The organism is Escherichia sp. R1, assembly GCF_003000935.1.
Classification (GTDB): domain Bacteria; phylum Pseudomonadota; class Gammaproteobacteria; order Enterobacterales; family Enterobacteriaceae; genus Escherichia; species Escherichia coli.
On the sequence record NZ_PSRU01000004.1, the window covers coordinates 115,343 to 284,320 of the forward strand.

Below are 168,978 nucleotides of genomic sequence, written 5' to 3' on the forward strand. Positions count from 1 at the left end.
TTTACAGAATTTAACCCGGCACAAACCCAATACTTCATTTTAAATAACGGTTCTGTTGGTTTGGCAGGGAAAATACTGTCTATTGACGCAGTAGAAAACGGCAGCGTTATTCGTATTTCACTGGTTAACTTATTAAGTGTTCCTGTATCAAATATGGGTTTTTACGCGACATGGGGGGGAGAAAAACCCACCGACATCAACGCATTAGCAAAATGGCAGCAATTGCTATTTAGTACCTCAATGAACTCCTCCCTGAAATTATTACCAGGTCAATGGCAAGACATTAATTTGACGCTAAAAGGTGTCTCGCCCAACAACCTCAAATATCTGAAATTAGCCATCAACATGGCAAATATTCAGTTCGACCGTCTTCAACCTGCTGAATCTCCACAGCGGAAAAACAAAAAATAAATGCAGCTTCTGCGCTTATATCAAGGAATAGAGAGCATCAATAATGAACAAAATATTTAAAGTTATCTGGAATCCGGCAACAGGTAGTTACACCGTTGCCAGTGAAACAGCAAAAAGTCGTGGTAAAAAAAGCGGGCGCAGTAAGCTGTTAATTTCTGCGTTGGTTGTGGGTGGGTTGTTGTCGTCTGGAGTACAAGCATCGACCGCGCTTGATGGTGGTGGGGCTAGCGAAAGCACTCCATTGACCGATACCTGGATTGCCATTGGTCAGGGTGCTAAAGCATCATCAGTAGACACTTCACCATCAGGAGGACCAGGAACATCAAGTATTGCAATAGGGCAAGAAGCCCAATCTGGGATAGGTAGTACCTCATTAGGTTTCAAGAGCCAGGCTACAGGAGAAAGATCTGTTGCTTTAGGACAAACAGCTGACGCAACCGGTAATAGGGCCATAGCAATCGGTAGTGGAGCTAAATCGACTGCCGATTATTCCCTTACGCTGGGGAATGGATCTAAGGCTTTCGCTGAAAACGCCACGGCGATAGGCAAGGACGCAAGAGCGGAGGGCAAAGGTAGTCAGGCCTTCGGAAAAGTGGCCTTGGCCACTGGGGAGAATGCCATTGCCTTGGGTAGTAACAGCAATGCATCTGGTGATAACGCCGTTGCGCTGGGTAGTACAAGTCAGGCATATGGCGACTCCAGCCTTGCAATAGGTGAGTTAAGTGAGACCAATGCTGAAAATGCTATTGCACTGGGAAAACTCAGTAACGCAAGTAAAATCAATTCAATCGCCCTGGGTAGTAACAGCACTGCATCTGGTGTGGGCTCCGTTGCGCTGGGAGAGAATAGTTTTGCTGGAGGCATAAACAGTCTTGCTTTGGGTAGTCAATCCAATGCAAACGGTGATAACGCAGTTGCCCTCGGTGTAGGATCTGTCGCAGAGCAAGACAATACCGTTTCGGTAGGGAACAGCACAACACAACGCAAAATTACCAATATGGCTGCCGGTCTTATACTACCAGGCAGTACTGAGGCCATTAACGGTTCACAACTTCATGCATTAAGTGCCTCAGTCGCAGCCCGACTCGGGGCTGGTGCTGGCGTAAATGGAGATGGAAGTATAAATGCGCCAAGCTACAAGCTGAAAAGCGGCACCTACAATAATGTGGGAGAGGCGCTTTTGGGAATCGACAATGACACTCTGCACTGGGACAAAACCGAGGGAGCATTTAGTGCCAGCTATATCGTCAAAAACGCTGATGGCAGCCCAAAGAGCAGCATAGCCCAAAACAAAATCATTAACGTTGCAAAGGGTACTATTTCCGCCACCAGCACCGATGTAGTAAACGGCTCTCAATTGTACGACCTGCAGCAGGATGCGCTGTTGTGGAACGACACAGCATTCAGTGCCGCACACGGCACCGAAGCCACCAGCAAAATCACTAATGTTGAAGATGGTACTATTTCAGACACCAGTAAAGATGCGGTTAACGGTTCCCAGTTGAAAGAAACCAAAGACGATGTGGCCACCAACACAGCCAATATCGCCACTAACACCACGGATATTGCAACCAACACTGCCAATATCGCCGATAACACTGCCAATATCGCCACTAACACTACGGATATTGCGACTAATACCGCCGATATAGCTACAAACGCTAGCAGTATCACTACTCTGAACGCGGACGTTGATACCCTGGAAAAAGATGCCCTGCTCTGGAATGGCACAGCATTCAGCGCCAAACACGGCACCGAAGCTACCAGCAAGATCACCAATGTTACCGCTGGCGACCTGACTGCTGGCAGCACTGACGCCGTTAATGGCTCCCAGCTCAAAACCACCAACGATAACGTGTCGACCAACACCACCAACATCACCAACCTGACGGATTCCGTTGGCGACCTTAAGGACGATTCCCTGCTGTGGAACAAAACGGCTGGCGCATTCAGCGCCGCGCACGGCACCGAAGCCACCAGCAAGATCACCAACTTACTGGCTGGCAAGGTATCTTCTGACAGCACCGATGCCATTAACGGATCACAACTTTATGGCGTAGCGGATTCATTTACGTCATATCTTGGTGGGGGTGCTGATATCAGCGATGCAGGCGTATTAACCGGGCCAACCTACACTATTGGTGGTACTGACTACACTAACGTCGGTGATGCTCTGGCAGCTATTAACACATCATTTAGCTCATCACTCGGCGACGCCCTACTCTGGGATGCAACCGCAGGTAAATTCAGCGCCAAACACGGCATTAATAATGATCCCAGTGTAATCACTGATGTTGCAAACGGTGCAGTCTCGTCCACCAGTAGCGACGCCATTAACGGTTCGCAACTTTATGGCGTTAGTGACTACATTGCCGATGCTTTGGGCGGGAACGCTGTGGTGAATGCAGACGGCAGTATCACTACACCGACTTATGCCATAGCGGGCGGCAGTTACGACAATGTCGGTGACGCGCTGGAAGCGATCGATACCACGCTGGATGACGCCCTGCTGTGGGATGAGACAGCCAATGGCGGTAACGGTGCATTTAGCGCCGCTCACGGGAAAGATAAAACTGCCAGTGTAATCACTAACGTCGCTAACGGTGCAGTCTCTGCCACCAGTAGCGATGCCATTAATGGCTCACAGCTCTATAGCACCAATAAGTACATCGCTGATGCGCTGGGTGGTGATGCAGAAGTCAACGCTGACGGAACTATCACTGCACCGACTTACACCATTGCAAATACCGATTACAACAACGTCGGTGAAGCCCTGGATGCGCTTGATAATAACGCTCTGCTGTGGGATGCAACAGCCAATAACGGCGCAGGTGCTTACAGCGCCAGTCATGACGGCAAGGCCAGCATTATCACAAACGTTGCTGATGGTAACATTGGTGAAGATAGCACCGACGCTATCAACGGTTCTCAGTTGAATGCAACCAACATGATGATCCAGCAGAACAGCGAAATCATCAATCAGCTTGCCGGTGACACCAGTAAAAACTACATCGGAGATAACGGTGCAGGTATTAACTATGTACGTACCAACGACAGCGGCTTAGCGTTCAACGATGCCAGCGCAGCAGGTATTGGCTCTACCGCTGTGGGGTATAACACTGTTGCCAAAGGCGATAGCAGCGTGGCAATCGGTCATGGCAGCAACAGCATCGTTGAGACGAGTATTGCGCTGGGTAGCGAATCCGTCTCCAGCCGTTTGATTGTGAAAGGCTCCCGTAATACCCGCGTTACGGAAAATGGGGTCGAGATCGGTTATGACACCACGGATGGCGAACTGCTTGGCGCGTTGTCGATCGGTGATGATGGTAAATATCGTCAAATCATCAACGTCGCGGATGGTTCTGAAGCCCATGACGCTGTTACTGTTCGCCAGTTGCAAAACGCCATTGGTGCAGTAGCAACCACACCAACCAAATACTATCACGCCAACTCAACGGCTGAAGACTCACTGGCAGTCGGTGAAGACTCGCTGGCAATGGGCGCGAAAACCATCGTTAATGGTAATGCGGGTATTGGTATCGGCCTGAACACTTTAGTTCTGGCTGATGCGATCAACGGTATTGCTATCGGTTCTAACGCACGCGCAAATCATGCCGACAGCATTGCAATGGGTAATGGTTCTCAGACTACCCGTGGTGCGCAGACCAACTACACTGCCTACAACATGGATGCACCGCAGAACTCTGTGGGTGAGTTCTCTGTCGGCAGTGAAGACGGTCAACGTCAGATCACCAACGTCGCAGCAGGTTCGGCGGATACCGATGCGGTTAACGTGGGTCAGTTGAAAGTAACGGACGCGCAGGTTTCCCAGAATACCCAGAGCATTACTAACCTGAACACTCAGGTCACTAATCTGGATACTCGCGTGACCAATATCGAAAACGGCATTGGCGATATCGTAACCACCGGTAGCACTAAGTACTTCAAGACCAACACCGATGGCGCAGACGCCAACGCGCAGGGTAAAGACAGTGTTGCGATTGGTTCTGGTTCCATTGCTGCCGCTGACAACAGCGTCGCACTGGGCACGGGTTCCGTAGCAGACGAAGAAAATACGATCTCTGTGGGTTCTTCTACCAACCAGCGCCGTATCACCAACGTTGCTGCCGGTGTTAATGCCACCGATGCGGTTAACGTTTCGCAACTGAAGTCTTCTGAAGCAGGCGGCGTTCGCTACGACACCAAAGCTGATGGCTCTATCGACTACAGCAACATCACTCTCGGTGGTGGTAACGGCGGTACGACTCGCATCAGCAACGTTTCTGCTGGCGTGAATAACAACGACGCGGTGAACTATGCGCAGTTGAAGCAAAGTGTGCAGGAAACGAAGCAATACACCGATCAGCGCATGGTTGAGATGGATAACAAACTGTCCAAAACCGAAAGCAAGCTGAGTGGTGGTATCGCTTCTGCAATGGCAATGACCGGTCTGCCGCAGGCTTACACGCCGGGTGCCAGCATGGCGTCTATTGGTGGCGGTACTTACAACGGTGAATCGGCAGTTGCTTTAGGTGTGTCGATGGTGAGCGCCAATGGTCGTTGGGTCTACAAATTACAAGGTAGTACCAATAGCCAGGGTGAATACTCCGCCGCACTCGGTGCCGGTATTCAGTGGTAATGATCCATTAACGAATGGGTAAACGCCACATTGCCTGATGCGCTACGCTTATCAGGCCTACGGGGTGATTCAGCACATTCCTGTAGGCCGGATAAGGCGTTCACGCCGCATCCGGCAAGATAAGGCGCACCAGATCAACAATCTGAGGGCAATTCTCTGATGGGAATTGCCCTTTTCTTTATTACCTCTCTCCCAGAATTGGCCCTACCAATTCTTCGCTTATCTGACCTCTGGTTCACAATTCCCCAATTAAAACTCACATCAATGTTGCCAACACATAACATTTAGTTAACCATTCATTGTCATTACCCCTACACAACACAATTGGCAGTACCACTTTTACACAACGTGTGACAAGGAGATGGGCAACAGACTCATTACACGATGTGCGTGGACTCCAGGAGACCTGCAATGAATCTCTGGCAACAAAACTACGATCCCGCCGGGAATATCTGGCTTTCCAGCCTGATAGCATCGCTTCCCATCCTGTTTTTCTTCTTTGCGCTGATTAAGCTCAAACTGAAAGGATACGTCGCCGCCTCATGGACGGTGGCAATCGCCCTTGCCGTGGCTTTGCTGTTCTATAAAATGCCGGTCGCTAACGCGCTGGCCTCGGTGGTTTATGGCTTCTTCTACGGGTTGTGGCCCATCGCGTGGATCATTATTGCAGCGGTGTTCGTCTATAAGATCTCGGTGAAAACCGGGCAGTTTGACATCATTCGCTCGTCTATTCTTTCGATAACCCCTGACCAGCGCCTGCAAATGCTGATCGTCGGTTTCTGTTTCGGCGCTTTCCTTGAAGGAGCCGCAGGCTTTGGCGCACCGGTAGCAATTACCGCCGCATTGCTGGTCGGTCTGGGCTTTAAACCACTGTACGCCGCCGGGCTGTGCCTGATTGTTAACACCGCGCCAGTGGCATTTGGTGCGATGGGTATTCCGATTCTGGTCGCCGGGCAGGTAACAGGCATCGACAGCTTTGAGATTGGTCAGATGGTGGGGCGTCAGCTGCCGTTTATGACCATTATCGTGCTGTTCTGGATCATGGCGATTATGGACGGCTGGCGCGGTATCAAAGAAACCTGGCCTGCGGTCGTGGTTGCGGGCGGCTCATTTGCCATCGCTCAATACCTCAGCTCTAACTTTATTGGGCCGGAACTGCCAGACATTATCTCTTCGCTGGTATCGCTGCTCTGTCTGACACTGTTCCTCAAACGCTGGCAACCAGTTCGCGTATTCCGCTTCGGTGACTTAGGGGCGTCACAGGTTGATATGACGCTGGCTCACACCGGTTACACGGCAGGTCAGGTGCTGCGCGCCTGGACACCGTTCCTGTTCCTGACCGCCACCGTAACGCTGTGGAGTATCCCGCCGTTTAAAGCCCTGTTCGCTTCAGGCGGTGCGCTGTATGAGTGGGTGATCAACATTCCGGTGCCGTACCTCGATAAACTGGTTGCCCGTATGCCGCCAGTGGTCAGCGAAGCGACAGCGTATGCCGCCGTGTTTAAGTTTGACTGGTTCTCTGCCACTGGCACCGCCATTCTGTTTGCTGCCCTGCTCTCGATTGTCTGGCTGAAGATGAAACCATCTGACGCTATCAGCACCTTCGGCAGCACGCTGAAAGAACTGGCTCTGCCCATCTACTCCATCGGTATGGTGCTGGCATTCGCCTTTATCTCGAACTATTCAGGACTGTCATCAACACTGGCGCTGGCACTGGCGCACACCGGTCATGCATTCACCTTCTTCTCGCCGTTCCTCGGCTGGCTTGGGGTATTCCTGACCGGGTCGGATACGTCATCTAATGCTTTGTTTGCCGCTTTGCAGGCTACCGCCGCACAACAAATTGGCGTTTCTGACTTGTTGCTGGTTGCTGCCAACACCACCGGTGGTGTCACCGGCAAAATGATCTCTCCGCAATCTATCGCTATCGCCTGTGCGGCGGTAGGTCTGGTGGGCAAAGAGTCTGATTTGTTCCGCTTTACTGTCAAACACAGCCTGATCTTCACCTGTATGGTGGGCGTGATCACCACGCTTCAGGCCTATGTCTTAACGTGGATGATTCCTTAATGATTGTTTTACCCAGACGCCTGTCAGACGAGGTTGCCGATCGTGTGCGGGCGCTGATTGATGAAAAAAACCTGGAAGCGGGCATGAAGTTGCCCGCTGAACGTCAACTGGCGATGCAACTCGGCGTGTCGAGAAATTCACTGCGCGAGGCGCTGGCGAAACTGGTAAGCGAAGGTGTGCTGCTCAGTCGACGTGGCGGCGGGACGTTTATTCGCTGGCGTCATGACACATGGTCGGAGCAAAACATCGTCCAGCCGCTGAAAACGCTGATGGCCGATGATCCGGATTACAGTTTCGATATTCTGGAAGCCCGCTACGCCATTGAAGCCAGCACCGCATGGCATGCAGCAATGCGTGCCACGCCTGGCGAAAAAGAAAAGATTCAGCTTTGTTTTGAAGCAACGCTCAGCGAAGACCCGGATCTCGCCTCACAAGCGGACGTTCGTTTTCATCTGGCGATTGCCGAAGCCTCACATAACATCGTGCTGCTGCAAACCATGCGCGGTTTCTTCGATGTCCTGCAATCCTCTGTGAAGCATAGCCGCCAGCGGATGTACCTGGTACCCCCAGTTTTTTCACAGCTGACCGAACAACATCAGGCGGTCATTGACGCCATTTTTGCCGGTGATGCTGACGGGGCGCGTAAAGCAATGATGGCGCACCTTAGCTTTGTTCACACCACCATGAAACGATTCGATGAAGATCAGGCTCGCCATGCACGCATTACCCGCCTGCCTGGTGACCATAATGAGCATTCGAGGGAGAAAAACGCATGATTATTTCCGCAGCCAGCGATTATCGCGCCGCAGCGCAACGCATTCTGCCGCCGTTCCTGTTCCACTATATGGATGGGGGGGCATATTCTGAATACACGCTGCGCCGCAACGTGGAAGATTTGTCAGAAGTGGCGCTGCGCCAGCGTATTCTGAAAAACATGTCTGACTTAAGCCTGGAAACGACGCTGTTTAATGAGAAACTGTCGATGCCGGTGGCGCTAGGTCCGGTAGGTTTGTGTGGCATGTATGCGCGACGCGGCGAAGTTCAGGCTGCCAAAGCCGCGGATGCGCATGGCATTCCGTTTACTCTCTCGACGGTTTCCGTTTGCCCGATTGAAGAAGTGGCTCCGGCTATCAAACGTCCGATGTGGTTCCAGCTTTATGTGCTGCGCGATCGCGGCTTTATGCGTAACGCACTGGAGCGAGCAAAAGCAGCGGGTTGTTCGACGCTGGTATTCACCGTGGATATGCCAACACCGGGAGCGCGTTATCGTGATGCGCATTCTGGGATGAGCGGCCCGAACGCGGCAATGCGCCGCTATTTGCAGGCGGTGACGCATCCGCAATGGGCGTGGGATGTGGGCCTGAACGGTCGTCCGCATGATTTAGGTAATATCTCGGCTTACCTCGGCAAACCGACCGGACTGGAAGATTACATCGGCTGGCTGGGGAATAACTTCGATCCGTCCATCTCATGGAAAGACCTTGAGTGGATCCGCGATTTCTGGGATGGCCCGATGGTGATCAAAGGGATCCTCGATCCGGAAGATGCGCGCGATGCAGTACGTTTTGGTGCTGATGGAATTGTGGTTTCTAACCACGGTGGCCGCCAGCTGGACGGTGTGCTGTCTTCTGCCCGTGCGTTGCCTGCTATTGCAGATGCGGTGAAAGGTGATATCGCCATTCTGGCGGATAGCGGAATACGTAACGGGCTTGATGTCGTGCGTATGATCGCGCTCGGTGCCGACACCATACTGCTGGGTCGTGCTTTCCTGTATGCACTGGCAACAGCGGGCCAGGCGGGTGTAGCTAATCTGCTAAATCTGATCGAAAAAGAGATGAAAGTGGCGATGACGCTGACTGGCGCGAAATCGATTAGCGAAATTACGCAAGATTCGCTGGTGCAGGGGCTGGGTAAAGAGTTGCCTGCGGCACTGGCTCCGATGGCGAAAGGGAATGCAGCTTAAGGGTTAGACGAATATCTGCTATCCTGCCCCCGCACTAAGGGGGCAGTATGCTAAACATCGTACTTTACGAACCAGAAATTCCGCCAAATACTGGCAACATCATCCGTCTTTGCGCTAATACCGGCTTTCGTCTGCATATCATCGAACCGATGGGATTTGCCTGGGACGATAAGCGCCTGCGCCGCGCGGGGCTGGACTATCACGAGTTTACCGCCGTTACGCGTCATCATGACTATCGCGCGTTTCTCGAAGCAGAAAATCCCCAGCGTCTGTTTGCCCTCACCACGAAAGGTACGCCTGCTCACAGCGCCGTAAGCTATCAGGATGGCGATTATCTGATGTTCGGCCCGGAAACACGCGGCCTGCCAGCGAGCATTCTTGATGCCCTGCCCGCTGAACAAAAAATTCGTATTCCAATGGTGCCGGACAGCCGCAGCATGAACCTGTCCAATGCGGTGTCGGTGGTGGTGTATGAAGCCTGGCGCCAGCTGGGGTATCCGGGAGCGGTGTTGAGAGATTAAGATGCGGTAGGCCGGATAAGGCGTTCACGCCGCATCCGGCACGATCACAGAATGTCAGATCCCATCACCATACTCAAACGTATGGTTAATGCCGTTGAAATGCTGATCCATATCCATTGACGGTTTATCGCTATCCGGCTTGCCGACAATGCGTGCCGGAACGCCAGCGGCAGTGGTGTGCGGCGGCACCGGTTGCAGCACCACGGAACCTGCGCCAATCTTCGCGCCGCGCCCAACTTCAATATTGCCGAGAATTTTCGCGCCCGCGCCAATCATCACGCCTTCACGAATTTTCGGGTGACGGTCACCACCAGATTTACCCGTACCGCCAAGCGTCACAGATTGCAGAATCGATACGTCGTTTTCAATCACCGCCGTTTCACCAACGACGATGCCTGTCGCGTGGTCGAGCATGATACCGCGACCAATTTTTGCTGCCGGGTGTATATCAACCTGGAACGTTACAGAGACCTGGTTTTGTAGAAAAATAGCCTGCGCGCGACGGCCCTGATTCCACAACCAGTGACCGATGCGATACGCCTGCAAAGCATGAAAACCCTTCAGATATAGCAACGGGGTTGAGTATTTATCCACCGCCGGGTCGCGGGTACGCACTGCCTGAATATCACAGGCCGCAGAAGCGATCATTTCCGGGTCGGCGGCGTAGGCCTCTTCCACCACTTCGCGGATAGCAATGGCAGGCATAATTGGCGATGACAGCTTGTTCGCCAGCATGTAGCTCAGTGCACTGCCCAGGTTTTCGTGCTTGAGTAGCGTCGCGTGGTAAAAACTGGCCAGCATTGGCTCACAATCCGCCAGCGTTCTGGCTTCGGCTTTAATATTGTTCCAGACAATTTCCAGTTCTTCACACGACATTGCTTACTCCACACGATAAGATAATGACCGACCCGTTCTGCGCGGGCCGGGTCATAGTGGTAACAAAGGTTCCCTGGGTTTAGTGGCTGCTGCGCTCGTCCTTGCGTGCACGACCTAGTAAAGTCAATGCTGCCTCGCGCGCGTTTTTTCCGCAATATAATACTTGATAAATTTCCTCGGTTATTGGCATTTCAACGCCGAAGCGATGCGCCAGTTCGCGGACTTCTTTCGTATTGCGGTAGCCTTCCACCACTTGACCAATTTTCTCCTGCGCGCTTTGTACATCCATGCCCTGACCGAGCATCATGCCAAAACGGCGGTTACGCGACTGGTTGTCGGTACAGGTAAGCACCAGATCGCCCAGCCCCGCCATTCCCATAAAGGTGGCAGGATCGGCACCCAGCGCCGCGCCAAGACGCGACATTTCAGCCAGTCCACGGGTGATCAGCGCCGTACGCGCATTCGCGCCAAAACCGATACCGTCGGACATCCCCGCGCCAATGGCAATGACGTTTTTCACCGCACCGCCAAGCTGCACACCGATGAAATCCGGGTTGCTGTAAACGCGGAAACTTTTGCCACAGTGCAGCAATTGCTGGAGGTCATCGGCAAAGGTCTGGTCCGTCGAGGCCAGCGAAATGGCCGTCGGTAAACCTGCCGCCAGTTCTTTCGCAAACGTTGGGCCAGAGATAACCGCCAGCGGAATTTGATCGCCTAAGGCCTCACGCGCCACGTCCTGTAACAGACGTCCGGTTTCTGCTTCCAGCCCTTTGGTCGCCCACACCAGACGCGCATCAGGACGCATCAGCGGTTTAATCTGGCGCAGCACTTCACCAAAGACATGGCTGGGTACGACGACGAGAATATTACGGCTGGCTGCCAGCGCAGTGGCGAGATCGCTTTCAAGATGGAGCGTATCGGGAAAAGGCACATCGGGGAGAAACGCGGCGTTACAGCGGTCGCGTTCAAGCGTTGCGATATGTTCAGGGTCATGGCCCCAGAGGACAACCTCGTGGCCATTTCTTGCCAGGGTGATGGCAAGAGCGGTGCCGTACGAGCCGGCACCGATCACAGTCATTGAAGCATTACGTTGGTTCATCAGGCATCCTGATGTTCTTCAGTACCTTCGCCAGCCTGCTGCTGCAAATAGTTCATGAACAGCGCATCGAAGTTAACCGGCGCAAGGTTCAGTTGCGGGAATGTACCGCGGGATACCATGCTGGTGATGCACTCACGAGCATACGGGAACAGAATGTTCGGGCAGTATGCGCCCAGGCAATGTGCCATCTGGGTGCCTTCGATACCCGCGATGGAGAAAATACCGCCCTGCTGAACTTCACACAGGAACGCGGTTTCTTCGCCCAGGGAGGCCGTTACGGTAACACGCAGTACCACTTCGTAAACGTCATCTGCCAGTTGAGTAGATGCCGTATCCAGATCAAGTTTAACTTCTGGTTGCCAATCTTTCTGGAAAACGTGCGGCGCGTTCGGCGCTTCGAAAGAAATATCCTTGGTATAAATACGTTGGATCTGGAAAGTCATTTCGGTGTTGTTTTGTTCTGACATGTGTAGAAAACCCTTAAGTGTTGTCCTTAAATACTGCGCAATGTAATGCCAACGTTCACACGTTATTTCAGCAGGGGATCCAGTCCACCACGTGCATCCAATGCATACAAGTCATCACAGCCACCAATGTGCTGTGCGTCAATAAAAATCTGTGGAACCGTGGTGCGACCACTGCGTTTGATCATCTCTTCACGCTTAGCGGCATTGCCATCGATCGGCAACTCCTGAAAACTCACGCCCTTGCTGCTCAGCAGTGCTTTTGCACGATGGCAATACGGGCAGGTTTCTTTGGTATAGATTTCAACATTGGCCATAAATTAGCTCCTGTTTTTTACCCTGAAATTTCATGTTGCAGGGCGGCAGCAAAATGGAGTGTCCCCAGAAGCTTATATCAATAAGTCGCTGGGGGCCTAATTGCAGCTAACGGCCTGCATCATGAAAGACGACAGGTAAATTATTTGCCGCGCACCAAAGGCAAGTTTTCGCCAGCCCAGCCAGCGACGCCTTCTTTCAGTACGAATACTTGCGCAAAACCAGCTTTCGTCAGCGCGTTTGCAGGCTCCTGGCACTGCATGCCAGAACCATCTACCACGATAACCGGTTTGTCTTTGTGCTTCTCAAGCTCACCAACATTGTTGGCTTTGATTTCGCTCGGCAACAGGTTGATAGAACCTGCGATATGGCCTTTACGGAAGTCATCACGCTGACGTAAATCCACAACCACAGCGTCTTCTTTGTTGATCAGACGCGTAGCTTCACCACGAGTAATCACCTTCACTTTCGAGGTCAGGCTCTTAAACGTAGTCACAAGAACCGCCACCAGTAACGCGATCCAGGCGATACTCAGTATGGGATGACGGCCAACAAATTGCATAATTTCTTGCATGGGGGGTAACAACTCCCGACGTAGTGATTAAAAAAACCAGGAAAGGAGTATACCTGCGCGGTGCGGCAAATACAGCCAGCGCGTTAACTGGAATGCAATTTTGCGGGGCGCGACGAAAAAAAAGCGCAAATCTGGCATCGGCTTGCCGCGAGCGGTCGTATATTTTGATCTTCAGAGGCTATTTTATCGATTCAGCTGTAGTAAAATTACGCAAATTTTGACTCTTGAGTATGAGGTTGTCGCAATGTCGGTTTCTAAAAAACCTATGGTACTGGTGATTCTGGATGGCTATGGCTATCGTGAAGAACAGCAGGATAACGCCATTTTTAGTGCTAAAACCCCGGTAATGGATGCACTGTGGGCCAATCGTCCGCATACCCTGATCGACGCTTCCGGTCTGGAAGTCGGTCTGCCTGACCGTCAGATGGGTAACTCCGAAGTGGGCCACGTTAACCTGGGTGCCGGCCGCATCGTGTATCAGGACCTGACTCGTCTGGACGTTGAAATCAAAGATCGCGCTTTCTTCGCTAACCCGGTACTGACTGGCGCGGTAGATAAAGCGAAAAACGCAGGCAAAGCAGTTCACATTATGGGTCTGCTCTCCGCAGGCGGCGTACACAGCCACGAAGATCACATCATGGCGATGGTAGAACTGGCCGCTGAACGCGGCGCAGAAAAAATCTACCTGCACGCATTCCTTGACGGTCGCGACACTCCGCCGCGCAGTGCTGAATCCTCGCTGAAAAAATTCGAAGAGAAATTTGCCGCGCTGGGTAAAGGCCGCGTAGCGTCCATCATTGGTCGTTACTACGCGATGGACCGCGATAACCGTTGGGATCGCGTTGAAAAAGCTTATGACCTGCTGACTCTGGCACAAGGTGAGTTCCAGGCCGATACCGCCGTTGCCGGTTTGCAGGCTGCTTATGCTCGCGACGAAAACGACGAGTTCGTGAAAGCGACCGTTATTCGTGCAGAAGGTCAGCCAGATGCAGCAATGGAAGACGGCGATGCGCTGATTTTCATGAACTTCCGTGCTGACCGCGCGCGTGAAATCACTCGTGCTTTCGTGAACGCTGATTTCGATGGCTTCGCGCGTAAGAAAGTGGTTAACGTCGATTTCGTGATGCTGACCGAATACGCTGCCGACATCAAAACCGCAGTGGCTTACCCACCCGCTTCCCTGGTTAACACCTTCGGCGAATGGATGGCGAAAAACGACAAAACTCAGCTGCGTATTTCCGAAACCGAAAAATATGCCCACGTTACTTTCTTCTTCAACGGTGGCGTAGAAGAGTCGTTCAAAGGCGAAGATCGCATTCTGATCAACTCACCGAAAGTGGCTACCTACGATCTGCAACCGGAAATGAGCTCCGCAGAGCTGACCGAAAAACTGGTTGCGGCAATCAAGAGCGGCAAATACGACACCATTATCTGTAACTATCCGAACGGCGACATGGTAGGTCACACCGGAGTGATGGAAGCGGCGGTTAAAGCGGTTGAAGCGCTGGATCACTGCGTGGAAGAAGTCGCGAAAGCGGTTGAGTCCGTGGGTGGACAACTGCTGATCACCGCTGACCACGGTAACGCTGAACAGATGCGCGATCCGGCAACGGGTCAGGCACACACAGCACACACCAACCTGCCAGTTCCGCTGATTTACGTTGGTGATAAGAACGTGAAAGCGGTTGAAGGCGGCAAACTTTCTGACATCGCGCCGACCATGTTGTCGCTGATGGGTATGGAAATCCCGCAAGAGATGACTGGTAAGCCGCTGTTCATCGTGGAATAATCCCTCCCCATGAGGGGAAAGGCGATTAATACCATGACACGGGCCGTGAAACCGCGCAGGTTTGCAATCAGGCCCATCATCTACGCCAGCGTTCTGAGCGCTGGCGTATTGTTGTGCGCCTTTTCCGCCCACGCGGATGAGCGTGACCAACTCAAATCCATTCAGGCTGACATCGCCGCGAAAGAGCGCGCGGTACGCCAAAAGCAACAACAACGCGCAAGCCTGCTCGCACAATTGAAAAAGCAGGAAGAAGCGATCTCTGAAGCCACCCGTAAACTGCGCGAAACGCAAAACACGCTTAATCAATTGAATAAACAGATTGATGAGATGAACGCGTCGATTGCCAAACTAGAGCAGCAAAAAGCCGCCCAGGAGCGCAGCCTCGCCGCGCAACTGGATGCCGCGTTTCGTCAGGGTGAACATACCGGTATTCAGCTGATTCTCAGCGGTGAAGAAAGCCAGCGTGGGCAGCGGTTACAGGCTTATTTCGGCTATCTCAACCAGGCGCGACAAGAAACCATTGCTCAGTTGAAACAAACGCGTGAAGAAGTCGCTATGCAGCGTGCCGAACTGGAAGAGAAACAGAGCGAGCAACAAACGCTTTTATATGAGCAGCGCGCCCAACAGGCGAAGCTGACCCAGGTGTTGAGCGAGCGTAAGAAAACACTGGCAGGGCTGGAGTCTTCCATCCAGCAAGGTCAGCAACAGTTGAGCGAGCTGCGCGCCAACGAATCCCGTCTGCGTAACAGCATTGCCCGTGCGGAAGCCGCGGCGAAAGCGCGTGCTGAACGTGAAGCGCGCGAAGCCCAGGCGGTTCGCGACCGCCAGAAAGAAGCGACGCGCAAAGGCACCACCTACAAGCCGACCGAAAGCGAAAAATCGCTGATGTCCCGTACCGGTGGTCTGGGTGCGCCGCGTGGTCAGGCATTCTGGCCAGTTCGCGGGCCGACGCTGCATCGCTATGGCGAGCAGCTACAGGGTGAATTACGCTGGAAAGGAATGGTTATCGGTGCCTCTGAAGGTACTGAAGTTAAAGCAATTGCCGACGGTCGGGTGATTCTGGCTGACTGGCTGCAAGGCTACGGTCTGGTGGTGGTGGTTGAGCATGGTAAAGGCGACATGAGTCTTTACGGCTATAATCAGAGCGCACTGGTGAGCGTTGGTTCGCAGGTTCGCGCGGGCCAGCCGATTGCACTGGTGGGCAGCAGTGGCGGTCAGGGCAGACCTTCACTCTATTTCGAAATTCGCCGCCAGGGTCAGGCGGTCAATCCACAGCCGTGGTTGGGAAGATAAGTTTTGTTTCCATTTCGTCGTAACGTTCTTGCATTTGCCGCCCTGTTGGCGCTCTCCTCCCCCGTAATTGCTGGCAAACTTGCCATCGTCATTGATGATTTTGGGTATCGCCCGCACAACGAAAACCAGGTGCTGGCGATGCCTTCCGCTATCTCCGTCGCTGTATTACCCGATTCACCGCACGCCAGAGAGATGGCGACCAAAGCACATAACAGCGGTCACGAAGTGTTGATTCATCTACCGATGGCACCACTGAGTAAACAGCCGCTGGAGAAAAATACGCTACGCCCGGAGATGAGCAGCGACGAAATTGAGCGCATTATTCGTAGTGCGGTCAATAACGTGCCCTATGCCGTGGGGATCAACAACCACATGGGCAGCAAGATGACCTCTAACCTGTTTGGTATGCAGAAAGTGATGCAGGCGCTGGAGCGTTACAATCTTTACTTCCTCGACAGCGTAACCATCGGTAATACCCAGGCGATGCGCGCCGCGCAAGGCACTGGCGTGAAGGTGATCAAACGGAAGGTGTTCCTCGACGATTCGCAAAATGAAGCGGACATCCGTGTGCAATTCAATCGCGCAATTGACCTGGCGCGTCGCAACGGTTCAACCATTGCCATTGGACATCCTCACCCTTCAACGGTACGCGTGCTACAACAGATGGTTTATAACCTGCCGCCAGACATTACGCTGGTGAAAGCCAGCAGCTTGCTGAATGAACCGCAGGTTGATACGTCTACACCGCCGAAAAACACTGTGCCCGACACACCGCGTAATCCATTCCGTGGCGTGAAGCTGTGCAAACCGAAGAAGCCGCTGGAACCTGTTTATGCTAATCGCTTCTTTGAAGTATTAAGCGAAAGCATCAGCCAGAGCACGCTGATCGTTTACTTCCAGCATCAGTGGCAAGGCTGGGGCAAACAGCCCGAAGCGGCAAAACTTAACGCTAGCGCAAATTAAAGGCGCTACGCGTAATGCGATGGTGCGACCGCGTTTTGTCGCGCCATTGCCATAAGCGGAAAGACCACAGTAACGCCTGGTAACCCACCTTCACGCTGCGCACATTGGTAATCAGGCGCTTATACATACCGGAAGTAAATATCTCAGCAATCATCCGTTGGCGGGTAATAATATCCGGCTCTTTGCGCACCGCATGGCAAACACGCAATGCTTCGTAGGTTATTTGCTGATGAAATTCCGGATAAATCGTAATTTTGTCAGCATAATTTCGATTTAATTTCTCCAGCAGGCGGGTAATCTTAATATAGTGACGTTGATAATTAAGGTTTTTATTCCCTTGTCTGTTCAACCGACTCACTGACGTATTATGCAGATAATATTTATATAATGATTGCTCGGTATATCGCGCACGCAGCGCGTTAAACATAAATTCTGTTGTCCAGACAATATCCTGATGATGTAATCCGGCAATAAATTTAATGTTATTTTTAACAATAACATCGCGGCGATAAACCCCCATCCAGACCACGTGTGTCCAACGGCGGGAAGAAAGTCCCATCCGCAGCCAGTCCGGACCAGTTAATACACCGGTTGAGCGAAGGCGATCGGTAGGGATGGATTGCCAGGTTTCACCCGTTTCACGAAAACACCAATCAGCGTTGCACTGCGCCACGTCGAGGTCGTCCTCTAACGCCATGGTCATCAGCGTTTCGTACATGGTGGGATACACCTCATCGTCAGCATCGACAAAAGCGACATATTTTCCCGTTGCCACTTCAATCCCACGATTACGCGCCACCGATGCGCCAGCATTCGCCTGATGCAACAAACGAACGTGCGGATAGTTTTCTGCGTAATGCTTTGCTATTTCAACAGAATTATCCGTTGAACCATCGTTAATAATAATGATTTCCAGAGCAGTCCATGTTTGCGTAATTAAAGATTCCATACAAGTGCGGAAATCATCGCCCGCATTATATAACGGAATAATAACACTAAGTTTATTGGTGCTGTTCATCATAAATTACCGACGACCTCTGAAGTTATCCTGACGTTTTACAGGCTTTGTATTAAGAAACTATTAAGCCTGTGAGATATTATTTTTACCGGTGAGAGAGTCACGTCAGGGTAGAGAGATAATGAGAGCAGCTATATAAGAGATCAGCGCAATTACGAACTCTTGATTACACTGACAGGATTTTACATATTTAACGGATTATCCTCAGGCAAAAGGGCTGGAATACCAGCCCTTGTTCGTGTTAATCCCAGCTCAGAATAACTTTCCCGGACTGGCCCGAACGCATGGCATCAAAGCCCTTCTGGAAATCATCGATAGAGAAACGATGGGTAATGATCGGCGAGAGATCGAGGCCAGACTGAATCAGCGCCGCCATCTTGTACCAGGTTTCAAACATCTCACGACCGTAAATACCTTTAATGAACAAGCCTTTAAAGATTACTTTGGTCCAGTCGATAGACATATCGGACGGTGGAATACCCAGCATCGCAATACGACCGCCGTGGTTCATGGTGTCGAGCATGGTACGAAACGCTGGCGGCGCACCGGACATTTCCAGACCGACATCAAAGCCTTCGGTCATGCCCAGTTCTGCCATCACATCATTAAGGTTTTCTTTAGCGACGTTAACCGCACGGGTGATACCCATTTTGCGTGCCAGCTCAAGGCGGTATTCGTTAACATCAGTGATCACCACATTGCGTGCACCAACGTGTTTCGCCACCGCCGCAGCCATAATACCTATCGGACCTGCACCAGAGACCAGCACATCCTCGCCAACCAGATCGAACGACAGCGCGGTATGCACGGCGTTACCGAAGGGATCAAAAATGGAAGCCAGGTCGTCGGAGATATTGTCCGGGATTTTGAAGGCGTTGAACGCCGGAATCACCAGATACTCGGCGAAGCAGCCCGGACGGTTAACACCGACGCCGATCGTGTTGCGGCACAGATGGGTACGACCGCCACGACAGTTGCGACAGTGACCGCAGGTGATATGGCCTTCGCCAGAAACGCGATCGCCAATCTTGAAGCCTTTCACTTCCTGACCAATACCTACCACTTCACCGACATATTCATGGCCCACGACCATCGGCACCGGGATGGTTTTTTGCGACCACTCATCCCAGTTATAGATGTGAACGTCAGTCCCGCAGATGGCTGTTTTACGGATTTTAATCAGCAGATCGTTATGCCCGAGTTCCGGTACAGGAACGTCGGTCATCCAGATGCCCTCTTCCGCTTTCAGTTTGGATAACGCTTTCATCTCACACCCTCAGGCGATAACGCCCAGTTGTTTACCAATACGCGTGAATGCTTCTACTGCACGCGTAATTTGCTCAGGGGTATGCGCCGCAGACATCTGGGTACGAATACGCGCCTGACCTTTAGGAACGACCGGATAGAAGAAACCGGTGACGTAAATGCCCTCTTTTTGCAGCTCACGGGCAAATTTCTGCGCCACTACCGCATCACCAAGCATGACCGGAATAATGGCGTGATCGGCTCCCGCCAGGGTAAAGCCCGCCGCCGACATTTGCTCACGGAACTGACGCGCGTTCGCCCACAGACGGTCACGCAGCTCGCTACCCGCTTCGACCATCTCCAGCACTTTGATGGATGCGGCGACAATCGCTGGTGCCAGCGAGTTGGAGAACAGGTACGGACGAGAACGCTGGCGCAGCCACTCAACCACTTCTTTGCGCGCCGCGGTATAACCACCAGAAGCCCCGCCCAACGCTTTACCCAACGTACCGGTAATGATGTCTACACGTCCCATCACATCGCAGTATTCATGGGAACCACGACCATTTTCACCGACAAAACCGACCGCGTGGGAGTCGTCTACCATCACCAGGGCATCGTATTTATCTGCCAGATCGCAAACGCCCTTCAGGTTGGCAATCACGCCGTCCATCGAGAACACACCATCGGTGGCAATCAGCACATGACGCGCACCGGCTTCACGCGCTTCTTTCAGACGTGCTTCCAGCTCCTGCATATCGTTGTTGGCATAACGATAGCGTTTGGCTTTACACAGACGCACACCATCAATAATAGACGCGTGGTTCAGTGCGTCGGAGATAATGGCGTCCTCCGCGCTCAGCAGCGTTTCAAACAGGCCGCCGTTAGCATCAAAGCAGGAAGAGTAGAGAATCGCATCTTCCATCCCCAGGAAGGCCGCCAGTTTTTGTTCAAGCTCTTTATGGCTGTCCTGAGTGCCGCAAATAAAACGCACCGAAGCCATGCCGAAACCGTGAGAATCCATTCCCGCCTTTGCCGCCGCAATCAGATCCGGATGATTCGCCAGTCCGAGATAGTTGTTGGCACAAAAGTTAATGACGTGGCTTCCATCAGCCACAGTGATATCTGCTTGCTGCGCAGACGTAATAATGCGCTCTTCTTTAAACAACCCTTCCGCCCGTGCGGTTTCCAGATCGTTGGTTAACTGCTGATAAAATTCTCCACGCATTGCGATTCTCCAGACAGGGCAAATTCCAGCACATATTACCCAAACTTATAGGTCGCGACGAGATGACGCGTTAACACTTCTGCAAAATTCAGGATAAATAACGTCCATCAATCTCACTTTTGGCGAATGGCTGAAGCCAACGCCGTGTAGTGATATGATAGAAGCATTCGTGTCTGAGATTGTCTCTGACTCCATAATTCGAAGGTTACAGTTATGATCATCGTTACCGGCGGCGCGGGCTTTATCGGCAGCAACATCGTTAAAGCCCTGAATGACAAAGGCATCACCGATATTCTGGTGGTGGACAACCTGAAAGACGGCACCAAGTTTGTGAACCTGGTGGATCTGGATATCGCGGACTATATGGATAAGGAAGACTTCCTGATCCAGATTATGGCTGGCGAAGAGTTCGGCGATGTCGAAGCGATTTTCCACGAAGGCGCGTGCTCTTCCACCACCGAGTGGGACGGCAAATATATGATGGATAACAACTATCAATACTCCAAAGAGCTGCTGCACTACTGTCTGGAGCGCGAAATCCCGTTCCTGTATGCCTCTTCCGCAGCCACTTACGGTGGACGCACCTCCGACTTTATTGAATCCCGCGAATATGAAAAACCGTTGAATGTCTACGGTTACTCAAAATTCCTGTTTGATGAATATGTTCGCCAAATCCTGCCTGAAGCGAACTCGCAGATTGTTGGCTTCCGTTATTTCAACGTTTATGGACCGCGTGAAGGCCATAAAGGCAGTATGGCGAGCGTCGCTTTCCATCTCAACACCCAGCTTAATAACGGTGAATCACCGAAGCTGTTCGAAGGTAGCGAGAACTTTAAACGTGACTTCGTCTATGTGGGCGACGTGGCAGATGTAAACCTGTGGTTCCTGGAAAATGGCGTTTCCGGCATCTTCAACCTCGGCACCGGTCGTGCGGAATCCTTCCAGGCAGTAGCAGATGCTACGCTTGCTTATCACAAGAAAGGCCAAATCGAATACATTCCGTTCCCGGATAAACTGAAAGGCCGCTACCAGGCGTTCACTCAGGCAGATCTGACGAATCTGCGCGCGGCGGGTTACGATAAACCGTTCAAAACCGTTGCCGAAGGCGTAACGGAATACATGGCCTGGCTGAATCGTGACGCATAAGAGCTCTGCATGAAAATACTGGTGATCGGCCCGTCTTGGGTTGGCGACATGATGATGTCGCAAAGTCTCTATCGCACGCTCCAGGCGCGCTATCCCCAGGCGATAATCGACGTGATGGCACCGGCATGGTGCCGTCCATTATTATCGCGGATGCCGGAAGTTAACGAAGCGATCCCTATGCCTCTCGGTCACGGAGCGCTGGAAATCGGCGAACGCCGCAAACTGGGTCATATTCTGCGTGAAAAGCGCTACGACCGCGCCTACGTCTTACCTAACTCCTTCAAATCCGCATTAGTGCCTTTCTTCGCAGGTATTCCTCATCGCACCGGCTGGCGCGGCGAGATGCGCTACGGTTTACTCAACGATGTACGCGTGCTCGATAAAGAAGCCTGGCCGCTAATGGTGGAACGCTATGTCGCGCTGGCCTATGACAAAGGTATTATGCGTACCGCACAAGATCTGCCGCAGCCATTGTTATGGCCGCAGTTGCAGGTGAGCGAAGGTGAAAAATCATATACCTGTAATCAATTTTCGCTTTCATCAGAACGTCCGATGATTGGTTTTTGCCCGGGTGCGGAGTTTGGTCCGGCAAAACGCTGGCCACACTACCACTATGCGGAGCTGGCAAAGCAGCTGATTGATGAAGGTTATCAGGTGGTTCTGTTTGGCTCGGCGAAAGATCATGCGGCGGGCAATGAGATTCTTGCCGCTTTGAATACAGAGCAGCAGGCATGGTGTCGGAATCTGGCGGGAGAAACACAGCTTGATCAAGCGGTTATCCTGATTGCAGCCTGTAAAGCCATTGTTACTAACGATTCTGGTCTGATGCACGTTGCGGCGGCGCTCAATCGTCCGCTGGTTGCCCTGTATGGACCAAGCAGCCCGGACTTCACACCACCGCTATCCCATAAAGCACGCGTGATCCGCCTGATTACCGGCTATCACAAAGTGCGTAAAGGTGACGCTGCGGAGGGTTATCACCAGAGCTTGATCGACATTACTCCCCAGCGCGTACTGGAAGAACTCAACGCGCTATTGTTACAAGAGGAAGCCTGACGGATGCGGGTTCTGATCGTTAAAACATCGTCGATGGGCGATGTTCTCCACACGCTGCCCGCACTCACTGATGCCCAGCAGGCAATCCCAGGGATTAAGTTTGACTGGGTGGTGGAAGAAGGGTTCGCACAGATTCCTTCCTGGCACGCTGCCGTTGAGCGAGTTATTCCTGTGGCAATACGTCGCTGGCGTAAAGCCTGGTTCTCGGCTCCCATAAAAGCTGAACGCAAAGCGTTTCGTGAAGCGCTACAAGCAAAGAACTATGACGCAGTTATCGACGCCCAGGGGCTGGTAAAAAGCGCGGCGCTGGTGACGCGTCTGGCGCATGGCGTAAAGCATGGAATGGACTGGCAAACCGCTCGCGAACCGTTAGCCAGCCTGTTTTACAATCGTAAACATCATATTGCAAAACAGCAGCACGCCGTAGAACGCACCCGCGAACTGTTTGCCAAAAGTCTGGGCTATAGCAAACCACAAACCCAGGGCGATTATGCTATCGCACAGCATTTCCTGACGAACCTGCCTACAGATGCTGGCGAATATGCCGTATTTCTTCATGCAACAACCCGAGATGATAAACACTGGCCGGAAGAACACTGGCGAGAATTGATTGGTTTACTGGCTGATTCAGGAATACGGATTAAACTTCCGTGGGGCGCGCCGCATGAGGAAGAACGGGCGAAACGACTGGCGGAAGGATTTGCTTATGTTGAAGTATTGCCGAAGATGAGTCTGGAAGGCGTTGCCCGCGTACTGGCCGGGGCTAAATTTGTAGTGTCGGTGGATACGGGGTTAAGCCATTTAACGGCGGCACTGGATAGACCCAATATCACGGTTTATGGACCTACCGATCCGGGATTAATTGGTGGGTATGGGAAGAATCAGATGGTTTGTAGGGCTCCGGGGAATGAGTTGTCTCAATTGACAGCAAATGCTGTTAAGCAATTCATTGAAGAAAACGCTGAAAAAGCTGCCATGATTTAAATTACAACTCTTTAATAGATAATTTTGAAATAAAATCAGCTTCCTTGCTGATTTTATTTCACATATTCATTACTTATCTAATAAACATTGGTCCGATTGTACTTTAAAATAAGCACAAAGCAATATTATGGTGACAAACACAGCAGTCGGAACCGGTTTAGAAAAGAGTATTACATCACTTAGGCCTACTACCAGTAGTGAAAAAAGCAAGATTAAAATATAAGGTTCTTTAGCAGTTCTTAAGGCATATATGAATATTGCTGAGAAGGCTAAAATTGTTAATGCTACTCCAGGAATACCACGCGTTGATAACGTATCTATGAGATCGTTATGCAAATGAGAATCTACAAAGGGTAAAGCACCACTTAATCTAGGCTCTTTCTCTTCTAGTTCATGTATTTTTTCCGCACGTTTTTCCAGTGATTGTCCTATTGGAGAATATGTTTTTAAACCAACTTCATACATTGCCAGACGGGCACCGACTGAAGTTCTGGTGTTATCATGCGAATAATTAACTAAATCCCTATTTAAGTCATTCATTCTCGTAAGTAATGTATCTTTAAAAGAAAATACACCTGCTAATAATGCAATCGCAATAAAACAATATAACTTATAATTAATTCGCTTATTAATATAACTATCCATTACGATTAATAGTAACGCAAAGAATGGAAACACTAATATGGCTGCACGCGTTTCAGTTACTATAACAGCACATAAGCTAAGCATGAAGTTAATTGTATATAATGTTGTTTTATGTCTAAAGTCGGATTTTAAAATGAGAATTGATGCCAGTAAAGAAGGGAAAAGGATGATGTAGCCTGCTGTTGTAGCGTGGGAAGCTGATAATGCAACACGGTCGACGTTTAAATAGAAATGTTGCCACATGGCATGCGCAAAAAAAAGTAACTGCGTTGCCAAGGATGCGAACAGAATTAGTTTCCCAAATTTTATTTTGGTTCTCATCTCATCTTTAGCAAAAAGAACTAAGAAAATAAAAGCACTACACAAGGCAATTTTTCCAGTTTCCATTGGGCCACGATATGCATTGGTATAAACCGAGCCTGAAACTTTATAATGTGAATACCAGATGATATTAACGATACCCAAAAGACATAATGAGATGAAAATTAACAAAGTAGGATTATTAGTTATTGTTTTTTTTGGTGTCGCTAGAAAATATAATGCAGATATAATTCCAGCTGCATGAAGAAACTTTGTTGCAACATCATCCCACAAAGACAAAGTCATTAAAGACAACATACATAATATGAGAATTAAAGACTTGACACCAGAGTTAATTTCATTCCAACAAAACGACATATAATTTCAACCTATGCTACGAGGATGGGTTATTTAATGCAAGACCTAACGTTTATTCTTTTTTCTATTTACCAGTCTTACCATCCTCCAGAGAATATAGTTTTTTGATGCTAATATCTTTGCTCGCCTCTTATCTCTCTTGCCAAGAAGATTACAATCTTTCAATTCTTTTTCATTGCTTTCAACTAATTGATTTAATAATTCAAAATCGCCATTAAGTAGAACATTCCATAAATAACGAGTTTTATGATAAGTTCTATTTTTACTCAATAATGTATGAATTTCTTCTTTCCGGTTACCTTTGTATAACTGCATCACAGAAGAGTAGATTCTTTCGTGCGCAAATGACTCATGTCGATAATGAGTGATGGTTCTACATGAGTTCATTAAGGAATTTTCTCTATAGTTATGCTTATACATATAATATGGAACCGCATACATATCGCATGTAATTAGCAGTCGATAGATAAAATCCAGATCTTCTCCTAGTCGTAAATCTTCATCAAAAAAAAGATTATTATCTTCCAGGAGTTGTTTTCTTATAAACAAGCATCCTATATGGAATATGACCTTTTTATAAAAAAAATCGAAAAGTAAAGACCCTTCATTAAAATCTGTATTTATAGGTGAGTAAGTAACACCATTTTTTATATGATGGCCATAAAGCCCACAATAAATCGCATCCCCTCCCGTCTCATGTTGTCTGGAATACATCTTCAGCAGATAGTTAGGATCTATCTCATCATCATCATCCATAAAACATATAAACTGTCCTTGCGCCTTGCGGATACCTGTATTCCTGGCAGACGAAACACCGCCATTTTCTTTATTGATAATAATTAATCGAGAGTGGGTTAACCCATATTCTCTCAAAACACTTGATGTGTTATCTTTAGAACCATCATTAACAATAACAATTTCAAAATTTGGGTAAGTTTGTTTTTCTAATTTCGTTAGAGTTTCAGTAATGTAATCAGATGAATTATACGTCGGTATTATTATGGATACTAAAGGGTAATCATTGCTCATCGTGTTCTCTTGCCTGAACTAATAAAATATTATAGTACTCATCCTTAATTATTATTGTAACTCAGACATCCATGATTTTTATTATTGCCCAAATAGTTTTCTTTTATACTTATTTAATTTGAATTTAATGAAGTAAATAAAAGCGTTAAACGTATCACCATTTTTCTTTGCATGTTGGTATTTCACTTGATACTGCTTTTCATTCGTGGCTGGAATAAACGCCACATCATTCCAGCAAGAAACCTGATAAGCCTCATTAAAATACTTCTGGCAGGGATAATTCGTCCAGTCGTTCCAGGGCTTCGTTACGCCAACATAATGAATCAGCTTAGTATCATCGGTAATGGTCTTTTTATAATCTTCATCGCTTTTATTTTTTAACTCATAGTCAATGCCATAAAAGCAATCATAATCGCCGCTAATAAAAATACAATGACTAAAGAACAGAATATTTAAAATATCCTGATCAAGGCATTTATATTTCGTGTGCTGCGGGTCACTTGCCAGCATAGCAATGGCTTTATTCATAAAATCATTTTTCGCCCATGCTTCAAGCTGCAGATATACTACACCGGCGTTGAAATAATTCCCTGGAAGTCCCTCTATAGCCAGACGCTTCGCTGGTTTTTCCTGCATAAAAGGCACATCTTTAATAACAGCCGCGAACTTATCGCCATCAAAATTAATATCAAGCAATCCAGCTAATGAGCCTTTACAGATGACATCAGCATCGATATATAACAGATTTTCAATAGTTTCACTCAGATACTGGAACGCAACTAAACGGAAGAATGTTGCATAAGACCACTGTTTCAGGCTGGGGAAGATATCAATAAAGGCACTGGATACTTTATAAATTCTTACTTCAACGTTAGCATTTTTGCTGGTAAAAGCATTAACACGTTGTAGATAATCTTCATCAATGTAGTCAGTAAAGAGATGAAACTTAACCGCAAGGTCCGGGTTATGCATAACAACTGATTGCATAGATACTGCCGCACCAAATAAAAAGTTGCGGTCAATACCGTAAGCGATATTTAACACACGATCGGTGTTAGCAATTTCCCCAGAGACAGCGACTTCAGTAATACTCTCAGCTAATAAATCCATGTTGGTTCCGTTTTGACTGTGTGGTTTACGCTTTGCCTTTTAATTTTTTAATAAATTTGCGTAGTTTGGTTCTGTAGATTACTGAATAGTAGCCATAATCTTTTATTTCGTTGGCAATACCCAGGTGACGTTCCATGGCCAGACGATCACGGGCTTTCCGCTCTGCCGTACAGCTTTTACCGGATAGGTCAATTATCCTGACACCATCTTTACTAACGATAAAGTTACCCCGGTGTGGGTCGCCCGATAGCATATTTAAGGCATGCAATTTTTCCATTGAAGCCTTAATTTCTGCTTTAACATCTTCTGGAATAATCGGCATATCATTGAGCTCTACGCCCTCGACATACTCGATAAGCATGATAAAAACACTGGCATAGTTGAAAATTTTACGCTCAGCCAGAAAATAAAAATCATTAGGAAAAGTAAGACCTGCACTTCTGACACGATCGGTTTCAACGATCAAATTCTGATAGTAGTCACCTTTTACAAAAGATTTTAAAAAACGTTCATTCCTTTTCGTTTTCGGGGCAAAGACTTTAAAAACATAGCGACCATATTTCGTATCAATCAACGATACTTTGGTATCATCAATATTACGTAATACTTTTACTGTTTTAAAATTATAGGCCAGTATTTCATCAAAGATTTCTTTATATTTATTATCGTTATCTTTGTAATAAAATGAGAAGCCGCGATAGCGTATACTTGTAATCATAAGAGTAATTTATTTCTTAAGCTTGTACTTAATTAATGAAGTTATACCTTTAATATACTCACCATGGGCAAACAGATGCTTATATTGTTTCTGCATTTCTGCAACAGTCCGCGCCTCTTTAAGAGGATATTTCTTCCAGGGAGATTGTTCACGCGCGATATTAAAGTATGATGCAGACGGATATCCAGCCCAGCTATGCCATGGTTTAGTTATCCCTGTATAGTGAATCAATACTGTTTTATCGGTAATGGTTTGCTGATACTTTCGATGACTACGATCATGAAGTTCGTTTTTCAGGGTATAAATAGTATCAAAATCCTTCGCGAGGTAGATATTATTCATATTAAATGCGATATTCAACGCATCCTGATCTAAATATTTAAGAGAGCCATATTTAGTTTCCCCTCGTAAAAGCGTGAGTAAATACGGTGTCAAATTTGCTTCATGCCATTTTTTAAGATTGACATAGATAACGCCTGCATTGAAATAACGTCCATTCATTTCGGGAATGTTAAGACGTTTTGCACATGCCGCCTGAGTACTATCATTGTCAGGAATAACCGCAGCAAACTCATCTTTAAATATAATTTTTGTGAGAGGTTTCAGACTTCCTTTACAAACGACATCGGCATCCAGATACAGCAGTGTGGAAATACTTTCACTAAGATATTCAAAGGACAATACCCTGAAGTATGTCGCGTACGACCAAAACTGTGACGTCGGCAGATCAGCAAAGTATTTTGGGTCAATTAAATATACAATAATTGAGGTATTAAATTGTTTTGCTGTTTCATTAAATGACTTTAAATAATCATCATCCACATAATCAGTGAAAACATGAAAGATAAAATTAATATCTGAATTATTAATCAAAACGGAAGAAATTGAAACGCCAGCACCATACAAAAAATTCTTATCGATACCGTAGGAAACATTTAGCTCTGGGACGTTTTCTTTTTTATTATCTGCTAAATACGAAAACCGTTCTTTTATAAATTCATTCATTTAACTTTTCTCAATGTCATTTTATTATCTTTAAATAAAAATAATAAATATAATTCATTATCCCGTTAATTGGTTTATTTTGTTTAAAATTATGCTTAGCGCAATAACGAGCATAATTTGAGTTCATTGGCCGCATTAACGGTTCATTTTTCCAGGGCGATGCTTCTTTGGCTTTGATAAATGGCTGCGCGCTTGGATAACCGGCCCAGTAATGCCAGGGTTTTGTCGGGCCGACATAATGAATTAATACGGTTTCATCATTAATTGGACAAATAAATGATTTTTTTAATTCATAATTTAAACTAAATTGCGTATTGTATTTAGCATCAATGAATTTAACTTTCCCTAACAGGATAAGATTTAGTATATCTTGATCCATATAGGTTAAACGGGAAACGACGGCTTTATCAGCAAGCATCGACATCGCTTTAGCAGAAACGGACTCCTGCGCCCACGCTAGTGTATTAATTAACAGGACACCTGAATTAAAGTAACCCTTTTCAAGTTCATTACACTGCAGACTTTGAGCCCGTAACGACCACCAGTTAGCATCGCGTTCAGTAACAACAGCAGCAACGTTATTGGCAAGATCCATTGTTATCAGCGGTTTTAAGGTTCCCTGACAGGCGATATCAGCATCCAGGTACAGGATCTTATCTTGTTGATCAATAAAGTAATCTGCAATTACAAAACGGAAATACATGGCAATAGACCAATTTTTGGTCGTCGGTAATACCTTAAGCCGTTCACAATTTACCAGATGGATCTGGATACAGGTATGATAGCTTTTCGCCAATTGGGATAAACGCTGGATATCGGCGTCAGGGATATCATCAATAAAAACGTGGAAGACAAAACTCACGTCGTTGTTATGTAACAAAACTGACGTGATTGAAACACCACAACCAAAAAGAAAGTTCTGATCAATGCCATAAGCAACATGGAATGATGATGCCACTGACGCCGCTGGCCTTTCATCGAAGATGATTGTCTTATTGATCATCTCTTGTGGATTAAAATAGTGGGCACTCATATTTCTCTCCGGAAATTACAACGATTTTCGAATCGTTCTTTCCCTGATTTTTGTGGCTTTTTCTTCTGCTTGCGACAGCAGCCCTTGTTCCTGCTTGAGAATGTCTTTAAGCGGGGCAGAAAAATACACCTTCATGAACCGCCAGATATCCCGCTGAGTCAGGCCAATATTCATCGAAGAAAAATAAAGTCCAATAAGATCTTTATCCCGCCAACGACGCGGTACTTTTGCACGTATCTGCGCCCGGTGCAGGTCAATTACTGAAATTTTTAACACCTCTTCCTTACCGGAAAAAGGCAAGTGCAGCAGGAAATGACAGATATAACAGTCACGGTGGTTAATGCCCGCAGCATGCATATCGCGCACCATCGTCGCGACACGCTTAATAAGCATACGCTTTACGCGAACATCTGGTGGGTTGGTCGCCCAGTCAGCACAGTAATCTTCCAGACTGATGGTTGGTGTCAGATCTTCGGTAATAATAAACGAGGTTCTGGTCAGCGGATTAATGCCTTTTTCGCCGAATGCCACCCCATACATAGTATCAACGCCGACATCCCGCAGTCGATGAATCGCATTCCATTCGCGGTCTGCGCCTAATACTGGCATCCGCAATGAGAGTAAATTTTTGATTATCTCTTTCAGGGTCGTGCCGCGATGCCATTTGAGAAAATAGCTTTTGCCCGCCATTTCAAAGCGCAGAGTGCGGCGAGTTTCCAGTTCACGAAATACCTCACCCTGCAAGGTTTTAACTTCCTCAAAAGGATCTTTACCGCGCCATAACGTGGCAAACGGCTCTTTAAGTTCAACCATCCAGACCACCCGTTATGATGTCCGCCGCTTTCTCTGGCAGACTGTATAAATCTTGTGTATCAGCATAATGTCGCGCATTTTCCGCCCAGGCCTGGCGCAATGAAGATTGCGTTAACGCTTTGCGTAAAATCTCATTCAATGTTTCCTGGCGGAATGGCTCAGCAATAGCCTCGCCGCAATTGGCATCGACAATATAATGCGCATAGCCACAAACGGCTGTTGTTAGTACCGGTAATCCTGCAGTTATCGCTTCCAGCAGTACAATTCCTGCGGCTTCCTGGTAGGCAGGATGAAGTAATAAATCCGCCGCCGCCATTAATTCCGAGACATCGTTGCGCCCCGAGAAGAAGTGAACATTACTGCGCACGCCGCGTTTTTCTGCCAGCGCCTCAAATTTTCGCGGTTTATCCTGCCCAACAACATATAGTAATGTGTTGTGGCGCAGCGAATCCGGTAACGAAGCAAGTGCTTCAATGGAACGATCGACACCTTTACGCGTGAAGTCTGAACCGACCTGCAACAATAAATATTGTTGTTCGGTTATTCCATTCTTCTTACGGAAGATTTCACGGCTATTGGCTGGCTGCTGGCTATATTTACGATCAGGATAAATCCCCGGTGGCAGAATATGAAAACGCTCCGCTTCAGTCTGATAATGTTTCTGGAAATCGGCGATTTGCTTATCTGTCAGCATCAGCAGCTGTGTCGGCTTGCCCTGTTCGAAGGTTGCCCGCTCAAAGGCGGCATAATGGCGATAACGTGACGTCAGGCGATAGAAAAAGCCTTTCTCCTGCGCTACTTTCTCGGCATAACAAACATCAGCGGCATAATAAACGTCCAGCCCCGGCATTTTGTTGAATCCAACGACTCTATCGACGGGGTGTTCACGTAAATGTTTTTGCACCCAGGCAAAATATTCCGCATTGCGCCCGTGATTGGTATGCGATTTAACCGGCACTTTGATCAGTTCAAATACATCAGGGCATTCGCCTTCCCACGACTGGGTATAAACCCGAACATGATGACCTCGGGCGGCGACTGTCTGAGCAATACGCATAAAATCGCGCTGCAAACCGCCAAAGGGAAAATATTTATATAAACAAAAAGCAACGATCATAACGACGTACCTGTCGTGGAGGAGGGAAGTAATTTATCGACAGCTGCAATGACATCTGCCGCCGGAATAACCGAAAGATACATCTCATTTCGGTCACGCTGATCGCGCGTTGGCATTTCCCGGTAATCTCCCGCCCAGAATTGAATCATGTTATTTGACCAGGGACGCCAGAAAATATGGTCTGTCGCACCAAACAGCGATATCAGCGGCGTATTAACTGCAGCGGCAATATGCGCCGGTGCGGAATCAACGCCAATAAACAGCTGCGCATGATCGATTAACGCACCAAGTTCCGGAAAGGTCACCTTTCCGGCCAGCGCCGTTACTGGTGGCGTCTGGCATCCCTGCGCAATTTCATTGACGCAGGCCAGATCGTCTTTATCTGGGCCGGACGTCAGAACGACTTCATAACCACGAGCATGTAAGGCATCAATCACAGCGGAAAACTTGGCGTTGTCCCAGCATTTGAAGATTTGCCGCGCCGTAGGTTGGATAACCACATAATTTTGTCCAACACCAGCGTGATCAAGTTCGCGACGCATACGTTTCCAGCTTGCAGGCGGGTAACTCATGGTTGTCTGCTTCACCAACGATTCAAGTCCCAATGGCGTCAGCACGGATAAGTTACTTTCCACCACATTTCCACCCTGCAACGGCACCAAATGAGTGAAACTATTACGCCAAAAAGCAGACTGCCGATGATGATAATCCTGGGAAATTTTCACACGGGCATTTAATAAGCGAACCAGTATAGCAACCATCCATTGATCGGTAAGATTAACGATAAGGTCATACTTATTGGCACGTAATACCTTGATGAGATGAAAAAAGTTGGTAATTTTTTCTGAAGCTTTTGCTTTTTTATTTTTTATGCCGTAGAGCGCGTTAATCTCTGGATTTTCAGACAGGATCGGGATGGTGTCCTGATAAAGCAGCACATCGATTTTTGCGTCAGGGTAATTTTTTTTCAGCGAACTAATGACGGGAGTAGTTAATAACATATCCCCATGAAAACGCATCTTAATGAGCAAAATTCTTCGAAATGGCTTATCCACAAGTAACTCTTTTTGTTGAGATTATCCGATTAAGGTGAAGCAGAAAAAGCACGCTACCGCCCCAGGCTCAACAGCTACCTGAATACTGATACCGCACTGATATTGACGCGCTAGTGTATCACTTCTTTCGCGGCAATCCGACTCGAATGATTTTTAAGCACATTGTTGATTTTCAATAAAGAAATCAATCAAATAAAATCATTAGCAACCATATTCTTTTACTGTTGCTCTGCGATTCCTTCCTGCACGTACTGCAGAAATCAATGAATCGCATAAAAATACAAAAAAAGTATAGATGTTCAGCAAGAATTGGCGGGTAAATTGCTATTTAAGTCAAAAATGGGAAAAGTAATGGTAAAGCCACAGCTAAATACATAGAATCCCCAGCACATCCATAAGTCAGCTATTTACTATGCTCGAATTGCTTTACACCGCCCTTCTCTACCTTATTCAGCCGCTGATCTGGATACGGCTCTGGGTGCGCGGACGTAAGGCTCCGGCCTATCGAAAACGCTGGGGTGAACGTTACGGTTTTTACCGCCATCCGCTAAAACCAGGCGGCATTATGCTGCACTCCGTCTCCGTCGGTGAAACTCTGGCGGCGATCCCGTTGGTGCGCGCACTGCGTCATCGTTATCCTGATTTACCGATTACCGTAACAACCATGACTCCAACCGGTTCGGAGCGCGTACAATCGGCTTTCGGGAAGGATGTTCAGCACGTTTATCTGCCGTATGACCTGCCCGATGCACTCAACCGTTTCCTGAATAAAGTCGACCCTAAACTGGTGTTGATTATGGAAACCGAACTATGGCCTAACCTGATTGCGGCGCTACATAAACGTAAAATTCCGCTGGTGATCGCTAACGCGCGACTCTCTGCCCGCTCGGCCGCAGGTTATGCCAAACTGGGTAAATTCGTCCGTCGCTTGCTGCGTCGTATTACGCTGATTGCCGCCCAAAATGAAGAAGATGGTGCTCGTTTTGTGGCGTTGGGCGCAAAAAATAATCAGGTGACCGTTACCGGTAGCCTGAAATTCGATATTTCTGTAACGCCGCAGTTGGCTGCTAAAGCCGTGACGCTGCGCCGCCAATGGGCACCACACCGCCCGGTATGGATTGCCACCAGCACTCATGAAGGCGAAGAGAGTGTGGTGATCGCCGCACATCAGGCATTGTTACAGCAATTCCCGAATTTATTGCTCATCCTGGTACCCCGTCATCCAGAACGCTTCCCGGATGCGATTAACCTTGTCCGCCAGGCTGGACTAAGCTATATCACACGATCTTCAGGGGAAGTCCCCTCCACCAGCACGCAGGTTGTGGTTGGCGATACGATGGGCGAGTTGATGTTACTGTACGGCATTGCCGATCTCGCCTTTGTTGGCGGTTCACTGGTTGAACGTGGTGGGCATAATCCGCTGGAAGCGGCCGCACACGCTATTCCGGTATTGATGGGGCCGCATACGTTTAACTTTAAAGACATTTGCGCGCGGCTGGAGCAGGCAAGCGGGCTGATTACCGTTACCGATGCCACTACGCTTGCAAAAGAGGTTTCCTCTTTACTCACCGACGCCGATTACCGTAGTTTCTATGGCCGTCATGCCGTTGAAGTGCTGTATCAAAACCAGGGCGCACTACAGCGTCTGCTTCAACTGCTGGAACCTTACCTGCCACCGAAAACGCATTGAGGTTGTTATGCAAAAACGGGCGATTTATCCGGGTACTTTCGATCCCATTACCAATGGTCATATCGATATCGTGACGCGCGCCACGCAAATGTTCGATCACGTTATTCTGGCGATTGCCGCCAGCCCCAGTAAAAAACCGATGTTTACCCTGGAAGAGCGTGTGGAGCTGGCACAGCAGGCAACCGCGCATCTGGGGAACGTGGAAGTGGTCGGGTTTAGTGATTTGATGGCGAACTTCGCCCGTAATCAACACGCTACGGTGCTGATTCGTGGCCTGCGTGCGGTGGCGGATTTTGAATATGAAATGCAGCTGGCGCATATGAATCGCCACTTAATGCCGGAACTGGAAAGTGTGTTTCTTATGCCGTCGAAAGAGTGGTCGTTTATCTCTTCATCGTTGGTGAAAGAGGTGGCGCGCCATCAGGGCGATGTCACCCATTTCCTGCCGGAGAATGTCCATCAGGCGCTGATGGCGAAGTTAGCGTAGCGTTTATGCCGGATGGTATGCCATCCGGCTCGCATCAATTACTTCTGGCACTGCCGACAATAAAACGTTGCCCGCTGCGCATGTTTAGTCGCCACAATCGGCGTACCGCACACCCGACACGGCTCGCCTTTTCGCCCGTAAACCTGCAATTCCTGCGCGAAATAGCCCGGTTTACCATCACTTTGCAGAAAATCTTTCAGCGTTGTACCACCCTGCTCAATCGAACGCAGCAACACCGCTTTAATCACCCGAGCTAACAATTCACACTCTGCCAGCGACAGTGATGACGCCAGCCGATCCGGATGGATCCCCGCAGCAAACAGAGATTCGCTGGCATAGATATTCCCTACGCCTACCACCAGCTTGTTATCCATCAGCCATGGTTTAATCGCCGTTTTTTTCTTCTCGCACTTCTGATGCAGGTACTCACCGTTGAAATCGTCGCTAAGCGGCTCCGGTCCAAGATGGGCCAGCACGTTGTGCCCTTCCAGCTCTTTGGTCCATAGCCAGGCACCAAAGCGGCGCGGATCGGTGTAGCGCAGCACTTTGCCGTTGCTCATCACCAAATCCACATGGTCATGCTTTTCAGGGGGAAGTTCTTCTGGAAGGATGCGCAGGCTGCCAGACATCCCCAAATGAATGATAATCCAGCCCTCAGGCAGCTCCAGCAGCAGATATTTAGCCCGGCGCTGCACGCTAAGCACTGGTTGGTCGCTTAAACGGTAGATCTCTTCTGAAACCGGCCAGCGCAAGCGTCCGTTGCGCACCACCGCATGAAGAATGGTTGCACCAACGAGATGCGGTTCTATGCCGCGACGGCTGGTTTCAACTTCGGGTAATTCAGGCATAGCATCTCCAGGAATGAACAGATGCAGTCAATATGGGGGCAAGCAGATAACAAAAAACCCCGCCGGGGCGAGGTTTTTTGTTACATCAAAGCGAGAATTATTTGATTTTCGCTTCTTTGTAGATCACGTGCTGGCGAACAACTGGATCGAATTTTTTCAGTTCCAGTTTTTCCGGCTTAGTACGTTTGTTCTTCGTAGTGGTATAGAAGTGACCAGTACCAGCAGAAGAAACCAGCTTGATTTTCTCACGAATACCTTTAGCCATGATTTATTTCCTCTAAGTACTTAGTACTTTTCGCCACGGGCACGCAGTTCAGCCAGAACTGTATCGATGCCTTTTTTATCGATTACACGCATACCTTTAGCAGATACGCGCAGGGTGACAAAACGCTTCTCGCTCTCAACCCAGAAACGGTGAGAGTGCAGATTCGGCAGGAAACGGCGTTTAGTCGCGTTCAGTGCGTGGGAACGGTTGTTACCGGTCACCGGACGCTTGCCAGTAACTTGGCAGACTCGGGACATGTCTATTCTCCAAAAATCAAATTAGCTCGAGCTTCGTATGGGGTATTGGCGCCTCGTCAGGCTTTACAGCCCGGTCATCGCAGTTCTATGTGAACTCTCGATTGCCAGGCCCAAATGCCAAACCCGAGATTCTCAAAGGTGGCGTAGTATACGCTGACTCAGCGATGTGCTCAAGTCCCGAACAGACAAAGATCCCGAAGGATCGCGCATAGCGGGTTAAATCCAGCCGCGTTCGGCAAAAGAAACATACTCTCCACGCCCAATCACGATATGGTCGAGCACGCGTAAATCCATGAACTGACAACTCTTTATTATCCGTTCAGTAATGAGTTTATCCGCTTTACTGGGTTCAGCACAACCCGAAGGGTGATTATGCGCAAGGATCAGCGCCGAGGCGTTTATTTTTATCGCTTCGCGGATAATTTCCCGAGGATGGACTTCAACATGGTTTAGCGTGCCGGAAAAAAGACGGCTATGCGTTATAACTCTGTGTTGGGAGTCGAGAAAGATCACCATAAAGATCTCCCGCTCCTCGCCCGTGAGCTGGCTTTGTAAAAATTCCCTCGTCATCTCCGGGCTGAGTAAAGGGCTTTCTTCACGCATCCGTACGTTGTAGTAACGCCGCGCCAGTTCGGCAATCCCCTTTAACTGGGCGAATTTCGCCACGCCAATTCCATGAACGCCACTAAATTGCTCATATTCAGAGGTTAACAAGCCATAAAGAGAGCCGAAATTCTCCAGCATCTCTTTTGCCAGGGTTAATACATCTTTACCGCGCGTTCCGGTACGCAGAAATAGCGCCAGCAGCTCGACATCCGTTAAGGAGCTAATACCAAACTTCAGCATTTTTTCGCGCGGCATCAACAGCTGTGCATTGTTTTTCACCTTCACCTCCTTTGTGGTGCTCGCATCCTGTCATAGCCGTTCCTTTAAATCGACGGCCAGTTTTCAATCCTGGAAAGCGCCTCGCAAAGTGAATCTCAGGTGAAGGCACGACAACAAAAGTATTGTGATAAAATCGCCAACTTCTGGTGTCACCCAACAGGAAAAATCATCATGAGCCTGGCCGGTAAAAAAATCGTTCTCGGCGTTAGCGGCGGTATTGCTGCCTATAAAACCCCTGAACTGGTGCGTCGTTTGCGCGATCGCGGGGCCGATGTCCGCGTAGCCATGACCGAAGCGGCAAAAGCCTTTATCACCCCACTTAGCTTGCAGGCGGTTTCTGGTTATCCCGTTTCCGACAGTCTGCTGGACCCGGCAGCCGAAGCCGCTATGGGCCATATTGAGCTGGGTAAATGGGCTGATTTAGTGATTCTCGCCCCTGCCACGGCAGATTTAATTGCCCGTGTTGCTGCCGGAATGGCGAATGACCTGGTATCGACGATTTGTCTGGCTACACCTGCGCCTGTAGCCGTGCTCCCCGCCATGAACCAGCAGATGTACCGTGCCGCTGCCACGCAGCATAATTTAGAGGTGCTTGCCTCACGTGGTTTGCTCATCTGGGGGCCAGACAGCGGCAGTCAGGCTTGTGGTGATATCGGCCCAGGACGAATGCTCGATCCGTTAACCATTGTGGATATGGCGGTAGCGCATTTTTCGCCCGTCAACGACCTGAAACATCTGAACATTATGATTACCGCCGGTCCGACGCGTGAACCGCTCGATCCCGTGCGTTATATCTCTAATCACAGCTCCGGCAAGATGGGTTTTGCTATCGCCGCCGCCGCAGCCCGTCGTGGCGCGAACGTCACGCTGGTATCAGGTCCGGTTTCACTACCGACGCCACCGTTTGTTAACCGTGTTGATGTGATGACCGCGCTGGAAATGGAAGCCGCCGTGAATGCTTCTGTACAGCAGCAAAATATTTTTATCGGTTGCGCCGCCGTGGCGGATTATCGCGCAGCTACCGTGGCCCCAGAAAAAATCAAAAAGCAGGCCACGCAGGGTGATGAATTAACAATAAAAATGGTTAAAAACCCCGATATCGTCGCAGGCGTTGCCGCACTAAAAGACCATCGACCCTACGTCGTTGGATTTGCCGCCGAAACAAATAATGTGGAAGAATACGCCCGGCAAAAACGTATCCGTAAAAACCTTGATCTGATCTGCGCGAACGATGTTTCCCAGCCAACTCAAGGATTTAACAGCGACAACAACGCATTACACCTTTTCTGGCAGGACGGAGATAAAGTCTTACCGCTTGAGCGCAAAGCGCTCCTTGGCCAATTATTACTCGACGAGATCGTGACCCGTTATGATGAAAAAAATCGACGTTAAGATTCTGGACCCGCGCGTTGGGAAGGAATTTCCGCTCCCGACTTATGCCACCTCTGGCTCTGCCGGACTTGACCTGCGTGCCTGTCTCGACGACGCCGTAGAACTGGCTCCGGGTGACACTACGCTGGTTCCGACCGGGCTGGCGATTCATATTGCCGATCCTTCACTGGCGGCAATGATGCTGCCGCGCTCCGGATTGGGACATAAGCACGGTATCGTGCTTGGTAACCTGGTAGGATTGATCGATTCTGACTATCAGGGCCAGTTGATGATTTCCGTGTGGAACCGTGGTCAGGACAGCTTCACCATTCAACCTGGCGAACGCATCGCCCAGATGATTTTTGTTCCGGTAGTACAGGCTGAATTTAATCTGGTGGAAGATTTCGACGCCACCGACCGCGGTGAAGGCGGCTTTGGTCACTCTGGTCGTCAGTAACACATACGCATCCGAATAACGTCATAACATAGCCGCAAACATTTCGTTTGCGGTCATAGCGTGGGTGCCGCCTGGCAAGTGCTTATTTTCAGGGGTATTTTGTAACATGGCAGAAAAACAAACTGCGAAAAGGAACCGTCGCGAGGAAATACTTCAGTCTCTGGCGCTGATGCTGGAATCCAGCGATGGAAGCCAACGTATCACGACGGCAAAACTGGCCGCCTCTGTCGGCGTTTCCGAAGCGGCACTGTATCGCCACTTCCCCAGTAAGACCCGCATGTTCGATAGCCTGATTGAGTTTATCGAAGATAGCCTGATTACTCGTATCAACCTGATTCTGAAAGATGAGAAAGACACCACAGCGCGCCTGCGTCTGATCGTGTTGTTGCTCCTCGGTTTTGGTGAGCGTAATCCTGGCCTGACTCGCATCCTCACTGGTCATGCGCTAATGTTCGAACAGGATCGTCTGCAAGGGCGCATCAACCAGCTGTTCGAGCGTATTGAAGCGCAGTTGCGTCAGGTATTGCGTGAAAAGAGAATGCGTGAGGGTGAAGGTTACACCACCGATGAAACCCTGCTGGCAAGCCAGATCCTGGCCTTCTGTGAAGGTATGCTGTCACGTTTTGTCCGCAGCGAGTTTAAATACCGCCCGACGGATGATTTTGACGCCCGCTGGCCGCTAATTGCCGCACAGTTGCAGTAATATGACGCCGGATGACTTTTCATCCGGCGAGTTTCGTTAAACGCCAAACTCTTCGCGATAGGCCTTAACCGCCGCCAGATGTTCCGCCATTTCTGGCTTCTCTTCCAGGTAAGCAATCAGGTCTTTCAGGGTGATGATAGAGATCACCTTGCAGTTGTAATCACGCTCAACTTCCTGAATCGCCGAAATTTCGCCGCGCCCGCGTTCCTGACGATCAAGCGAAATCAACACGCCTGCAAGCGTCGCGCCATTAGCCTGAATAATCTCCATCGACTCGCGAATCGCCGTTCCTGCGGTGATCACATCATCTACCAGCATTACGCGTCCTTGTAACGCGCTACCAACCAGATTACCGCCTTCACCGTGGTCTTTTGCCTCTTTGCGGTTAAAGCAGTACGGCAGGTCAAGGTCATGATGCTCCGCCAGCGCCACGGCGGTAGTGGTGGCAATCGGGATCCCTTTGTAAGCAGGGCCAAACAGCAGATCGAACTCAATGCCGGAATCCACCAATGCTTCAGCGTAAAAACGGCCTAACAGTGCCAGATCGCGCCCGGTATTAAACAGCCCGGCGTTGAAGAAATAGGGGCTTTTGCGCCCGGATTTCAGCGTGAACTCGCCAAACTTTAACACCTGCTTGCTAAGCGCAAATTCAATAAACTGGCGCTGATATGGTTTCATGCCTTCGCTCCTCATCTTACTTTTCTACAGACAAAAAAAAGGCGACTCATCAGTCGCCTTAAAAATCAGTTTGCCAGCGCCGCCTTCTGCGTCGCTACAATGGATTCGATTCCCCCTCGGGCCAGCGCCAACAAGGTGAGTAACTCTTCGTGGGTGAACGGTTCGCCTTCTGCCGTCCCCTGCACTTCAATGATACGCCCGTCTTCGGTCATCACTACGTTCATGTCGGTCTCTGCGGCAGAGTCTTCAACGTATTCCAGATCGCAAACCGCTTCGCCGTTCACAATCCCGACAGAGACCGCGGCTACCATCCCTTTCATTGGATTAGTTTTCAGCTTGCCGTTTTCCACCAGCTTCTGTAGCGCATCTGCCAGCGCCACGCAGGCACCCGTAATCGAAGCGGTACGCGTGCCACCATCAGCCTGAAGCACGTCGCAGTCCAGCGTAATGGTGAACTCACCCAGTGCTTTCAAATCTACTGCCGCGCGAAGAGCACGGGCGATCAGACGCTGGATTTCCATTGTGCGTCCACCCTGCTTACCTTTCGCCGCTTCACGCGCGTTACGGGTATGGGTAGAACGTGGCAGCATACCGTACTCTGCGGTGATCCAGCCCTGGCCCTGACCTTTCAGGAAGCGCGGCACGCCTTCTTCAATAGAGGCGGTACACAATACTTTGGTATCGCCAAATTCGACCAGCACCGAGCCTTCTGCATGTTTTGTATAGTTACGAGTCAGGGTAACGGGACGCACCTGATTATTGCTACGGCCTGCTGGACGCATATTGAAATCTCCGGCTTGAAACAAATGTGGCTGCGCATTATACGGACTTCCGGCGGTTATTCCTATCCTGACAAGGCATCGATGGCTATAATCCTTCCACCTCTCCTTTTATAAACAGGAACGTCTATGATCCGCAGTATGACCGCCTACGCCCGGCGTGAAATCAAGGGTGAATGGGGGAGCGCAACCTGGGAAATGCGCTCGGTAAACCAGCGTTATCTGGAAACTTACTTTCGTCTGCCGGAGCAGTTCCGTAGCCTTGAACCTGTCGTTCGCGAGCGTATTCGTTCTCGCCTGACGCGCGGTAAAGTGGAATGTACTCTGCGCTATGAGCCAGATGTTAGCGCGCAAGGTGAGCTGATCCTCAACGAAAAACTGGCTAAACAGCTGGTAACTGCCGCGAACTGGGTAAAAATGCAGAGCGACGAAGGAGAAATCAACCCGGTTGATATTCTACGCTGGCCGGGCGTGATGGCAGCCCAGGAGCAAGATCTCGACGCGATTGCAGCTGAAATTCTCGCGGCGTTGGATGGCACCCTGGATGACTTTATCATCGCGCGCGAAACCGAAGGTCAGGCGCTGAAAGTGTTGATTGAGCAGCGTCTGGAAGGCGTCACCGCCGAAGTGGTCAAAGTCCGCGCCCATATGCCGGAAATCCTGCAATGGCAGCGTGAGCGTCTGGTAGCGAAGCTGGAAGATGCTCAGGTGCAACTGGAAAACAACCGTCTGGAGCAGGAGTTGGTTCTGCTGGCACAACGAATTGACGTTGCCGAAGAACTGGACCGCCTCGAAGCGCATGTCAAAGAGACCTACAACATTCTGAAGAAAAAAGAAGCCGTTGGTCGTCGTCTGGACTTTATGATGCAGGAGTTCAACCGCGAGTCGAACACTCTTGCGTCGAAATCTATCAACGCCGAAGTGACAAACTCCGCCATCGAGCTGAAAGTGTTGATTGAGCAGATGCGCGAGCAGATTCAGAACATTGAATAACTCGTAACGCCAATTCTTCCTTTTCAGCCTTCACAAATGCCGCCCACTCAAACAGAGCGGCATTTTTCCTCCCCGCAACATTCAATTCTGTTTTGCGTGCCTGCTCCAGATTTTGCGATGTTTTTTTGCCCAGCGCAGTGAGAACGTGAGATACTCACAACTGTATATAAACACAGTTGTAAACTTACTTTCCTTGCAATCGATATCATATGGAGTGGGCAATGAACGAACATCATCAACCTTTTGAAGAAATACGGCATTATGGCACTGAAGGGCAAGAATTTTGGTCAGCGAGAGAATTGGCACCGTTACTGGATTATCGGGACTGGCGCAATTTTCAAAAGGTACTGGCCCGCGCGACTCAAGCGTGCGAAGCCAGCAATCAAGCTGCATCTGACCATTTCGTTGAAACCACCAAAATGGTTGTATTAGGTTCAGGGGCTCAACGAGAACTTGAAGATGTTCATCTCTCCCGCTATGCCTGTTACCTGGTAGTACAAAACGGCGACCCTGCGAAACCGGTTATTGCGGCAGGGCAAACTTATTTTGCTATCCAGACCCGACGGCAGGAGCTGGCTGACGATGAAGCTTTCAGGCAACTTCGTGAAGACGAAAAGCGTCTTTTTCTGAGAAATGAGTTGAAAGAACATAACAAACAATTAGTTGAGGCAGCGCAGCAAGCTGGGGTAGCGACAGCTATCGATTTCGCCATATTTCAGAATCATGGTTACCGGGGACTGTATGGTGGATTAGATCAGAAAGCCATCCATCAGCGGAAGGGGCTGAAAAAGAGTCAGAAGATCCTGGATCATATGGGTTCAACAGAACTGGCGGCTAATCTCTTTCGAGCTACCCAAACAGAAGAAAAACTCAAGCGGGATGGCGTGAATTCAAAACAGCAAGCTAATACCACACACTTTGACGTGGGTCGCAAGGTGAGGCAAACCATTCAGGAACTTGGCGGAACCATGCCTGAGGAGTTGCCGACCCCGCAGGTCAGCATCAAGCAGTTGGAAAACAGTGTAAAAATTACAGAGAAGAAATAGCAGAAAATAAAAACTCTTTTTGTTGATTGAGATACCCGATGCGTAAGCCAAAGTCCAGGTGCGGTGAACACAATGGCTAAACATTGCACCTTTCTTTTCCACCCCTCAATTTTAACCTATTTTTTCTTATGCATTTTCTCAGACAAGAAGTCAGAAGAATGCATCTACGCTACAGAAAATAGCGATTTCACATAACTACAAGTTATCAATTTCCTCTCACCTTAAAAAATCTCAATCGTGACAATACGCACAAATCGCTACCCTGCCAGACAGATTTTTAGGGAGAGAACCATGCTGTTACACATTTTGTATTTGGTTGGCATTACTGCCGAAGCCATGACGGGGGCGCTGGCGGCCGGACGACGGCGCATGGATACATTTGGCGTAATTATTATTGCGACCGCCACGGCAATTGGCGGAGGGTCAGTGCGCGATATTCTGCTGGGCCACTATCCGCTCGGCTGGGTCAAACACCCGGAATATGTGATTATCGTCGCTACCGCCGCAGTACTCACCACTATCGTTGCTCCTGTAATGCCTTATCTGCGCAAAGTGTTTCTGGTGCTCGATGCGCTCGGACTGGTGGTCTTTTCTATCATCGGCGCACAGGTTGCACTGGATATGGGGCACGGCCCAATTATTGCCGTTGTCGCGGCGGTAACCACCGGCGTGTTTGGCGGCGTTTTGCGCGATATGTTCTGTAAACGCATTCCACTGGTATTCCAGAAAGAGTTGTATGCCGGTGTCTCATTTGCCTCCGCCGTGCTGTACATCGCGCTGCAACACTATGTTTCTAACCATGATGTTGTGATTATCTCCACCCTGGTATTCGGCTTTTTTGCCCGTTTACTGGCGCTACGTCTTAAGCTGGGATTACCGGTCTTTTACTACAGCCACGAAGGTCACTAAGGTTCAAAACCTGTGATCTGCTGGGCAGCCAGCCAACTGCCCAGCTTCTTGATTTGCGCATTTTCCTTCCATTCAATAACCTGTCTGGCGCGCCCCGATCCAGTCCCCGGCTGCTGCTGCCAGAACTGTTCCGTGCTAAATAAAAGTTGCGACCAGGACCGTTCATCACTGGCATTAAGCGCCGCCCGGGTTAGCGGTATTCCCATTGCCATCACCCAGCGAGTAAAAGGCTGCTGACGAGCCAGATTAAACTGATGCCATAACTGCGCACTTTTACTTTTCGCGATCCCCGGCGTGTTCTGTAATTGCTCTGGCGTTAATAAAAGCCAGGAAAAGATATGCTCAAAGCGATGAGTCTGATGCAGGGCGCGCCAGCCGGCCTCACCAATGCCATCAAGCCCCAGAACCTGTTTTGACCCCAGCCAGACTAAGCGTGAAATGAACTGTTCCTGACAAACATCAGAAGCAAAGTAGCAGGTCAACGAGTTAAAGCGGTTTTCTGGTGGTGTCGGTTTTGTACGTTCTGCTCCGCGCCAGACCACATCATCAATGCGAGGAATCCCCTGACCGGCAAGGCTGACGAGGATCTGATCACCAGGCGCAATATCCCACTCCTGCCAGCGCCTGACGGAACCAATATTCACCCGCTGGACTTTTTTATCATCCAGCATGACAGGTGCGAGTGACGCCACCACCGATATTTTACCGCTCTTACCCACCGCAAACTGAATCGCCTTCACTTCGGCAACCTGAGCTACAGGTTGATATTTCCAGGCCACCAGCCACTCCGCCTGGCCCGGTAACCAATGACGGGATTCGGGTTCTTTCGCCGCTCGCACAACCACGCCATCGGTGACGAAGGGTAATTTTGCTTTCCACCACTCATTGCGTACGTGCGCAACCTCATCAGCATTTTTAACCGCGCGGGTATACGTCTGCGTTAAAGTAAAACCTGCGGTAGCCAGATCCTTTAAACGATCGGTCATTAAATGCGGTCCATCCGGCCATGCCCAGACAAAAACAGCCAGTGAGTTTAGCGTATCGCTATTCCCCTGGCGCATCATCAGGCCAGCAACTTTTGCGCGGGCATTTATTCCCCCCATTTGTTGTTGGATATGCCCCTTACGCTTGAGAAATATTTCCCCCTGAAGCGTGCTGTTGGCTAAAGGCCCGCTAACGGTTTGCGGCACAGCGGAAATTAAGCGAACTTTCTGCGTCCAGTCCTCGCCTTTCAGGCCATTACCGCGACTGATTGCTTTGTTCAGTTTCCCGTCCCGATAAACCAGGGTTACCGCAACGCCATCAACTTTTGGCTGCACCCAAAGATCGCTACGTTCGCGCATCCACAGACTTAATGCGTTTTTATCCGCCATTTTGCGTACACCCGTATGGGCAACCGGATGCATAACCGCACCGTTTAAAGGCGGCATCATCACATCGCGAGTCTCGTTCCCAAAACAGCGTTGCCACTGCGTGAGACGGGCGCTTAACTGATCGTAAACACCGTCTTCCACCTCACTTTTCCCTTCCTTCCAGTAGTCATCGTCCCACTGTTTTATTTGCTGTTGCAGGCGGGAAATTTCTTCCTGTGCTCTGGCTGGCGACCAGGCCGGACAGACCGCCCACGCCGATGATTGCCAGCACAAGATACTTATTAATATCGCCATCCATACTTTCATCATCACCTCCGCTGTAGATAGTCAGGCAGATATACAACGTGGTGAAAGCAAAGCCGAGTGGCAAAAACGGAGTCTGCGAGGACGCTTCCTGAGAATCGTCTTTATTGCAGTGAATCACAGGCAAATGCGGAAGCAGCTACGCAAAATGCAACAACTTTGCGCAAAAAGTGTGAGCAAGGGCTACGTCACATGGCCGCGCCGTGTATAATAAGCTCGTATGTAGGCTTTATTTCGCTAATCACATACGAAAGATACTCATGGCTCAAGGCACGCTTTATATTGTTTCTGCCCCCAGTGGCGCGGGTAAATCCAGCCTGATTCAGGCTTTATTAAAAACCCAACCGTTGTATGACACCCAGGTTTCTGTTTCACACACCACACGCCAACCGCGTCCTGGTGAAGTCCACGGTGAACATTATTTCTTTGTTAATCATGATGAATTTAAAGAAATGATTAGTAGAGATGCGTTCCTCGAACACGCAGAAGTTTTTGGTAATTACTATGGCACTTCGCGTGAGGCCATTGAGCAAGTACTGGCGACCGGTGTCGATGTTTTTCTCGATATCGACTGGCAGGGTGCGCAGCAAATTCGCCAGAAGATGCCGCACGCGCGGAGTATCTTTATTTTACCGCCGTCTAAAATCGAACTGGACCGCCGTCTACGCGGTCGCGGTCAGGACAGCGAAGAGGTCATTGCAAAGCGTATGGCGCAAGCTGTTGCAGAAATGAGCCATTACGCCGAATATGATTACCTGATTGTGAATGATGACTTCGATACCGCGTTGACCGATTTGAAGACCATTATTCGCGCCGAACGTCTGCGCATGAGCCGCCAAAAGCAGCGTCATGACGCTTTAATCAGCAAATTGTTGGCAGACTGAACCTGATTTCAGTATCATGCCCAGTCATTTCTTCACCTGTGGAGCTTTTTAAGTATGGCACGCGTAACTGTTCAGGACGCTGTAGAGAAAATTGGTAACCGTTTTGACCTGGTACTGGTCGCCGCGCGTCGCGCTCGTCAGATGCAGGTAGGCGGAAAGGATCCGCTGGTACCGGAAGAAAACGATAAAACCACTGTAATCGCGCTGCGCGAAATCGAAGAAGGTCTGATCAACAACCAGATCCTCGACGTTCGCGAACGCCAGGAACAGCAAGAGCAGGAAGCCGCTGAATTACAAGCCGTTACCGCTATTGCTGAAGGTCGTCGTTAATCACAAAGCGGGTCGCCCTTGTATCTGTTTGAAAGCCTGAATCAGCTGATTCAAAACTACCTGCCGGAAGACCAAATCAAGCGTCTGCGGCAGGCGTATCTCGTTGCACGTGATGCTCACGAGGGGCAAACACGTTCAAGCGGTGAACCCTATATCACGCACCCGGTGGCGGTTGCCTGCATTCTGGCCGAGATGAAACTCGACTATGAAACGCTGATGGCGGCGCTGCTGCATGATGTGATTGAAGATACACCCGCCACCTACCAGGACATGGAACAGCTTTTTGGTAAAAGCGTCGCCGAGCTGGTAGAGGGGGTGTCGAAACTTGATAAACTCAAGTTCCGCGATAAGAAAGAGGCGCAGGCCGAAAACTTTCGCAAGATGATTATGGCGATGGTGCAGGATATCCGCGTCATTCTCATCAAACTTGCCGACCGTACCCACAACATGCGCACGCTGGGCTCACTTCGCCCGGACAAACGTCGCCGCATCGCCCGTGAAACTCTCGAAATATACAGCCCGCTGGCGCACCGTTTAGGTATCCACCACATTAAAACCGAACTCGAGGAGCTGGGTTTTGAGGCGCTGTATCCCAACCGTTATCGCGTAATCAAAGAAGTGGTGAAAGCCGCGCGCGGCAACCGTAAAGAGATGATCCAGAAGATTCTTTCTGAAATCGAAGGGCGTTTGCAGGAAGCGGGAATACCGTGCCGCGTCAGTGGTCGCGAAAAGCATCTTTATTCGATTTACTGCAAAATGGTGCTCAAAGAGCAGCGTTTTCACTCAATCATGGACATCTACGCTTTCCGCGTGATCGTCAATGATTCTGACACCTGTTATCGCGTGCTGGGCCAGATGCACAGCCTGTACAAGCCGCGTCCGGGCCGCGTGAAAGACTATATCGCCATTCCAAAAGCGAACGGCTATCAGTCTTTGCACACCTCGATGATTGGCCCGCACGGCGTGCCGGTTGAGGTCCAGATCCGTACCGAAGATATGGATCAGATGGCGGAGATGGGTGTTGCCGCGCACTGGGCTTATAAAGAGCACGGCGAAACCAGCACTACCGCGCAAATACGCGCCCAGCGCTGGATGCAAAGCCTGCTGGAGCTGCAACAGAGTGCCGGTAGCTCGTTTGAATTTATCGAGAGCGTTAAATCCGATCTCTTCCCGGATGAGATTTACGTTTTCACACCAGAAGGGCGCATTGTCGAACTGCCTGCCGGTGCAACGCCCGTCGACTTCGCTTATGCGGTGCATACCGATATCGGCCATGCCTGCGTGGGCGCACGCGTCGACCGCCAGCCTTACCCGCTGTCGCAGCCGCTTACTAGCGGTCAAACCGTTGAAATCATTACCGCACCGGGTGCTCGCCCGAATGCCGCGTGGCTGAACTTTGTCGTCAGCTCGAAAGCGCGCGCCAAAATTCGTCAGTTGCTGAAAAACCTCAAGCGTGATGATTCTGTAAGCCTGGGCCGTCGTCTGCTCAACCATGCGTTGGGTGGTAGCCGTAAGCTCAATGAAATCCCGCAGGAAAATATTCAGCGCGAGCTGGACCGCATGAAGCTGGCAACGCTTGACGATCTGCTGGCAGAAATCGGCCTTGGTAACGCAATGAGCGTGGTGGTCGCGAAAAATCTGCAACATGGGGACGCCTCCATTCCACCGGCAACCCAAAGTCACGGACATCTGCCCATTAAAGGTGCCGATGGCGTGCTGATCACCTTTGCGAAATGCTGCCGCCCAATTCCTGGCGACCCGATTATCGCCCACGTCAGCCCCGGTAAAGGTCTGGTGATCCACCATGAATCCTGCCGTAACATCCGTGGCTACCAGAAAGAGCCAGAGAAGTTTATGGCTGTTGAATGGGATAAAGAGACGGCGCAGGAATTCATCACCGAAATCAAGGTGGAGATGTTCAATCATCAGGGCGCGCTGGCAAACCTGACGGCGGCAATTAACACCACGACCTCGAATATTCAAAGTTTGAATACGGAAGAGAAAGATGGTCGCGTCTATAGCGCCTTTATTCGTCTGACCGCCCGTGACCGTGTGCATCTGGCGAATATCATGCGCAAAATCCGCGTGATGCCAGACGTGATTAAAGTCACCCGAAACCGAAATTAATGTTTTATGAACCCAACACGTTATGCACGCATCTGCGAAATGCTCGCCAGGCGGCAGCCTGATCTGACCGTCTGCATGGAGCAGGTCCACAAACCTCATAACGTTTCTGCGATTATTCGTACCGCAGATGCCGTTGGCGTACATGAAGTTCATGCTGTCTGGCCTGGCAGCCGGATGCGCACCATGGCTTCGGCAGCTGCGGGTAGTAACAGCTGGGTACAGGTGAAAACGCACCGCACCATTAGTGATGCCGTCGCTCATCTGAAAGGCCAGGGCATGCAGATTCTGGCAACCCATCTTTCTGATAACGCTGTTGATTTCCGCGAAATTGATTACACTCGCCCGACCTGTATTTTGATGGGACAGGAGAAAACGGGCATCACGCAGGAAGCGTTGGCCCTGGCGGATCAGGATATCATCATTCCGATGATCGGCATGGTGCAGTCGCTGAATGTTTCCGTTGCCTCAGCCCTCATTCTTTACGAAGCCCAGCGCCAGCGGCAAAATGCGGGCATGTACCTGCGTGAAAACAGCATGTTGCCGGAAGCCGAGCAACAACGCCTGCTGTTTGAAGGCGGCTATCCGGTGCTGGCGAAAGTCGCAAAACGCAAAGGTCTGCCCTACCCCCACGTTAATCAGCAAGGCGAGATTGAAGCCGATGCTGACTGGTGGTCCACCATGCAGGCTGCAGGGTAAGTGCGATGAAAGGTCGCCTGTTAGATGCTGTCCCGCTCAGTTCCCTAACGGGCGTTGGCGCAGCGCTTAGTAACAAGCTGGCGAAAATCAACCTGCATACCGTGCAGGATCTACTCTTACACCTTCCCCTGCGCTACGAAGATCGCACACATCTCTACCCCATCGGTGAACTACTGCCGGGTGTTTATGCCACGGTGGAAGGCGAAGTGCTGAACTGCAATATCTCCTTCGGCGGTCGGCGGATGATGACCTGCCAGATCAGCGACGGTTCCGGCATTCTCACTATGCGCTTTTTCAACTTCAATGCGGCAATGAAAAATAGCCTGGCGACAGGCCGCCGCGTGCTGGCCTATGGCGAAGCAAAGCGCGGCAAATATGGTGCGGAGATGATCCACCCGGAATACCGTGTGCAGGGCGATCTCAGCACGCCAGAGTTACAGGAAACGCTCACACCGGTTTATCCAACTACGGAAGGCGTAAAGCAGGCTACGCTGCGTAAATTAACCGACCAGGCGCTGGATCTGCTCGACACATGCGCCATTGAAGAACTCCTGCCGCCGGAACTGTCACAAGGAATGATGACGCTACCGGAAGCGTTGCGCACTTTGCATCGCCCACCGCCGACGCTGCAGCTTAGCGATCTCGAAACCGGGCAGCATCCGGCACAACGCCGTCTGATTCTGGAAGAGTTGCTGGCGCACAACCTCAGCATGTTGGCGTTACGTGCCGGTGCACAACGTTTTCATGCTCAGCCGCTGAGCACCAATGACGCGCTGAAAAATAAACTCCTCGCCGCCTTACCGTTCAAGCCAACGGGCGCACAGGCACGCGTAGTGGCGGAGATCGAGCGCGATATGGCGCTGGATGTGCCAATGATGCGCCTGGTGCAGGGCGATGTAGGTTCCGGTAAAACGCTGGTCGCCGCCCTCGCCGCGTTGCGTGCGGTTGCCCACGGCAAACAGGTGGCCCTGATGGCACCAACCGAATTACTCGCCGAGCAGCACGCCAATAACTTCCGTAACTGGTTTGCACCGCTCGGTATCGAAGTAGGCTGGCTCGCCGGAAAACAGAAAGGTAAAGCACGACTGGCTCAGCAAGAGGCCATCGCCAGCGGTCAGGTGCAGATGATTGTTGGTACGCACGCCATTTTCCAGGAACAGGTGCAGTTTAACGGCCTGGCGCTGGTGATTATCGACGAACAGCATCGTTTTGGCGTGCATCAGCGTCTGGCGTTATGGGAGAAAGGCCAGCAGCAGGGCTTCCACCCGCATCAGTTGATCATGACCGCCACGCCCATCCCCCGCACGCTGGCGATGACTGCGTATGCCGATCTCGATACCTCGGTGATAGATGAGCTGCCGCCAGGCCGCACGCCAGTGACTACGGTCGCTATTCCTGATACCCGCCGTACCGATATCATTGACCGCGTGCGCCACGCCTGTATGACTGAAGGGCGTCAGGCGTACTGGGTTTGTACGTTGATTGAAGAGTCGGAATTACTGGAAGCGCAGGCGGCGGAAGCGACCTGGGAAGAGTTGAAACTGGCGCTACCAGAGTTGAATGTTGGCCTGGTACACGGACGGATGAAACCCGCCGAGAAACAGGCTGTGATGACATCGTTTAAACAAGGCGAGCTACACCTGCTGGTTGCCACTACTGTCATTGAAGTCGGTGTTGATGTACCCAATGCCAGTCTGATGATTATCGAAAACCCGGAGCGTCTGGGTCTGGCGCAGTTACACCAGCTTCGCGGGCGTGTAGGTCGTGGCGCGGTGGCTTCTCACTGCGTGCTGCTCTACAAAACGCCGCTCTCCAAAACCGCGCAAATCCGCCTGCAGGTACTACGCGACAGCAACGATGGTTTTGTGATTGCACAGAAAGATCTGGAGATTCGCGGCCCTGGCGAATTGTTAGGTACACGTCAGACGGGGAATGCTGAATTTAAAGTGGCGGATTTACTGCGCGATCAGGCGATGATCCCGGAAGTTCAGCGCCTGGCGCGACATATTCACGAACGTTACCCACAGCAGGCAAAAGCCCTGATAGAACGCTGGATGCCAGAAACAGAACGTTACTCGAATGCGTAAAAAGCGGCGGTGAGAAGACCGCCGCTTCATCGGTTAACCGGCAAAAATCGGCAACATCAAATACAGCTTAATCACCAGTGCATTGACGATATCGATAAAGAACGCACCGACCATCGGCACGACCAGGAACGCCATGTGCGACGGGCCAAAGCGTTCAGTGATCGCCTGCATGTTGGCGATTGCTGTTGGCGTTGCACCGAGGCCAAAACCACAGTGACCCGCAGCCAGCACTGCCGCATCGTAGTTTTTGCCCATCATGCGCCAGGTAACGAAGATGGCATACAACGCCATGAAGATGGTCTGTACCACCAGAATCGCCAGCATCGGCAACGCCAGCGAAGCCAGCTCCCACAGTTTCAGCCCCATCAGCGCCATCGCCAGGAACAACGACAGGCTTACGTTACCCAGCACGGATACCGCTCGCTCAAAGACGCGGTAAAAGCCCATCATTGACAGACCGTTGCTCAGAATCACGCCAACAAATAGTACACAGACGAAGGTCGGTAGTTCAAAAGCAGTACCAGCCAAAAGTTGCGCAACAATTTTCCCCACCGTCAGGCAGATAGCAATCAGCGCGATAGTTTCAATCAGCACCAGCGAGGTGATCATGCGGCCCACATCCGGCTTTTCGAACGCAGTCGGAACTTCCTGGTCATCCGGAATACCGTTCGGTGTGGTGGAGTGTTTCACCAGATAGCGTGCCACCGGACCGCCAATCAAGCCGCCCAGCACCAAACCGAACGTTGCACAGGCCATCGCCACTTCTGTCGCATTGGTGAAGCCATAACGTTCAATGAACAATTTACTCCATGCAGCACCCGTACCGTGACCGCCGGAAAGCGTAATAGAACCGGCCAGCAGCCCCATCAGCGGATCAAGCCCTAACAGGCTAGCCATACCAATGCCAATGGCATTTTGCATCACCAACAGGCCAACAACCACAATCAGGAAAACCCCCACCACACGCCCACCAGCTCGCAGACTGGCAAGGTTGGCGTTCAGGCCAATGGTGGCGAAGAAAGCCAGCATCAACGGATCGCGCAGGGACATATCAAAGTTGACTTCCCAGCCCATGCTTTTTTTCAGTATCAGCAGCGCCAGCGCCACTAATAAACCACCCGCAACAGGTTCCGGTATGGTGTATTTCTTCAAAAAGGAGACGGAATGGACCAACTTGCGCCCGAGCAGCAACGTCAGCGTTGCGGCAACAAGCGTTGCTAAAGTATCGAGATGAAACATAGTTACTCCTTTGTGTCCGCATCACTCTTTCATACTCGTCATACTTCATCGCGCATTTGCAGTAAGGCGAAATATGACGAGTATCGAGTCATGCTTTCCTGGTTCGAATTCTTAGCTGAAACTAGAAAAATGGCATGGATTTTAAGCAGAAAACAACTAAAAGTTATATAAAAAAGTACATTTATCTCATTTAAATATTTAGATGAGGATGTGGCAAACGTTTGCTTTTCTCTTTCGGTCAGCTAAAATGCCCGCTTTGCTACCACGGGATTGTTTTCGATGTCTGTTTCCACCCTCGAGTCAGAAAATGCGCAACCGGTTGCGCAGACTCAAAACAGCGAACTGATTTACCGTCTTGAAGATCGTCCGCCGCTTCCTCAAACCCTGTTTGCCGCCTGTCAGCATTTGCTGGCGATGTTCGTTGCGGTGATCACGCCAGCGCTATTAATCTGCCAGGCGCTGGGTTTACCGGCACAAGACACGCAACACATTATTAGTATGTCGCTGTTTGCCTCCGGTGTGGCATCGATTATTCAAATTAAGGCCTGGGGTCCGGTTGGCTCCGGGTTGTTGTCTATTCAGGGCACCAGCTTCAACTTTGTTGCTCCGCTGATTATGGGCGGCACAGCGCTGAAGACCGGTGGTGCTGATGTTCCTACCATGATGGCAGCTTTGTTCGGCACGTTGATGCTGGCAAGTTGTACCGAGATGGTGATCTCCCGCGTTCTGCATCTGGCGCGCCGCATTATTACGCCGCTGGTTTCTGGCGTTGTGGTGATGATTATCGGCCTGTCGCTAATTCAGGTTGGACTGACCTCCATTGGCGGCGGTTACGCAGCCATGAGCGATAACACCTTCGGCGCACCGAAAAATCTGCTGCTGGCAGGCGTGGTCTTAGCCTTAATTATCCTGCTTAACCGTCAACGTAACCCTTACTTACGCGTGGCCTCACTGGTGATTGCGATGGCGGCCGGATATGCGCTGGCGTGGTTTATGGGCATGTTGCCAGAAAGCAACGAACCGATGACACAAGAACTGATTATGGTGCCAACGCCGCTCTATTACGGTCTTGGCATTGAATGGAGTCTGCTGCTGCCGCTGATGCTGGTCTTTATGATCACTTCGCTGGAAACCATTGGCGATATCACGGCGACCTCTGACGTTTCCGAACAGCCGGTTTCCGGTCCGCTGTACATGAAACGCCTGAAAGGCGGCGTGCTGGCAAACGGCCTGAACTCGTTTGTCTCGGCGGTATTTAATACTTTCCCGAACTCCTGCTTCGGGCAGAACAACGGGGTGATCCAGTTAACCGGTGTTGCCAGCCGCTATGTCGGTTTTGTCGTCGCGCTGATGTTGATCGTGCTGGGTCTGTTCCCGGCAGTGAGCGGTTTTGTACAACACATTCCAGAACCGGTTCTGGGCGGCGCAACGCTTGTAATGTTTGGCACCATCGCCGCCTCCGGTGTGCGTATCGTTTCTCGTGAGCCGCTGAACCGCCGGGCGATTCTGATTATCGCGCTGTCGCTGGCGGTCGGTCTGGGCGTGTCTCAGCAGCCGCTGATTTTGCAGTTTGCTCCTGAATGGCTGAAAAACCTGCTCTCCTCCGGGATTGCCGCGGGCGGTATTACTGCCATCGTGCTGAATCTGATTTTCCCACCAGAAAAACAGTAATTCACTGGCGGCGGTAAGATAATTACCGCCGCAGTCTCACCTCTTTCACCATTCCCGCCTTGAGGATTGCGCGTAAATCGTGCATAACTCCCTTATGTGCATTTCACGGGATGGAAGACCATGAAATTTATTGGGAAGCTGCTTCTCTACATTCTCATCGCTCTGTTAGTGGTGATCGCTGGCCTCTATTTTCTTCTGCAAACTCGCTGGGGAGCAGAACATATCAGCGCATGGGTTTCCGAGAATAGCGACTATCATCTGGCCTTCGGGGCGATGGATCACCGTTTTTCCGCGCCATCTCATATCGTGCTGGAGAACGTCACGTTTGGCCGTGATGGCCAGCCCGCGACCCTGGTAGCAAAAAGTGTCGACATTGCGCTAAGCAGTCGGCAACTGACCGAACCACGCCATGTCGATACCATCCTGCTGGAAAACGGGACGCTGAATCTCACCGACCAGACCGCGCCGCTACCGTTCAAAGCCGATCGTCTGCAACTGCGTGATATGGCGTTTAATAGCCCGAATAGCGAATGGAAACTGAGCGCGCAGCGGGTAAATGGCGGCGTGGTTCCGTGGTCACCAGAAGCCGGTAAAGTGCTGGGTACGAAGGCACAGATTCAGTTTAGTGCCGGATCGCTTTCGCTCAATGATGTTCCTGCCACCAATGTACTGATTGAAGGCAGTATTGATAACGATCGCGTTACGCTGACTAACCTGGGTGCCGACATCGCCCGCGGGACATTAACCGGAAACGCGCAGCGTAACGCTGACGGCAGCTGGCAAGTGGAAAACCTGCGCATGGCGGATATCCGTCTACAAAGCGAAAAATCGCTAACCGACTTCTTTGCACCATTACGCTCTGTCCCGTCGTTGCAGATTGGTCGCCTGGAAGTCATCGACGCTCGTTTGCAAGGTCCGGACTGGGCGGTGGCCGACCTCGATCTCAGCTTGCGCAACATGACCTTCAGTAAAGATGACTGGCAGACACAGGAAGGTAAACTGTCGATGAACGCCAGCGAGTTTATTTATGGCTCGCTGCATTTATTTGATCCGATTATAAACGCGGAATTTTCCCCGCAGGGCGTAGCACTGCGCCAGTTCACCAGCCGCTGGGAAGGGGGTATGGTCAGAACGTCAGGAAACTGGCAACGCGACGGGAAAACGCTGATCCTCGATGATGCGGCAATTGCCGGACTGGAATATACCTTGCCCAAAAACTGGCAACAGTTGTGGATGGAAACGACACCCGGTTGGTTAAACAGCCTGCAACTGAAGAGATTTAGCGCCAGCCGCAATCTGATCATTGATATCGACCCTGACTTCCCGTGGCAGCTCACCGCGCTCGATGGTTACGGTGCCAATCTGACGCTGGTTACCGATCATAAATGGGGCGTCTGGAGTGGCTCGGCGAATCTGAATGCCGCCGCCGCAACGTTTAATCGTGTTGATGTCCGTCGTCCGTCGCTGGCGCTAACTGCCAACAGCAGCACGGTGAATATCAGCGAACTGAGTGCATTTACTGAAAAAGGCATTCTGGAAGCCACCGCCAGTGTTTCACAAACGCCACAACGTCAGACCCATATCAGCCTGAATGGACGCGGTGTGCCGGTGAATATTTTGCAACATTGGGGATGGCCTGAATTACCGTTGACTGGCGACGGCAATATTCAGCTTACCGCCAGTGGCGATATTCAGGTCAATGTCCCGCTGAAACCTACGGTTAGCGGGCAATTGCATGCCGTGAATGCCGCAAAGCAGCAAGTGACTCAAACCATGAATGCGGGCGTAGTTTCCAGTAGTGAAGTTACGTCGACGGAGCCGGTGCAGTAAAAATAAGGACGCTAGCGGATATCAGCGCTAGCGTTCCCCGTTATTAGCGCAAAATTCCATACTCACCGCACAATAACCATTTCACCGGTTCATCTTCTTCTATCGCCGGAAAACGTCCTCCCGGCTCAAGAAAATAATTATCGTGTTGGTCATCATTTACCATCGAGATTTCCCAGCCGAGAACAAACGCTTTTTCCGCCCAGAAGCGATGATACAGACGCGGCGGCAGGCAAATGCCCTGCCCCGGCTTTAGCACCAGCGTTTCACCAGGTTTCATGGTACGCCGCTGACCATCAACACTCACGGTAATGACTCGTTGATCATCACAGAGATTGGCTTCGTTGGCCCAGGCCAACTGCATGCATAAGTCTCCACCGCCCCGATTGAGGATATCTTCCATTTTGTGGGTGTGAAAATGCCAGGGAGTCTGCTGATCTTGTTGGATCTGCAACATTTTCTCAGCATACGGTTTTGGATATGCCGCCGACCCCAGCGCGCCGTTGCGCATCGTTAGCAGTGTTAGTCCCGTTTGGTTGAAATCACCACGACCAAAATCGGTGATATCCCAACCGAGCTGTAAGTCGACCACTTCTTGCCAGTTATCCCGTTCCCGCTGCAGCCAGTCATCCACCGTAAAATAGGCGAACTCTGGCAAACAAACGCGGAAGGTCTGCGCAATGGCATGTGCTTTATCAATAACATAATTAATTTGTGAACGTTTCATTGGCTTCTCCGTTGCGCATAGCAAGCCAGGCAGCGCCACGCATTCCGCTACTGTCGCCGTGCTGTGCTTTTACAATGGGAGTGGTGAATTGATCGGTGAAAACCAGTGGAGCGACTTCTGCGTTCAGATCGGTGATAAGCAGTTCCACATTCGAAAGCCCGCCGCCGATCACAATCACGCCAGGGTCAACAACGTTAACGATGGTTGCCAGCGTGCGGGCAAGCTGTTGGCGAAAACGTGCCACCTGCTGCATGGCACAAGCATCACCACGTTGTGCCAGGGTGACAATCGCCGCAGGAGTGAGCAAGTTACCAGTCATCTGTTGATAGCGTTCACTAAAACCGCTGCCGGAAACAAACGACTCCACGCAGTTGTGTTTGCCGCAATAGCAACTGACTGATGGACCATCTTCCTGCTCCGTATAGCCTGGCAACGTGATATGACCGCATTCGGCAGCATTTCCCCAGGCCCCTATAAACGGTCGTTGCTTGATGGCAATGCCACCGCCGCAGCCCGTACCAAGCGTAATACCAAATACCACGTCATAATCTTGCCCGGCACCGTCGCAAGCTTCTGATAGCGCGAAACAGTTACCATCATTGGCTATCACCACCGGTTGCCCAAGCAATTGCTGCAAATCAGCCTGTAACGCATGACCGTTAATCACCTGAATATTCGCGTTTTTAATCAGGCCAGTGAGTGGCGAGATACTGCCGGGTAAGGCGATCCCTGTCAGCATCGGTCGTTGAACGTCCCGCCTAATCTGCTCGATAAGCGCCACAACGCATGAGACAAATTGTTGATATGTCGACTTTTGCGTCGGGCAGCGGTAACGGCGAATCTCCCAGCCATGCGCATCCATGACAACGGCGGCGATTTTGGTCCCACCAATATCCAACCCCAGATAGTGCATATCTCGTTCCTTGTTGCGTAAAAGGCGGGTCACCCCGCCCTTCTGGCTTAGTACAGTGATGCTTTACCGAGCGAACCGAACAGTTTCATTTTGTGGCGAATGACTTCCCGCGCCGCGTTAATCGCATCCGGATAGATGACGTTCGGGTCCCACCAGCTCTCTTTAGCGAGAATTTCACGCACTTTCTGGAAATAGGCGTATTTCATATCGCTGGAGATATTGATTTTGCCGACGCCGAGCGTAACTGATTCAGCAATCTCCGCGTCCGGGTTTGCCGAACCACCGTGTAGTACCAGCGGAATATCAATGCGTCCGGCAATGTCGCGCAAAATGTCCATTTGCAGCTTCGGTTGCATCCCTTTTGGATAGATGCCGTGTGCCGTACCAATCGCTACCGCCAGTGTGTCGGCACCTGTACGAGCAATAAAATCGGCGGCCTGCGCCGGATCTGTGTAGGTCACTTGTGAAACACCACCTTCCACCGACGTTCCTGTTTGTCCGATGGTTCCCAGTTCACCCTCAACCGATACTCCAACCGCGTGAGCGAGGCGAACCACTTCTGCGGTCAGCGCCACGTTTTCTTCATACGGCAGCAGCGAACCGTCGATCATTACTGAGGTAAATCCGCAGCGAATCGCACGCAAAACATGCTCTACAGAGGCACCATGATCGAGGTGCAGTACAAACGGGACCGGACTACGCTGGGTAATTTCGCGAACGTGAGCGAAAAAGGCATCGCCCACAAAATCATGTTCGCTGGGATGGATGGCAATAATCGCCGGAGTATTTGTCGCTTCTGCTTCATCCACGACTGCGCGAAGGAAACAGTTATCCGCCACATTAAATGCGCCAATGGCAAAGCCGTGCTGGCGGGTAGGTTGCAGTAATTCTTTCATCGAAACTAACATGTTAAATCTCCAGTTTCAGCGTGTAGTCCGCCCTGCCGGTGCGTTATTGCACTGGCATAAAGGCCATGACAGAAAATGAATCAGGCTTTGCCGATAGCGCCGCTCGCCTGTAAATACGGTGTAATCGCTTCTTCGAAGGCCAGTTCCATAGCTTTCAGCGCGTCCACCAGTTCAATGGATATATCGTGACAGAGGGTATGCAGGAGCGCGGATTTCCCCCGTTCAAAAATGGCCGCCCCCACGTTGATTTTTGCTACCCCCAGCGTCGTACAGAGCTGGAGCTGATCGAACGGCGTACCGCTACCGCCATGTAATGCCAGAGGCACGCTCGAGCAGCGCGAAATCTCCGCCAGACGCTGAAAATCAATAGCAGGTACAACGCCAGGCGCGTACATGCCGTGCGCCGTGCCTACCGAGACGGCCAGTAGATCAATGCCTGTCTGCGCGATAAACGGTTCCACATCAGTGGGTTGCGTCATCAGGTCTGCATTGGCGGCCTGGTCGTAACGCGGCGCATCTGCCAGATGGCCCAGTTCGCCTTCCACGCAGAGCTGCACGCTGGCGGCGAGTTCCACCACCGCCCTGGTCTGGCGCACGTTTTCCTCCAGGGGAAAAGCAGAAGCATCAATCATTAATCCGCTGAAACCAGCACGAAACGCCTGACGAATACAGTCCGGATTTTTGCCATGATCAAGCGCCAGAGCGACCGGTACTGAGGCAGATTCCGCGAGCGTTTTAACCACTGCCGCCGCGACGGGTGCAGGAAAATGCGCCAGATGCCCCTGATAGAGATTGAGAATGATCGGAGCGCGATTCTTCTCCGCCACGCGGATAGCTGCGTGAGCACTTTCCAGATTCATACAGTTGATCGCCAGTAAGGCGTAATGTTCATGCCAGGCTTTCATCACCATACTTTTCATATCGGCAAACATAGGGCCTCCGGTTATTCGAGGGTGAAAGTGATCTCTTCATCTTTCAGCTTTTGATCGCTCAGTTCGTCAAACTCTTCGTCACGTTCCGTTACCGGTTTCTTCCAGAGTGAAAGCATCACGCCACAAATCACCGTGCCTATACCCAGCGCCAGGCAAAACAGCAGAGGATGGGTGAACAGAGGCACAACAAACATGCCGCCATGCGGAACCGGACTCTCCACGCCCCACACCATGATTAAGCCGCCCGCGACCGCCGATGCCACCACACAAGATCCCACTACTCGCAGCAGGTCACGCGCGGCGATCGGAATGACTCCTTCAGTGATCATGCAGATCCCCATCGGAAACGCGGCTTTCAGCGCCTCGCGCTCCGCACGGGTGTATTTATGGCGTGTCAGTAAGAACGAAAGTGTGATGCCAAACGGAGGGATGATTGAGCCGACAAATTTCACGGCTTCTGGTCCGTAGACGCCACTGACCAGCAAGCCATCGGAAAACAGCGACATGGTTTTGTTGACCGGACCACCGAAATCGAAGGTTGCCATCGCGCCAAGTATGGCCCCCATCAGGAAGCGCGATCCGCCCTGCATCGACTCGAGCAAATGAATCAGTGCTTCTTGTAACCAGGCGATGGGTTTACCAATCAGCGTCATCATTAACAGCCCACCGATAATGGTGCTTAATACCGGCAACACCATGATTGGCATGAGTCCTTGCATCGACTGCGGCAGGCGGATATAGCGTTTAAGTAGCAAAATGGTGTAGCCCACCAGGAAACCACCCAACATACCGCCAATAAATCCGGTATGGATTTGCCCGCAGAGAAAGCCGACAATCAGGCCCGGGGCAAATCCGGGACGATCGGCAATAGAATAGGCAATTGCCGCGCTAATCAGCGGCACAATCAGCCCCATTCCCCAGCCGCCAATCTGATTAAGCATCCACGGGATTGTTCCTGTTTTTTCACCAACATCTGTACCGCCAAGAACTTGCCCCAACGCAATACATATCCCGGCGGCCACAATAAGGGGTATCATCCACGAGATGCCGGTTAATAAATGTTTTTTAATTTCCTGTGAAACCGGAATTTTATTGTCTTTCATATTAAGATCCCTCCAGTATAAGGATCATTTGTTTCCCAGTGATTTTTCGACCTTTTCAAGAAATTGAACGGGCGATTTAATGACGATCTCTGTCTTTACTCGCACAATACGTTTATTGGTGAAGCGTTCTTCTCCTTTTATTTTCACATCTACAGCAAGAATCACGACGTCAGCAGCAGAGATATCTGCCGCCTGTAATTCATTTTCTGTACCAATGGTTCCCTGGGTTTCAACTTTAATGGTATGGCCCAGAGCTTTTGCTCCTTTGATTAACTTTTCACGAGCAATATAGGTATGAGCAATACCCGCCGTACAGGCGGCAACACAGACAATATTCATGACATACTTCCTGTTATTTAGCAGACATCGGATTGTGCATACTGACTAAAGAGATCAATGATTTTTTGCGGACTCGTCTCAACTAATAATTGTTCTATGATGTCATCATCCGCCAGCGCGCCCGCGACCTGGGAAAGTAAACGGATATGGGTGGTATTTTGATCTTCAAGACGTACCGCAAATAAAATAATACAGCGCACGCTACTGCCATCCAGCGTTTCCCAGGGAATATCCTGGCGGGTACGGCCAATTGCCAGCGTAGTATTAATTACCGCAGAAGATTTACCATGCGGGATCGCAATATGATTTTCAAAACCAGTCGAGCCTTCCGCTTCGCGCTGCCAGACATCTTTAATAAAGGTTTCCCGACAATCGATCGCACCATCTTTTTTGAGAAGATTAGTTAATTCTTCAATCGCCTCCGCTTTATTCGTCGCTTGCATATCTAAAATAACGCGATTCGTATTCAGGATTTTTGTTATGTCCATTCGTCATACCTCATAAAATTCTGACATTAAATTTCAACGACCCGAGACGTCGCATGATGTAATTTTTCCGTAATCACCATTTCAGTGACCCGCTTAATATCGGCATCATTAAAAAAAGCGGTAACATAAGCGACCGGCATAGTGACTGTAGGCAAATTAATGGTCGAAATAATCAGTTCGATATTGTCAGGCAAAACCTGTGATAAATTCGCTGCTGAAATAACATCAACAATCGTCCATTCAGGAAATGCTCGCAGAATACGGCTTTTCAGTAGATGCGAAGTTCCGATTCCGGTTGAACAGACCAGTAATACACGTTTACGGGCAATTTGCCGCTCCATCGCAGCCTGAAAATGAACGGTCAGGTAACCCACTTCATCCTCGCTCACTGCATTCTCACCCCAGGTTTTAAATACCTGATTCACCACATATTGCGTCAACCGCCAGACATCCGCTAATTCTGCTTTAATATCTTCCAGCAATGGATTACGGATATGAATGCGATAATTTAGACGGTTAATCAGCGGCTTAATATGCACCAATAAGCCATCATATAATGCGCTGTCTTCACTAAAATCGCAGTCCACGATGTCACTGAATACCGTAATTAAACGCCAGGTAATCAGACGCGCTTCATTGCTGGCCTGCATATGTGAAATAATGCTAACATCTTTTTGTCCATCAATCGCCACACCTGATGAAATGATATATTGATAAATAAACCAGACTTCATCATCGGGCAATGTATGTGCAATTCGTTGTTCTATCTTATGAATCATCTGACTGGCAACATTAAAGATATTTTCATCATATTGTCTGGTTTGATCTTCTTCTCTTGATAACGCATTCCCGTGCGTGTTGCGATACATCATAATAAGGATGTGAGTAAAAATGTTAACGTAATAAGGTTCTCCCAAAGACCAACTTAATTCATTTTCCATATCCAGTAACAATGACTGGACAAATAACACCTCTTCTTCTCCAAAATAATGGACTAATGCTTTATAGCTTCCGGGATCCAGACGTGAATACACGACACCTTGCGGCTCATTATGGTTAATAATGCCGTTAATCAGTAATGCCATTGCCTGTCGGACTTGCCCTTCACTACCTTCAATATGCGTACCACTTGGACTGCGGATCAACGATAACCCCAACGGCGCAAGCCAGGACTCAATTACTCTCAGGTCATTAACAATAGAGGCTCCGCTGATAAAGTAGCGTTCTGACAATTTACTGATCGACGTTTCATTCGGTGTTTCACTTAATAACTGCGACGCTATTTTAACGCGCCTGGCATTATTCATTACACCATCAATCTCTTCACATTCTGCCACCAACAAATGATCAAGATGCAGCAAATCAGCAATATTCTCCGCGCTTAACATCACACCCGCGCCAGCACGCTTCTCAACATTTATTCTCCATTGTCCCAGCCATTGCTCAAGTAAACGTAAATCACGTTGAATGGTTTTTTCCGAAACATTTAAATAGCCGGCAATCGTAACAATAGTCGTATATTCCCTTCGAGGTAAAAGGAATCGTAATAATCTGTTTTGTCGCGAGGTAATCATTTGCATTTTTTACCCTTATCACAGATTAAGAAGCCCCATATGGAAGAGCTTCAGTTGCCATCTCTGAGGGTAAATATAAAGCAGAATAATTTCACAACAATACTAAAATCTGTCCGTAATCCGGACAGTGATAAAACAAAGCAAGGCGGTTAAGGGATATTTTTCAGCACAGATCACATTTTCGTGATGAATAATCGTGATCATGCTCGCAAATACGATGGAAGAAATATTTATTACCAGATGTGAGATTATTTACCGGATACGACACAAAACCATTCGTATCCGGCATTCTTCAATAGATTACAACGTAATTGTCAGCGCATTCCCTTGAGGAGTCACCACCAGTCCCTGCTCACTTTCAGCCTGCGAACCGCCTTGCAGACCATTTACTTTCACAACATTGCGCAAGCACAGTGTCCAGTTCTTCGCCTCGCCCGTACCAGTCACAGTAATCGTGTTGCCAGTACGTGCTGCTTTTAAAGTAAAGATCACCGAACCGTCAGCAGTGGGCACTTCACAGACAGCCTCATGCCCGTCTTGCAGATTAAAGAGGTGGAATGCCGTACCTTCGTGCCACGCGTAATCGGGACGTTGATCGTTGTTGCCCAGCGCCAGTAGGGTGCTATCACGCACATAAACGGGCAGACTCAGGAAGCTGTGCTGCTGTTTATGCCAGCGACTACCGTCGAGTTCATCGTTGTGCCACAGGTGTGTCCAGCGACCTTCCGGCAGGTAGAACTGCACATCGCCCGCTTCAGTGAACACAGGCGCAACCATCACGTTGTCGCCTAACATGTATTGACGGTCAAGGTAATCACAAGCCGGATCGTCCGGGAACTCCATCATCATGGCCCGCATCATCGGCGTACCCCGGGCGTTTGCACGTGCAGCTTCACGATACAGATACGGCATCATGCGGCATTTCAGTTGCGTGAAGAAGCGCACCACATCACAGGACTCATCATCGTAGGCCCACGGCACACGATAAGATTTGCTGCCATGTAAACGGCTATGGCTGGAAAGCAAACCAAACGCGCACCAGCGTTTGTAAACGTGCGCCGGAGCGGTATTTTCAAAGCCGCCGATATCGTGGCTCCAGAAGCCAAAACCTGAAAGGCCAATAGACAAACCACCGCGCAGGCTTTCCGCCATTGATTCGTAGTTAGCGTAACAGTCGCCACCCCAGTGTACCGGAAATTTCTGCGCACCAACGGAGGCCGAGCGGGCAAACAAGACGGCTTCTTCCTCACCAACGGTGTCCTTGAGCACGTTCCACACCAGTTCGTTGTAGATGTACGCATAATGGTTATGCATTTTCTGCGGATCGGAACCATCAAACCACTGAACATCGGTTGGAATACGTTCGCCAAAGTCGGTCTTAAAGCAATCAACGCCCATCGCGACCAGACCTTTCAGTTTGTCGGCGTACCATTTGCAGGCATCCGGATTGGTAAAGTCATAAATCGCCAGACCTGGCTGCCATTTATCCCACTGCCACAGCGAACCGTCCGGGCGTTTGAGTAAATAACCTTTCTCTTGTAACTCTTTAAAGACGGGGGATTTTTGCCAAATATAGGGGTTAATCCAGACGCAGATTTTCAGCCCTTTCGCTTTCAGACGGCGGATCATCCCTTCCGGGTCCGGAAAAGTCAGCGGGTCCCACTCAAAATCGCACCACTGGAAGGCTTTCATCCAGAAACAGTCAAAGTGGAAAACATGCAGCGGCAGATTGCGTTCCGCCATACCATCGATAAAGCTGTTTACCGTCGCTTCGTCGTAGTTGGTGGTAAATGAAGTGGTTAGCCACAGACCGAAGGCCCACGCGGGCGGCAGCGCCGGACGGCCAGTAAAACGGGTATAACGATCAAGTACCGCTTTCGGCGTCGGGCCGTCGATAACAAAGTATTCGAGATATTCACTCTCAACGCTGAACTGTACTTTGGAGACTTTCTCCGATCCCACTTCAAAAGAGACGCATTGAGGATGATTGACCAGTACCCCATAACCACGGTTAGTCATATAAAACGGGATATTTTTATACGCCTGTTCAGTACTTGTGCCGCCGTCCCGGTTCCAGGTCTCTACCGTCTGACCATTGCGCACCAGGGCAGTAAAGCGCTCTCCCAGACCGTAAACTGTTTCGCCAACGCCAAGATCCAGCCGCTCAAACATATAATTTCGTTGATTATTCGTGTCCTGCACGTAGCCGTTATTTTTCACCTGACTACCGGTAATACGTTCGCCGTTGCGCAGAAAATCCAGTGACCAGAACTCACCTTTGCTGACACGCGCACTTAAGTTGCCACTTTTAAACTCAGCGTAACGTTCTGTGTTTTCGATAGTGACCTTCACGTCCTGCAAAATATTGAGCGGGTAATGAGGACCGTTATTCAGCGCCCCCTGAAAATGCTCAATCCGTACACCGACAATACCTTCCTGTGGGGAGAAAAAGCGCAGCGTAAATAAAGGCGTATCAAGCTGCCAGGTACGTTCACGCACATCACGAGGGGCAGCATAGACCACCATTTCATTACCCTGCTGTTCAACCTCGAACACCTGAAGCGGGTGAATCAAATTGAGGCCAGGTTGAATCAACCAGTTTCCGTCGCTAATTTTCATTGCCGTTCCTTAGTTCTGCACTTCTTGAGAGGTGAATTGTTGCTGGCAACGGCGTTTGCCCTGCGCCAGCTGTTCCATAACGGTTTTCAGATTGTGCGTCGTGAGCGAGTAGTAGCGTTTAGCGATAATCGCGCTCAGCAAGTAACAGATCGCCGGAACAATCGTGAATAGCGCGATAATGATGCTAATTGTGACGCTGTTCTGCGCTTTTTCTGCCGCATCATATCCGCCATAAGCCAGCATCCAGCCGATAAGGGCACCACCGAAGGCCAACCCCAGTTTGAGCACAAACAGCGTGCCAGCAAAACTGATCCCGGTCAGGCGTTTACCATTGCACCACTCGCCGTAGTCGACGGTATCGGACATCATTACCCACTGGATAGGTGTCACCAGTTGATGCAACACACCAATCACGAAGATGAAGACAAACATGGTGATGCTGGCCTGCATAGGAACAAAGAACATCGCGAGGCTAATCACTGCCAGCAGGGCGTTCGTCCACCAGAAGATAGTGACTTTACATTTCCAGTCGGTCAGCGGTTTCGCCAGTGCGGAACCAATCAGGTTACCCACGCAATAAGTGGTGAGAAAAGCGACAAATACTTCCGGCGTGCCCAAAATCCATGTGACGTAATACATCATCGCCCCACCGCGTACGCACACCGCCAGGATATTGAAAATGGTCAGGAAACCGACAATACGCCACTGGTCGTTTTGCCAGATATCACGTAAATCATCCCGCATAGACGTCGTTGTAGGTGGTGCTTCAACGCGTTCTTTAGTGGTGAAGAAACAGAATGCCAGCATCATAAATGCCACCACGGAAAGGACCGCGATACCGCCCTGGAAACCGAGAGGTTTATTATCACCACCAATTAAATTAACCAGTGGCATCATCAGAACAGTAGAGAGCATGCCTCCCGCGGTCGCCAGCACAAAACGCCAGGATTGCAGCGAGATACGCTGAGTCGGGTCATTGGTGATTACACCACCCAATGCGCAGTAAGGGATATTGACGATGGTATAAAGTAAGGTAAGTAGGGTGTAAGTAATTGCTGCATAAATCATTTTTCCGTTCATACTGAGATCTGGCGTGCTATAGGCCAGTACACAGACGATCCCGAATGGCAGTGCGCCAAACAGCACCCACGGCCGAAATTTACCCCAGCGAGAGCGCGTTCGATCGGCCAACAACCCCATGCAAGGATCGGAAATCGCATCCAGTGCACGAGCGACCAAAAACATGGTTCCGACAAATCCGGCAGGAATGCCAAAAATATCGGTATAAAAGAACATCATATATAACATTACGTTATCGAAAATAATGTGGCTGGCGGCGTCTCCCATGCCATAACCAATTTTCTCTTTAACGGACAACACTTCACTCTTCATCTGCTTTTCCTTGATGCTATAGGGGTGCTGAGACCGATAACGCATTTTGTAAACCATCCCTGCGAGAGCGAATATTCCGATATCTGGTTATTAATTTATGATTCTTGTTTTATGTGATCGTGGTAGCGTTAATTTCGCTCATATATCATTGTAAAATATGAGTTTTATATGAACTATAATGTTTTCGTGATAATACGCTGCGTGTATTAGGCGGAAAAAACTGATCTGGGGGATGTAGAAACTCAAGGAAGTAGCTATAATGCGCCCCGCCTCCATGTAGCAATCGAGGCGCGGAAGATCGTCGTCTCCGGTGAGGCGGCTGGACTTCAAATCCAGTTGGGGCCGCCAGCGGTCCCGGGCAGGTTCGACTCCTGTGATCTTCCGCCAAAATGCCTCTCCTGAACTCTCCCGACGTCAACAACACTCCTTCGGAGGCGACATGTCAGACAAAGACTTAACCCAGCCCCCAGCAGGCGAGTTTATTATGTTTGCCAGCGGTGACGGAAGAGTGCGTGTTGAATGTCGCTTTGAGTCAGACACAATCTGGTTATCCCAGGCGGCAATGGCTGAACTGTACGATAAAGATGTTCGCACTATTAACGAACATTTAATCAATATATTTTCCGAAGGTGAACTTGTTCAAAACTCAACCATCCGGAAATTCCGGATAGTTCGCCAGGAAGGAAAACGTCAGGTTTCCAGAGAGATAGACCATTACAACCTCGAAGCCATTCTCGCTGTCGGCTATCGCGTTCGCTCGCCTCGAGGCACGCAATTCCGCCAGTGGGCCACCCAGACGCTTCAGGAATACCTGATCAAAGGTTTTGTGATGGACGATGAGCGGCTGAAGAATCCGCCTGTCGGTTCATCGGTTGTGCCCGACTATTTTGATGAGATGCTTGAACGCATCCGCGATATTCGCGCCAGCGAGCGTCGGGTATATTTGCGGGTGCGGGAGATCTTTGCTTTAGCTGCCGACTATCAGCCATCGCTTAAAGAAACCACGCAATTTTTTCAAACCATCCAGAATAAACTGCATTTTGCCTGTACCGGGCATACCGCTGCGGAACTCATCCACAAACGAGCAGATGCCAACCAGCCGCACATGGGCTTGACCAGTTATAAAGGTGAAGAGGTACGTAAGGGCGACGTGACGGTGGCAAAAAATTATCTCACCCAGGATGAGGTCAGCGAACTTAATCGCGTGGTTAATATGTGGCTGGACTTTGCCGAGGATCAGGCCCGTCGTCGTCAGCAAGTCTTTTTGCGCGACTGGCAGGATAAGCTGGATCAGTTCCTGCAATTTAACGACCGAGAGGTTCTACAGGGCGCTGGTAAAATCAGCAAGAAAATGGCCGATGAAAAAGCGCAGGCGGAGTATGTTCAGTTTGCCGAACAACAACGGCGCTTAAAAGAAGCCGAAGGCGAGAAGGATATCGCTGGTTTGCTACAGTGGAATAAAGAGTCGAAAAAGTAGCCCGGAATCCCCCCAAACGCCATACGCAAAACCATTTGGGGGTACTTATGGGGTTACTCATTTATCAAATTCAAAATATAAACATTAAATCAATAACTTAACCATCAAATGCGACTCCTGTGATCGCCAAAATGCCTCTTCAGTGATCCCCATCCTGCTTATTTCTGAGCAACCTGACCCTGCTGATGTATCTGGTAGTATGACAGAGTGATTCGTTTTTCTTGCCGAGTGTACGAAAACGTCTTCCTTGCCACCGACTATCAACCGTCACTCAAAAAAACCTCTCTTTTTTTCAAGCTATCAAGAATAAGTTGCATTTTATCTGCACCGGACACCAGCCATCCATATATGGCTTTTACCTGCTACAAAGATGAAGAAGTGCATAAATGTGATGTTAAAACAATCAAAGAAAAATTACATGCGCAATAATTTCACTATAACATTATAATCCATGGTGAAAATAACACTGCACAAGGATTGTCATCATCAAACTCATCGGAACTATTTTTTCTGTCGTCATTGGTGTAATACTGATTGTAAGTATCCTTTCAGGAGATTATTTTTGCCGTGTGGGGCATGGAACTTGTAAAGCAGCCAAAAGCGCTAGGCATTTAATTGAAAGTAAAGAGAAAAACAGAAGTAGTCGCGTCAAAGTCTTTAGCACGCATATTAATTTGAGTCATCCAGCGGCATCCTGGCTAGCAACTCAAACTTGCGCTACCAATATATTCAATCTGTTTCAAAACAATAATGCCATTTATTTATTCGAAAACGATAATAAAATTGAACTGCGAATGGGGCATGATTCTTTTTTCTCTATTGAAACGATTGATAAAATTAACAAAGAAAACATCAAAGAAATAAAACTAAAAAATGAGACAACATATATTTATCTTCCTAATCCAACCATTTTAATAACCACGACATCAACACCTGAACGACAGTTTTCTATTTCTGTTCTGAATGATGACAACAAAGAAAATATACCTACCGATACCGCACCTTGTTTTACAATTGGTATTCCTGATGAATATACTAAAGCCATAGAGTTATTGAACATTAAATAATTAAATTTCATAGTGAGTTTTTTTAAATACCATATGAATAATTGTTATATGTCATTATTTCCTCCATTCACTAAAACTGATTGATTACTCTACTCCCTCACCGTCATCGGTAGTGGTATCCTTAACGTATATTGATGAAAAGACAAAACAGTATGCAGAGGGAAAAATGGGTTCCACCAGAAAGGGGATGCTGAACGTTCTGATTGCCGCCGTGTTGTGGGGAAGTTCAGGGGTCTGCGCGCAATACATCATGGAGCAAAGCCAGATGTCGTCGCAGTTTTTGACTATGACGCGTTTGATATTCGCCGGTTTGATTCTGCTGACGCTATCATTTGTTCATGGTGATAAAATCTTTTCTATTATTAACAATCACAAAGATGCCATTAGCCTACTGATTTTTTCCGTGGTTGGCGCGCTAACCGTACAGCTCACTTTTTTGCTAACCATCGAAAAATCGAACGCAGCCACGGCAACGGTGCTGCAATTCCTCTCACCGACTATTATCGTCGCCTGGTTCTCACTGGTGCGTAAATCCCGCCCAGGCATTCTGGTTTTCTGCGCTATTTTGACATCGCTGATCGGGACTTTTTTATTGGTGACACACGGTAATCCGACGTCATTATCGATCTCTCCTGCCGCGTTATTCTGGGGGATTGCCTCGGCATTTGCTGCTGCATTCTATACCACCTATCCCTCAACGCTGATTGCCCGCTATGGCACGTTACCGGTCGTCGGCTGGAGTATGCTGATTGGCGGTCTGATCCTGCTGCCCTTTTATGCCAGACAAGGGACAAACTTTGTCGTTAACGGCAGTTTGATTCTGGCGTTTTTTTATTTGGTGGTCATTGGTACGTCCCTGACATTTAGTCTGTACCTGAAAGGAGCACAATTAATTGGTGGTCCAAAAGCCAGCATTTTAAGCTGTGCAGAACCATTAAGTAGCGCGCTGCTCTCTTTGTTGTTGCTGGGGATCACCTTCACATTGCCGGACTGGCTGGGAACGCTGCTGATTCTGTCATCGGTGATTTTGATTTCAATGGATTCCCGCCGCCGCGCCAGAAAAATAAATCGTCCGGCGCGGCATGAGTGAGAATTACCAGCCAGGCACCGCGCCACCGTTAAAGATGGTTTCTGCCGCTTTAGCGACTTCGGGTGATTGATAAGATTGCAGAAATTCCTTCACGTTTTCTGCATTCTTATTATCTTCCCGTGCCACCAGAATATTCACATACGGCGAATTTTTATCTTCAATAAATACGCTGTCGTTAACCGGAGAAAGTCCTGTTTGCTGGATGTAAGTGGTGCTGATAATCGCTACATCCACTTTCGGGTCGTCCAGTACACGTGGCAACTGTGCCCCTTCCAGCTCCATTATCTGCAAATGGCGTGGATTATCGGTTATATCCAACGCGGTAGGTAATAACCCTTTTCCCTCTTTCAGAGTAATTAGCTTCTCTTTTTGCAGCAGTAAAAGCGCGCGACCAAGGTTAGTCGGGTCGTTGGGGATCGCCACTGTCGCACCTTCTTTTATTTGCGCCACTGTTTTGATTTTTTTGGAATAGCCCGCCATGGGGAAGACAAACGTATTTCCCACCGCTACCAGTTTATAACCATGCGCCTGATTATCTTGTTCAAGAAAGGGTCGATGCTGGAAGACGTTCGCATCAAGCTCGCCATGATTTGTCGCATCGTTCGGTAGCAACGAACCGCTAAATCCTACCAGTTCAACATCGAGGCCATATTTCTCTTTTGCTACCTTTTTAGCGACTTCCGCGACATCTTGTTCTGCGCCATTAATAACGCCAACTTTAATATGCTTTTCATCGCTGCTGCTCTGGTCGCAACCTGCCAGCAGAACTCCTGCCAGTAATAATGCGGCCCCCGCCCGTAGATGATGTGTTGTCAGTTTCATTTTTTTATCCTTTTATTAATGATTACCTGACTATAGCGGTAAGGTCGCTGCAGTTTAAAAAACGAAACGCTATCGATAAGAATAAAAAGGAATAAAAGTGGAATATAAAGTCTGGCACTTCTTACTGACCACGCAAACACCTTTCGTACAGCATGATGAGAGCGGCAAAAGCAAACTACACTTATGCTTCATTCGATGCACATTTGCAGAAGGTTGCCGCTATGAAGCCAACGATGCTACTCATGATTACCGTATTCCTGATTTTTCCAGCCATTTCTCAGGCCGAGTCGCCATTCAGTTCTCTACAGTCGGCAAAAGAGAAAACCACGGTATTGCAAGATTTACGTAAAATTTGCACGCCACAGGCGTCATTATCAGATGAAGCGTGGGAAAAGTTAATGTTGTCAGATGAAAACAATAAACAACATATACGCGAGGCCATCGTGGCGATGGAACGTAATAATCAGAGCAATTATTGGGAAGCGTTGGGTAAGGTAGAATGCCCGGATATGTAAGAACGGCAACAACCACTGACCAACGCTTCTTTACCTGATATCAGGATTTCTTCATTTTCACCTTTGCAGTCACCAACAATGCAGTCAGCAACATCAATGTGCCGGACAACATCAGCGGCGAAGTCAGACCAATGTTATCCAACGCATAACCGCCGATTGCCGCACCGCAGGTGTTAGCAAGCTGAATAACGGCCACCTGAATAGATCCAGCCTTTTCTGCCTGATCGGCCAATGAGCGAGTGATCCACGTTGACCAACCAACGGGAATTAAAGCAAAGGTCAGCCCCCAGATAATCGCCACACCAGTAGCAACAATTTTATCGCTTCCCCACAGCGTCAGTACCAGCGCGCTCAGGGCGAGCACAAACGGTGCGCCCGCTAAGGCCAGTTTCACCGAACGTTTGAGAATAAACGACGAAAGCGATGTCCCGACAAAGCTGGCGATACCAAAACTCAGCAGCACCAGGGTTAAGCCATCAACACCGAATCCCGCCAGATTCATATACACTGGGCGAATATAAGTGAAAAAAGCAAACTGTCCGGCAAAGGACATAAAGATGGCGATCATCCCGGCCATCACTCCCGGACGTTGTAATAAGCGGAAAGTATTTTGTTTCTGATGCGAAGGTTCACCTGGCAGCGAAGGCAGTGATTTGATAATCCAGAAAATACACAGCACACCCATCGCCGCCGCCGCATTAAAGACATTGCGCCAACCGATAAGCTCGCCTAAAAAACTGCCCAACGGCGCGGCAATCACCAGCGCAATAGAAACCGCGCCGAAGATCACCGACAGCGCCTTCGGCACCGTACGCGGCGGTACCAGACGCATGGTCAGCGACGCCGACATCGCCCAGAACCCGCCCAGCGCCAGCCCCAGACAGGCGCGACCGATTAACAGCAGACTGAATGAGTTGGCAAAGGAAACCAGCAAACAGGAAAGCGTCAGCAAAACGGCGAACAGAATGACAACGTAGCGGCGGTCAGTGGCCTGAATGGTCTGGGTAATAAACAAACTGGCAAACATCGCCACAAAGGCGGTCACGGTCACCGATTGCCCGGCAACCCCTTCCGAAATGCCTAAATCCTGGGCCATTGGCGTCAACAAACTGACAGGCAAAAACTCAACGATAATCAGACAGGCGACGCAAAACGCCACCGAGAAAACGGCTGACCAGTTCGGTCGGGTGATGGCATTCGCGCCGCGGTTTTCAGCAATAAATTCACTCATGGTGTTACCCGTGGCATGTTTCAGGGGAAAAGCCGACCAGTCTAACATTGAAATGTGTGATGCATTTAACGTTTTTGCAACTTTTACGATGTTGCTTGAGCTGGAGTTAAGATCGAAACGGAACAGGGCAAAGATTACCGGATGCGGTGTGAACGTCTTATCCACCCACCAGGTCAGGCGCGGTCTGTAGGCTGATAAGACGAAGCGGTTTTAATGCAGCCAGTGAACGCCCTCGGCAGGCTGAAAGAACGCGTTATAGCGCATCTGAAAAGCATTGATATCCTGCATTTCAGGTTCGGTTTCGCGCAGAAAACCCAGCGCCAGCCTGACCTGAGCATCAGTAATCGGCGCGGCAAGGCGGGCTTTTTGTAAAATCCGATGCCATTGCAGCAGGTTCTGTTCGCTACCATCGACAATGACAATTTGCCAGATGAGCAACACCTGCGCGGCGTTTTGCAGGTGCGACTCATCCGGGCGATGCAAATAACGTAAAAATTCGTCACCGGCTGACTTTCCCATTTGATCGACCATCGACTCCACGGGTACGACATCGATGTTCAGCCGATCGCTGAGACGGCGAATCGCTTTTCTGGCCCCGGATGTCAGCACCCGAAAACCAACCACAAACACTACCGCCAGCGTGGCGAGCATTATCCAGATCATGAGTTCTCCTGCGTAATCAGAACTCATGATATCTGGAAACCCTCGCCAGTTACTAATCCACCAGAATAATCTTCAGTGCAAACAGAGTTGCGACCACCACCACACACAGGTTCAGATCGCGCCAGCGCCCGGTGCACACTTTCATGATGCAGTACGACATAAAGCCTAGTGCAATCCCTTCGGTGATCGAGAAAGTAAAGGGCATCATCACCGTGGTAATAAACGCAGGCACCGATTCGGTAAAATCATCCCAGTTAACGCGCGCCAGGCTTGAAGTCATCAGCACGCCAACAAAGATTAACGCTCCGGCGGTTGCGTAAGGAGGAACCATCGCCACCAGCGGTGAGAAGAACATAACTAACAGGAACATAACGCCGACTACGACAGCCGTCAGACCCGTGCGACCACCGACAGCCACACCTGAAGTACTTTCAATATAGGCGGTAACAGACGAGGTACCGATAAACGCACCCGCCACCGAACTGACGCTATCAACACACAGCGCCTTATTCATATTGGGGAATTTACCGTTACTATCTATTAAGCCAGCTTTATCAGTCACACCAATTAATGTCCCTGATGAATCAAATAAGTTGATCAGCATAAAGGAGAAAATGATACCGGCGAGTTCAAGTGATAACGCACCGCTCAAATCCACTTCACCAATGACGCCGCTAATATCAGGCGGAATGGAATAGACGCCGCTAAAATGAACATCTCCGAAAAACAATCCACAGCAAGACGTCACCACAATAGAAACAAGCACCGCGGCATGAAAATGACGTGATGACAACACGGTTATAATAAAAAACCCTAAAATACCTAACAACACGCCGTGAGAACTTAAATCGCCAATCATCACCAGGGTGTCTTTATTGGCGACAATAACGCCAGTATTTTTTAATCCCATTAAGGCGATAAATAATCCGATTCCGCTGGTGATACCAATACGTAAACTTAATGGAATGTTGGAGATCATCCAGTACCGGATACGAAACAGCGTGAGCAAAAATAGCCCAACTGCGCCCCAGAATATCGCGCCCATCCCGGTCTGCCAGGAGATACCCATCGCCCCCACGACCACGAAGGCAAAGAAGGCGTTCAGCCCCATTGCCGGAGCCAGTGCCACGGGTAAGTTAGCAAATACCCCCATCGCAATACTGCCGATACCGGCAATCAAACAGGTGGTAACAAACACCACTTTTGGGTCCATTTGTGCCGCGCCGAGGATTTGCGGGTTCACAAAAACGATGTACACCATGGTTAAAAATGTGGTCATCCCCGCAATCAATTCTGTGCGGACGGTGGTCCCATGCTGAGGTAGTTTAAATAATCGCGAAAGCGTCCCTGATTCATTACTCACGTAATCGGTATTGTCATTATTCATTTTTTTGTCCATTGGAGGAGATTTAATCCCTTGCTTTTGTAAAACAAATGACAACAACGGTTCAGTGATAATTATCACATTTCAATTGCACATTAATGGATATTCTTTAATAATCTCGCGACGTTTCTTTATGATAAATAATAATCAAATTGATAAAATCAAAATGAGAAAAATATGAATAATTCTATTAACCATAAATTTCATCACATTAGCCGGGCTGAATACCAGGAATTGTTAGCCGTTTCCCGTGGAGACGCTGTTGCCGATTATATTATTGATAATGTCTCTATTCTCGACCTGATCAATGGCGGAGAAATTTCCGGCCCAATTGTGATTAAAGGACGTTACATTGCCGGTGTTGGCGCAGAATACGCTGATGCTCCGGCTTTGCAGCGGATTGATGCCCGCGGCGCAACGGCGGTGCCAGGGTTTATTGATGCTCACCTGCATATTGAATCCAGCATGATGACGCCGGTCACCTTTGAAACCGCTACCCTGCCGCGCGGCCTGACGACCGTTATTTGCGACCCTCATGAAATCGTCAACGTGATGGGCGAAGCCGGATTCGCCTGGTTTGCCCGCTGTGCCGAACAGGCAAGGCAAAACCAGTACTTACAGGTCAGCTCTTGCGTACCCGCTCTGGAAGGCTGCGATGTTAACGGTGCCAGTTTTACCCTTGAACAGATGCTCGCCTGGCGGGACCATCCGCAGGTTACCGGCCTTGCAGAAATGATGGACTACCCTGGCGTAATTAGCGGGCAGAATGCGCTGCTCGATAAACTGGACGCATTTCGCCACCTGACGCTGGACGGTCACTGCCCGGGTTTGGGTGGTAAAGAACTTAACGCCTATATTGCTGCGGGTATTGAAAACTGCCACGAAAGTTATCAGTTGGAAGAAGGACGCCGGAAATTGCAACTCGGCATGTCATTGATGATCCGTGAAGGGTCCGCAGCCCGCAATCTCAACGCGCTGGCACCGTTGATCAACGAATTTAACAGCCCGCAATGCATGCTCTGTACCGATGACCGTAACCCGTGGGAGATCGCCCATGAAGGACATATCGATGCCTTAATTCGCCGCCTGATCGAACAACACAATGTGCCGCTGCATGTGGCATATCGCGTCGCCAGCTGGTCGACGGCGCGCCATTTTGGTCTGAATCACCTCGGCTTACTGTCACCCGGCAAGCAGGCCGATATCGTCCTGTTGAGCGATGTGCGTAAGGTCACGGTGCAGCAGGTACTGGTGAAAGGCGAGCCGATCGATGCACAAACCTTACAGGCGGAAGAGTCGGCGAGACTGGCACAATCCGCCCCGCCATATGGCAATACCATTGATCGCCAGCCAGTTTCCGCCAGCGACTTTGCCCTGCAATTTACCCCCGGAAAACGCTATCGCGTTATTGAGGTAATCCATAACGAACTGATCACGCACTCCCGCTCCAGCGTCTACAGCGAAAACGGTTTTGATCGCGATGATGTGTGCTTTATTGCCGTTCTTGAGCGTTACGGACAACGACTGGCTCCGGCCTGTGGTTTGCTCGGCGGCTTTGGCCTGAATGAAGGTGCGCTGGCGGCGACGGTCAGCCATGACAGCCATAATATTGTGGTGATCGGTCGTAGCGCAGAAGAGATGGCGCTGGCGGTCAATCAGGTGATTCAGGATGGCGGCGGGCTGTGCGTGGTCCGTAACGGCCAGGTACAAAGTCATCTACCGTTGCCCATTGCCGGGCTAATGAGCACCGACACGGCGCAGTCACTGGCGGAGCAAATTGACACCTTGAAAGCCGCCGCCCGTGAATGCGGTCCGTTACCGGATGAGCCGTTTATTCAGATGGCGTTTCTTTCCCTGCCAGTGATCCCCGCGCTGAAACTAACCAGTCAGGGGCTGTTTGATGGCGAGAAGTTTGCCTTCACTACGCTGGAATTCACGGAATAATAAAAAAAAGCCCGGCGTCATGCCGGGCAAAAGTCACCAGTTACGTTTATGCCACTGTCAACTGCTGAATTTTTTTCTCGCGGCGGATTTTGCGTTCTTCCATCACCGCCACTATCGCCATCAGGCAGATACAACCAATAGCGGCGATATCCAGCGCGGCGAAGGTGCCTGCCCAGCCGGTAAGGCCAAATACCGGCGTCCCATCGGCAATCATTCCCAGACCTAACTTGGCAAAGCTGTCACCAATCAGGTAAGCGAAGGTGCCTTTAATACCATCGGCAGCGCCAATCGCTTTTTTAGGTACAAAGCCAACAGCAGCCACACCAATCAACAATTGCGGGCCAAAGACCAGGAAACCCAACGCAAAGAGAGAAGCCAGGTAGATATATTGGTTGCTGGCGTGTTGATACACACCGAGCGTGGCGATAATCAGCGCCAGCGCGATACAGGCCACCAGGCCACGGCGACCGTTCGCCAGGTCAGAGAGCCAGCCCCACAGCAGCGTACCGACCAGCGCACCAGCTTCAAACAGCGTAAAGCCCTGAATCGCCACCGCTTTAGAGAGTTTCAGTTCCTGGAACGCATACACGGTTGACCACTGGTCGATACCAATACGCACCACATAGAGGAAAATGTTGGCAAAGCACAGCAGCCAGATCACTTTGTTTTTCAGCACATACTCAACAAAGATCTGCCACTTGGTCATATCGGTAGATTCTGTCTCTTTATCCTCTTCACTGATCTCCTCGCCAAACAGCTCTTCAGCTTTGCCGAGGCCATAAGATTCCGGGGAGTCGCTGCCGTAACGCAGACCAATAAAACCAACAATCAGCGCGATAATCGACGGGAAAATAAACATGCCGATGACATGACCATCGAACAGGTAATTTGCGCCGAACAGCGCCACACCTGCTGCGCCTGCACCACCAAGGTTGTGAGAAATGTTCCAGAAACCGAGGAATGTCCCGCGTTTACGACGCGGCGTCCATTTGGTGATGGTGGAGTAACTGCACGAACCGCCGGTACTCTGGAAAAAGCCGCTTAAGGCGTAGAAGGCAATCATCAGGAACAGGCTAACCGAGCCGCTGCCCATACTGGCGCTGAAGCCCAGCATACAAATGGCAGACAGGATCAGCATGAACGGCAGGAATTGTTTGGTGTTTTTGCCGTCGGCGTAGTAAGAAACCAGCGTTTTACCCACGCCATAAGTGATGGAGAAGCCCAGGCCGATCATCCCCAGCTGCGTCATGCTCAACCCGTAGGTCGAGATCATGTCGTTCTGCGCGATGTTAAAGTTCTTGCGAATCAGGTACATCGTAAGGTAGCCGATAAAGACCACCAGGTAGGATTGCATGAACGGTTTGAACCACATTTTGCGCCGCACTTCGAGCGGAAGGTCCAGGGTCGGCTTGCGAACCTGGTTTAAGAAAGCCAGCATGGGTTACTCCTGAAATGAATACCTGCGTGAGGCATGCATTGTAAAAATCAGCAGCAAATCAGGCCTGAGATAGCGTCCAGGCAAAACCTGGAAAATTTCTTAGTTTTGCCGGATATGAAGTGAAAAGGTGAGATGCATCACGCTTCTCGCGGTGTCTGGGCGTTCAAAAAGGGCAGTAATAGCAGTGCGGAAATCCCGGCGGCGATGGCGATAACCACAAAAAATCCGCTCCAGTGCCAGGTATCGAGTACTTTCGCCAGCGGCCAACCAGCAAGCGACGCACCAAGATAAGCAAACAAGCCGACAAACCCCGTCGCCGCCCCTGCCGCCTCTTTGTGGGAACACTCTGCCGCCGCCATGCCGATTAACATCTGCGGGCCAAAGACAAAAAAACCAATGGTGAAGAAGCAGGTTGCCTGCATCACGTAGCTGGCAAATGGCATCAGCCACAGCGAGCCGACTGAAAGCAAAATTCCGGCGGCGAAAATCAAATTCATCGGCCCGCGGTTGCCGTTAAACAGTTTGTCCGAACCCCAACCCGCTACCAGCGCACCGATAAATCCGCCCAGTTCAAACATTGTCACTGCCGTATTCGCCGTGACCAGATCGACGCCCAGCGTCTCGGACATATACAAATTGCCCCAGTCGTTTATCGCCGCCCGGACCACATAGACCAGCACATAGCAAAACGAAAGCAGCCAGATATACGGATTCAGCAACACATATTTGGTGAGGATCTCTTTACGCGTCAGCCCTGCCCCTTCTTGTTGTTGAGCAATCTCCAGTGCGTCGTGCCGCCATTCACCAACCGCCGGTAAACCTAACGCCTGCGGGCGATCGCGCAGCCGCCAGCAGAGAAAAATCCCCACGACTATCGCCATACAACCCGCAATCATCATCCCGGCACGCCAGCCGTAATGCAGCGCGCTCGCTGCCATCACAATGGGAATGAGTGCGCCGCCGACGTTATGTGCCGTGTTCCATAATGCCCACCAACCGCCGCGCTCGGTACGAGAATACCAGGCGGTTAACAGACGCGCACACACCGGTGAACCCCAGCCCTGGAAAAAGGCGTTCAACACCCAAAGCACGGCAAACGCCCATAGCGACGTCGAGAAGCCAAACAGAATGTTGATAATGCCCGTGGCAATAAGCCCTATCCCCATAAAATAACGGGCATTTGAGCGATCGCTGACAATGCCGGAGACAAACTTCGACACGCCGTAGGTAATGTAAAACAGGGTCGCTAACAGGCCAATATCGCTACGGCTGAGCACGCCGTTAGCAAGGATTTCTGGTACGGCGGCGTTAAAACTTTTACGCGTGAAGTAAAACAGCGCGTAACCCAGCCAGATGGTCAGCAGAATATGCCGACGCCAGTAGCGATAGCGGGCATCAATTTCATGTTTATCAGTCATTAATGGCGCATCGGCAGGCGCTTTCAGAAACGGCAACATCATCGAACCTTAGACATAACGTTGAGGTAGAGAAACGCTGACACGCGTGCCGTGCAGACAGGAAATGGTCAATGTGCCACCCAGCGCCGTTACGCGCTCGCGCATTCCGGTAAGGCCAAAACCGTGTTGCCCGGAATCTGGCGGTAAACCGCTGCCATCGTCTTCAATCACCAGCATTAACCGCTCATCATGCTGCCAGCCTTGCAGCGTGACCGCGCTGGCATCGGCATGTTTCACAATGTTGTTCAACCCTTCCTGGCAGACGCGAAACAGCGTCACGCGCTGGTTTTCGCTTAACGCTGATTCATCGATTCGCCATTCGAGATGGCTGACAATGCCGCGCCCTTCCAGCTCCATTTCCCGCATCAGTGAGCGGATGGCCTGCTCCAGGGTGAGATCATCCAGCTGGCGCGGACGTAACCGCCCTAACAAGCGGCGCACCGCGTCGTAAACGCCCAACGACAACTGTTCGATGAGCTGCCCGCTCTGTTTCACGCTGGCGTTATCCGCCGCGAGCCGCTGGACAATGCCCGCTTGAGTTCGAATAGCAGTAATGGTCTGACCGATATCATCGTGCAGCTCACGTGCCACATCACGGCGCACGCTCTCTTCGGTTTCCAGCAACCGTTCAGCGAGATGCTGATTGCGCGCCAGTTCCTTTTGCAGCGACTGGTTAAGTTCACGCAACCGCTGGATGCCAGCGCCCAGTAACAACCCTGTCAGACTTTGCACCAGCAGCGAGAGCAATAAATCCACCGGATGATCGCGCCAGGTTTGACTGGCGATCAGCGCGATGGCGTTCATCAATGTCGCAATCAGCGCTCCTTGCCAACCATAGTGCCAGGCCAGCGCGATAATCGGCAGCGCCAGACAGAATGGCGTAAAGCGCGACAGTTCGTCCGGCAATCCCAACTGGAGCCAGAGACTGATAACAAACAGCAGCAAGTACCAGACCAGATGCCGCCCACGCCAGTTGATTGGTTGAGAAACCAGTGACGGGCCGAGCGGCAGCCAGGTGTTATTGGCGAGATAGTGCCAGAACACCAGACATATCGGGGCCAGCGTCAGGCCGCCAGTTAAAGTCAGCAGTAGCGCATTCCACGACTCTTTGCCGTGCCAAAGCCAGGGCAGCGACTGCAACAACGCCGCCGCCGTTAATGCCGCACCCTGTAACAGCAAGGTGCGCCAGTCACGTTGATGGCGATAGCGCGAGATCAGCGCCACGGGCAGTAACGTCAGTAAACTACCGATCATCAATAAGGAGAAATGGGTTAAACCGACCGCCTGCGTTAACCAGTAAATCAGCAGCCACTCCGCGCCCAGCAACACCGGCCAGTATCCGCGCGGGCATTGCAGCATTAGCCCTAGCCGCAGGCCAAACGGAAATAACAGTACCGCCATATCAGGGCGCTCAACCAGGTGCAGGCTGATACTCCACAGGCAAAACCATGCGGCAGAGAAGATAAAAAAGCAGGCAATAACGGTAATTAAGCGGGAGAACAACGTCTTCATCACCAGCCATCAAACATGCGGCGCGCCAGTTCAACGTCGTTACTGACGCCCAGTTTTTCCATCAGGTTGGCGCGATGGACATGTACCGTTTTCGGTGACAAGCCCAGTTCGGCAGCAATCTCTTTCACCGCCATTCCTTGCGCCAGTTTTTCCGCCACCTGGCGTTCGCGTTTGGTTAGCGGGTCCTGGCGACCGGATGCCAGTTTAATGGCAATATCCGGCGTCAGATAACAGCCGCCCGTGGCAACCGTATGCACCGCAGCAATGAGTTCATCCGGGCTACAGCGTTTGGAGAGAAAGCCGCGCGCCCCCGCGTTAAGCGCCTGCTCAACCAGCGCCGGACTGTCATGAACGGAGAGCATAATTGTCGCCATGCCTTTCGGCAGCTGGCTTAGAAGCTCCAGACCGGAGATATCAGGCATGGAGATATCGCAAATACACACCTGCACACCGCGCCCCGGCAGCCCCGCCAGCGCCTCGCGCCCCGAACCAAACTCGGCAACTACCTGCAAATCAGGTTCCAGCCCCAGCAGCTGCGCAAAGCCGGAGCGGACGATAAGGTGATCGTCTATAAGGGCAACGGTGATCATGATCTTGTCCTGGCGGGTAATAAAACGCGCTTACCTTAACGATAAGCGCGATGTTGTTCAAGCCTTGAGCGGTTACTGAAAAAACACCGCAATCTTGTTAAACATGGTCGGATCGGACTGATTACGCTGCACTTTCACCACATCTTCCAGCTTGTCGATTTGGCTTATCATCTGCTCCAGACGCTGGTCGTCATTGACCAGTAGCCAGATGTGGCTTTTGTCGCTGTCCTGAATCGGCAGGCAGAGAATGCCTTCAACGTTAAAAGCGCGACGGGCAAAAAGGCCACAAACGTGGGTCATTACACCCGGATGGTTGCGAACGGTGAGTTCCAGAATCACGTTATCATGAGTTGTGTTTTGCATGGCTTATTCCCCCACCATTTCAGTATTCGCCGCACCTGGCGGCACCATCGGGTACACTTTTTCTTCGGCATCAATGCGCACATGGATCAGCGCCGGGCCAGGGCGATTGATGATTTCCTGCAATGCAGCCTGCGGATCGGCTTCGTTATTCAAATCACAGGTTTCGAGGCCGAATCCGGCGGCAATCTGCATAAAGTTGATTTTGCCCGGATAGGTAGCGGCAAAAACGCCCTGCTTGTAGAACAGACTCTGTTGCTGATGCACCAGCCCCAGCGCTTCGTTGTTCATCAAAATGATTTTAACATCCAGCTGATTTTCACTGGCGGTCGCCATCTCCTGAATATTCATCATCAGGCTGCCGTCGCCGGAGAAGCACAACACTTTGCGGTCCGGGTTCGCCAGCGCCGCGCCAATCGCCGCAGGCAGGCCAAAACCCATCGTGCCCAGCCCGCCGGAGGTCAGCCACTGGCGTGGGCGATTGAGCGGATAGGCTTGCGCGGTCCACATCTGATGCTGACCCACGTCGGTGGTGATAATCGCATTGTCATCGACACAGGCGGCAACGGCGTTGATCAGGCCGTAATGGCTTAATGGATCGCACGCTTTCGGGATTGGACACGGGAATTCACGCTGCAAATCCGCCACCAACTGGTGCCACTCTGCACGCGGTTGCGCTTCCACCAGCGGGATCAACTGCGCCAACACGTCATCAACATCCGCCTGAATTGCCACATGCGGTTGCTTGATTTTGCCCAGCTCTGCGCGGTCGATATCGACATGAATAATTTTGGCATTCGGACAGAACTGCTCGGTTTTGCCAATCGCCCGGTCATCAAAACGCGCACCGAGAACAATCAACAAATCCGCCTCCTGCAAAATATAGTTGGTGCTGCGCACGCCGTGCATCCCCAGCATACCCAGCGACAGCGGATGCGCTTTTGGCAACATACCCAGCGCCATTAAAGTCATGGTGGTAGGCAGTTGCGCTTTCTCCGCCAGTTCACGCACTCGCGCAGGCGCGTTGATCACACCACCACCCAGATAAAGCACCGGGCGTTTGGCGGCGTTAATCATCGCCGCCGCGTCACGAATACTTTCTTCGCTAAAGGCGGGTGCGGCGGCTTTTTCTGCCATAGCGGGCTGTGTTTCAATCTCAAAAACTGCCGTTTGCACATCCTTAGGAATGTCTATCCACACCGGGCCAGGGCGGCCTGATTGCGCAATACGGAAGGCATCGCTCATGACCTGCGGGAGTTCTTCGATATGTCTGACCAGATAGTTGTGTTTGGTGATGGGGATAGAGATGCCGTAGGTGTCGACTTCCTGGAAGGCGTCGGTGCCGATCATCGAGGCGGGAACCTGACCAGTGATGCAAATCAGCGGGATGGAGTCCAGCCTCGCATCGGCAATGGCGGTCACCAGGTTAGTCGCACCCGGTCCACTACAGGCCATACAGACCGCCGGTTTACCGTCGGTGCGCGCCATTCCCTGAGCGATAAACCCCGCGCCCTGTTCATGGCGAGCCAGAATATGGCGGATTTGCGTGCTTTGGCTTAAGGCATCGTAAACAGGCAGGATAGAACCGCCCGGAATACCCGTCACAATCTTAATGCCCTGCTGTTCCAGGAAATGAACGATAAATTCTGCGCCGGTAAAGCGCTTACGCGTCGATGTTGTGCCCGAACTTGCCATGCTCCAGTCCTTTTCTTCTGGGCCGACTTTCCGGGAGGAGCTTAAACGAAAAACCCCGCCCGGTTTGCGCCGGCGGGGTTTTGGAATCGTGTGTTGTTCCAGTCCCTACGGCGCATTGCCGACGACCACCACCACACGCACGACGACCACTGCGGCGGATGGCGCAGTTGGTAGTAGTTTTGCGTTGAACATGGAAGTAGTCATTGGGGACCTTGTTGGTTTTGTGTTTAACAATATTTATACAAGCACAGCTTTACAGGGGAGACAATGGAAAATTTTTCTTCCGGATAAAAATACGTGGCAGATCACATTTTGAACTGAAACTCAGGCAATAAAGCATCATCACCTGAAAGACGGTCAGATTGTTGACAGAGTGCGCCTTATTCATGTCGAATACAGCGTAAACACCTTACCCTACCAACCGCACCATCACTGTTTCCGGCAACATTTATTGCCGCTTTTGTTTACATATTCTGCCGCTAAACAATTCCCCATTCCTGGCGTATATCTGGCTAACATTCATCAATGTGATAGATTCCTCTCCCGCATTTATGGGAATGCGTAGTGACTTATTCTAATTATTTTTATAAAAGCATCCGTGATAATGAAAAGGCATAGAAACGTCAATTTGTTATTGATGTTGGTATTACTCGTGGCCGTCGGTCAGATGGCGCAAACCATTTATATTCCAGCTATTGCCGATATGGCGCGCGATCTCAATGTCCGTGAAGGGGCGGTGCAGAGCGTAATGGGCGCTTATCTGCTGACTTACGGTGTCTCACAGCTGTTTTATGGCCCGATTTCCGACCGCGTGGGTCGCCGACCGGTGATCCTCGTCGGAATGTCCATTTTTATGCTGGCAACGCTGGTCGCGGTCACGACCTCCAGTTTGATGGTATTGATTGCCGCCAGCGCGATGCAGGGGATGGGCACCGGCGTTGGCGGCGTAATGGCGCGTACTTTGCCGCGCGATTTATATGAACGGACACAGTTGCGCCACGCTAACAGCCTGTTAAACATGGGGATTCTTGTCAGTCCGCTGCTCGCACCGCTAATCGGCGGTCTGCTGGATACGATGTGGAACTGGCGTGCCTGTTATCTCTTTTTGTTGGTTCTTTGTGCCGGTGTGACTTTCAGTATGGCCCGCTGGATGCCGGAAACGCGTCCGGTCGACGCACCGCGCACGCGCCTGCTTACCAGTTATAAAACGCTTTTCGGTAACAGCGGTTTTAACTGTTATTTGCTGATGCTGATTGGCGGTCTGGCCGGGATTGCCGCATTTGAAGCCTGCTCCGGCGTGCTGATGGGCGCGGTGTTAGGGCTGAGCAGTATGACGGTCAGTATTTTGTTTATTCTGCCGATTCCGGCGGCATTTTTTGGCGCATGGTTTGCCGGACGTCCCAATAAGCGCTTCTCAACGTTGATGTGGCAGTCGGTTATCTGTTGCCTGCTGGCTGGCTTGCTGATGTGGATCCCCGACTGGTTTGGCGTGATGAATGTCTGGACGCTGCTCATTCCCGCCGCGCTGTTCTTTTTCGGTGCCGGGATGCTGTTTCCACTGGCTACCAGCGGCGCGATGGAGCCGTTCCCCTTCCTGGCGGGCACCGCTGGCGCGCTGGTCGGCGGTCTGCAAAACATTGGTTCCGGCGTGCTGGCGTCGCTCTCTGCGATGTTGCCGCAAACCGGTCAGGGCAGCCTGGGATTGTTGATGACCTTAATGGGATTGTTGATCGTGCTGTGCTGGCTACCGCTGGCGACGCGGATGTCGCATCAGGGGCAGCCTGTTTAAGCTCACGTCACCGCAGCATCGTCATCAGCTCCATGGGAGAACGATGCTGCTTTATCAGATCACGCATCACCCGCATATGCGGCGCGGAGTAAGAATAAAACGCCTGATAGCCCGCACAAAGCACGTTGTCTGGCGTCTCCTCCCGAGCGTGCGGGCACAGGCGATGCCAGTCGCACGCCTGGCAGCCACGACGCGGTTGCGGGTTTTCGCTGCCACACCATTTTTGTAGGGTGGCGTCAAAAAGCTCAATCGAAATACGACTGATATCTGCCCGTACCCAACACTCGAACAGGGCAATTAAAAATTTCCCCCACAGCTCTGCTGTCACCGAAGCGGCCGTCAGATCGCCCCGGTCATCAAATTCAAGATGGGGAATAAGCTGTACGGAGCGGATACCCCGTTGTTTGAAATTGTGATAAAAATCGGCAGGTTGCAGAGCATCCTTGTACTCTACAACCAGTTTATGCCTGTCCTCTTCAGCATCAATGACCTGACTTCCTGTCATGCGACTCTCTCAATAAATACGATAAGTTGATGTATATGCGTTACAGCAAACAGTATTGCGAGAGATAACACCGCGAGGGAGATCAAAAATTTGTCACGGACTACGTGAAATTGGGAAAAATCGCTATTCGTGACATCCATTAAATTGCGATTACGGGTGTAGTGCCAGAGGATCAGCGCCACAATGGCGAGAATGCCAATCGAAATCCAGAATAACATGCCCGCCTGGTGCCAGTTGTGTTTGATAGCCAACGCCATCAACGCGCCGTAGCCCAGCATGGTACGAAACCACGCCAGTGATGTACGCTCCGGCTGCAGCCCTGGGTCGGCAATGCGTCTGGCTTTGCGGCTATCCGGCATACAACACCAGTCCCATAACGATCACTGCCACGACCATCAATATTAAACTGATGATTAATAAGCTGTTGGTATAGGGCAGGTCCTCTTTCAGGCGCATCGCTTTTTCATTGCGTAACCAGCGCAAGTAGCCATACATCGCTAACCCGCCGGAAAACAGACACAACAACAACGCCAGCAGTTCGCGGATGACGGGCGTGGCGAAATCTGGCGCAAGTTGATCAAGCCCAACCCCCGCCGCCAGAAATCCTAGTGCAGTACGGATCCACGCCAGAAAAGTACGCTCATTAGCCAGCGAGAAGCGGTAATCGGGCGCTTCTCCGAGGCGGGAAATTTTCATTGTTGCTCCTTGTAAACTGTTCCTCGCCGAAAAATTAGGCCAGGAACAGCAATAATGCATCAGAACTTCTGTTTTTTCTCTTCCACCTTCACCCCTTGTGTCGGTAAACCGGTGTCATAGTCGCGTACCACTGGAGAATAACCATCCTGTGGGCGTGGACGAAACGCCCCCATCCAGCGCGGTTGTGCATCTTTGCGCCACGGACGCAGGTTCCATTGATAACTGCGGAACGGATCGCGAATTTTGTCCATGTAATCCAATAAGGCGTCATGCATTTTGCTGCGAACGTCGGCAAAATGGATATCATCGATCAGGTTATGCATTTCATTTGGGTCATTACGGCGATCGTAAAGTTCATCACTGGTGAAGAGGTTGAGCACCAGTTTAAAGTCATCCGTTACCCAGCAACGCACCGGAATAAAACCGCCAAAGCTGTCATGCTCAATCTCGTAGCGATTAAATTCCACCAACACGCCACGTGGTTCTTTTACGGCAAGGATATTTTCCCCCGGCAGAATCTCTGGTTTTTCAATATCTGCCAGCGCCATCATTGTCGGCAGTAAGTCAATATGACTGACTGGCGTATCGACCTGTCGCCGCTCCCCTTGCGGCGAACGGATGATCAGCGGAATGCGGGTGATGTCGTCATACATCGCCGCTCCTTTACTGATCAGCTTATGTGCGCCCATCATTTCGCCGTGATCGGAGGTATAAATAACCCACGTATTTTCACGTTGCTCTGGCGTTAAGGCATTGATGACCCGTCCGATTTGGTCATCAACAAAGTCATTGCAGGCAAAATAGAGCGGATGGTGATAAAGCCCGTCATCACCGACTGGCGATGGCATCGCCTGCGCCCATAAGCGGTGATGTTCCGGTTTGTTCGCCAGGTCATCCTCTGCTTTCTCACCCAGTTCGTAGTAAAAATCAGTGTATTTCTCTAAATACTCCACCGGACAGGTGAACGGGTGATGCGGCTCATCATACGAAATCACCATCAGGAAAGGTTCGTCGGCGCGCGCGGGCTGTTGCAGAAAACCCACCGCCCGATTGCTGATGCGGTGCGCCCAGGTGAAGGTTTCGTCAATATGGTTCGCCTGTAAATCCTCAACGCTGTTTAGGCCATTGCGCCACAGGCTAATCTCTTTCTCCGTCAGTTCACTAAGATAGTTCGCGCCATCGAACCAGTAATCAGCGTCCCACTCCGGCGGACACTCGCCAGTGCCGAAATAGTCATGTCCATCGAGATGCCATTTGCCGATGTAGCAGGTGTGATAGCCCGCATCCTTAAAGTAGCGCCCCATGGTGGAAATGTTTTTGCCCGGCGCGACGTTGTTGGTCCACGGGCCGGACTGGTTAGCGTAGATACCGGTGAATAGTCCGGCGCGTGCAGGTGTACAAACCGGTGAACAGGTGTAGGCAGAATTAAAGCGAATACCTTCTGCCGCCAGACTATCAATATTTTGCGTATTCAGCGGCTTACCGCTATAGCAACCGACCATATTGGTGGCCTGGGTATCGGTCATGATGAACAGAAAATTGGGGCGTTTCATAGGCTATCCTTCGCATCGGGAGTAAAGGTTACGGCTGGGTCGTGACGATGCCGCCAGCTGTCAAAAATCAGGTAGACAATCACTACGGCGGCGATGAAATAACTGATTATCGCTAACCAGCGCGTACCGTAGCCACCGAATTCAGCCAGCCCGGCATAGACGCCAATCATCGCGAACAGGATACCAATTGACGCAATCTTGACGTTTTTCCACGGTTTCATGTCCACCGCAAACGCATCTTTGAAGGTGAACGGCGTGGCGCGCGGTTTGATAAAACCGATCACCAGCATCACGACCACGTTGATGCAGAACGTACAGGCCAGCACATAGAGGAAATGGAAGTCGAACTTCACCAGATAGTTGATGGTGATGTAGCTGATTATGCCAATCCCCATCGCCACTTTTGCCGCCAGCGCCGGAATGCGCGGGAAGAAAAAGCCCATAATGATGATGGTAACCAGCGGCACGTTGTAAATACCGTTGAGCTGTTTCATCCAGCTATACAGCCCCTGCGGCGCGTTGGCGATCCACGGCGCGACCATCACCGAAACGATGGCGATAAAGAAACCAAATTTGCGCCCGACGGTGACCAGCTGTTGCGGCTCGGCATTCTGGTTAATGATGCGCCGGTAAATACCCATACTGAATAACGTACTGGCGCTATTCAGAAAGCCGTTGAAGGTACTGATCACCGCACCAAATAACACCGCACCGAAGAAGCCCACCAGTGGCACCGGCAGAACGTTATTGACCAGCGTCGGGTAGGCCATGTCGGCTTTCGGTAAATCCTGATACAGATGAAACGCAATCAACCCTGGCAGCACCAGTACCAGCGGGTCGAGCATTTTCAGCACCGCCGTTAACAGCGCCCCCTTTTGCCCTTCCGCCAGGCTTTTTGACGCCAGCGTGCGTTGCACGATGCCCTGATTTGTACACCAGTAAAAGGTGTTCACCAGAATCAAACCGGTAAATGCCGCGCCAATCGGCAAGGGATCGGTCGGGCCGCCGACTGAGTTTAATTTCTCGGCATGAACGGTGGTGAGTTGCTCAATGCCCTGCATAAAGCTGCCCTTGCCCATCGCGATCAGGCCAAATACCGGCACCATCAACCCGCCAATAACCAGCCCAATACCGTTAATGGAGTCCGCCACTGCCATTGCGCGCAGTCCGCCGATCACCGCATACAAAATTCCCGCCAGACCAAGCAAAATAACCAGTAACCAGATAGCCGCACCATCGGAAAGTTGTAGCGACTCACCCACATGAAACAGGCTGTTGAGCGCCAACGCGCCGGAATAGAGAACAATCGGCAGAAAGCAGACGCCGGTGGCAATGAGGAAGCAGAAGTCGATGATAATACGCGTCGTTTTATCATAACGTTCCTCCAGAAAATCGGGGATGGTGGCAATGCCGCGCTTCAGATAGCGCGGTAAAAAGATTAGCGCGAGGAAGATCAGCGTCACTGCAGAGGTGACTTCCCAGCCCATCACCGACATGCCGCTTTTGTAGGCCTGCCCGGAAAGGCCGACCAGTTGTTCCGTGGAAAGGTTGGTTAGCATTAACGAAGCGGCAATAACCGGCGCTTTTAGTGAACGTCCGGCAAGAAAATAGCCTTGTTGCGATCCGGTATCTGTTTTACGGACCTTCCACCAGGTGATGACCGCTACCAGCAGCGTAAAACCGACAAAACTCAAGATTTGTAACGAATTCATCTCATAGCCCTTATTTATGTTTATGTCCCGGACGCATGAATATAGGGAGAGGTAAAATGCGTCGGGTCAGGCAGTCAGATTCTTAAAATACAAACGTCGTATCCCTGAACGGATTGTTTTCTGTTAAGTTCAGGTTGTGAGCATAATTCGCCGGAGGGATATTAAAATGAATGGAAAATTGCAAAGTTCGGATGTAAAAAACGAAACTCCGTACAATATTCCCTTATTGATTAACGAAAATGTGATCTCCAGCGGAATTTCTCTGATCTCGCTCTGGCATACCTACGCCGACGAGCATTATCGGGTGATCTGGCCGCGGGACAAGAAGAAACCGCTTATCGCCAACTCATGGGTTGCGGTGTATACCGTACAAGGATGTGGGAAAATTCTTTTAAAGAATGACGAACAAATAACTCTGCATGGCAACTGTATTATATTTTTAAAGCCAATGGATATTCACTCTTATCACTGTGAAGGTTTGGTCTGGGAACAGTACTGGATGGAATTTACCCCCACCAGTATGATGGATATTCCCGTCGGTCAGCAAAGCGTTATTTATAATGGCGAAGTTTATAATCAGGAACTCACCGAAGTTGCTGAGTTAATTACTTCACCAGAAGCAATAAAAAATAATCTGGCAGTCGCTTTTCTGACGAAAATTATTTATCAGTGGATTTGTCTTATGTACGCAGTCGGTAAAAAAGATCCACAACGGCGGCAAATTGAAAAATTAATTGCCACTTTACATGCCAATCTACAACAACGCTGGAGCGTAGCTGATATGGCTGCCACGATCCCCTGTAGCGAGGCCTGGTTGCGTCGTCTGTTTTTACGCTATACCGGCAAGACGCCGAAAGAATATTACCTCGATGCGCGTCTGGATCTGGCGCTATCGCTATTAAAGCAACAAGGGAACTCGGTTGGCGAAGTCGCTGATACGCTCAACTTCTTCGACTCCTTTCATTTCAGCAAAGCCTTTAAGCATAAATTTGGTTATGCGCCGTCAGCTGTGCTGAAGAATACGGACAGGTAATAACCAGAATGGCGAGTGTGTAAATGACTCGATGATGTTCAGAAATACCAGGCGGAGTACCATTTACGGCGACTCCACCGGGAAAAGAGTTAACCGATACTCCAGAAGAGCACCGCCAGTAATTGGGGTGTGATAATGCGCAGGAACATCACTAACGGATAGACAGTGGCGTAAGAGAGCGCCGCCGCACCGCTGGTTGGATGAAGATTATTAGCAAACGCCAGCGCCGGAGGATCGGTCATGGAACCTGCCAGCATCCCGCACATGGTCAGGTAATTCATTTTGGCTAACATCCGCGCCAGAATGCCAACAGTAATCAGCGGAACGGCGGTGATCAGGGCACCATAACCAATCCAGCTTAGCCCTTCGCCATCCACCAGTGTATGGATAAAATCGCCGCCGGATTTCAGGCCAACCACCGAGAGAAAGAGCACAATGCCTAACTCGCGTAGCGCCAGGTTAGCGCTTGGTGGCATAAACCAGTACAGCTTGCCGATACTGCCGATACGCCCGAGGATCAACGCCATAATCAGCGGACCGCCCGCCAGCCCGAGTTTCAACGCCGCCGGGAACCCAGGCACAAAGACGGGAATAGAACCTAACAATACGCCAAGCCCGATACCAATAAACACTGGCAGCATCTGAACCTGTTGCAGTTTTTGCTGCGCATTCCCCAGCACATTGGCAACGGCATCAATTGCGGACGGACGCCCCACCAGGTTGAGGATATCGCCGAACTGCAGGCTGATATCGCTACTTGCAACTAATTCAACACCAGCACGGTTCAGGCGCGAGATAACAACGTCATAGCGTTCTTTAAAGTGCAGGTCGCGAATACGTTTACCGAGCACGTTTTCATTGGTGACCACCACACGCGCGACGCGCAAATCAGTGCCTTTCGTAGACAGCGAGGTATCGACCTCCTGACCAATCACCAGTTGCGCATTATGTAAATCCGCAGGCTGCCCCACCAGATGCAGCAAATCGCCCAGTTGAATAACGGTTTCTGGCGAAGGCACTTTTAGGGTTTCTTCTCGTTTCAATCGTGAGCAAATAACTTTATCGCCATTGAGAATCGGCACATCTTTAATGGCTAAATTATGCAAATTAGGATTCTCAACTCGGATGTTAATCGTCCTGATTAGCGCACCGCCGTTGGTTCGCGTGGACTCGTGCTGCTGGGCCTCAGTCTCAACATTGACGCGGAAAATAACCCGCAGCATCCACATAGTGAACAAAATGCCGCAAATCCCAAATGGATACGCCATCGCATAGCTCATCCCCATTTGATCGACCATCGCCATCGGTGTCCCCAGGTCGCGCAAGATCTGCTGCCCTGCCCCCAGCGCTGGCGTATTGGTGACCGCGCCGGAAAAAATCCCCAGCACTACCGGCAGTGGAATATCAAACAGTTTATGCAGGATGGCGGTAACCAGACCACCGATGATGACGATCAGAACAGCAAACAGGTTGAGGCGTAATCCGGAGACGCGCAATGAGGCAAAGAAGCCCGGCCCTACCTGAATCCCGATGGTATAAACGAACAGGATCAGGCCAAACTCCTGAATAACATGCAGCATATCGCTACTTAATGTCATCCCCGCCTGAGAAACAAAATGGCCGACGATGATCCCACCGAACAGCACGCCGCCAATGCCCAATCCAACACCGCGAAACTTGACGTTGCCGATAAACAACCCGACGACCGCCACCAAAGCCAGAATACTGACCGTTAATGCTATATCACTCATCGTCCATTTCTCTTGAAATAACATTTTAATTGCTACGGATTATGGCTGAATCGGTGAAGCAGATTTGCCTTATAGCGCACATTATCACGGGAAAGAACGTGCCGAAATATCTTAAACAGGCGAAATTTAACGCATTGCTGAAGAAAAAAGACAAAAAAAAGCCCCACCAGAATGGCGGGGCAAAGAGAATAGCTAGTTAGCTATTTAACGCGGGACGTTCGCTGATAGCGATACGCTGCGCTGCGATGGGTTCAGGCTCATTACGAATTAAATCAATATGCAGTAAACCGTTTACGAAGGTTGCGCCAGAGACTTCCATATTTTCAGCCAGCGTAAAGCTCAGGCTAAAAGGCTGATTCATAAGCCCTTGATGCAGCCATTTTTTCTCTTCTTTTGGCTGCTCTGGCGTGCCTTTTACGCTCAGGCGCGTACCTTCCAGTTGAATCTCTAAATCTTCCTGACGGAAACCTGCCAGCGCAAGGGTAATGCGGTAGTGGTTATCGTCGCTTTTCTCAATGTTGTACGGCGGGAAGCTCTGGCTTTCACCGGCGTTTTGCAGTGCGTTGGCCAGTTTGTCAAAACCGATCCATTGACGCATCAGTGGGGATAAATCGAAGTTACGCATAGCCATTTCTCCTTCTAAGAAGCGAGTAAGTACCTGCAAATCCGAAGATTCGCATATGCTCCCTGACGGCGAGCATGGAAATGTCAGGCCGCGCCAGGCGGCCTTAGGGAATTAGTTGATTTCGATACGGCGCGGTTTTTTCGCTTCCGGAATCACGCGTTCGAGATCGATATACAGCAGACCATTCACCAGGTTAGCACCACGAACATGAATGTTCTCAGCTAACTGGAATTTACGTTCAAAGTTGCGTTCAGCGATGCCCTGGTACAGATAGGTGCGCTCTTTTTGTTCGTCGGCGTGAGCACCTTTCACCACCAGCAGATTATCCTGGGCGGTAATTTCCAGTTCGCTCTCAGCAAAACCAGCCACAGCGATAGCAATGCGATAATGGTTTTCGTCTACCAGTTCAACGTTATACGGAGGGTAGCCGCCATTACTCTGGCTCTGGTTGTTTTCTAAGTGGTTAAACAAACGGTCAAATCCAATAGCAGAACGGTAAAGCGGGGATAAATCAAAGTTACGCATAATCAATAGCTCCTGAAATCAGCGAGAATCTAAGACCTTCCACAATGGACAGGTCAGGTAGCCAGAACACCCATCAGGCGCGTCCTCATCGGCTACGATGTAAAAATGGGTCTGGAAATGAACTTTTCAAGCCTTATCAGCGGACTTTTTTTTGCAGTTTATGGTCTATTGCATAGACTGAGGGGGCAGCACGAAACGTTAAAGTGCGATAGCCGCCACAGTGCGACGTAATGATGATGTTATTTTCAGCAAGGGATCGCTATAACTCATCAGGCCAACACCCACGATCAACAGATGAATTTATTATGATAAGAAATGTGTTGTTAGCGTTCATGATATGCAGCGGAATGACATTACTCGGAGGATGCTCCAGCGTGATGTCCCATACCGGGGGGAAAGAAGGAACGTATCCTGGCACCCGCGCCAGCGCAACCATGATTGGCGACGATGAAACCAACTGGGGCACAAAATCGCTGGCGATACTCGACATGCCATTTACCGCAGTACTGGACACAATATTGCTACCGTGGGATGTGTTCCGCAAAGACAGCTCAGTGCGCTCGCGCGTTGAAAAAAGCGAAGCCAACGCGCAAGAAACCAATAACGTCATTCCCCCCGCCAAAATGCCTGCAAACTGAGAGCTAGCGGTCAGTTTCGGTGATCCACAACTGACCGTCCTCCATCCACGCCAACCATTGACCATCCGGCGAGAAAACCACGGCGTCCGCAGAAGGTGGATTGGCGTGGTTTTCGGTTAAATACTCAACCTCGCCGCTTTGCGCATGGGCACAAGCAATCCGATTATCCAGCACAAATCCCAGCCATTCGCCTGATGGATGCCAGTTAAATGCAGACTGAATATCCGTTTTATTATGGGTTAACTGGCGTGGTTCACCGCCCTGTGGCGAGATAAGCCACAGTTGCACAATGCCGTTATCATCACGCATTAAAAACGCAATTTGTGTTCCTTGAGGATTACAACGCACCCAGTGGCGCGGAATGTTAACCAGGCCCGGGTAAATACGATGGTGCGTAAAGGTTAAACGTCGCTGCACGACACCACGCGGTGGCGCAGGCAGGGTTGTTTCCGTTCCGCTTAACGGCGCATCACCTGCCACTTTCCAGCCAGCTTCATCTTTCGGCAACTCGACAATAAACAGCTCCGGCACTTTCTCGCCCTTTGGCGAAAGTGTGTCGCCAATAAACGCCAGTGCGTGATTTCCTACCCATCCTTCTTCATAAGCACGATTGATTTCATCACTGCCAGGCTGTGGCGTGGGCGTGGTTTTACTTACCAGCACGCACCAGTGGCTACCGCTGTATTCACGCGGATGCTGCTTTTGTACGTTGACCGGGCCAAACGGTGCAGCAACACCGACGTTTCGCAAATCCAGCGCCGGATCGAGTTCATGCATTACATGGTCGTTGTAGGTAAAGCTCACCCTTTCACCGTTCGGGCTAAAGACATGTACATGACTGCCGCCGCGCAGCGCTCCTGGAGTATATGGCGCGGTAATATCCATTGCATCGAGATTGCTCACCTTGCCGCTTTCAACAATCACTCCGCGCCGATGATGAAAGTCGTAATACCATGTTTCATCAGGATTTTCCGGGCCGTGGATGAAGACATACTTCTCTGACTTCGTATGAACGGTCACCACGCCGACGTATGCGCCCTGTGACGCGCGATAGATAACCTCGACCTCGCCGGTATGAATATTCACACGCTCAATGGTCTCGCCGGTAAACGACGCCCCAGAAGGCCGCACGTCAAACACCAGCCACTGGCTGTCGGGCGTCCAGGTATTGGTATTGGTGAGCAGGTGATTACGGGGAGCAAAGGTTATCTGTTTCATGGCGCGGTCCTGATACAAAACGGTTCCCGCCATCATACTTCACAAGGACTTCACTTTCAGACAATAGTCTTTTGCCATCGTGATGAATGTGAGTGAAAAGATGGAACATTTCGACGTGGCGATTATTGGCCTCGGCCCGGCGGGTCGGCGCTGGCGCGGCAGTTAGCAGGTAAAATGCAGGTGATCGCGCTGGATAAAAAGCACCAGCATGGTACTGAAGGTTTCAGCAAACCTTGTGGCGGTCTGCTGGCACCGGACGCGCAGCGATCTTTTATTCGCGATGGACTGACGCTTCCTGTCGATGTCATCGCCAACCCGCAGATTTTCAGCGTCAAAACCGTCGACGTCGCCGCATCGCTCACGCGTAACTACCAGCGAAGCTATATCAATATTAATCGCCATGCTTTCGACTTGTGGATGAAATCGCTGATCCCCGCCAGCGTTGAGGTTTACCACGACAGCCTGTGTCGAAAAATCTGGCGTGAGGATGATAAATGGCATGTCATTTTTCGCGCAGACGGCTGGGAGCAGCATATTACCGCCCGCTATCTGGTCGGTGCCGATGGTGCCAACTCGATGGTGCGGCGACATCTCTACCCGGATCATCAGATTCGTAAATATGTCGCCATCCAGCAGTGGTTCGCAGAGAAACATCCGGTGCCGTTCTACTCCTGCATCTTTGATAATGCGATAACTGACTGTTACTCATGGAGTATCAGCAAAGACGGTTATTTTATCTTTGGCGGTGCCTATCCGATGAAAGACGGTCAGACGCGTTTCACGACGCTAAAAGAGAAAATGAGCGCCTTTCAGTTCCAGTTTGGTAAGGCGGTGAAAAGCGAAAAATGCACGGTGCTGTTTCCCTCACGCTGGCAGGATTTTGTCTGCGGCAAGACAACGCCTTTCTGATTGGCGAAGCGGCGGGATTTATCAGCGCCAGCTCGCTGGAGGGGATTAGCTATGCGCTGGATAGCGCAGAGATTCTGCGTTCGGTATTACTGAAGCAGCCAGAGAAGCTCAATACCGCTTACAGGCGCGCCACTCGCAAACTGCGTTTAAAACTCTTCGGCAAGATAGTAAAAAGCCGATGCCTGACCGCACCGGCTTTAAGAAAGTGGATTATGCGCAGTGGAGTGGCGCATATTCCACAGTTGAAAGATTATCCAACGCGCTTCACATCGCCCACCAGCAGGATGTAAGAGAGCGCGCCAATCAACGCGACGGCGGAGATATAAACCAGTGCAGGCGCGAAACCGTAACCCTGCGCCAGGTATCCCACCACCAGCGGAACGGTGATGCCGCCCAGACCACCGGCAAAGTTAAACACGCCGCCGGTTAAACCAATCAGGCGCATCGGTGCCAGAGAAGAGACCAGCGACCAGGTTATCGAAGCAAAACCGTTGCCGAAGAATGCCAGCGCCATCAGGCACATAATCATCATCGGATCGTTGGTGTAGTTCGCACCCATAATGCAGGTGGAGATCAGCAAGCCGCAGATAATCGGCGTTTTACGCGCAAAGCCCAGTGAAAAGCCCTTACGTACCAGCAGATCCGCGACCCAGCCAGAGAGCAGGACGCCGACAAACGCCGCGAGGAATGGCACCGTGGTCATAAAACCTGCTTTCAGCGCCGTGATTCCTTTTTCCTGGGTTAAATAGTTCGGGAACCAGGTTAAGAAAAACCACAGTGTAGAAGCCACCGCAAATTGCCCAAGATAGACACCGATCAGTTTACGATGGAACACCAGTTTCCAGTCTTTGGCTGTTAACGGCTGACGCGCCTCTTTCTTCACCGGCGCATCGCCATCCACCAGACCGCCGCCATCACGAATGTAATCCAGTTCAGCTTTGCTGATGCCTTTGGTCAGACGCGGCGGCTGATAAACCTTAAACCAAATCAGCGACCAGATAATGCCGATACCACCGGTGACAATGAACACCCAGTGCCAGCTCAACATCTCCTGAATCCAGATCAGCAGCGGAGTCAGAAACGCCAGACCGACAAACTGACCAGACGTATAAAAACCAACGGCAGAAGCGCGTTCATGTTCCGGGAACCAACTGGTTACCATCCGGTTATTGGTCGGGAACGCGGGCGCTTCGAAAATACCGGTTATCGCGCGCAGACCAATTAATGACATTAAGCCCGTGGCAAAGCCCTGGAATAACGTCGCCACTGACCAGCCAAATATCGCAATAAAATAAGTCACGCGTGAACCTACGCGATCTAAAAACCAACCACCGGGGATCTGACATAGCGTATAAAGCCAGGCGAAGGCCGAAAATACATAGCCCATTTGCGCTTTAGTAATACCAAACTCTTCCTGAATATGGGCAGAAGCCACGGCCAGGTTAGCGCGGTCAACATAACAAATGACCACCGTAATAAAGATCATCACCAGCGTCAGATAACGCCGACGCCCCGGCTTTGCTGCATTAACGGGAATATCCATAGCGAGCTTTCTCCAGATTTTGGGCATAGCGAAGCCGCTCACCATGCCCTGTAATTTACAGAGGGTTATATTTTTGTATTGCTGTTTTAGTGCCCGATGAGGGGCTTACGTGGCAGGAATTACCACTCTGCTACGCTGTTATCTTCATGACGCCAGAGCGGATTACGCCAGTCCGGGGCATTTTTACTGAACTCAATAACTTTAGCTTCGTCGATTTCCACGCCTAAGCCCGGTTTCGTTAATGGTTTAAAGAAACCGCCGACCATGCTGAAGTCCTCTTTGTTTTTCACAAAGTCGAGTAACTCCGCGCCTTTGTTGTAATGAATGCCCATACTTTGTTCCTGAAGGACGGCGTTATAGGAAACAAAGTCGATATGCAGGCAAGCCGCCAGTGCAATCGGTCCGAGCGGACAGTGCGGCGCAAGGGTCACGTCATAGGCTTCTGCCATTCCGGCAATTTTGTAGCATTCGGTAATACCGCCTGCGTGGGAGAGATCCGGTTGCAGAATCGAAATAGCGCCTGCCTCCAGCACACGTTTAAAATCGAAGCGTGAGAACATGCGCTCACCCGCCGCCAGTGGAATATGCGTTTGTGCCGCCAGTTTCGGGTAGTATTCGGCCTGTTCCGCCAGCACCGGCTCTTCAATAAACAGCGGACGATACGGTTCCAGCTCTTTAATCAGCACTTTCGCCATCGGCGCGCTGACGCGACCATGGAAATCAAGACCAAACTCAATCTGATTGCCAAAAGCTTCACGAATTTGTGCCACGGTGTTGACTGCCGCATCTACCGCGCGGGAGTTATCAATTAGCCCCAGTTCTTCACAACCGTTCAGTTTGAAGGTATCGAAGCCGATTTCGCGTAGCGTTTTAATGCCGTCGATAACATCCGCCGGACGATCGCCGCCGACCCAACTGTAGGCTTTAATTTTGTCGCGAACCAGGCCGCCCATCAGTTGCCAGACCGGCGCATTCAGCACTTTACCTTTGATATCCCATAACGCCTGGTCGATCCCGGCGATGGCGCTCATCAGGATTGGACCGCCACGATAAAATCCGGCGCGATACATCACTTGCCATAAGTCGTTGATGCGTGACGGGTCCTGACCAATCAAATAGTCACTCAGCTCGTGGACTGCCGCTTCCACCGTGCGAGCGCGGCCTTCAATCACGGGCTCGCCCCAACCGACCACACCTTCATCGGTTTCAATTTTCAGGAACATCCAGCGGGGAGGTAACCGATACGTGGTAATTTTGGTGATTTTCATTGCACTGCCTCTCGATACGCCTTAACAAATGCTGCTGCCTGCTGCGCAGTCCGTTCTACGGACTGCCCGGCGCGATAGAGATCGCTGCCTAAGCCCGCCCCTGCACAACCTGCGTCTATCCACTGCGCCAGGTTTTCTGGCGTCACGCCGCCAACGGCAAAGACTGCGATGTCCGGTGGTAATACCGCTTTTAATGCTTTGATGTATTGCGGACCAAAAGCCGATGACGGAAATATTTTCAGCGCCTGCGCGCCCGCTTCGAGCGCGGTAAAGGCTTCGGTCGCCGTCGCACAGCCGGGGCAGACGGTCATGCCGTAGCCCACCGCACGGCGGATCACTTCACTATGGATATTGGGCGTAACGATGAGCTGACAGCCCATTCTGGCGAGCGCATCGACCTGTTCAGGTTTCAGTACCGTACCTGCGCCAATCAACGCCTTATCGCCGTACGCATCAACGATGGCGGGAATGCTCTGCTCCCATTGTGGAGAATTCAGCGGGATTTCAACCGCATCGAACCCGGCGTCAATCACCGCGCCAACATGTGCCAGCGCCTCGTCGGGCGTAATGCCGCGCAAAATGGCGATCAGCGGGAGTTTAGTTTGCCACTGCATGAGCGATGCTCCTTATACCAGCCTGAAATGCCGTGTCGCCTGCCACCGCCGTCACGTCGCAACCCATCGCCTGAAAGGCTTGCTGGTAGCGCGCGGTCAGCGATGTTCCGGCGACAAGGGTGATGGCGTGTTGATGGTCCACATAGTCACGCATACTGGCAACCTCTGCGCCAATCAACAAACCAGAGAGAAATTCGCTGACCTGTTCGCGGGGAAGTGTTCCCAGCACATGCGAGGCGCGAACCTCAAAAAGCTGTGGCAATACGGCGGGCGCATTAAGGCCATGCTCAAGACCAGCCGCGAAGGCATCGGCAGCGTTTTCCTGCGGCGGCAAACCTGCGCCAATCAATGAGTGATTTAACAGTAAATGATGTAATTCACCGGTCATCACGGTGCGAAAATCGTTAATTTGCTGGCTATCGGCCTGCACCCATTTGCAATGCGTACCGGGCATGACATAAAGAGAGGAAGGAGCCAGAGTGCGCGCGCCGATCAATTGTGTTTCTTCGCCGCGCATCACATTGTGGTTATCGTCATGAGAGACGCATAATCCGGGAATAATCCAGATATTGTCGCCAACAGACGTTAATTGTTCGCCAATAGACGAAAAACGGGCTGGAACGGATAAATACGGCGCAACTTTCCAGCCGACATTGCTGCCGACCATTCCTGCCATTACCACTGGCGTATTCTCTTCACGCCAGCCGGTCGTCACTTCTGCTAACACCGCAGCCGGAGATTTTCCGTTCAGGCGCGTGACGCCTGCTTCTGATTGCCTGCTGTCCAGGCAGTGGTCGCCCTGATAAAGCCAGGCGCGCAGATTGGTCGATCCCCAGTCAATTGCGATGTAGCGAGCTGTCATGTGATTTCCTTTAACCTTCGTGTCGAGCTGGCGATCATGGTAAGCGCCGCCTGCTCTGCCGCATCGCCGTCCTGATGCCTTATCGCATCGAACAGCGCCTTATGTTCCTGGAGCGTTTGCGGCATGTTGGCCTCATCGCCCATCCAGGTTCGTTCAAAAACCGCCCGCTGCAGCGAACTGATCGCAATGCTCAGTTGCTGTAACACCGGGTTATGCACCGACTGCAGCACCGCCTCGTGGTAGCGAATATCCGCTTCGTTAAACGCTTCGCGGTCCTGATTGTTGGCAATCATCTCGTTCAGCGCCGATTCAATCTGCGCCAGATCGCTGGAGGTCGCGCGCTCTGCTGCCCAACGGGCAATAGCCGGCTCTACCAGGTTTCGCACTTCGCTCATTGCACTGATAAGCCGTGGGTCATAGTCGTTTTCCAGCACCCATTGCAGTACGTCAGTGTCGAGGTAATTCCACTGGTTACGCGGAGCCACAAACGCCCCGCGATAACGTTTCATTTCAATCAGCCGCTTCGCCATCAGCGAACGAAATACCTCACGGATGATGTTGCGCGAGGTTGCAAACTCTTCACAGAGTTCTGCCTCAGCCGGAAGCGGCGAGCCTGGCACGTATTTGCCGTGAACGATCTGTTTACCTAGCGTAATAACGATGCGATCGGTTTTATTGAGAGTCATGGAGAGTCCTTGTGCTCTGTATGTTCTTCTCTACTTTACCCCGATCGATGCATAACGCGGCAATTTTGTAGTACCAGCGTGATGACGTTCGCGTTTGTTGTGCGTCTAATGTAGTACAAAGTTATATTGTTGTACTACAATTTAGATCACAAAAAGAACAATCAATAAGAAAATGTTCTACGTCGGGCAAAAATCTGAAAAGGGAGATCAGGCGCTAAACAGGAGGGAAAGAAGAGTATGCTTTCAACGGCTTAGCACTCTTGTTTAAAGGATTAATCATGAAATTGAATTTTAAAGGATTTTTTAAGGCTGCCGGTTTGTGTTCTTTGGCATTTGCGTTGACCGGATGTATCACCTGGGGATTGGTTTCCAATACTGCAAGCCGTCCACATGCCGAGCAATGGCGGTCAGACACGATTAAGGGTTTATCGCTGGCAGAAGATAGTAACGGTACGAAAGGCTATGTTTTTGTTGGTGAATCGTTGGACTATCTGTTGACCACCGGCGGCGATGAGGTAGTTAACATGCTGAACGATCCGGCAATCCATGGTGAAAGAATCACCGTTTCTGATAACGCGAAATTTATTTTAAGCAGCAGTAATAAGAATTTCTCTGGTGCTATTACGCTCTATTACGACTGGAACAACGAAGAAGATAAGGCACTGGCAACACAATATGGTTTTATTTGTGATACCCGGCGTTGTACATGGATGCTGGACGGTTTGAAAGGCTCAATCCACCAGAAAAATAAAAAAGCGGATTACTCAAACGTGATGGTTTTCCATCAACCCTTTACGGTGGGATTTTATGAGTACAAAGCAACAGATGGCGTCCCGCACGGCCTCGTTAATGCGCTGCTGCCAGTCACTCTTACGCTGGATATAGTAACGTCACCACTCCAGTTCCTGATTTTATGCACGACCAGAAATTGTTAATCGCTGCGGGCAAACGCATTCATGCCGTTTGCCCGTTCACTGATTAATTCAGCACATACTTCTCAATAGCAAATGCCACGCCATCTTCAAGGTTAGATTTGGTGACAAAGTTCGCCACTTCTTTCACCGAAGGAATAGCGTTATCCATCGCCACACCGACGCCTGCATATTCAATCATTGCGATGTCGTTTTCCTGATCGCCAATCGCCATGATTTCTTCCGGTTTAATACCTAACACGTCGGCCAGTGATTTCACACCCGTACCTTTGTTAACGCGTTTATCGAGGATTTCGAGGAAGTACGGCGCACTTTTCAGCACGGTGTATTTTTCTTTCACTTCCTGCGGAATACGCGCAATGGCCTGGTCGAGGATGGCGGGTTCATCAATCATCATCACTTTCAGGAACTGGGTATTGGGGTCCATTTTCTCCGCTTCGCAGAACACCAGCGGAATGGTGGCAACGAAAGATTCATGCACCGTGTAGTAGCTGATATCTCGGTTGGCGGTGTACAGCGTGGTGCGGTCCAGGGCGTGGAAATGAGAACCGACTTCGCGAGAGAGTTTTTCCAGGAAACGGTAGTCGTCATAGCTGAGAGCGGTTTGCGCCACGGTGCTACCATCAGCGGCCTTCTGTACCAGCGCGCCGTTATAAGTAATGCAGTAGTCGCCCGGCTGTTCCATATGCAGCTCTTTCAGGTAATTGTGAACACCTGCATAAGGGCGACCCGTCGTTAGCACGACATTCACGCCACGGGCGCGAGCTGCGGCAATCGCATTTTTAACGGCGGGTGAAATGGTGTGATCGGGCAGCAGAAGGGTGCCATCCATATCGATAGCAATGAGTTTGATAGCCATGAGTTCCCCAGGTAGATTGGTTCCTGACCCATGCTAACGCGATTCCGCTCAAAAATCAGTACAACACCCGAGGGAAAAGGGGGATGCAACGCGCATTGCGTGCTCCCCTTTTGCTTAGCGGAAAAGTTTCCCTTTCAGCAGTTCCATGCCTGCGGAAAGCAGATCGTTATTGGCTTGTGGTGACACTTCACCTTGCGGTGAGAGCGCATCAATAATCTTCGGCAATTGTTCTGCCAGTAAACTGGAAGCTGTACTGGTATCCACGCCAAGTTTTTGCCCGAGATCGGACACCGCATTTGTGCCGAGCGCCGATTCCACTTGCTCGCCGCTAACTGATTGATTGCTCTGTTGATTACTCAACCAGGTTGAGAGAATGGCCCCTAAGCCGCCACTTTGCAGTTTTTCCAGCAGCACCTGAATGCCGCCCTGCTCCTCAACCCAACTTAAAATCGCCTGATATTTCCCCGCATCGCCTTTCAGAAAGGCGCCGACAACGTCATCAAAAAGGCCCATGATAATCACCTGTAAAGCGTTACGTGTTGACTCAAAAAGTATAGTTCTGTGGGATGATAATTGCGGATTGCAGGAATAAAAAGGGCGGAGATGATCTCCGCCCTTTTCTTATAGCTTCTTGCCGGATGCGGCGTGAACGCCTTATCCGGCCTACAAAAACATGCAAATTCAATATATTGCAGGAGTCTCGTAGGCCTGATAAGCGTAGCGCATCAGGCACGCTCGCATTGTTAACGCCATTAAATATCGATATTCGCCGCTTTCAGAGCGTTCTCTTCAATAAACGCACGGCGCGGTTCAACGGCGTCGCCCATAAGCGTAGTGAACAACTGGTCGGCAGCAATCGCATCTTTAACGGTAACGCGCAGCATACGACGGCTTTCCGGGTCCATGGTGGTTTCCCACAGCTGTTCCGGGTTCATCTCGCCCAGACCTTTATAACGCTGGATGGAGAGGCCGCGACGGGACTCTTTCACCAGCCAGTCCAGCGCCTGCTCGAAGCTGGCTACCGGCTGACGACGTTCGCCACGTTCGATAAATGCATCTTCTTCCAGCAAGCCACGCAGTTTCTCACCCAGCGTGCAGATACGACGATATTCGCCGCCAGTGATAAATTCGTGATCCAGCGGATAGTCAGTATCCACACCGTGGGTACGCACGCGAACAATCGGCTCGAACAAGTTTTGCTCAGCATTGGTGTGGACATCAAACTTCCACTGGCTGCCGTGCTGTTCTTTATCGTTCAGTTCGCTGACCAGCGCGTTCACCCAGCGGGTAACGGTCTGCTCGTCAGAAAGGTCGGTTTCCGTCAGCGTCGGCTGATAGATAAGCTCTTTCAGCATTGCTTTCGGATAACGACGCTCCATGCGGTTGATCATTTTCTGCGTCGCGTTGTACTCAGACACCAGTTTCTCTAACGCTTCGCCAGCCAGCGCCGGTGCACTGGCGTTGGTGTGCAGCGTTGCGCCATCCAGCGCGATAGAGATCTGGTACTGATCCATCGCTTCGTCGTCTTTAATGTACTGTTCCTGCTTACCTTTCTTCACTTTGTACAGCGGCGGCTGAGCGATGTAGACGTGACCACGTTCAACGATTTCCGGCATCTGACGATAGAAGAAGGTCAACAGCAGCGTACGAATGTGCGAGCCGTCGACGTCCGCATCGGTCATGATGATGATGCTGTGATAACGCAGTTTGTCCGGGTTGTACTCGTCACGACCGATACCACAACCAAGCGCGGTGATAAGCGTCGCCACTTCCTGAGAAGAGAGCATCTTATCGAAGCGCGCTTTCTCGACGTTGAGGATTTTACCCTTCAGCGGCAGAATCGCCTGGTTCTTGCGGTTACGCCCCTGCTTCGCAGAGCCGCCCGCGGAGTCCCCTTCCACAAGGTACAGTTCGGAAAGCGCCGGATCGCGTTCCTGGCAGTCTGCCAGTTTGCCCGGCAGGCCAGCTAAATCCAGCGCACCTTTACGGCGGGTCATTTCACGCGCGCGACGCGCAGCTTCACGGGCACGGGCAGCATCGATAATTTTGCCGACCACGATTTTCGCGTCGGTTGGGTTTTCCAGCAGGTATTCCGCCAGCAGTTCGTTCATCTGCTGTTCAACCGCCGATTTCACCTCAGAAGAAACCAGTTTGTCTTTGGTCTGTGAGGAGAATTTCGGGTCCGGCACTTTCACGGAAACGACCGCAATCAGGCCTTCACGCGCATCGTCACCGGTGGCGCTGACTTTGGCTTTTTTGCTGTAGCCTTCTTTGTCCATGTAGGCGTTCAGAGTACGGGTCATCGCCGCACGGAAACCTGCCAGGTGAGTACCGCCGTCACGCTGCGGAATGTTGTTGGTAAAGCAGTAGATGTTTTCCTGGAAGCCATCGTTCCACTGCAACGCCACTTCGACGCCAATACCGTCTTTTTCGGTGGAGAAGTAGAAGATATTCGGGTGGATCGGCGTTTTGTTCTTGTTCAGATATTCAACGAACGCCTTGATGCCGCCTTCATAGTGGAAGTGGTCTTCTTTGCCGTCGCGCTTGTCGCGCAGACGAATGGAAACGCCGGAGTTGAGGAACGACAACTCACGCAGACGTTTCGCCAGAATTTCATATTCGAACTCGGTCACATTGGTGAAGGTTTCAAGGCTTGGCCAGAAACGCACCATGGTGCCGGTTTTTTCAGTCTCGCCGGTAACCGCCAGCGGGGCCTGCGGTACACCGTGTTCGTAGATCTGACGGTGAATTTTACCCTCGCGCTGGATAACCAGCTCCAGTTTTTGCGACAGGGCGTTTACTACCGAAACACCAACGCCGTGCAGACCGCCGGACACTTTATAGGAGTTATCGTCAAATTTACCGCCTGCGTGCAGAACGGTCATGATCACTTCCGCCGCCGATACGCCCTCTTCCGGGTGAATACCGGTCGGAATGCCGCGCCCATCATCCTGTACGGAGACAGAGTTATCGGCGTGAATGGTGACGATAATTTCTTTACAGTGACCCGCGAGCGCTTCGTCGATAGCGTTATCTACCACCTCGAATACCATGTGGTGCAGACCGGTGCCGTCATCCGTGTCGCCGATATACATACCCGGGCGCTTACGCACCGCATCCAGCCCTTTCAGGACTTTGATACTGGAGGAGTCATAAGAATTCGACATCAACGTTTCTCGCTCATTTATACTTGGGTTAATCCGTTATTTTACCCTTTTCCACGGTAAACATCTTCGAATTTTCGTCCGACATGTCTATAACGTGTTCAGCACTGATCGCGCTGACAAAGACCTGTGATTGCGTCGCTTTTAAGCGGCTGGCAAGCAGCCCGCGACGCTCATCATCAAGCTCAGAGGCAAAATCATCTATCAGGTAGAGACACCGCCGCCCGCTTTCACGGGTGAGGAACTCTCCTTGCGCCAGACGTAAGGCGCACATCAGCAGCTTAAGCTGCCCACGCGATAAGGTATCTTCCACCGGCGCACCGTCGGCGCGAATGCGTAAGTCCGCTTTATGCGGGCCATGCGCGGTGTAGGTTAGCTGGCGATCGCGTTCAAAATTACGTTCCAGCACCTCAGCATATTCTGTCTCTTTCTCCCAGCCGCGCTGGAAAGAGAAAGTCAGAGAAAACTCAGGGAGAAATTGCTTACAGGTATCGGCCATATCAGCCGCGATACCGGCGCTATACTCCGCGCGCCAGGTGCTGATTTGCTCCGCCAGCGGGATCAGTTCTTTATCCCACGGGCGTAGCTGTTCGTAACGAGTCACCTGGCGCAGCGCCGCATTGCGCTGCTTGAGCAATCGCTTGAGATTGCTCCAGGCGGTGAAAAATCCGGGTTCGTTGTGAAAGCATCCCCAGTCGAGGAATGCTCTTCTGTATTTGGGGCCGCCGTTGAGTAAAGTAAACCCTTCTGGCGTTATCAGCTGCATTGGCATCAGGTGCGCCAGCTCCGCGACTTTATGCCCGTCTGTACCGTCAATACGGACTTTGCTGTCGCCTTGTTTGTCTTTGGTTAAACCAATCGCCGTCTCGCGCTCTTCGCCCTGTAATCGCCCGTGGAGAACAAACGCCTCCTGCTCGTGGCGAATGACGCGACCAATCTGCAAACTGCGAAACGCCCGACCGTGGCCGAGCGTATAGATGGCTTCCAGCACGCTGGTTTTGCCACTGCCGTTGGCACCTACCAGAAAGTTAAAGCCGGGAGATAAGGCGAGATCCGCGGTTTCAATGTTGCGGAAATCGCGGATCAACAAGCGGGTGAGGGACATTACAGTCTCATTGGCATGACAACATAAGCCGCGCTCTGGCTGGCCGCATCTTCAATCTGCACGCTGGAAACCGAATCGGTCAGCATCATGCGGACGTTTTCGCATTTCAGTGCGTTGAGAACATCCAGCACATAGCTGACGTTGAAGCCGATTTCCATCTCCGCACCGCTATAGGTAACGTCGAGGATCTCTTCCGCTTCTTCCTGTTCTGGGTTGTTGGCGGTGATTTTCAGCTGGTTTTCGCTGACATACAGACGCACGCCGCGGAATTTCTCGTTAGAGAGAATTGCCGCACGAGCAAACGCCTGCTTGAGCAGATCACAGCCAGCTTCCAGATGTTTGTCCGGGTTCTTCGGCAGAACGCGACGGTAATCCGGGAAGCGACCATCCACCAGTTTCGAGGTGAAAATAAAGTCGCCAACGTGGGCGCGAATGTTGTTGCTGCCAATCTGCACGCGCAGCGGATTGTCGCCGCCGTCGAGCATACGCATCAGTTCAATCACGCCTTTACGCGGCACGATCACCGAATGGCTTGGCAAAGATTGACCAATTGGCATTGAACAGACTGCCAGACGGTGGCCGTCGGTCGCCACGGTGCGCAGTTCTTCACCTTCGGTTTCAAACAGCATACCGTTTAAGTAATAGCGAACGTCCTGATGCGCCATAGAAAACTGGGTCGCTTCAATCAGACGCTTCATCGTCGCCTGCGGCAGGGTAAATTCGACTTCGCTCTGCCAGTCATCGAGGTTCGGGAAATCTGCCGCTGGCAGGGTAGACAGCGAAAAACGGCTACGCCCGGAGCGCACCAGCATCCGCTCACCTTCCAGCTGCACGGCAATTTCCGCGCCTTCAGGCAGACCACGGCAGATATCAAAGAATTTGCGCGCCGGAACGGTCGTCGCCCCTGGTTCGTGCGGCTGAACCAGCGCAACGCGTGCCACCATTTCCATCTCGAGATCAGTACCGGTCAGCGACAACGTACCGTCAGCAACCTGTAACAGCAGATTACCGAGAATCGGTAGCGTAGGACGACCACCTAACGGACCGCTCACCTGTTGTAGCGGTTTTAATAAATGCTCACGTTCTACGGTAAATTTCATAGGTTTACGATGACAATGTTCTGATTAAATTAGAAAAATCTTCTTTGATATCGTGGCTCTCTTCACGCAACTGCTCGATCTTCCGGCAGGCATGAAGCACCGTCGTGTGGTCACGACCACCAAAGGCATCGCCAATCTCCGGAAGACTGTGGTTAGTCAGCTCTTTCGCCAGCGCCATCGCCATCTGGCGCGGACGGGCCACCGAGCGGGATCGACGCTTGGAAAGGAGATCCGCGACTTTGATCTTGTAGTACTCCGCCACCGTCTTCTGAATATTGTCGATGGTGACCAGTTTTTCCTGCAATGCCAGCAAGTCACGCAGCGCCTCACGCACGAAGTCGATGGTGATCGCCCGTCCGGTAAAGTTGGCGTTGGCAATGACGCGGTTCAGCGCGCCTTCCAACTCACGTACGTTAGATCGTAGACGCTTGGCGATAAAGAACGCCACTTCGCCCGGCAAACGAATGTCGTTTTCGTCGGCCTTTTTCATCAGGATCGCCACGCGGGTTTCCAGCTCTGGCGGTTCGATCGCCACAGTCAGTCCCCAGCCGAAGCGGGATTTCAAACGATCCTCAACGCCGTTGATCTCTTTCGGATAGCGATCGGAGGTGAGAATGATCTGTTGATTACCTTCCAGCAGGGCGTTGAAGGTGTGGAAAAACTCTTCCTGAGATCGTTCTTTATTAGCAAAAAACTGAATATCGTCGATCAGCAGTGCATCTACGGAACGGTAGTAGCGTTTAAACTCTTCGATCGCGTTGTTTTGCAGGGCTTTAACCATGTCCTGAACAAAGCGCTCGGAGTGCATATAAACCACTTTGGCATTCGGCTTGCGCGCCATAATGCCGTTACCCACCGCATGCAGCAGGTGAGTTTTACCCAAACCCGTGCCGCCATAAAGGAACAACGGGTTATAAGCACCGCCAGGGTTATCTGCCACCTGGCGAGCCGCCGCGCGCGCCAGTTGGTTAGATTTACCTTCAACGAAGTTATCAAACGTGTGTTTGACGTTTACGTTAGAACGATAGGTCGGTTCTGCCGGAGCCGGGACGTTATCCCAACCCGAGCGCGTAGAAGGCGCAGCACGTTGCGGCTGCGTTTGCGCCACCTGTGCAGGGGCCGCGACGTTGCTCGTCACTGCCGCTTGTGGCGTTTGCGTCACCGGTTTGGTGCCGACTTCAAAACGCAGCTGTGGGGCATCCGCTCCGCAGAAACTGGTTAGCAGTCCATTGATATTATTAAGGTACTTGTCCCGTACCCAATCGAGGACAAAACGGTTTGGCGCGTACAGGGCCAGCGTGTTATCGCTCAGTTCCGCCTGCAATGGGCGTATCCACATACTGAATTCTGTGGCTGGTAACTCATCCTGCAATCGGGCAAGACACTGCTGCCAAAGCGAAAGTGACACGGCGGACTCCACTCGAACAAAAGTCGATAATGACTAAGGCTGAAACATTCATGATTGTTGACGTACGTCGAAAAGACCCTGCATGAGGGTGACGCACGAACCGCTGTCTGCGGTTATATGCCCGATCAAGATCCTGCAAAACGATCGGGACCGCGGATCATAGCCTAAACTGCGCAAGAGATCTTCTGTTTCTCACAGATTTTCCCGATTTATCCACAGGATGATCCAGAACTCGCTAAGTGTAAACGATCCTGCCGCGGGCCGGGCACGATTTACGCCGCATATTGGAAAATTTAATGACCATAGACAAAAATTGGCTTAATCGATCTAATAAAGATCCAGGACGATCCTTGCGCTTTACCCGTCAGCCCGTATAATCCTCCACCCGGCGCGCCATGCTGGTTTTCACTGGTGTGAGGCCGTACGTTTTCCCCGCGAAAAGGTGCGGAAAAGCGCGGTAAATAAGGAAAGAGAATTGACTCCGGAGTGTACAATTATTACAATCCGGCCTCTTTAATCACCCATGGCTTCGGTGTCCATCGTTTCATTTTTCGGCGGATATCCAATAAAGCCATTGAATTTATTCAAGTTTAGGTAGAAATCGCCATGAAACGCACTTTTCAACCGTCTGTACTGAAGCGCAACCGTTCTCACGGCTTCCGTGCTCGTATGGCTACTAAAAATGGTCGTCAGGTTCTGGCACGTCGTCGTGCTAAAGGCCGCGCTCGTCTGACCGTTTCTAAGTAATAAAGCTAACCCCTGAGTGGTTAAGCTCGCATTTCCCAGGGAGTTACGCTTGTTAACTCCCAGTCAATTCACATTCGTCTTCCAGCAGCCACAACGGGCTGGCACGCCGCAAATTACCATTCTCGGCCGCCTGAATTCGCTGGGGCATCCCCGTATCGGTCTTACAGTCGCCAAGAAAAACGTTCGACGCGCCCATGAACGCAATCGGATTAAACGTCTGACGCGTGAAAGCTTCCGTCTGCGCCAACATGAACTCCCGGCTATGGATTTCGTGGTGGTGGCGAAAAAAGGGGTTGCCGACCTCGATAACCGTGCTCTCTCGGAAGCGTTGGAAAAATTATGGCGCCGCCACTGTCGCCTGGCTCGCGGGTCCTGATAGCCCTCATTCGGGTCTATCAACGCCTGATTAGTCCGCTACTCGGGCCGCATTGTCGTTTCACTCCAACCTGTTCAAGCTACGGAATTGAGGCATTGCGCAGGTTTGGAGTGATAAAAGGCAGTTGGTTGACGGTGAAACGCGTATTAAAATGCCACCCTTTACACCCTGGTGGTGACGATCCCGTCCCGCCCGGACCATTTGATACCAGAGAACACTAACGATGGATTCGCAACGCAATCTTTTAGTCATCGCTTTGCTGTTCGTGTCTTTCATGATCTGGCAAGCCTGGGAGCAGGATAAAAACCCGCAACCTCAGGCCCAACAGACCACGCAGACAACGACCACCGCAGCGGGTAGCGCCGCCGACCAGGGCGTACCGGCCAGTGGCCAGGGGAAACTGATCTCGGTTAAGACCGACGTGCTTGATCTGACCATCAACACCCGTGGTGGTGATGTTGAGCAAGCCCTGCTGCCTGCTTACCCGAAAGAGCTGAACTCTACCCAGCCGTTCCAGCTGCTGGAAACTTCACCGCAGTTTATTTATCAGGCACAGAGCGGTCTGACCGGTCGTGATGGCCCGGATAACCCGGCTAACGGCCCGCGTCCGCTGTATAACGTTGAAAAAGACGCTTATGTGCTGGCTGAAGGTCAAAACGAACTGCAGGTGCCGATGACGTATACCGACGCGGCAGGCAACACGTTTACCAAAACGTTTGTCCTGAAACGTGGTGATTACGCTGTCAACGTCAACTACAACGTGCAGAACGCTGGCGAGAAACCGCTGGAAATCTCCACCTTTGGTCAGTTGAAGCAATCCATCACTCTGCCACCGCATCTCGATACCGGAAGCAGCAACTTCGCACTGCACACCTTCCGTGGTGCGGCGTACTCCACGCCTGACGAGAAGTACGAGAAATACAAGTTCGATACCATTGCCGATAACGAAAACCTGAACATCTCTTCGAAAGGTGGTTGGGTGGCAATGCTGCAACAGTATTTCGCGACGGCGTGGATCCCGCATAACGACGGTACCAACAACTTCTATACCGCTAATCTGGGTAACGGCATCGCCGCTATCGGCTATAAATCTCAGCCGGTACTGGTTCAGCCTGGTCAGACTGGCGCGATGAACAGCACCCTGTGGGTTGGCCCGGAAATTCAGGACAAAATGGCAGCTGTTGCTCCGCACCTGGATCTGACCGTTGATTACGGTTGGTTGTGGTTCATCTCTCAGCCACTGTTCAAACTGCTGAAATGGATCCATAGCTTTGTGGGTAACTGGGGCTTCTCCATTATCATCATCACCTTTATCGTTCGTGGCATCATGTACCCGCTGACCAAAGCGCAGTACACCTCCATGGCGAAGATGCGTATGCTGCAGCCGAAGATTCAGGCAATGCGTGAGCGTCTGGGCGATGACAAACAGCGCATCAGCCAGGAAATGATGGCGCTGTACAAAGCTGAGAAGGTTAACCCGCTGGGCGGCTGCTTCCCGCTGCTGATCCAGATGCCAATCTTCCTGGCGTTGTACTACATGCTGATGGGTTCCGTTGAACTGCGTCAGGCACCGTTTGCACTGTGGATCCACGACCTGTCTGCACAGGACCCGTACTACATCCTGCCGATCCTGATGGGCGTAACGATGTTCTTCATTCAGAAGATGTCGCCGACCACTGTGACCGACCCGATGCAGCAGAAGATCATGACCTTTATGCCGGTCATCTTCACTGTGTTCTTCCTGTGGTTCCCGTCAGGTCTGGTGCTGTACTATATCGTCAGCAACCTGGTAACCATTATTCAGCAGCAGCTGATTTACCGTGGTCTGGAAAAACGTGGCCTGCATAGCCGCGAGAAGAAAAAATCCTGATTCGGTGAGTTTTCGCTAAAATAAGGGCGGTCAGTTGACCGCCTTTTTTCTTTTCGTAGGGCGGATAAGCACCGCACATCCGCCACACAAAGCAACAGGAACATCATGAGCGATAATGACACTATCGTAGCCCAGGCCACGCCTCCGGGACGTGGCGGCGTTGGCATCCTGCGCATCTCCGGCTTCAAAGCCCGTGAAGTTGCCGAAACCGTGCTGGGTAAACTGCCTAAGCCGCGCTACGCCGATTATCTTCCGTTTAAAGACGCCGACGGCAGCGTGCTCGATCAGGGGATTGCGCTATGGTTCCCTGGCCCGAACTCGTTCACCGGCGAAGATGTGCTGGAACTGCAAGGTCATGGCGGTCCGGTGATCCTCGACCTGCTGTTAAAACGCATTCTGACCATTCCCGGCCTGCGGATTGCTCGCCCGGGTGAGTTTTCCGAACGCGCGTTTCTTAACGATAAACTCGACTTAGCCCAGGCCGAGGCGATTGCGGATCTTATCGACGCCAGCTCGGAACAGGCGGCCCGTTCGGCGCTAAACTCGCTGCAAGGCGCGTTCTCCGCACGGGTCAACCATCTGGTGGAAGCCCTCACCCACTTGCGCATTTACGTCGAAGCGGCGATTGATTTCCCCGATGAAGAGATCGATTTCCTCTCCGACGGCAAAATTGAAGCCCAGCTCAATAACGTAATTGCCGATCTCGACGCGGTACGCGCCGAAGCTCGTCAGGGTAGTTTGTTGCGCGAAGGGATGAAAGTGGTGATTGCCGGACGTCCTAACGCCGGTAAATCGAGCCTGCTGAACGCGCTGGCGGGCCGTGAAGCAGCAATCGTAACCGATATCGCCGGAACCACGCGTGACGTGCTGCGTGAGCATATCCACATTGACGGAATGCCGTTGCATATCATCGATACCGCCGGGCTACGTGAAGCCAGTGACGAAGTTGAACGTATTGGTATCGAGCGCGCATGGCAGGAAATTGAACAGGCAGACCGCGTGCTGTTTATGGTCGATGGCACCACGACAGACGCCGTTGATCCGGCAGAGATCTGGCCGGAATTCATCGCCCGTCTGCCAGCGAAACTGCCGATCACCGTGGTGCGCAATAAAGCCGATATCACCGGCGAAACGTTGGGGATGAGCGAAGTGAACGGTCATGCGTTAATTCGTCTTTCGGCGCGGACTGGCGAAGGCGTGGATGTACTGCGTAACCATCTCAAACAGAGCATGGGCTTTGACACCAATATGGAAGGCGGCTTCCTGGCGCGTCGTCGTCACCTACAGGCGCTGGAACAGGCGGCAGAGCATTTGCAGCAAGGTAAAGCGCAACTGTTAGGTGCCTGGGCGGGTGAACTGCTGGCGGAAGAGTTGCGCCTGGCGCAGCAGAACTTAAGCGAGATCACCGGGGAATTTACTTCAGACGACCTACTGGGGCGGATTTTCTCCAGCTTCTGTATCGGTAAGTAACCGCGCTTGCGAAGCCGCATTCTGACTGTCAGATGCGGCTTCGCTTCATTGTTAGCACTCCTGTTATTCCTCAACCCTTTTTTAAACATTAAAATTCTTACGTAATTTATAATCTTTAAAAAAGATATTTAATATTGCGTCCCGAACGATTGTGATTCGATTCACATTTAAACAATTTCAGAATAGACAAATTCCTTGAGTATTATACTGTAGCCTCGTGTCTTTCGAGGATAAGTGCATTATGAATATCTTACATATATGTGTGACCTCAAAATGGTTTAATATTGACAACAAGATTGTCGATCACCGCCCTTGATTTGCCCTTCTGTAGCCATCACCAGAGCCAAACCGATTAGATTCAATGTGATCTATTTGTTTGCTATATCTTAATTTTGCCTTTTACAAAGGCCATCTCTCGTTTATTTACTTGTTTTAGTAAATGATGGTGCTTGCATATATATCTGGCGAATTAATAGATATTGCAAATGTAATATTCACAGGGATCACTGTAATTAAAATAAATGAAGGATTATGTAATGGAAAACTTTAAACATCTCCCTGAACCGTTCCGCATTCGTGTTATTGAGCCAGTAAAACGTACCACTCGCGCTTATCGTGAAGAGGCAATTATTAAATCCGGTATGAACCCGTTCCTGCTGGATAGCGAAGATGTGTTTATCGATTTACTGACCGACAGCGGCACCGGGGCGGTGACGCAGAGTATGCAGGCCGCGATGATGCGCGGCGACGAAGCTTACAGCGGCAGCCGCAGCTACTACGCGTTAGCCGAGTCAGTGAAAAATATCTTTGGTTATCAATACACTATTCCGACTCACCAGGGCCGTGGTGCAGAGCAAATCTATATTCCGGTACTGATTAAAAAACGCGAGCAGGAAAAAGGCCTGGATCGCAGCAAAATGGTGGCGTTCTCTAACTATTTCTTTGATACCACGCAGGGCCATAGCCAGATTAACGGCTGTACCGTGCGTAACGTCTATATCAAAGAAGCCTTCGATACGGGCGTGCGTTACGACTTTAAAGGCAACTTTGACCTTGAGGGATTAGAACGCGGTATTGAAGAAGTTGGCCCGAATAACGTGCCGTATATCGTTGCAACCATCACCAGTAACTCCGCAGGTGGTCAGCCGGTTTCACTGGCAAACTTAAAAGCGATGTATAGCATCGCGAAGAAATACGATATTCCGGTGGTCATGGACTCCGCACGCTTTGCCGAAAACGCCTATTTCATCAAGCAGCGTGAAGCAGAATACAAAGACTGGACCATCGAGCAGATCACCCGCGAAACCTACAGATATGCCGATATGCTGGCGATGTCCGCCAAGAAAGATGCGATGGTGCCGATGGGCGGCCTGCTGTGCATGAAAGACGACAGCTTCTTTGATGTGTACACCGAATGCAGAACCCTTTGCGTGGTGCAGGAAGGCTTCCCGACATATGGCGGCCTGGAAGGCGGCGCTATGGAGCGTCTGGCGGTAGGTCTGTATGACGGCATGAATCTGGACTGGCTGGCTTATCGTATCGCGCAAGTGCAGTATCTGGTCGATGGTCTGGAAGAGATTGGCGTTGTCTGTCAGCAGGCGGGCGGTCACGCGGCATTCGTTGATGCAGGTAAACTGTTGCCGCATATCCCGGCAGATCAGTTCCCGGCACAGGCGCTGGCCTGCGAGCTGTATAAAGTCGCCGGTATCCGTGCGGTAGAAATTGGCTCTTTCCTGTTAGGCCGCGATCCGAAAACCGGTAAACAACTGCCATGCCCGGCTGAACTGCTGCGTTTAACCATTCCGCGCGCAACATATACTCAAACACATATGGACTTCATTATTGAAGCCTTTAAACATGTGAAAGAGAACGCGGCGAATATTAAAGGGTTAACCTTTACCTACGAACCGAAAGTATTGCGTCACTTCACCGCAAAACTGAAAGAAGTTTAATTAAAACACTCAGAGTGGCTATAAGGATGTTAGCCACTCTATTACCCTACATCCTCAATAACAAAAATAGCCTTCCTCTAAAGGTGGCATCATGACTGATCAATCAGAAAAAAAACACTCTGCATTTTGGGGTGTTATGGTTATAGCCGGTACAGTAATTGGCGGTGGGATGTTTGCTTTACCTGTTGACCTTGCCGGAGCCTGGTTTTTTTGGGGCGCTTTTATTCTTATTATTGCCTGGTTTTCAATGTTACATTCAGGGCTATTATTATTAGAAGCAAACTTAAATTATCCCGTCGGATCCAGTTTTAACACCATCACCAAAGATTTAATCGGTAACACCTGGAACATTATCAGCGGTATTACCGTTGCCTTCGTTCTCTATATCCTCACTTATGCCTATATCTCTGCTAATGGTGCGATCATTAGTGAAACGATATCAATGAATTTGGGCTATCACGCTAATCCACGTATTGTCGGGATCTGCACTGCCATTTTCGTTGCCAGCGTATTGTGGATAAGTTCGTTAGCCGCCAGTCGTATTACCTCATTGTTCCTTGGGCTGAAGATTATCTCCTTTGTAATTGTTTTTGGTTCTTTCTTCTTCCAGGTCGATTACTCCATTCTGCGCGATTCCACCAGCACCACTGCGGGGACGTCTTACTTCCCGTATATCTTTATGGCTTTGCCGGTGTGTCTGGCGTCATTTGGTTTCCACGGCAATATTCCCAGCCTGATTATTTGCTATGGCAAAAAGAAAGACAAACTAATCAAAAGCGTGGTTTTCGGTTCGCTGCTGGCGCTGGTGATTTATCTCTTCTGGCTCTATTGCACGATGGGGAATATCCCGCGAGAAAGCTTTAAGGCGATAATCTCCTCAGGCGGCAACGTTGATTCGCTGGTGAAATCGTTCCTCGGCACCAAACAGCACGGGATTATCGAGTTTTGCCTGCTGGTGTTCTCCAACTTAGCTGTTGCCAGTTCGTTCTTTGGTGTCACGCTGGGGTTGTTCGATTATCTGGCGGATCTGTTTAAGATTGATAACTCCCACGGCGGGCGTTTCAAAACCGTGCTGTTAACCTTCCTGCCACCTGCTTTGTTGTATCTGATCTTCCCGAACGGCTTCATTTACGGGATCGGCGGTGCCGGACTGTGTGCCACCATCTGGGCGGTAATAATTCCTGCTGTACTGGCAATCAAAGCCCGCAAGAAGTTTCCCAATCAGATGTTCACGGTCTGGGGCGGCAATCTTATTCCGGCGATTGTCATTCTCTTTGGCATAACCGTAATTTTATGCTGGTTCGGTAACGTCTTTAACGTGTTACCTAAATTTGGCTAAATCCTTCAGGAAGCCAGCCATTCGCTGGCTTCTTGCCTGTCAGGAAATCACTTATGTCCAAATGGCAACTCGCCTGATTCTCCTTCACCACGTATGCTTTGCGTCACCTTACTATCAGGACGCTTTAGCCCATGTCCCGCTTTTTGATTTGTAGTTTTGCCCTGGTTTTACTTTATCCCGCAGGGATTGATATGTACCTCGTTGGTTTACCGCGCATCGCCGCCGATCTCAATGCCAGCGAAGCGCAGTTGCATATTGCGTTCTCCGTTTATCTGGCGGGGATGGCGGCTGCGATGTTATTTGCCGGTAAAGTGGCCGATCGTTCAGGGAGAAAGCCTGTCGCCATACCCGGCGCGGCGCTATTTATTATCGCCTCGGTGTTCTGTTCACTGGCTGAAACCAGCGCGTTATTTCTTGCAGGGCGATTTCTACAGGGACTGGGCGCGGGCTGTTGTTACGTAGTGGCGTTTGCCATTTTGCGCGACACGCTGGATGATCGACGTCGGGCTAAAGTGCTGTCGTTACTCAACGGCATTACCTGCATCATTCCGGTGTTAGCGCCAGTGCTCGGACATCTGATTATGCTTAACTTCCCATGGCAGAGTCTGTTCTGGACGATGGCAATAATGGGTGTCGCGGTACTGATGTTGTCTTTGTTTATTTTAAAAGAAACGCGCCCTGCGGCCCCCGCAGCTTCGGACAAACCACGAGAAAATAGCGAGTCACTGCTTAACCGGTTTTTCCTCAGCCGTGTTGTTATCACCACCCTCAGCGTTTCGGTGATCCTCACCTTCGTCAACACGTCGCCAGTATTGCTGATGGAAATCATGGGTTTTGAGCGCGGAGAATACGCCACCATTATGGCGTTGACCGCTGGCGTCAGCATGACCGTTTCATTCTCCACGCCGTTTGCGCTGGGAATTTTTAAGCCACGTACGTTGATGATCACCTCACAGGTGTTATTCCTGGCGGCGGGGATCACCCTTGCCGTTTCACCTTCCCATGCGGTTTCGCTGTTTGGTATCACGCTGATTTGCGCCGGTTTCTCGGTAGGTTTTGGTGTGGCGATGAGTCAGGCGTTAGGGCCGTTTTCATTACGCGCGGGCGTAGCCAGCTCGACCTTAGGTATTGCGCAAGTTTGCTGTTCGTCACTGTGGATTTGGCTGGCGGCGGTGGTTGGTATCGGCGCATGGAATATGCTGATCGGGATTCTGATTGCCTGTAGCATAGTAAGCCTGTTGCTGATTATGTTCGTCGCGCCTGGACGCCCGGTTGCCGCTCATGAAGAAATCCATCACCACGCTTGATCTCAATCTGCTGCTCTGTCTGCAACTGCTGATGCAGGAGCGCAGCGTGACCAAAGCGGCGAAGCGGATGAACGTGACCCCTTCGGCGGTGAGTAAGTCGCTGGCAAAGTTAAGAGCGTGGTTTGACGACCCGCTCTTTGTGAACTCACCGCTGGGGCTGTCGCCCACACCGCTAATGGTCAGCATGGAGCAAAATCTGGCGGAGTGGATGCAAATGAGCAACCTGCTGCTGGATAAACCGCACCACCAGACACCGCGCGGCCTGAAGTTTGAGCTGGCAGCAGAATCACCGCTAATGATGATCATGCTTAATGCGCTGTCGAAACGGATCTACCAACGTTACCCGCAGGCGACCATCAAATTACGTAACTGGGATTACGATTCCTTAGATGCCATTACTCGTGGTGAAGTGGATATTGGTTTTTCCGGTCGCGAAAGTCATCCCCGTTCGCGGGAGCTGTTAAGCTCGCTACCGTTAGCCATTGATTATGAAGTGCTGTTTAGTGATGTGCCCTGCGTCTGGTTACGCAAAGATCATCCGGCACTGCATGAAGCATGGAATCTGGACACCTTTTTACGTTATCCGCATATCAGCATTTGCTGGGAACAGAGCGATACCTGGGCGCTGGACAATGTGTTACAGGAGCTGGGGCGCGAACGCACGATTGCTATGAGCCTGCCGGAATTCGAGCAGTCACTGTTTATGGCAGCACAGCCCGACAATCTGCTACTGGCGACCGCGCCGCGCTACTGCCAGTACTACAATCAACTCCACCAACTGCCGTTGGTTGCTCTTCCTCTCCCGTTTGATGAAAGCCAGCAAAAAAAGCTGGAAGTCCCTTTTACCCTTCTGTGGCATAAACGGAACAGCCGTAATCCGAAGATCGTCTGGTTACGGGAAACCATTAAAAATCTTTACGCGTCGATGGCATAACCGAATCGAATGAAACGCGACCCAATTTCACAATGAAATGTAAAAAAGTTGTAATAAACTTATCTGAATCGAACTTTTAGCCGCTTTAGTCTGTCCATCATTCCAGTAAATGATTACTCTTGTATTCATAATGGACCATTAAGCATGGAGCGAAAAATGGCGACTCACTTTGCCCGAGGGATTTTAACGGAAGGACATCTGATTTCTGTTCGTCTCCCCTCCCAGTGTCATCAAGAAGCCCGAAACATTCCCCCTCATCGTCAAAGCCGTTTTCTGGCGTCCAGAGGTTTACTCGCAGAACTGATGTTCATGCTGTATGGCATTGGCGAATTGCCGGAAATCGTCACCCTGCCGAAAGGAAAACCGGTTTTCAGCGATAAAAATTTGCCTTCGTTTTCTGTTTCCTATGCCGGGAATATGGTCGGCGTGGCGTTAACAACCGAAGGTGAATGTGGCCTCGATATGGAACTACAGCGTGCGACACGCGGGTTTCATAGCCCACACGCGCCCGATAACCACACCTTTTCCAGCAATGAATCGCTATGGATCAGTAAACAAAACGATCCTAACGAAGCGCGGGCGCAGCTCATCACGCTGCGCCGAAGCGTGCTAAAACTAACCGGTGATGTTTTGAATGACGATCCGCGCGATCTGCAACTACTGCCCATTGCCGGACGCCTGAAATGTGCTCATGTAAATCATGTAGAAGCGTTATGCGACGCGGAGGACGTGCTGGTGTGGTCCGTGGCGGTCACGCCCACGATTGAAAAGCTCAGTGTCTGGGAGTTAGATGGCAAACATGGCTGGAAAAGCCTGCCCGATATTCACAGCCGCGCCAACAATCCTACCAGCCGGATGATGCGTTTTGCCCAGCTCTCTACCGTGAAGGCTTTTTCGCCAAATTGATAGACAACCACAGGAGTCATCATGTCTGAAAAATTGCAGGTGGTTACGTTACTGGGGAGCCTGCGCAAAGGCTCATTTAATGGCATGGTTGCACGTACCCTGCCGAAAATTGCTCCGGCGAGCATGGAAATCAATGCGTTACCTTCCATTGCCGACATTCCCCTGTATGACGCTGACGTACAGCAGGAAGACGGTTTTCCAGCAACAGTAGAAGCTCTGGCGGAACAGATCCGTCAGGCTGACGGTGTGGTAATCGTCACGCCGGAATATAACTACTCGGTACCGGGTGGGCTGAAAAATGCCATCGACTGGCTTTCCCGCCTGCCGGATCAACCGCTGGCAGGTAAACCGGTATTGATTCAGACCAGCTCAATGGGCGTGATTGGCGGCGCGCGCTGTCAGTATCACCTGCGCCAGATTCTGGTTTTCCTCGATGCAATGGTGATGAACAAGCCAGAATTTATGGGCGGCGTGATTCAGAACAAAGTTGATCCGCAAACCGGGGAAGTGATTGATCAGAGTACGCTGGACCACCTGACCGGGCAATTGACCGCATTTGGTGAGTTTATTCAGCGAGTTAAGATCTAAATAAAAAACCCGCCAGCAATCATGCATGGCGGGTTTTTAACGCGCTATCGATTTTAGTGAGCGTCGATAAAGACAATCTTCAGGATAAACAGCAGCGCAACGATGATTACGCACGGGCTAAGGTCACGCAGACGTCCGGTACCAATCTTCATCACGCAGTAGGAGATAAAGCCCAGCGCGATACCTTCAGTAATCGAGAAGCTGAACGGCATCATCACAGCGGTAATAAACGCCGGAACAGATTCAGTAAGATCCTGCCAGTTCACGCGAGCAAGACTTGAGGTCATCAACACGCCAACGTAAATCAGCGCACCAGCTGCAGCGTAGCCTGGCACCATCCCCGCCAGCGGCGACAGGAAGATAACCAGCAGGAACAGCAGACCAACAACCACTGCCGTCAGACCGGTACGACCGCCAACGGAAACGCCGGAAGAAGATTCAATATACGCCGTAACAGAAGAAGTACCGATAAACGAACCGGTCACCGAAGAGATACTGTCGACATACAGCGCCTGCTTCATGCGCGGGAATTTACCTTTCTCATCAGCCAGACCTGCTTTATCGGTCACGCCAATCAGCGTACCGGAGGAGTCAAACAAGTTGACCAGCATGAAAGAGAAAATCACCCCTGCCAGCCCGAGGTTAAACGACCCGGCTAAATCTACATGACCCACGACAGTCATTACGCTCGGCGGCGCAGAAACGATGCCATTATAGTGGACATCACCCAGCATCCAGCCCAGCAGCGTTGTCACCACGATGGAAACCAGCACCGCCGCGTGAATATTGCGCGAGGCCAGAATGGCGATGATGAAGAAGCCGAGGATCCCCAGCAGCACGCTGTGAGAAGTCAGATTACCGATGCTCACCAGCGTTTCCGGGTTAGCGACAATCACACCTGCGTTTTTCAGCCCCATCATGCCAATAAACAGACCGATACCACTGGTGATGCCCACACGTAGGCTTACCGGGATGTTGGCTATCATCCAGTAGCGAACGCGGAAAATCGTCAGTAACAGCAGACCAATCGCGCCCCAGAAGATTGCGCCCATCCCGACTTGCCACGGCAAGCCCATCGCCTGTACAACGACAAAAGCGAAGAACGCATTCAGGCCCATTGCCGGTGCCAGTGCAACTGGCAGGTTAGCAAACAGCCCCATCATAATACTGCCGAATGCAGCAATCAGACAGGTCGTGACGAAGACGGCGCTGGTATCCATGCCAGCAACGCCAAGAATTTGCGGGTTAACAAAAACGATGTAAACCATCGTCAGGAAGGTGGTAAAACCGGCGATCACTTCGGTCCGTGCCGTCGTGCCATGTTCGCGCAGTTTAAACACGCGTTCCAGCATCCCCTGGCCAGAAGCCTGGGTTGTGTGTTGTTGACTCATTATCTATTTCCGAACAAGGAGGGAAAATCCGTCGCTATCGTATACCAAAATGAGACAATATGGACGGCTGAAGATAACTTTTTTTCATTGTATTTGCTTATACGGCAACGATTGCGTCATGCAAATTGGCATGACGAAAACGTTAAACTAACGATAAAGGAAAGACATGTCCCAGATAGAAGCGGTATTTTTCGACTGCGACGGTACGCTGGTCGATAGCGAGGTCATTTGCTCTCGCGCCTATGTCACGATGTTCAGGGAATTTGGCATTCACGTTGACCTGGAAGAGATTTTTACCCGTTTTAAAGGCGTAAAACTCTACGAAATCATCGACATCATCAGTAAAGAACAGGGCGTGACGATGGTCCAGGCCGATGCCGAACACGTTTACCGCGCAGAAGTAGCACGTCTGTTTGATACCGAACTTGAGGACATCGCAGGAGCGAACGAATTGCTGGCAAGCATTAACGTGCCGATGTGCGTCGTCTCTAACGGTCCGGTCAGCAAAATGCAGCATTCGCTTGGTAAGCTCAACATGCTGCACTACTTCCCGGAAAAACTGTTCAGCGGCTATGATATCCAGCGTTGGAAGCCCGATCCGGCATTAATGTTCCATGCGGCAAAAGCGATGAATGTGAACGTTGAAAACTGCATTCTGGTCGATGACTCCAGCGCAGGTGCGCAATCAGGGATAGATGCCGGAATGGAAGTGTTTTACTTCTGCGCTGACCCGCACAATAAACCGATCGTTCACCCGAAAGTCACCACCTTTACCCATCTTTCGCAATTACCGGAACTGTGGAAGGCGCGTGGTTGGGATATTACGGCATAGTTATTCACACTCCCTTCACTTACTCCACTTAAATTGGCACGCAAAGGTAAGTAAAGGGAGTTTGATATGTCTGTTTCACGTCGGGTAATTCATCACGGACTGTATTTTGCGGTTTTAGGGCCGTTAATTGGTGTTCTGTTTCTTGTCCTCTACATATTCTTCGCAAAAGAACCGCTGATTCTTTTGGTAATAATACAGGTACTTCCATTGTTTCTCTTAATGTCGATAACTACGGGAGCTATTCCTGCAATGTTAACTGGCGTAATGGTCGCCTGTCTGCCGGAAAAGATCGGGTCACAGAAACGTTATCGTTGTCTGGTTGGCGGCATAGGTGGAGTCGTTATCACCGAGATCTATTGCGCTGTTATCGTACATATTAAGGACATGGCTTCCTCAGCGTTATTTGAAAACATTCTTTCTGGTGAAAATCTCGTTGTCCGCATCATCCCAGCATTGCTGGCAGGCGTGGTGATGAGCAGAATCATTACACGTCTACCCGGATTGGATATTTCATGTCCTGAAACAGACTCTTTAAGCTAAGCGGAATGTTTTATCTATTTGTCATTAAATGTTGGAGAACAGGCCGGAGCGTAATTCACACATCCGGCCTTATTTTTAAGCTTAACCGAGCGCTAATTCTGCGGCAGCGGCTTTATCAGCGATTACCATCAGCGAAGGATGCAGCTGCAACACGGAAGCTGGAACATCTTCGGTAACCGGACCTTGCAGAACATTTTTCAGTGCTTGCGCTTTACCTGCGCCACTGACAATTATCAGCAAGTTTTTCGCCGCCATGATGCTTTTCGGCCCCATCGTCACGTAGCTGTCAGGCACTAATGAAAAGTCGCCGCCCAACTCGCCATGCGCCACAATATCAACCATCTCTCCCTGGATCGGGAACTCCACGGTTTGCTCATGGAAATGGGTCGTATTTGGCAGATTGCCACAAAAATGACCATCTACACCTAATCCCAACACCACCAAATCCAGGCCGCCTTCACGCGCCAGTTTCTGATCATGCTCGCGGTAGTTATCAATAGTGAGCTTCTGGATATTCTCTTCTTTGATCCCCGCAGGGGTGAAAAACAGATTACGCAGATTGGTAATCGTTACGCCTTCCCCTTCTTTACCGCGAAATGGAATTTCATCGAAATTGTAGAAATAGCAGTTATCGTACCAGGGCTTACCTTTAACCAGAGTGATGAGATATTCGTACATGCCTTTGGGCGTGCTACCGGCGGTAATTGCCAGGTTAACGCGACGCATCTTTGACATATAACCAAGCAGATGATGCGCCGCGACACGGCTCATTTCCTGGTAATCTTCGGTAATGATTAATTTCATCTTAATGCCTTATATTATTTGAATAATTTCTGTACGAAGGCTGCATAGGCAGGCCGCCAGACATCCATTTCATGGTTCAGACCCGGATATTCCTGGTAATCAAACTTAATTTTTTTCTGCTCAAGCTCAGTTTTCAGCCCGGCGATATCCTTGCCGGTTACAACATCTTTATCCCCAACAACCACAGTAAAATTACGTAGTTGCTGGTTAATAGCTGCCGGCTCGTTCAGCCGGGCAGCGACCCCTTCATCTGGTACGGTCGTCGTGGTAACACCACTGAATGTGGCCAGCCAGCCAAAGCTTTCCAGATGATTCATTCCCGATACCAGTGCCTGATACCCACCTTGTGAAAGCCCTGCCAGTGCGCGACCATCGGCATCTTTACGGAAATTAAAACGCTTGCTAATCAGCGGGATAATATCGTTCATCAGTTCGCGATCTGCCGCTTTAGCATTTAACGGATAAAAGACTTTACGTCTCTCCTGAGGAACGAAATCTTCGGGAATAATGCCCTTCGCATCGGTTTCGGTATCCGGGATCACCACCAGCATCGGTTTAATTTTCCCTTCAGCCAGCAGGTTATCCATGATTTGCGGGATACGCCCCTGATCAATAGCGGAACGTCCGGTATCACCAAAGCCGTGATAGAAATAGAGCACTGGCAAAGGCTCGCCTATGCCGGTGTATCCTGGCGGGGTCCAGACATACATCTGACGTTCGGATTGCAATGCGTTGGAGTGGTAAGTTATGGCGATCAAATCACCATGCACAACAGAACGTGTATCCAGATAACTGCCCGGTACCAGAATCATACTGGAGTTAACCTGACGCTGAGGCTTAGTCATTGCCGTGCCTGTATCAATGCTGCGTACACCATCAACATTGAAAAAATACTCGTACAGATTGCCTTTCAGGACAGGCGTGCGCCACGACCAGACTCCCGCTTCATCTTTGGTCATCGGGTGAATATTGTCCGGAACCGGAACACCCACCACTACGGAGACATTTTTTGCCCCAGGGGCAAAGTAGCGAAAGGTCACGCTGTTATCGGTATTGACCTGAGTCACATACTGTTTCACCGGAATAGTGGGTGCCGGGCTGGCTGGCATATCCGCTGCTATGGCCCATTGAGCAGAAATACCGCTGGCAATAGCCAGCGTTAAAGCAGCAATTTTTATATTCATCGTAATATTCCTTTTATTAAGTTCCATTACCACCAGATTTCAGCCTGGGCACCGACAGCAAACTGGTCGTCTTTATTGTCTTCAAAGGTGAAGCCATCCAGTTCATTTTCCAGAGCTTTGATATACGTAGCGTAGAAACGAATTTCCGGGCGCGAGGTCAACATACTGGTATTGACTTTAAAGGTATGGAAGAGCGTGGTTTTATAACCAGATTCATTATATTTATTGCTATTCGCATCTTTGTTTTGCTGGGTGAAATAGCCCAGTTCAACACCTGTCTGGTTATATTGGTCCCAAATATAGGCCGGGCGAACAACCGCACGAATAGATTCGAAATCAGAATGTGCGCCTGTTTCGTAGCTATAAATATCGTTACCGAAGGAGTAAACAATCGCGTTAGCCACAATAAAATGATCGCCGATATAAGCTTCGCCCTGCGAAGTCAGACGAACTGCAGTTCCGCCTGTATGATCACCATAATAACGACCATTAAAGGTAGTAAATGGACTTGCACCAGCATAACGACCAAAGTTACTGGCGATAGAGTTATTCGCAACCAGGAAGGAGAATTCGTTGAAGCCACCCTTATCAAATTTCTGCGTTAAAGATGTACCAAACATCCAGGTATCTTTCCAGTCATAATACCCGTTATTATCCTGATTATCTTTTTCCGATGCGCTTTCATTTGCTGAGACATAACGACCGCTCACCATTAAGGTGGCTTTATCCCATAACGGGATATCTTTATAGCGTAAATCAATGGTATTGGTATTAATCTGCTGTTTGTTTTGCAGGCTGCGATCGTAATCATCGACATCTTCACGAACCAGCGCGATATCAATTTTACCCGGACCGACTTTCCAGTTTTCCAGACCTACACCTGCGGCAGCATCGGTACGCTGCGTTTTCCAGTCAAGCATCTGGATTTCAATTTTCGGCGCACCGTGTTTACCCACCCAGAAATCAGCCTCTGGCGCAAAGGGCAGGAAACCTTTGGTGGTAACATACATATCAGAGAACTGCATAAAGTTCTCGCCACCGGCGTTATCGCCAAACCAGCCAGTAGAGTACTGCTGACCCACGTTACCATCCATCATCACGATGGCATCAACCCGTTTGCCGTTTTCGTTGTAGACACGTTGTTTTAACTGCAAATCAAACCAGCCGGAGTATTCGTTACCAAAGCGGCCCAGAGAACCAATTGCCCATGATTTAGGTGAACCATGAGAGGCTGTTCCCCAACCAGAACGGTAGTAGCCGTTGTAACTAAAGCCGATTTCATCTTTCACAAATTTACTGAAATCTTTCAGAGTCATGGAAGAATAAATCGAGCCTGTCTCACTGGCATTTTTCTCTTCATTTTTAACCAGTACAGCATCAGGCTTTGCGGCACGACTGGTCGGGAATGGATTGGCGGCATACCCTTGATCATTCGTACTTACGCTACGATTCACCGTCGCTGGCGTATACTTTTTCTTCTCTTCATCTTTATATTTTTTCAGTTCGCTTTGCGTTTCTCTTAACGCCTTTTCTAATAGCTCAAGGCGTTGTTCCACTGTTAATGATTCAGCCAATGATTGTGCGGAAAAGGCTAACGGTGCCATTAATAAGATGGCAGAGGTAATAATATTTCGTCTAAACATAATATCCCTTTATGGTGCAAAGAAAGAATTAACGCATCGCATCCAGACTGTTCTGAATGCGACGATATTTAAGGTGCTTTATTGGTTATTTTTTTAATGATAGCCCCCGAGTTTTGATCACTTCTGCATACCATTCGAAGCTTTTCTTGCGCGTTCTTGTGAGGCTTCCTTCACCATTATCATCACGATCCACATAAATAAAGCCGTAGCGCTTAGACATTTGTGAATGAGATGCACTGACTAAATCAATTGGCCCCCAACTGGTGTACCCCATAATATCCACACCATCGGCAATCGCTTCATTTACCTGTACAAGGTGATCGTTTAAATAGGCAATTCGATAATCGTCCTGTATCGAACCATCCACTTCAACGCTGTCTTTTGCGCCTAATCCGTTCTCGACAATAAATAACGGTTTTTGATAACGATCCCAAAGCGTATTTAACAGAATCCGTAATCCAACCGGATCAATTTGCCACCCCCACTCTGAACTTTTCAGATGCGGATTTGGGATCATATTCAGTATGTTGCCCTGCGCATTTTTATTAATGCTTTCGTCGTGGGAAACACAACCGGTCATGTAATAACTAAAAGAGATGAAATCTACGGTATGTTTTAAATCTTCTGCGTCACTTTCAGTCATCTCAATGGTGATATTGTGGTCGCGGAAGAAACGCTGCATATAGCCGGGATACTGACCACGCGCCTGAACATCACCAAAGAACATCCAGCGCCGGTTCTCTTCCATGGCCTGCAACATATCCTGTGGCTGGCAGGTGAGGGGGTAAACCAGCCCACCGAGAAGCATATTGCCAATTTTCGCTTCGGGGATCAGGCTATGACAGGCTTTAACTGCCCGCGCACTGGCAACCAGTTGATGATGGATCGCCTGATAAACTTCCGCCTCGCCACTCTCTTCTGCCAGCCCCACGCCCGTGAATGGCGCGTGTAATGACATGTTGATTTCATTAAATGTCAGCCATAACGCAACTTTATGTTGGTAGCGGGTAAAGGCCGTGCGTGCGTAATGCTCGAAGTGATCGATGACCGCCCGATTAGCCCAACCGCCGTAGTTTTTCACCAGCCCATATGGCATTTCGTAATGGGATAACGTTACCAGCGGCTTGATCCCCGCCTGCGCCATTTCATCAAACAGCCGCTCGTAAAATGCTAACCCCGCTTCATTCGGTTCGGCTTCATCGCCCTGAGGAAAAATTCGCGCCCAGGCAATGGAAATACGCAGACAGGTGAAGCCCATCTCGGCAAATAACGCGATATCTTCCGGGTAACGGTGATAAAAATCGATGGCGACATCTTTGATATTCTCTTTCCCCAGGATGCGCGGTTCCATTTTTCCCATTACGCCATGAGGCTGTAAATCTGAGGTCGTGATCCCTTTGCCATCTTCCTGCCAGGCGCCTTCCATCTGATTGGCAGCTGTTGCACCACCCCAAAGAAATGTTTCTGGAAATGCTTTCATAATTAACTCCTTTTATCGTTAGCGAATGATGGATAACAGCGGCTCACCAGCGTTTATCTGCGCCGTGCCGTGGGGTAATACGTCCGTAAAATCATCGCTATTACTGATTAATACCGGCGTCGTCAGATCAAATCCGGCCTCGCGAATAGCAGGGATATCAAAAGAAATCAGCCGATCGCCTGTATTGACCTTGTCACCCACGTTGACGTGAGCGGAAAAGAATTTGCCGTCCAGTTTTACGGTGTCGATACCGACATGAATCAGGATCTCCACGCCATCATCTGACTCAATGCCGATGGCATGTAATGTGGCGAACAACGAAGCAATTCGACCCGCCACCGGAGAACGCACTTCACCAACAGAGGGCAGAATGGCAATACCTTTACCCAACAGGCCGCTGGCAAACGTGGTATCAGCGACGTGAATGAGCGGCACAATCTCTCCCGTCATCGGTGAACAGATACCGCCCTGCTCAGGTGTAATAACCTCTGGTGTTTTCTCTTGCTGGGCAACTTGCGCTGACTGACTCTTAGCGGTGATGAAATGAAACATCACCGTACCGACAAATGCGCAACCGATGGCAATGACACCGCCAATAACGCTGGCCCATACGGTGAAATCAATCCCCGTTGACGGGATGGTTTGCATGAAGGTGAAAATACCTGGCAAACCAAAGGAGTAAACTTTCGTTTGCGCGTAGCCAATGATGGTGGCCCCCAATGCCCCACTTATGCAGGCGATAACGAAGGGGTACTTACGCGGCAGATTGACGCCATATACCGCTGGTTCGGTGATACCAAACAAACCTGTCAACGCCGCTGATCCCGCCACCACTTTTTTCTGTGCATCGCGTTCGCAGAGGAAGACGCCGAGCGCCGCCCCGACTTGCGCCATAATGGCGGGCATTAACAGCGGGATCATGGTGTCGTAGCCCAGCACGGTGAAGTTATTGATAATTAAAGGTATCAAACCCCAATGCAGACCGAACATCACAAAGATTTGCCAGAAGCCGCCCATTACCGCGCCTGCAAATGCAGGAACCGCCTGATAAAGCCAGAGATAACCGGCAGCAATCAGTTCACTTATCCAGGTTGATAGCGGCCCCACCAGCAGAAATGTGATGGGCGTGATGACCATCAGACATAGCAAGGGTGTGAAGAAATTTTTGATTGCCGAAGGTAACCACGCATTAAGTCGGCGTTCCAGAATGCTGCACAACCAGGCAGAAAAAATAATGGGAATAACCGATGACGAGTAATTCAACAATGTGACCGGAATACCCAGGAAATCCAGCCCCAGCGCATCCACTTTTTGCCCGTTCTCGAAGGCAGTCAGAATTAATGGATGCACTAACGCTCCGCCAATCACCATGGCAGTAAATGGATTGCCGCCGAAGCGTTTCCCTGCGGTGTAGCCCAGGATTATCGGGAAGAACCAAAACAAGGCATCACTGGCGCTAAATAAAATTAAATAAGTACCACTTTGTTCGGTCGCCCACTGAAAAGTGAGTGCCAGAGCCAACATACCTTTCAGGATCCCGGTTGCCGCCATCAAACCGATCAGAGGCGTAAAAATACCTGAAATAACATAAACAAAGCGGTTTAACAGATTATCTTTATCATCATTTTCCGGTGCCTGTTGCGCTTTTTCGCCAAGGCCTGCCACGCTGTTAACCGCCAGGAAGACATCGGCCACATGGTTACCTATGACAACCTGAAACTGGCCACCGCTTTCCACCACCATAATAATACCGGGGGTCTTTTTCAGTACCTCAGCTTGCGCTTTGCTTTCATCCTTTAACTTAAAACGTAATCGCGTTGCACAATGCATCAGACTCACAATGTTATCTGCGCCCCCGACTCCTGCGACTATTGTTCTGGCTAACTCCGTCATAACTTGCCCTCTACCGCTTTGCGGCAAAACTCCAAAAAAAAACCTGAAAAAAACGGCCTGACGTGAATCAAGCAATTTTTTTCAGGTTTTGCCCGCTTAGTGCGGTAACAATCCTTTATTCAGTAATAATATTTCAGTGTTCTTTGCGCACGCGCTCTATATTTATGGCTAAAAACATAATCTCTGCAGGTGAGATTTTACGTTGATACTGCAAACCAATAAAAATGGCGATCCGCTCCGCACATTGCCATGCTTGCGGGTAATTTTGCTTTACTGCTTGTTGTAATGATTCATCACTATCGTTAATCGATGCATGTTCAAGAATACGCCAGGATAAAAATTTCAGATGCGTAACCAGTCGCTGATAACTCAAGCTTTCTTCCTGGTAATTAAGGCTGAACTGAAATTTTATTAATTGCAGCATTTCTCGCATTAATTGCGTGACACCTGCAACATCCTCCATATTTCCGCTCATTTGGGCACTGACCAGATGCATGGCAATAAAGCCCACTTCATCTTTCGGTAACTGCACGCCCAACCGTTTATCAATAATGGTTAACGCTTCTTCCCCTAGCTGGAACTCTTTCGGGTAAAGTCGCTGGATATCCCACAGCAGCGGGTTGGGCAGTAGCACGTTTTGCTGAAAGCGTTTAATCGCAAACTGGCAATGGTCAGTTAGCGAGATATAAATACTGTCCTGCAACTTTCCCAGACGCTCCTGCGCCAGAGAGATAATACGATCACAGGTTGCCATCACCTCAAGAGGCATATGACTTAAGAGTTCGCTTAATCGCCCGTTCAGTTCATGACTGCTCAAGGCATACTCTTTTTCTATTCCACTTGAGTTAATTCTTTCGCCTGGGCGTTTTTGAAAGCCAATTCCGCGCCCCATGACGACTTTTTCCCGCTGTTGATCATCAATAACCACCACAACATTATTGTTGAGAATTTTGGTGATTTGCATGTTCATAGCAAGGACCTTTTTTATAAACAAAAAAACCCGACTTCACCAGTATTCTCTGGTTATGTCAGGTTTTGCCTGCGAATGCAGTAACAATCCAGTCATTAATTAATGGTTTTTATAACGAACATCCAGGTTCGAAAATTAATTTAGTTGCGTGCAGAGAAAATAGCAATGCTCTATTTATAAAAGTATGACCATGCTCGCAGTTATTAATTTTGTGTAATTTTAGGATTTTATAAAGTTATATATAACAAATCCCAATAATTGAATTATTGGGATTTACTTGGTGAATTATTTATCGCTATCTTTTTCTGCCAGCAGTTTATCGAGCTCGTCACCACCGACATGACGGAAATCCTGCCCCTTCACGTAGTAGAAGATAAACTCACAAATATTCTGGCAGCGGTCGCCAATACGTTCGATAGAACGCGCACAGAATAACGCGGTAAGTACGCTCGGAATGGTACGCGAATCTTCCATCATGTAGGTCATCAGTTGACGAACAATACCTTCGTACTCCTGATCGACTTTTTTATCTTCACGATAAATACGTACCGCTTCGTCAATGTCCATCCGCGCGAACGCGTCCAGCACGTCGTGCAGCATCTGGATGGTATGACGGCCCAGCGACTCCAGACTTACCAGCAATGGCTGATGCTGCTGGGAGAATTTCTCCAGTGCAGTACGGCAGATTTTGTCCGCCACGTCGCCAATACGCTCCAGCTCGGCAATGGTTTTACTGATCACCATAACCAGACGCAGGTCGCTCGCCGTCGGCTGACGTTTGGCGATAATGCGCACGCAGGCTTCATCGATCGCCACTTCCATCATGTTGACGTTCTTGTCGCCTTCGATGACGCGCTTCGCCAGATCGCTGTCCTGGTTATGCATCGCGGTGATCGCATCAGAAAGCTGCTGCTCCACCATGCCGCCCATGGTCATCACCTGCGTGCGGATGCTTTCCAGTTCGGCGTTGAACTGGCCGGAAATATGTTTATTAAGATTGAGACTGTCCATAACGCACTCCTGAATCAACCGTAACGACCGGTGATGTAGTCTTCTGTTTGTTTCTTCGCTGGCTTGGTGAACAGATCGTCCGTGTTGCTGAACTCAATCAATTCGCCCAGGTACATAAACGCCGTGTGGTCGGAACAACGCGCAGCCTGCTGCATGTTGTGGGTGACGATCACCACGGTGTAATCCTGCTTCAGTTCGGTGATCAGCTCTTCAATACGCCCGGTGGAGATGGGGTCGAGCGCCGAACACGGTTCGTCGAGCAGCAGTACTTCCGGGCGAATGGCGATACCACGCGCAATGCACAGACGCTGTTGCTGACCACCAGAGAGAGAGTAACCGCTCTGGTGCAATTTATCTTTGGTTTCGTTCCACAATGCGGCTTTGGTCAATGCCCACTGCACGCGCTCGTCCATGTCAGCACGGGAGAGCTTCTCAAACAGACGCACGCCAAAAGCGATGTTGTCGTAGATGGACATCGGGAACGGCGTCGGTTTCTGGAACACCATACCCACTTTCGCACGCAGCAGGGCGATATCCTGAGAGTTGGTCAGGATGTTGTCGCCATCGAGCAGAATTTCACCTTCCGCACGCTGTTCCGGGTACAGTTCAAACATTTTGTTGAAGGTACGCAGCAGCGTTGATTTACCGCAGCCGGACGGCCCGATAAACGCCGTAACCTGGTTTTTGGCGATATCCAGGTTGATGTTTTTCAGGGCATGGAATTTGCCGTAGTAGAAGTTCAAATTACGAACCTGAATTTTACTCGGGGCAGTTTCAACCATACTCATTGCAATCTTTTCCTCATCGTGCCTGATGCACTTCGCGAATCAGGCTTACCGTAGGCCGGATAAGGCGTTTACGCCGCATCCAGCAAAGTGTTAACCGTGTTTATTCTTCGCAAAAACAACGCGCGCCAGAATGTTCAGCAGCAGTACGCACAGGGTAATGATCAACACCCCGGCCCAGGCCAGTTGCTGCCATTCCGCAAACGGGCTCATCGCAAACTTAAAGATCGTCACCGGCAGGTTGGCGATCGGCTGCATCATGTCCGTGCTCCAGAACTGGTTGGAGAGCGCAGTAAACAGCAGCGGTGCGGTTTCACCAGCAATACGGGCAATCGCCAGCAGGATACCGGTCATGATCCCGGACACCGACGCTTTCAGCGTGATCGAGGCGATCATCTTCCGCTTCGGCGTACCCAGCGCATAAGCCGCTTCACGCAGGCTGTCCGGCACCAGTTTCAGCATGTTCTCGGTGGTGCGGATAACAATCGGCACCTGCAACAGCGCCAGCGCAATCACGCCCGCCCAGCCGGAGAAGTGCTCCATCTGCGCCACCACAATGGTGTAAACAAACAGACCAACCACAATCGACGGCGCAGAGAGCAGAATGTCGTTAATGAAGCGAATCACTTCTGCCAGCCAGGATTTACGACCATATTCAGCCAGGTAAATCCCCGCCATAATGCCCAGCGGCGTACCGAATACGGTAGCCCACAAAATTAACAGGCCGCTACCCGCCAGGGCGTTCGCCAGACCACCGCCTTCCGTATTGGGTGGTGGCGTCATTTCGGTGAACAGCGCCAGCGACATACCGTCGATACCGCGAGTGATGGTGGACATTAAAATCCAGATCAGCCAGAACAGACCGAAGGCCATCGTCGCCATTGAGAGCGTCAGCGCAATACGGTTTTTGAGGCGGCGACGCGCCTGCATTTTGCGGCGGGATTCAGCCAGTGCCGCAGTGGTTTGCATTTCAACCATAGCCATTAGCGTGCCCCCTCATTCTTAGCCAGGCGCATAATCATAAACTTCGATGCGGCGAGGACGATGAAGGTAATCACAAACAGGATCAGGCCCAGTTCCATCAGTGCAGCGACGTGCAGACCGGATTCCGCTTCCGCAAATTCGTTGGCCAGCGCAGAGGTGATACTGTTGCCCGGCATATACAGCGAGGCGCTGTCGAGTTGGTAGGTGTTACCGATGATAAAGGTCACCGCCATGGTTTCACCGAGCGCGCGCCCCAGCCCCAACATAATGCCGCCGATAACACCATTTTTGGTGAACGGAAGAACGATACGCCAGATAACTTCCCAGGTGGTGCAGCCAATACCGTAGGCCGACTCTTTCATCATCACCGGGGTTTGTTCGAATACATCGCGCATTACCGCTGCAATGTACGGAATAATCATGATGGCGAGGATCACGCCTGCCGCGAGGATACCGATACCAAAGGCCGGGCCGGAGAACAGCGCGCCGACAATCGGGATATTCGACATGATATTGCCGACCGGCTCCTGGAAGTAAACGGCGAACAGCGGCGCAAAGATAAACAGGCCCCACATGCCGTAAACGATACTTGGAATGGCAGCCAGCAGCTCAATGGCGATACCCAGCGGGCGTTTCAACCAGCCAGGCGCAAGCTCGGTCAGGAACAGGGCGATACCAAAACTCACCGGGACGGCGATCAGCAGCGCGATAAACGAGGTCACCAGCGTACCGTAGATCGGCACCAGCGCCCCGTAGATATCGTTCGGCGCATCCCACTCTTTGGTCCACAGGAAAGCCAGACCAAATTTCTGAATGCTCGGCCAGGATGAGATGATCAGAGAGACAATAATGCCACCCAACATCAATAGCACAATCAGCGCCGCCAGTTTTACCAGCACGCTGAAAATTATGTCGCCCTTTTTACCCGGTGGGTTAAAAGCAGGCTTGGTTGCAGCCATAAGTTACTCTTCAGTTAAACGCGTTTACAAAGTCATTTTGTAATGCCGGATGCGGCGTAAAACACCGTACCCGGCCTGGAGTTTTATTAGTACAGCGGCTTGCCGCTACTGTCTTTAATATTGGTCTTCCACGCAGCGCGAACCTGTTCAACTACGCTATCCGGCAGGCTGGCGTAATCCAGGTCGTTCGCCTGTTTAGCCCCGGTTTTGTATGCCCAGTCGAAGAACTTCAACACTTCGGTGCCTTGTTCTGGTTTCTTCTGATCTTTATGGATCAGAATGAACGTGGTAGAGGTAATAGGCCATGCATCTTCGCCTTTCTGGTTGGTCAGATCCTGAGCGAATGTTTTGCTCCAGTCTGCGCCTTTTGCTGCATTAGCGAAGTTTTCTTCGGTCGGACTCACCGGTTTGCCATCAGCGGAGATCAGTTTGGTGTACGCCAGGTTGTTCTGCTTCGCGTAAGCATATTCAACGTAACCAATTGCACCCGGCAGACGCTGAACGAACGCGGCGATACCGTCGTTACCTTTACCGCCCAGACCGATCGGCCATTTTACGGTAGAGCCAGTACCAACGTTGTTTTTCCACTCTTCGTTCACTTTCGCCAGGTAGCTGGTGAAGACGAAGGAAGTCCCGGAGCCATCTGCGCGGCGTACTACAGCAATGTTCTGTGAAGGCAGTTTCAGACCCGGATTCAGTTTGGCGATGGCTTCATCATCCCACTTCTTGATTTTGCCCAGGTAGATGTCGCCGAGGGTTTTACCATCCAGCACCAGTTCGCCAGACTTCAGACCTGGAATATTAACCGCCAGCACCACGCCGCCAATCACGGTCGGGAACTGGAACAGGCCTTCCTGAGCCAGTTTTTCGTCAGACAGCGGCGCGTCAGAGGCACCGAAATCAACGGTGTTAGCGATAATCTGTTTTACGCCACCGGAAGAACCGATACCCTGGTAGTTAACTTTATTACCGGTTTCTTTCTGGTAAGTGTCAGCCCATTTGGCATACACCGGCGCAGGGAAGGTTGCACCTGCACCTGTCAGGCTTGCTTCTGCAAACACAGAGAAAGCGCTCATCGATAAGGTCGCGGCGACAACAGTTGCGACGGTGGTACGCATAACTTTCATAATGTCTCCTGGGAGGATTCATAAAGCATTGTTTGTTGGCTACGAGAAGCAAAATAGGACAAACAGGTGACAGTTATATGTAAGGTTTATGACAGTTTTATGACAGAGAGAGAATGTCTTCAGTCCGATTTAAATAAGCGTTTATATTCAGTTAATTACAAATATTAATAACGAAGAGATGACAGAAAAATTTTCATTCTGTGACAGAGAAAAAGTAGCCGAAGATGACGGTTTGTCACATGGAGTTGGCAGGATGTTTGATTAAAAACATAACAGGAAGAAAAATGCCCCGCTTACGCAGGGCATCCATTTATTACTCAACCGTTACCGATTTTGCCAGGTTACGCGGCTGGTCAACGTCGGTGCCTTTGATCAGCGCAACGTGGTAAGCCAGTAGTTGCAGCGGAACGGTGTAGAAGATCGGTGCAATCACCTCTTCCACATGCGGCATCTCAATAATGTGCATATTGTCACTGCTCACAAAACCCGCATCCTGATCGGCGAAGACATACAACTGACCGCCACGCGCGCGAACTTCTTCAATGTTGGATTTCAGTTTTTCCAGCAATTCGTTGTTCGGTGCAACGACGATAACCGGCATATCGGCATCAATCAGCGCCAGCGGACCGTGTTTCAGTTCGCCTGCAGCGTAGGCTTCAGCGTGAATGTAAGAGATCTCTTTCAGCTTCAATGCACCTTCCAGCGCGATTGGGTACTGATCGCCACGGCCCAGGAACAGCGCGTGATGTTTGTCAGAGAAATCTTCTGCCAGCGCTTCAATGCGTTTGTCCTGAGACAGCATCTGCTCAATACGGCTCGGCAGCGCCTGCAGACCATGCACGATGTCATGTTCAATGGAGGCATCCAGACCTTTCAGGCGAGACAGTTTCGCCACCAGCATCAACAGCACAGTTAACTGGGTGGTGAATGCTTTGGTGGAGGCCACGCCAATTTCCGTACCGGCGTTGGTCATCAGCGCCAGATCGGATTCGCGCACCAGAGAAGAACCCGGAACGTTACAGATTGCCAGCGAACCAAGGTAACCCAGCTCTTTCGACAGACGCAGGCCCGCCAGGGTATCCGCGGTTTCGCCAGACTGTGACAAGGTGATCATCAGGCTGTTACGACGCACGGCAGATTTGCGATAGCGGAATTCAGAGGCGATTTCGACGTCGCACGGAATACCTGCCAGCGATTCAAACCAGTAGCGGGAAACCATACCGGAGTTATAAGAAGTACCACAGGCGAGGATCTGAATATGCTCAACCTTCGACAGCAGTTCATCGGCGTTCGGTCCCAGCTCGCTTAAATCAACCTGACCGTGGCTGATGCGCCCGGTAAGGGTGTTTTTGATCGCGTTCGGCTGTTCGTAGATCTCTTTCTGCATGTAGTGGCGGTAAATACCTTTATCGCCCGCGTCATATTGCAGATTGGATTCGATATCCTGACGTTTTACTTCCGCGCCAGTTTTATCGAAGATGTTTACCGAACGGCGAGTGATTTCCGCAATATCGCCCTCTTCAAGGAAGATAAAGCGACGAGTCACTGGCAACAGCGCCAGCTGGTCAGAAGCGATAAAGTTTTCGCCCATACCCAGGCCAATCACCAGCGGACTACCAGAACGTGCCGCCAGCAGGGTATCCGGATGACGGGAGTCCATGATCACTGTACCGTACGCACCACGCAGTTGCGGGATAGCACGCAGAACTGCCTCACGCAGAGTACCGCCTTGTTTCAGCTCCCAGTTCACCAAATGTGCAATCACTTCGGTGTCGGTTTCAGAAACGAAGGTATAGCCACGCGCTTTTAACTCTTCACGCAGCGGTTCATGGTTTTCGATGATGCCGTTATGCACCACCACAATGTGTTCAGAAACATGCGGATGCGCGTTAGCTTCTGAAGGTTCACCGTGGGTCGCCCAGCGAGTGTGAGCAATACCGGTGCCGCCATGCAGAGGATGTTCTTCCGCTGCCTGAGCCAGCATCTGTACTTTACCGAGGCGACGCAGGCGGGTCATATGACCTTCTGCATCAACAACGGCCAGACCGGCAGAATCATATCCGCGGTATTCCAGACGACGTAAACCTTCAAGAAGGATTTCTGCTACATCACGTTGCGCGATCGCGCCAACAATTCCACACATAGTTTTTGATTCCGATTTATATCGTTGTCGGTCAACCTGTATGCCCGTTTTTCGGGCGCCCCGAGCCTTGTAGAGAGTGGGGTTATTTTTATAGTTACTGCTTGTGGGCGGGAGATTATGTTATCTCCTCATCCCATATGACCGGATTACCCGGCCAGAATTACTTTTTCTTTACCGGACGACGCCAGCCTTCTTTTTGAGTCTGCGGCACACGGCTGATCGCCAGGGCATTTTCGCCGACATTACGCGTCACAGTTGTACCCGCAGCAATGGTCGCGCCTTTGCCTACTGTTACCGGGGCCACCAGTTGAGTGTCGGAACCGACAAACACATCGTCGCCGATAATGGTCTTAAATTTATTCGCACCATCGTAGTTGCAGGTAATGGTTCCCGCGCCGATGTTAACGTTATCGCCAATTTCCGCATCGCCCAGGTAAGTCAGATGACCAGCTTTCGAGCCTTTACCCAGACGCGCTTTTTTCATCTCAACGAAGTTACCGACGTGTGCACCTTCCAGCAACTCAGCACCAGGACGCAGACGGGCAAACGGGCCAATAGTACAGGCCGCTGCCAGATTCGCGTCTTCCACGACGGTATATGGACTGATTTCGCAATCATCGCCAATCACGCTGTTTTTAATCACGCAACCGGTGCCGATTTTCACGCGATGACCGAGAGTCACGTTGCCCTCGATGATAACGTTAGTATCAATTTCAACATCGCGCCCGTGAGTAAGCGTACCGCGCAGATCAAAACGCGCCGGATCGCGCAGCATAACACCTGCTAACAGCAGTTTTTCAGCCTGTTCGGACTGGTAAACGCGCTCCAGTCGGGAGAGTTGCAGGCGGTTATTCACGCCTTCTACTTCGCTTAAACGTTGCGGATGAACGGCGACGATTTCACGTCCTTCCTGATACGCCAGCGCAATAATGTCGGTGATGTAGTATTCGCCCTGAGCATTATTGTTGGTCAGCTTCGCCAGCCAGCGTTTCATATCTGCGCCGTTGGCAATCAGAATGCCGGTGTTGATCTCCTGAATCTGACGCTGCTCGTCGGTGGCATCTTTGTGCTCAACAATGCCGGTAACTTTGCCGTTTTCACGGGTGATACGTCCATAACCGGTCGGATCATCCAGTTTTACCGTCAGCAGACCAATGCCACCCTGCGGTTTAGCATCACGCAGACGCTGGAGTGTTTCGACAGAGATCAGCGGCACGTCGCCGTAGAGCATTAAAATGTCTTCATCATCGGCAAAGAAAGGTGCGGCCTGCTGCATCGCATGACCCGTACCCAGCTGTTCTGCCTGAAGCACCCAGTTCAGGTTGTCGTCTTTCAGCGCCTGCTTAAGCAGATCGCCGCCGTGACCATACACAAGGTGAACGTGCGCTGCGCCTAATTCATTCGCAGCATCAATGACATGCTGAACCATCGCTTTCCCGGCAAGGGTATGCAGCACTTTCGGAAGATCGGAATACATGCGCGTGCCTTTGCCTGCGGCAAGGATCACTACGCTCATAGCATTATTCAACATACGCGTCCTGACTGTAATTTGAGAACGAATTTAAACCGCTTCACCTTGAAAAAACTACATTTTTTTCATCGTGAAATGGACAGAGGATAAATTGTTCAATAACGGATTATCCCCGCTGACGAAAGCGCCATTTTCGACCATCGTCACGCCTTTTGTCTGCAGAAAATTAAGGCAGTACCTTCATTTAAGCGTCAGGTGGATGTTTTTGCTCTTATTTCGATCAATGAATAAACGGGAAAACAGGGGTGTTTTATATCATCAGGATCTATGTGAACGCTTTTCAGGACGGGTCAATACGCGTAAAAAAAGCCAGCCTGTTGCCAGACTGGCTTTTGTGCTTTTCAAGCCGGTGTTACATCGCTTTTTTGGTCAACTCGATAACGCGCAGCTGCGCGATCGCTTTGGCCAGTTCCGCAGACGCCTGAGCGTAATCTACGTCGCCGTGAGAGCTGCTAATGTGCTCTTCAGCCTTACGTTTCGCTTCCATGGCTCGCGCTTCGTCGAGATCCTGGCCGCGAATTGCGGTGTCGGCCAGAACGGTCACGTTGCCAGGCTGCACTTCAAGAATGCCGCCAGACAGATAGATAAACTCTTCGTGACCGTGCTGTTTCACGATGCGAATCATACCAGGCTTAATGGCGGTGAGCAGCGGTGCGTGGCCAGGGTAGATCCCCAGTTCACCTTCGCTACCCGTTACCTGGATTTTCTCGACCAGACCAGAGAACATTTGTTGCTCTGCGCTGACGACGTCCAGGTGGTAAGTCATTGCCATATCACCCTCCGATTAAGGCGTTAAAGTTTTTTGGCTTTTTCCACAGCTTCTTCGATGGAACCGACCATGTAGAACGCCTGCTCCGGCAGGTGATCGTATTCGCCTTCCATGATGCCTTTAAAGCCACGGATGGTGTCTTTCAGGGAGACGTATTTACCCGGAGAACCGGTGAATACTTCTGCCACGAAGAACGGCTGGGACAGGAAGCGCTGGATCTTACGAGCACGCGCTACCACCAGTTTGTCTTCTTCAGACAGTTCATCCATACCCAGGATGGCGATAATGTCTTTCAGTTCCTGATAACGTTGCAGGATGGACTGAACGCCACGCGCGGTGTCGTAGTGTTCCTGACCAACCACCAGCGGGTCCAGCTGACGGCTGGTGGAGTCCAGCGGGTCAACGGCCGGGTAGATACCCAGAGACGCGATCTGACGGCTCAGTACCACGGTTGCGTCAAGGTGCGCAAAGGTGGTTGCCGGAGACGGGTCAGTCAAGTCATCCGCAGGTACGTATACTGCCTGTACGGAGGTGATAGAACCGGTTTTGGTGGAGGTGATACGTTCCTGCAGAACGCCCATCTCTTCCGCCAGGGTCGGCTGATAACCTACCGCTGAAGGCATACGGCCCAGCAGTGCGGATACTTCCGTACCGGCCAGGGTGTAACGATAGATGTTGTCAACGAACAGCAGAACGTCACGACCTTCGTCACGGAATTTCTCAGCCATGGTCAGACCGGTCAGAGCAACGCGCAGACGGTTTCCCGGCGGCTCGTTCATCTGGCCATACACCAGGGATACTTTGTCGATAACGTTGGAGTCGGTCATTTCGTGGTAGAAGTCGTTACCCTCACGAGTACGTTCACCTACGCCCGCAAACACAGAGTAACCGGAGTGCTCGATCGCGATGTTACGAATAAGCTCCATCATGTTTACGGTTTTACCTACACCCGCACCACCGAACAGACCAACTTTACCGCCCTTAGCGAACGGACACATCAGGTCGATAACTTTGATACCGGTTTCCAGCAGTTCCTGAGAGTTTGACAGCTCTTCGTAGGAAGGTGCTGCGCGGTGAATCGCCCAACGCTCTTCTTCACCGATCTCGCCTTTCATGTCGACCGGTTCACCCAGTACGTTCATGATACGGCCCAGAGTCGCTTTACCTACCGGGACTTCGATCGGGTGTTCGAGGTCTTTTACATCCAGACCGCGACGCAGACCGTCGGAGGAACCCATTGCGATGGTACGCACGATACCGCCGCCGAGCTGCTGCTGAACTTCCAGCACCAGACGCTCATTACCATTTTGCACCTCAAGAGCATCGTACACGCGCGGTACGGCATCCTGAGGGAATTCGACGTCAACTACGGCGCCGATTACCTGGACAATCTTTCCAGTAGCCATCTTAAATCCTCTACGAAATAACCTGTTTAAACCGCGGCGGCCCCCGAGACGATCTCGGTGAGTTCCTGAGTAATGCTGGCCTGACGAGCTTTGTTGTATACCAACTGCAGCTCTTTAATCAGGCTGCCGCCATTGTCGGTCGCGGCTTTCATCGCCACCATACGGGCGGCCTGCTCGCTGGCCAGGTTTTCAACCACGCCCTGATAAACCTGAGATTCGACATAACGACGCAGCAGGGTATCCAGCAACGCCTTCGGATCGGGTTCGTACAGGTAATCCCAGGATTTATGTTTCAGATCATCATCATCTGATGCCGGTAACGGCAGCAGCTGGCTGATGGTCGGAACCTGAGACATGGTGTTAATAAATTTGTTGCTGACAATGTAAAGCTTGTCCAGACGGCCTTCGTCGTAGGCCTGCAACATCACTTTTACCGGACCGATCAGTTCGGACAGGGAAGGGTTATCCCCCATGCCGGTGACCTGGGCAACAACATTGCCGCCCACGGAGTTGAAGAACGACACGCCTTTCGAGCCGATCATTGCGAGGTCGCATTGAACGCCTTTGTCGGTCCAGGTCTTCATTTCCGCCAGCAGTTTTTTGAACAGGTTAATGTTCAAACCACCGCACAAACCACGGTCGGTCGACACCACCAGGTAGCCCACGCGTTTAACGTCGCGGTCTTCCAGGTAAGGGTGCTTATATTCCAGATTACCGTGTGCAAGGTGACCAATCACTTTGCGCATGGTTTCTGCATAAGGACGGCTGGCCGCCATGCGATCCTGCGATTTACGCATTTTGGAAGCGGCGACCATCTCCATCGCTTTAGTGATCTTTTGCGTGTTCTGGACGCTTGCGATCTTACTACGTATCTCTTTTGCGCCGGCCATGAGCTTCTCCTCAATGCCTTGCGGCCTGCCCTAAGGCAAGCCGCCAGACGTTACCAGGATTGGGTTGCTTTGAAGGAATCGAGGATGCCTTTCAGCTTGCCTTCGATTTCGTCGTTGTAGCCACCGGTCTGGTTGATCTCTTGCATCAACGGAGCGTGATCACGGTCGACGTAAGCCAGCAGAGCGGCTTCGAAGCTGCCGATTTTCGACAGTTCAACATCCGCCAGGTAACCACGTTCTGCTGCGAACAGAACCAGAGACTGTTGCGCAACAGACATCGGCGCATACTGTTTCTGCTTCAGCAGTTCGGTCACTTTCTGACCGTGGTCAAGCTGCTTACGTGTTGCATCGTCAAGGTCGGATGCAAACTGAGAGAACGCTGCCAGTTCACGATACTGTGCCAGAGCGGTACGGATACCACCGGACAGTTTTTTCATGATCTTGGTCTGTGCTGCACCACCAACACGGGATACGGAAATACCCGGGTTAACCGCAGGACGAATACCGGCGTTGAACAGGTTGGTTTCCAGGAAGATCTGACCATCGGTAATGGAGATTACGTTGGTCGGAACGAACGCAGAAACGTCACCCGCCTGAGTTTCGATAATCGGCAGCGCAGTCAGAGAACCGGTTTTCCCTTTCACTTCACCTTTGGTGAAAGCTTCAACGTATTCGGCGTTAACACGCGCAGCACGCTCCAGCAGACGAGAGTGGAGGTAGAATACGTCGCCTGGGAATGCTTCACGTCCTGGCGGACGACGGAGCAGCAGGGAGATCTGACGGTAAGCAACAGCCTGTTTAGACAGGTCATCGTAAATGATCAGCGCATCTTCACCGCGGTCACGGAAGTATTCACCCATTGCGCAACCAGCGTACGGTGCCAGGTATTGCAGTGCTGCGGATTCAGACGCGGTTGCTACCACAACGATGGTGTTAGCCAGTGCGCCGTGCTCTTCCAGTTTACGTACCACGTTAGAAATGGTGGACGCTTTCTGGCCGATAGCGACATAGATACATTTGATACCGGAATCGCGCTGGTTGATGATGGCATCGATAGCCAGTGCGGTTTTACCGGTCTGACGGTCACCGATGATCAATTCACGCTGACCACGACCGATTGGGATCATGGAGTCAACGGCTTTATAACCGGTCTGTACCGGCTGATCTACGGACTGACGTTCGATAACGCCCGGAGCGATTGCTTCTACAGCAGAGAAGCCGTCGTGATCCAGCGGACCTTTACCGTCGATTGGTGCACCCAGAGTGTTAACCACACGGCCCAGCAGGCCACGGCCAACCGGAACTTCCAGGATACGGCCAGTACACTTAACTTTCATGCCTTCGGCAAGGTCAGCGTACGGACCCATAACAACCGCACCTACAGAGTTGCGCTCGAGGTTCAGTGCGATAGCGTAACGGTTACCCGGCAGGGAGATCATTTCACCCTGCATACAATCGGCCAGGCCGTGAATGCGGATAACACCGTCACTTACAGAAACAATAGTACCTTCGTTGTGAGCTTCACTCACAACATTGAACTGAGCAATGCGCTGCTTGATCAGTTCGCTGATTTCGGTGGAATTCAGTTGCATGCTCCAGTCCCCTTAAGACTGCAAGACGTCTGCAAGGCGCTCAAGACGACCGCGTACGCTGCCATCAATGACCATATCACCCGCTCGGATGATAACGCCTGCCATTACAGACTTATCGATTTTGCAATTCAGCTTAACTTTGCGTGACAGACGTTTTTCCATCGCAGCAGAAATTTTCGCGAGCTGTTGTTCACTCAGTGCGGCAGCGGAAATGACGTCTACCTCAGCGGTAGCCTCACTCACGGCACGCAGGTGAATAAACTGCTCCAGAACATCCGGGAGCGCGTTAAGACGACCATTTTCAGCCATTACCCGAATCAGGTTCTGACCGTTTTCGTCCAGTTGCTCACCACAAACTGCGATAAACGACTCGGCGAGCGTTTCTGGCGCAAGCGCGCCAGAGAGAAGCTCTGCCATTTGTTCGTTTTTGGTTACCTCGGCGGCAAACGCCAGCATGTCCTGCCAGCGTTCTACACTTTGGTGTTCGACGGCAAAGTCAAAAGCTGCTTTGGCGTAGGGGCGAGCTACCGTAATAAATTCAGACATCAGCCCCTCCCTCCTTACAGTTCAGCGACAAGTTTATCCACGATGTCGCTGTTAGCAGCTTCATCCACGGAACGTTCGATGATCTTCTCGGCGCCAGCAACAGCCAGGATAGCAACTTGCTTACGCAGCTCTTCACGGGCACGTTTACGCTCGGCTTCAATTTCCGCCTGCGCCTGGGCCACGATTTTAGTACGTTCCTGTTCTGCCTCAGCTTTCGCTTCGTCCAGAATCTGCGAGCGGCGTTTGTTCGCCTGCTCGATGATTACCTGGGCTTCCGCTTTCGCTTTTTTCAGCTGGTCGGTCGCGCTGGCCTTTGCAAGGTCAAGGTCCTTATGTGCTCGTTCTGCGGAAGCAAGGCCGTCAGCAATTTCTTTTTGACGTTTTTCGATGGCTGCCATTAATGGCGGCCATACGTACTTCATGCAGAACAGAACGAACAGGACAAACGCGATGGCCTGGCCGAGGATTGTTGCGTTAAGATTCACAGCACAATGCCTCTATTTAGTTAACGTTCTGATATTGCTCTTTAAATAAAAGCAACGCTTACTACGCGACAGCGAACATCACGTACAGACCCAGACCTACAGCGATCATCGGGATAGCATCCACCAGACCCATAACGATAAAGAACTGAGTACGCAGCAGAGGAATCAGATCAGGTTGACGCGCTGCGCCTTCCAGGAATTTACCCCCGAGGATGCCGATACCGATCGCAGCACCGATTGCCGCCAGACCCATCATCACAGCGGCAGCCATGTACAGCAGATCCATATTCAGGTTTTCCATGACAGTCTCCAGTTTGTTTCAGTTAAAACGTAGTAGTGTTGGTAAATTAATGTTCTTCAGACGCCATCGACAGATAGACGATCGTCAGAACCATGAAGATGAAGGCTTGCAGCGTAATGATCAGGATGTGGAAAATGGCCCACGGCACATTCAGGATCCACTGTGACCACCACGGCAACAGACCAGCAATCAGAATGAAAATCAGCTCACCGGCATACATGTTACCGAACAGTCGCAAACCGAGTGAAACTGGTTTGGACAGCAGGCTTACCCCTTCAAGGATTAAGTTGACAGGAATGAACGCCCAGTGATTGAACGGCTGCAGCGTCAACTCTTTCGTGAAGCCGCCGATGCCTTTCATTTTGATGCTGTAGAACAGAATCAGGATAAATACGCCCAGTGCCATAGACAGCGTTACGTTCACGTCAGCAGACGGAACCACACGCAGTGCAGGCAGACCCAGTACATGTTCAGCAATGTACGGCAGCAGGTCGATAGGCAGTAAATCCATCAGGTTCATCAGGAATACCCAGACGAAGATCGTCAGGGCCAGCGGAGCAATCAGCTTGCTTTTGCCATGGTACATGTCTTTCACGCTACCATTAACAAAGCCGATCACCAGCTCAATCGCGGTCTGAAACTTACCTGGCACGCCGCTGGTTGCCTTTTTGGCTACACTACGGAATAAAACCAGGAACAACAGACCCAGCACCACCGAGAAGAACATGGAGTCAATATTGATTGTCCAGAAGGTGGCTGGGGGGTTATGTGGATCCACCAGCGAGAATGTACGCAGGTCCAGCTGAAGGTTATTCAGGTGGTGTCCTATGTAATCCTGCGGCGTCATATTTTCTGAAGCCATGATGCCTTTTACCCTTTGTTGTTAATTACAGCCGGTGCCAGTATCTGAACCACCAGCACCAAAACCCACGTAACGATCAGCGGCAAGAATACCGCCTTTAAAACCGCCAACGCCACCACCAGTAACACCAACATCGCCAGAACTTTGAAAGCTTCGCCAAATGCGAATGTCCAGGCCACCCGGCCTTTCGCTGGTGTATGCGCCTGGTGACGCCAGGCAAATATCATAAACAAAACGTTAGGCAGAAAGACTGCCAGGCCCCCGCTTATTGCAGAGACGCCCCAGAAGGGGTCTTTGAGGCTGAACAGCAATCCACTTGCTATCACCACCAGTAACTGAACGAGCAGAAGCTTCCGAGCAACGTTTCGACTCACGAGCGACACAGACATCACGTTTTTCACTCCTGCTCCCTTCGAGGTATGCCGCGTGTCGTATAAAACTTTCTTTAAGGCTTAGAGTCAAGCATCAAAAAGCGGTCAAATTATACGGTGCGCCCCCGTGATTTCAAACAATAAGTAGCCAAAAGGTGAATAAATGTTTAAATATTTTTCCAGTGCATACAATTGCGACTTTTCTGCAAACCCTGTTCGATCATGAAAAACTGTAAATAACGCGTAAACACTGGTGATAAAGCGTGCTTCAGATCACATATTGCGCATGTTCGCGCACAGCATATTTATTTACTTGGCAAATGATGCCTTTGCAAGTTTATGATATTTCAGTCTAAAAACAGATACTGTTTTAATAAATGACATTTACATAACAAAAACCACCCATTGACATTTTTAATAATGTTTTAACAGTCAATGATGATTCTTAGCGCCGATTTTTAGCAGACTGATATTTTCACTTATGACTTATTTTCTGCTTACCAAAAAAAGCCACGTTATCTTGTTGATACAAAAGAGTGAACGTGGCGTTAAATGTAACCAGTTATATCAGTAGAAAACCTGGTTGTTGTTAACAGTCTAACCGGTCAATTTTTTATGATTTTTTTGATAAAAATTAAATTTTATTTGCTTTAATCACCACCAGATGACGTTCGCCATCCAGGGCTGGAACCTGAAGTTTAACCACTGATTCGACCTGATATTCTTCGGGCAACAAAGCGATTTCATCTTCCGGCATTTGCCCTTTCAGCGCGTAGAAACGGCCTTGCTCACCAGGAAGATGGTGGCACCAGCTCACCATATCGTTCAGAGAGGCAAAAGCGCGGCTAATTACGCCATCAAATGGCGGCTCTGACGGAAACTCTTCTACCCTGCTCTGTACTGGCTCAATATTCTCCAGTTTAAGCTCATGTTGCACCTGACGAAGGAAACGCACGCGTTTACCAAGGCTATCCAACAACGTGAAATGAGCTTCAGGACGCACGATAGAGAGTGGAATGCCAGGCAGTCCCGGTCCGGTGCCGACATCGATAAACTGTTCACCTTGCAGATACGGTGCCACCACAATGCTATCGAGAATATGGCGTACCAGCATCTCATTAGGATCGCGGACCGAAGTCAGGTTGTACGCTTTATTCCATTTATGCAGCATATTCACGTAGGCAATAAGCTGGTTTTTCTGGTGATCGGTAAGCGAAATACCTGCGTCTTTCAGCAGTAAGGAGAGTTTGTTGAGCACGGTGATTACCTGTTCTTGATGCGTTGCCTGGTAAGCGGGTGCTTACCAGGCATTTTTAATGCGTTATGCGCTACGACGCAGCATACCCTGTTTTTTCAGCCACACCAGCAGAATGGAGATAGCCGCAGGCGTGACGCCAGAAATACGCGAAGCCTGGCCAATAGAGGCCGGTTTGTGATCGTTAAGTTTGGCGATCACTTCGTTAGAAAGACCGGATACCTGGCGGTAATCCAGCGTCGCTGGTAGCAGGGTATTCTCGTTACGCAGCTGCTTTTCGATCTCATCTTGCTGGCGCGCGATATAACCTTCGTATTTAACCTGAATCTCAACCTGTTCCGCAGCCTGTTCATCTGTCAACGCAGGGGCAAACGGTGTCAGCGTGGTTAATTTTTCATAAGTCATTTCAGGACGACGTAGCAGATCTTCACCACTGGCTTCACGGGAAAGCGGCGCAGTCAGGTGAGCATTCACTTCGGCTGCAGCTTCCGCCGACGGGGTTACCCAGGTCGATTTCAGACGCTGACGCTCACGCTCGATATTCTCAAGTTTCTCGTTAAAGCGCGCCCAACGTTCGTCATCCACCAGGCCCAGTTCGCGACCGATTTCAGTCAAACGCAGATCAGCATTATCTTCGCGCAGCATCAGACGATATTCTGCGCGCGAGGTAAACATACGATACGGTTCTTTGGTTCCTAAAGTGCACAGGTCATCAACCAGTACGCCGAGATATGCCTGAGAACGCGCCGGAGCCCAACCTTCTTTGTCAGCAGACAGACGGGCAGCGTTAAGACCAGCCAGCAAACCTTGCGCAGCGGCTTCTTCGTAACCGGTAGTGCCGTTAATCTGACCAGCAAAGAACAGCCCCTGGATAAACTTGCTCTCCAGCGTCGGTTTCAGGTCGCGTGGATCGAAGAAGTCATACTCAATGGCATAACCCGGACGCACGATCTTCGCGTTTTCCATCCCCTGCATGGAGCGGACGATTTGCATCTGCACATCGAACGGCAGGCTGGTGGAGATACCGTTCGGATAAATTTCGTTAGAGGTCAGCCCTTCCGGTTCAAGGAAGATCTGATGCTGATTTCTGTCGGCGAAGCGCATGACTTTGTCTTCGATCGACGGGCAGTAGCGTGGGCCGACACCTTCGATCACCCCTGCGTACATTGGGCTACGATCGAGGTTACTGCGGATCACATCATGGGTTTTCTCGTTGGTATGAGTGATATAACACGGCACCTGCTGGGGATGCTGGGACGCATTGCCCATAAACGAGAATACTGGCATTGGGTTATCGCCATGCTGTTGCGCCAGTACGCTAAAGTCGATGGTTCGAGCATCAATACGCGGTGGTGTCCCGGTTTTCAGACGACCAACGCGCAGCGGCAGTTCACGCAAACGGCGAGAAAGCGGAATGGACGGCGGATCACCAGCACGGCCACCGCTGTAATTATCCAGACCGATATGAATTTTACCGTCGAGGAACGTCCCAACGGTGAGCACGACAGCTTTGGCACGGAACTTCAGTCCCATTTGGGTAACGGCACCGACCACGCGATCGTTTTCGACAATAAGATCTTCAACTGCCTGCTGGAAGATCATCAGGTTCGGTTGGTTCTCCAGCGCCGTACGTACCGCCTGACGGTAGAGCACACGATCTGCCTGAGCTCGGGTAGCGCGAACCGCCGGTCCCTTGCTTGCGTTTAGTATCCTAAACTGGATACCCGCCTGATCGATCGCTTTCGCCATCAGACCGCCGAGTGCATCCACTTCTTTTACCAGATGTCCCTTCCCAATACCGCCGATCGCCGGGTTGCAGCTCATCTGCCCCAGAGTGTCGATATTGTGTGTCAAAAGCAGAGTCTGTTGACCCATACGCGCCGCGGCCATCGCGGCCTCGGTGCCTGCATGACCCCCGCCAATGATGATGACGTCAAAAGGATCCGGATAAAACATGGTGATTGCCTCGCATAACGCGGTATGAAAATGGATTGAAGCCCGGGCCGTGGATTCTACTCAACTTTGTCGGCTTGAGAAAGACCTGGGATCCTGGGTATTAAAAAGAAGATCTATTTATTTAGAGATCTGTTCTATTGTGATCTCTTATTAGGATCGCACTGCCCTGTGGATAACAAGGATCCGGCTTTTAAGATCAACAACCTGGAAAGGATCATTAACTGTGAATGATCGGTGATCCTGGACAGTATAAGCTGGGATCAGAATGAGGGGTTATACACAACTCAAAAACTGAACAACCGTTGTTCTTTGGATAACTACCGGTTGATCCAAGCTTCCTGACAGAGTTATCCACAGTGGATCGCACGATCTGTATACTTATTTGAGTAAATTAATCCACGATCCCAGCCATTCTTCTGCCGGATCTTCCGGAATGTCGTGATCAAGAATGTTGATCTTCAGTGTTTCGCCCGTCTGTTTTGCACCGGAATTTTTGAGTTCAGCCTCGAGTTTATCAATAGCCCCACAAAAGGTGTCATATTCACGACTACCAATACCGATTGCGCCAAAGCGGACCGCAGAAAGATCGGGCTTCTGTTCCTGCAATGCTTCATAGAAAGGAGAAAGGTTGTCCGGAATATCTCCGGCACCGTGGGTGGAGCTGATAACCAGCCAGATCCCCGAGGCAGATAAATCTTCCAACAGCGGACCGTGCAGCGTTTCGGTGGTAAAACCCGCCTCTTCCAGCTTTTCAGCCAGGTGTTCTGCTACATATTCGGCACCGCCGAGGGTGCTGCCGCTGATAAGAGTGATATCTGCCATAAACCGCCACCTTTATTAAGAGTGGCGTATTGTACGCTGTGAAAGCGTTGGGATCTACCTGTGGAAAAGTATGGGATTAAAAAAGCCGATCAGGGCTTAATGGTACGCATGATCGGGTTCTGCAGGACGATCAGTGTCTCGGTGGACTGAATTTCATCAATTGTTTGGATCTTGTTGATAAGTACATGCTGGAGAGCATCGATCGAACGGCACATCACTTTTATAAAGATGCTGTAGTGGCCGGTTGTGTAATAGGCTTCAGTGACTTCATCGAGGCTTTCCAGCTTTGCCAGCGCGGAAGGATAGTCTTTGGCGCTCTTTAATATAATGCCGATAAAGCAGCCTACGTCATAACCAAGCTGCTTCGGGCTGACATCAATACGCGCCCCGGTAATGATCCCCGCCTGCTTCATTTTCTCTACTCGAACGTGAATCGTCCCCGGACTGACGCCAAATTGTTTCGCCAGTTCGGCGTAAGCGGTGCGCGCATTGCCCATTAATGCTTCCAGGATGCCACGGTCCAGATTGTCGATTAGATAATTTTCCATAGGATTTTCTTATGCGGATTGATGATTCATTCTATTTTAGCCTTCTTTTTTAATGAATCAAAAGTACGTGAGGCTTTTTATTGAATGATTATTGCATGTGTGTCGGTTTTTGTTGCTTAATCATAAGCAACAGGACGCAGGAGTATAAAAAATGAAAACCGCTTACATTGCCAAACAACGTCAAATTAGCTTCGTGAAATCTCACTTTTCTCGTCAACTGGAAGAACGTCTGGGGCTGATCGAAGTCCAGGCGCCGATTCTTAGCCGTGTGGGGGATGGCACGCAGGATAACTTGTCGGGCTGTGAAAAAGCGGTGCAGGTAAAAGTGAAAGCTCTGCCTGATGCCCAGTTTGAAGTGGTTCATTCACTGGCGAAGTGGAAACGTCAGACCTTAGGGCAACACGACTTCAGCGCGGGCGAAGGGCTGTACACGCACATGAAAGCCCTTCGCCCCGATGAAGACCGTCTTTCCCCGCTGCACTCGGTCTATGTAGACCAGTGGGACTGGGAACGCGTAATGGGCGACGGCGAGCGTCAATTCTCGACTCTGAAAAGCACGGTAGAGGCGATCTGGGTGGGAATTAAAGCAACCGAAGCTGCGGTTAGCGAAGAGTTTGGCCTGGCACCGTTCCTGCCGGATCAGATCCATTTCGTACACAGCCAGGAGTTACTGTCTCGTTATCCGGATCTCGATGCCAAAGGGCGTGAGCGGGCGATTGCGAAAGATCTTGGCGCGGTATTCCTCGTCGGGATTGGCGGCAAGTTGAGTGATGGTCATCGCCACGACGTGCGCGCACCGGATTATGATGACTGGAGCACCCCGTCAGAGCTGGGCCATGCGGGTCTGAACGGCGATATTCTGGTATGGAACCCGGTACTGGAAGATGCGTTTGAGCTTTCTTCCATGGGGATCCGCGTGGATGCCGACACGCTGAAGCATCAGCTGGCGCTGACCGGTGACGAAGATCGCCTGCAGCTGGAGTGGCATCAGGCGCTGCTGCGCGGTGAAATGCCGCAGACCATCGGCGGCGGTATCGGGCAGTCTCGTTTGACCATGCTGCTGCTGCAACTGCCACATATCGGCCAGGTTCAGTGTGGTGTATGGCCGGCAGCTGTTCGTGAGAGCGTCCCTTCTCTGCTGTAATAATTTATCGCCGCCAGCGTCTGAGCAGGCGGCTTCGCATCCCGGTATCAAAGCGCCAGATATGATCGAAAATGCGCATGATGCCGGGTTTGCCATGTGCCGACATCGCCACGGCATGAAAGCGATGCTGATGTACCCGCTGCAACTCTTTCACTTTACTCGTCACGTCGTCAGGCAACCGCTGGGCGATAAAATCAGAAATCACCACCGCATCGGCATCAAACCATTCCCTGCTTTGCAAGCGTTCCATAATGGCGCGAAAACAACTGGCAAGATCGGTGCCGCCACGAAACTGCTGACTTAAAAAGCGGATCGCTTGCTCAATACCTTGTGGCCCTGAAAGCTCATAACGGACGATCTCAGTGGAAAATAGCATAATATAGCAGCGCCGGTTTTCAGCGAGGGCTATGCGCATCAAGGCCAGGCAGAACGCTTTCGCACACTGTTCATTAAAGCCGCCCATTGAGCCGGAAGTATCCACGCAGACAATAAACGGTCCGCGCGGCTGTTCGTCGTAATCTTTATGCACCACCGGGCGTTCGATCACTTTTTCACGCCACGACTCACCATGCAGGCGATAGGTGAGCAACTGTTTTTCCACCAGCCGACGGTAAAACTCATACTCCAGTTCCGTTATCCCTAGTGTCGCCAGTTCTGGCGGCAAGAGACGTAAAATATCATCGCTTTGCTGCAGACCATCAACCTGCTCAGGAACTGTCGCCGGTTCGCGCACCATGGTGCGGAAGGTTTCCATCTGCGCATCGTTGCGCGGTATTGATTTGGCTTCCCGGGAACGCCCCAGCTGTTCTGCCAGACGTTTCAGTTCCGGCTGTTCGTTAAGAAATTCACCGTATTTCACAATCAACTGATAGTCGCCACGTTTAAGCTGACCGGCACTCATATCCCACAGACGACCAGCTGCGGTATTGTTATCTGCGAGAATCGGTTCAAGTTGCCCGCTCAGCGTCATGCGTTCCTGAACTTCACTCAACAGTTGTTCGCGTTCTTCTTCTAATAGCTGCTGATTTAACGTCGTTGCTTGCACGATCAGGCTTAAACGCCAGCGCTGGAGAAAAAGCGTGTGTAACGCTGAAGTGATCGTACTGTTAGCATCAACCAACTGTCGGGCTTGTTCTGCCCATGGGGAATTCAGACGATGCAGTAAGTCCAGGATTTGTGGTAGCTGCACAATAAACTGCGGCGTGGAGAGGAGCTGGCTTTGCTGATAGCACATCACCTCTTCGGTGAGTTCCGGCGGGACTCGGGCATCTTTCAGCCGACTGCGCAGCGCCTCACGCCAGCGGGGAACATCATCAGTGATTGCCGCCTTCAGTCGTGGGAATTTTTCAAAGAAGACTGCCAGCTGCGGTGAGGCCAGCAGCGCGATGATCATCTCTTCGATCAATCCCTCTTCGCTGACGGCCAGCATCACATTAAGCGTATCCAGCGTTAGCATTGTTGTGCCTGGCGAATCTGTGCGCCGACATCCTGTAGGCTGGCTTCAATGCGACCTAACCAGTCGCCAGGGATAAACAGACATTTTTGCTGTTCGCTGAATAAAGCGTGTTGCTTGCGCCAGTCGCTTTCAAGCTCTTCCAGTTGTTGTTTTATTTCGCTGGGCAGACCTTCAGCCGATGAACCGGGAAGTGCTAGCGTACTGCCTTGTAAACTCACATCGCGTACAACCAGATGTTGGGCGCTATCGACTTCCAGATTCAGTTTCTGGGCAAAGCCGATACCGTTCAGTTTGCCGCGAATCTCACCACCTTTACTCAGCCACTGTTCCAGCGCGCTACGCTCAAAGGAGATATGAACCACTTCCATATCATGCAGTTTTAACGGTTTTTGCAGCAGCAGAGTCAGAGTGGAAGCAGTAACGTTAACAGGGAGTTGATACTGCTGACGACGGCTAAAAATGCCGCCCAGACGAATTACCGTTAAGGCTGTTTTATCGCTTTGTTGCTGCTGAAGTTGCAGGTGACGTTGCACAATCGCGCCCAGGCGGGTCAACATCCCTTGCTGTTGCCAGGCGTGACCGGTCATCAATACATCAATTTGTTGTTGTATCAAATTCAGGCTTTGCGCGTCATACCACAGGCAATCTTTCAGCAAAATGAGATCAACCGGGGCGACAGCACTGCGACCGCTAAAAAAGGCGCTGGCCTGCAATAAGCGGATCGCTTTTTTCCAGCGACGATCCGAGACATAAGGCGCATCCGGTAATTTATCCAGTTGCTGGCGCAGCATAAAAATCAGCTCAAATACATGATCGGGCAGCGTAATTTCACCAATCTCTTTCTGCCAGCGTTCATATTCTTCATCTGTGATCTGCAAGGAGGCAGGAACCGGATTGTCATTTTCATCCTGTTGACTGGTCAGCATGGAGCGGAAATTCGCTTTATCCTGCACTTTATCTAACCACAGACGAATCAGCATGCGGTCATATAACGCTTCCAGACTGCTGTCTGCTTCCGGCAGCTCGTTGGAGGCCGCCACCAGCAGACGCATCGGGATTTTTTCTACGAGTGCGCCGTTGCGGAACTGGCGCTCGTTAATGGCGGTGAGCAGGGTATTAAGAATTGCCGGACCCGCTTTCCAGATCTCATCCAGAAAGACGATTTCAGCTTCCGGCAGGTAACCGCTGGTTAAACGTTCATAGCGCCCTTCATCTTTTAGCGCCTGAATAGAAAGGGGACCAAAAACTTCTTCCGGCGTGGAGAAGCGGGTCATCAGATATTCAAACGCGCGGGCATTCTGAAAGGCGAATTTTAAGCGCCGGGCGATCAAACTTTTGGCAATACCTGGTGGGCCAAGGAGGAACACACTTTCACCACTTAATGCCGCTAATAAACACAAGCGGATGGCGTGGCTACGTTCATAAAGCCCCTTTTCCAACGAACTGCTCAGGCGGGAAATTCTTTCCGCTAATAAATGAGGGTGAGCCATAATGAAGTGGCGTCCTTTCATCAAAAGTTCTGCGTAAATTGCGAGTATAGACGTTTCTTGCTGGTGGCTAAAATAGTCTCAAAGGAGGGGTATTTTTCTTTGAGCCAGGTTAATGTGGCCGCATTTAGGAGTACGATTTTGCCGTTAATCGTGCATACTGTGCGCTTTTTTGTGGGCCAAGGGACTAAGCACACATTTCATATTTCAACGAAAGACTAGTCTATGAGCACTGATAATAAGCAATCATTGCCCGCGATTACCCTCGCGGCGATTGGAGTTGTCTACGGCGATATTGGTACCAGCCCGTTATATACACTTCGTGAATGTTTGTCCGGCCAGTTTGGTTTTGGCGTTGAACGCGATGCCGTGTTTGGCTTTTTATCGCTGATCTTCTGGCTGCTAATCTTTGTGGTTTCCATTAAATATCTCACCTTCGTGATGCGGGCAGATAACGCCGGTGAAGGGGGGATCCTGACGTTGATGTCGCTTGCCGGGCGTAATACGTCGGCGCGAACCACATCAATGCTGGTGATTATGGGGCTAATCGGCGGCAGCTTTTTCTATGGTGAAGTCGTCATTACTCCCGCTATTTCGGTGATGTCCGCCATTGAAGGTCTGGAAATCGTCGCCCCGCAGCTGGATACCTGGATAGTTCCCCTCTCAATTATCGTTCTCACATTATTATTCATGATTCAAAAACATGGCACGGCTATGGTCGGTAAGCTGTTTGCGCCGATCATGCTGACCTGGTTTTTGATTCTGGCAGGGCTGGGGTTACGTAGCATTATTGTTAACCCGGAAGTGCTGCATGCACTGAATCCGATGTGGGCGGTGCATTTCTTCCTTGAATACAAAACGGTTTCTTTTATTGCATTAGGGGCAGTGGTGCTGTCGATTACGGGGGTCGAGGCGCTGTATGCTGATATGGGGCACTTTGGTAAGTTCCCTATTCGTCTGGCGTGGTTCACCGTCGTATTGCCTTCCTTAACCCTTAATTACTTCGGCCAGGGAGCGCTGTTGTTAAAGAATCCGGAAGCGATTAAGAACCCGTTCTTCCTGTTGGCACCGGACTGGGCGCTGATCCCGCTGCTGATCATCGCCGCACTGGCGACGGTAATTGCCTCGCAGGCGGTTATCTCTGGCGTCTTCTCATTGACGCGTCAGGCGGTACGTCTGGGATATTTGTCGCCGATGCGCATTATTCACACTTCCGAAATGGAGTCAGGGCAAATCTATATTCCCTTTGTGAACTGGATGCTCTATGTCGCGGTCGTGATTGTGATTGTCAGCTTTGAGCACTCCAGCAACCTGGCGGCGGCGTACGGGATTGCGGTGACCGGAACCATGGTGCTGACGTCTATTCTCTCGACTACCGTGGCACGTCAGAACTGGCACTGGAATAAGTATTTTGTTGCGCTGATCCTGATTGCTTTCCTTTGTGTCGATATTCCCTTGTTCACCGCTAACCTCGATAAACTGCTCTCCGGCGGCTGGTTGCCATTGAGCCTCGGTACGGTGATGTTTATCGTGATGACCACCTGGAAGAGCGAGCGTTTCCGCTTGCTGCGGCGGATGCATGAACATGGTAACTCTCTGGAAGCGATGATTGCTTCGCTGGAGAAATCACCGCCCGTTCGCGTGCCTGGGACCGCGGTGTATATGTCGCGTGCAATCAACGTCATTCCCTTTGCGCTGATGCATAACCTGAAACATAACAAGGTATTGCATGAGCGGGTGATTCTGTTAACTCTGCGCACCGAAGACGCGCCATATGTCCATAACGTCCGTCGGGTACAGATTGAACAACTGTCGCCCACTTTCTGGCGCGTGGTGGCAAGTTATGGTTGGCGAGAAACGCCAAACGTGGAAGAAGTTTTCCACCGCTGCGGTCTGGAAGGATTAAGTTGCCGGATGATGGAAACCTCCTTCTTTATGTCGCATGAGTCGTTGATCCTCGGCAAACGCCCGTGGTATTTGCGTCTGCGCGGCAAGCTGTACTTGCTGCTGCAACGTAATGCGCTGCGGGCACCGGATCAATTTGAAATCCCGCCAAACAGAGTTATCGAACTGGGTACTCAGGTCGAAATCTAACGCCAGACGCCTCCTTTCTCCATAAGGGGGCGTTTTTGTTTTCATGGTTAATCACCATGTAAAACGTTTCGAGGTTGATCACATTTCCGTAACGTCACGATGGTTTTCCCAACTCAGTCAGGATTAAACTGCGGGTCAGCGAAACGTTTCGCTGATGGAGAAAAAAATGAAAAAAGGCACCGTTCTTAATTCTGATATTTCATCGGTGATCTCCCGACTGGGACATACCGATACGCTGGTGGTGTGTGATGCTGGTTTACCCATCCCCAAAAGTACAACGCGTATCGATATGGCATTAACCCAGGGTGTACCTTCTTTTATGCAGGTGCTGGGTGTAGTCACAAATGAAATGCAGGTCGAGGCTGTCATTATCGCGGAAGAGATCAAACAACATAATCCGCAACTCCACGAAACGTTGCTCACTCACCTTGAGCAGCTGCAAAAACACCAGGGAAACACCATTGAAATTCGTTACACCACGCATGAACAATTCAAACAACAAACCGCAGAAAGTCAGGCGGTAATTCGCAGCGGAGAATGTTCTCCGTATGCGAATATCATTCTCTGTGCTGGCGTGACGTTCTGAGGCCGTCATGGAAGCATTACTTCAGCTTAAAGGCATCGATAAAGCCTTCCCGGGCGTAAAAGCCCTCTCGGGCGCAGCGTTAAATGTCTATCCGGGCCGCGTGATGGCGCTGGTGGGCGAAAACGGCGCGGGTAAATCCACCATGATGAAAGTGCTTACTGGTATCTATACTCGCGATGCCGGTACGCTTTTATGGTTGGGGAAAGAAACGACATTTACCGGGCCGAAATCTTCCCAGGAAGCCGGGATTGGGATTATCCACCAGGAACTGAACCTGATCCCGCAGTTAACCATTGCCGAAAACATTTTCCTTGGTCGTGAGTTTGTTAATCGCTTTGGCAAAATTGACTGGAAAACCATGTATGCCGAAGCGGATAAATTGCTGGCTAAACTTAACCTGCGCTTTAAAAGCGACAAGCTGGTGGGCGATCTTTCCATCGGTGACCAGCAAATGGTTGAAATCGCCAAAGTGCTGAGCTTTGAGTCGAAAGTCATCATTATGGATGAACCGACCGATGCGCTGACCGATACCGAAACCGAATCCTTGTTCCGCGTCATCCGCGAGCTGAAATCGCAAGGCCGTGGTATTGTCTATATCTCCCACCGCATGAAAGAAATCTTCGAGATTTGCGATGACGTTACCGTTTTTCGTGACGGACAATTTATTGCTGAGCGCGAAGTGGCATCACTGACCGAAGATTCTCTGATTGAGATGATGGTGGGCCGCAAGCTGGAAGATCAATATCCGCACCTGGACAAAGCGCCGGGAGATATCCGCCTGAAAGTCGATAATCTCTGCGGACCTGGCGTTAACGATGTCTCTTTTACTTTACGCAAAGGCGAAATTCTTGGCGTCTCTGGTTTGATGGGCGCTGGGCGTACCGAACTGATGAAAGTGCTCTACGGTGCACTGCCGCGCACAAGCGGTTACGTCACCCTGGATGGGCATGAAGTCGTTACCCGTTCGCCGCAGGATGGCCTGGCAAACGGCATTGTTTATATCTCCGAAGACCGTAAACGTGACGGTTTAGTGCTGGGCATGTCAGTAAAAGAGAACATGTCGCTGACCGCGCTGCGCTACTTCAGCCGTGCTGGCGGCAGTTTGAAGCATGCCGATGAACAGCAGGCTGTGAGTGATTTCATTCGTCTGTTTAATGTGAAAACGCCATCGATGGAACAGGCAATTGGTCTGCTTTCCGGTGGCAATCAGCAAAAAGTAGCGATTGCCCGTGGTCTGATGACACGCCCTAAAGTGTTGATCCTCGATGAGCCTACCCGTGGCGTAGATGTCGGCGCGAAAAAAGAGATCTATCAACTGATTAACCAGTTCAAAGCCGATGGCTTGAGCATCATTCTGGTGTCATCGGAGATGCCAGAAGTATTAGGCATGAGCGATCGCATCATCGTCATGCATGAAGGGCATCTCAGCGGGGAATTTACTCGTGAGCAGGCCACCCAGGAAGTGTTAATGGCTGCCGCTGTGGGCAAGCTTAATCGCGTGAATCAGGAGTAAAAAAATGACAACCCAGACTGTCTCTGGTCGCCGTTATTTCACGAAAGCGTGGCTGATGGAGCAGAAATCGCTTATCGCTCTGCTGGTGCTGATCGCGATTGTCTCGACGTTAAGCCCGAACTTTTTCACCATCAATAACTTATTCAATATTCTTCAGCAAACCTCGGTGAACGCCATTATGGCGGTCGGGATGACGCTGGTGATCCTGACGTCGGGTATCGACTTGTCGGTAGGTTCTCTGTTGGCGCTGACCGGCGCAGTTGCTGCATCTATCGTCGGCATTGAAGTCAATGCGCTGGTGGCTGTCGCTGCCGCTCTCGCGTTAGGTGCCGCAATTGGTGCGGTAACTGGGGTGATTGTAGCGAAAGGTCGCGTCCAGGCGTTTATCGCTACGCTGGTTATGATGCTTTTACTGCGCGGCGTGACCATGGTTTATACCAATGGTAGCCCAGTGAATACCGGCTTTACTGAGAACGCCGATCTGTTTGGCTGGTTTGGTATTGGTCGTCCGCTGGGCGTACCGACGCCAGTCTGGATCATGGGGATTGTCTTCCTCGCGGCCTGGTACATGCTGCATCACACGCGTCTGGGGCGTTACATCTACGCGCTGGGCGGCAACGAAGCGGCAACGCGTCTTTCTGGTATCAACGTCAATAAAATCAAAATCATCGTCTATTCTCTTTGTGGTCTGCTGGCATCGCTGGCCGGGATCATTGAAGTGGCGCGTCTCTCCTCCGCACAACCCACTGCGGGGACTGGCTATGAGCTGGATGCTATTGCTGCGGTGGTTCTGGGCGGTACGAGTCTGGCGGGCGGAAAAGGTCGCATTGTTGGGACGTTGATCGGCGCATTAATTCTTGGCTTCCTTAATAATGGATTGAATTTGTTAGGTGTTTCCTCCTATTACCAGATGATCGTCAAAGCGGTGGTGATTTTGCTGGCGGTGCTGGTAGACAACAAAAAGCAGTAATAACGACTACAGGACATCTTGAATATGAACATGAAAAAACTGGCTACCCTGGTTTCCGCTGTTGCGCTAAGCGCCACCGTCAGTGCGAATGCGATGGCAAAAGACACCATCGCGCTGGTGGTCTCCACGCTTAACAACCCGTTCTTTGTATCGCTGAAAGATGGCGCGCAGAAAGAGGCGGATAAACTTGGCTATAACCTGGTGGTGCTGGACTCCCAGAACAACCCGGCGAAAGAGCTGGCGAACGTGCAGGACTTAACCGTTCGCGGTACCAAAATTCTGCTGATTAACCCGACCGACTCCGACGCAGTAGGTAATGCTGTAAAGATGGCTAACCAGGCGAACATCCCGGTTATCACTCTTGACCGCCAGGCAACGAAAGGTGAAGTGGTGAGCCACATTGCATCTGATAACGTACTGGGCGGCAAAATCGCCGGTGATTACATCGCGAAGAAAGCGGGTGAAGGTGCCAAAGTTATCGAGCTGCAAGGCATTGCCGGTACATCCGCAGCCCGTGAACGTGGCGAAGGTTTCCAGCAGGCCGTTGCTGCTCACAAGTTTAATGTTCTTGCCAGCCAGCCTGCAGATTTTGATCGCACCAAAGGTTTGAACGTAATGCAGAACCTGTTGACCGCTCATCCGGATGTTCAGGCTGTATTCGCGCAGAATGATGAAATGGCGCTGGGCGCGCTGCGCGCACTGCAAACTGCCGGTAAATCGGATGTGATGGTCGTCGGATTTGACGGTACACCGGATGGCGAAAAAGCGGTGAATGATGGCAAACTAGCAGCGACTATCGCTCAGCTACCCGATCAGATTGGCGCGAAAGGCGTCGAAACCGCAGATAAAGTGCTGAAAGGCGAGAAAGTTCAGGCTAAGTATCCGGTTGATCTGAAACTGGTTGTTAAGCAGTAGTTTTAATCAGGTTACATGACCTGATGGTGACATAAATACGTCATCGACAGATGAACGTGTAATATAAAGAAAAGCAGGGCACGCGCCACCCTAACACGGTGGCGCATTTTATGGACATCCCGAATATGCAAAACGCAGGCAGCCTCGTTGTTCTTGGCAGCATTAATGCTGACCACATTCTTAATCTTCAATCTTTTCCTACTCCAGGCGAAACCGTAACCGGTAACCACTATCAGGTTGCATTTGGCGGCAAAGGCGCGAATCAGGCGGTGGCTGCTGGGCGTAGCGGTGCGAATATCGCGTTTATTGCCTGCACTGGCGATGACAGCATTGGTGAGAGCGTTCGCCAGCAGCTCGCCACTGATAACATCGATATTTCTCCGGTCAGCGTGATCAAAGGCGAATCAACAGGTGTGGCGCTGATTTTTGTTAATGGCGAAGGTGAGAATGTCATCGGTATTCATGCCGGCGCTAATGCTGCCCTTTCCCCGGCGCTGGTGGAAGCGCAACGTGAGCGTATTGCCAACGCGTCGGCATTATTAATGCAGCTGGAATCACCACTCGAAAGTGTGATGGCAGCGGCGAAAATCGCCCATCAAAATAAGACTATCGTTGCGCTTAACCCGGCTCCGGCTCGCGAACTTCCTGACGAACTTCTGGCGCTGGTGGACATTATTACGCCAAACGAAACGGAAGCAGAAAAGCTCACCGGTATTCGTGTTGAAAATGATGAAGATGCAGCGAAGGCGGCGCAGGTACTGCATGAAAAAGGTATCCGTACTGTACTGATTACTTTAGGAAGTCGTGGTGTATGGGCTAGCGTGAATGGTGAAGGTCAGCGCGTTCCTGGATTCCGGGTGCAGGCTGTCGATACCATTGCTGCCGGAGATACCTTTAACGGCGCGTTAATCACGGCGTTGCTGGAAGAAAAAACATTGCCAGAGGCGATTCGTTTTGCCCATGCAGCCGCTGCGATTGCCGTAACACGTAAAGGCGCACAACCTTCCGTACCGTGGCGTGAAGAGATCGACGCATTTTTAGACAGGCAGAGGTGACGCTTGGCTACAATGAAAGATGTTGCCCGCCTGGCGGGCGTTTCTACCTCAACAGTTTCTCACGTTATCAATAAAGATCGCTTCGTCAGTGAAGCGATTACAGCCAAAGTTGAAGCGGCGATTAAAGAACTCAATTACGCGCCATCAGCTCTGGCGCGTAGCCTCAAACTCAATCAAACACATACCATTGGCATGTTGATCACTGCCAGTACCAATCCTTTCTATTCAGAACTGGTGCGTGGCGTTGAACGCAGCTGCTTCGAACGCGGTTATAGTCTTGTCCTTTGCAATACCGAAGGCGATGAACAGCGGATGAATCGTAATCTGGAAACGCTGATGCAAAAACGCGTTGATGGCTTGCTGTTACTGTGCACCGAAACGCATCAGCCTTCGCGTGAAATCATGCAACGTTATCCGACAGTGCCTACCGTGATGATGGACTGGGCTCCGTTCGATGGCGACAGCGATCTTATTCAGGATAACTCGTTGCTGGGCGGAGACTTAGCAACGCAATATCTGATCGATAAAGGTCATACCCGTATTGCCTGTATTACCGGTCCGCTGGATAAAACTCCGGCGCGCCTGCGGTTGGAAGGTTATCGGGCGGCGATGAAACGTGCGGGTCTCAACATTCCTGATGGCTATGAAGTCACTGGTGATTTTGAATTTAACGGCGGGTTTGACGCTATGCGCCAACTGTTATCACATCCGCTGCGTCCTCAGGCCGTCTTTACCGGAAATGACGCTATGGCTGTTGGCGTTTACCAGGCGTTATATCAGGCAGAGTTACAGGTTCCGCAGGATATCGCGGTGATTGGCTATGACGATATCGAACTGGCAAGCTTTATGACGCCACCATTAACAACTATACACCAACCGAAAGATGAACTGGGGGAGCTGGCGATTGATGTACTCATCCATCGGATAACCCAGCCGACCCTACAGCAACAACGATTACAACTTACTCCGATTCTGATGGAACGTGGTTCGGCTTAGATTTACGCTGTCTTTTGATCAAATTATTACCATCGGTTGTTTTCAGTAGCATGAACATTGCTGCTGAAGCAACAGTAATAATGCCCATCGTGATAAACGTATAGTGGAATTGTTCGACTGTCGTTGTGCCTTCCATCCCTTCGTAAACGCGAAGGACTGCCGCACTTACAGCAACGCCTAAACTGATCGACAGTTGCTGCGTGACCGCCAGAACACTGTTACCGCTGCTGGCGTTGTCATCGGTCAGATCGGCAAGTGTGATGGTATTCATCGCGGTAAATTGTGTCGACATAGCCATCCCTAATATAAACAACGGCAAGATCAGCATCCATATCGCCATTGCTGGTGATTGCAAAGAGAACTGAGCGATCATTAGCCCTATAATCACCGTGATCCCCACTAACGTATGGCGATAGCCCAGACGACGTAAGACTTGGGTAACCATCGATTTTGCAATAATGGAACCTAACGCTGTCGGTGCCATCATACAGCCAGCAATAAACGCCTGATACCCAAATCCTACCTGTAACATCAATGGCATAAGGAACGGTACACAGCCGGTCCCCAGACGGGTTGCAATATTGCCTACGATACCGATCGAGAAAGTGCGGGTTTTAAATAAATCTAATGAAATTAATGGGTTTGGCGTGCGTCGCGCATGGAGAATATAGAGAAGCAGTAACCCGATGCTGGTGACAATTACCGTCAAGGCAATCCAGCTGGCGACAATCTTTTCCCCGAATAGCTCTATTCCGCTTGAGAAGAGAACAAGGCTGAGGCCAAACAGCAAAAAGCCAGTGATATCGAATCTGCGTCGTGCGGTGGTGAAATTGGGCATATGTTTGCGCGCGTAAAGAAGGCCCGCAATACCTATGGGGATATTGATTAAAAATATCCAGTGCCAGGTTGCCCAGGTGACCAGCACGCCGCCAAGAACGGGGCCTAAAATTGGCCCCACCAGACCCGGCATGGCGACAAAATTCAATACAGGAAGAAGTTCATTACGAGGATAAGCGCGCAGTAAGGCCAGCCGAGCAACAGGCATCATCATTGCGCCGCCTATCCCCTGAATAACCCGGAAGACAACCAGCTGTGGTAGCGAGTTGGAAAGTGCGCAGGCCAGAGAACCCAACGTGAACAGACTCACGGCAAGGGTAAAAATGCGACGTGTACCGAAGCGATCGGCTAGCCATCCGCTTACCGGAATAAGCATCGCCACCGTCAGCGTATAACTGATGATGGCTGATTGCATCGCGAGAGGAGAACGATTAAGGCTATGAGCGATTGCGGGTAAGGCGGTATTCAGAATAGTGGCATCAAGTGCCTGCATGAAGAAGGCCATCGCCGTGATCCACGGCAAACCCGCCATACTGCGCTTCTTTTTATCGCTCATTCAATGTCCTGTTATCGGGTTATCACTTATCTGGTGAGCGTAGCAGCGCCTGACAAGCTTTAAATGCCGCGTCGCCATCGCTTTGGATAATCGCATCGACAATCGCTTGGTGCAGATCCAGCTTTATCACTGTGTCGCTGGTAATTGACGTGAAGTAAGTGTGATAAACCGAATGGAATAGCGAGGCGAATGAGGTCAAAAACGGATTGGCGCTCATTTCATAGATATGCTCATGCCAGGCCATATCGACTTCGATCCAGCGTTCACGGCGAAAGTTCTCTTTTAATGCCGCCATTTCGGCCATTAACGTATTGAGATGCGCCTTCTGTTCCGCGGTGCCAACCTTTGCTGCCAGTAGGCAAGCTTGCGGCTCCAGACAGATACGCATAACCAGAAAGTGATCGATGACCTGATGAAAGTTCTCTTCTGTCATCCACCAGGTAAGCAATTCCTGATCAAGAAAATTCCAGTTCGATTGTGGCATGACTCGGGTACCAATTCGCGGTCGCGGTAAAACCATCCCTTTTGCCGTTAACGTTTTGACCGCTTCGCGTACCGCTGTACGACTCACTCCAAATTGCTCGCCCAGCTCAATCTCACCAGGCAAAATGGTGCCGGGTTCATATTCACCTTTTAAGATCCGCTGCGCCAGCTTCTCAGCCAGAACATACGAAAGGTTTTTCTGTGCAGCTAACTGTTGTGCGCTTAAAGGCATTACTAATCTTCCTTTTTCTTTTTATTCCTTCTTAGTATGCCACCAGGAAGTGTGATTACGGTTGCAAAAACGGCAAATTGCTTGTTTTATGGCACATTAACGGGGCTTTTGCTGAAAAAATGCGCGGTCGGAAAATTATTTTAAATTTCCTCTTGTCAGGCCGGAATAACTCCCTATAATGCGCCACCACTGACACGGAACAACGGCAAACACGCCGCCGGGTCAGCGGGGTTCTCCTGAGAATCTCAACAGAGAAAAGCAAAAAAATGCTTGACTCTGTAGCGGGAAAGCGTATTATGCACACCCCGCGCCGCTGAGAAAAAGCGAAGCGGCACTGCTCTTTAACAATTTATCAGACAATCTGTGTGGGTACTCGAAGATACGGATTCTTAACGTCGCAAGACGAAAAATGAATACCAAGTCTCAGGAGTGAACACGTAATTCATTACGAAGTTTAATTCTTTGAGCATCAAACTTTTAAATTGAAGAGTTTGATCATGGCTCAGATTGAACGCTGGCGGCAGGCCTAACACATGCAAGTCGAACGGTAACAGGAAGCAGCTTGCTGCTTTGCTGACGAGTGGCGGACGG

The 168,978-nt window shown here is 50.6% G+C and carries 157 protein-coding genes, 1 tRNA gene, 1 rRNA gene, 1 pseudogene and 1 other annotated feature (1 of these 161 running past the window's edge); of the genes and pseudogenes, 62 read left to right on the forward strand and 98 right to left on the reverse strand.

Annotated elements, in window-relative coordinates:
- The 6 genes from C4F37_RS06550 to trmL form a co-directional block, all read left to right on the forward strand.
- Positions 1-411, forward strand: the 3' portion of a protein-coding gene (locus C4F37_RS06550; RefSeq protein ID WP_001049693.1) for a DUF3251 domain-containing protein. 273 nt of this gene lie to the left of the window's left edge; the window shows 411 of its 684 coding nt (coding positions 274-684); its start codon lies beyond the left edge, outside the window; it ends in the stop codon at positions 409-411.
- A 43-nt stretch (positions 412-454) separates the two neighbouring features.
- Positions 455-5,050 carry a YadA-like family protein gene (locus C4F37_RS06555; RefSeq protein WP_001774081.1) on the forward strand — a complete coding sequence of 1,532 codons (4,596 nt, stop codon included), beginning with the start codon at positions 455-457 and terminating at the stop codon, positions 5,048-5,050.
- 411 nt (positions 5,051-5,461) lie between these two features.
- Positions 5,462-7,117 carry an L-lactate permease gene (gene lldP / locus C4F37_RS06565; RefSeq protein ID WP_001297977.1) on the forward strand — a complete coding sequence of 552 codons (1,656 nt, stop codon included), beginning with the start codon at positions 5,462-5,464 and terminating at the stop codon, positions 7,115-7,117.
- On the forward strand, positions 7,117-7,893 hold the full coding sequence (gene lldR, locus C4F37_RS06570) for a transcriptional regulator LldR (protein WP_001304974.1): 777 nt from the start codon (positions 7,117-7,119) through the stop codon (positions 7,891-7,893). The genes lldP and lldR overlap by 1 nt, the downstream gene beginning before the upstream one ends.
- Positions 7,890-9,080 (forward strand): quinone-dependent L-lactate dehydrogenase, encoded by a 1,191-nt coding sequence (gene lldD / locus C4F37_RS06575; RefSeq protein WP_000586971.1) that lies wholly within the window; start codon positions 7,890-7,892, stop codon positions 9,078-9,080. Before lldR ends, lldD begins: the two co-directional genes overlap by 4 nt.
- 47 nt (positions 9,081-9,127) lie before the next feature.
- The gene (gene trmL / locus C4F37_RS06580) at positions 9,128-9,601 is read left to right on the forward strand and encodes a tRNA (uridine(34)/cytosine(34)/5-carboxymethylaminomethyluridine(34)-2'-O)-methyltransferase TrmL (protein WP_000932347.1); all 474 of its coding nucleotides are present in this window, start codon (positions 9,128-9,130) and stop codon (positions 9,599-9,601) included.
- Between the two features lie 54 nt (positions 9,602-9,655).
- On the opposite strand, the gene cysE is transcribed toward trmL, so the two are convergent.
- The 5 genes from cysE to C4F37_RS06605 form a co-directional block, all read right to left on the reverse strand.
- Entirely contained in the window at positions 9,656-10,477 is an 822-nt protein-coding gene (gene cysE, locus C4F37_RS06585; RefSeq protein ID WP_001540075.1) for a serine O-acetyltransferase, read from the reverse strand.
- Positions 10,478-10,556: 79 nt separating this feature from the next.
- Entirely contained in the window at positions 10,557-11,576 is a 1,020-nt protein-coding gene (gene gpsA / locus C4F37_RS06590) for an NAD(P)H-dependent glycerol-3-phosphate dehydrogenase (RefSeq protein WP_001076194.1), read from the reverse strand.
- Positions 11,576-12,043: a protein-export chaperone SecB gene (gene secB / locus C4F37_RS06595; RefSeq protein ID WP_000003382.1), complete on the reverse strand. Its 468-nt coding sequence runs from the start codon at positions 12,041-12,043 to the stop codon at positions 11,576-11,578. Before secB ends, gpsA begins: the two co-directional genes overlap by 1 nt.
- A gap of 62 nt (positions 12,044-12,105) precedes the next feature.
- Positions 12,106-12,357: a glutaredoxin 3 gene (gene grxC / locus C4F37_RS06600; protein ID WP_000024392.1), complete on the reverse strand. Its 252-nt coding sequence runs from the start codon at positions 12,355-12,357 to the stop codon at positions 12,106-12,108.
- Between the two features lie 140 nt (positions 12,358-12,497).
- The gene (locus tag C4F37_RS06605; protein WP_001156181.1) at positions 12,498-12,929 is read right to left on the reverse strand and encodes a rhodanese-like domain-containing protein; all 432 of its coding nucleotides are present in this window, start codon (positions 12,927-12,929) and stop codon (positions 12,498-12,500) included.
- A gap of 244 nt (positions 12,930-13,173) precedes the next feature.
- Here C4F37_RS06605 and gpmM point away from each other — a divergent pair, with 244 nt between their 5' ends.
- From gpmM to C4F37_RS06625, 3 genes are read left to right on the forward strand one after another with little or no spacing between them, the layout of a single operon-like run.
- Complete coding sequence (gpmM, locus tag C4F37_RS06615) at positions 13,174-14,718, forward strand: 2,3-bisphosphoglycerate-independent phosphoglycerate mutase (RefSeq protein ID WP_000116566.1); 1,545 nt, start codon at positions 13,174-13,176, stop codon at positions 14,716-14,718.
- Positions 14,719-14,751: 33 nt separating this feature from the next.
- Positions 14,752-16,011, forward strand: coding sequence for a murein hydrolase activator EnvC (gene envC, locus C4F37_RS06620; protein WP_000196262.1), 1,260 nt, complete (start codon positions 14,752-14,754; stop codon positions 16,009-16,011).
- A gap of 3 nt (positions 16,012-16,014) precedes the next feature.
- Positions 16,015-16,974 carry a divergent polysaccharide deacetylase family protein gene (locus tag C4F37_RS06625; RefSeq protein WP_000483831.1) on the forward strand — a complete coding sequence of 320 codons (960 nt, stop codon included), beginning with the start codon at positions 16,015-16,017 and terminating at the stop codon, positions 16,972-16,974.
- Here the strand turns inward: C4F37_RS06625 and waaH are convergent.
- The 3 genes from waaH to kbl all read right to left on the reverse strand — a co-directional run bounded on the left by waaH (position 16,961) and on the right by kbl (position 20,465).
- Entirely contained in the window at positions 16,961-17,995 is a 1,035-nt protein-coding gene (gene waaH / locus C4F37_RS06630) for a UDP-glucuronate:LPS(HepIII) glycosyltransferase (RefSeq protein ID WP_000982100.1), read from the reverse strand. The two genes, C4F37_RS06625 and waaH, sit on opposite strands and share 14 nt — an antisense overlap.
- Before the next feature lie 238 nt (positions 17,996-18,233).
- Positions 18,234-19,259 (reverse strand): L-threonine 3-dehydrogenase, encoded by a 1,026-nt coding sequence (gene tdh, locus C4F37_RS06635; RefSeq protein WP_000646014.1) that lies wholly within the window; start codon positions 19,257-19,259, stop codon positions 18,234-18,236.
- A 9-nt stretch (positions 19,260-19,268) separates the two neighbouring features.
- Positions 19,269-20,465 carry a glycine C-acetyltransferase gene (gene kbl, locus C4F37_RS06640; RefSeq protein WP_001213845.1) on the reverse strand — a complete coding sequence of 399 codons (1,197 nt, stop codon included), beginning with the start codon at positions 20,463-20,465 and terminating at the stop codon, positions 19,269-19,271.
- A 213-nt stretch (positions 20,466-20,678) separates the two neighbouring features.
- On the opposite strand from kbl, the gene rfaD reads away from it, so the two are divergent.
- Genes rfaD through rfaC form a run of 3 tightly spaced genes read left to right on the forward strand, consistent with a single transcriptional unit; the run spans position 20,679 to position 23,651 of the window.
- Positions 20,679-21,611 carry an ADP-glyceromanno-heptose 6-epimerase gene (gene rfaD, locus C4F37_RS06645; RefSeq protein WP_000587750.1) on the forward strand — a complete coding sequence of 311 codons (933 nt, stop codon included), beginning with the start codon at positions 20,679-20,681 and terminating at the stop codon, positions 21,609-21,611.
- A gap of 9 nt (positions 21,612-21,620) precedes the next feature.
- Positions 21,621-22,667 carry an ADP-heptose--LPS heptosyltransferase RfaF gene (gene rfaF, locus C4F37_RS06650; protein WP_001540079.1) on the forward strand — a complete coding sequence of 349 codons (1,047 nt, stop codon included), beginning with the start codon at positions 21,621-21,623 and terminating at the stop codon, positions 22,665-22,667.
- Between the two features lie 3 nt (positions 22,668-22,670).
- Entirely contained in the window at positions 22,671-23,651 is a 981-nt protein-coding gene (gene rfaC, locus C4F37_RS06655; RefSeq protein ID WP_001264595.1) for a lipopolysaccharide heptosyltransferase RfaC, read from the forward strand.
- Between the two features lie 69 nt (positions 23,652-23,720).
- Here the strand turns inward: rfaC and C4F37_RS06660 are convergent, their stop codons facing one another.
- The 9 genes from C4F37_RS06660 to rfaQ form a co-directional block, all read right to left on the reverse strand.
- A complete protein-coding gene (locus tag C4F37_RS06660) occupies positions 23,721-24,974 on the reverse strand; it encodes an O-antigen ligase family protein (RefSeq protein WP_001304976.1) in 1,254 nt (417 codons plus the stop codon).
- Positions 24,975-25,019: 45 nt separating this feature from the next.
- The gene (locus tag C4F37_RS06665) at positions 25,020-26,003 is read right to left on the reverse strand and encodes a glycosyltransferase family 2 protein (protein ID WP_001540080.1); all 984 of its coding nucleotides are present in this window, start codon (positions 26,001-26,003) and stop codon (positions 25,020-25,022) included.
- A gap of 81 nt (positions 26,004-26,084) precedes the next feature.
- Positions 26,085-27,113, reverse strand: coding sequence for a UDP-galactose--(galactosyl) LPS alpha1,2-galactosyltransferase (locus C4F37_RS06670; protein WP_000364803.1), 1,029 nt, complete (start codon positions 27,111-27,113; stop codon positions 26,085-26,087).
- Positions 27,114-27,138: 25 nt separating this feature from the next.
- A complete protein-coding gene (gene rfaY / locus C4F37_RS06675; protein WP_000633082.1) occupies positions 27,139-27,831 on the reverse strand; it encodes a lipopolysaccharide core heptose(II) kinase RfaY in 693 nt (230 codons plus the stop codon).
- A 9-nt stretch (positions 27,832-27,840) separates the two neighbouring features.
- Complete coding sequence (locus C4F37_RS06680) at positions 27,841-28,836, reverse strand: glycosyltransferase family 8 protein (protein WP_001540082.1); 996 nt, start codon at positions 28,834-28,836, stop codon at positions 27,841-27,843.
- Positions 28,837-28,852: 16 nt separating this feature from the next.
- Positions 28,853-29,869, reverse strand: a complete 1,017-nt coding sequence (waaO, locus tag C4F37_RS06685; RefSeq protein ID WP_001540083.1) for a lipopolysaccharide 3-alpha-galactosyltransferase — start codon at positions 29,867-29,869, stop codon at positions 28,853-28,855.
- Positions 29,870-29,884: 15 nt separating this feature from the next.
- Positions 29,885-30,682, reverse strand: a complete 798-nt coding sequence (rfaP, locus tag C4F37_RS06690; protein WP_001540084.1) for a lipopolysaccharide core heptose(I) kinase RfaP — start codon at positions 30,680-30,682, stop codon at positions 29,885-29,887.
- Complete coding sequence (locus tag C4F37_RS06695) at positions 30,675-31,799, reverse strand: glycosyltransferase family 4 protein (protein WP_000634259.1); 1,125 nt, start codon at positions 31,797-31,799, stop codon at positions 30,675-30,677. The genes rfaP and C4F37_RS06695 overlap by 8 nt, the downstream gene beginning before the upstream one ends.
- A complete protein-coding gene (rfaQ, locus tag C4F37_RS06700) occupies positions 31,796-32,854 on the reverse strand; it encodes a lipopolysaccharide core heptosyltransferase RfaQ (protein ID WP_000360417.1) in 1,059 nt (352 codons plus the stop codon). Before rfaQ ends, C4F37_RS06695 begins: the two co-directional genes overlap by 4 nt.
- Before the next feature lie 412 nt (positions 32,855-33,266).
- Between rfaQ and waaA the strand changes: the two genes are divergently transcribed.
- Both waaA and coaD read left to right on the forward strand, forming a co-directional pair.
- Positions 33,267-34,544: a lipid IV(A) 3-deoxy-D-manno-octulosonic acid transferase gene (gene waaA / locus C4F37_RS06705; protein WP_000891564.1), complete on the forward strand. Its 1,278-nt coding sequence runs from the start codon at positions 33,267-33,269 to the stop codon at positions 34,542-34,544.
- A gap of 7 nt (positions 34,545-34,551) precedes the next feature.
- Entirely contained in the window at positions 34,552-35,031 is a 480-nt protein-coding gene (gene coaD / locus C4F37_RS06710) for a pantetheine-phosphate adenylyltransferase (RefSeq protein WP_001171873.1), read from the forward strand.
- A 38-nt stretch (positions 35,032-35,069) separates the two neighbouring features.
- Here coaD and mutM read toward each other — a convergent pair whose 3' ends face one another.
- From mutM to radC, 4 genes are all read right to left on the reverse strand, one after another.
- The gene (gene mutM, locus C4F37_RS06715; RefSeq protein WP_001114542.1) at positions 35,070-35,879 is read right to left on the reverse strand and encodes a bifunctional DNA-formamidopyrimidine glycosylase/DNA-(apurinic or apyrimidinic site) lyase; all 810 of its coding nucleotides are present in this window, start codon (positions 35,877-35,879) and stop codon (positions 35,070-35,072) included.
- A gap of 97 nt (positions 35,880-35,976) precedes the next feature.
- Positions 35,977-36,144, reverse strand: a complete 168-nt coding sequence (gene rpmG / locus C4F37_RS06720) for a 50S ribosomal protein L33 (protein ID WP_001051798.1) — start codon at positions 36,142-36,144, stop codon at positions 35,977-35,979.
- 20 nt (positions 36,145-36,164) lie between these two features.
- Entirely contained in the window at positions 36,165-36,401 is a 237-nt protein-coding gene (gene rpmB, locus C4F37_RS06725) for a 50S ribosomal protein L28 (RefSeq protein WP_000091955.1), read from the reverse strand.
- 216 nt (positions 36,402-36,617) lie between these two features.
- Positions 36,618-37,286, reverse strand: coding sequence for a RadC family protein (gene radC, locus C4F37_RS06730; RefSeq protein WP_001540088.1), 669 nt, complete (start codon positions 37,284-37,286; stop codon positions 36,618-36,620).
- Positions 37,287-37,457: 171 nt separating this feature from the next.
- On the opposite strand from radC, the gene coaBC reads away from it, so the two are divergent.
- From coaBC to slmA, 3 genes are all read left to right on the forward strand, one after another.
- Positions 37,458-38,678, forward strand: coding sequence for a bifunctional phosphopantothenoylcysteine decarboxylase/phosphopantothenate--cysteine ligase CoaBC (gene coaBC, locus C4F37_RS06735; protein WP_000050148.1), 1,221 nt, complete (start codon positions 37,458-37,460; stop codon positions 38,676-38,678).
- Positions 38,656-39,114 carry a dUTP diphosphatase gene (gene dut / locus C4F37_RS06740; RefSeq protein WP_000976070.1) on the forward strand — a complete coding sequence of 153 codons (459 nt, stop codon included), beginning with the start codon at positions 38,656-38,658 and terminating at the stop codon, positions 39,112-39,114. Before coaBC ends, dut begins: the two co-directional genes overlap by 23 nt.
- Before the next feature lie 106 nt (positions 39,115-39,220).
- On the forward strand, positions 39,221-39,817 hold the full coding sequence (gene slmA / locus C4F37_RS06745) for a nucleoid occlusion factor SlmA (protein WP_000818601.1): 597 nt from the start codon (positions 39,221-39,223) through the stop codon (positions 39,815-39,817).
- Positions 39,818-39,853: 36 nt separating this feature from the next.
- Here slmA and pyrE read toward each other — a convergent pair whose 3' ends face one another.
- Both pyrE and rph read right to left on the reverse strand, forming a co-directional pair.
- Positions 39,854-40,495 (reverse strand): orotate phosphoribosyltransferase, encoded by a 642-nt coding sequence (pyrE, locus tag C4F37_RS06750; RefSeq protein WP_000806177.1) that lies wholly within the window; start codon positions 40,493-40,495, stop codon positions 39,854-39,856.
- A 65-nt stretch (positions 40,496-40,560) separates the two neighbouring features.
- Complete coding sequence (gene rph, locus C4F37_RS06755; protein ID WP_001247093.1) at positions 40,561-41,277, reverse strand: ribonuclease PH; 717 nt, start codon at positions 41,275-41,277, stop codon at positions 40,561-40,563.
- Between the two features lie 126 nt (positions 41,278-41,403).
- Between rph and C4F37_RS06765 the strand changes: the two genes are divergently transcribed.
- The 3 genes from C4F37_RS06765 to C4F37_RS06775 all read left to right on the forward strand — a co-directional run bounded on the left by C4F37_RS06765 (position 41,404) and on the right by C4F37_RS06775 (position 44,222).
- Positions 41,404-42,267: a YicC/YloC family endoribonuclease gene (locus tag C4F37_RS06765; RefSeq protein WP_000621332.1), complete on the forward strand. Its 864-nt coding sequence runs from the start codon at positions 41,404-41,406 to the stop codon at positions 42,265-42,267.
- Positions 42,268-42,488: 221 nt separating this feature from the next.
- A complete protein-coding gene (dinD, locus tag C4F37_RS06770; RefSeq protein ID WP_001297973.1) occupies positions 42,489-43,313 on the forward strand; it encodes a DNA damage-inducible protein D in 825 nt (274 codons plus the stop codon).
- A gap of 291 nt (positions 43,314-43,604) precedes the next feature.
- Positions 43,605-44,222 (forward strand): trimeric intracellular cation channel family protein, encoded by a 618-nt coding sequence (locus tag C4F37_RS06775; protein ID WP_000924289.1) that lies wholly within the window; start codon positions 43,605-43,607, stop codon positions 44,220-44,222.
- On the opposite strand, the gene ligB is transcribed toward C4F37_RS06775, so the two are convergent.
- On the reverse strand, positions 44,219-45,901 hold the full coding sequence (ligB, locus tag C4F37_RS06780; RefSeq protein ID WP_001525900.1) for an NAD-dependent DNA ligase LigB: 1,683 nt from the start codon (positions 45,899-45,901) through the stop codon (positions 44,219-44,221). The genes C4F37_RS06775 and ligB overlap by 4 nt on opposite strands.
- Positions 45,902-46,158: 257 nt before the next feature.
- On the opposite strand from ligB, the gene gmk reads away from it, so the two are divergent.
- Genes gmk through recG form a run of 5 tightly spaced genes read left to right on the forward strand, consistent with a single transcriptional unit; the run spans position 46,159 to position 52,022 of the window.
- Positions 46,159-46,782: a guanylate kinase gene (gene gmk, locus C4F37_RS06785; RefSeq protein ID WP_001295237.1), complete on the forward strand. Its 624-nt coding sequence runs from the start codon at positions 46,159-46,161 to the stop codon at positions 46,780-46,782.
- 54 nt (positions 46,783-46,836) lie between these two features.
- Entirely contained in the window at positions 46,837-47,112 is a 276-nt protein-coding gene (gene rpoZ, locus C4F37_RS06790) for a DNA-directed RNA polymerase subunit omega (RefSeq protein ID WP_000135058.1), read from the forward strand.
- An 18-nt stretch (positions 47,113-47,130) separates the two neighbouring features.
- Entirely contained in the window at positions 47,131-49,239 is a 2,109-nt protein-coding gene (spoT, locus tag C4F37_RS06795; protein WP_000280473.1) for a bifunctional GTP diphosphokinase/guanosine-3',5'-bis pyrophosphate 3'-pyrophosphohydrolase, read from the forward strand.
- A 6-nt stretch (positions 49,240-49,245) separates the two neighbouring features.
- On the forward strand, positions 49,246-49,935 hold the full coding sequence (gene trmH / locus C4F37_RS06800) for a tRNA (guanosine(18)-2'-O)-methyltransferase TrmH (RefSeq protein WP_001540097.1): 690 nt from the start codon (positions 49,246-49,248) through the stop codon (positions 49,933-49,935).
- Between the two features lie 5 nt (positions 49,936-49,940).
- Positions 49,941-52,022: an ATP-dependent DNA helicase RecG gene (gene recG, locus C4F37_RS06805; protein WP_001525901.1), complete on the forward strand. Its 2,082-nt coding sequence runs from the start codon at positions 49,941-49,943 to the stop codon at positions 52,020-52,022.
- A gap of 33 nt (positions 52,023-52,055) precedes the next feature.
- Here the strand turns inward: recG and gltS are convergent, their stop codons facing one another.
- Entirely contained in the window at positions 52,056-53,261 is a 1,206-nt protein-coding gene (gltS, locus tag C4F37_RS06810) for a sodium/glutamate symporter (protein WP_000468826.1), read from the reverse strand.
- 279 nt (positions 53,262-53,540) lie between these two features.
- Between gltS and xanP the strand changes: the two genes are divergently transcribed.
- Positions 53,541-54,932, forward strand: coding sequence for a xanthine/proton symporter XanP (xanP, locus tag C4F37_RS06815; protein WP_001295238.1), 1,392 nt, complete (start codon positions 53,541-53,543; stop codon positions 54,930-54,932).
- A 120-nt stretch (positions 54,933-55,052) separates the two neighbouring features.
- Positions 55,053-56,762, forward strand: coding sequence for an AsmA family protein (locus C4F37_RS06820; protein WP_001774082.1), 1,710 nt, complete (start codon positions 55,053-55,055; stop codon positions 56,760-56,762).
- Positions 56,763-56,805: 43 nt separating this feature from the next.
- Here C4F37_RS06820 and C4F37_RS06825 read toward each other — a convergent pair whose 3' ends face one another.
- From C4F37_RS06825 to C4F37_RS06870, 10 genes are all read right to left on the reverse strand, one after another.
- Complete coding sequence (locus C4F37_RS06825) at positions 56,806-57,486, reverse strand: D-lyxose/D-mannose family sugar isomerase (protein WP_001296536.1); 681 nt, start codon at positions 57,484-57,486, stop codon at positions 56,806-56,808.
- Positions 57,467-58,399 carry an ROK family protein gene (locus C4F37_RS06830; RefSeq protein WP_000559088.1) on the reverse strand — a complete coding sequence of 311 codons (933 nt, stop codon included), beginning with the start codon at positions 58,397-58,399 and terminating at the stop codon, positions 57,467-57,469. Before C4F37_RS06830 ends, C4F37_RS06825 begins: the two co-directional genes overlap by 20 nt.
- 47 nt (positions 58,400-58,446) lie before the next feature.
- Positions 58,447-59,307 (reverse strand): ketose-bisphosphate aldolase, encoded by an 861-nt coding sequence (locus tag C4F37_RS06835; RefSeq protein ID WP_000961378.1) that lies wholly within the window; start codon positions 59,305-59,307, stop codon positions 58,447-58,449.
- A gap of 80 nt (positions 59,308-59,387) precedes the next feature.
- The gene (locus C4F37_RS06840) at positions 59,388-60,239 is read right to left on the reverse strand and encodes a class II fructose-bisphosphate aldolase (RefSeq protein WP_001540101.1); all 852 of its coding nucleotides are present in this window, start codon (positions 60,237-60,239) and stop codon (positions 59,388-59,390) included.
- A gap of 11 nt (positions 60,240-60,250) precedes the next feature.
- On the reverse strand, positions 60,251-61,342 hold the full coding sequence (locus tag C4F37_RS06845; protein ID WP_000654324.1) for a PTS fructose transporter subunit IIC: 1,092 nt from the start codon (positions 61,340-61,342) through the stop codon (positions 60,251-60,253).
- Between the two features lie 24 nt (positions 61,343-61,366).
- Entirely contained in the window at positions 61,367-61,681 is a 315-nt protein-coding gene (locus tag C4F37_RS06850; RefSeq protein ID WP_001028073.1) for a PTS fructose transporter subunit IIB, read from the reverse strand.
- A gap of 17 nt (positions 61,682-61,698) precedes the next feature.
- Positions 61,699-62,169 (reverse strand): PTS sugar transporter subunit IIA, encoded by a 471-nt coding sequence (locus C4F37_RS06855; protein WP_000355546.1) that lies wholly within the window; start codon positions 62,167-62,169, stop codon positions 61,699-61,701.
- Between the two features lie 26 nt (positions 62,170-62,195).
- Positions 62,196-63,749 carry a BglG family transcription antiterminator gene (locus tag C4F37_RS06860; protein WP_001314234.1) on the reverse strand — a complete coding sequence of 518 codons (1,554 nt, stop codon included), beginning with the start codon at positions 63,747-63,749 and terminating at the stop codon, positions 62,196-62,198.
- A gap of 294 nt (positions 63,750-64,043) precedes the next feature.
- Entirely contained in the window at positions 64,044-66,362 is a 2,319-nt protein-coding gene (yicI, locus tag C4F37_RS06865) for an alpha-xylosidase (RefSeq protein WP_001540105.1), read from the reverse strand.
- 9 nt (positions 66,363-66,371) lie between these two features.
- Entirely contained in the window at positions 66,372-67,754 is a 1,383-nt protein-coding gene (locus C4F37_RS06870; protein WP_000834420.1) for a glycoside-pentoside-hexuronide family transporter, read from the reverse strand.
- Positions 67,755-68,046: 292 nt separating this feature from the next.
- On the opposite strand from C4F37_RS06870, the gene C4F37_RS06875 reads away from it, so the two are divergent.
- From C4F37_RS06875 to C4F37_RS06895, 4 genes are all read left to right on the forward strand, one after another.
- A tRNA-Sec gene (locus C4F37_RS06875) sits at positions 68,047-68,141 on the forward strand.
- 52 nt (positions 68,142-68,193) lie between these two features.
- Positions 68,194-69,231: a virulence RhuM family protein gene (locus tag C4F37_RS06880; protein WP_001280585.1), complete on the forward strand. Its 1,038-nt coding sequence runs from the start codon at positions 68,194-68,196 to the stop codon at positions 69,229-69,231.
- 569 nt (positions 69,232-69,800) lie between these two features.
- Positions 69,801-70,298, forward strand: coding sequence for a hypothetical protein (locus C4F37_RS06890; protein ID WP_000509811.1), 498 nt, complete (start codon positions 69,801-69,803; stop codon positions 70,296-70,298).
- Between the two features lie 166 nt (positions 70,299-70,464).
- A complete protein-coding gene (locus tag C4F37_RS06895) occupies positions 70,465-71,388 on the forward strand; it encodes a carboxylate/amino acid/amine transporter (RefSeq protein ID WP_000535950.1) in 924 nt (307 codons plus the stop codon).
- Positions 71,389-71,391: 3 nt separating this feature from the next.
- Here the strand turns inward: C4F37_RS06895 and nlpA are convergent, their stop codons facing one another.
- Positions 71,392-72,210, reverse strand: a complete 819-nt coding sequence (gene nlpA, locus C4F37_RS06900) for a lipoprotein NlpA (protein WP_000779409.1) — start codon at positions 72,208-72,210, stop codon at positions 71,392-71,394.
- A gap of 221 nt (positions 72,211-72,431) precedes the next feature.
- On the opposite strand from nlpA, the gene yicS reads away from it, so the two are divergent.
- Positions 72,432-72,725, forward strand: coding sequence for a protein YicS (yicS, locus tag C4F37_RS06905; RefSeq protein ID WP_001297978.1), 294 nt, complete (start codon positions 72,432-72,434; stop codon positions 72,723-72,725).
- A 40-nt stretch (positions 72,726-72,765) separates the two neighbouring features.
- Here yicS and nepI read toward each other — a convergent pair whose 3' ends face one another.
- The 3 genes from nepI to adeQ all read right to left on the reverse strand — a co-directional run bounded on the left by nepI (position 72,766) and on the right by adeQ (position 76,006).
- Positions 72,766-73,956: a purine ribonucleoside efflux pump NepI gene (gene nepI / locus C4F37_RS06910; RefSeq protein WP_001288559.1), complete on the reverse strand. Its 1,191-nt coding sequence runs from the start codon at positions 73,954-73,956 to the stop codon at positions 72,766-72,768.
- 210 nt (positions 73,957-74,166) lie between these two features.
- Positions 74,167-74,619 carry a DUF1198 domain-containing protein gene (locus C4F37_RS06920; RefSeq protein ID WP_001295241.1) on the reverse strand — a complete coding sequence of 151 codons (453 nt, stop codon included), beginning with the start codon at positions 74,617-74,619 and terminating at the stop codon, positions 74,167-74,169.
- Between the two features lie 52 nt (positions 74,620-74,671).
- Positions 74,672-76,006, reverse strand: coding sequence for an adenine permease AdeQ (adeQ, locus tag C4F37_RS06925; protein WP_001557145.1), 1,335 nt, complete (start codon positions 76,004-76,006; stop codon positions 74,672-74,674).
- Positions 76,007-76,180: 174 nt separating this feature from the next.
- On the opposite strand from adeQ, the gene adeD reads away from it, so the two are divergent.
- Positions 76,181-77,947 (forward strand): adenine deaminase, encoded by a 1,767-nt coding sequence (gene adeD / locus C4F37_RS06930; protein ID WP_001540113.1) that lies wholly within the window; start codon positions 76,181-76,183, stop codon positions 77,945-77,947.
- A gap of 46 nt (positions 77,948-77,993) precedes the next feature.
- Here adeD and uhpT read toward each other — a convergent pair whose 3' ends face one another.
- From uhpT to ysdE, 8 genes are all read right to left on the reverse strand, one after another.
- Positions 77,994-79,385 (reverse strand): hexose-6-phosphate:phosphate antiporter, encoded by a 1,392-nt coding sequence (gene uhpT, locus C4F37_RS06935; protein WP_000879199.1) that lies wholly within the window; start codon positions 79,383-79,385, stop codon positions 77,994-77,996.
- Positions 79,386-79,522: 137 nt separating this feature from the next.
- Positions 79,523-80,842, reverse strand: coding sequence for an MFS transporter family glucose-6-phosphate receptor UhpC (gene uhpC / locus C4F37_RS06940; RefSeq protein ID WP_001298006.1), 1,320 nt, complete (start codon positions 80,840-80,842; stop codon positions 79,523-79,525).
- 9 nt (positions 80,843-80,851) lie between these two features.
- Positions 80,852-82,354, reverse strand: a complete 1,503-nt coding sequence (gene uhpB, locus C4F37_RS06945; RefSeq protein ID WP_001314238.1) for a signal transduction histidine-protein kinase/phosphatase UhpB — start codon at positions 82,352-82,354, stop codon at positions 80,852-80,854.
- On the reverse strand, positions 82,354-82,944 hold the full coding sequence (gene uhpA / locus C4F37_RS06950) for a transcriptional regulator UhpA (protein WP_000633668.1): 591 nt from the start codon (positions 82,942-82,944) through the stop codon (positions 82,354-82,356). Before uhpA ends, uhpB begins: the two co-directional genes overlap by 1 nt.
- 72 nt (positions 82,945-83,016) lie before the next feature.
- Entirely contained in the window at positions 83,017-83,307 is a 291-nt protein-coding gene (ilvN, locus tag C4F37_RS06955) for an acetolactate synthase small subunit (protein ID WP_001181706.1), read from the reverse strand.
- Positions 83,308-83,310: 3 nt separating this feature from the next.
- Positions 83,311-84,999 (reverse strand): acetolactate synthase large subunit, encoded by a 1,689-nt coding sequence (gene ilvB, locus C4F37_RS06960; protein WP_000168476.1) that lies wholly within the window; start codon positions 84,997-84,999, stop codon positions 83,311-83,313.
- A gap of 105 nt (positions 85,000-85,104) precedes the next feature.
- The gene (ivbL, locus tag C4F37_RS06965) at positions 85,105-85,203 is read right to left on the reverse strand and encodes an ilvB operon leader peptide IvbL (protein ID WP_001312198.1); all 99 of its coding nucleotides are present in this window, start codon (positions 85,201-85,203) and stop codon (positions 85,105-85,107) included.
- A 244-nt stretch (positions 85,204-85,447) separates the two neighbouring features.
- Positions 85,448-85,522, reverse strand: a complete 75-nt coding sequence (gene ysdE / locus C4F37_RS27730; protein WP_211180519.1) for a protein YsdE — start codon at positions 85,520-85,522, stop codon at positions 85,448-85,450.
- An 81-nt stretch (positions 85,523-85,603) separates the two neighbouring features.
- Between ysdE and emrD the strand changes: the two genes are divergently transcribed.
- Positions 85,604-86,788 carry a multidrug efflux MFS transporter EmrD gene (emrD, locus tag C4F37_RS06975; RefSeq protein ID WP_001332269.1) on the forward strand — a complete coding sequence of 395 codons (1,185 nt, stop codon included), beginning with the start codon at positions 85,604-85,606 and terminating at the stop codon, positions 86,786-86,788.
- Positions 86,789-86,795: 7 nt separating this feature from the next.
- Here the strand turns inward: emrD and C4F37_RS06980 are convergent, their stop codons facing one another.
- Genes C4F37_RS06980 through C4F37_RS07000 form a run of 5 tightly spaced genes read right to left on the reverse strand, consistent with a single transcriptional unit; the run spans position 86,796 to position 91,254 of the window.
- Positions 86,796-87,293 (reverse strand): radical SAM protein, encoded by a 498-nt coding sequence (locus tag C4F37_RS06980; protein ID WP_000148045.1) that lies wholly within the window; start codon positions 87,291-87,293, stop codon positions 86,796-86,798.
- Positions 87,290-87,652: a DUF202 domain-containing protein gene (locus tag C4F37_RS06985; protein ID WP_001113432.1), complete on the reverse strand. Its 363-nt coding sequence runs from the start codon at positions 87,650-87,652 to the stop codon at positions 87,290-87,292. The genes C4F37_RS06980 and C4F37_RS06985 overlap by 4 nt, the downstream gene beginning before the upstream one ends.
- Positions 87,642-87,989, reverse strand: coding sequence for a YidH family protein (locus C4F37_RS06990; RefSeq protein WP_000703959.1), 348 nt, complete (start codon positions 87,987-87,989; stop codon positions 87,642-87,644). The genes C4F37_RS06985 and C4F37_RS06990 overlap by 11 nt, the downstream gene beginning before the upstream one ends.
- Positions 87,990-88,048: 59 nt before the next feature.
- On the reverse strand, positions 88,049-89,542 hold the full coding sequence (locus C4F37_RS06995; RefSeq protein WP_001540116.1) for a sulfatase-like hydrolase/transferase: 1,494 nt from the start codon (positions 89,540-89,542) through the stop codon (positions 88,049-88,051).
- Positions 89,539-91,254, reverse strand: coding sequence for a solute:sodium symporter family transporter (locus C4F37_RS07000; RefSeq protein ID WP_001540118.1), 1,716 nt, complete (start codon positions 91,252-91,254; stop codon positions 89,539-89,541). Before C4F37_RS07000 ends, C4F37_RS06995 begins: the two co-directional genes overlap by 4 nt.
- 166 nt (positions 91,255-91,420) lie before the next feature.
- Here C4F37_RS07000 and C4F37_RS07005 point away from each other — a divergent pair, with 166 nt between their 5' ends.
- Positions 91,421-92,287 (forward strand): helix-turn-helix transcriptional regulator, encoded by an 867-nt coding sequence (locus C4F37_RS07005; RefSeq protein ID WP_001540119.1) that lies wholly within the window; start codon positions 91,421-91,423, stop codon positions 92,285-92,287.
- Positions 92,288-92,376: 89 nt separating this feature from the next.
- Here the strand turns inward: C4F37_RS07005 and C4F37_RS07010 are convergent, their stop codons facing one another.
- From C4F37_RS07010 to ibpA, 3 genes are all read right to left on the reverse strand, one after another.
- Complete coding sequence (locus tag C4F37_RS07010) at positions 92,377-94,038, reverse strand: putative transporter (RefSeq protein WP_001279773.1); 1,662 nt, start codon at positions 94,036-94,038, stop codon at positions 92,377-92,379.
- A gap of 196 nt (positions 94,039-94,234) precedes the next feature.
- On the reverse strand, positions 94,235-94,663 hold the full coding sequence (gene ibpB / locus C4F37_RS07015; protein ID WP_001243431.1) for a small heat shock chaperone IbpB: 429 nt from the start codon (positions 94,661-94,663) through the stop codon (positions 94,235-94,237).
- A gap of 111 nt (positions 94,664-94,774) precedes the next feature.
- Complete coding sequence (gene ibpA, locus C4F37_RS07020) at positions 94,775-95,188, reverse strand: small heat shock chaperone IbpA (protein ID WP_001243437.1); 414 nt, start codon at positions 95,186-95,188, stop codon at positions 94,775-94,777.
- Positions 95,182-95,254 (reverse strand) — a sequence feature (ROSE (Repression Of Heat Shock gene Expression) occurs in the 5'-region of heat shock genes and acts as an RNA thermometer to modulate expression.). Its footprint overlaps the gene before it by 7 nt.
- Before the next feature lie 239 nt (positions 95,255-95,493).
- Between ibpA and C4F37_RS07025 the strand changes: the two genes are divergently transcribed.
- On the forward strand, positions 95,494-95,826 hold the full coding sequence (locus tag C4F37_RS07025) for a YceK/YidQ family lipoprotein (RefSeq protein WP_001332265.1): 333 nt from the start codon (positions 95,494-95,496) through the stop codon (positions 95,824-95,826).
- 3 nt (positions 95,827-95,829) lie between these two features.
- Here the strand turns inward: C4F37_RS07025 and C4F37_RS07030 are convergent, their stop codons facing one another.
- Complete coding sequence (locus C4F37_RS07030) at positions 95,830-97,044, reverse strand: DUF3748 domain-containing protein (RefSeq protein ID WP_001540120.1); 1,215 nt, start codon at positions 97,042-97,044, stop codon at positions 95,830-95,832.
- 100 nt (positions 97,045-97,144) lie between these two features.
- On the opposite strand from C4F37_RS07030, the pseudogene cbrA reads away from it, so the two are divergent.
- Positions 97,145-98,243, forward strand: a pseudogene (gene cbrA, locus C4F37_RS07035) (colicin M resistance lipid reductase CbrA).
- On the opposite strand, the gene C4F37_RS07040 reads toward cbrA, so the two are convergent.
- The 5 genes from C4F37_RS07040 to dgoR all read right to left on the reverse strand — a co-directional run bounded on the left by C4F37_RS07040 (position 98,204) and on the right by dgoR (position 102,926).
- Complete coding sequence (locus C4F37_RS07040; protein ID WP_000253471.1) at positions 98,204-99,541, reverse strand: MFS transporter; 1,338 nt, start codon at positions 99,539-99,541, stop codon at positions 98,204-98,206. The pseudogene cbrA and the gene C4F37_RS07040 sit on opposite strands and share 40 nt — an antisense overlap.
- Before the next feature lie 74 nt (positions 99,542-99,615).
- A complete protein-coding gene (gene dgoD / locus C4F37_RS07045) occupies positions 99,616-100,764 on the reverse strand; it encodes a galactonate dehydratase (protein ID WP_106106704.1) in 1,149 nt (382 codons plus the stop codon).
- On the reverse strand, positions 100,761-101,378 hold the full coding sequence (gene dgoA / locus C4F37_RS07050) for a 2-dehydro-3-deoxy-6-phosphogalactonate aldolase (RefSeq protein WP_001198717.1): 618 nt from the start codon (positions 101,376-101,378) through the stop codon (positions 100,761-100,763). The genes dgoD and dgoA overlap by 4 nt, the downstream gene beginning before the upstream one ends.
- The gene (gene dgoK, locus C4F37_RS07055; protein ID WP_000127077.1) at positions 101,362-102,240 is read right to left on the reverse strand and encodes a 2-dehydro-3-deoxygalactonokinase; all 879 of its coding nucleotides are present in this window, start codon (positions 102,238-102,240) and stop codon (positions 101,362-101,364) included. Before dgoK ends, dgoA begins: the two co-directional genes overlap by 17 nt.
- Positions 102,237-102,926, reverse strand: a complete 690-nt coding sequence (gene dgoR, locus C4F37_RS07060) for a D-galactonate utilization transcriptional regulator DgoR (protein ID WP_000174305.1) — start codon at positions 102,924-102,926, stop codon at positions 102,237-102,239. The genes dgoK and dgoR overlap by 4 nt, the downstream gene beginning before the upstream one ends.
- A gap of 278 nt (positions 102,927-103,204) precedes the next feature.
- Between dgoR and C4F37_RS07065 the strand changes: the two genes are divergently transcribed.
- Positions 103,205-103,861, forward strand: coding sequence for a hypothetical protein (locus C4F37_RS07065; protein ID WP_001334470.1), 657 nt, complete (start codon positions 103,205-103,207; stop codon positions 103,859-103,861).
- 43 nt (positions 103,862-103,904) lie between these two features.
- Here C4F37_RS07065 and yidA read toward each other — a convergent pair whose 3' ends face one another.
- The 6 genes from yidA to dnaA all read right to left on the reverse strand — a co-directional run bounded on the left by yidA (position 103,905) and on the right by dnaA (position 111,494).
- Positions 103,905-104,717: a sugar-phosphatase gene (yidA, locus tag C4F37_RS07070; protein WP_000985549.1), complete on the reverse strand. Its 813-nt coding sequence runs from the start codon at positions 104,715-104,717 to the stop codon at positions 103,905-103,907.
- Positions 104,718-104,831: 114 nt separating this feature from the next.
- Complete coding sequence (locus C4F37_RS07075; RefSeq protein WP_001357887.1) at positions 104,832-105,230, reverse strand: YidB family protein; 399 nt, start codon at positions 105,228-105,230, stop codon at positions 104,832-104,834.
- 239 nt (positions 105,231-105,469) lie between these two features.
- The gene (gene gyrB, locus C4F37_RS07080) at positions 105,470-107,884 is read right to left on the reverse strand and encodes a DNA topoisomerase (ATP-hydrolyzing) subunit B (RefSeq protein ID WP_000072072.1); all 2,415 of its coding nucleotides are present in this window, start codon (positions 107,882-107,884) and stop codon (positions 105,470-105,472) included.
- Between the two features lie 28 nt (positions 107,885-107,912).
- Positions 107,913-108,986 carry a DNA replication/repair protein RecF gene (recF, locus tag C4F37_RS07085; protein ID WP_000060112.1) on the reverse strand — a complete coding sequence of 358 codons (1,074 nt, stop codon included), beginning with the start codon at positions 108,984-108,986 and terminating at the stop codon, positions 107,913-107,915.
- Positions 108,986-110,086 (reverse strand): DNA polymerase III subunit beta, encoded by a 1,101-nt coding sequence (gene dnaN, locus C4F37_RS07090; protein WP_000673464.1) that lies wholly within the window; start codon positions 110,084-110,086, stop codon positions 108,986-108,988. Before dnaN ends, recF begins: the two co-directional genes overlap by 1 nt.
- A gap of 4 nt (positions 110,087-110,090) precedes the next feature.
- Positions 110,091-111,494: a chromosomal replication initiator protein DnaA gene (dnaA, locus tag C4F37_RS07095; protein WP_000059111.1), complete on the reverse strand. Its 1,404-nt coding sequence runs from the start codon at positions 111,492-111,494 to the stop codon at positions 110,091-110,093.
- A 296-nt stretch (positions 111,495-111,790) separates the two neighbouring features.
- Here dnaA and C4F37_RS27310 point away from each other — a divergent pair, with 296 nt between their 5' ends.
- From C4F37_RS27310 to yieF, 13 genes are all read left to right on the forward strand, one after another.
- Positions 111,791-111,871 (forward strand): hypothetical protein, encoded by an 81-nt coding sequence (locus C4F37_RS27310; protein WP_122134670.1) that lies wholly within the window; start codon positions 111,791-111,793, stop codon positions 111,869-111,871.
- Between the two features lie 229 nt (positions 111,872-112,100).
- Positions 112,101-112,241, forward strand: a complete 141-nt coding sequence (gene rpmH, locus C4F37_RS07105) for a 50S ribosomal protein L34 (RefSeq protein WP_000831330.1) — start codon at positions 112,101-112,103, stop codon at positions 112,239-112,241.
- A 16-nt stretch (positions 112,242-112,257) separates the two neighbouring features.
- Complete coding sequence (rnpA, locus tag C4F37_RS07110; protein ID WP_000239730.1) at positions 112,258-112,617, forward strand: ribonuclease P protein component; 360 nt, start codon at positions 112,258-112,260, stop codon at positions 112,615-112,617.
- On the forward strand, positions 112,581-112,838 hold the full coding sequence (yidD, locus tag C4F37_RS07115; RefSeq protein WP_001307474.1) for a membrane protein insertion efficiency factor YidD: 258 nt from the start codon (positions 112,581-112,583) through the stop codon (positions 112,836-112,838). Before rnpA ends, yidD begins: the two co-directional genes overlap by 37 nt.
- 2 nt (positions 112,839-112,840) lie before the next feature.
- Complete coding sequence (yidC, locus tag C4F37_RS07120) at positions 112,841-114,487, forward strand: membrane protein insertase YidC (RefSeq protein ID WP_000378258.1); 1,647 nt, start codon at positions 112,841-112,843, stop codon at positions 114,485-114,487.
- A gap of 105 nt (positions 114,488-114,592) precedes the next feature.
- Positions 114,593-115,957 (forward strand): tRNA uridine-5-carboxymethylaminomethyl(34) synthesis GTPase MnmE, encoded by a 1,365-nt coding sequence (mnmE, locus tag C4F37_RS07125; protein WP_001540128.1) that lies wholly within the window; start codon positions 114,593-114,595, stop codon positions 115,955-115,957.
- A 241-nt stretch (positions 115,958-116,198) separates the two neighbouring features.
- Positions 116,199-116,273, forward strand: coding sequence for a tryptophanase leader peptide (tnaC, locus tag C4F37_RS07130; RefSeq protein ID WP_001364348.1), 75 nt, complete (start codon positions 116,199-116,201; stop codon positions 116,271-116,273).
- A 220-nt stretch (positions 116,274-116,493) separates the two neighbouring features.
- A complete protein-coding gene (tnaA, locus tag C4F37_RS07135; protein WP_001540129.1) occupies positions 116,494-117,909 on the forward strand; it encodes a tryptophanase in 1,416 nt (471 codons plus the stop codon).
- Between the two features lie 91 nt (positions 117,910-118,000).
- On the forward strand, positions 118,001-119,248 hold the full coding sequence (gene tnaB, locus C4F37_RS07140) for a low affinity tryptophan permease TnaB (RefSeq protein ID WP_000132073.1): 1,248 nt from the start codon (positions 118,001-118,003) through the stop codon (positions 119,246-119,248).
- A 131-nt stretch (positions 119,249-119,379) separates the two neighbouring features.
- Entirely contained in the window at positions 119,380-120,555 is a 1,176-nt protein-coding gene (mdtL, locus tag C4F37_RS07145; RefSeq protein WP_001540130.1) for a multidrug efflux MFS transporter MdtL, read from the forward strand.
- Positions 120,530-121,489: an HTH-type transcriptional regulator YidZ gene (yidZ, locus tag C4F37_RS07150; RefSeq protein WP_000748500.1), complete on the forward strand. Its 960-nt coding sequence runs from the start codon at positions 120,530-120,532 to the stop codon at positions 121,487-121,489. The genes mdtL and yidZ overlap by 26 nt, the downstream gene beginning before the upstream one ends.
- 156 nt (positions 121,490-121,645) lie before the next feature.
- Positions 121,646-122,395, forward strand: coding sequence for a 4'-phosphopantetheinyl transferase family protein (locus C4F37_RS07155; RefSeq protein WP_001540133.1), 750 nt, complete (start codon positions 121,646-121,648; stop codon positions 122,393-122,395).
- Positions 122,396-122,416: 21 nt separating this feature from the next.
- Positions 122,417-122,983: a class I chromate reductase YieF gene (gene yieF, locus C4F37_RS07160; protein WP_001291253.1), complete on the forward strand. Its 567-nt coding sequence runs from the start codon at positions 122,417-122,419 to the stop codon at positions 122,981-122,983.
- A 53-nt stretch (positions 122,984-123,036) separates the two neighbouring features.
- On the opposite strand, the gene adeP is transcribed toward yieF, so the two are convergent.
- Positions 123,037-124,374: an adenine permease AdeP gene (gene adeP, locus C4F37_RS07165; RefSeq protein WP_000082693.1), complete on the reverse strand. Its 1,338-nt coding sequence runs from the start codon at positions 124,372-124,374 to the stop codon at positions 123,037-123,039.
- A 166-nt stretch (positions 124,375-124,540) separates the two neighbouring features.
- On the opposite strand from adeP, the gene yieH reads away from it, so the two are divergent.
- The gene (gene yieH / locus C4F37_RS07170) at positions 124,541-125,206 is read left to right on the forward strand and encodes a 6-phosphogluconate phosphatase (RefSeq protein ID WP_000078058.1); all 666 of its coding nucleotides are present in this window, start codon (positions 124,541-124,543) and stop codon (positions 125,204-125,206) included.
- A gap of 66 nt (positions 125,207-125,272) precedes the next feature.
- A complete protein-coding gene (locus tag C4F37_RS07175) occupies positions 125,273-125,746 on the forward strand; it encodes a protein CbrB (RefSeq protein ID WP_000116759.1) in 474 nt (157 codons plus the stop codon).
- An 81-nt stretch (positions 125,747-125,827) separates the two neighbouring features.
- On the opposite strand, the gene C4F37_RS07180 is transcribed toward C4F37_RS07175, so the two are convergent.
- The 26 genes from C4F37_RS07180 to asnC form a co-directional block, all read right to left on the reverse strand.
- A complete protein-coding gene (locus C4F37_RS07180) occupies positions 125,828-126,550 on the reverse strand; it encodes a glucosamine-6-phosphate deaminase (protein WP_000766877.1) in 723 nt (240 codons plus the stop codon).
- A 14-nt stretch (positions 126,551-126,564) separates the two neighbouring features.
- A complete protein-coding gene (locus tag C4F37_RS07185) occupies positions 126,565-127,734 on the reverse strand; it encodes an alpha/beta hydrolase (RefSeq protein WP_001774083.1) in 1,170 nt (389 codons plus the stop codon).
- Between the two features lie 26 nt (positions 127,735-127,760).
- A complete protein-coding gene (bglH, locus tag C4F37_RS07190; RefSeq protein ID WP_000489815.1) occupies positions 127,761-129,377 on the reverse strand; it encodes a carbohydrate-specific porin BglH in 1,617 nt (538 codons plus the stop codon).
- An 85-nt stretch (positions 129,378-129,462) separates the two neighbouring features.
- Entirely contained in the window at positions 129,463-130,857 is a 1,395-nt protein-coding gene (bglB, locus tag C4F37_RS07195; RefSeq protein WP_001557149.1) for a 6-phospho-beta-glucosidase BglB, read from the reverse strand.
- Positions 130,858-130,875: 18 nt separating this feature from the next.
- Positions 130,876-132,750, reverse strand: coding sequence for a PTS beta-glucoside transporter subunit IIABC (gene bglF, locus C4F37_RS07200; RefSeq protein WP_001318143.1), 1,875 nt, complete (start codon positions 132,748-132,750; stop codon positions 130,876-130,878).
- Positions 132,751-132,883: 133 nt separating this feature from the next.
- On the reverse strand, positions 132,884-133,720 hold the full coding sequence (bglG, locus tag C4F37_RS07205) for a transcriptional antiterminator BglG (RefSeq protein WP_001312208.1): 837 nt from the start codon (positions 133,718-133,720) through the stop codon (positions 132,884-132,886).
- A 285-nt stretch (positions 133,721-134,005) separates the two neighbouring features.
- Positions 134,006-134,731: a phosphate signaling complex protein PhoU gene (phoU, locus tag C4F37_RS07210; protein ID WP_000377784.1), complete on the reverse strand. Its 726-nt coding sequence runs from the start codon at positions 134,729-134,731 to the stop codon at positions 134,006-134,008.
- Positions 134,732-134,745: 14 nt separating this feature from the next.
- Positions 134,746-135,519, reverse strand: a complete 774-nt coding sequence (gene pstB / locus C4F37_RS07215; protein ID WP_000063125.1) for a phosphate ABC transporter ATP-binding protein PstB — start codon at positions 135,517-135,519, stop codon at positions 134,746-134,748.
- A gap of 90 nt (positions 135,520-135,609) precedes the next feature.
- Positions 135,610-136,500: a phosphate ABC transporter permease PstA gene (gene pstA, locus C4F37_RS07220; RefSeq protein ID WP_001540141.1), complete on the reverse strand. Its 891-nt coding sequence runs from the start codon at positions 136,498-136,500 to the stop codon at positions 135,610-135,612.
- The gene (gene pstC, locus C4F37_RS07225) at positions 136,500-137,459 is read right to left on the reverse strand and encodes a phosphate ABC transporter permease PstC (protein ID WP_000741620.1); all 960 of its coding nucleotides are present in this window, start codon (positions 137,457-137,459) and stop codon (positions 136,500-136,502) included. The genes pstA and pstC overlap by 1 nt, the downstream gene beginning before the upstream one ends.
- Positions 137,460-137,545: 86 nt before the next feature.
- On the reverse strand, positions 137,546-138,586 hold the full coding sequence (pstS, locus tag C4F37_RS07230; RefSeq protein ID WP_000867146.1) for a phosphate ABC transporter substrate-binding protein PstS: 1,041 nt from the start codon (positions 138,584-138,586) through the stop codon (positions 137,546-137,548).
- 313 nt (positions 138,587-138,899) lie between these two features.
- The gene (gene glmS / locus C4F37_RS07235; RefSeq protein ID WP_000334086.1) at positions 138,900-140,729 is read right to left on the reverse strand and encodes a glutamine--fructose-6-phosphate transaminase (isomerizing); all 1,830 of its coding nucleotides are present in this window, start codon (positions 140,727-140,729) and stop codon (positions 138,900-138,902) included.
- A 160-nt stretch (positions 140,730-140,889) separates the two neighbouring features.
- Positions 140,890-142,260, reverse strand: a complete 1,371-nt coding sequence (gene glmU, locus C4F37_RS07240) for a bifunctional UDP-N-acetylglucosamine diphosphorylase/glucosamine-1-phosphate N-acetyltransferase GlmU (RefSeq protein WP_000933736.1) — start codon at positions 142,258-142,260, stop codon at positions 140,890-140,892.
- A gap of 352 nt (positions 142,261-142,612) precedes the next feature.
- Positions 142,613-143,032, reverse strand: a complete 420-nt coding sequence (locus C4F37_RS07245) for a F0F1 ATP synthase subunit epsilon (protein ID WP_001251965.1) — start codon at positions 143,030-143,032, stop codon at positions 142,613-142,615.
- Positions 143,033-143,052: 20 nt separating this feature from the next.
- Positions 143,053-144,435 (reverse strand): F0F1 ATP synthase subunit beta, encoded by a 1,383-nt coding sequence (gene atpD, locus C4F37_RS07250; RefSeq protein WP_000190506.1) that lies wholly within the window; start codon positions 144,433-144,435, stop codon positions 143,053-143,055.
- Positions 144,436-144,461: 26 nt separating this feature from the next.
- A complete protein-coding gene (gene atpG, locus C4F37_RS07255) occupies positions 144,462-145,325 on the reverse strand; it encodes a F0F1 ATP synthase subunit gamma (RefSeq protein WP_000896498.1) in 864 nt (287 codons plus the stop codon).
- Positions 145,326-145,375: 50 nt separating this feature from the next.
- Positions 145,376-146,917: a F0F1 ATP synthase subunit alpha gene (gene atpA / locus C4F37_RS07260; RefSeq protein ID WP_106106705.1), complete on the reverse strand. Its 1,542-nt coding sequence runs from the start codon at positions 146,915-146,917 to the stop codon at positions 145,376-145,378.
- A gap of 12 nt (positions 146,918-146,929) precedes the next feature.
- Entirely contained in the window at positions 146,930-147,463 is a 534-nt protein-coding gene (gene atpH / locus C4F37_RS07265) for a F0F1 ATP synthase subunit delta (RefSeq protein ID WP_001288587.1), read from the reverse strand.
- 14 nt (positions 147,464-147,477) lie between these two features.
- Complete coding sequence (atpF, locus tag C4F37_RS07270; RefSeq protein ID WP_001052219.1) at positions 147,478-147,948, reverse strand: F0F1 ATP synthase subunit B; 471 nt, start codon at positions 147,946-147,948, stop codon at positions 147,478-147,480.
- 61 nt (positions 147,949-148,009) lie between these two features.
- Positions 148,010-148,249 carry a F0F1 ATP synthase subunit C gene (atpE, locus tag C4F37_RS07275; protein WP_000429386.1) on the reverse strand — a complete coding sequence of 80 codons (240 nt, stop codon included), beginning with the start codon at positions 148,247-148,249 and terminating at the stop codon, positions 148,010-148,012.
- Positions 148,250-148,295: 46 nt separating this feature from the next.
- The gene (gene atpB / locus C4F37_RS07280) at positions 148,296-149,111 is read right to left on the reverse strand and encodes a F0F1 ATP synthase subunit A (protein ID WP_000135618.1); all 816 of its coding nucleotides are present in this window, start codon (positions 149,109-149,111) and stop codon (positions 148,296-148,298) included.
- Between the two features lie 8 nt (positions 149,112-149,119).
- Positions 149,120-149,500, reverse strand: coding sequence for a F0F1 ATP synthase subunit I (gene atpI / locus C4F37_RS07285; protein ID WP_000116695.1), 381 nt, complete (start codon positions 149,498-149,500; stop codon positions 149,120-149,122).
- 616 nt (positions 149,501-150,116) lie between these two features.
- Entirely contained in the window at positions 150,117-150,740 is a 624-nt protein-coding gene (gene rsmG / locus C4F37_RS07290) for a 16S rRNA (guanine(527)-N(7))-methyltransferase RsmG (protein WP_001774084.1), read from the reverse strand.
- A gap of 63 nt (positions 150,741-150,803) precedes the next feature.
- Complete coding sequence (gene mnmG, locus C4F37_RS07295) at positions 150,804-152,693, reverse strand: tRNA uridine-5-carboxymethylaminomethyl(34) synthesis enzyme MnmG (protein ID WP_000499788.1); 1,890 nt, start codon at positions 152,691-152,693, stop codon at positions 150,804-150,806.
- A gap of 378 nt (positions 152,694-153,071) precedes the next feature.
- Complete coding sequence (gene mioC, locus C4F37_RS07300; protein WP_000763742.1) at positions 153,072-153,515, reverse strand: FMN-binding protein MioC; 444 nt, start codon at positions 153,513-153,515, stop codon at positions 153,072-153,074.
- Between the two features lie 89 nt (positions 153,516-153,604).
- Entirely contained in the window at positions 153,605-154,063 is a 459-nt protein-coding gene (asnC, locus tag C4F37_RS07305) for a transcriptional regulator AsnC (RefSeq protein ID WP_000432970.1), read from the reverse strand.
- 151 nt (positions 154,064-154,214) lie between these two features.
- Between asnC and asnA the strand changes: the two genes are divergently transcribed.
- Positions 154,215-155,207 carry an aspartate--ammonia ligase gene (gene asnA, locus C4F37_RS07310; protein ID WP_001540168.1) on the forward strand — a complete coding sequence of 331 codons (993 nt, stop codon included), beginning with the start codon at positions 154,215-154,217 and terminating at the stop codon, positions 155,205-155,207.
- 4 nt (positions 155,208-155,211) lie between these two features.
- Here the strand turns inward: asnA and viaA are convergent, their stop codons facing one another.
- Together viaA and ravA are read right to left on the reverse strand one after the other, a co-directional pair.
- Positions 155,212-156,663 carry an ATPase RavA stimulator ViaA gene (viaA, locus tag C4F37_RS07315; protein ID WP_000956642.1) on the reverse strand — a complete coding sequence of 484 codons (1,452 nt, stop codon included), beginning with the start codon at positions 156,661-156,663 and terminating at the stop codon, positions 155,212-155,214.
- Positions 156,657-158,153 carry an ATPase RavA gene (gene ravA / locus C4F37_RS07320; protein WP_001297967.1) on the reverse strand — a complete coding sequence of 499 codons (1,497 nt, stop codon included), beginning with the start codon at positions 158,151-158,153 and terminating at the stop codon, positions 156,657-156,659. Before ravA ends, viaA begins: the two co-directional genes overlap by 7 nt.
- Before the next feature lie 222 nt (positions 158,154-158,375).
- On the opposite strand from ravA, the gene kup reads away from it, so the two are divergent.
- The 7 genes from kup to rbsR all read left to right on the forward strand — a co-directional run bounded on the left by kup (position 158,376) and on the right by rbsR (position 166,279).
- Positions 158,376-160,244, forward strand: coding sequence for a low affinity potassium transporter Kup (gene kup, locus C4F37_RS07325; RefSeq protein ID WP_000102331.1), 1,869 nt, complete (start codon positions 158,376-158,378; stop codon positions 160,242-160,244).
- A gap of 166 nt (positions 160,245-160,410) precedes the next feature.
- Positions 160,411-160,830, forward strand: coding sequence for a D-ribose pyranase (rbsD, locus tag C4F37_RS07330; RefSeq protein WP_001346607.1), 420 nt, complete (start codon positions 160,411-160,413; stop codon positions 160,828-160,830).
- A 7-nt stretch (positions 160,831-160,837) separates the two neighbouring features.
- Positions 160,838-162,343, forward strand: coding sequence for a ribose ABC transporter ATP-binding protein RbsA (gene rbsA / locus C4F37_RS07335; RefSeq protein ID WP_000387770.1), 1,506 nt, complete (start codon positions 160,838-160,840; stop codon positions 162,341-162,343).
- 4 nt (positions 162,344-162,347) lie between these two features.
- Positions 162,348-163,313 carry a ribose ABC transporter permease gene (gene rbsC, locus C4F37_RS07340; RefSeq protein WP_000211858.1) on the forward strand — a complete coding sequence of 322 codons (966 nt, stop codon included), beginning with the start codon at positions 162,348-162,350 and terminating at the stop codon, positions 163,311-163,313.
- Positions 163,314-163,337: 24 nt separating this feature from the next.
- Positions 163,338-164,228 (forward strand): ribose ABC transporter substrate-binding protein RbsB, encoded by an 891-nt coding sequence (gene rbsB, locus C4F37_RS07345; protein ID WP_001056273.1) that lies wholly within the window; start codon positions 163,338-163,340, stop codon positions 164,226-164,228.
- Positions 164,229-164,353: 125 nt separating this feature from the next.
- Positions 164,354-165,283 carry a ribokinase gene (gene rbsK / locus C4F37_RS07350; protein WP_001361791.1) on the forward strand — a complete coding sequence of 310 codons (930 nt, stop codon included), beginning with the start codon at positions 164,354-164,356 and terminating at the stop codon, positions 165,281-165,283.
- Between the two features lie 3 nt (positions 165,284-165,286).
- Positions 165,287-166,279, forward strand: a complete 993-nt coding sequence (rbsR, locus tag C4F37_RS07355) for a ribose operon transcriptional repressor RbsR (RefSeq protein ID WP_000224470.1) — start codon at positions 165,287-165,289, stop codon at positions 166,277-166,279.
- Here rbsR and mdtD read toward each other — a convergent pair.
- The gene (mdtD, locus tag C4F37_RS07360; protein ID WP_001774085.1) at positions 166,245-167,672 is read right to left on the reverse strand and encodes a multidrug transporter subunit MdtD; all 1,428 of its coding nucleotides are present in this window, start codon (positions 167,670-167,672) and stop codon (positions 166,245-166,247) included. The genes rbsR and mdtD overlap by 35 nt on opposite strands.
- Before the next feature lie 22 nt (positions 167,673-167,694).
- A complete protein-coding gene (locus C4F37_RS07365) occupies positions 167,695-168,387 on the reverse strand; it encodes a FadR/GntR family transcriptional regulator (protein ID WP_001131161.1) in 693 nt (230 codons plus the stop codon).
- A 479-nt stretch (positions 168,388-168,866) separates the two neighbouring features.
- Here C4F37_RS07365 and C4F37_RS07370 point away from each other — a divergent pair.
- Positions 168,867-168,978 (forward strand): 16S ribosomal RNA (locus C4F37_RS07370); the annotation flags it as partial.

What these genes read in the sequence shown, in the direction of transcription:
- gmk (WP_001295237.1), top strand. Translation starts at nt 46,159, where the DNA reads ATGGCTCAAGGCACGCTTTATATTGTTTCTGCCCCCAGTGGCGCGGGT.
- ravA (WP_001297967.1), bottom strand. Translation starts at nt 158,153, where the DNA reads ATGGCTCACCCTCATTTATTAGCGGAAAGAATTTCCCGCCTGAGCAGT.
- ibpB (WP_001243431.1), bottom strand. Translation starts at nt 94,663, where the DNA reads ATGCGTAACTTCGATTTATCCCCACTGATGCGTCAATGGATCGGTTTT.
- C4F37_RS06920 (WP_001295241.1), bottom strand. Translation starts at nt 74,619, where the DNA reads ATGATCTGGATAATGCTCGCCACGCTGGCGGTAGTGTTTGTGGTTGGT.
- dinD (WP_001297973.1), top strand. Translation starts at nt 42,489, where the DNA reads ATGAACGAACATCATCAACCTTTTGAAGAAATACGGCATTATGGCACT.
- C4F37_RS07180 (WP_000766877.1), bottom strand. Translation starts at nt 126,550, where the DNA reads ATGAAATTAATCATTACCGAAGATTACCAGGAAATGAGCCGTGTCGCG.
- yidD (WP_001307474.1), top strand. Translation starts at nt 112,581, where the DNA reads ATGGCGCCGCCACTGTCGCCTGGCTCGCGGGTCCTGATAGCCCTCATT.
- dgoK (WP_000127077.1), bottom strand. Translation starts at nt 102,240, where the DNA reads ATGACAGCTCGCTACATCGCAATTGACTGGGGATCGACCAATCTGCGC.
- glmU (WP_000933736.1), bottom strand. Translation starts at nt 142,260, where the DNA reads ATGTTGAATAATGCTATGAGCGTAGTGATCCTTGCCGCAGGCAAAGGC.
- C4F37_RS06870 (WP_000834420.1), bottom strand. Translation starts at nt 67,754, where the DNA reads ATGAAGAGTGAAGTGTTGTCCGTTAAAGAGAAAATTGGTTATGGCATG.
- cysE (WP_001540075.1), bottom strand. Translation starts at nt 10,477, where the DNA reads ATGTCGTGTGAAGAACTGGAAATTGTCTGGAACAATATTAAAGCCGAA.
- tdh (WP_000646014.1), bottom strand. Translation starts at nt 19,259, where the DNA reads ATGAAAGCGTTATCCAAACTGAAAGCGGAAGAGGGCATCTGGATGACC.
- C4F37_RS07185 (WP_001774083.1), bottom strand. Translation starts at nt 127,734, where the DNA reads ATGAATATAAAAATTGCTGCTTTAACGCTGGCTATTGCCAGCGGTATT.
- C4F37_RS06820 (WP_001774082.1), top strand. Translation starts at nt 55,053, where the DNA reads ATGAAATTTATTGGGAAGCTGCTTCTCTACATTCTCATCGCTCTGTTA.
- dgoD (WP_106106704.1), bottom strand. Translation starts at nt 100,764, where the DNA reads ATGAAAATCACCAAAATTACCACGTATCGGTTACCTCCCCGCTGGATG.
- C4F37_RS06855 (WP_000355546.1), bottom strand. Translation starts at nt 62,169, where the DNA reads ATGGACATAACAAAAATCCTGAATACGAATCGCGTTATTTTAGATATG.
- C4F37_RS07245 (WP_001251965.1), bottom strand. Translation starts at nt 143,032, where the DNA reads ATGGCAATGACTTACCACCTGGACGTCGTCAGCGCAGAGCAACAAATG.
- bglH (WP_000489815.1), bottom strand. Translation starts at nt 129,377, where the DNA reads ATGTTTAGACGAAATATTATTACCTCTGCCATCTTATTAATGGCACCG.
- C4F37_RS06830 (WP_000559088.1), bottom strand. Translation starts at nt 58,399, where the DNA reads ATGCACTATCTGGGGTTGGATATTGGTGGGACCAAAATCGCCGCCGTT.
- C4F37_RS06860 (WP_001314234.1), bottom strand. Translation starts at nt 63,749, where the DNA reads ATGCAAATGATTACCTCGCGACAAAACAGATTATTACGATTCCTTTTA.
- C4F37_RS06845 (WP_000654324.1), bottom strand. Translation starts at nt 61,342, where the DNA reads ATGAAAGACAATAAAATTCCGGTTTCACAGGAAATTAAAAAACATTTA.
- tnaB (WP_000132073.1), top strand. Translation starts at nt 118,001, where the DNA reads ATGACTGATCAATCAGAAAAAAAACACTCTGCATTTTGGGGTGTTATG.
- waaA (WP_000891564.1), top strand. Translation starts at nt 33,267, where the DNA reads ATGCTCGAATTGCTTTACACCGCCCTTCTCTACCTTATTCAGCCGCTG.
- rpmB (WP_000091955.1), bottom strand. Translation starts at nt 36,401, where the DNA reads ATGTCCCGAGTCTGCCAAGTTACTGGCAAGCGTCCGGTGACCGGTAAC.
- yidZ (WP_000748500.1), top strand. Translation starts at nt 120,530, where the DNA reads ATGAAGAAATCCATCACCACGCTTGATCTCAATCTGCTGCTCTGTCTG.
- bglG (WP_001312208.1), bottom strand. Translation starts at nt 133,720, where the DNA reads ATGAACATGCAAATCACCAAAATTCTCAACAATAATGTTGTGGTGGTT.
- C4F37_RS07030 (WP_001540120.1), bottom strand. Translation starts at nt 97,044, where the DNA reads ATGAAACAGATAACCTTTGCTCCCCGTAATCACCTGCTCACCAATACC.
- pstB (WP_000063125.1), bottom strand. Translation starts at nt 135,519, where the DNA reads ATGAGTATGGTTGAAACTGCCCCGAGTAAAATTCAGGTTCGTAATTTG.
- waaH (WP_000982100.1), bottom strand. Translation starts at nt 17,995, where the DNA reads ATGATGAACAGCACCAATAAACTTAGTGTTATTATTCCGTTATATAAT.
- mnmG (WP_000499788.1), bottom strand. Translation starts at nt 152,693, where the DNA reads ATGTTTTATCCGGATCCTTTTGACGTCATCATCATTGGCGGGGGTCAT.
- rfaD (WP_000587750.1), top strand. Translation starts at nt 20,679, where the DNA reads ATGATCATCGTTACCGGCGGCGCGGGCTTTATCGGCAGCAACATCGTT.
- lldD (WP_000586971.1), top strand. Translation starts at nt 7,890, where the DNA reads ATGATTATTTCCGCAGCCAGCGATTATCGCGCCGCAGCGCAACGCATT.
- C4F37_RS06850 (WP_001028073.1), bottom strand. Translation starts at nt 61,681, where the DNA reads ATGAATATTGTCTGTGTTGCCGCCTGTACGGCGGGTATTGCTCATACC.
- atpH (WP_001288587.1), bottom strand. Translation starts at nt 147,463, where the DNA reads ATGTCTGAATTTATTACGGTAGCTCGCCCCTACGCCAAAGCAGCTTTT.
- yicS (WP_001297978.1), top strand. Translation starts at nt 72,432, where the DNA reads ATGAAGCCAACGATGCTACTCATGATTACCGTATTCCTGATTTTTCCA.
- asnC (WP_000432970.1), bottom strand. Translation starts at nt 154,063, where the DNA reads ATGGAAAATTATCTAATCGACAATCTGGACCGTGGCATCCTGGAAGCA.
- atpA (WP_106106705.1), bottom strand. Translation starts at nt 146,917, where the DNA reads ATGCAACTGAATTCCACCGAAATCAGCGAACTGATCAAGCAGCGCATT.
- C4F37_RS06880 (WP_001280585.1), top strand. Translation starts at nt 68,194, where the DNA reads ATGTCAGACAAAGACTTAACCCAGCCCCCAGCAGGCGAGTTTATTATG.
- C4F37_RS06985 (WP_001113432.1), bottom strand. Translation starts at nt 87,652, where the DNA reads ATGCCGGATAGCCGCAAAGCCAGACGCATTGCCGACCCAGGGCTGCAG.
- adeQ (WP_001557145.1), bottom strand. Translation starts at nt 76,006, where the DNA reads ATGAATAATGACAATACCGATTACGTGAGTAATGAATCAGGGACGCTT.
- C4F37_RS06670 (WP_000364803.1), bottom strand. Translation starts at nt 27,113, where the DNA reads ATGGATTTATTAGCTGAGAGTATTACTGAAGTCGCTGTCTCTGGGGAA.
- coaBC (WP_000050148.1), top strand. Translation starts at nt 37,458, where the DNA reads ATGAGCCTGGCCGGTAAAAAAATCGTTCTCGGCGTTAGCGGCGGTATT.
- gyrB (WP_000072072.1), bottom strand. Translation starts at nt 107,884, where the DNA reads ATGTCGAATTCTTATGACTCCTCCAGTATCAAAGTCCTGAAAGGGCTG.
- atpI (WP_000116695.1), bottom strand. Translation starts at nt 149,500, where the DNA reads ATGTCTGTGTCGCTCGTGAGTCGAAACGTTGCTCGGAAGCTTCTGCTC.
- yidC (WP_000378258.1), top strand. Translation starts at nt 112,841, where the DNA reads ATGGATTCGCAACGCAATCTTTTAGTCATCGCTTTGCTGTTCGTGTCT.
- gpmM (WP_000116566.1), top strand. Translation starts at nt 13,174, where the DNA reads ATGTCGGTTTCTAAAAAACCTATGGTACTGGTGATTCTGGATGGCTAT.
- xanP (WP_001295238.1), top strand. Translation starts at nt 53,541, where the DNA reads ATGTCTGTTTCCACCCTCGAGTCAGAAAATGCGCAACCGGTTGCGCAG.
- C4F37_RS06555 (WP_001774081.1), top strand. Translation starts at nt 455, where the DNA reads ATGAACAAAATATTTAAAGTTATCTGGAATCCGGCAACAGGTAGTTAC.
- C4F37_RS06835 (WP_000961378.1), bottom strand. Translation starts at nt 59,307, where the DNA reads ATGTTAGTTTCGATGAAAGAATTACTGCAACCTACCCGCCAGCACGGC.
- C4F37_RS07075 (WP_001357887.1), bottom strand. Translation starts at nt 105,230, where the DNA reads ATGGGCCTTTTTGATGACGTTGTCGGCGCCTTTCTGAAAGGCGATGCG.
- adeP (WP_000082693.1), bottom strand. Translation starts at nt 124,374, where the DNA reads ATGAGTCAACAACACACAACCCAGGCTTCTGGCCAGGGGATGCTGGAA.
- rfaP (WP_001540084.1), bottom strand. Translation starts at nt 30,682, where the DNA reads ATGGTTGAACTTAAAGAGCCGTTTGCCACGTTATGGCGCGGTAAAGAT.
- atpD (WP_000190506.1), bottom strand. Translation starts at nt 144,435, where the DNA reads ATGGCTACTGGAAAGATTGTCCAGGTAATCGGCGCCGTAGTTGACGTC.
- rbsC (WP_000211858.1), top strand. Translation starts at nt 162,348, where the DNA reads ATGACAACCCAGACTGTCTCTGGTCGCCGTTATTTCACGAAAGCGTGG.
- pstC (WP_000741620.1), bottom strand. Translation starts at nt 137,459, where the DNA reads ATGGCTGCAACCAAGCCTGCTTTTAACCCACCGGGTAAAAAGGGCGAC.
- bglF (WP_001318143.1), bottom strand. Translation starts at nt 132,750, where the DNA reads ATGACGGAGTTAGCCAGAACAATAGTCGCAGGAGTCGGGGGCGCAGAT.
- kbl (WP_001213845.1), bottom strand. Translation starts at nt 20,465, where the DNA reads ATGCGTGGAGAATTTTATCAGCAGTTAACCAACGATCTGGAAACCGCA.
- C4F37_RS06680 (WP_001540082.1), bottom strand. Translation starts at nt 28,836, where the DNA reads ATGAATGAATTTATAAAAGAACGGTTTTCGTATTTAGCAGATAATAAA.
- rpoZ (WP_000135058.1), top strand. Translation starts at nt 46,837, where the DNA reads ATGGCACGCGTAACTGTTCAGGACGCTGTAGAGAAAATTGGTAACCGT.
- tnaA (WP_001540129.1), top strand. Translation starts at nt 116,494, where the DNA reads ATGGAAAACTTTAAACATCTCCCTGAACCGTTCCGCATTCGTGTTATT.
- recF (WP_000060112.1), bottom strand. Translation starts at nt 108,986, where the DNA reads ATGTCCCTCACCCGCTTGTTGATCCGCGATTTCCGCAACATTGAAACC.
- phoU (WP_000377784.1), bottom strand. Translation starts at nt 134,731, where the DNA reads ATGGACAGTCTCAATCTTAATAAACATATTTCCGGCCAGTTCAACGCC.
- rbsK (WP_001361791.1), top strand. Translation starts at nt 164,354, where the DNA reads ATGCAAAACGCAGGCAGCCTCGTTGTTCTTGGCAGCATTAATGCTGAC.
- atpB (WP_000135618.1), bottom strand. Translation starts at nt 149,111, where the DNA reads ATGGCTTCAGAAAATATGACGCCGCAGGATTACATAGGACACCACCTG.
- yieF (WP_001291253.1), top strand. Translation starts at nt 122,417, where the DNA reads ATGTCTGAAAAATTGCAGGTGGTTACGTTACTGGGGAGCCTGCGCAAA.
- trmL (WP_000932347.1), top strand. Translation starts at nt 9,128, where the DNA reads ATGCTAAACATCGTACTTTACGAACCAGAAATTCCGCCAAATACTGGC.
- bglB (WP_001557149.1), bottom strand. Translation starts at nt 130,857, where the DNA reads ATGAAAGCATTTCCAGAAACATTTCTTTGGGGTGGTGCAACAGCTGCC.
- ibpA (WP_001243437.1), bottom strand. Translation starts at nt 95,188, where the DNA reads ATGCGTAACTTTGATTTATCCCCGCTTTACCGTTCTGCTATTGGATTT.
- adeD (WP_001540113.1), top strand. Translation starts at nt 76,181, where the DNA reads ATGAATAATTCTATTAACCATAAATTTCATCACATTAGCCGGGCTGAA.
- C4F37_RS07025 (WP_001332265.1), top strand. Translation starts at nt 95,494, where the DNA reads ATGATAAGAAATGTGTTGTTAGCGTTCATGATATGCAGCGGAATGACA.
- mdtL (WP_001540130.1), top strand. Translation starts at nt 119,380, where the DNA reads ATGTCCCGCTTTTTGATTTGTAGTTTTGCCCTGGTTTTACTTTATCCC.
- dnaN (WP_000673464.1), bottom strand. Translation starts at nt 110,086, where the DNA reads ATGAAATTTACCGTAGAACGTGAGCATTTATTAAAACCGCTACAACAG.
- uhpB (WP_001314238.1), bottom strand. Translation starts at nt 82,354, where the DNA reads ATGAAGACGTTGTTCTCCCGCTTAATTACCGTTATTGCCTGCTTTTTT.
- ilvB (WP_000168476.1), bottom strand. Translation starts at nt 84,999, where the DNA reads ATGGCAAGTTCGGGCACAACATCGACGCGTAAGCGCTTTACCGGCGCA.
- yidA (WP_000985549.1), bottom strand. Translation starts at nt 104,717, where the DNA reads ATGGCTATCAAACTCATTGCTATCGATATGGATGGCACCCTTCTGCTG.
- envC (WP_000196262.1), top strand. Translation starts at nt 14,752, where the DNA reads ATGACACGGGCCGTGAAACCGCGCAGGTTTGCAATCAGGCCCATCATC.
- recG (WP_001525901.1), top strand. Translation starts at nt 49,941, where the DNA reads ATGAAAGGTCGCCTGTTAGATGCTGTCCCGCTCAGTTCCCTAACGGGC.
- grxC (WP_000024392.1), bottom strand. Translation starts at nt 12,357, where the DNA reads ATGGCCAATGTTGAAATCTATACCAAAGAAACCTGCCCGTATTGCCAT.
- mioC (WP_000763742.1), bottom strand. Translation starts at nt 153,515, where the DNA reads ATGGCAGATATCACTCTTATCAGCGGCAGCACCCTCGGCGGTGCCGAA.
- rbsD (WP_001346607.1), top strand. Translation starts at nt 160,411, where the DNA reads ATGAAAAAAGGCACCGTTCTTAATTCTGATATTTCATCGGTGATCTCC.
- nlpA (WP_000779409.1), bottom strand. Translation starts at nt 72,210, where the DNA reads ATGAAACTGACAACACATCATCTACGGGCGGGGGCCGCATTATTACTG.
- rfaF (WP_001540079.1), top strand. Translation starts at nt 21,621, where the DNA reads ATGAAAATACTGGTGATCGGCCCGTCTTGGGTTGGCGACATGATGATG.
- C4F37_RS06605 (WP_001156181.1), bottom strand. Translation starts at nt 12,929, where the DNA reads ATGCAAGAAATTATGCAATTTGTTGGCCGTCATCCCATACTGAGTATC.
- ilvN (WP_001181706.1), bottom strand. Translation starts at nt 83,307, where the DNA reads ATGCAAAACACAACTCATGATAACGTGATTCTGGAACTCACCGTTCGC.
- rbsB (WP_001056273.1), top strand. Translation starts at nt 163,338, where the DNA reads ATGAACATGAAAAAACTGGCTACCCTGGTTTCCGCTGTTGCGCTAAGC.
- uhpT (WP_000879199.1), bottom strand. Translation starts at nt 79,385, where the DNA reads ATGCTGGCTTTCTTAAACCAGGTTCGCAAGCCGACCCTGGACCTTCCG.
- C4F37_RS06765 (WP_000621332.1), top strand. Translation starts at nt 41,404, where the DNA reads ATGATCCGCAGTATGACCGCCTACGCCCGGCGTGAAATCAAGGGTGAA.
- C4F37_RS07005 (WP_001540119.1), top strand. Translation starts at nt 91,421, where the DNA reads ATGAATGGAAAATTGCAAAGTTCGGATGTAAAAAACGAAACTCCGTAC.
- rfaC (WP_001264595.1), top strand. Translation starts at nt 22,671, where the DNA reads ATGCGGGTTCTGATCGTTAAAACATCGTCGATGGGCGATGTTCTCCAC.
- lldR (WP_001304974.1), top strand. Translation starts at nt 7,117, where the DNA reads ATGATTGTTTTACCCAGACGCCTGTCAGACGAGGTTGCCGATCGTGTG.
- C4F37_RS07000 (WP_001540118.1), bottom strand. Translation starts at nt 91,254, where the DNA reads ATGAATTCGTTACAAATCTTGAGTTTTGTCGGTTTTACGCTGCTGGTA.
- nepI (WP_001288559.1), bottom strand. Translation starts at nt 73,956, where the DNA reads ATGAGTGAATTTATTGCTGAAAACCGCGGCGCGAATGCCATCACCCGA.
- C4F37_RS07010 (WP_001279773.1), bottom strand. Translation starts at nt 94,038, where the DNA reads ATGAGTGATATAGCATTAACGGTCAGTATTCTGGCTTTGGTGGCGGTC.
- asnA (WP_001540168.1), top strand. Translation starts at nt 154,215, where the DNA reads ATGAAAACCGCTTACATTGCCAAACAACGTCAAATTAGCTTCGTGAAA.
- C4F37_RS06825 (WP_001296536.1), bottom strand. Translation starts at nt 57,486, where the DNA reads ATGAAACGTTCACAAATTAATTATGTTATTGATAAAGCACATGCCATT.
- rpmH (WP_000831330.1), top strand. Translation starts at nt 112,101, where the DNA reads ATGAAACGCACTTTTCAACCGTCTGTACTGAAGCGCAACCGTTCTCAC.
- C4F37_RS07365 (WP_001131161.1), bottom strand. Translation starts at nt 168,387, where the DNA reads ATGCCTTTAAGCGCACAACAGTTAGCTGCACAGAAAAACCTTTCGTAT.
- C4F37_RS06980 (WP_000148045.1), bottom strand. Translation starts at nt 87,293, where the DNA reads ATGACAGGAAGTCAGGTCATTGATGCTGAAGAGGACAGGCATAAACTG.
- C4F37_RS06660 (WP_001304976.1), bottom strand. Translation starts at nt 24,974, where the DNA reads ATGTCGTTTTGTTGGAATGAAATTAACTCTGGTGTCAAGTCTTTAATT.
- slmA (WP_000818601.1), top strand. Translation starts at nt 39,221, where the DNA reads ATGGCAGAAAAACAAACTGCGAAAAGGAACCGTCGCGAGGAAATACTT.
- C4F37_RS06695 (WP_000634259.1), bottom strand. Translation starts at nt 31,799, where the DNA reads ATGATCGTTGCTTTTTGTTTATATAAATATTTTCCCTTTGGCGGTTTG.
- dgoR (WP_000174305.1), bottom strand. Translation starts at nt 102,926, where the DNA reads ATGACTCTCAATAAAACCGATCGCATCGTTATTACGCTAGGTAAACAG.
- dgoA (WP_001198717.1), bottom strand. Translation starts at nt 101,378, where the DNA reads ATGCAGTGGCAAACTAAACTCCCGCTGATCGCCATTTTGCGCGGCATT.
- C4F37_RS06895 (WP_000535950.1), top strand. Translation starts at nt 70,465, where the DNA reads ATGGGTTCCACCAGAAAGGGGATGCTGAACGTTCTGATTGCCGCCGTG.
- pstA (WP_001540141.1), bottom strand. Translation starts at nt 136,500, where the DNA reads ATGGCTATGGTTGAAATGCAAACCACTGCGGCACTGGCTGAATCCCGC.
- mutM (WP_001114542.1), bottom strand. Translation starts at nt 35,879, where the DNA reads ATGCCTGAATTACCCGAAGTTGAAACCAGCCGTCGCGGCATAGAACCG.
- rpmG (WP_001051798.1), bottom strand. Translation starts at nt 36,144, where the DNA reads ATGGCTAAAGGTATTCGTGAGAAAATCAAGCTGGTTTCTTCTGCTGGT.
- C4F37_RS07040 (WP_000253471.1), bottom strand. Translation starts at nt 99,541, where the DNA reads ATGGTGAGCGGCTTCGCTATGCCCAAAATCTGGAGAAAGCTCGCTATG.
- ivbL (WP_001312198.1), bottom strand. Translation starts at nt 85,203, where the DNA reads ATGACTACTTCCATGTTCAACGCAAAACTACTACCAACTGCGCCATCC.
- mnmE (WP_001540128.1), top strand. Translation starts at nt 114,593, where the DNA reads ATGAGCGATAATGACACTATCGTAGCCCAGGCCACGCCTCCGGGACGT.
- gpsA (WP_001076194.1), bottom strand. Translation starts at nt 11,576, where the DNA reads ATGAACCAACGTAATGCTTCAATGACTGTGATCGGTGCCGGCTCGTAC.
- lldP (WP_001297977.1), top strand. Translation starts at nt 5,462, where the DNA reads ATGAATCTCTGGCAACAAAACTACGATCCCGCCGGGAATATCTGGCTT.
- glmS (WP_000334086.1), bottom strand. Translation starts at nt 140,729, where the DNA reads ATGTGTGGAATTGTTGGCGCGATCGCGCAACGTGATGTAGCAGAAATC.
- waaO (WP_001540083.1), bottom strand. Translation starts at nt 29,869, where the DNA reads ATGAGTGCCCACTATTTTAATCCACAAGAGATGATCAATAAGACAATC.
- rph (WP_001247093.1), bottom strand. Translation starts at nt 41,277, where the DNA reads ATGCGTCCAGCAGGCCGTAGCAATAATCAGGTGCGTCCCGTTACCCTG.
- pyrE (WP_000806177.1), bottom strand. Translation starts at nt 40,495, where the DNA reads ATGAAACCATATCAGCGCCAGTTTATTGAATTTGCGCTTAGCAAGCAG.
- kup (WP_000102331.1), top strand. Translation starts at nt 158,376, where the DNA reads ATGAGCACTGATAATAAGCAATCATTGCCCGCGATTACCCTCGCGGCG.
- uhpC (WP_001298006.1), bottom strand. Translation starts at nt 80,842, where the DNA reads ATGTTGCCGTTTCTGAAAGCGCCTGCCGATGCGCCATTAATGACTGAT.
- C4F37_RS07175 (WP_000116759.1), top strand. Translation starts at nt 125,273, where the DNA reads ATGTCTGTTTCACGTCGGGTAATTCATCACGGACTGTATTTTGCGGTT.
- gltS (WP_000468826.1), bottom strand. Translation starts at nt 53,261, where the DNA reads ATGTTTCATCTCGATACTTTAGCAACGCTTGTTGCCGCAACGCTGACG.
- C4F37_RS07065 (WP_001334470.1), top strand. Translation starts at nt 103,205, where the DNA reads ATGAAATTGAATTTTAAAGGATTTTTTAAGGCTGCCGGTTTGTGTTCT.
- C4F37_RS06665 (WP_001540080.1), bottom strand. Translation starts at nt 26,003, where the DNA reads ATGAGCAATGATTACCCTTTAGTATCCATAATAATACCGACGTATAAT.
- C4F37_RS06840 (WP_001540101.1), bottom strand. Translation starts at nt 60,239, where the DNA reads ATGTTTGCCGATATGAAAAGTATGGTGATGAAAGCCTGGCATGAACAT.
- C4F37_RS06995 (WP_001540116.1), bottom strand. Translation starts at nt 89,542, where the DNA reads ATGAAACGCCCCAATTTTCTGTTCATCATGACCGATACCCAGGCCACC.
- ligB (WP_001525900.1), bottom strand. Translation starts at nt 45,901, where the DNA reads ATGAAAGTATGGATGGCGATATTAATAAGTATCTTGTGCTGGCAATCA.
- yicI (WP_001540105.1), bottom strand. Translation starts at nt 66,362, where the DNA reads ATGAAAATTAGCGACGGAAACTGGTTGATTCAACCTGGCCTCAATTTG.
- pstS (WP_000867146.1), bottom strand. Translation starts at nt 138,586, where the DNA reads ATGAAAGTTATGCGTACCACCGTCGCAACTGTTGTCGCCGCGACCTTA.
- yieH (WP_000078058.1), top strand. Translation starts at nt 124,541, where the DNA reads ATGTCCCAGATAGAAGCGGTATTTTTCGACTGCGACGGTACGCTGGTC.
- trmH (WP_001540097.1), top strand. Translation starts at nt 49,246, where the DNA reads ATGAACCCAACACGTTATGCACGCATCTGCGAAATGCTCGCCAGGCGG.
- uhpA (WP_000633668.1), bottom strand. Translation starts at nt 82,944, where the DNA reads ATGATCACCGTTGCCCTTATAGACGATCACCTTATCGTCCGCTCCGGC.
- C4F37_RS06775 (WP_000924289.1), top strand. Translation starts at nt 43,605, where the DNA reads ATGCTGTTACACATTTTGTATTTGGTTGGCATTACTGCCGAAGCCATG.
- atpE (WP_000429386.1), bottom strand. Translation starts at nt 148,249, where the DNA reads ATGGAAAACCTGAATATGGATCTGCTGTACATGGCTGCCGCTGTGATG.
- C4F37_RS07155 (WP_001540133.1), top strand. Translation starts at nt 121,646, where the DNA reads ATGGCGACTCACTTTGCCCGAGGGATTTTAACGGAAGGACATCTGATT.
- emrD (WP_001332269.1), top strand. Translation starts at nt 85,604, where the DNA reads ATGAAAAGGCATAGAAACGTCAATTTGTTATTGATGTTGGTATTACTC.
- mdtD (WP_001774085.1), bottom strand. Translation starts at nt 167,672, where the DNA reads ATGAGCGATAAAAAGAAGCGCAGTATGGCGGGTTTGCCGTGGATCACG.
- secB (WP_000003382.1), bottom strand. Translation starts at nt 12,043, where the DNA reads ATGTCAGAACAAAACAACACCGAAATGACTTTCCAGATCCAACGTATT.
- atpG (WP_000896498.1), bottom strand. Translation starts at nt 145,325, where the DNA reads ATGGCCGGCGCAAAAGAGATACGTAGTAAGATCGCAAGCGTCCAGAAC.
- C4F37_RS27310 (WP_122134670.1), top strand. Translation starts at nt 111,791, where the DNA reads ATGACCATAGACAAAAATTGGCTTAATCGATCTAATAAAGATCCAGGA.
- coaD (WP_001171873.1), top strand. Translation starts at nt 34,552, where the DNA reads ATGCAAAAACGGGCGATTTATCCGGGTACTTTCGATCCCATTACCAAT.
- C4F37_RS06990 (WP_000703959.1), bottom strand. Translation starts at nt 87,989, where the DNA reads ATGAAAATTTCCCGCCTCGGAGAAGCGCCCGATTACCGCTTCTCGCTG.
- viaA (WP_000956642.1), bottom strand. Translation starts at nt 156,663, where the DNA reads ATGCTAACGCTGGATACGCTTAATGTGATGCTGGCCGTCAGCGAAGAG.
- rfaY (WP_000633082.1), bottom strand. Translation starts at nt 27,831, where the DNA reads ATGATTACAAGTATACGCTATCGCGGCTTCTCATTTTATTACAAAGAT.
- dut (WP_000976070.1), top strand. Translation starts at nt 38,656, where the DNA reads ATGATGAAAAAAATCGACGTTAAGATTCTGGACCCGCGCGTTGGGAAG.
- rbsA (WP_000387770.1), top strand. Translation starts at nt 160,838, where the DNA reads ATGGAAGCATTACTTCAGCTTAAAGGCATCGATAAAGCCTTCCCGGGC.